Origin of the sequence: Kineosporia sp. NBRC 101677, assembly GCF_030269265.1 — a bacterium.
GTDB classification, from domain to species: Bacteria; Actinomycetota; Actinomycetes; order Actinomycetales; family Kineosporiaceae; genus Kineosporia; species Kineosporia rhizophila.
Map to the genome: position 1 here is coordinate 172,048 of NZ_BSTA01000008.1, position 230,686 is coordinate 402,733.

The window sequence follows — 230,686 nt, forward strand, 5'->3', positions numbered from 1 at the left end:
GGTCGCATGGCTGGCACGGCTCGGGGCCAACTGAGGGGACGGAATTCAGCGGTACGCAGTGGCATGTAAGGGCATGTCGCGGCGAGGCCGGGCGTCAGGCAAGGCGTCAGGCAAGGCGTCAGGCGGTGGGGCATCGAGCAGGGCGTCTTCGCCGCGGTGCGGATGCTCAGCAACGGCAGGCGGCGCATCCCACCCCTGTGGCTGCTGGTTACCGGTCCAGGCAGGGCGTCAGGCGGAGCATCGGGCAGGGCGCCTTCGCCGCGGTGCGGATGCTCAGCAACGGCGGGCGGCGCACCCCCACCCTGTGGCTGCTGGTCATCGGTCCAGGCAGGGCGTCAGGCAGGCCATCAAGCGGCGGGGCATCAGACGGCGGGGCATCAGGCAAGGCGCCTTCGCCGCGGCGCGGATACTCATCGTCGGCGAGCGGCGCACCCTCACCCCGTGGCTGCTGGTCACCGATCCAGGCAGGGCCTCAGACAGGACGTCACGCGGCTGGGCATCAGACGGCCGGGCATCAGGCAAGGCGCCTTCGCCGCGGCACGGATGCTCAGCAACGGCGAGCGGCGCACCCCCACCCCGTGGCTGCTGGTCACCGGTCCAGGCAGGGCACCAGGCAGGGCGTCACTCGGCGGGGCATTAGGCAGGACGTCTTCGCCGCGGTGCGGATGCTCATCGACGGTGGGCGGCGCCCACCACCCTGTGGCTGTTCGTCACTGGTCCAGGCAAGGCGTTAGAAGGTCGGCTCCCCGTATTCGGGGTACACACCGGTGGACTCACCCCAGGGAGCGTGCTTGGGCCGGGCCAGAGGCGGGCGGAGTGCGGCTGCAGCCTTCGCTGCTTGCTTGGCTGCTTGCTTGAGCGCGGCTCGGCGTTGGCGGTCTTGCTGGTCGGCCTGCCATTGCAGGGCTCGGGCCCAGCGGTTGGTACGGCGGGTGGTGCGTTCGGCGGAGGGCATGAGGTCGATGCGGGTCAGGCTCTCGGGTTGTGCGGGGTAGTCCGGGGTGCGGGTGGGCAGGGTCCAGCCCGGCATGCCTGGCAGGAGGGGTGGCGGGCTGGGGTGATCGGTGCCGTCGGGCGTGGTCCAGATGATGGTGCCGGGCGGGTAGGGCTCGTCGGGGCGGGCTGGCCGGGCGTGCCAGTGGGCGAAGGTCTTGAGGCGATGGTGGCCCCGGCACGCTGGGTGCATGTTGCAGGCGCAGGAGAGCCCACCCTGCCGAAAAGGCCTGAGATGGTCCAGATCACAGCGGCTGGCGGGCGTGGTGCAGCCGGGGAAGGTGCAGGTCGGGTAGCGGGCGGTGACCTGGTTGGTGAGTGTGCGGCCAGGCCGGTAACGGCTGGTCCGGGGTTGGTCGTGATCCAGGCCGACTGGGCATGGTGGTGCGGCCGTTGGATCATCCGGTCTGCCCGGTCTCTGGCTGTTTCCCGGATGCTCCTGCCCCCCGAAGTCGTGTGAGTCGGCGCTGTGATCGGCGGTCGGTGGGGGCATTCCGTCCGCTTCAGCGTGGGCAGGTGCGTCAGCGCGGGCGTCAGTGTGCATGTGGGAGTGCGAGTTGGGTTGGGCGCAGGCTCCGGGTAGGACCAGGAGGGTGACCTGACTCGGAGCGACGGCCAGTCGGCGGGCTTGCTCGGCGCTGATCACACCGTGACCCTGCAGCAATCCGGGGATCTGATCCAGGCCCAGGAGTGTGGTGTCGGTGATGGTGACCACGAGGTGTGGGCCGCGGCCTTTGACCCGGGGCAGGTCGGGGATACGCCACCAGGCCGGCATCAAGCCCTCTGGCACCGGCGCGAATCCCAAGGTCGTCATGTCGTGGTGGAGGTTGGCGGCAGGGGTCTGCTGGTCTTCCTGCGGACGGCGCCGGAAGGAGTCCGGGACGGACTGGCCTGAAAGGCTTTCCGGCTGGTCTTGTGAGGATCCGCCTTGCCCTCCGGCCTGGCCGCCTTCTCCGATCGGCCCTGGAGCATGCGCCCCGGCATGCCCCCGGACATCCACCCGGTTGCCGCCTCTGCTTCCATCCTGGCCGGGCTCCCGACCAGGCTCTTCTGTGGGCTTTTCGGCCGAGCAGCCAGCACGCGCGTCACCCGGCGTACGACCCGGCACGTCACCCGGCACGTGATCCGGTTCGTCACCGGGCTGCCCAGCACGCTGACCAGCGGAGCAAACAACGGGCTCACCGACGGGCTGAGCGGCGGACTTACCCGTGGGCTGGGCGGCGGACTTGCTCGCGGGCTCACCCGCGGGCTGAGCGGCGGACTCACCGGCAGTCTCACCCGCGGGCTGGGCGGTGGGCTGGGTGGCTGGCTGAGCGGCGGGCGGAGCGTGGAACTCCTCGTCGTTCTCATGCCGAGGGTCCGGAACCAACGGAATGTGCAGCCCTTCCGACAACGCCTGCACCAGCATCGCCAGTACATCCGCCCGCCGCTGATCATGCGTGCGCTCATCCGGAAGACCTTCGGCCTCAGCCCGATCCCGCGCCGCATCGGCTGCTGCATCCAGGAAACCGTCGAGCAGTTGACCGGCCTCCGCGGAGATGAGGGCTGTCACCAGAGCCATTCCGTCGGGCTGGGGCTGCACCTGCACGTTCCGGCCCCGCAAGGCCTGCGCATGGCGGGCCGCGCCACCGTCCGGATCAAGCTGCTGCAGCAGAAGCTTGATCAGCCGGTCCAGTTGCCCGTACGTCAGATCGGGCGCCTGCGCGGCGACCATGGCCTCCAGCAGCAGCCACTGCTCATTGGCCGGCCGCAACTGCGGGTAGCGCTCACAGGCACCGTGCAACCGGCGCGTGACCAGGCGGGCCCGATCACCATCGAGACGCCCCTGTTCCAGCAGGGCGAAGACTCGCGGCAGATCACGTACCAGGCCGATCGCCTCCTGCACATCGCCTGCGGCCGAGAGCGGATGACGGTTCAACTCCGGCGCCAGACGCGAGGACACCAACTTGCGGGACGAGATCAGCTGCGCGGAATCCTCCAGTTCGCCGCCGTTCTGGTTCTGCCCACCATCCGGGTCTTCTTCGTGCTCCCGGCTGCCCAGAGCGCCGTTGGACTCCGGCTGGTTCTGGCCCACGGGCTGCCGCCCCGCCCGCGAACCCCGGCGCCGGGCCACCGGCATCGCCTCGACCGCCGCTACCAGCGAACGCATCTGCGCCGCCTGCAGCCGCCGCATCACCAGCTCTCTTGCCAGCAGGCCAGTGACCCAGGCATCAGGTGCAGAGCCGGACCGGGCAGAAGAGCCGGGCCGGGCAGAACGGCCAGGCTGGCGAGAGGAGCCGACCTGGGCAGAACGGCCAGGCTGAACAGAAGGGCTGGGCTGAGCAGGACGGGCAGGACGGGCAGGCCGGGCAGGAGGGCTGGGCTGGGTAGAAGAGGTGGGCCGACCCGAAGGAGTGGGCTGACCAGGACGGGCAGGCTGGGCAGAAGGACCGGGCTGGACAGAAGAGCCGACCTGGGTAGAACGGCCCGGCTGAACAGAAGGGCTGGGCTGAGCAGGACAGGCAGGCTGGGCAGGAGGGCTGGGCTGGGTAGAAGGGGTGGGCTGACTAGAAGGAGTGGGCTGAGGAGAGTGGCCGTAGTCAGAGGGGCTGCTGGACGGAGACGACTCGCTCGATCCGCCCGCCGCATCCAGATTCCCTGGCTCAGGCGGACTCTGCGGCATGGCGAGGGCTTCCAGTTCCTCCAGCAGCCATTCGCTTACCCCCAGCGCCAGGCCGGGGACACGTTGCTCGAACTTTCCGTCAGCAAGTGCGCTCACCTCAACACCCCCTTGTAGCAAGCACTTCCGCGCGGCCCCCACCGCGACATGAACAGACTAGACGCGACCACCGACAGAATGCGGAACTGCAGGTGGAGGGCCCTTTTCCGGGATGGGAGGGCAGATCAACGAGGGTGGCCACGCCGCTCACCGGCTCCGTCCAAGGTGAGGCTCGGCGCGACGCACATCGAAACAAGACGGACCGTCGACGCAGAACAGAGTCCTGGCCACTCAAGATCAACGCGCAGGCAAACGGGCACAAACGGCGCCCGAACGGAGCATGAAGACAGCGGGGCCGCCGATACCTCAGCGTCCGACGCCACGGTCAAGCCCTTAGGTTCCAAAACCTGTCGATAGTGGCCGAAAACTGTTCAGTAAGAATACCTTTGAGACAGCGATAGCCGCGCCGGACAGCGGTCGTCATCGCCGGCGTCCCAAATCATTACAACTAAGTAACGTCATGGGAGCGTTCCCATAGACCCCTTGACGCCACCCAGACCGAGGGCGCACCTTTGGGAGCGCTCCCATAGACGTTCCTCGGGTCGAAGAGGCCCCGAAAGGAGAAAGCCATGAGCCCCTCCATGTCCCGGGCGCCACGGGCGCCCCGCACCGGCCGGCGGATGCTGGCAGTGGTCGCGGTCGCGGGTATCGCTCTGACCATGGCCGCGTGCGGCAGTGACGACGAGGGCGGCGACGCCGGCTCGGACGGCCAGGTCACGCTGAAGGTCTCGACCTTCGGCCGGTTCGGCTACGAAGAGCTCTTCAAGAAGTACCAGGCCGACAACCCGAACATCAAGATCGTCGAGTCCAACGAGGGTGACCTGGGCAAGTACACCAACGCCCTGACCCAGCGGATCGCGGCCGGCAGCGGTGCCGGCGACGTGGTCGCCATCGAGGAGGGCGCGATCGTCCAGTTCCTCCAGGCCCCGGACAAGTTCGTGAACTTCCAGGAGCACGGCTCCGAGGAGATCAAGAGCAACTGGCTGGACTGGAAGTACGCCCAGGGCACCACCGCCGACGGCAAGCAGACCATCGGTCTGGGCACCGACGTGGGCGGTCTGGCCATGTGCTACCGCACCGACCTGTTCAAGGAGGCCGGTCTGCCGACCGACCGCGAAGAGGTCTCCGCGCTCTGGCCCACCTGGGAGGACTACATCGAGGTCGGTAAGGACTTCGAGGCCGGCAAGAAGGGCGCCGCCAAGGACGCCAAGTTCGTCGACTCGGCCACGAACACCTACAACTCGATCCTGATGCAGACCGCGGGCGCCAACCCCGGCTACACGTACTTCGACCGCGAGAACAACTTCGCGATGGAGAGCAACCCGTCCATCAAGGCCGCCTGGGACACCACGAACAAGCTGCTGGACGCGGGCCTCTCGGCCAACCTGAAGTCGTTCACCGGTGAGTGGGACGCGGGCTTCAAGAACAGCGGCTTCGCCACCATCGCCTGCCCGTCCTGGATGACCGGCTACATCTCCGGCCAGGCCGGCGACGCCGGTGAGGGCAAGTGGGACATCGCCTCGGTGCCCGGTGGCAGCGGCAGCTGGGGCGGCTCGTTCCTGGCCGTTCCCACGCAGAGCAAGCACCAGGAGGAGGCCGTCGCCCTGGCCAAGTTCCTGACCACCGCGGACAGCCAGATCGAGGCGTTCAAGGCCGAGGGTGTCCTGCCGTCCTCGCCCGAGGCGCACAAGGACCCGGCGCTGGCCGCGTTCAAGAACGAGTACTTCAGCGACGCCCCGGTCGGGGAGATCTTCGTCAAGGGTGCGGCCAGCCTCAAGCCGGTCTACCTGGGCGCCAAGAACCAGGCCGTGCGTGACGTGATCGAGAACGACCTGCGGGCCATCGAGCAGGGTCAGCAGAGCGCTGCCGAAGGCTGGACCGCTGCCATCGAGCACGCCAAGGCCGCGGCGGGTGTCTAACACGCTCACCCCGGTTCCGCCGGCTCCCGCGAAGGTCCGCCCCACCTGGCGGATGCGCGTGAGCCGGTGGGACCACAAGGGGTCCCCCTACGCCTTCGTCTCGCCGTTCTTCATCCTCTTCGCGATCTTCGGGGCCTTCCCTCTGCTCTACACCTTCTGGGTGTCGCTGCACGCCTGGCCCCTGCTCGGAGAGCACAGCTTCACCGGTCTCGACAACTACGAGAAGCTGCTGACCGACAAGCAGTTCTGGAACGCCGCGAAGAACACGCTCGGCATCTTCGTGGTCTCCACCGTCCCGCAGTACGTGCTAGGCCTCTGGCTCGCGGTCACGCTGAACCGGAAGATCCGCGCCCGCACCCTGTTCCGGGTCGGCGTGATCATCCCCAACGTCACCTCGGTGGCCGCGGTCACGCTGATCTTCACGATGATCTTCGCCAAGGGTTTCGGCCTCGCCAACTGGATGCTCAGCTGGTTCGGTGTGAACGCGGTCGACTGGACCGCCCACACCTGGTCGTCCTGGCTGGCCATCTCGGTGATGGTCGACTGGCGCTGGACCGGTTACAACGCGCTGATCTTCCTGGCCGCGATGCAGGCGATCCCCAACGACCTGTACGAGGCCGCGGCGATCGACGGCGCCAGCCGCACCCGGCAGTTCTGGTCGGTCACGCTGCCGCTGCTGCGCCCGACGATCCTGTTCACCACGATCATCTCGATCATCGGTGGTGTGCAGCTGTTCGCCGAGCCGCTGCTGTTCGCACCGGGGGCCGGCGCCATCCAGGGTGGTTCGCTGCGGCAGTTCCAGACGCTGACCATGTACCTGATCGAGAACGGCTTCACCCGCTTCGAGTTCGGTTACGCGGGGGCCGTCGCCTGGATGATCTTCCTTCTGGTGCTGATCATCTCGCTCATCAACATCTGGCTGGTCCGCCGGATCGGCGGGTCGGACTGAGATGCTGAACCAGGTTAGGAGGCGGTCGCGATGACCGCGGTGACACCCCCGATCCACGCCGAGCCCCAGGGCACCGGCACCACCCCGCCCCCGGCCGGCCGCAAGCGGCTGAGCCGCCGGGTGGCCGAGAGCAACAACCAGCTGTTCAACGCCAGCCCGCTGAACTACATCGTGCTCGTGATCACCTTCATCCTGTCGGTGTTCCCGCTGTACTGGATGCTGGTCATGGCCTCCCGGCGCAACGACGAGATCGTCCAGGTCCCGCCGGTGCTCACCCCGGGAGACCGCCTCGGCGCCAACTTCACGGCACTGTTCGACAACGCCGACGTGATGTTCGCCAAGGCCCTGATGAACTCGTTCATCGTGGCCGGCACGATCACCGTCGTGGTGGTGATCCTCTCGGCGCTGGCCGGGTTCGCCTTCGCCAAGCTGCGCTTCCGCGGCAACGGGGTGCTGCTGGCCCTGGTGGTGCTCACCATGATGGTGCCGATCCAGCTCGGCACCGTGCCGCTGTACATGATGATGGACTGGCTCGGCATCCAGGGCACCCTGGCCACGGTCATCCTGCCCTACCTGGCCAGCGGTTTCGGCGTCTTCATGATGCGCCAGTACGCCAGCCAGTCGGTGCCGGACGAGCTGATCGAGGCGGCCCGGGTGGACGGCGCCTCGACCCTGCGGATCTTCTGGTCGGTGGTGCTTCCCGCACTGCGCCCGGCCGCCGCGATCCTGGGTCTGTTCACATTCATGACTTACTGGAACGATTTCCTCTGGCCATACGTGGCGCTCAGCCCGGAGAATCCGACCGTACAGGTCGCACTCTCCAGGTTGTCCACCGGCTACTACACCGACCAGTCCCTGGTCATGGCGGGCACCCTGATGGCCACGCTCCCGCTGCTCGCCGTTGTCATCCTCTTCGGACGGCAGCTGATCAGCGGAATCATGGATGGAGCAGTGAAAGCATGAGTTTCTCGGACGATTTCGTCTTCGGCGGGGCCACGGCCGCGTACCAGATCGAGGGGGCCGCCGACGAGGACGGGCGCGGCAAGTCGATCTGGGACGTCTTCTCGCACACCCCGGGGAGAGTGGTCAACGGCGACACCGGCGACGTCGCGATCGACCATTACCACCGGTACAAGGACGACGTGGCGATCATGTCGGACCTGGGCCTGCAGGCCTACCGCTACTCGGTGTCGTGGCCGCGGATCCAGCCGGACGGGCGGGGCCCGGCCCTGGAGGCCGGCCTGGACTTCTACTCCCGGCTGACCGACGAGCTGCTGAACGCCGGCATCGACCCGTGGATCACGCTGTACCACTGGGACCTGCCGCAGGCGCTGCAGGACGCGGGCGGCTGGCCGAACCGCGACACCGCGTACCGGTTCGCCGAGTTCTCCGCGATCGTCCACGAGCACCTGGGTGACCGGGTGAAGCACTGGATCACCCTGAACGAGCCGTTCGTGTCGGCCTTCGTCGGCTACGCCGCGGGCCGGCACGCCCCCGGCATCCGCGACCCGCGGGCCGCCCTGAGCTCGGTGCACCACCTGCTGCTGGGCCACGGCCTGGCGCTGCAGGCGCTGCGGGACCAGAACGTGGAGCAGGCCGGGATCACGCTCAACCTGTACTCGGTCGAGGCCGCCTCGGACTCGGCCCTGGACACCGACGCCGCCCGCCGGGTGGACGGCTTCCAGAACCGGCTGTTCCTCGACCCGGTGCTGAAGGGCCGCTACCCGCAGGACATGCTGCACGACCTGGCCGAGTTCGGCGGGATGGGCGAGGTCCGCGACGGCGACCTGGAACTGATCAGCGCGCCGATCGACCTGCTCGGGGTGAACTACTACACCAAGTACCTGATCACCGGTGACCCGGAGCACCCCGACCTGGTCGGCGAGCGCACCGGTCAGCTCGACTCGCCCTACCCGGGCGCGGCGCACTGCCGCGAGGTCCGGCACGGCAAGCCGCTGACCGACATCGGCTGGGAGATCGACCCGGACGGTCTGCACGACGTGCTCACCCGGCTGAAGCGGGAGTACCCCGCGGTGCCGCTGGTGATCACCGAGAACGGTGCGGCGTTCGACGACGAGGTCGCCGAGGACGGCGGGGTGCACGACGAGCGGCGGATCGCCTACGTGCGTGACCACCTGGCCGCCTGCGAGCGGGCGATCGACGACGGGGTGCCGCTGCAGGGCTACTTCCTCTGGTCGGTCTTCGACAACTACGAGTGGGCCGAGGGCTACGCCAAGCGGTTCGGCGCGGTGCACGTGAACTACGGGACCCAGGTGCGCACACCGAAGGACTCGGCGCTCTGGTACTCGAAAGTCATAGCCACCCGCTCGCTCGACGAGCAGTCATAATCGGCTGAATGAACAGGCGCAACCGGCCCCCGACGCTGGAAGAAGTGGCGGAGCGGGCCGGGGTCGGGCGGGGCACGGCGTCCCGGGTGATCAACGGCTCGCTGCAGGTCAGCGAGACGGCCCGGAACGCCGTGCTGCGCGCGGTCGACGATCTGGGCTACGTGCCCAACCGGGCCGCCCGGTCACTGGTCACCCAGCTCACCGACGTGGTGGCCCTGGTGGTCTCGGAGTCGGAGGACCGGCTGTTCGGGGAGCCGTTCTTCGCCCAGGTGGTGCGGGGGGTGAGCAATGCGCTGGCCGGTACGTCACGGCAGCTGCTGCTGGCCATCGCCCACGAGTCCGACCGGGGCCGGCTGAACGACTACCTGAGCCGGCAGCACGTCGACGGCGTGCTGCTGCTCTCGATCCACGGCGACGACCCGCTGCCCGACCAGCTCGCCGCCCGCGGGGTGCCCGCGGTGCTCGGCGGCCGGCCGAACCGGAACGTCACGCTGCCCTTCGTGGACATGGACAACGCAGGTGGTGCGGCGGCCGCGGTGGAGCACCTGATCGCCGGAGGCCGTCGGTGCGTCGCCACGATCACCGGTCCCCTGGACATGACCGCCGGGCAGTTGCGGCTCGAGGGGTACACCTCGGCGCTGGCCCGGCACGGCCTTCCCGAGCTCATCGAGCACGGCGACTTCAGTGAGGACAGTGGACGAGTGGGGGCACGCAGGCTTCTCGAGCGGGCTCCCGGTCTGGATGCCATCTTCTGCGCCTCCGACCAGATGGCGATCGGGGCCCTGGCCGAACTCGCGGCGGCCGGGCGGAGGGTGCCCGAGGACGTGGCCGTGGTCGGCTTCGACGACTCCCCCACCAGCCTCTACACCAGTCCGAGCCTGACCACCGTGCACCAGCCGGTGGAGGACATGGGGGCCCGGATGGTGCAGACGCTGTCCCGGATGATCGAGAACCCGGGCGAGCCGGTGTCCGACGTGGTGCTGCCGACGCATCTGGTGGTCCGGCACTCCGGCTAGTACCGAAACTGGTTCGGCCGAAGTTATTGCAAAGCATGTGCAACTGAGCCAATCTGTGCTGGCCAGACACCATCCGTCCCTGAAGGGTCAGGATCACCGCCATGCATGCACCGGACGGATTCATCGACGTCCCCGTCTCGATCGCGGCCGGGGTGGTCGCGGTCGGCGGGGTCGCGCTCTGCCTGCGGGGCGCCCGCCGTGAGCTCGACGACCGCACGGCGCCGCTGGCCGGCCTGGTCGCGGTCTACGTGTTCGCCGTGCAGATGCTGAACTTCCCGGTGGCCGGCGGAACCAGCGGTCACCTGCTCGGCGGCACCCTGGCCGCGGTGCTCGTCGGGCCCTTCACCGGAGCCTTATGTGTCTCCGTGGTCCTGCTGGTCCAGGCGGTGCTTTTCGCCGACGGAGGCCTGACCGCGCTCGGGGTCAACATCTCCACCATGGCGCTGGCCACCGTGCTGATCGGCTACCCGCTGGCCCGGCTGCTGCTCAAGGCCCGGCTGGGCACGGCCCTCGCGGCCGGTCTGGCCGCCGGGGTCTCGGTGGTGGGGGCGAGCCTGGTCTTCGTCCTGTTCTACGCCCTGGGCGGCACCACCGACGTCGACCTCGCCCGGGTCACCGGGGCGATGGTCGGTGTGCACGCCCTGATCGGGATCGGTGAGGGCCTGATCACCGCGCTGACGGTGGGGGCGATCGCCAGTACCCGACCCGATCTGGTCCATCTCGGCAGGCCCGCCGCCTGGGGCCCGGTCTCCGCCAGCTGGAAGGCCTGATCTGATGCGTACCCGAAACCTGCTGGTCGGTCTGCTCCTGGTCAGCTTGCTCTTCGCCGGCGTGGTCAGTTACTACGCCAGCAGCTCACCCGACGGCCTGGAGAAAGTCAGCGAGGACAACGGCATCTCGGCCCAGGCCAAGGAGCACGACCTGAGCGGTTCACCCCTGGCCGACTACGGGGTGAGCGGTGTGGACGATGCCCGGCTCTCCGGCGGGCTGGCCGGGGTGATCGGCGTCGGGGTGACGTTCCTGGCTGCCTCCGCCCTGGTCTTCGTGGTGCGCCGGAGCAAGAGCTCCGGCGAATGAGTGGCGGTCACGCACACCAGGGCCTGCTGGTTCCGGGCACCTCGGTGCTGCATCGCCTGCCGGCCCACGTGAAGCTCGTCGCCGCCCTGTTCTCGGTGCTGGCGATCGTTGCCGCGCCCGGGTCGCAGTTCTGGGCCTTCGGCGTCTTCGCCGGGGTGATCGCACTGCTGGCGGCCGTCGCCCGGATCCCACCCGGCCTGATCGCCCGGCGCCTGCTGATCGAACTCCCGTTCGTGGTCTTCGCCCTGCTCCTGCCCTTCGTCGCTGCGGGCGAACGTACTGAGGTGCTCGGAGTACCGATGAGCATCGAAGGTCTCTGGAGCGCCTGGGAACTCGTGGCCACGGCCACGCTGGGCCTGGCCGTCTCGGTCCTGCTGGCCGCCACCACCGGTCTGCGGGAGATCCTGACCGGTCTGGAACGTCTGCGCATGCCCACGCTGATCGTGCAGATCATGAGCTTCATGATCCGCTACGCCGATGTGGTGGCGGACGAGCTGCGGCGGATGCGGATCGCCCGGGAGTCAAGAGGTTTCGTGGCCCGGGACATCCGCCAGTGGCCGGTTCTGGGACGTAGTGCGGGGGCGTTGTTCGTGCGGTGCTTCGAACGGGGCGAGCGGGTGCACCTGGCCATGCTCTCGCGTGGGTACGACGGAGGGATGCCGGGAACGGACGGCCCGGGCGCATCTTCCGTGGTCTGGGCAACCGGTCTGAGCCTGCCGTTGCTCTTCACCGTGGTCACCGCCGTCGCGGTGCTGACAGGAGGAGCGCGATGAACCCGGCAGTGGCGGTCGAAGGGCTGCGGTTCAGCTATCCGGACGGTCACGCCGCCCTGGACGGGGTGGATCTGACCGTTCAGCGCGGCGAGCGACTGGCCGTGCTCGGCCCCAACGGCGCCGGCAAGACCACCCTGGCTCTGCACCTGAACGGCATCCTCCGGCCCACCGACGGCTCGGTGCGGATCGACGGGGTGCCGGTGGTCAAGGAGAACCTGCAGCAGATCCGGCGGCGGGTGGGTCTGGTCTTCCAGGACCCGGACGACCAGCTGTTCATGCCCACGGTGCGCGAGGACATCGCTTTCGGGCCACGCAATCTCGGCCTGAGTGCGGCGGAGACGGCCGCCCGGGTGGAGTCGGCGCTGGAGAAGGTGGGCCTGACCGATCTGGCCGACCGGCCGCCGCACCACCTCTCGTTCGGGCAGCGCCGCCGGGCCGCCGTGGCCACCGTGCTGGCCATGGACGCCGACGTGCTGGTGCTGGACGAGCCCTCGAGCAACCTCGACCCGGCCGCCCGCCGGGAACTGGCCGAGATCCTGCTCGGGCTCGACGTCACGGTGCTGATGATCACCCACGACCTGCCGTACGCCCTGCAGCTGTGCCCGCGGTCGGTGATCCTGGCCGACCGGCGGATCCAGGCCGACGCCCCGACCGCCGAACTGCTGAGCGACCCGGAACTGCTGGCCCGCTACCGACTGGAACTGCCCTACGGTTTCGCCGTACCGGCTACTGCGTAGCCTTGAGCATCAGGTCCCGCAGGAGACCCATCCCGGTCAGATCGCCGGTGTAGCTGAGCTTCTCACCGGCGATCCGGTTGTACAGCCACAGTTCCAGGTCCGAGGCCCCGCCGCGGATCGTGGTGCCCGCCCGTCCGTCGGCCGAGACCTCGAGCCCGCCCGGCTCGAAGTGCACGAACCACGAACGGGACGGGGTGCGCACCTCGAGGTCCGGCCGTCCGGCCGGGTAGTCGCCCGGTTCGATGTCGCTGACCAGCATGGCCACCAGCACCTCGTCGATGCCGTCCTCGGCCAGGCCGGCCTCGATCTCGGTGGGGGTGCCCACGGCCAGTTCGGCGTCGAACCGGTGCACCGCCGTCTCGTGGGCCATCCGCCGGATCCAGAAGGCCACGCTCTGGTCCGGCTCGAACCAGGTCCAGGCCGGGGCGTCGGGCGGGTACTCGTCGAAGGTCTCGTTCAGCCGGGCCCAGCCCTGCTCCAGCACCTGCAGGCTGCTCAGCCCGGTCAGGTCCGGCTCCTCGGTGGGCCGGGCGTTGAGCCGGATGCAGTCCACCTTGTGCCAGTAGACCTCGCCGACGTGCTGCACCAGGTCGTCCAGCGACCAGTCCGGGCACGACGGCACCCGGATCCCGGTCAGCGACGAGTCGGCCGGCAGCACCGACCGAAGACGCGAGTACTCGATCCCGAGGTGACGCCTGAGTTCTGAAGTCTCCATGAGATCGATGGTTCCCCAGGGGTCAAGCCGTTTTCACCTACCCAGGCCGACCAGACCGTCTTCGATCCGGATGTTGTCCAGGTTGTCGGTGAACCAGCGGTAGGTGCTCTCCACCCCTTCGCGCAGCGACACCGTGGGGGCCCAGCCGAGCCCTCGCAGGCGGGACACGTCCAGCAGCTTGCGCGGTGTGCCGTCCGGCTTGGAGGTGTCGAAGGACAACCGCCCCTCCCAGCCGACGACGTCCGCAATCGTCTCGGCGAGTTCCCGGATGGTGACGTCCACGCCGGTGCCGACGTTGATCGTCTCCGGCGAGTCGTAGTGCTCCAGAAGGAAGACCAGCGCCGAGGCCAGGTCGTCGACGTGCAGGAACTCGCGCCGCGGAGTGCCCGAGCCCCAGATCCTGACCTCCTCGGCCCCGGTCTGCTTCGCCTCGTGGAAACGGCGGATCAGGGCCGGCAGGACGTGCGAGTTGGTGGCGTCGAAGTTGTCGCCGGGCCCGTACAGGTTGGTCGGCATGGCGCTGACGTAGGGCAGGCCGTACTGCTTGCGGATCGCCTGGACCTGCATGATCCCGGCGATCTTGGCGATCGCGTAGGCGTCGTTGGTGGGCTCCAGCGCGCCGGTGAGCAGCGCGGACTCCTTGATCGGCTGCTCGGCGAACTTCGGGTAGATGCAGGAGGAGCCGAGGAAGAGCAGGCGCTGCACCCCGGCCTGCTGGGCGGCGTCCATCAGATTGACCTGGATCCGCAGGTTGTCGGACAGGAACTCGGCCGGGTAGGTGTCGTTGGCCAGGATCCCGCCCACCCGGGCGGCGGCCACCACCATCACGTCGGGCCGGTTGTCCAGGACGAACTCCGTCGTCGCGGCCCGGTCGCGCAGGTCCACCTCGGCCGAGGTGGCCCCGAGGAGGTCGCCGAACCCGCGGGCGGCCAGCGCGCGCCAGACGGCCGACCCGGCCAGGCCCCGGTGACCGGCCACGTAGACCTTCATGTCCGGAGTCAGCAGGGGCCCGCTCGACGTAGGGGTGCGCTCGACCGAGAGGTCCGCCGAGGAGAGGGAGGACGGAAGGGTGGTCATGACCCCGAACGGTACCCGAGCAAGGGAACTATGAGTGCTCATTCGGTGACCATCAGTTCTGACGACCAGCACACGGCGCATCGGGCAAACGCCGGAGGTTGGCCAAACCCTGCAGTAACCGCTCTCCGTGATCGTCCCATCACGCTACGGTACGGACAGAATCGGCTACCCAACGGAATCAGCTCATCGCCATCAGTGACGCGGGCGGTGGGCACCCCCGTCCATCCTGGCGAGGAGCGGCATTTTGCAGACTTCGAAGAAGGCCCTGATCACCGGGATCACCGGTCAGGACGGTTCGTACCTGGCCGAACTGCTGCTGGAGAAGGGCTACGAGGTGCACGGCATCGTGCGCCGCTCCTCGCAGTTCAACACCTCGCGGATCGACCACCTCTACGTCGACCCGCACGACCCGCGGGCCCGGCTGTTCCTGCACTACGGCGACCTGACCGACGGCTCGCGGCTGGTCACGCTGCTGGAGAAGGTGCAGCCCAACGAGGTCTACAACCTGGCCGCGCAGTCGCACGTGCGGGTCTCGTTCGACGAGCCGGAGTTCACCGGGCTGAGCACCGGGGTGGGCTCCACCCGGCTGCTCGAGGCGATCCGGATGATCGGCCTGGAGTGCCGCTACTACCAGGCCAGCAGTTCGGAGATGTTCGGGGCGACCCCGCCGCCGCAGAACGAGAACACCCCGTTCTGGCCGCGCAGCCCCTACGGCGCGGCCAAGGTGTACGCGTACTGGATGACCCGCAACTACCGCGAGGCCTACGGGATGTTCGCCACCAACGGCATCCTGTTCAACCACGAGAGCCCGCGCCGGGGCGAGACGTTCGTGACCCGCAAGATCTCGATGGCGGTCTCCAACATCGTCGCCGGCAAGCAGGACTACCTGTACATGGGCAACCTGGACGCGGTGCGCGACTGGGGCTACGCCAAGGACTACGTCGAGGCGATGTGGCTGATGCTGCAGGCCGAGGAGCCCAGCGACTACGTGGTGGCCACCGGAACCGCCTACACCGTGCGGGACTTCCTGCAGTTCTCGTTCGAGCACGTCGGCCTGGACTGGGAGAAGTACGTCCGGTTCGACGAGCGCTACCTGCGCCCGACCGAGGTGGACTCGCTGATCGGCGACGCCTCGAAGGCCCGGGACATCCTGGGCTGGACGCCGAAGGTGCTCACCCCGGAGCTGGCCCGGCTAATGGTGGACGCCGACCGCGCGACCATCGACCTACGGACCGAACTGCCCGCCCAGCTGTGATCAAGGCGGCGGCCCCGGCCGCCGAGGAGTCGACCGTGGAGACTGTCCAGACCAAGGTTCGGCGGCCTCGGTGCCGGGTGTCGCCGGGGAACTTCCGCCGGCTGATCAAGCGCTTCTCACCGGTGGTCGAGACCGGTGCGGTCGAGGCGTCGCCCCGGTCGGTGCTGGTGATCCGGACCGACGAGGTCGGCGACCTGGCCATGACCCTGCCGCTCCTGACCTCTCTGCGCTCGGCCTGGCCCCTGGCCCGGATCACGTTGCTGACCGGGGGCTCCCGCGGTGAGATGATGCGCGGCGGTGCCCTCGTCGACGAGGTGGTCGCCTGGCCCGACCTGGAAAGCACCTGGTCCGGATCGCTTTCCGGCCAAGTGCGGTGCTGGCGCCTGGGCCGCCGCCTACTGCACCACAGCCGTCCGTTGCACGGGCGCTTCGATCTGGCGATCCTCCCCCAGCCCGACGCCGAGCCGTTCGGCACCCGATATGTGGCCTGCACCGCCGCACTTCGCGTGGTCGGTTTCGATCCCGCCGACTATTTTTCCGGGGACGAGCGGGGCCTGCTCACCGATCCGGTCAGCCCGGGCGACCCGCAGACCCATGCGCTGCGGCACAGTGAGCGGCTGGCCTCGGCGCTGGGGATCACCATCACCCCCGACACCTACGACGCTCCTGGTCTGGCCCTGATCGGTCCGGCCGACCGGGCCGCGGCGCGCAGCCTGCTCTCCCCCCTGGCCCCGTCGCCGGGCCCACTGATCGCCGTGAATCTGACCGCGCGCGACTGGCCCCCGCAGTCCTGCGCGGCCGTCGTCAACGCGGTTCACGCCCGGGTTCCGGTGCGGTTGGCACTGATCGGCGAAACCAGTTCGCCCGAGGATTTTTTGAGGACGCTCGACCCCTCGATTCCGTTGGTGAGCGCGATCGGCCGGGCTCACCCTCGCACCCTCCTGGCGCTTCTGGCCGACAGTGACCTGTTCCTCGGCGGAGCCGGTGACGAGATGCACCTGGCCTCGTCGGTGGCCACGGCCTGCGTGGTGGTGGGCGATCCGCCCGCCGCTTCGGCCGGCCCCTGGTCAGCCGGTTCGCAGGTGGTGCCGGGCAGCGGGGTGAGCCAGGCCGTACTCGAGGTACTGACCGGGCTGTCCTGGCCGGCGGTCGGTGGTCAGACCTCAACCCCGGCCGATCGGCGGGTCCGCCTGCCGGCTTGAGCGATCTGACCGCTCTTCACCCGATCGGCGGTCGCCCACCCGCCTCCCCTCGGCGAGTCTTGCCCCCTTGGTTCGCTACGGCGGGAGGGGTGGCAGCAGATGGGGGCACGACGATGCGTCGTCATCCCGGTGATCGAGCGGGCCAACGGCATCATCATGACGCCGTCGGCGACCGAGGGCGGGTTCTTCCCCCGGGTGATCGTCGAAGGGCAGATCCGGTACTCGAGGCTGACCCGGGACGGGGTGGACGAGGTCTGGGGGCCGACACTGGCCGACGCCCAGGAGCGGGTCGCCGAGAAGAACGCCGCCTGGGGCCTGACCGGCGAGGACGTGCTGCAGATCCTGATCGGCTGGCAGCTCGCGCGGGACGAGGAGGACGCCCGGGTGTTCTGCCCGGTCTGCCGTCGGCAGTACGACTGGGGCGCCGGTGACCGGTGTGCCTCGTGCGCCTGAGCTCAGGCAGGTCCGGTTCCCCGGTACCACCCAATTTTCCTGAGGTTTTCCTACGGTAACCAAAGACATGCGTAGGGTATGGGGCTTACGCGAGTTGGAGGGACTTGTCGTGGGTGCTGTTGGTGGTCTGATCGTGTCCGAACGCCGCTGGGTGAAGATCGCGCTGATCTCGGCGCTCGCCATCGCCGTCGGGTCGATGATGTTGGTGACGTCGCACCGGGCGCGCACCGGCGCGGCCGATCTGGAGCAACCCGGTGAGCACTGCACCACGATCACCACGCAGTGCTGAGGACCGTCGGTCCGGAGCAGGCTGAACTCGTCGCTTCCTGGGCCACCTCGGAGCAGGAGGCGAGGTGGTGGGCGGGCGCCCCGTACCCGGTCCCGCCGTCGCTGGTCTCGTCCTGGGCGGACGACCCGGACGCTCACGGTTTCGTGCTGTACCACGGCACGGAACCTATTGCCTACGGGGAGATCTGGGACGACGCCGACGAGGGCGAGTCCGAGCTGGCCCACCTGATCGTCGCGCCCGATTGCCGAGGTCAGGGTTTCGGTCGGCGGCTGGTGCGCTCCCTCGTGCCCCGGGCCGGGTTCGGGGCTCTGGTGATGCGCGTGCACCCGGACAACTCGGCGGCCCAGGCCTGTTACCTCGGCGCCGGTTTCGGCCGGGTGGACGAGGCCCGCGAAGCGGAGTGGAACGCGCCTCAGCCGGTGCGCTACGTCTGGCTGGAGTACACCGCCTTCTGAGTGGTGTGGTCTGAGGCACCGCGGCGTCGGGGACACGGGAGACCGCTCGTTCGTTCTTTCCGGTGGCAGCCGGTAGGTGTGAGCGAGTGGGAGGCCTGGTCTTGAGCGAGGGTCTGCGGGAGCGGCGACGGGCCGCCTCGAGGGCGATCACCGTCGAGGTGGCGCTGCGGTTGTTCAGCGAGCGCGGCTTCGAGAACGTGACGGTGGCCGACATCTGCTCGGCCGCCGAGATCGCCCCGCGCACGTTCTTCCGCTACTTCGCCACCAAGGAGGAGGTGCTGGCCGAGCCCTCCCGCGAGATGGCGGTCCGGATCCGGGAGTTCTTCGCCACCGCCCCGCTCGAGCTCGACGACATCGCGGTGCTCACCCTGGCCCTGCACGACCTGGCCGAGCACGTGATCGAGCACAGCGACCAGCTCCGGGGGTTCCACCGGGCGTCGGCGGTCCGGGTCAGTCCCTACGTGAGGCTGTCCGACCGGGAGCGCCAGCTGGCCGTCGACCTGGTCAACCGGGCGGTGCCGGAAGGTCCCGAGGGCCCGGTACTGATCCCCGACTGGCGTACCCGGCTGATGGTCGCGCAGGGGGTGGCGGCGTTCCGGGTGTGGATGGAAGATGCGCTGGGCCCCGACGCCCCGGCCGACCCGCAGGCCCACCTGAGTCAGATCCTGGATCTGGGCGCCCCGGCCGGCGCCCTCGGCTGATCCACACTCAAGGTTCCCTGCATCCCCGCCGATATCGAGGACGGATCATCCCGTCCGCGGAATTGGGGGCGACGTAAGTGTCCAGTGTTCTGGTCGTCGAGGACGACAGCGACATCCGCAGGTTGCTCGAGATCCGGCTGGCCCGGATGGGCCACTCGGTGATCAGTGTGGGATCGGCGGCGGCCGCGCTGGCCGCGATCGATCGCTACGGCGTACCGGACGCGGTGGTGCTGGACATCGTCATGCACGGCGCCTCGGGCATCGACCTGCTGCGGCAGTTGCGCGACCAGCCCGGGTCCCGTGACCTGCCGGTCATCCTGCTCACCGCGCGTGACCTGCAGGAAGACCGGAAGGCGGCGCAGGAGCTGCACGCCCACCTGATGCAGAAGCCGATCGAGGTGGCCAGCCTGACCCGGATACTGGACCGGGCTCTGACCAGCTAGAGGCCGGCCAGCTAGAGGATCGCGCCCACGGCCGTCTTCAGGTCGTCGGTAAGGGCCTGCGAGCCGATCCGGTTCAGGTGGTTGAAGTCCCAGTAGGCCAGCTCGCCGTCGACCAGGGGGCTGCAGACGTCGCCGTTGCAGAACCGGTCCCACGGGTCGTAGACGCTCACCCCGGGAACGCTGGTGACGACGTCCCACTCGGCCTGGCGGGAGGTGCCCTGGTACTCCAGCACGTCTTCCTGGCTCTTGTCGCAGACGAAGTTCAGGAAGCCGCCGCTGCACGCGGTCTGCCGGTTCATCGCCTGGGTGGCGTAGTTCGGCACGTCCATCACGTAGAGCACCGGGATGCCTGCCTCGGTCAGCTCCTGCAGCGCCGGCTTGAGCTGCTGCGGCCACTTCCCGTCGACGTCGTGCCGGGCCAGGGCCCACTGCCCGACGACCACCAGGGACGGCGGGTCGTCGCTCTTGGTGGCCCGGTCGAGCAGCGCCGAGGCCAGTTCACCGCAGTTGGCGACCTCACGGCTGGGCTGGGCGTCGCGCATCAGCGGGCAGCTGGCCCCGGTGAGGGCCAGGGTGCTGTAGCCGAGCCGGCGGTCGGCCTCGATCAGGCCGGTGGAGTAGGCCTCGGCGTGCGAGTCGCCGGCCAGCATCACCCAGCCCTTGGCGTTGGGCACGGTGTCCATGCAGCGGTCGAAGTCGGCGGCCTCGAACGACCGGTTGCGCACCAGACAGCCGTTCTCCCGGCCGAAGGTGAGCTCACCGCGCTGCCCCGCGTAGGCAGCCGCGTTGGGCACCGCCCACGGCCCGGCCACCTGCAGCGTGACCGCCGCAACAACCACCGTGCCGGCCGCAACCGCACCGCCCAGGTAGACCCGGGGCAGGCGCACCCCACCGTGACGCAGCGGCTGCTCCACGAAGCGGTAGCTCAGGTAGGCGGGCAGCAGCGAGAACAGGGCGGCCAGCACCGGGGTGTAGGGCCGGGGCCAGATCAGGGTGGCGATCACGATCGCCGGCCAGTGCCAGAGGTAGATGCTGTACGACAGGTCACCGGTGACCACGAACGGCCGCGACGAGAGCACCCGCTTGATCGGCCCCTCGCCCACCGTCCCGGCCAGGATCAGCAGGGCGGTCGCCACCACCGGGACGATCGCGGCGACGCCGGGCCAGACCGTCTGGTCGTTCACCCTGAGGTTCAGGTACACCAGCAGCGCCAGCCCGGCCGCGCCCAGGGCCACCGGCAGCACCGTGCGCTCCGCCGTGTAGTGGCGGGCGGCCCGCTTCGAGGCCCACACCGCGAGCAGGGCGCCGACGCCGAATTCCCAGGCCCGGGTGGGTGAGGAGTAGAAGGCCACGTCGGAGGCCGGGTAGCTGTGCACCCGGAAGTCGCCGTACGACAACCACATCGACAGGGCGAAGCTCGCTGCGGTGAGCAGGCCCAGACCGATCGCCTGGCTGCGCGCCCCACCTCGGCCGAACTTCCAGGTCAGCGCCAGCAGCAGCGGAAACACCAGGTAGAACTGCTCTTCCACGCTGAGCGACCAGACGTGGGTGAGCGGGTTCATCACCGCCCCGGCGGCGAAGTAGTCGCCCGAGGTGCTCAGCAGGTCGAAGTTCCCGGCCAGCAGAACTGCGGCCAGGGCCGTGCCGGCCGTGGTCGACTGCGCCCCGATCGGCGACTGGAACAGGAACGAGAGCAGCAGAACGGCCAGCAGCATGACGACCATGGCGGGCAGCAACCGGCGGATGCGGCGGGCGTAGAACGAGCCGAACCCGAACCGCCCCGAGGAGCGCAGGCGCTCGATCTGCCCGGTGATCACGAAACCGGAGATCACGAAGAACACGTCCACCCCGGCGAAACCCGCGGGCAGGGGAAGCTTTGCGTGATAGATGACGACGAGGACGACCGCGATCGCCCGCAGCCCTTGGATGTCGGCGCGCTTACTCTCCCGCTGCCTCTCCTGCTGAACAGGCGCAGTGGCTACGGCAGGGCGAACGCCAGGATCGGTGTCCGTGGACCAGCCAGCAGTACTCGTCATGATGCCCCATCGTGCCCAAGGACCCTATGCATCGCCTCCCGAAACGCACATCACAGGGTGTTCACAGGACAACTCGCCGTCAGAAGAACGAGCTCAGACCCGGTCCGACCAGACCTCAGGGCTACCCCGTTCCTCCTCCCGATCCTGCCCTTTCGAGCCCGGCCAGGACGAAGGGCGGGATCCGCGGATCCCGCCCTTCACCTGCGCTGTGAACTAGAGCACATTCACCGGTCGAGCTCGTGCCAGGCCGGCGCGCCACCCTCCACGTGAGCCACGTTGACGAAGCCCCGGCCGATCAGGTTCTGCGCCACCGGGCCCGAGCCGTTCACCGATCCGCAGATCACCACGATCGGGGTCTGCAGCGACGCGACCTCGGCGTGCCGCTCCGCGGAACCGAAATCGAACTCGGCGTCAAGGTTGTCACGGTCGACGATGATCGCGCCCTCGATCGGGCCGGTCTTCTCCCGGCCCCCCGGGCTGCGGGTGTCCAGCAGCACCGCTCCCTCGGCCACCCTTCGGCGTGCCTCGGCGGCGTCGATGAGCGGCGGCTCGGTCGGGCCGGTGGCCACGGGAGTGTCGGGCCGACTTGCCCACTGCGAGTAGGAACCCGGGTACAGCGGCACCCGGTCGGCATCGAAACCGGCCACGGCCAGGGCGAGCAGGTCGTGCGCGGCGGTGACTCCGGAACCGCAGTAGACCCCGACCGCCCGGTCGTCGCTCACCCCGAGATCCCCGAACTTCCGCCTGAGGACGTCGGGGGCGGCGAATCGTCCATTGTCACCGAGGTTTCCGGTCGCCGGAGCGCTGACCGCGCCCGGAATGTGGCCGGGCCGAGGATCGATCGAGGCGACCTCGCCGGAGAACCGGCCGGCCGGGCGGGCGTCGAGCAGCAGCCCGCCGTTCTCGACGAACTCGGGCACCTCGTCCACCTCGACGGTGGGGAGCTTGCCCTCGCCCAACGTGACGTCCCCTTCGGCCGGGGCGGGCTCGTCGCCCGTGGCCAGCGGCTGGCCGGCCTCCTTCCAGGCCTGCAGACCGCCGTCCAGCAGGCGGACCTCGCCGTCGAACCCGGCCCAGCGCAGGAGCCACCAGAGCCGGGCGGCCGCCAGCAGGCCGTTGTCGTCGTAGACGACAACGGTGTCGGAGCTGTTCAGGCCCCACGACCGGGCCGACTGCTGGAAGGCCGCGGCCGTGGGGAGCGGGTGACGACCGGCCTCGGAGCTGCCGGGCGAGGCCAGCTGCGCGTCGAGGTCGACGTAGACGGCGCCGGGGATGTGCCCGGCCCGGAACTCGTCCGGCCCGGGCGGGCCACCGAGCTTCCAGCGCACGTCGAGCAGTCGCGGCGAACCGCTGCTGCGCAGGGCCAGGAGTTCCTCAACGGTCAGGAGCGGGCTCATGCTTCTTCCTTCGTGTCAGCCGATGCCGGCAGACCTAGTGTCTCGTCTGGTTCGCGCGTGGTCAGGGAACGGGGATCAAGTCGGAGAGCAGGTCGGACAGACGGTTCGTGTCCGGGGGCAGTCCGGCGGCGGCCTGGGCCCCCAGCAGGCGTTGCAACCGTTCGTTGGCCGGTGTCGGTACCCCGTGCAACCGGCCGAGCCGGACGATCTCTCCGTTGAGGTGGTCGACCTCGCTGGAGCTGCCCCGGGCGAAGCTCTGCCAGGTGGAGAGGTTCCCGCCGACGTGCCCGGGCACCTCCTCGACCACCAGGTGGGCCGTCGCCGCGGGGGCGACCTCGATGCCCGCCGCCGCGAACACCGCGCGGGCCTCGGGCACCAGCAGCGCCCGGGCCTGCTCCCGCTCGGTGTCGCTGCCCTGCAGCACGCCCAGGCCGTTGGCCAGGTTGAGCAGGAGCTTGCGGGCCTTGTAGGCGCGGATGTCCTCGACCAGGCTCACGTCGTAGCCGGCCTCGCGCAGGTCGCGGGCGAACTGCGCACCCTCGTCGCCCGGATCCGCCGCCCGGTAGCGGCCCAGCCAGGCCACCCCGACGATCGGGTACGAGGGAGAGACCACCTCACCGGGGGTCAGATGGCTGGCGGCCACGCCGATCGAGACCCCGTAGACCCGCCCGAACCGGCGCACCGCCAGGTCCTCGGTGGCCAGGCCGTTCTGGAAGGTGAGCAGGGGCAGGTCGGCGGCCAGCAGGGTGGGCCGGCCGTGCTCGTCGGAGACCGGCAGCCAGGCCCACCCGGCCAGCACCGGCTCCGCGTCCTGGGTCTTGGTCGCCAGCACCAGCACGTCCTGGTGGGTCAGGTGCAGTTCCTGAGGCCCGCCGACCACCGGCACCCGGACCTGCTCGGTGCTGCGCGGCCGGCGCACCCGCACGCCGCCGGCCCGGATCGCCTCCAGGTTGGCGCCCCGGGCCACCAGGACCACCGACTTGCCGGCCAGTTCCAGCTGGGCGGCCAGCAGGGCACCGATCGCACCGGCCCCGATCACGACATAGCGAGTACTCATACCGGGTTCGCTCCGATCGGCCGGCCGGGGATGGAGTCGAGCAGTTCCCGGGTGTAGGGCGACTGCGGGGCATCGAACACCCGCGCGGCCGGGCCCTCCTCGACGAGCTGACCACGGCGCAGCACCGCCACCCGGTGCGACAGGCCGGCGACCACCGCCAGGTCGTGCGAGACGAACAGGTAGCTCAGGCCCAGGTCGTCCTGCAGCGAGGTGAGCAGGCTCAGGATCTGCGCCTGAACCCGCACGTCCAGGGCCGAGACCGGCTCGTCGAGGAGCAGCAGCTCCGGCTTCAGCGACAGCGCCCGGGCGATGGCCACCCGCTGACGCTGCCCGCCGGACAGCTCCGACGGCAGCTGGCCGGCGAAGCTCTGAGGCAGGTGCACCGCGTCGAGTAGTTCCCGCACCCGCTCCCGGCGGGAGGCCCGGTCGCCGATGCGGAACGACACCAGCGGCTCGGCGATCGTCTGCCCGACGGTGAACCGGGGGTCCAGGGCGGAGAACGGGTTCTGGTGCACGAGCTGGAACCGCCGGCGCAGCGGGCGTAGCTGTCGCCAGCCCAGACCGGTGATGTCCTGGCCACCGAACCAGACCTGCCCGGCGGTCGGCGCGACCAGGCCCAGCGCCACCCGCAGGGCGGTGGTCTTGCCCGATCCGGACTCCCCCACCAGGCCCAGGGTCTGGCCCTTCGGCACTTCGAGCGTCACCCCGTCGAGAGCGCGGAAGCTGCCGCCCCCGGGCAGGGTGTAGTCCTTGGACAGATTCTCCAGGCGCAAGACAGGTTCAGCGGTTTCGGCTGGGGCCCGGCGCTCGGTGAGTGAGAGCCCCGGAGCCGAGCGCAGCAGGTCTTTCGTGTACTCCTGCTCGGGCGCCCGCAGAACCGTTGCGGCCGGGCCGCTCTCGACCACTGCACCCGACCGCATCACCACCACCCGGTCGGCCCGGTCGGCGGCCACCCCCAGGTCGTGGGTGATCAGCAACAGCGCGATCCCGCGCTCGGCGACCAGGCGCTGCAGATGGTCCAGGATCCGCTTCTGCACCGTCACGTCGAGGGCGCTGGTCGGTTCGTCGGCGATCAGCAGGTCGGGCTCCCCGGCCAGGCCGGCCGCGATCAGCACGCGCTGACGCAGGCCACCGGAGAGCTCGTGCGGGTACTGCCGGGCCCGCAGCACCGGATCGTCCAGCCCGGCCGCGGTCAGAGCGGCCAGAACCTCGGCGTCCACACTGCGTTTCGGTACGTCGGGCCGTCGGCGCACGGCCTCGGCCACCTGCGGGCCGATCCGCCGGGTGGGGTTCAGGGTGACGGTCGGATCCTGCGGCACCAGGGCCACCACCCGCCCCCGCAGGTCTCTCAGGGCTCGTTCGCCGGCGCCGGTGACCGGTTTCCCGGCCACGGTGATCGAACCGCCGCTCACCCGGCCGGTTCCGGGCAGCAGGCCGAGCACGGCCGAGGCCAGGGTGCTCTTGCCCGAGCCCGACTCCCCCACCACCGCGACCGTCTCACCCGGGGCGATGCTCAGCGAGACGCCCCGCAGCGCGGGCACCGGAGGCCGGCGCCGGTGCGGGTGGTAGTCGACCGAGAGGTTCTCGATCTCGAGAACGTTGCTCATCGCTGGAGCTCCTCGAGGCTGCGGGAGATGTGGTTCAGGCTGAACACCATCAGCCCGACGAAGGCCCCGGGCAGCAGGGTCAGCCACGGTGAGGTGATCAGGTAGCTGCGGCCCTGCGAGATCAGCGTGCCCCACTCGGCCGACGGCGGGGCCGCCCCGAAGCCGAGGAAGCTGAGCGCCGAGATGGCCAGGATCGCCACCCCGAAGTCCAGCACCGCCAGCACCAGCACCGGTCCCCAGCTGTTGGGCAGGATGTGCCGCACCAGCACCCGGGTCCAGGACGCCCCGCCGGTGCGGGCCGCCTCGATGTAGGGCAGGGCCTTGATGCTCAGCACCCGGGCCCGGGTGATCCGGGCGAAGCCGGGAACGATGCCCACCCCGACCGCCACCGCGATCGGCAGGGTGCCGAAACCCAGTGCGGTGACGATGGTCAGGGCCAGCAGCAGACGCGGGATCGCCAGCAGCACGTCGATCACCCGCATCAGCACCGAGTCGGCCCAGCCGCCGAAGAAGCCGGAGACCACGCCGATCGCCAGCCCGGCCACCACGGCGATGCCGATCGCCCCGAGGGTGGCCTGGATGGTCAGCGTGGAACCGTGCAGCACCCGGCTGAACAGGTCGCGGCCGAGCTCGTCGGTGCCGAACCAGTGCGCGGCCGAGGGGGCCAGCAGCTTGTCCGCGCCGGCCGTGGCGTTCGGGTCGTGACCGGTGAACCAGCCCGGCGCCACGGCCGAGACCAGGACGAAACCCACGTAGACGAGGGCGAGCACGAGCCCGGGGCGGGCCGTGAGGGTTCTCCAGCGAGCCGGCGCCGCCGGTTCCCCGAGCGCGTCGCCGGCCACCGGCGTCGTCAGTTCTGGTGCGAGATCGACCGACATTCCCTGTCCTCCTAGGAGATCCGCGGTGTGTGCGTGATCCGCGGATCGAACAGCGGGTACACCAGATCGATGAGCAGATTGATCACGACGAACACCGCCGCGGCCAGCACCACGATCGCCTGCACCAGCGGTACGTCCTGAGCCAGGACGGCCTGCTGGGCCATCTGCCCGACGCCCTGCCGGGAGAACACGGTCTCGGCGACCACGGCCTCGGTGACGGTGGCGCCCAGCAGCAACCCGAGCAGGGTCAGCGTGGGCAGCAGGGCGTTGCGCAGAGCGTGCCGGGCCTGCACGTACTGCCGGCTCAGCCCCCTGGCGGCGGCGGTGGTCACATAGGGTTCGGCCAGCTGGTCGTCGAGACTGCGGGTGAGCACCTGGGCCAGCAGCGCCGCGGTGGGCAGGGCCATCGTGACCGCGGGCAGCACCAGGCTGCCGGCCCCGGTGGTACCGGTGGCCGGGAACCAGCCCAGCTCGAACGCGAACACCTGGATCAGCAGCAGGCCGACGAAGAACGGCGGGAGCGAGACCCCCACCGCCGGAAGCCGGTTCAGCAGCGTCTTCAGCCAGGACACCCGGACGAAGGCGGCCAGGTAGGCCAGACCCCCGCCGAGCACCAGGGCCAGGGTGATCGCAGCGGCGCCCAGGGCCAGGGTGGAGGGCAGCCGCTCGGCCAGCAGCTCGCCGACCGGGCGGTGCAGTGAGATGGACCGGCCGAAGTCACCCCGCAGCAGCCCGCCCAGGTGGTCCAGGTACTGGTGGCCCAGCGGCTGGTCCAGACCGTACTGCTGCTTGGCGGCGGCCAGCTCGGCCGGGGTCAGCTCGTTCACCTGGACGTTGGCCGCCGCCAGCTGCAGCTCGACCGGGTCGCTGGGCAGCAGGTAGAGGATGCCGAAGGTGAGCGTGTAGACCGCCCAGAGCACCACCACCGCCTGGAGCACCCGGCCGGCGACGTACCTCGTCACTGACTGATCCAGATGTCGTTGGCCCGTAGGAAGGCCTCACTGGTCCAGGCGAAACCGTGCACCTTGGCGGCCACCCCGGCCGTCTGCACCCGCTCGTACAGCGGGAACATCACGCCCTGCTCGACGATCAGCTTCTGCAGGTCGGCGTAGGTGCTTGCCCGCTTGTCCTCGTCCACGTCCTGCAGGCCCTCGGCGAACAGGCCGCTGATCTGCGGGGCCACGTCGGCGGTCTGGGAGAGCTGGGCCGTACCGGCCTGGCTGACCTCGGAGTCCAGCACCGAGCCGAGCACGCTCGGGTCGGCCCGGGTGTAGTAGGTGGCCAGCAGGTCGTAGCCACCGTCGGCGGCGGCCGCCTGGTACTGGGCCAGGGTCAGCACCTTCAGGTCCACCTTGATCCCGACCTGCTTGAGCTGGTCCTGCACCAGCTGGTCGCCCGGGGTGGTGGTCTGCACCGGGATGGTCAGGGTCAGCGGCTTGCCGTCCTTGGCCCGGTAGCCGTCGGCCCCCGCGGTCCAGCCGGCCTCGTCCAGCAGGGCCTTGGCCCCCTCCGGGTCGTAGGCCAGGGCGCTGGAGGAGTCGGTGGCGTAAGGCGTGGTCTCGTCGAACGGACCGCTCACCACCGGGTAGCCGTCCCAGAAGACGGTGCTGGCGTAGCTCTTGCGGTCGATCGACTTCTGCAGGGCCTGCCGCACCTTCTCGTCGGCCAGCGGCTTGCCCGCGCTGACGTTCGGGATCAGGCTGCTGCTGATGCCGGGCAGGGAGCGCGACTCGATGCCGGCACCGGTGGCCTCGATCACCTTCTGGTCGGCCTCCGAGATCGGCAGGCGCGGCCACGCGATGTCGATCGAGCCACTGGTCAGGCTGCCGACCCGGACCCCGTCCTCCTTGATGTAGCTGACCTCGATCGCGTCCAGGTAGGCGTCACCCTGGTTCTCGATCAGCTCGGAGGGCCAGGCGTAGCCGTCGCGGCGGCTCAGTTTGGCCTCGGTGGCGGCGGTGTAACTGTCCAGGGTGAAGGCGCCGCTGCCGACGAGATTCTTGCCGGTGCAGCGTTCCTCGGGGGTCTGCTCGTACGTCTTCGGGCTCAGGATCGCCATCGTGGTGGTCGAACTGGCCTGCAGGAAAGCGCTGTTCGGCTTCTCGAAGTCGACCTTGACGGTGTAGTCGTCGACCACCTCGGTGGACTTGTACCCGGCCGTGTAGGTCAGGCCGAGCAGCGACTTGGCGCCCAGGGCGTGGGTGGCGTCGTAGGCGGTCTTGACCGCGGTGGCGTCGAACTTCGTGCCGTCGGAGAAGGTCACGTCGTTGCGCAGCTTGAAGGTGTAGCTGGTGGCGTCGTCGTTGACCTCCCAGCTGGTGGCCAGCCAGGGCACGATCTTGCCGGTCTCCGGGTCCTGGTCGGTCAGCGAGTCGGCGAACTGCCGGTTCAGCGAACGACTCTCGATCCAGTACACCTGGTTCGGGTCGATGCAGCCCTGGGCGTCGTCCCAGAAGGCGATGCGCAGCGTGCCGCCCTTGACCGGGGTGCCACCGGCGCTGTCGTTCGCCGCGTCTGCTCCCCCGCCGCAGGCGGTCAGCAGGGCGAGAGAGGTCAGGGCCAACAGTGGACGTTTGTAGCGCATCTTCGTTTCTCCTACGGCGTCTTGAGAGAAGCTCGGCCAGCGATCAGCAGGGCCGCGTCGTCCTGGGGCGGGTGCACCCTCGAACAGAGCACGTCCCGCAGGTGTCGCTGCAGCGGGTTGTGCCGGGTCAGCGCCGGGTTGCCGAGGGCGGCGACCGCGGTCTGCACAGCGGTGACGGCACTGCGGGTGGCGATCAGCTTGGCGCTGAGCAGACGCTGGGTGGCGACCGGATCGTGCGCGTCCACCCGGGCGGCCAGACCGAACAGCACCTCCTCGGCCTGGATCAACTGCACCTCGATCTCCCCCGCCACGGACTGGATCCGCTCGGTGGTGGCGATCGGCCGGCCCAGCGAGGTGGGCACCCGCTCGTTGGCGAACTTCACGAACCAGGCCTGGGCAGCTCTGGCCACGCCCACGTAGAGCGCCGCCAGGCCCAGCACCGCCGACCCGGACACGTCGCGCCCCTGCTGGGACAGCGGCACTCCGCGGAAGTTCTCCTCCGGCACGAACACGTCGGTGTAGACCACGTCGTGGGTGCTGGTGGCTCGCAGCCCGAGGTGGTCCCAGGTGCGGATCACCTCGATGCCCGGGGTGTCGCCGGGCACCACGGCGTGGGCCAGCAACGGGTCGTCGTCCGGATCGGTGGAGGTGGTGGCCCACACCAGGTGGTAGGCCAGCCCTTCCGAGCCGGTGGCGAAACCCTTGCGTCCGTTGAGGATCCAGCCGCCCTCGACCTTGCTCACTGTGGTGGCCGGCAGGCCGCCGCGGGCCGGTGCGCCCCACATCGGTTCGGCCCGGACCGCGTTCAGCAGCACCGGCCGACCCCACGAGTCGGCGACCACCTTGCGGTAGGTCTCTTCCGGCCACCACGGGGCCGTCGCCTGCAGTTGGTGCTGGAACACTGTCATCGCGGTCAGCAGCGCCACCGAAGGATCACCGGCCCCCAGGGCCAGGAACAGCCGGACCGCTTCGGCAGAGCTGAGGCCCGGCCCGCCGTAGGCACTTCCGATCCCGGCCCGGAGCAGGCCGGCCTCGTGCACCACCTGGATGCTTTCCCAGGGGAAGGCTCCGGTGCGGTCGTTCTCCTCGGCTCGCTTCGCCAGCTGATCCCTGACTTCGTCCAGATCCCATACAGTTTCGGGCTGAGCGGTCACGAGTTCACCAGGCCGCTGTTCTCCAACGGGTCCTGCTGCACCACGGCGCCGCGCTCACCGGTCGCCTCGCGGTGGGCGAGTTCCTGCCGCACCAGAGGGATCAGGTAGCGGCCGTAGTCGACGGCGTCGTTCAGGTTGTCGTAACCCCGAATCGAGATCAGGTCGGCACCGAGGTCGATGTAGTCGAGGATGGCCGCGGCGACCGTCTCGTAACTGCCGACCAGTGCGGTGGAGGCCCCCGCGGCGCCGGTCGCGGTCGCGGTCGGCGTCCACAGCGCCCGGTCGTGCAGATCCTTGCGAGAGGCGATCTCCAGCAGCCGCTGCGAACCGACGTTGGCCGGACCCTCCGGGCCGTTCCAGTTCTTCACCTGGGACCACAGCGACTTACCGCCGCCAGTATTACCTTTCAGGACGTCGAGCGTGCGGTGCGCCTTCTCCCAGGCCAGTTCCTCGGTCGGGGCGATGATCGGCCGGAAGGTGACCCAGGTGCGGGGCACGTCGGTGCGGCCGGCCAGTCGCGCATGCTCGCTGAATCGGGCTATCTGCTGCGCAGTCTCGGCCAGCGGCTCGCCCCAGAGGCCGAAGATGTCGCCGAGCGCGCCACCCACGCGGTAGGCCTCGTCCGACGAACCACCCACGCTGACCGGGATCGTGCCGTTCACCGGCCGGACCCGCGAGACGAAATCCTTGAACTGGTAGTACTTCCCGTCGTGGTCGAAGGGCTCGGTCTCGGACCAGACCCGGCGCAGGATGCGGATGTACTCCTCCTGCCGTTCGTACCGGCCCACCTTGTCCAGCGTGTCCCCCTCGCGCAACTGCTCCCGGTCGCTGCCGCCGGCGATGAAGTGCACAACCGCCCGCCCCTCGGAGAGCTGGTCGAGCGTGGCCAGGGCCTTCGCCGCAACGGTGGGGTAGAGCGTGTTCGGGCGCAGCGCCACGATCGGCTTGATCCGCTCGGTGTACTGGGTGACCGCGGTGGCGATGCTGAACGGGTCGTGCCCGGGGGAACCGTAGGGCACGAGCGTGTAGTCGAACCCGCCGTCCTCCAGGATCCGCGAGTAGCGCTTCAGGTAGGGCACGTCGATGTCGAACCGCCCGAGGCGGTTGATCTCGTTGGCCGGGTTGACGTTGATGGCACTGATGAACTCGACAGACACGAAGCACCGTCCCGAGAGCTGGATTTGGCCGTGCAGCAGCGCACCGTCGACCGTGGCGGCACGACGGCAGAGGTGTTTCAGAAGAAGCGGAAATGGCCTCGGACTTGTCGGCGCACAACCAGTTTCAGACGGCTGGGCCGGCCGCTCCCGATGTGCTCCACCGTTCCACGTGAATTACTCTACCTAGAGGGTAGAGATTGTCCAGACCCCGAATCATCACGGGCCCGACTGGAATCCATCACGCCTGGTGATGGGTCGGCGGCCGGTTCACGCCGGTTCGGGCAGGACCTCGCCGTCCTTGCGCATCTCGTCGGCCAGCGGGCCGGGCAGGCTCAGGTGATATCCCTGACCGTACTCCACCTTCAGGCCGCGCAGGCAGTTCAGCTCGGCCGCGGTCTCGATCCCCTCGGCGATCACGCTGCTGCCGATCTTCTGGGCGAACGCCGCGAGCGCACCGGCCAGGGCGCGCTTGGCCGGGTCGTCGTCGATGTTCCGGACCAGGGAGATGTCGAGCTTGATGAAGTCGGGCACCAGGGTCAGCACGTGCCGCATGCTCGCGAAGCCGGCCCCGGCGTCGTCCACCGCGATCCGCATCCCGTGCTCGCGCCAGGGCCGCAGCACCTCGTTCAGCGCGTCGTAGTCGTCGACCGCCTCGTGCTCGGTCACCTCGACGACGATGCTGCGCAGCGGCAGCGAGGTGACCAGCCGGCCGAAGGCGGGCGAGACCAGGGTGCGGGGCGAGACGTTGATGGCCAGGAAGCCGCGCAGGGCGGGCAGGATGGTCAGGGCGTTGCGCACGGCGGCCAGTTCCAGCTCCAGGCCCACGCCGGCCCGGGTGGCCGAGGTGAACCACTCGTCCGGGCGGCCGCTGCCGGCCGGGAACCGGCTCAGCGCCTCGACCCCCACGGTGCTCAGGCCGTCCAGGGCGTGCACCGCCTGGAACACCACCCCGGGCCCGCCGTTGGCCATCAGCCGGTCCATCCGGTCCAGCATCCGGTGCCGGTCCCGCTCGGTCCGGTCCTCGATGTCGACCAGGTCCATCACCACGGCGCCGATCGCCCGCAGCACCTCGGCGTCCCGCTCGCGCAGCGCCTCGTCCGGGGCGGCGGACCAGGTGCACAAGGTGCCGTAGAGCCGGCCGTCGCGGCGGTACAACGGCACCCCGACGTGCGATCCGATCCCGAGCCGACGGGTCATCGGCAGCGCCCGGGCCACCGGGTCGCGCGAGGTGTCGGCGATCACCGGGGCGAGCCGCTTCTCGGTCAGGGCCCGGCAGTACGTCTCGTCGGCCGCCTGCAGCTGGCCCACGGTCAGGGCCACCTCGATGGTGCTGACCAGGTTGCGCACCCGCTGCTGGCCGGGTGATCCGTTCTCGGGTTCGCTCTCGAAGGTGGCCAGGTAGGCCACGTCCATGCCGAGCTGGTCCTTGGCCAGCTGGAGCAGGGCGTCCACGCTGGTCAGCCGGCGCCCTACAGCCTCCACCGCGAGCGTCTGCACCGTTCCGGCCGCGAGGCGGGCCTCGGCGTCGGCGGTGGCAGGGGTCGTGGTGGAACCTTCGTCGTTCTCTCGCCGGCCTGGGCTCCGGCGCCGTTCGAGACCGGTGTAGGGCTCGCGGTCGCCCGGCCCGGACGGCCCGGCTTCGACGGTGACCGAGGTCTGACGCGGGATGCGCCGACTCGCGACCTGCAGCTTGTCCGCGTACATCTCCACGTCGGCGGCCCGCCAGGCGGCCTGCAGACCGGTGTTGGTGCGTCGCTGGCCGACTCCGAAGGAGGCCGTGATGCCTGCTGCGGACAACGCCTTCCGCAGGTCGCCGAGCACGGTGTGGGCCTGGTCGGCGGTGGTCTCGGGCATCAGGACGCCGAACTCGTCGCCGCCGATCCGGGCCACGAAGTCGACCGAGCGCATCCGCCCGGACAGCACCGCCGCGGTGGTGATCAGGACGTCGTCCCCGCTGGTGTGCCCGGTCCCGGCGTTGACCCGGCGCAGGCCGTCGATGTCCAGCACAAGCACGGCCGCCGACCCGGCGTAGCGCGAGGCCCGGGCGTCCTCCGCGCGCAGGGCGTCGTCCCAGGCCCGGCGGTTGGCCAGGCCGGTCAGCGGGTCGGTGAAGTCGGCGTCGGGGGTCTGCTCGCGGCGGTCCTCCTGCTGCGCGGACAGTTCGTGGGCCAGCAGCGCCCCGAGCAGGGTGGCCTGCCGGCGCACGGCGGGCAGGTGCTGTTCCAGGTCGGGAGCCGTTCGCGCGCTGATCCCGGTGAGCGCGCCCAGGACCTTGCCCTCGGGCGAGCGCAGCGCCAGCATCAGCGTGGACGCCACCGGCACCAGTGTGTCCTTCGCCGAGTTCATCAGCAGGTAGTTCTCGCTCGCATCGGGCACCGCCTCGGGGCGGCCCCAGTCGACGACCTGGCTGCAGTACGACTCGGCCCACGGCAGGGTCAGGCCGTCGTACATGCCGAAGATCTCGTCGTTGGTCAGCATGACCACGAGCTCGTCGTCGTCGCGACGCAGGATCGCCCAGGCCTCCAGGCCGATCCAGGTGCGCAGGTCGGCCAGCACGCCCAGGGCGACGGTGACGAAGTCCGACCCGGCCTCGCGCCCCGAATCCACCACCTGCGCTGCCCTTCGCTCTACGGCCTGCCTGCTCCGCGCCACCAGGAAGTCCCATCGGCCGGTAGGGGCCCGATCATGAGGACTTGGTGGTGGTGGTGACCACGTTCGCGGCGATCACCATGAACACGCCGAGCCACTCCCGGGCCTCGAGCAGTTCGCCCAGCACGACGATGCCCACGAGCGAGGCCAGCACCGGGTTGATGCTCATGAACACCCCGAAGAACCGGGCCGGCACGCGCCGCAGCATGATCAGGTCGAAGGCATAGGGCACGGCCGAGGAGGCGATCCCGGCCACGCCCGCGGCCAGCAGGGCCGTGGTGGTGAACCGGTCCTGGACGGCCAGGACGACCAGCACGGGCAGGTAGAGGACCACCGCGACGGTGGAGGCCGCGGCGGGCGCCTGCAGTCCCGGCAGGCGTGCCCCGACCTCGGCGTTGAGCAGGATGTAGGCGGCCCAGCAGACCGCCCCGAGAAGGCCCATCGCAATGCCGAACCAGTCGCTGCTCGGGCCGGGGGCGACCAGCACCACCACGCCCGCTCCGGCCAGCACGGCACACGCGGCGTCCCGCCGGGTACGCGAGCGGGCCAGCGCCACCCCGAGCGGGCCGAGGAACTCCAGGGTGACCGCCAGACCCAGACCGATCCGGTCGATCGCGGTGTAGAGGCCCAGGTTCATCGCCGCGAACACCACGCCGAGGGCGAGCGTGGGCCACCACTGCCGCCAGGTGAAGCGGTGCATCGGCGGCCGGGCGATCGGCAACAGCACACAGGCCGCCACGAGCTGGCGGACCGCGACCACCCCGGCCGGGCCGATCGCCCCGAAGGCCTGCGCCCCGGCTGCGGCCCCCACCTGGCTGCTGGTGCCGCTGAAGAGCATGGCGGCGATGGACAGCGGGAGACCGCCGCGGCCCCGGAAACCCTCGGCGGGCCGGGGCTGGGGCCCGGGCTGGACGGTGGACGGACTGGGCACGGCAGTGGTCATGACCAGAACTCTGCGATCCGGATGACCGGTTCCGGAAATGCAGATGGACTCGGATTCATACGATGTAGTCATGAATGGCCACTCCGGCATCGAGCTCCGGCAGTTGCGCTGTCTGGTGGCGGTGGCCGACAACGGCACCTTCACCGACGCCGCGATCGAGCTGGGCATCTCCCAGGCCGCGGTCTCCCGGTCGGTCGCCGCGCTGGAGGCCGCGCTCGGGGTGACCTTGCTGCACCGCACCACCCGCAGTGTCGAGGTCTCCCCGGTCGGCGCCGGAGTGATCGTCCGGGCCCGGCGGATCCTGGCCGACGTGGCCCAGCTGCAGCAGGTGGTGGATCCGCACCTGCGCCTGGGCTACGCCTGGTCGGCGCTCGGCCGGCACACCGTGGAGCTGCAGCGCACCTGGGCGCAGCGGTATCCGGGCACCCGGCTGACGCTGATCCAGTCGAACACGCCCACCGCCGGGCTGGACGAGGGCACGGCCGACGTGGCGGTGATCCGCCGCCCCCTGGCCGGCGCCCGCTTCGCCCACCTCGCCACCGAACTGGTCGCCACCGAGGCCCGTTTCGCGGCCGTGGCCACCGACGACCCGTGGGCCCGGCGCCGCTTCGTCCGGCTGCGCGACTTCGCCGGGCGCACGCTCGCGGTGGACCACCGCACCGGGACCACCACACCGGACCTGTGGCCGGCCGGCGAGGGCCCGGCCCGGGTGGTCGACTCCCACTCGGTGGACGAGTGGCTCACCATGATCGCGGCCGGGCATGCGGTCGGGATGACGGCGGAGGCGACGGTGGCCCAGTACCCCCGGCCCGGCATCGTCTACCGTCCGGTGCGCGACGCCGAACGCACCCCGGTCCGCCTGGCCTGGCGCCGGGACGCCCCTGCGCCTCTGGCCGGTGAGCTCCTCGCCCTGGCCCGCGAGCTCTACGACCGCTGAGCCCGCCCGCTGAACCCGTGTGCTGAACCCGTGTGCTGAACCCGTGTGCTGAACCCGTGTGCTGAACCCGTGTGCTGAAGGGGGCACCTGAACAGGTCGATGAGCGTTCCAGCTCTGGTGGGGTGCAGGATGCTTGCATCCTGCCCGGATGCCTGTTGCCGCGCACCGTTCGACCGGAGGGGTCGATGAACCTCGAGAAAGTGATCTTCGGCTTCTTCGTGCTGCTCGCAGCCACCCTGAACTTCGGGTTCTTCATCGGTGACATCTCCAACGCGAAGCTGCACAGCGAGTACGAGCTCTACGCGGCCGTGGTGGTCAGCCTGATCGTGACCGTGCTGAAGTTCGGCGACCGCACCCAGATCGGGGCCGTGCACCTGGCCACCAGCCTGGTCGCCGACCTGCAGTTGATCGCGGCGACGCTGGTCTGGGTCTACGCCGACCACGTCTCGTCCTCCGGTCTGGACGAGCACGCGATGGCCAGCATCGTCTCGCTCTCCGGCGGGGCGCTCCTGGCCAACCTCGTCTCGGTGGTGCTCCTGGTGATCGAGACCGTGTCGTTCCACCGTCGCTGATGCCCAACGCCGACCGCCCCCGCTCGGAGCAGGAGAAATGGCACGAGCGGCACCCGGGCCACCGGCCGGGTGCGCGGCGCCCGGGGGCCCGGGTGCGCAAGCCGGGCGAACCGCTGCTGCCCCCGCCGACCAACCACGACCCGGCCGCGACCAATGCGCTGATCACCGGGGCCGGCCGGTGGGCCGCCATCTCCCGCTTCCGGCACGCCGGTGACCTGCCCGGCCCGGCCGGCGGCCCGCTCAGCTCCCGCGGGGTCGAGGCGGTCTCGGCACCGATCTTCTTGATCATGCGACGGATGCGCACGCCGCTGATCGTCCTGATCATCATCTTCGCGATCACCACGTTCGGCCTGGCGGTGGCCCCGGGCGAGACGTCCGAGGGCGAGCCGCACCGGATGGGCATGTTCAACGCGTTCTACGTGATGAGCTACACCGCCAGCACGATCGGCTTCGGCGAGATCCCCTACCCGTTCACCGCCGAGCAGCGGCTGTGGATGACGCTGAGCATCTACCTCACCGTGGTCGGCTGGGCGTACACCATCGGTACCCTGCTCTCCCTGTTGCAGGACCGGGCCTTCCGCACCGCCCTGGACATGCGCCGCTTCACCAGCCGGGTGGAGCGGATGCGCGAGCCGTTCCTGCTGATCGCCGGTTACGGGCACACCGGGCAGCGGCTCGGCCAGGCCTGGGACCACCTGGGCCGCAACTTCGTGGCGATCGACGTGGAGGCCACCAAGATCGAGTCGCTCGACGTGGACCAGTACTTCGCCGACCCGCCCGGGCTGACCGCCGACGCCTCGAACCCGTTCAACCTCAAGCTCGCCGGGCTGAAGAACCCGCACTGCGAGGCGGTGCTGGCCCTGACCGACGACGACGAGGTGAACCTGGCGATCACCATGACCGCCGCGCTGCTGCGCCCGGACCTGCCGGTGATCGCCCGGACCATCTCGGCCCCGGTGGAGGACCGGATGCGGGCCTGGGGCGCGCCGACCGTGATCAACCCGTTCGACCGGTTCGGCGACCACCTGCGGATGGCCCTGCGCGCACCCATCTCGTTCCGGCTCTACTCCTGGCTGGAGGCGGGCCCCGGCTCGGAGCAGCCCCCGCCCGGGTCTCCCCCGGCCAAGGGCCTGTGGGTGGTCTGCGGCTACGGCCGGTTCGGTCAGGAGGTGGTGGGCGACCTGCTCGCCGAGGGGCTGGACGTGGTGGTGGTCGACCCGGACCCGCCGACCGACGAGTTCCTGGCCGCCGAGCTGGACATCCCGGTGGAACGGCTGCCGCGGGTGATCCACGGCGACGGGTCGGAGCCGGAGGTGATGGACGAGTGCCACATCGAGACGGCCGTGGGCTTCGTGGCGGGCACCGACGACGACACCACCAACCTCTCGCTGATCGCCGCCGCCCGAAGGCGCAACCCGGACCTGTACGTGGCCGGGCGGCAGAACCTGCCCACCAACCAGTCGCTGTTCACCGCCATGCACCTGGACATGCTGCTGGTACCGGCCGACCTGGTGGCCCGGGAGGCCTACGCCCGCCTGTCCACCCCGCTGCTGTGGCGTTTCCTGGAGGAGATGCCGCACCGCGGTGAGGACGAGGCGATCGAGCTGATCCAGCGCATCAAGAACCGGTGCGGGCAGTTCATGAAGGACGTGTGGAACGTCGAGTTGACTGCGTGGGAGGCGCCGGCCCTGGCCGGGTACCTCGATCCGGAGGCAGTGCCGGCCCGGGTGCGTCAGCGCCGCCACGCCGCCCAGGAGGGCCGGCGGGTGCCGCTGACCATCGGTGACCTGCTGCGCGACCCGGACGACAGGGAAGACCGGCTGGCGGTCGTGCCGCTGATGTTGCTGCGTGATGGGAAGGCGACGATCGGCCCGCCGGACGACACGGAACTGCGCCTGGACGACGAGTTGCTGGTGGCGGGCACCCGGATGGCCCGGCGTGAGCTGCAGACCACGTTGCTCAGTGAGAGCACAGCGCAGTACGTGGTGACCGGGACGCGGATGCCGGAGAGCTGGGTCTGGCGGCAGTTGGCCGGGCGGCGGTTGCCGCGGGCTGGCGTGGACGGCCCTGCAGCTGACGGCTCTGAGGGTGGTGGCTCTGAGGGTGATGGCTCTGAGGATGATGGCCCCGAAACTGATGGCTCCGATGGTGAGAGTCTTGCCGGTGAGAACCCTGGTCGTGGGAAGCCTGGGAAGTGAAGCCAGAAGGACGCCGAAGCCTGAGGACGACTGGGCGGCCAAGGTGCCGGGCCTGACCAAAGGCGGGCGTGGGTAGGAACCACTAGACGCTGGACACGACCGGAACCGGTCTAGGCGAGCCGGGCGTGACGCCGGCAGCTCAGACCAGCAGCTCAGACCAGCAGCTCGGGCGGGCAGCTCGGGCGGGCAGCTCAGACCGGCAGCTCAGACCGGCAGCTGACCACCTCAGCACAACCTGGGCCGGGGCCGGGCGGAAGCCGCTCCAGCCAGACTCGGGCAGTGCTCCGGGAGGGGTCGGAGCACCGCCCGAGGGCCTGTGCCGTGAGAACCGGGCCGCCACTGGTCAGCAACTCGGCCGACAGACTCGGCCAGCGGACTCGTCGGCCGGCAAACTCGGCCACCAACCGGGCCAGCCTCGAGCCAACAACGAGCCGCAACGAGCCCGCGTGAGCCGGCACCGAGCCGCGACCGCGGCGCAGGACCGGTTCAAGCCCGGGTGGCCCCGTTCTCACTCGCGGAAAGTTTCAGCATGAAATATTGCGCGGGACAAATAGCGGCAAGAATTCAGCCGCCGACGCCACAGGTAAATCAATCCGCACTGAAGTCAAATACCGACAGTGAAGCCGGATCAGCCCTACCTGAAACGCATTTGCCCATCATCCGAGCTCCGACTTCAGACACCCCCCGGATCTGATTTCTACTATCTGTGAAATCTACGCGCCGCAATGATCGCCGTCCACCACTGCGGCCATAAATCAATCATAAATAGCGATACCGGACATCGTTGCCGGATCCGGGGGGCCTGGACCGGGCTCAGGCGGAGGGCAGTTTGGCGATCTTCTCGATCACCGCGGTGGTCGAGATCGAGGGCGTGCGCGGCAGGTAGACCACCTCGCAGTAGTCCTTGATCCAGTCGAAGCGCCCGGCCCAGTCGTCGCCCATCACCAGCAGGTCGGCGCCGTACTTCTGGACGTACTCGGCCTTGAGTTCCAGCGACTCCTCGACGAACACCTCGTCGACCACCTTGAGCGACTCGATCAGTTCCTTGCGCTCCTGCTCGCTGAAGATCGGGTTACGGCCCTTCTTGCTCATGTTCAGGGCGTCCGACGAGACGCCCACGACCAGGCGGTCACCGTGCGCCTTGGCCCGCTCGAGGATGCGCAGGTGGCCGATGTGCAGGACATCGAAGGTGCCGAAGGTGATCACAGTCGTCATTGAACGAGCTCCGTCTAGGACCGGGGGGACGCAGGCCTGCCGGACCCACCTCGGCCGGCGATGGCTTCCTGCCGTCGCACTGGTGAACGAAGTATGTCCGGTGAGCGAACTATTCTGCCTCACCTGGCGCGCCTTCCTCACCACTGCCGGCGCAATCGGGCGCAACCACCCGTCCGCCGCTGCGGGTGCCGAAGCGGGCAAGCACCCCGAGACTGGGGCCATGGCAAGAACAGTCCTGGTCACAGGCGCTTCCGGATTCATCGGCTCGCACCTCGCCGAGCACCTGGAACGCCGGGGCCACAGCGTGCGGGCGATGACCAGGAAGCCGGACAGTTACACCGGAGCGGGCGAACCGGTCTTCGGCGACGTCGACGACCCGCAGAGCCTGGCCACCGCGATGGCCGGCTGCGACGCGGCCTACTACCTGGTGCACTCGCTGGAGTCGGACGACTTCGAGCAGAAGGACGCCGAGGCGGCCCTGAACTTCGGCGAGGCGGCCCAGCAGGCCGGGCTGGAGCGGATCATCTACCTCGGCGGGCTCGGCGAGGACGACGGTGAGCTCTCCCCCCACCTGCGCTCGCGGCGGCAGGTCGAGCAGCTGCTGCCGCTGGCCGGGGTGCCGGTGACGGTGCTGCGGGCGGCCGTGGTGGTCGGGCACGGCGGGATCAGCTGGGAGATCACCCGGCAGCTGGTCGACCACCTGCCGGCGATGGTGACGCCGCACTGGGTGAACACCCGGACACAGCCGATCGCCCTGCCCGACGTGATCCGATACCTGGCCGGGGTGCTGGAGCCGGAAGAGGCCCGCGGGCGGGTGTTCGAGATCGGCGGGCCGGAGGTGCTGCGCTACAAGGACATGCTGGCCCGGGCCGCCCGGATCATGGGCAAGCGGCTGCCCAGCCTGACCGTGCCGCTACTCACCCCCGGCCTCTCGTCACGCTGGCTGGCCCTGGTCACCGACGTGGACACCGCCACCGGCCGGAACCTGGTCGACTCGATGATCAACGAGGTGGTGGTGCACGACCACTCGATCGAGCAGATCGTGCCCGGTCCGTCGATCGGCTACGACGAGGCCGTGCGGCTCGCCCTGGCCGACCGGGAGCGGGCCCTGGGTGAGCAACCCCCGCAGCAGACCAGCCAGACCAGCAAGACGCAGACAGGGCAGACAGTTCGTCCGGACGGCCAGGAACCCGGCCGGCTGTGAGCGATCAGCCCACGTCCGGCGAACCCTCCAGTGAGTCGTCCGGGGCACAGCCCACCGAATCCCAGACCCGGTCCGGCCTGGAGGCATGGGCCAGCCGCCGGCTGGAAGGCTCGGCCGCGAACCTTCGCCGCACCGCAACCGGAAGAACCGTCGAGAACCTGCTCCGGTCGTCCCTGATCGAAAGAGTGCCGCGGGACCACCGGGAACCCGATGCGCACTTCCGCCGACGCCGGATCGTCACCGCCCTCACGCTCGTCCTCGGGGCCGCTCTGCTGGGCATCTCGCTCGCGGTCGAGCCGGGTGACCCGGTCTTCTACCCCCTCACTCTCTCGGTGGCCCTGGTCTGGACCGTCGGTGGCCTGGCGTCGGGCCCCCTGCACCTGGGCTGGATTCCCCACAGAGGTGCTCTCCGACGTCCATTGATCAACGGAATCGTGCTGGGACTGGTGGCGGGCGCGATCTTCGTGGCGGGTGCGCTGGTCGTGCGGGAGATCCCGCCCCTGCGGGACTTCGTGGCCCATGTGCTGGCCCATGAACGGGAGGGGGCGTTGCTGCTGATCGTGGCGGTGGCCCTGCTGAACGGCCTGGCCGAGGAGGTGTTCTTCCGCGGGGCGCTGTTCGCCGCGATCGGGCGGCAGCACCCGGTACTGATCTCGACCGTGATCTACGCCCTGGCCACCATCGCCACCCGCAATCCCATGCTGGTGTTCGCCGCCTTCCTGCTCGGGGCCGTGCTCGGGCTGGAGCGCCGGGCCAGCGGCGGGATCCTGGCCCCGATGGCCACCCACGCGACCTGGTCGCTGATCATGCTGGTGACGCTGCCACCCCTGTTCGCGGCCTAGCCGTAGGGGAAATCCCCCTAAAAGCCGCTCCAACCGTCACATCGCTCGTCATACTGACGCGTACGGATTGCATGGCGTAATGACAGTGGATCACGCCGTTGCGGTCGACGAAATGCGTGCGGCGAAACGGGAGTGATGCAGCGGTGGAGCAGATCGTGTCCGGCAGGCTCGAGGACGCCGACGGCAGCTACTGGAAGCTCTACGAGAACGCCTTCGACGACCTACGTAGTCTGGCGGTGCAGCGCCACCTGATGCTCCGCCCGGAGTTCGAGGAGCTGATGCAGGACAAGCGGGTCACCAAGTACGCGATCCGCGACGAGGAGCGGGGACGGGTGGCCGCGCTGGCGACGGCGACGAACGAGCTCGACGCGGTGCACCTGATCTCCCCCGAGTACTTCGAGCGGCGCTGGCCGGAACTGTATGCGCAGAAACGCATCTGGTACGTCAGCTTCGTGGCGGTGGAGCCGGACTACCAGGGCACCGGGGCGATGACCCAGCTGATCGAGATGGTCTGCCGGGACGCCGGGGCCTCCAGCGGGCTGATCTGCCTGGACATCTGCGAGCACGAGACGCGTGAGCGGCTGGCCACCGCGATCGAGCAACTGGCCCGGACCTACCTGCCCGGAGTGCGCCGCGAGCGCCTGGACGCGCAGGTGTACTGGGCCTACACGTTCCCCGAGCCGGGTGGAGCTCAGCTGTTGCCCACGCCGGCCTGAGGCAACCCCTTGGCCTGCTGCTGCACCGGGGGCGTCCACAACGCGTCCTCGGCCTGCTCCTCACGCAGCAGCGGGCGCAGGTGCTTCTCGGCGAACTCGGCGTGCCCGGCCGCCTTTCCCCACAGCCAGCCCTGCCCCCGGGTCACGTCCAGGCTGATCAGCGCGTCGCGCTGGGCCGGGGTCTCCACCCCCTCGGCGATCACGCCGAGGTGCAGTGCGGTGGACATGGCGACGATCGCCCGGACGATGGCCTCGTCGCCCGGGTCCACCCCCAGGCCGGTGACGAAGGCGCGGTCCACCTTGACCGTGGTGACCGGGAAGCGGCTGAGGTAGCTCAGTGAGGAGTAGCCGGTGCCGAAGTCGTCCACCGACAGCCCGATGCCGAGGTCGCGCAGGCTGCCCAGCACCTCCAGGACCTGGCTGCTGTCACCGATCAGGATCGACTCGGTGATCTCCAGGCTGAGCCGTTCCGGACCGAGCCGGTAGACCCGCAGGCCGTCGGCGATCTTGCGGCGGAGGTTGTGGTCGCGCAACTGGCGGGCGGAGGCGTTGACCGACATCCAGAAGCGCTCGGGCAGCAGGTTCTCGTCCCGCCAGAGCGCCATCTGGCGCAGCGACTCCTCCAGGACGAACGTGCCGATCTGGTCGATCAGGCCGGTCTCCTCGGCCACCGGGATGAACTCGGCCGGCGAGATCGGCCCCCGCACCGGGTGGGTCCAGCGCACCAGGGCCTCGGCCCCGACCGCCCGGCCGGTGCGGGTGTCGACGATCGGCTGGTACGACAGCCAGAGCTGGTTGCGCTGCACGGCCTGGCGCAGGGCGAGCTCGATCTCCACCCGCTCGCGCACGGTCTGGCGCATCCCGGCGTCGAACACCTTGACCCGGCCCCGGCCCTCCGCCTTGGCCCGGTACATGGCCAGGTCGGCGTCGCGCAGCAGCGACTCGGCGTTGCGCTGGTCGCTCTGCTGGGCGATGCCGATCGAGGCGACCGCCACCAGTTCGATGCCGGGCAGCTCGACCGGCCTGGTCAGCTCGGCCTGGATCCGCTCGGCCATCGCGGCGGCGTGCACGGTCTGGCCGTGGTCGGCGACCACGAACTCGTCACCGGAGATCCGGGCGAGCATCGCGCAGTCGCGGGTCAGCTCGCTCAGGCGCCGGGAGACCTCGACCAGCAGCAGGTCCCCGACCTCGTGCCCCCAGTGGTCGTTGACCAGCTTGAAGCCGTCCAGGTCGAGGTAGAGCAGCCAGATCCCCTCGGGCCGGCGTGCGGCCAGCATCTCGTCGACGTTCCGGGTGAGCAGGTCGCGGTTGGGCAGGCTGGTGAGCGGGTCGTGGGTGGCCCGGAAGACCAGGCCGCGCTGGATCTCGGCGTTGCTGCGCACGGCCGAGACCGCGCGGAAGACCAGCGCGCCGATCAGCCCACCGGTGGCCAGGGCCTGGACCAGGCGGTCGTAGCCGTTGCTCTCGACCAGCAGGATGACCACCAGCGGGGTGGCCAGGGCGGGCAGGATCAGCGCTAGTCGCGGCGCCGACCAGGCCTGCACCGGACGGGCCCGGATCGAGCTCATCTCGGCCATGGACGGGTGCAGGGCGGCCGCCGCGAGCATGACGAAACCGAGCAGGAGCGGCAGGTCCAGCAGGGCCGAGCCGGTGAGCTCGCCGCGGGCTCCGATGATCGCGTAGCCGGTGTCGCCGATGAAGAGGCCGACCACCGACAGCGCCATGAAGCGGAAGCTGGCCAGCCGGGAGGCGGTGGAGAAGCCGAGGTTCAGCACCAGCAGCAGGATCAGGATGTCCCACAGCGGGTACAGGCCGGCCAGCAGCGAGACCAGGTCAGGCCGGTCGCCGACCCGGGCCGCGGGCAGGGCGAGGAACTCGGTGGCCAGCAGCCCCGCCCCCAGGGCGACGATGAAGCCGTCGACCACCGCGTGCCGTTGCACCCCGACGTGGCGCAGGAACACGAGCATGGCCAGGCCGACCAGGACGTAGCCGGAGACGGCGAACGCGTCGGCGGTGAACTGGGTCAGACCGGACCGCCCGACGGCCCACGGGCGCGAGGCGACGGCACCGCCGAAACAGATGCTGGCCAGGACCAGCAGCACCCAGGGCAGCGGATCGGCCGGACGGTTACGGCGCAGCCCGACGAGCTGCAGCACGATCGTGCCGATGCCGATGACTGCGGCCACCACGGTCTCGACGGCGGCGCTCAGCTGCAGCGCGTAGACGCCACACAGCACCACACCGACGACCACGGCCAGCACGGAGGCACGACGGCCGACCAGCACCGATGTCCTCCCGGAAGCGGTCAGATACTTACCTGGCTCTTCGACGCACTCCCCCGCAACCTGAAGCTGAAGCAGCCGCTGGCAGATGTCAGAATAAGACCCAACGGGTGTTTCCGGCGGGTTTTCCCGGATCAGAATTGCGATCTGCACCCTCATCGCCCGGCATGGACAACCCCGGCCCGATGTGCATGGCTATGGGGATTACCAAGATTTGCCCACCTTGCATTTGCCCGGCTTACCCGTTAACGCCCGGCGGTAGTCAACTTCTGACGCAGTGTCGTGAACACGTAGCGCCACAAGGGAAATACGCAGGGCTATAGTCGCGGCGTGTCGGACTACTACCTGCCTGCTGACGGCCCAGGAGCGGGCAACTCGGGAACGCCCTACCCCCGTCGCCGGGATCGTCGGCAGGCTCAGCAATACAGTCCGCAGCCGGCGGAGGACACCTACGAAGCCGCTCCCGAAGAATCGTTTCGCAATCAAACATTCTCCGCCGACTTCCACGAGAGCGGCGTTGATCTTGATGAGTTCTCGGGGCCGGAACAACCCGGCTACGACTACGACGAGTCCGAGCAGTACGACGACTACCAGGGGTACGGCGGTTACGACCAGTACGGGGAGTACGCAGGCCCGTATGAGCGTTCAGCTTCCAACCCGCAGTTCGAGCAGGTGTACCACCAGCCCTACAACCAGCCGCACGAGCCACCCGGGCGCGACACCCTGGAGCTGGACGATGCCGAGCCGGGGTACGCAGGGCCCGAGCAGGAGTACGACGAAGGCGACGACTACGAGGACGACGCGCCCTACGAGGCCCCGCACCTCCAGGACGAGGAACGCGCCGCCTACCAGGCCGATTTCCAAAGGACGCTGGCTCGCACCCGGTACGAGGACGAAGAGGCCCCCGCTGCTCCCCCGGTCGAGGAACCACGAACCCCGGTGACCAAGACCGGGATGTCGGCGGCCCCGGCGTCTTTTCCCTTACCCATCATCGCTCGAGGTGGGGTCCCCTCCCAACGCTCGCCAGCGTCGTCCATTGGTAGCTCTGGCCCACAAGCTCACTCAACCGGCGCTCCCCGACTGGCCGCCCCGAACCGACCGCCGGTCGAGAAGCTGCCGCCGAGACGCCAGCCGCAACGCCGCCCTTCTCCAGCCGCGCGAGGGTTCGTGCCCAGCCAGGACCGCATCGGAACGGCCCGTGAGGTGATGAGTTACCTCGCCCGTCGGCCGTGGCTGCAGCTCGACGTCGTCGACATCATCCTGGGCACCCAGTTCGACCGGGACGACGTGGCGCACGCCCTGATCGTGCTGCAGCAGACCGGGCGGATCCGGAGCCACCTGCGTGGCGACCGGGTCTGCTACTCCTACGCCACAGCCGAGAGCTTGACCTGATGGGCGGCACCGGCGGCGAGACCGTCTGGCTGGGCGTCGTGCTCGGCGGGGCTGTGGTGGCGTTCGCGCTCTGCCTGAGCGGGATCCGGCGACTGCGCCGGGCGCTGGCCCAGGACGCGATCAACGCCCTACTCCGCCCGTACCGGCTGGAAGACCTCGACCAGACCGCCGGGCTGGCGGCGGGGCAGATCACGATGCGGCACGTGCGGCGCGGCACGTGGGGCTTCGCGGTCACGGTGCTCGACCTGCTGGCCTGGATCGCCGCTGTGACCGCGCTGATCAGCGGGGTCCGGTGGCTCCAGGACCAGTCCTCCGACAGCTACGCGTTCTCGGCCCTGGGCTGGCTCCCGTACGCCCCCGCGGCGGCCGTGCTCACCGCGTTCGCCCTGCTGCTGTACCTACTGGCCCACGAGCCCGAGCGCCGCACCCGACTGCGGTCGGTGCGCTGGCTGCGCCGGCTCCTGCCGCTGTCGGCGACCGGCTACCTCGACCCGGACTGCTCGGCCGAGTTCGGCATCCTCGCGCAGGCCCTGCTCACCCGTTCCCGCGCCACCCAGCAGGCCGCCCGGGACCAGGTCGCGGAACTGGCCCACGCCCTGCTGCCCCAGGCCCGGCAGATGGCCGACGACGATCTGCGGCGCACGGTCGAGAGCGCGGTCGCGTTCGTGCCCCGGCAGAACGGGCCGGGCCTGGACACCGACCGGTTCGCCGAACTGCTCACGCTTTTCGACGCACTGTTCGGCCGGCTCCGGGACGACACCGGGCACCAGGACGTCTGGCGGATCGCGATCCTGCGTCAGCTGATCCGCTACACCGGACCGAACGTGCTTCCGGAGATCTTCGGTCAGCTCCAGACCCGGCCGGACGCCGTCGGGATCGACGGGCTCAGCGTGACCCGTACCTCCGAGCCCTCGCTGCTGCACACGGCGTTCGGGCGGGAGGCCGGGGCCGACGACGGTCTGGACCTGCTGGTCGACCTCACCCGGCAGATGCGCCAGAACGCCGGCGACCGGGACGACGACCCGCGCTGACGGCGTGACCGATTGCGCGACGGTCAGGGTCGTCGCGAAGCGGTCACGCCGCCACCTGCGAGCTCCGGGCGAAACCGGCCGGAGGCAGCGGGATTCCGAGGCTGCGGAGTCCCGCCGCCAGATTCGTACCGGGCTCGCCGCCCATGTAATACCGCCGCCTCCGCAGCGTCAATTCATGTGGAGACTTTATATATGCAGCCTGATCAGGTCTTAACGTTCAGACCCGAACGACCTTCCGTTCCTTCATCGCGGTGAGGGCGACGAGCCGGATCTCCATCAGCTGCGCCACCGTGGCGGCGAGGTCGACCAGCAGGCTGATCTGGTTCGGGTCGAGCTGCGGGCGGCTGGTCTGGTCGATCACGTTGACCGTGCCCAGGGCGTGCCCCTCCACCTCGATCGGGGCCGCGGCGTAGAAGCGCAGCGCCAGATCCCCGGTCACCAGCGGGTGTTCCGCCGTGCGGGGGTCGGTCGCGGCGTCGTTGACGATGTAGGGGCCCTCGTGGTGGACCACCGAGGCGCACAGGCCGGGCTCGGTGCCCACCTGCCGGACCCCGTCCAGCCCCTGGGTGGCGGCGAACCAGACCCGGTCGTCGTCGACGATGCTCACCGTGGCGATCGGGGTGTTGAAGATCTTGGCGGCCATCTGGGCGATCCGGTCGAAGGCGCCGTCCTCCGGCGCCCCCAGTTCGTCGGTGTACTTGTGCACCGCGGCCAGACGGGCGTTGCCCTGGACGCTCAGCTGCGCTTCTTCGGTCTGCGGGACATCCGTGCTCATCTTCGTCTCCCCGGGCCAGGCGGTGGCGATGCCGCATTTGACGCGTTACGCGGCGATCCTAGACCACGGCTCGTGAGCAGTGACATGCATACAGTCATGAAATCAGTTCTCTTCCGGGTCCGGGCCGCGCACCGCGCGGCCGCCGTCCACCGGCAGGACCACCCCGGTCACGAACGAGGCCGAGTCCGAGAGCAGGTAGGCCACCGCGTCGGCCACCTCGGCCGCCCGGGCGATCCGGCCGAGCGGGTGCAACTCGGCCATCTGGGCGTTCACCGCCGCCACCGCCGCGGCGTCCCGGCCGGCCAGGAACTGGTGGTAGCGCTCGGTCTGGACGGAGCCCAGGGCCACCGCGTTGACCCGGATCCCGGCCGGGCCGTGGTCGACCGCCGCGGCCCGGGTGAGCCCCTCGATCGCGGCCTTGGCGGTGGCGTAGGGCAGGGCCCCGCGAACCGGCCGCTGCGCCTGATGACTGGACACGTTGACGATGGCCCCGGCCCGGCCCGCGGCCAGGTAGTGCTTCACCGCCACGGCACAGCCGGTCACCGCGGCCGCCACGTTGCTGGTGATCAGGTCGAGAACGGTTGCCGCGTCGTCGGTGTCGAGGGAGGCGTCGCGGAACATCGCTGCGTTGTTCACCCAGCCGGCCAGGGGCGCGGCCTCGGCGGCGAGCACGGCCGCGTGCTCGGCCACCTCCTCCAGACAGGCGTCGCCGCGCACGGCGATCACGCGTTCACCGGCCGGATGATCACCGATCCAGGCCAGGGCCCGGGCGTCCAGCTCGACCGCGACCACCACGTCGCCGTCGGCCAGCAAGCGCTCCACGACCGCCCGTCCGACCCCTCGTCCACCGCCGGTGACAACGAAGCTCCGCATGGCCTCAGTCTTGTCCCGGTGCCGGATCGGGCGAAAGGGGCTTTCAGATCGCCTTACCCGGGTTGAAGAGGTTCAGCGGGTCGAGCGTCTGCTTCAGCGCCACCTGCAGAGCCTGCACCGGCGCAGGCAGCTCCCGGCGCAGCCCCTCACGTTTCAGCAGGCCGATGCCGTGCTCCCCGCTGACCGTGCCGCCCACCGCCAGGGCCGAGGTCAGGATCTCCTCGAAGGCCGCCTGGGCCGCGGCCCGGGACGCCTCGTCGTCGGCCGAGGTGCGGATCAGCGGATGCAGGTTGCCGTCGCCGGCGTGGGCGATGGTCGCGATGGAAACCTGGTGCCGCTCGCCGATCTCGACGATCGAGGCCAGCATGGCCGGGACCGCGGAGCGGGGCACGCAGACGTCCTCGGTGAGCACCGGGCCGAGCCGTTCCAGGGCCGGGTACGCCAGCCGCCGGGCCGCGAACAGCGCTTCGGCCTCCTGCTCGTCGGTGGAGACCGCCGCCCACAGCGCCCCGGCCCGGTCGAACACCTCGGCCATGGCCGCGGCCTCCAGCTGGCCGGACTCGCCCGGCGTGTCCACCTGCGCGAGCAGCAACGCCTCGGCGTCGGCCTCCAGCCCCAGGTGCTTCCAGTCCTCCACGGCCTGCAGGCAGGCCCGGTCGAGCAGCTCGAGCGCGGTCGGCAGCAGACCGGCCGCGGTGACGGCGGCGACCGCGGCACCGGCCGCGACCAGACTGGGGAAGGCACCCACGACGGTGCGCGGGGCCTCGCGGCGGGCCGGCCGCAGCCGCAGGGTGATCTCGGTGATCACGCCGAACGTGCCCTCCGAGCCGACGAAGAGGCCGGTCAGGTCGTATCCGGCCACCCCCTTGGTGGTGCGGCGGCCGAGCCGGGTGACGGTGCCGTAGGCCCCCGCCGGACCGCCCACCACGACCTCCAGGCCCAGCACGTAGTCCCTGGTCACGCCGTATTTGAGGCAGCACAGGCCACCGGCGTTGGTGCTGACGTTGCCACCGAGGGTCGACCACGGGGCGCTGGCCGGGTCGGGCGGGTACCAGAGCCCGTGGGCGGCCACCGCGGCCTTCAGGTCGTCGTTGACCACGCCGGGCTGGACCACGCAGATCATGTTCTCCACGTCGATCTCGAGGACCTGGTTCATCCGCGACAGGTCGATCACCAGGCAGCCGTCCACCGCGTTGGCGCCGCCCGAGAGCCCGGTGCCGGCCCCTCGGCTGACCACCGGGATGCCGAGGTCGGCGCAGGCCGTCACGGCCCGGCTCACCTCTTCGGTACTGGTCACCCGCACCGCCGCCAGCGCCTGACCGACCGGGGCCCACTCCGCGTCGTCGGCGCTGAGGCTGCGCACCACGTCGGCGTCCACGATGAGGTTCATCCCGGGCAGGGCCCGCTCCAGCGCCTCGAGCCTGGTCGTACTGATGGCATGCCTCCTGGTGACGCTTGTTGACTTCGTCTGTCGACATTGTGGGTCAGAAGCTGGTGAGACGGCAGTGCCCGCAGTCACCCACCGGGAATATCGGGGCGTGACTTTCCCGAGTCGAACGGCGCGAAGCGATCTCCGCTGACCTAGAGTGGTCATCATGGTGGGGCATTCAGAACGATTCGGCCCGGGCGTGCCCAAGGAGCTCGACCGCTACCTCATCCCCAGCGAGCAGATCATCTTCATGCTGCGCAGGCACTGGGTGGTGCTCGCCGAGCCGGTCGCCACGGCCGTCTTCGGCCTGATCATCCTGGCCTGGGTCAGCGGGCAGAACGACGTCCCCGGTCTGCTCACCCAGATCCTCACGGTGGGCTGGCTGCTGCTGCTGTCCCGGCTGATCCTCCGGGCCTGGGAGTGGTACGACGAGCTGTTCCTGGCCACCGACCGGCGGCTCATGCTGGTCCACGGCATCATCACCCGCCAGGTCGACATCATGCCGATGTCGAAGGTCACCGACATGCGCTACGACCGCACGGTGACCGGGCAGATCCTCGGCTACGGGAAGTTCGTGATGGAGTCGGCCGGTCAGGACCAGGCCCTCAGCACGATCAACTACATCCCCGACTCGGACCTGCACTACCAGCAGATCTCACAGATCATCTTCGCGCCGTCCGACCGCAAGGTGACCCAGAAGGCGGCCGCGCCCGGGTCGCGGGTGCCGATCAGTGAGCCCGAGCAGGCCTGGTGGCGGCGCAAGAACTAGAACTGAGGACGGGTGGCGCGGCCCGGGCGGGCCGGTCACCTCTGTTCTTCCGAGGACTTGTAGCCCCCGGGAAGCTTCTTGCGCATGTTCCCGCGGAACTCGTCGAGGAACAGTTCCCGGATCGCATCGCTGTCCAGGGCCCCGGACACGCTGGTCAGCTTGCCCTGGGCCAGGCGCGAGCAGACGGTGGTCCAGGCCTGGCCCACGGCCCAGGTGACGCTGGTGGCCACCGCTGCCGCGATGCCTCCGCCGACCAGTGAACCGGCCCCCGGAACCGTCTTGATCAGGCTGGTGACCAGGGAACGCCCACCGGCGGTGGCCGCTGCGGTGGCGGCCAGGGCGGCGGCGGTGGCCCGGTCCACGCCGACCCCGTAGATGTGCGAGATCGTGGCCATCATCGTGAGCTGGATCGGCACGAGCACCGCGGCGTCGGAGAACGGGATCGGGGTAGCCCCGGCCGCCGCGGCGGCTCCGACGGCGGTGCGGATCGCCTTGTTCGCCGAGTCGCGCTTGCGCTTCAGGTCGATCTTCTGAGCAGCCGTGAGCGCCTCTTCCACACCGGCCGGGGCAACGCGAAAGGTGGCATCGAGCAGTTCCTGCAGCCCGTGCGCCTCCAGGCCGGCGAAGTCGTCGGCCTTGGCGTTGGTCAGGAAGATCTCTTCCTTGGCGAGCGGGAGGTCGCGCCCGGCGATGTCGTCGCGCAGAGCCTCGGCGTCGGGGTGACAGCGGCCGTCCCGCCGGGGTACCTGGGTGAGGACGAGGAGCACCGGGAGCCCGAGCCGGTCGAGCTCGCGGATGAAGTGCTCCTCGGTCTCCTCGAAGCGCCGGTCGAGCGAGCGCACGCAGTACCAGGCAACATGGAGCTGCTCGGCCTGCGGCTGCCGGCGCATCTGGCGCACGTAGGCCTTGAGCTCGGACAGGATCGTCTCGTCGTCGGTACCGATCTCCAGCCCGCGGGTGTCCAGCACGCCGAAGTGACCGTCTGCGTGCATGTAGAGATGACTGTCCATGGTGACCGGCTGCCCGATGCCGGTCTCGGCCACGTCTTCCCCGAAGATCGCGTTGACCAGCGTGCTCTTGCCCACGCCGGTCTTGCCGAAGATGGCCAGGTTGAACCGGCCGATCTCGCGCGCCTTCTCGTCGAACGTGTCGCCGAACTGCTTGCTGAACCAGTCCCGGGGAGCGGGTGCCATGCGGGTAATCCTCGCATCTCTGCGCCGGCCCGCAGGTTCGGCCCGCTCGCCCACCTGGTGCGAGGACCAGGCGGGCGAGCAGTCTGTGCCCCGGCGACTCAGTGCATGACCACCGGCTCGGCCGGGTCGGCTGCGCTGTCGGCCGTGGTAGCGGTGACCTGCACGGTGGTGGCCCGCGAGCGGTACATCAGGGCCGCGAGCAGGGCACCGGCCAGGAAGAACCCGCCCACCCAGGCGTAGGCCGTGCTGTAGCTGCGCACCGCCGCCTCGGCGAGGACCTGGGCCGTGGCGGGCTGGTGCCCGGCCAGGTACGAGGTGGCCGCGGAGGCGGCGAGGGTGTTGATCAGCGCCGTGCCGAGCGAACCACCCACCTGCTGGCCGGTGTTGACCAGGGCCGAGGCCACGCCGGCGAAGCGCGGGTCGACGTTGAGGGTGGCCGTCTGGATCGCCGCGGGCATCATCTGGCCGAAGCCCATGCCCATCAGGATCAGCGGGAACAGGATGCCCGGGGCGTAGGCGCTGTCCAGGTCGAGCCCGGTGAGCCAGAAGGCGCCGACTGCGGCGAAGAGCATGCCCGAGGGCACCATCACGCGGGGGCCGAAGCGCGGCAGCAGGAAGTTGCTGGAGATCTGCGCGGTGAAGACCAGGGCCACGATCATCGGCAGGAACGACAGGCCCGTCTTGACCGGCGAGTACCCGAGGGTGAGCTGCAGGTAGTAGGTCAGGAACAGGAAGATGCCGAACATCCCGATGCCGGCCAGCAGCACCGACAGGTAGGAGGCGGAGCGGTTGCGGTCGAGCACGATCGCCAGGGGCATCAGCGGGTGCGCGGCCCGGGTCTGCCACCAGACGAAGCCCACGCCCAGCACCAGCGAGGCCACCAGCAGGCCGATGGTCAGAGTGTCGGACCAGCCGTCGGTCTCGGCGTGGGAGAAGCCGTAGACCAGCGAGAACAGAGCCGCCGAGACCAGCAGGGTGCCCGGCACGTCGAGCCGCGGACGGGGACCGGTGCGCGGCACCTCGGGCAGGAAGAGCAGGGCGCCGATCACCGCGACGACCGCGATCACGCAGTTGACGTAGAGGGTCCAGCTCCAGTCGAAGTGCTCGGTGAGGAAGCCGCCGAGCAGCAGGCCGATGGCGCCGCCCATCCCGGCGATGGCACCGAAGATGCCGAAGGCGCGGCGGCGCTCGACCGGGTCGGTGAAGGTGGTGGCGAGCACGGCCAGCGCGGTCGGGGCGAGCAGGGCGCCGAACACCCCCTGCAGGGCCCGGGCCGCCACCAGCCAGCCGAACGTCGTGGCGGCGCCGCCGAGCGCGGAGGCCGCGGCGAAACCGATCAGCGCGATGATGAAGGCCCGACGCCGGCCCATCAGGTCGGAGAGCCGGCCACCGAGCAGCAGCAGGCTGCCGAAGGTGAGCGCGTAGGCGGTGACGACCCACTGCCGGTCGCCGTCGGAGAACCCGAGGTCGGCCTGGGCCGACGGCAGGGCGATGTTCACGATGGACGAGTCCAGCACGACCATGAGCTGGGCGAACGCGACCGTGGCGAGAGTCAGCCAGCGCCCCTGGGGCGCGGCGGGCGCCGGCGGCGCAGATGTGGTCTGGGACATGGGCGCAACCATATACGAGACTCGCCAGTTCCGGAACAATGAAGTTTCGGGACTGCGCCGTTCCGGTACCCCCACGTTCCGTAACCCGGCCGTTCCGGAACGGCCGGGTACTATTTGCCACGGGGCGTCGTTGTCCTTCACAGGGCCGAACGCCACTCCACAACGATGAACCGAGGTGCCACCGCGATGACCACGCCGACGGCGAAGCCGGCCGAGCCGACCAGGGTGGGCCGTAAACGCGACCACTCGCGCGACCCGGAGATCCTCGAGGCCGCCCTCGACGTGCTGGCCGAGATCGGCTACGAGCGCATGACGGTCGACATGGTCGCCACCCGGGCCAAGGCCGGCAAGGCCACGCTCTACCGGCGCTGGCCGTCCAAGGCCGAGCTGGTGGTCGACGCGATCGCCTGCATGAAGCAACACCCGGGCCCCGGCCAGGCCACCGTCTTCGTGGCGCCGGACACCGGCTCGCTGCGCGGCGACCTGCGGGCGATGGTGAAGCCGAAGGCGATCAGCGACGGCAGCCGCCACCTCAAGATCATGCTCGGCGTGGCCTCGATGCTCTCGCAGCACCCGGAGCTGCTCGAGGCGATCAACGACATCATGATCCGCCCCCGGCAGAACATCTTCCGGCAGATCTTCCAGCAGGCGATCGAGCGCGGCGAGATCGAGGCCGGGGTGGACGTCGAGCTGATGTCGTCGCTCGGGCCCGCGATGGGCATGTTCCGGGCGCTCTACCAGCAGCAGGCCCCGTCCCGCGAGGCCATGCTGCACCTGATCGACACGGTGATCCTGCCCGCGGTCGGGCTGTCAGCGCCGCTGGAGGGTACGCACGATTGAGCCGTCGATCTCCTCGGTGATCGCCTGGGCCTGGGCCCGGCCCTCGGCATCGTCCTCGAACGGGCCCACGTAGACGACGAACCAGCCGGCGTTCATCGGTGCGTACCGGTCCGACTTGAGCACTCCGGCGTCCAGTCCGGTCTGCCGCAGCTCCCGTGCCTCACCGTGCGCCTCGTCGCGGGTGGGGAAGCTCGCCACCTGCACCACCACGAACGGTTCGTCGGTGGCCGCAGCGGGCAGGGGTGCCCAGTCGGTACGTGGGGTGCCGACCCCGACGGCGGTCATGGACGAGTGGGCGATGGCCGCCACGATGATCACGATCGCGGTGAGCACCGCCGCCAGAATCGGCCAGAACACGTCGATCCCGGGCGCCTGCACCGACCATCGGGAGACACCGGTGGCCGGCGTCTGGGTCTGCTCCGCCTCCTGCCGGGAGGCGCTGCTCACGTCGGTCACGATGCCGGGAGTCTAGGCGTACCGGCTGCTTGCCTTCTGGCGATCCGGCTGGTCATCCCTCGGATCGACGCCCATCCAGGTCCATGGGTCACCCCTGTCACAGCCGTCACTGCGGTGCCTCGAGGAGCGCCCGCTGATAGGTACCGGCGGCCAGCCAGGCCCGGGCAAGTTCATCGTCGGCGCCTCCCGCGAGCCGTCCGAACACGTCCCGTCCGGCGGGCTGGGCGGCCGCCAGCAGACCCTCGAGCAGGGTGGCCGCCGTAGCGAGTTGCTCGCGGCGCAGTAACGCGGCCTCCTTGCGGACATCCTGAGGGACGCCGGGCACGGACAGCGTTCTACGGCCGCCCGAGACCACCCTCTGAAGACGACGCCGGTAGGCCAGAAGTGGATCCGTGACCTCGCCGGCCTGGGGATACGGCGGTGGCGGGCCGGAGGGCCGTAAGTATCGGGGGCTCAGCCGGTCGAACCCCAGATCGGCGTGCCCGTTGAGTGCGGCCGGCAGCCGCAGGTCACCACCCCCGATGGCGATCAGCTCGAGCGTGGCGGGCAGTCCGAGGAATCGGGCCGGGGCAGCCGAGCCGTTCACGTCGTCAGGCCGGGGACGCGCGACCGCCAGCATCCGCAGCCCTGGTTTGTCGGCCAGCAGCCGCAGGTTTTCGCGGTGGACCTGACGATGGTCTCCACCGGGGACGACGAGCCGAACCCCCTCCCCCGCGTCGTCGACCGCGAGAATGGCATCTCGTTCGCTGCCACAGACCGTCAGCGAGAGCAGGCGAGGCACCCGCGCGGAGGCCGACCGAGCACTGTTCGCCTCGGCGGCCTGACCGTTCAGTAAACCGAACCGCACCGCCAGCTGAGGTTCGGTCCAGGCCACGCCCGCAGCGCGAACCGCCCGGACCGCGTTGCCCGACCCCAGTCGTCCGTCCGGATTGGCGGTGGCCGAGGCCATGATCATGCCGGCGCGGGTCAGTTCCCGGTGCGAAAGCCCGGTCTCGCCGACTGCGACCGGCCCCGAGGCTGATGCCGGGATGCGTTCCGCATCACCGGGTTTGACGTCGGAGACCGACCACAGACGTCCATCGGCATCCGTGAGCCACACCACCACACCCGCGTAGCCGGCCGCGCTCGTCACCGGCTCCATGCACAGACCGGCCAGCCTCAGCCCGCCGACTCCCTGATAGACCGTGCGCGCCGTTCCGCGCCACTGGTCCGGTCCACCTCGGCCGCTGATCACCACGTGCGCGACCGCCAGCACCTCGAGCAGGTCGGCGGTGAGCGAGGGCAACGAGAACGAGGCGTCGTCGGACCGGGCCGCCCGAATCCCGCTCACCACCCGGGTGGTGGCCGAGGCCAGGCGGTGCAGCGCCCGTAACCGCGCCTGATGAACCCCCGCCAGCAACTGTCCCTGCAAAGCCGCCCCCGCACCGACCGTCCCGGACTCGAGCAACTGGGCCGCCCCGTCCCAAATCATTTGTGCAACGGCTTGTTCCGTGGGTTTCCACAGGTTCGCGGGGTGGTCCGGTTGCTCGATTGAAGACGTCGGTGGGCCTGTCCGGTCCTCCTCGGCACCAACCAGCGGGGGAACCTCGGGATCGCTGGGCCGGTCGCCCACCTGGTGACCTTCCGGGCTACCGGCGGACTCGACCGGCTCAGGAGCCGGAGTCTCGGCCTCCAGCACCGGTGCCACGCTCAGCACCGCGGCCCGGTGCAGACAGCCCGGCGCCAGAAGGCAGTCACAGAGCACATTCTCAGGACGGCGCAGGGCACCCTGCTCGGGCCGCAGGGTGACCTTGGCCGATCCCAGGTCGACGACCTCGTCGGCGTACTGCCACCCGGAGGCGCCGGAAACCGCTGCGTCCAGGCGCTTCTGCAGCCGTGCCGGCAGCCCGGCGATCGTCTCGGCCACGAGCAGCGGATCGGCCGGAGGCAGCTTCATCTGACCTGCTCCCCCACCCAGCGAGCGAGCTCGAGAGGACTCAGGGCGGCGACCGGCATGCCTGCCCCCACGAGCTGACCGGCCACCGAGACGCTGTATCTCGCCGCCCCGGTCTCGTCCAGCCCGGCGCAGCCCAGCACGTGCACCCCCGCGTCGACCAGCAGCCTCACCTGCGCCAGCAGCGGGCCGACGGCCCCGCCCTCCTCGAAGTCGCTCACCACCACGACCATGGTGCGGCTGGGCACGGTGACCAGCTGGCGGGCGGCCGCCAGCCCGGTGGCTATCGAGGTGCCACCGCCCACACTGACTTCCAGCAACAACGAGAGCGGATCGCTGACCATGCCGGTGAAGTCGATGACCTCGGTGGAGAAGGCCAGCAGGTGGGTGGTCAGAGCGGGCACACCGGAGAGCACCGCGGCGGTGATGGCCGACCAGACCGTCGAGGCCTCCATCGAGCCGGAGACGTCGACCAGCAGAATGATCCGCCAGTCGGTGGTGCGCTTGCTGCGGGTCTTGAACACCGGGTGCTCAGGAATGACGACCGGGGTTCCGTCGGGCCGGTAACGCGCCGTACGCAGATTGGCCCGGATGGTGCGGTGCAGGTCGATCGGCCCACCCGGACGACGGGTGGGCCGGGGCGAGGTCAGTCCGGTGAGAGCCGGGGTGAGCGTGCGGGACAGTTCCTGGGTGAGGTCGGCGACCACCTTGGCCACCAGCGGGCGCAGCCGGGCCACGGTTCGCTCGGGCAGGGCCCCGGCCAACGAGAGCACGCTGGTCAGCAGTTCCACGGAGGGCCGGGCCGAGGCCGGGTCGATCGCCAGCGCCGCATCCACCCGCCCACCGGCGGCGGCCGCGGCCAGAACCTCTTCCCGCACGCCGGCCCCGAACAGCTGTGTGAGTTCCTCGGACCATTCACGTACCCCCGGATAGGCCGGGCCGTCGCCCGCGCCGCCTCCGCCGAGGTCGCCCCCGGCCCCTTCACCCCGCCCCTGACCGTAGAGCTCGTCCAACGCCACGCCGTAGCGCTTGGCCTGCCCCTGCAGCTGCCCCTGCTTCTGGCCCAGCACCAGCCGCCACCGGTCGGCCGGGGCAAGGCTGACGGTGCCGGCCAGGCCACGCTCACGCAGGACCTCGAGAGCATGGGCGTCGGCCTGGGCCCAGCGTCCGAGCAGCACCGGATCGGTGGTCATCACCAGGTCGAGCCGGTCTTCCAGGCGGGCCTCGACCGCTGCCAGCAGACGACTGCGGGCGGCCGGGGTGAGGACGTCGAAGCCGCCGCGCACCGCCGGAAGCCTGCGCAGGAAAAGGGCGTCCGGCATCTGCTCGAGCCGGGCCAGCAACGGGTCGAGCACGTCCCCGCCGGCCTCCAGCAACGGGCCGGCCACGATGAGCAGGCCGGACAAGCGGGCGGTGAGCTCGACCGGAGTATCCAGGTCGAGCCAGCCCGCGGCCCGGTGACCGAGTTCGGCCGCGTCGTCCAGCCCGAGCAGCACCTGCACCGCCGCCCCGGCGCCCCGCATCAGCGGGCTGCCTTCGGTGGTCAGGCGTTTGAGCGCAGCCTCCAGGCGCAGCCCGGTCCCGAGCTGGTCGTGCCGCACGACCAGGGCCAGCAGGGCCCGGGCGTCGGCCGGATCGGTGGACCCGGCCAGGCCGTCCACCTGGCGGATCGCCGCCGAGTGCACCTCGTCGACGACCACGCCGAGCTGGATCTGGGGGTGGCCGGTCCAGGCCGCCGGGTCACCCAGGCCGGCCAGCCCCGGGATGGTCTGCTGCTCCAGCCGGCTGAGCAGGTCCAGGCCGGTCAGCAGCTCGGGCAGGGTGGCGGAGGCGGGCAGGACCCGGGCCACGTCGTCCAGCCGGTCGGCGGCCAGCCCGGGCAGCCCGCACTCGGCCGCCGCCAGCAGACCGTCGAGCACCTGCGAGGCCGTGCTGCCGCCCTCGGCCCGCTCCCGCTCGCGCTGCCTGCGCAAGGTGCCCTCGGCCGCCTGTTCCAGGGTCACGCCCAGGAGCCCGGCCATCTCGGTGAGGGCCGCGGACGACGGCGTCCACTCGGCCAGCCAGTGAGTGGTCAGAGCGGCGGCTGCCCCGACCCCCTGGACCTCGGCGGCCAAGGCGTAGTGAATGCCGCAGGCCTGGGTGCGCTGCAGGGTGATCTCGCGCCGCCGGTCGAGCGGACTACGCAGCGGATCGAGCCGGAGTTCCTTGCGCCCCGGAGCCTCTGGGTTCGGCAGCTTCAGCTCTCTGAGCAGGGCCTCGAGCGAGGGACCGAGCCCGGACCGGGGAGTGCCGGGGGCCAGCCGACCGCGACGCTCGCCGATCAGCACGCGCTCCATCGCCTGCGCCACCACCCGTCCGCGCCCCAGCGCCTCGCCCTGCGCCAGGACGGTGGTCAGCGCTTCGACGATCTCGCTGCGGCCGGGTGCGGGCAGACCACGCAGCCGGGCCAGGTCCTCGGTCAACCGCACCACCTCGCGAGCCTCACCCGGACCCGCCGGATGCCCGCCCGCCCGGATCTGCGCGCAGACCTCGACAGCCACCCTCGCAGCGGCGGTGGCGACCCGAGCGGGATCACCGCCGGCCCTGACCGTCTCGGCCTGCCAGCGCGGGTCGCGGATGCCGGCCGGATACCCAGAGCGGCTGTCCAGCAACGGATCGGCGTAAGGAACCAGGCTGGTGGTCACATCCCGGACCGGCCGGGGCTCGGTGAGCGCCTCGACCTTCGACTGCTCGGCCGGATCGGTGATGGCCGAGCCGACCAGTGCGGGCGCATGAAAGGCGCCGACCAGAACGGCAGTGCGGGCCTGCGGGTGCTGCTGCTGGTACTCGCGGATGACGGCCCGCATCTGCGCCTCGCGGCGGAGGTCGACCCCCGACACCCCGCCGTCGGCGGCCTCGTCGGCGCGTATCGCCCAGCCCACCGCCAGAGCAGCCCGCCGGACCTGTTCGGGGGTGGATCCAGGTGCGGGCGCCTCGACCACGCGGTCCCACAAGTCGTCGCCGTCGCGGCCGGTCTGGGCGTGACGTAGTGCGCGGGAGAAAGGTTGATGTGAAATAGTTTTCGGGCTCAGGTCGTCGCCGTGATCCGAACTGCTCCTCGCGTCGGCCGCGACCATGTTCTTCTTCTGGGCCTTCTTCGCCGTGCCCTCTCCCCAGCCCGCATCACCCAGCGGAAGGTCGCACGCAACGACCTTCACCCCGTGCGCGACCGCCCACCGGATCGCCACCAGTTCTGGGGAGAAGTCGGCGAACGGATAGAACGGCAGCGGCTCGCCCGAGCCCGCGAGCGCGACCGGGGCGACCGTGTCCGGATGCCCCAGCCAGGGCATCCACCGCTCGAACTGGCCAGGCATCTCGATCAGCAGGGCATCGGGCCGCAGCTCCTCGAGCAGGGTTGGGATCACCGCCGAAAGGGAGGGCGAATGATGGCGAACACCGATGAGATACGGGTGAGCGGCGACCATCTCGGCGACGGCCGCCCGGGGATCAAGCAACGCACTGCGCCGCTCGGTCGCGCGACCATCACGCTTGCCGGCTCCGCGCGCTCGGGGACGGGCGTCGCGGGCGACTGCGTCGCGGGCCGCTGCGTCCGACACGGCCAACGATCGTACGGCGGCGTCCTGCCCGGCCACGTTCTGCCCCGCGCTGTCCCGCCCAGCGCCGCCCTGCCCGGCGTTACCCCGCCCGGCACTGCCCCGCCCGGCACTGTCCCAACCGGCGCCGCCCTGCCCCGCGCCGTCCCGCCCGGCACTGTCCCGCCCGGCGCCGCCCTGCCCCGCACCGTCCCGCCCAGCACCGCCCTGCCCGATGCTTTCCTGAATCACCGCACCCCAAGAGGTATCTCGTGCAGCGTTGCCTCCCGACCGTCGACGCCCAGCACCGAAATCAGACCCGGTACCGGCGAGCCCTTCTGCAGACAGCACGGTTCCGACCTGCGGCGTCGCGTCGCCGCGGGCCAGATCGGCCGGCTCGGTCAGATTGGCCGGATTGGCCGGCGGGGGTGAACTTCCCATGGTTGTTCTCAGACCTCCAGCCTTCCGCGCAGCTCCCAGACCTGTCGCCAGAGCCGTCCACCGCGCTCGGCCCTACGCCGCACCGCTCCGTCCCAGTAGCCCAGAAGCCTTGCCGCGTCGGCCGGGTCGTCTTTACGGACCACCCCCAGCAGGTGCCCGGGCAGCAGCGAGAGCACGTCGCGGCCGGTCGGGAAGTAGGCCGAGGCGAGGCCCAGGGCAGCGGCCACGGACACCGCCTCGGCGGTGCTCATCACGGTGGACGGGCGTTCCACCTCCCAGCCCTCGACCGTGCTGCCGGTGCGCAGGTCGCGGAAGGCGGTGACCAGGACCTCCAGCACCGCGTCGTCCACGGTGAAAGGAGCCTGCACCCGCTCCAGCACCGCCGCGGCCTGACGCCGGACCAGCGCCGTCTCCAGTTCGATGTCGGCGATCGGCTGCACCTGCTCGAAGTTGAACCGCCGCTTGAGCGCGGCCGACATCTCCGAGACCCCGCGGTCACGCAGGTTGGCCGTGGCGATCAGGCAGAAGCCGGGGGCGGCGTGCACGGCCGAGTCCTCCCCGGTCAGTTCCGGCACCGCGATCCGGCGGTCGGACAGGATGCTGACCAGCGAGTCCTGCACCTCGGGAAGGCAGCGGGTGACTTCTTCGACGCGGGCGACGGCTCCGGACGACATCGCGCTCATCACCGGGGAGGGCACCAGGGCGGCGCGGCTCGGCCCCTGAGCCAGCAGGGCGGCGTAGTTCCAGCCGTAGCGCAACTGGTCTTCGGTGGTTCCGGCGGTGCCCTGGACCACCAGGCCACTGGTTCCGCAGACAGCCGCCGAGAGCAGTTCGGAGAGCATGGACTTGGCCGTGCCGGGCTCGCCGACGAGCAGCAGGCCGCGCTCGCCGGCCAGGGTGACCACGCAGCGCTCGACCAGGGCCCGCTCGCCGACGAACTTCTCCGAGATCGTCATCCGCTGAGGAATGCCCTCGCGCTGAACGCCTTGCGGCAAGGACAGTGGGCGCTCGCTACCGACGACGAAGGTGACGACGGCGCGGGGAGTGAGCCGCCAGCCGGGAGGACGGGCTCCGTCGTCATAAGCGGCCAGGAACTCCAACTCGGCGGCGAACTTGTGCTCCGGCGGATCAACCTGCCGCGGGCCGCCAGCCCCAGCCCCACCGGCCCCAGCCCCACTGGCTCCGACCACACCAGTCCCGGCCACACCAGTCCCGGCCACACCAGTCCCGGCCACACCAGTCCCGGCCACACCAGTCCCGGCCACACCAGTCCCGGCCGCACCAGTCCCGGCACCATCGGCCCCGGCACCATCGGCTCCAGCACCCGGCCCAACCACACCGACCCCGGCCACAGTCGTCCCGGGCACCCCCGTCCCGGCGCCACCAGTCCCGGCTGACGCTGTTTCCGTGCCGTCCGCCGGAGACTTGCCGGTCCGGCTAGCTGCTGCCTCGCTCATCGCCGTGCCCCTACCGTCATCGTCATTTCTGCACCGTCGTCTTCCGGCCCCAGCCGCCATCCTGGCTCAGCCCGCGCCCCTGACCATGGAGCACGCTCCTCAACCGGGCTCACGCCCCGGCCCCGGTCCTCCCCACCCCCGGGCTCACCCCGACCGAACTCGCGGCCCAGTTCATGGCCCAGTTCACGACCGAACCCGCCGCCGAACTCACGGCCGAGTTCACGACCGAACCCACCGCCGAGCCCGCCGCCGAACTCACGACCGAACTCACGGCCGGACTCACGGCCGAACCTGCTGCTGACTCCCGAACCTTCACCGCCTCACCCCCGGACGTCCGGTCTCGAGGGCCGCCATCCGGGGCTCGTCACCGGCCAGCACCCGTTCCCAGGCGCGGCGGTACAGCTCTCGCACCGACGTGACCGGCACCGCCAGGTGCAGCGGGGACGAGCCGTCTGGCTGTAGCCCGAGCAATGGCACCTTCCAGGCCTCCAGCGGCAGGCCTGGGGCCTTCACCGTGAGCCAGGCCGTGGGCAGGAACACGCTGCGCCCGGCCCGGGCCCGCTTGCCCTCGACCACCAGCCCGGCCTCGAGCAAGGCAGCCGTGGCCGTCTTCAGCACCTTCGGCGCCCACCCGTTCCACGTGCGGACGTTCTTGTCTGTCGGATCGGGCAAGGCCAAGAGCTGCAGGTACAGACGCGCGGCCTCGGTGCCGAGGTTGTGGCGCTGCGAGACCTCGGCCACCAGTTCGGGCACGCTGACCAGTGGGTCCTGCAGCCAGGCCAGCTCGGTTCCCGCGGTCGGCTCGGCCCGCACCTCGTCGATCAGCCGGGCCAGTTCACCGCTGCGGGCGATCAGCAGCGGCGCCGACTGGTAGCTGGGCAGGGCCCGGGCCAGCTCGAGCAGCGGCTCACCGCCCGCGTCGAGCTTGGCCGGGCAGACGAACACGGCCGAGTTCCAGCCCCGGCTGAGCAGATGCCCCACCTCTCCCAGCGGCACCACCTCGACCGGCTGGTTCGGGCCATCGGAAACAGGTGGCAGACCGTAGACCTGACGCAGGCCCTCGATCCGGCTGCCGTCGCCCTCGAGGAAGGTCAGCAGCAGGTCCGGATTGGCCAGCCGCTGCTGCAGCAGGTCGTACACCCGGGGCAGGACCGCCCGGACCGAGTCGCCCAGGGGCAGCCGGTAGGCCAGCCAGAGCAGGGCGATCACCGTGTCGGCCAGATGCTTGGCCCGGAACCCGGCGTCGGTGTCGCTCTCTTCCGGCTCCTGCACCAGCTGGTTGTCCCGGACGGTGAACCGCAGGTCGGTGGTGAGCCAGGGCGTGGATTCCGGGCCGACCATGCCCTGCAGGACCGCCGCCGGATCCTTGGCTCCCGTCCACGCGCTCTTACGGGCCGCGGAGAAGTCGGCCACCAGCGCGTCGGGTACCGGCACCCGGCGCCCGAACAACTCGTTCCAGCCCTCGGCCAGCCGGGCCACGTCGGGCCCCTTCTGCCACAGGTCGGCCGGGCTGTCCGGCATCGCCAGCGACAGCAGGTGCAGTCGCGCGTCGGTGGACAGCAGGCGGCTCAGACTGTCGCGGGCCGTCTTGGCCTCGGCCACCTTCAGGCCGAGCAGCTCACGCAGCGGCTTGGGCAGGAAGTTGTTCTCGTAGACGTCGATCCGGACCAGACCGGCCAGCAGCAGGGCGGCCTCGGCGCGGGTGACCCCGGTGGCCTGCGCCAGCTCTTCCACCGCCTCGGGACGCCACGGGGCCGGCCCGCGTTCGGCCAGCAACGCCAGCAGTTCGTTCAGCCGGCCCGCCCCGCCCCAGCCCCGGCCCTCGCGTGAGGCCGAGATGCCGTACCCCTTGACCGGGCCGAAATCGCCGGGCTCGGAGACATGTTCCACGGCATGGGTCACCCCTCGATAGCCACCGGCGAACCACTCGCTGTCCGAGCTGATCACGAAGGCCTGACCGCCCTTGGTGGGCAGCAGGGTGCCGAACGGCGCCAGCCCTTCCCGGGCCCCCTGCGGGGTGGTCGTCTTCTCGACCGTCAGCGTGAGCCGGCGCCAGCGCCCGTCCGCCTCGGCCAGCGGTGTCTCGGCAATGGCCGCGAGCAGCGCCGCAAGTGCGGGGCGGTCTTCGGCGGCGGTGGTGACCAGCGCGGCCCGCAGGGCCAGCGCCCCGAGCCCACCGACGGCCAGCGTCCAGTCGACCGAGGTCTGGGCCACCCCGGACTCCAGCCCGGCCAGCTTCTTCGCCCCGACACCGAGCTTGGCCAGAAGGCCCTTCCGGGGCTGCCCGGCAAGGGTTTCCACCACGCCGCGGAGGCTGGCGATCGCCGACTCACCAGAGTTGTGGTGGCTGCCCCAGTAGTAGCTGCGGTGAGTCGTCAGCCCGCCGAGAGCCCGGCGCAGATCGGTGTCGGGCACCGAGGAGGGCACCTGGACCCCCACCAGGGCCGGTGCCGCAGGCAGCTCCCCCTTCTCGCCGATCTCGGTGGCCGCCGGAGGGAGCGACGCCGTCTCGACCACCGCCGTGTTCACCGGCCGGGGCAGCGCCTCAAGCCTCTCCACCTGCGCGAGGGCGAGCTCGACCACCCCGGCGACCCCGAGAGCCAGCCTTTCACCGGTGATTTGGGGCAGGACCTTACGCACCGCCTTCTCGGCCTTGCCTCTACGGGCGGCGTCGAGCAGGGCCCGGGCCTGCTCGACGGTGATCGATCGCAGGGCTGCAGAGCCCTTCTCGTCCCGGGGGCGCAGCGCGTGCCAGAAGGCCAGCGGCGGCACGTACGCGGTGCCCTTGGCGTACTCGGAGCCCGCCGACGTGAAGTTCGCCGTGAACACCCGGCTGCCCCGGACCGAGCCGTCGGTGAAGGCCAGGCCGTGCCCGTGCCCGTCGGGCATCAGGGCGGCGGGCTCGCCACCACCCGGCATGCGGATCGGCCCGACCGCCGCGGGCCCTGGCCGGCCCCGGGCGGCACCGATCAGCGCGGGGCTGAGCCGGGCCGAGTCTCCACCGGCCGAGACCGCCTCGCAGGAGCCGTCGGCCAGCCGCACCGAACGCCAGCCCAGCAGGCCGTCGGACGTGCCGAAAGGCGTTGCCTCCAGACCGGGCTGGAGCGGGGCCAGGACACACCAGCCCTCGACCAGCTCGGCCCCCTCGCCCTGCAGACCGGCCTCGAAGAAGGCCGGCCGGGAGCGACGGCCGCCGTCGCCGGTGGCCGGGTCGAACTCGCGCCAGGACCGCCCCTGGGCCCCCTCCTCCAGCCGCCACCAGCCCGAGCCGTCGGTGGCCACCTCGCGGGACTTGGCCAGCGCCCGGTCTCCGCCCACCAGCGGGCGGCCTCCGGCCGTGCGCCCGCCCTCGGGCAACGGCAGGCTCGTACCGAAACGGCCGATTTGCTCGTAGTACAGGGACCCCGGGACGGTGAACACCTCACCCGGCCGGTTGCTCCAGTAGCCCGCCGTACCGTCGGGCCCCTCCCAGAGCACCCGCAGCTGACCATCCGTGTAGGCGACCTGCCACCGCCACGGGGTCGAGGTGCCGGGAGGCAGCCGGAAGGTGTGCCGCAGCAGCACTTCCGAAGGACCGACCACCACGGCCATCACCTTGTTGTGCAGGATGAGCGCGGGCCAGGCCTCGGTGACCGAGAACGCCGGCTCCGTCCAGCCGTTGGGATGCGGCTTCGGCACCGGGAACTCGGCCACCGCCTCTTCCAGGGCCGGCCAGCCCAGCTCGTCGACCAGGCCGATGCGCAGGGTGCCGGCCAGTGCGGCGGCGACGTCGGCCCCGGCGACCTCGTCCCGGGCCTGCGGGCGCACCCCGAAGACCTCGCCGTGCCAGACCGGCCGCATCCGGTCGAGTGCGTCGATCAGCGCGGGCAGACCACCCTCGGCCGTCTCCTGCGCGGCCTCGTCCAGCCAGCTCTCGAGCAGCGGCCGGGTGCCCCTGGTCTCGTAGAACACCCGCAGGTCGGCCAGCGGAATGCGGGTGTCCTCGGTCTGCTGGTAGCCACGCCGCCCGGCCAGGGCGTCGCGCAGCCCGAGCCGCAGCGGCTCCTGCGCCCAGCCGGCCTCGGCCAGGCAGGCCAGGTCTCGCCGGCCCGGTGACGTGTCGCTCTGCCAGCGGCCGAGCGCGAAGTGCGGCACCGGCCGCCCCTCGGGCAGCTCGACCCGCAGCCCGAGCGAGAGCACCAGGTCGAGCAGATCGAGGTCGGCGCCGTGCCCGAGCAGGGCCAGCGGCCGGTTCTCCGCCTGCAACTGCGGGGCCATCCGGCGCACCAGCTCGAGCACCTGCGCCGAGCGCCGGTGACCACGCCAGCCCTGGGAGCGCCAGGCCACCACGCGACTCAGCCAGCCGGACGAACCGTCGTGCGGCCGGGCGGCCTCGGGCTGCCCCTCGACCTCGGTCAGGCCGGCCAGCGCGCCGCAGTCGTGCAGCAGGCCGAACCAGAACTCCTCGGTCTCGCCCTGGTTGTTGCGCGGCAGCAGCCCGAGCAGGCGCCCGCGGATCGCCGGGTCCTTCTTCGAGAGCCGCTTCAGCGCCGGGGCGTACGACTTCCAGAACGGCAACGGGGCGTGTGGCAGGGCGGGCGAGTCGAGCAGCTGGGCGATCGCCTGCTCCTCCTCGGCCGCCTGGTTCAGCTTGGCGGCCCGGACCAGCCGGCGCAGATCGTCGGCCATGCCGGTGTAGGGCGGCAGTCCGCCGGCCACCCGCTCGGCACAGACCTGACGGAACAGCTCGTAGGCAGCCACCGGATCGGTGCGCTGGGCCAGGTCTTTCGCGTACTGGGTGAGCGACTTGGCGTTGAGGGCACCGCTGAAGGCGAACTCCAGGAACACGTCGCGCTGGCGGGTCTCGTCGATCGGCAGGGCGTGCATGCGCTCGGCCTCGCGGGCCTTGCCGAACATGATGGCCGCGCTCTGCTTGTTCTCGGCCGCCACGAAGGCCCGGCCGGCCTGCTCGTAGAACGTGGGCAGGAAGTGCGGCACCGAGGCCCCGAGCCGCCGGGCCAGCTCGTCGAACCCGTCGCGGGCGGCCCCCGGCCGGCTCTTGGCCTGCCGGGCCAGCCGCTCCATGTCCTTGACCAGGGCGAGCGCGTGGTGCCCGTTCTCCGGGTCGTTGATCAGGGCCCAGGCCGGGAACCCGAGCGCCTGGCGCCGGCCGGTACCGACCGGGACCGCCGGCTGCGACAGCTCGAACCCGAGGAACTCGAGCGCGAGATCCTCGGCCGGACCGAGGGTCTCGGGCACCAGCTGGACCACCGGGCGCTCGCCCAGGGCCGGGTGCCGGTAGACCCGGGCGGTGACCACGTCGGTCGCCTCGGGCTCGACGGCACCGGGAGCGGCCGGGACGATCGCCCCGGCCTCGATCAGCTTCTCGCGCGTCTGCCTGCTCATGCCGACTCTTCCTCCGTCTTGCGGCCGGCGTAGATGCGCGCGGCCATCCGCGCCCCCTCGGACCAGGCCACCGGGCCCACCTCGGTCAGCGGCACCGGCCGGGCCTGCTCGTCGACCCAGCCGAGTTCGCCCGTCCAGGTCTGGTACTCGGGTGCGTCGGAGCCGATCCAGTAGCGCGCGTCCAGCGCCCGGCCGCCCTCCCACACCCGCACCGTGGCGTAGCCGCCGCGCACCGCGTACCCCTGGGCCGCGGCCCGCCCGGTGGCGTGCCGCAGCTCGGCGAACTCGCCGTTGGCCCAGTCGTTCACCGACGTGTCCCGCGCGCGCAGCCCCGGGGGCCGGGTGGCGATCTCGCGGAACAGTTGCGCGACAACCTGTTCGACCTGCAGGTCGGCGACGAACTCGCGCAGCTCTTCCAGGTCGTCCAGGAGCACCGGGTGCGGCACGGTGACGGCTACGGAGGGCACGAACACCGTGTCACCGTCGAGGGTGACCAGCCCGACGCCCCGATCGGCATCGACGGCGCGCAGCAGGCCGACCTCACCGACCGGGGCACCGGCCTGGTCGAGCGGGCGGACCACCAGGTCACGCAGCACGCGCTGCCAGGCCGGATCGGGCCAGAGGGCCGCCAGTGCGTGCAGCGGCACCGGCAGCGAGCGGACCATCCAGGTCTCGACCTGGGCCAGGCACCGCGCCTCGTGCCGGGCCAGCCACTCGGCCACCTGGCGCAACTGCACCACGACCGGGTCTTCCTTCAACGCGGCCGGGACGCTCTTCAGCATCCGGCCGGCACCGTTACGGCACCGGACCCGCCCTTCGAGAAGAGCGACTTCGTGCCCACTCGCGGTCTTCGTCCAAGTCACGTCGCGGACGCTACCAACGCCCTCCGACAGTTTCGGCGGCCAGGCAGGTGAACGGTGGGCAGCGAATCAGACGGCGACCTGACCGTAGGTGCTCCAGCGGGCCTCGGCATCGCCCCGGCGCAGGCTGTCCACCCGGAACCGCCACTGCGGCTGCAGTCCGGGGTTGGCCGCCAGCACCGGCAGCACACTGGTGACCAACTGCAGTTCCCGCAGCCGCCGCAGGGCCGGGAACCCGGGCCAGGCCAGCACGTCCTTGCCGTAGCCGGCCGCGAACCGGGCGGCCAGGTCACCGCCGTAGTCGAAGCGCAGGGCCCCGACCGCGATCGGGGTCAGGTCCCACTCCCGCGGCCCCCAGCAGGTGGAGTCGAAATCGCAGAGCACCGGCCCGTTCTCGCCCACGATGACGTTGCCGAGGAACGAGTCGCCGTGGATCAGGCCGGCCGGCAGCAGCGGCTCCAGCCCGCTCAGCGCGGCCAGTTCCTCGGCCACCGCATCGGTCTCGGCCTGGAGGAAGGCCAGGTCTTCTCGCGGCAGCGGCCCGGCCGAGGCGATCCGCCGGCGGATCCCGGCCACCGGCCCCCAGCGCACCAGCGGCGACCGGGAAGAGGACTGCACCGGCAGGGGGCCGGTGTTCTGCCCGGGTACCGAGGGCTGCCGACGGCTCCGGCCCCGGCGGGCCGGGACGACCGGTGCGGCCGGAGCCTCGATCGGCACCGCGTGCACCGCCTTCAGCAGACCGGCCAGGTCTTCCGGGGTCGGGTCGCGCACCGGCCGCACGTCGTGCCAGACCGTGACCTCGTGGCCGTGCACGATCATCGGCTGGTCGGCCGCCTGGGCCAGCCGCACGGCCGGCACCCCGTGCCGTTCCAGCAGACGGGCCACGTGCACCACCCGCTGGGCCCGGTCGCCCACGGCGGCCGACCCGGCGATCCGGACCACCACCCCGGCGTGAGGCAGCCGCAGCACCGCGTTGTTGGTGAACTTCAGGACCGTGTGACCCCGGGGATCGAGGCCGAGGATCCGGCAGGCAGCCGTCACCGTTGCGGTGATCTCGGCCGGATCCAGTGCCGGACGGCTCAGCCCCGGACTGGTTTCGGCGTGGGTCACGAGACGAGGACCTGCTCTATCCGCCGCCCCAGGTCACGGATACCGTCGCCGCCCGGGCCCCGGTCGGGGCAGCTCAGGGCCAGCTCGCCCAGCGGGGCGAGACGGTCGGTGACCCGGCGCGAGCGCAACCGGTGGGCGTGCTCCAGGGCCAGCTCGCCGTACTCCAGCGCGGCCTGGCTGTCCTTGGTGAGCAGGCAGGCCGTGGCCAGCGCCCCCTGCTCGAACGCCAGGCTGCGGGCCATGCCCTGGTTGCGGCGGGCGACACTCGCCTCGAGCGCGCGCCGGGCCGGGTCGGCGTAGACCTGGTTGGTGCGGGCGATCGCCAGCTGCGTCATCCCCTCCAGCGCCATCACGTCCAGCTCGTGGAAGAACTGCACCCACGGCTCGGCGTCGGTGTCCTCGGCCCGGGAGAACTCGTCCGCGGCCCGGTTGAGGTGGGTGATCGCCTGGGCCTCGTCGCCCATCTCGGCATACGTCCAGGCGATGTTGGCGCACAGCATGGCCACCGTGCGGCGGGACCCGGAGTCCTGCGCGGCGAGCTGGCCGAGCTGGAAGAACCGCAGCGCCTCGCTGACCCGCTTGCGGTGCAGGTAGACCCGGCCGGCCCGGTAGAGCACGTTCGCGGTCAGCGAGGGCACCTTGGCCTGACGGGCGAAGTCGAGCGCGAGCGCGAGGTGGCGCCCGGCGACGTTGTAGAGGCCCACGTCGAACGCGGTCCAGCCGGCCAGATTGTGGACGTCCGCGGCCGCCACCCGCAGTCGGGTGCCGGTGGCGGGGCGGCTGGGGAGTTCACAGAGCTTGTCCACCCAGCGGGCGTGCGCCGACACCGCGTCGCGGCAGGCCCCGCCGCCGAAGCGGTAGTCGAGGTGGCGCAGCTGGGCGGTGACCGCCTCGGCCTGCTCCACGTCCTCCGGGCCGACCTGCCCGGGCAGAGGGGTGGCGGCGGCCGGGACGGAGGCCCACTCCGACGACAGCTCGCCGGCCGTGCCCACCGTCACCTCGGCCGCGTAGGCCAGCAGCGCGTGCCCCCGGGAGTCGTCCTCGTGGTCGCTGCGGGTCTGGGCCGGCACCAGGTTCTGGTCCAGCCAGGTGGCCGTGTCGTTGTCGTAGGCCAGGCCGAGGTAGCCGCGGGGCACGCCGAAGCCGTCGGCGACCCGGCAGAGCACCTCGTAGGCCATCACCCGGCGGCCCCGCAGGACCTCGTAGACCTCGGAGGACGACATCCCGGTGAGGGCCGCGATGGTCCGCTGCGAGGTGCCGTGCTTCTGCAGCAGCCGGAAGACCGTGCCCAGGTCGCGGGCGGCGAGCGCCCGGCGCATGTCGAGGCGCTCCCAGACCTCGTCGGCGGGCAGTGGACTTCTTGGTTCCACGTTCATCGCTCGACTCCTGTTTCCCCGTTTTCCCCGTCTTGACCGACGGTAGGGGATCCGTCACGGATTGGCTAACGACTCGAAAAGAATGTAGCCAAGCCGACTAGCCCGGCTAGGCAGTCGATGAATACATCCGCTTTGTCCTCTATAAAACGAGTCGTCCCGTGCCTGGCCGGACCGCCTCACCCGGCCGCCTAGCCGGGCAAGTCGTCTCCGGTAGGCAGAACGAGGAGCCGAGCCGTTCCACACGGCGGCTGTACGCCGCCGCCTGCCGGGAGCAATGCTTCTCAAACAGCGCCGGGACGGGTGACAGTCACCCGCCGACACCCTCCACCCGTCCCGGCGCCGGTACAGAAGTCCACACAGGTGAGTCGGTAAGACAGCGGCGAGCCCACGGGGGGCTCGCCGCGCCGGCACCAGCCGGCCGACCGCGACTGCGGTCAGCACCTTGCCACTGGGGCATGCAATATCAGGGACACCAGGCCACGCCCGGTGCACCCCCGGAGCAGCTTCCGTACGGCGACCGGACGATGCCATCCAGCCGTCGGTGACGGTGCAGGTTCGGGGGAAATCACCGGCAACTCCCGGCCTGCACCCAGTGACCCTGGGTCGAATGCTGACACCGCCGGGGCCGTCGGAGGACCGCCCGTCCGGAGCAGTTGCCGACCGGCCGTAACGGGAGACGGCCTTTCTCCGATAGCGCCCCCAGTGACTCTTTGCCATTCGAGATGGCACCGATTGATGGCAGGAGTGACACCAGCAGTGAGCAGCACCGATCAGCAGGTCACGGAGGTCCGGTCATGAGCCAGGTGAGCAGCAGTACAGGCACCGTCGGGGGTGTCTCGACGGGCTACGGCCCGTTCCGCGAGAGCGCGGTGACGATCAACCTCGAGGCCTGGACGGGACGCCTCACCTTCGACGCGAAGAACGGGCGCGGCTGGCGCGTCGGCACCGTGGTGGTCGACGTCGACCTGGCCGACCTGACGATCACCTACGGCACCCGCAAGCGGGCCGTCATCGACCGCGGCGACTTCCGCGACTGGCTGCTGCGGCCGGGCAGCCCGCTGCCGGTGGACGACGTGCTGTGGAAGAGCGAGGCCGACGGCATCTACATCGTGATCGGCGGGCTCACCTACGCGGTGCCGGACTTCGTGGTCCAGCGCCTCGACAACGTGATCTGAGACGGGCGTCGTCCCGGGCCGCCCGGCCCGGGCGCCCGGGGACATCTGAACGGGCCGGTTCCCCCGGTGCGCGTCAGGATTCAGTGCGTGGGAGCGCTGAACGGTTCGATCCTGACAACACCTCAGGAACAGGTCGGGGCCGCTACGGAAAGCGTGCTCTCCGTAGCGGATCGGCCACGCACGGGGAACATCGACCGTTCCGCCGCGGACTCCGCCGAGCGGGTGGCCGAAGCCGTGCGCGATCTGGCCGGCCGGCTCGATCCGGCCGGGCTGACCGGCCCGCTGCTGCCTCTGTGGCAGACGCTGGCCGCTCTGGGGCACTCCGACCTCTGCGTGGCCCGGCTGGCCGAGGGGCACATCGACGCGCTGCGCATCCTGGCCGAGGCAGGCCGGGAACCGGCCCCCGGCGCGGTCTACGGCGTCTGGGCGTCGGCCTCCGGCGGTACCGGCCTGAAGGCCAGGTCCACCCCGGAGGGCTGGAACGTCGAGGGAACCATGCGGTTCTGCTCCGGCGCCTGGTTCCTCGACCGGGCCCTCACCGTGATCTCCACCGACGCCGGTCCGGTCCTGGTCGACGTCGACGTGCGCCAGTCCGCCCTGACCCGGCGCGAGGACACCTGGCCGGCCGTGGGTATGGATGCCACCCGCAGCGTCGACGTGGAGGTTCACGACCTGGCCGTGCCGGCCGGCGCCGCCGTCGGCGGGCCGGGCTTCTACCTCGAACGGCCCGGTTTCACCCTGGGCGGCGCCGGAGTGGCGGCCGTCTGGCTGGGAGGCGCCCACGGCGTCCTCAATTCGATCCTGACCACCGCCGACCCCGACCGGGCCAGCCCCCACCACCGGGCTCATCTGGGGGCCATGGCGGTGGCCATCGCCTCGGCCGACGCGCTGCTCAGCAGTCTTGCGGGGCGCGGGGAACCGCTCGACCTGCCCGACATGACCGCCGCCCGCTCGGCGGTCGAGGCGGCCGTGACCGAGGTGCTCACCCGGGCCCCCCGGGTGACCGGCCCGAACGGCCTGTGCCGCAACGCCCGGATCGCGCACCAGCTGGCCGATCTGGAGATCTACGTGCGACAGCACCACGCCGAGGCCGACCACGAGCTGGCCGGGACGCACCTGCTCCGGACCGGCACCCTGCTCGGCCGGGCCTTCCGATGACCGATCAGCTTCCGGCCGCCACCGAGGTCACCGCACCGGGCCTGCCGCCCAGCCGGTGGCGTCCCCGGCTGGAGGCCGCTCCCAGCCCTCGCCTGCTGCCGGTCACGGCCGGCGATCCGGTCACGGTCATCGCCCCGCACCCCGACGACGAGTCGCTCGGCGCCGGCGGTCTGCTGCACCGTCTCTCCACCGCGGGCTGCACCCCCACCGTCGTCATCGTGACCGACGGCGCGGCGGGCTATCCGGGGGCCACCCCCACGCAGCGGCGTGAGCTCGCCCGCAGCCGCCGCCGGGAGACGTGGGACGCGATCCGCCAGCTCTGCCGCAAAGGCGCCCAGCCGGTGTTCTTCGACATCCCCGACGGGGAGGCGAGCGCACACGAGGCGGAGGTGACCGAGCGCATCGCCGCCGTCCTGCCCGGCAACGGCCTGGTGCTGGCCCCTTGGCCGGAAGATCCGCACCCGGACCACCAGGCGGTGGGCCGGGCCGCCCGGCTGGCCGCCGCCCGGACCGGGGTCGAGCTGTGGCAGTACCCGATCTGGATGCGGCACTCGATCCAGCCCGACGACCCGCGCGTCCCGCTGGCCGACCTGACCGTGGTCTGTCTCTCCACGGCCGAACGGCAGGCCAAGCGCCGGGCCATCGAGGCCCACGCGAGCCAGTTGCGCTCCCCCTTCCCAGATTTCGGTCCAGTGCTGCCTGAGCACGTCCTGGAACTGTTCGCCGACGGCCTGGAGCCGTTCTTCGTCCCGAGAAACTCCTAGATCCGTGCAACCGACCGATTTCGAGAAGCGTTACCAGGAGAACAGTGACCCCTGGGACTACCGCGGATCCTGGTACGAGCGGCGTAAGTACGCCCTGACCGTGGCCTCGCTCCCCCGGGAGAGGTACCGCCTGGTGTGGGAACCGGCCTGTTCCATCGGTGTTCTCACCCGCCTCCTGGCCGAGCGGGCCGATCGCGTGATCGCGTCGGACATCAGTTCCACCGCGGTCGCGCACGCCCGTTCGGGCGAGGTCCCGCCGAACGTGGAGTGGGACGTGGTCCGTCTGCCCTCGGTCTCCGGGATCACGGACGCCGACCTCGTCGTACTCTCCGAGATCCTCTACTACCTGGACCCTTCCGATCGCGAACGGGTACTGGCCCAGGCCTGGGACACCCTTGCCCCGGGAGGTGACCTGATCGTCGTCCACTGGCGGTCGTCCTCCGAGGACACCTACCTCTCCGGCGACGAGACCCACACCTGGCTGCGGGCCCGGCCCGGCTGGCGGCACCTGGTCACGCACGTGGACGAGGAGTTCGTGCTCGACGTCCTCAGGAAGCCGTGAGACCGGGCGGTCTCGTGGTGGTCGTGCCGGCCAAGGACGAGGAGGACCTGGTCCCGGCCTGCCTGGAGGCGGTGATCACCGCGGTCACCGGTATCCGCATCCCCACCGCAATCGTCCTGGTCGCCCATCGCTGCCAGGACGCCACCGAAGCGGTTGCCCGCCGGGCCTTCTCGAACCTGCCCCGGCTGGTCGAGGGCCTGGTGGTCCCCGTCGCGACCGGCACGGTCGCCACCGCCCGGGCGACCGGGACCATGGCCGGGCTCGGCGAACTGGCCGCCTACGGCATCCCTTTCGAGCAGACCTGGCTGCTGTCCACCGACGCCGACAGCGTCGTCCCGGCCGACTGGGTGCGGCGCTACCTGCCCTACCTGGGTTCCGGGGCGGCCGGGGTCACCGGGATGGTGCGGGTGAACGGCTGGGAAGCCGGTCCTCCTCTGGTCAGTTCCCGCACCAGCGAGGCCTACCGCCGGATCGTCACGGCCGGGCTGCACGTCAACGGTCACGACCACGTCTACGGGGCCAACCTGGCCGTGCGGGCCGACGCCTACCTGGAGGTCGGCGGCTGGCCGGAACAGGTGCCGGGCGAGGACGCGGCGCTGATCGCGGCCGTGCGCCGACGCGGGTTCCGGGTGGTGAGCGCGCCGGAGGTGGTGGTCACCACCAGCGGCCGGACCCAGGCCCGGGCCCCCGGCGGGCTGGGCGCCCTGCTCGGCCGCATCGTCGCCGACCACTCCTCCACCCCGCACCCGGCGGGTGGCCGGAATGCACGAATCATCCCCAGACAGGCACTACGCTCCCGCTCATGAAGTCCCCCGGGATCCTGATCGGCAGCTGGTTCGTGGCCGGCGCCGCCCTGACGCTGGCCGGCTGCAGCGACTCGTCCTCGGAGACCAAGCCCGACGAGGCGGCTCCCAGCCCCGCCGTCACCCAGGGGCCCGCCGACTGCGCCACCGGCGCCGACCTGGCCGGCCGGCTCAGCGATCCGCGGATCACCCAGGTCCAGATCGTGGGCGACTGTCACAGCGTCGCGATCAGCACCGGCCTGGCCGACGACGAGGCCGACCTGGCCCTTCTGGTCTGCGACTCGGCCGCCGAGCTGGCCTACGCCGATGCAGCGATCACCGGCGTCCAGGTCACCGGCGAGGCCGGCACCGAACTGGCCACCGGCGCCCGCGACAAGCCCTGCGCCGCAGCCTGACCGGCCTCAGAACGCCGGCCGCGCCACCAGCCGCAGGTCCGGCCCGGACCGGGCGATGTCGAGCAGCTCCAGCCGCAGGATGTCGGCCATCGTGCCGATCCCGGCGTCGAGCAGGCCGCTCTTGCCCGACCCGAGCAGGGCCGGGGCCACGTAGTTGATCACCCGGTCGACCAGGCGGGCGGCGATGAACGAACCGGCCAGGGTGGGGCCGCCTTCCAGGAACACGGCCCGAACTCCCCGTTGGTACAGCGCCTCCAGCAGCGCCGGAACCGAAAGCCCCTGTTCGGCCCGAGGTATCCGGATCACCTCGGCGCCTTGCAGATGACCGGCAGCGGCGTCCGGGGCCACCGCGATGATGGTCGGTGCGGAAGCGTCCAGAACCTTCGCGGACGCGGAGGTGCGGGCATTGGTGTCGACCACCACCCGGTAGGGCTGCCCCTCGGTCCGGACCGCCGACAGGTCCAGCCGCGGGTCGTCGTTCCCCCGCACCGCGAGGTTCGGGTCGTCCGCCTGCTGGGTGCCCGACCCCACCACGGTGGCGTCGCAACCGGCCCGCAGCAGGTGCACCTCGGCCCGGCTGGCCGCACTGGTGATCCACTGACTGGTGCCGTCCGCCGCGGCGATCCGGCCGTCCAGGGTGGCCGCGAACTTGTACACCACGAAGGGCCGCCCGAGCGCGTTCACCGCCGCCCACTCGTCCCGGCCGACCAGATCCGCCACCGAGCCGCCGAGAGTCAGCGTCACTGCGATCCCGCCTGCACGGCCCCGACCAGCGACTCGCCGAACTCGATCACCCGCCGGTCGGCGATGTCCTGGTCGGCCGCCACGTCGGTCATCGCCTGCAGTTCGTCCAGGGTGCGCCGCGACCCGGTGTCGACCGCGATCTCCAGCGCCTGGCTGCCCACGTCCACCGCCTCGTCGATCCGCCGCAGCATGGCCAGCGCCTTGGACTTGCGGGCCATGTGCAGCCCGCGCTCGCGCCGGTACTCCTGCGGCCACTCGGTCAGCGCCCGGTCGTAGGAGTCCACCGCGTCCTGCGCCCGGCCCAGGGTGATCAGCACGTTCGCCCGCTGCGCGGCCACGTACCCCTCGGTGCACCACTCGGCCAGCGACCACTGGTCGGCCACGGCCGGCCCGGGATCCTCCTGCACCAGGTCCAGCGCGTCGTCCATGGCCTGCAGGGCCCCGGTCTCGTCGCCCTCGATGGCCAGCCCGGCGGCCCGCTGCTGGGCGGCGGCCGCCCGGATCCGCGGCGCCGAGCCGGCCCGGCGCTCGGCCGCCTCGCCCAGGCCGATCGCCAGCGAGGACTCCTGCCCCGCGGCGGCCTGCTGGGCCCGGCGCATCAGCGTGTACGCGGCCAGGTCGCTGTTCTCGCTGGCCTGGGCCCACTCCACGGAGCGCCCCGTCCAGGCCCCGCTGCGCACCGACTGACCGGCGTCCTCGAACAGCCACCCCTGGAACTCCGCGTAGAGGGTGGCCAGGTCGAACACCCGACGCCTGAGGTCCCCCCGAGCGGACCCCAGCATGTCCTGGACGTTCGACACCTGCTCCCCCACCGTCGCGATCAGGCGCCCCGGGCCGAGCATCGAGTCGGAGCGGACCAGCGAGGCCCGCAGGGTGGTCAGCTCGTCGATCACCTGCGCGCTGACCGGCAGCGAGGGCCGGACCGCGCCGCGCCGCCCCTCCGGCAGCGGGGCCGGGTTGAACTCGGTCTGCTCACCGGTGCCGAGGAAGGCCTGGAAGCGGTGCACCGACTCACGGCTGGCCCGGCTCAGCGCGGTGTCCAGCGCAGCCTGCATCTCCGGCAGCGGCTCGATGTCGGCGCCGCGCGCCTCCCAGTTGCTCACCGTGCGGACCGCCACCCCCAGGTGGTCGGCGAACCCGATGACCGTCATCCGCAGCGCCCGGCGCAGCGCCCGGGTTTCCCGCCCTGTCCAGCGTTCGACCGCAATCACACGCCGCTCCATCTCCTCGGACCTCCCGGCCTTGTGGGCCGAGCCGGTTCCCGAAATCCCGAATCAGGTTAAGTCGGGTTTGACGGATTCCCCAGAGCCATTGCATTGCCGTTGCCATATCCGTCACCGCGCGTAACTGACGGTTACCGAGGCGCACGTTTGAAGCGCTCGACCACTCCCTGTCAGCACGCCCTTGTGGCGTGCATCACGCCAGGTCAGGACCCGGATGCGAGGGCTCTGGGCCGAGGCGTCAAGAAGCTGTCGGGATCTTTGCAAAACCAGTCAAGAGACTGTCAACGCATCTGCCCTTCCCGAACGCGCAGAGGTGTGCTGGTGGAGCCCGGCAGGAAGCCGGGCGACCCGCAATCCGAGTGAGGGATCAGCAGTGCTTGACCTGGTGTACCTGGTGGTGACCGGAGCGCTCTTCGGCGCCCTGGCCCTGATCGTCCGAGGGGTGGAGCGACTGTGACCCTCGTGAACCTGGCCGGCCTGGTGATCGCCGCCGGCCTGACCGTCTTCCTCCTGGCCGCCCTGCTCTTCCCGGAGAAGTTCTGATGAGCTCAACCACCGCGGGCGTCATCTTCGTGGTGTCGCTCGTCGTCGTGCTGGCGGCCGTGAACCGGCCGGCCGGCGACTACCTCTACCGCGTCTTCACCTCCACCCGGCACTCCCGGCTCGAGCGCGGCCTGTACAAGGTGATCGGGGTCGACCCGGAGGCCGAGCAGCCGTGGGGCGTCTACGCCCGCAGCGTGCTCGCCTTCTCCCTGGTCTCCCTGCTCTTCCTCTACCTGCTGATGCGCCTGCAGGGCCGGCTGCTGCTCTCCCTCGGGTTCGACGGGGTGGCCCCCGACCTGTCCTGGAACACCGCGGTCAGCTTCGTGGCCAACACCAACTGGCAGGCGTACTCGGGTGAGTCGACCATGGGCCACCTGGTGCAGATGACCGGTCTGGCGGTGCAGAACTTCACCTCCGCCGCCGTCGGCATCGCCGTGGCCGTCGCCCTGACCCGGGGCTTCGCCCGGAGCCGGACCGAGCACCTGGGCAACTTCTGGGTCGACCTGGTCCGGATCTGCCTGCGCGTCCTGCTGCCCGTCGCGGCGGCCGCGGCGATCGTCTTCATCGCCGGCGGTGCGGTGCAGAGCCTCTCGGCCGGCACCGAACTGCAGACCCTGGCCGGCGGCGCCCAGACCGTTCCGGGTGGCCCGGCGGCCAGCCAGGAAGCGATCAAGCTGCTCGGCACCAACGGCGGCGGTTTCTGGAACGTGAACAGCGCCCACCCGCTGTCCAACCCCACCACCTGGACCAACTGGCTGCAGATCTTCCTGATCCTGCTGATCCCGGTGAGCCTGCCGCGGGCCTTCGGCCGGATGGTCGGCAGCACCCGGCAGGGCTACGCGATCCTCGCCGCGATGAGCATCATCGCGCTGGCCAGCATCGTCCTGCTGAACCTGAGCAACGGCCTGGGCGGCGGCAACACCGTCCCGGCGGCGGCGGGCGCGGCCACCGAGGGCACCGACACCCGCTTCGGCGTGCTGAACTCGGCCACCTTCGGCGCGGCCACCACGCTGACCTCGACCGGTGCGGTGAACTCGTTCCACTCCTCGTACACCTCGTTCGGCGGCGGCCTGACCATGCTGAACATGATGCTCGGCGAGATCGCGCCCGGAGGCACCGGTTCCGGCCTCTACGGGATGCTGGTGATCGCCGTGATCACGGTGTTCGTGGCCGGCCTGATGGTCGGGCGCACCCCGGAGTACCTGGGCAAGAAGATCGGCTCCCGCGAGATCAAGTTCGCCTCGCTGTACCTGCTCACCACCCCCGCGCTGGTGCTGGTCGGCACCGCGGTGGCGATGGCCGACAGCACGGCCCGCGAGTCGATGCTCAGCGCCGGGTCGCACGGTTTCTCCGAGGTGCTCTACGCCTTCACCTCGGCCAGCAACAACAACGGCTCGGCGTTCGCCGGGCTGAGCGCCAACACCGGCTTCTACAACACCGCCCTGGGCATCTGCATGCTGCTCGGCCGCCTGCTGCCGATCATCTTCGTGCTCGCCCTGGCCGGTTCGCTGGCCCAGCAGAGGCCCACCCCGGAATCGGCCGGGACGCTGAAGACCTACCAGCCGCTGTTCGTCGGGATGCTCGTCGGCGTGGTCCTCGTCGTCGTCGCCCTGACCTTCCTGCCGGCGCTTGCTCTCGGCCCGATCGCCGAGGGACTGAGCTGAGAACCCCTGAGGGACTGAAGAGATGACTGCCACCACCACCGAACGCCCGCCGGCGCAACCGGCCCGCTCACGGACGTCCAAAAACCTTCTCGACCCGGCCCAGCTGGCGGCCTCGGTGCCGGACGCGCTGCGCAAGCTCGACCCGCGCACCCTGTGGCGCAACCCGGTCATGCTGATCGTCGAGATCGGCTCGGCCTTCACCACCGTCCTGGCCGTCGCCGACCCGTCGGTCTTCGCCTGGGTGATCACCGGCTGGCTCTGGCTCACCGTGATCTTCGCCAACCTGGCCGAGGCGGTGGCCGAGGGCCGCGGCAAGGCCCAGGCCGACACCCTGCGCCGGGCCAAGCAGGACACCACCGCCCGGCGCCTCACCGGTGACACCGAGACCGTCGTCGCAGCGACCGAACTCAGGCTGGGCGACGTCGTCGTGGTCGACGCCGGCGAGGTGATCCCCGGTGACGGCGAGGTGGTCGAGGGCATCGCCAGCGTGGACGAGTCGGCCATCACCGGTGAGTCGGCGCCGGTGATCCGCGAGTCCGGCGGCGACCGCTCGGCGGTCACCGGTGGCACCCGGGTGCTTTCGGACCGGATCGTCGTGCGGATCACCCAGCGGCCCGGCGAGAGCTTCGTCGACCGGATGATCAGCCTGGTCGAGGGCGCGAACCGGCAGAAGACGCCGAACGAGATCGCGCTCAACATCCTGCTCGCCTCGCTCACCGTGATCTTCCTGATGGCGGTGGCCACGCTCCAGCCGATGGCCGTCTTCGCCGTCGGGGAGCAGGGTTTCGGCATCGACGGGGTGGTGATCGACTCCGGCGGGGTGACCGGCATCGTGCTGGTGAGCCTGCTGGTCTGCCTGATCCCGACCACGATCGGCGCCCTGCTCTCGGCGATCGGCATCGCCGGGATGGACCGCCTGGTGCAGCGCAACGTGCTGGCCATGTCCGGCCGCGCGGTGGAGGCCGCGGGGGACGTGAACACCCTGCTGCTGGACAAGACCGGCACGATCACCCTGGGAAACCGCCAGGCGAGCGAGTTCGTACCGGTGCACGGCGTGGGTGTGGCCGAACTGGCGGATGCCGCCCAGCTCTCCAGCCTGGCCGACGAGACCCCCGAGGGCCGCTCGATCGTGGTGCACGCCAAGCAGGCCCACGGGCTGCGGGAGCGGGACGTGCACGACGCCACCTGGATCGAGTTCACCGCCCAGACCCGGATGTCCGGTGTGGACATCGGTGAGCGGCAGTTACGCAAGGGGGCGACCGCCCAGGTCACCGAGTGGGTCCGGACCAATGGTGGACGGGTGCCGGCCGACCTCGCGGGGATCGTCGAGGAGGTCTCCACCTCCGGGGGAACGCCGCTCGTGGTCGCCGAAAGCACCCGGATCCTCGGGGTGATCCACCTCAAGGACGTGGTGAAGCCGGGCATGCGCGAGCGTTTCGACGAGATGCGCCGGATGGGGATCCGCACGGTGATGATCACCGGCGACAACCCGCGCACCGCCGAGGCGATCGCGAAGGAGGCCGGGGTCGACGACTTCCTGGCCGAGGCCACCCCGGAGGACAAGCTCGCCCTGATCCGTAAGGAGCAGGAGGGCGGCAAGCTGGTCGCGATGACCGGAGACGGCACCAACGACGCGCCGGCCCTGGCCCAGGCCGACGTCGGCGTGGCGATGAACACCGGCACCTCGGCCGCGAAAGAGGCCGGGAACATGGTCGACCTGGACTCCGACCCGACGAAACTCATCGAGATCGTCGAGATCGGCAAGCAGTTGCTGATCACCCGGGGCGCCCTGACCACGTTCTCGATCGCCAACGACATCGCCAAGTACTTCGCGATCATCCCGGCCATCTTCGCCGCGGTGTACCCCGGCCTGGACACCCTGAACATCATGCGGCTGGACAGCCCCACCTCGGCGATCCTGTCCGCGGTGATCTTCAACGCGGTGGTCATCGTCGGGCTGATCCCGCTGGCCCTGCGCGGGGTCCGGTACCGGCCCTCCGACGCCGCCGGCCTGCTGCGCCGCAACCTGCTGGTGTACGGCCTCGGCGGCATCGTCACCCCCTTCGTCGGGATCAAGATCATCGATCTGCTGATCTCGGCGATCCCCGGAATCTCCTGAGGAAACGGAAATGCGACTTCCATCGTGGATCGGCCAGCACCTGGCCGCGGTACGCGTCCTGCTGGTCCTGACCGTGCTGCTCGGCCTGGCCTACCCGCTGCTGATCACCGCCGTGGCCCAGGTGCCCGGCCTGAAGGGCAAGGCGAACGGCTCACTGCTTGAGGACGAGGGTGGGCCTGTTGGTTCCGCCCTCGTGGGTCAGGCTTTCGTGGACTCCGAGGGGTCGGCCCTGCCGCAGTACTTCCAGTCCCGGCCGTCGGCGGCCGGGGACGGCTACGACCCCCTGTCCACCAGCGCCTCCAACCTCGGGCCGGAGGACGTCGTCGACACCCTGAGTGCCGACGAGGAGAACGCCTCGCAGAGCCTGCTCACCCAGATCTGCTCGCGCAGCCTGGCGGTCGGCGAACTGGAGGGCGTGGACGGTTCCCGCCCCTACTGCACCCCTTCCGGGGTGGGCGCCGTGCTGGGGGTGTGGCACGCCGACGGGGCGACCGGCCCGGTCACCCGCGTGGTGAGCCTGAACGAGGCCTGCACCACCCCGTTCCTGGCCCGGTACCAGGGCGTCGAGGTGGAGTGCGCGAAGCCGGACACCGAGTACACCGGCTACGTGACCACCCCGGTGCGCGGCGACGCGCCCGACACCCCGGCCGTGCCGGCCGACGCGGTCACCGCCAGCGCCAGCGGCCTGGACCCGCAGATCAGCGTGGACTACGCCGGCCTGCAGGTCGCGCGCGTGGCGCGGGAGCGCGGCGTGGACACTGGCGAGGTGCAGAAACTGGTGAAGGAGTACACCGCGGGCCGGGGGCTGGGGTTCATGGGTGAGCCGGGCGTGAACGTGCTGGAGCTCAACCTGGCCCTCGACGCTCTCGACAGCAAGGCGTAGGCGTAGGCATGGCGGGGCAGCTGCGGGTGCACCTGGGGGCCGCCCCCGGGGTGGGCAAGACCTACAAGATGCTCGAGGAGGGACATCGGCGCCGCGAGCGCGGCACCGATGTCGTGGTCGGCTACGTCGAGACCCACGGGCGGGCGCAGACCGAGGCGATGATCGCCGACCTCGAGGTGCTCCCGCGGCGCACCGTCAGCTACCGCGACACCACGTTCACCGAGATGGACGTGGACGCGGTGATCGCCCGGGGCGCGGAGGTGGTGCTGGTCGACGAACTGGCCCACACCAACGTGCCGGGTTCGCGCAACGCCAAGCGCTGGCAGGACATCGAGGAACTGCTGGACGCCGGGATGACGGTGCTGACCACGGTGAACGTGCAGCACCTGGAGTCGGTCAACGACGTGGTCCGGCAGATCACCGGGGTGCCGCAACGGGAGACGGTGCCGGACGAGGTGGTCCGCCGGGCCGACGCGATCGAACTGGTCGACATGGCGCCGGAGGCGATCCGGCGGCGGATGGCGCACGGCAACATCTACCGGCCGGAGAAGATCGACGCCGCCCTGGGCAACTACTTCCGGGTCGGCAACCTGACCGCGCTGCGTGAGCTGGCCCTGCTCTGGCTGGCCGACAAGGTCGACACCGAACTGGTCCACTACCGCGAGACCCACGACATCGGTGACACCTGGGACGCCCGGGCCCGGGTGGTGGTGGCGCTGACCGGCGGGCCGGAGGGCGACACGCTGATCCGCCGGGCGGCCCGTCTGGCCAGCCGGTCCCGGGGGGCCGACCTGCTGGCCGTGCACGTGGCCCGCAACGACGGGCTGAGCGGCGGCAGCCATGCCCATCTGGTGGCCCAGCGCACCTTGGTGGAGGACCTCGGCGGCACCTACCACCAGGTGGTGGGCAACGACATCCCCCGGGCCCTGCTCGACTTCGCCCGCGGGGTGAACGCCACCGAACTCGTGCTGGGCGTGTCCCGGCGTGGCTGGCTGCAGTCGCTCTTCTCCACCGGCGTCGGGGTGACCACCGCCAACGGCGCCGGGGCGATCGACGTGCACCTGGTCACCCACGCCGAGGTGCACCGGGGGCGGCAGGCGCCGCGGCCCGAGAGCGCGCTCAGCCGCGGTCGCCGACAGGCCGGGCTGTTCCTGGCCACCGTCGGTATCGCCGGGCTGACCTGGGTGCTGACCCAGCTGCGGGACCAGGTCTCGCTGGACAGCGACGTGCTGCTCTATCTGGCCGCGGTGGTCGTGGTGGCCCTGGTCGGCGGGCTCTGGCCGGCCCTGGTCGCGGTCCTCCTGGGCACCTTCCTGCTCAACTTCTTCTTCGCTGCGCCGCTGTACCGGGTCACCATCGCCTCCGGCGAGAACGTGCTCGCCCTGGCCGTCTTCCTGGTGGTGGCGATCGCGGTGAGCGCCACCGTCGACCGGGCGGCCCGGCGCACCCGGGAGGCGGCCAGCGCCCGGGCCGAGGCCGAGACGCTGTCCACCCTGGCCGGTAACGTGTTGCGGGGAGCGGAACCGCTGCCCGCCCTGCTCGGCCAGCTGCGCGAGACCTTCCAGTTCTCCGGGGCGACGCTGCTGCGCCGCCGGCCCGACTCGGCCCCCAGCCCTGACCTGCAGCACGACCCGGGTGCGTGGCAGGTGGTGGCCTCGGTCGGACGGCCGCTGGCGGCGCCCGGCGAGGGCGACGCCGAGGTACTCATCGACGAGGAGATCTCCCTGGTGCTGTGCGGGCACCCGCTGGCCGCCGCCGACCGCCGGGTGGTGCAGGCCTTCGCGGCCCAGGCCGTGGTGGCGCTGCGCCACCAGGAACTGCGCGAGCAGGCCGCCGCCGCAGGCCCGCTGGCCGAGGTGGACCGGATGCGCACGGCTCTGCTGTCCGCGGTCAGCCACGACCTGCGCACCCCACTGGCCGCGGCGAAGGCGGCGGTCGGCAGCCTGCGCGCCCCGGGCGTGGAGTTCAGCCCGGACGACCGCCAGGAACTGCTGGCCAGTGTCGAGGAGTCGCTGGACCGGCTGACCCGGCTGGTGGACAACCTGCTGGACATGAGCCGGCTGCAGGCCGGGGCGCTGGCGATGACCCCGCAGCCGACCAGCATCGCCGAGACCGTGGCGATGGCGCTGGACGACCTCGGTCCGGAGGGCCGGGCGGTGCAGGTGCACCTGCCGGAGGAGTTCCTGGAGGTGGACGGCGACCCCGTGCTGATCGAGCGGGTGCTGGTCAACCTGCTGCGCAACGCCCTGCGGTACAGCCCGGCCGACCACCCCCCGATGATCGTGGTCAGTGCCCACGCCGGAGCGGTGGAGACCCGGGTGATCGACCGCGGCCCGGGTATCCCGGCCGAGCTGTGGGACGACGTGTTCCTGCCCTTCCAGCGGCTCGGCGACCGGGACAACGGCACCGGGGTCGGGCTCGGCCTGGCCCTGTCCCGCGGGCTGACCGAGGCGATGGGCGGCAGCCTGACCCCGGACACCACCCCCGGGGGCGGACTGACGATGATCATGAGTCTGGTCCAGTCCGAGCAGTCGTCCCAGGAGGTTGAGCCCGCGTGACCCGGATCCTGGTGGTGGACGACGAGCCGCAGATGATCCGGGTCTTGAGGATCAACCTGCTGGCCCGTCAGTACGAGGTGGTGACGGCCGGCACCGGGCAGGCCGCCCTGGACGCCGCCCGGCAGGACCACCCCGACATCGTGGTGCTCGACCTGGGCCTGCCCGACCTGGACGGCGTGGAGGTGATCCGGCGGCTGCGCGGCTGGACCCAGGTGCCGGTGATCGTGCTGTCCGGCCGGGCCGACAGCCACGACAAGGTCGACGCCCTGGACGCCGGGGCGGACGACTACGTGACCAAGCCGTTCAGCGTGGACGAGCTGCTGGCCCGGATCCGGGTGGTGGCCCGCCGGCAGGGTGCGGGCGAGGCCCCGGCGCCCGACGTGCGGATCGGCCGGTTCCGGATCGACCTGGTGAACCACCGGATCGAGCCGGACGAGGTGCACCTGACCCGGACCGAGTGGCAGCTGCTGGCCGCGGTGGTGGCCGAGCCCGGCAAGCTGCTCAGCCAGCGCTACCTGCTGGAGAAGGTCTGGGGCCCGACCTACCGGGCCGAGACCCAGAACGTGCGCCAGTACATGGCCCAGCTGCGCCGCAAGCTGGAGACCGACCCGACCCGGCCCGCGCACCTGCTCACCGAGCCCGGCATGGGCTACCGCTTCCAGCCCTGAACTGCGACTTAGGTCTTCCTGACCATCGGGCGTTCAGCCGACCTGGTTAGCATGCGCCAATGCACGCCAGCGGGATCGAGCAGGACGGCCGGAACGGGTACGACGTAGTGGTGGTGGGCGCGGGCCCGGCCGGCAGCAGCGCGGCCGCGGCGGCCGCCCGGCTGGGGGCGCGCACGCTGATCGTCGACCGCGCCCGCTTCCCCCGCTACAAGACCTGCGGCGGCGGGCTGATCGGGGTCAGCCTGGCCCAGCTCGCCGAGGTGGACGTACCGGTGCGGCAGGAGATCGTGCACGCCTCCTTCACCCACCGCGGTCAGCAGCCGGCCCGGCGCTCGGCCCGGCGGCGGGTGCTCAGCCTGGTCGACCGCAGCGAGTTCGACGCCGCCCTGCTGGAGCACGCAGTCTCGTTGGGCGTTCAGGTGCGTTCCGGGGTCACCGTCACGGCCGTAACCGAGGACGCGTACGGCGCGCTGCTGTCCAGCTCGGACGGCCCGATCCGGGCGCGCTACGTGGTCGGCGCCGACGGCAGTGCCAGCCGCATCGCCCGACACGTCGGCGTGTCGCTGGGGCAGGTCGACCTCGGGCTGGAGTACGAGCTGAAGGCGGCCGAGCACCACCGGCAGGCCTGGGCCGGGCGGGTGCACATGGACTGGGGCCCGATCCCCGGTTCCTACGGCTGGGTGTTCCCCAAGGGCGACACGATCACCGTCGGGGTCATCGCCCGGCGCGGCACGGCCGACGAAGCACGTTCCTATCTGAAGACTTTCGTGGAGCAGCAGGGCCTGGCCGACGCCGAGGTGGTGCACGACTCCGGCCACCTGACCCGCTGCCGCACCACCGACTCCCCGCTCGGCCAGGGCCGGGTGCTGGTCGCCGGCGACGCCGCCGGCCTGCTGGAACCGTGGACCCGGGAGGGCATCTCCTACGCCCTGCGCTCGGGCCGGATCGCCGGGGAGTGCGCGGCCAAGGCCGCCGGACCCAACGGAATGCCGCCCAGCATGGGCGATCTCAGCCGGGTGGTGCGCGACTACACGATGCGCATCACCCAGGAGCTGGGGCCCGAGATGGCTGCGGGACGGGCGTTTCTGCAGGCTTTCGAGCGTCATCCCGCGGCCATGCACGCCCTGCTCACCCGCACCCCGCTGGGCTGGCGCGAGTTCCAGCGCCTGGGCCGCGGGCAGACCGACGTGGCGCGGGTGCTGCGTTTCGCCCCGGCCCGCTGGCTGCTGCGCGGCCTGAGCGGCCAGCCGGTGGCGAACCCGGCCTCGAACCCCGCCTGAAGCCGATTCGAGGCAGCTGACCGGCTTGAATCATGCTGAAACGCACCTGAAACCGTTCTGAACGCCGCTGAACCGCTCTGGCCGGGCCTGAAACAGGCCAGTTCTCGTCAGTGCGCTCAAGAGGACACTACTGCTGTCCCCTTGTGCGGCCTGCCAACGATGTCGCGTAACCCACTGCCGCTGGCAGCATCTCCGACCGGCAGCCCATCCGCCGGGCGCCCACGAGCCGGCGGGACCGCGGTGACGGACAGCCGCCAAGAGCCCCACCGCGGCCCCGCCCACCAACCGGCGGCACTCGTCATAGGCACGACACGCCTGCTCATCAAGGCTTTGCCGGACTACTCACCAGGAACCCGGTAGGAATTCCCTGGACAGGTGGTCAGACGGAGCGCGCCTCGGCGGCGCCACCTCGAGCAAAAGGGCCGAATTCGGGCTTACCCTTTTGTACAGGGTTGCATATTGTGATGACAGCAGCGTGCGCACGCCGCTCGGGCGGGCACGGTGCGACTGGACCTTTGATGGGAGGCCAGCCATGCCACAGCCGTTGCGCGACCTCGACCCCGACGCCTCCCGGCTCGCCCGGTTCGGTGCCTGCTTGCGCACCTACCGCACCCAGGCGGGCCTGGCCCAGTCCCAGCTCGGCCGGCTGGTGCACGTCAGCGGCACACTGATCGCCAAGATGGAGCGGGCCGAGCGCCGCCCGCAGCCCGACGTCGCCCGCCGTCTCGACGAGGTGCTCGGCGCCGAGGGCGAACTCGTCCGGCTGGCCTCCGCCGCCCTGGAGTTCGACCTGGCCGAACGCCGCATCGAAACCCGGCCGCGCAGGCTGGATTACGGGCTGGGCCTGGTCACCGCCGACGGCCCGGGGATCAGCGCACTGCACCGGCTGGCCGATCTGTACGACCTGCCCGACGACGGCCCGGTGCGCAGCATCGACGAACTGCGCCGGGCCACCGACGAACTCGTCGGCGAGCGGCTGAATTCTCAGTACCGGCAACTGCTGTCGACTCTGCCCGGCCTGATCCCGGAGCTCACCCGGGCCCTGATGGCCCAGCACACCGAGGCGAACCGGCAGGAACTGGCCCAGATGCTGGTGCAGGCCTGGCGGGCCGCCGACGCGGTGGCCGCCAAGCTCGGCCTGCACGACCTGTCCGGCCGGCTCATCCACATCATGGGCTGGGCCGCCGCGCAGACCGGCGAGCCGTTCAGCGTGGCCGCCACCTCCTACGTGCGGGCCGAGTCGTTCTTCCTGGGCCGCGAGCCGCGGGCCGGGCGGGTGATGCTGGAGCGGGCGGCCGACGCGGTGAAGGACCGGCCGCACGGGCGCCCGGCCGAGATGCTGGCGCAGTACGGCGCGCTGCACATGCGGGCCGCCATCGCCGCCGCCCGGGCCGGGCTCACCCAGCAGGCCTGGGACCACCTGGACGAGGCGAAGACCACGGCGGCCCAGGTGCACGAGGGCATCTGGGCCGGTACCGCGTTCGGCCCCGAGTCGGTGCGGATCCACGAGGTCTCCACCGCGGTGGAGCTCGACGCCCCGCAGATCGCCCTGGCCACCGCCCACAACTGGGCTCCCCCGGCCACCCTGCCGGCCGAGCGCCGGTCGCACTTCTACGTCGACCTGGCCCGGGCCCAGTTCGCGATCGGCCACCACGACGACGTGCTGGAGACGCTCCGCTCGGCCCAGCGGATCGCCCCGCAGAACGTCCGCGTCGACCCGGACGTGCACAGCACCCTCACCGCCCTGGCCGGGACCAGTTCGGTGAGGGCGGCGGCGGTGGAGGGCTTCACACGTGAGGTGCTCGCTCCGGCGGGGATGCGAGCCCCGGCTGCCGGGGTCCCAGCAGGGCCGGCAGCTCCCGTAGCGAGCCGACCACCCAGTCGGCCGTCCGCCTGACCTCGGCGTCGTCGGCCCACAGGTGGCCCCAGGGGCCGCGCCGCACCAGGGCGGCGTGGAAGCCCTGGGCCCGGGCCGGGATGACGTCGAAGTCCCGGTGGTCGCCCACGTAGAGGATCTCGTCGCGCTCACCGGGCGCCCACCCGGCCATCCAGTCGAAGTAGGCCGGGGAGGGCTTGATCAGGCCGAGGTCGCCGGAGACCATCACCCCGTCCGCCGGCAGGTCGAGCTCGCGCAGCAGGTCACCGCACCGGGCCGACTGGTTGCCCGAGACCCCGACCCAGTAGCCGGCTGCCCGCAGGGCCGCCAGGGCCGGGCGCACGTCCGGGTAGAGGTCGCTCTCGCTGATCTGCTCGCCGCACCCGGCGTCCTCCCGGCGCTGCCGTTCCGCCGGGATGTCGAAGCCCGGGCGGAAGTACTGGAAGGTCTCGCCGTTGTCGCGCCCGCCCACCACCACGGCGCCCATCACGGCGGAGAAGGTGTGCCGGGGCACCCCGATCCAGTCCGCCCACCGGCCCCACTCCGACGTGTCGTCCAGAAGCGTCTCGCCAACGTCGAACACGACCGAACGGATCATGTTTCTCGCGCCTCCCTGCGGCTTCACCCTCGTAGCACCATCTGGTGCTGATTCTCCGATCAGGTGAGACAGCATCGCCCGTCGACAAAGGTGCAATGAGGACATTCGTCCTGTCCTCATCGAACGGATGACTCCCGTCCTCATCCGTATGACCCTGGTGGTGTGGCCAAGCAAACGGGGGTTGGCCACCCTAGATCGGCGAGGCCAGCGGTTGGGGACCATCACCCACCGTTGGTCTCGCCCTCCCAGGCGTTTGGGGAGCCGGGCTCCCCATGAGGGGATGAGTGCGGCCATGGGTGCCGAGATGGAGATGCGGGCCGATCTGCTGAACCGGGAGTTGCGCGAACGGGGGCTCGTGCTGCTCGATGTCAGCGAGGACATGATCGAGCCGGACGTCCTGGTGGTCTACCTGCACTCGCAGGCCGGCCAGTGGCAGGACGGTACGGCCAGCCGGATGATCCGGGCCCTGCCCGACATCGTCTCGGTCACGCCCAGCGAGCAGTCGCCGGCCATCCTGCGGGTCAGGATCTCTCCGCGGCGCCGGTCGCGGGGTGGGCTGCACCGCTCCGACCGCTGGGTCGACTGGGTCGAGCACTCGACCCCGCGCCGGGGTCCGCGCCGCCACTGACACCGGCCCGGCCGACCAGCAGCAGCATCAGCACCGAGGCCACGAAGAAGCCGCTCATCAGCGCGGCCATCGGCAGCAGGGTGCTGTAGCCGAGCAGCCCGGTCAGCGGGGTCACCGCGGCCCCGCACAGGAAGGCCAGCCCACCGGCCAGGGCGGCCGCTGTGCCCCGCGAGCGCCGTCCCGCCTCCTGCGCCAGCGCGGTGGCCGAGGGGATGGTCAGCCCCATGCCACCGACCAGCACGGTCAGCAGCACCCAGGTCATCGCGAGCGGCGGCGGCTCCCCGTTCACCCGCTCGAACAGGGCCCCGCCGAGCACGCCCACCGCGACCACCGTGGACACGCCCATCCCGGCCGCCCGCAGCCGCTCCGGGCCGACCCGGCCGACCAACTGGCGGAATCCGATCGTGGCCGCGGCCATCGCCCCGGCGTTGACCGCGAAAATCGTGGCGTAGGTGCTCTCGGAGATGCCGTAGACCTCCTGCAGCACGAACGACGAGCCACCGATGTAGGTGAAGAACCCGCAGACCACCACGCTCTGCAGGGCCACGTGCCGCATGAACGACCAGTCGCTGCCGAGGTCGGCCATCCGGTGCAGGGTCGCACCGAGACCGCCACCGTGTCGCTCCGTCTCGGGCAGGGTCTCCGGAATGCCGAACAGCACGGCCAGCACCATCAGCCCGCCGAAGCCGGTGAGCACGAAGAAGATGGTGCGCCAGTCCCCCACGGCCAGCACGGCGCCCCCGGCCGCCGGAGCGATCACCGGGCCGAGGAAGACGATGGCGGCCAGGGTGCCGTAGCGGCGGGCTGCCTCGGCCGGTGGATAGGCGTCGCCGACCACAGCCCGGCCGATCGCGATGCCCGCCCCCGCCGCCAGCCCCTGAACCAGCCGCACGGCCACCAGGACCGGCCCGGAGGGCGCGAGGGCGCACAGCAGCGAGGTGAGCGTGAAGACGACTGCGCCACCCAGCAGCAGGCCGCGTCGGCCCCGCCCGTCGCTCACCGGGCCGAGCAGGATCTGACCGGCGGCCATGCCCACGATGAACGCCGTCAGGGTGAGCTGGGCGACCGCCGCCGAGGTGCCCAGCGAGACCTGCACGGCGGGCAGGGCCGCGACGTAGGAGTCGGTCGCGATCGGGCCGACCCCGGTGACCACCACCAGGGCCGCAGTGACGGGCGCGGCGGCGGTACGCAAAGACGGCACCGTCCCGAAGCTACCTCACGGTCAGGCACACCCCACGATGTGCGAGGGACGCCCGGCCAGGATGCATCAGGGGTTCACCGGTGGAACATCGCTGCCGCCGATGTCCACCCCGGATTCTTGACCCATGCCGCATCCCCCCGCCGTCGGGCTGTTCCGGGTTCCGCCGGGATCCCCTGACCCACGACGGCGCCGGGCCCGGATCGAGATCGCCCTGTGCGCCGGCGCCGAGGGGTACGCACTGCTGGACACCTTCGACCTGGACGACAGTCTGCGCGGCGAGGAGGAGACCCTCGAGACCGTGCGCTCGCTGGGCCGGCGGCACGGTCTGCACGCGCTGATCGTGGCCGGGCCGGTGTCCCGGGAGCGGATCGACGAGCTGGCCGACGAGATGCAGGTGATCACGGTACGGGTGCCCAGCACCCGCCTGTGAGGAATACAGCGGTTGAATCAACCGCATCAGCGGAGCTACAGCCCTGATCAATCCGCGTCTGCGGCTATGCTTGCCTCGTGCCCCTCTTCCGGATCCGCCAGGCCGCCGAGCTGCTCGGCGTCAGCGACGACACCATCCGTCGCTGGGCCGACTCCGGCCGCCTGCCCACCACGGTGGACGAGTCCGGCCGGCGGGCGGTCGAGGGCGCCGAGCTGGCCCGTTTCGCCGAGCAGCTGGCCCACGAGGCCCCCACTGCCGACCCGGAGGAGCGCAGCCGGTCCTCGGCCCGCAATCGCTTCGGCGGGCTGGTCACCCGGGTGGTCCGCGACACGGTGATGGCCCAGGTCGAGATCCAGGCCGGCCCCTACCGGGTGGTCTCACTGATGAGCCGCGAGGCCGCCGACGAACTCGGCCTCGAACCGGGGGTACTGGCGGTGGCCTCGATCAAGTCCACGAACGTGGTGGTCGAGGTGCCGGACGCGCAGTGACCGCGCGCCCGTTCAGAGCATTCACGGAAGAAGACCATGCGCAGATTCCCCTCGCTCGCCGTCGCTGCCGCTGCCCTGCTGGCCCTGGCCGCCTGCGGAAGCACGGACGATTCACCCGGCAGTGCGAACAGCTCCGATTCCGGCCCCTCGGGTGAGATCACGGTGTTCGCGGCCGCGTCGCTGACCGAGTCGTTCACGAGTCTGGGCAAGGCGTTCGAGGCCGAGAACCCCGGCAGCAAGGTCACGTTCAGCTTCGGCCCCAGCTCGGGGCTGGCCGAGCAGATCACCGCCGGCGCGCCCGCCGACGTGTTCGCCTCGGCCTCGGTCAAGAACATGGACCAGGTGGTGGCCGGAGGCGGCGCCACCGACCCGGTCACCTTTGCCGGCAACACCATGCAGATCGCCGTCCCGGCCGACAACCCGGCCGGGATCGACGCGCTCGACGACCTGGCCGGCAAGGGCGTGAAGGTGGTGCTGTGCGCCGAGGAGGTGCCCTGCGGGGTGGCCGCCCGTGAGGTGTTCAGCAACGCCGGACTCACCGTCACCCCGGTCAGCAACGAGGTCGACGTGAAGTCCACCCTGTCCAAGGTCACCCTGGGCGAGGCCGACGCCGGCCTGGTCTACGTCACCGACGTGCGGGCCGCGGGCGCGAAGGTGCAGGGCATCGAGATCCCGGCCGACGTCAACGCCACCACCGACTACCCGATCGCACCGCTGACCGACAGCAAGAACGCCGATCTGGCCGATGCTTTCGTCGACTTCGTGCGGTCCGACGCCGGGGTGGCCGAGCTCGAGGCCGCCGGCTTCACCAGGCCCTGACCTTGACCGTCACCTCGCGGGTCCGGGAGAGCGGGCGCTCCCCGGACACCCGCACCCCGTGGCCGATCGCACTGCCGGCGGCGGTCGCGGTGTTGTTCCTGCTGCTTCCCCTGCTCGGACTGCTGCTGCGAACCCCCTGGGCAGATCTGCCGCACCTGCTGTCCAGGCCGGAAACCCTTCAGGCGCTGCGTCTCTCCCTGACCACCGCCACCGCCGCGACCGGGCTCTCCCTGTTCTTCGGGGTGCCGCTGGCCTGGGTGCTGGCCCGCAGCCCGCGCCGGGGCATCAACGCGTTGCGGGCGATCGTGACGCTGCCGCTGGTCCTGCCTCCGGTGGTGGGCGGGGTCGCCCTGCTGGTCGCCTTCGGCCGCCGCGGCTTCTTCGGCCAGTACCTCTACGACTGGACCGGTTTCTCCCTGCCCTTCACCGTCTGGGCCGTGATCATTGCCGAGACCTTCGTGGCCATGCCGTTTCTCGTGGTCACGGTGGAGGGTGCGCTGCGCGGCGCCGACCGTGGGCTGGAGGAGGCCGCCGCCACCCTCGGCTCCCGGCCCTTCGCCACCTTCCGCCGGGTCACCCTGCCGCTGATCTGGCCCAGCCTGGTCGCCGGGAGCGTGCTGACCTGGGCCCGGGCGCTGGGCGAGTTCGGCGCCACGATCACCTTCGCGGGCAACTTCCCCGGCCTGACCCAGACCATGCCGGTCCACGTCTACGAGACCATGCAGAGCGAACCGGACGCCGCGGTCGCCCTGAGCCTGATCCTGCTGGGGGTCTCGGTCGCGGTGCTGGCCCTGCTCAGAGACCGCTGGATCGGCAGCGGGAGCCGACTGTGACCGACCAAGGCCCACAAACGTCCGTTGTCGGACTCGACGCCGACGTGACCGTACGCCGCGGCACCCTCGACCTGCACGCGCAGTTCCGCGTCGCCCCCGGCGAGGTACTCGCCGTACTCGGCCCCAACGGCGCGGGAAAGACCACTCTCCTGCGCACTCTGGCCGGGCTGCTCGCTCTGCGCGAGGGCAGGGTCAGCGTGGCCGGAACTACCTGGGACGAGCCGTCCTCCGGTGTCTTCGTGCCCGCCACCGATCGGCGAGTGGGGTTGGTGTTCCAGGACTACCGGCTCTTTCCGCATCTCAGCGTTCTCGACAACGTGGCATTCGCCGAGCGCGCGCGGGGAGTCCGCCGAGGTGCAGCCCGCGCTGCTGCCCGGGAAGTGCTGCGCCAGATCGACCTTGAGGCCCTGGCGGACCGCCGGCCGGGGCAGCTCTCCGGCGGTCAGGCCCAGCGGGTGGCGCTGGCCCGGGCCCTGGCCTCCGGACCGGCGATGATGCTGCTGGACGAGCCGCTGGCGGCCCTGGACGCCCGCACCCGGCTGGAGATCCGTGCCGAGCTGCGCCGACGGCTCAGCGCGTTCGCCGGCCCGAGCATCGTCGTCACCCACGACCCGCTCGAGGCACTGGTCCTCGCCGATCGCATCCTGGTTCTCGAGGAGGGCCGGATTGTGCAGACCGGGACGCCCTCGGAGGTCGCCCGCCGGCCGGTCACCGAGTACGTGGCCCGGCTGATGGGGCTGAATCTCTACTCCGGCCGGCTGGCCGATCCCGAGCTGGGGCGTATCGATCTGGAGGGCGGAGGGGAACTGGTGGCGGCCGCTGTGCCGGCGGGACTGCAGAAGGGCGACCGGTTGCTGGCGGCCCTGGCCCCCACTGCGATCTCCCTGCATCTGGGCGAACTTCCGGAAGGCTCACCGCGCAATGTCTGGGAGGGCACCGTCAGCGGCGTCGAACTGCTCACCGACCGGGTGCGCGTGGCGGTCGAGGGATCACCGGCCGCCCTGGTCGACGTCACCGCCGCTGCGGTCGCCGATCTGCGGCTGGCCCCCGGTCTGCGGGTGCGACTGTCGGCCAAGGCCGGTGAGGTCACCGCCTATCCGGCCCCCTGAGCCCCCACCTGCGGACATGACCGGGTGCAATCGGGCGGGTACGGATCCCTTCAGTCACGTAAGCGGGCTCGGTTAACAGTCCTGAGCAACCCCTCAGTAGAGTCCGACCCCCCGCCGACCTGCGGATTGGGCGGATCGGGCGGTCAGCGTCGAACATGGAGGACGCCGGTCGGTACTTGAAGATCGTACGGACCAGACCGGACGACGAGAGCCTGACGGGCGGGATGAGGGGCGGGATGCAGGAGGGACCGGGCCACGACCATCCGCCGGGCGAGAACCCGGACGATCGTCCGCTGCCTCCTGGCCAGTCCGGCCGCACCGACCGGCCGGTGCGCCACTACGGGCCGGTGCCCCGGGTGCGCGACCGCGACACCTGGCAGATGAGCTTTGGCGGGGCCACCAAGAGCGACGAGTCGTTCGTGGTCAGCCTGGCCGAGCTGGAGAAGCTGCCGCGGGCCGAACTCACCGCGGACATGCACTGCGCGGGCAAGTTCACCACGCTCGACAACGTGTGGGAGGGCGTCTACGCCCGCGACGTGGTCGAGGCCTATCCCCCGCTGCCGGGCATCACCAACGTGATCGTCTACGGCCAGTACGGCTACAGCGCGAACGTACGGCTGGACGATCTGCTGGCCGACAACGCCCTGCTGGCCACCCATCAGGACGGCGCGCCGCTGTCCCCCGAGCACGGATTCCCGGTCCGGCTGGTGATCCCGCACCTGTACTCGTGGAAGGGCCCCAAGTGGTTCCGCGGCTGGGAGTACCTGCTGCAGCCGCGCCGCGGGTTCTGGGAGGAGCGGGGCTACCACCTGCGCGGCCAGGTGTGGGCCGAGGAGCGCTGGTCGTACCAGGAGACCCATCCCAACCGTCTGCCGTCCCAGGCGCCGCCTCCGGGCCGCCGGGGCGGCCCGGACGACCGGCCGTCAGGGCAGGAATACGCGGGCTGAGCCGGCTCCGGGCGTGTACCGGCGTACGGCCCGCACCGCTAGGGCCAGGCCGATCACCAGGGGTACGAGCAGATCGGCCTCGGTGATGCCGCGGGTGGGGGCCAGCAGCACCAGGACCGTGCCTTCGCGGGGTTGGCTGACCCTCAGCCAGATCACGCTGCTGAGGACCAGCCCGAGCCCGGCCGACACCGAGGGGGCGCGGCTGCGGGTGAAGGCCACGGCCAGACCGGCCAGGATCAGGAGCACGCAGGCGAGAAGCATCCGGGGCTCCTGGCCCAGCACCTCCACGGCGTGCCGGAGCTTGGCCCAGGCCTGGCCCGGGCTACGGGGCAGGGCCTCGAGGATGCGGCCGGCGAAGACGTCCACAGGCACCGTCCCCCTCTCCCGTGCCCCGGGCAGTGTTCATCGACCAGGGAACCAGGGAACTGGACCATGGGCAGCCGGACCCGGGATCGGCTGACGCCCCGGTCGGCGCGGGACCGGGGCATCAGCCGACATCTGGGGTAGGTCGTCCGGTGGTGGCCCGCGCGGTGTCGGCATGCGGACGCGGGCCACTCCGGTCGGGTCAGCCGGCCAGGTAGTGCTCCACCCGGGCGGCCAGTTCCTCGGAACCGGCGACCCGGACCGGCTTGCTGGCCGTCATCACCCGGATGCGCCGGGCGATGGCCCGGGTGCGGGCCGAGCGCACGCCCGACATCGCATCCAGGGCCTGTGACCAGGTGGCCACCGCGTCGTCGTGACGGCCCAGCCGGGCCTGCACGTCGCCGAGGTCGCCGAGGGTGATCGCGTGCGCCCGGGGGAACCGGGATCTCTGCCGGCTCTGCACCGACCGTTCGAAGGCATCCTGGGCACCCCTCAGGTCTCCGAGGTCGCGCAGCACGCACCCGGACTGATGGGCCAGCGAGGCCTGACTGACGAAGAACACCCGGTCCGGCTCGACGTCCGAGGCCGAGGCCGAGGCCAGTTCCGCCTCGGCCTGCCGGAGCGCCACCATGGCGGCCGGCCGGTCTCCGGCCACCGCCAGGGCCCGGGCCTGCCCCATCGACAGCAGCGCCCGCTCGCGCGGGACGGCCCGCTGGTAGCGGGCACCGCTGACCGCGGCTGCGGCCAGGTCGAGGGAACGGTCGGGCTGCCCCAGGTCGAGCACCTGCCGGGACATCGCCCGCAGGGCGAATCCGGTCAGCGGGGCGTCGCCGGCCTCCGCTGCCAGTTTCACCGCGATCGATCCGGCCCACTGCGCGGTGGCGTGCTCGGCGTCGTCGTACGACATCCACCCGGCCAGGCAGGCCAGTTCCGCGGCCGCGGCGAACATCTGACGCCGCACCTCGTCGTCGGCGAACCGCCCGTGCAGGAAGGCGGACACGTCGGAGGTGAGGTACTGCAGCACGGCGGTGCGGGCGTGCCCACCACCGCGGCGGTGGTCGACCCGGCTGAAGAACGAGACCGTCTCCTGCACCGCCTCGACATCGCTGCGGCCCACCGTGACGTGACCGACCTGGGGTTCGGGAGCGTGCGCCCGGGCCGTGACCCAGGTGCTCTCCAGCCCCTCAGGAGGAGCGCAGGCCAGCGACGGGGAGACCGTGGGGGCCCCGCCCTCGGGCACCTCCGGCACCCGCAGCTGGACCAGCGGATCGGTGCTCCAGTCGGGCGCCCCGTTCGCCTGTGGGCCCGAGGGCCCACCGGGACTGCTCACCGGCTGCAGCTCCGGACCGGACGGCCCGGACACCCCCAGCTGGTCCGGCCGACGCCGGGGACGCAGCCGACCGGGGGCAAGAGTGCGGTCACGCACCGAGGTGCGTGGCCCGCGGCCTGCGGGCTCGGCCGAGACCGCGGCCGCCCGGGTGGCCCGGACCGAACGTCCGGCCCCGGCCGCCGGCCTGACCACCGGGGAGATTCCCGGTGCCGAGGCCGCCGCTGCCGCCGAGGACGAGGAGGGTGACTTCTCTGCCGAACCACGCCGCCGCCCGGCCGCCGCCCGGGCCGCCGTACCGGCCTGGATCAGCAGCCGGAATCGCTCGGCACTGGCCCGGTCGGCCCGGGCCAGGGCGGTGTCGAGCACCGCCTGCAGCTCGGGCATCGGCTCGATGTCGGCCCCTCGGGCCTCCCACTTGCTCACTGTGCGGGTGCCGACACCTAGGTATTCGGCAAATCCCACCACTGTCATTCTCAGGGCCCGGCGCAAAGCCCACGCCTCGTGCCCTGTCCAGCGTTCCACCGTCATCACGATGACCCCCGTCAATCGCGCAAATATGGTCCGCCGACACCTACTGCGCGTGCAGTAATTGTCAGCATAGGCACGAATTAGCCGCTTTCTCCAGCCGCTGGGAGAATTGGTTTGCAGGTGCACCGTGGGTGCAGTGCCACTGCGCACCTCCACCCACACCCGACGCACACCGACACTGCACCGTGCAATAACTCGGTCCCGGCCCACCATTCACGACGTAAATGCGCAAGCCGTCCCGGTCGATCGACCAGCATTCCATACGGGCGGTATTCGACTGCCCGAAATACCGATCCGGGGCTGGCCCGAACGGATTGCCGCAACGCACGTGAAGGGCCTTTCGCCGCGGATAGCATGAAGCCGCCGTTCAGCGCTGAACAGATGTCCGGACATTGCCCTGGGGGAACGCGCGTGACCATCGTTCAGTACCTGCACGTCCTGCGCCGGCAGTGGCTGGTCGTGCTGCTGCTCACGGCTCTCGGCGTGGGGGCGGCCTACCTCTACACCGACCGGCAGGTGCCCACCTACTCGGCCACCGCCGAACTGTTCGTCGGCAACGGCAGCGAGTCCCGCACCGGCGACGTCACCCGGATGAGCCAGGGCAGCTCGTTCATCCAGCAGCGGATCAAGTCGTACGCCGACGTGGTCACCAGCCCGGCCGTGCTCACCAAGGTCTCCCAGGGCTACGGCGTACCGGTCAGCGCGGGCCAGATCAGCGTGACCGCCCCGGCCGACACGGTGCTGCTCGACATCACCGTCACCGACACCGACCCGGCCCGGGCGGCGGTCATCGCCAACGGCATCGCCGAGCAGTTCCCCGGCTACGTGGCCCAGCTGGAAAGGCTTCCGCAGCAGGCGGCTTCACCGGTCCGGCTGTCGGTGATCGAGCGGGCCACCGAGCCCTCCGCCCCGGTCTCGCCGCGGGTCCCGCTGAACCTGGCACTCGGCCTGCTGGTCGGCCTCGGCCTGGGCATCGGGGCCGCCGTGCTGCGTGATGCGATGAACACCTCGGTGACCGCCGTCTCGGACATCGAGAAGCTCACCGGGGCAGTGCCTCTGGGCGTGGTGCCGTTCGACCCGGAGACCAGCCGGCAGCCCCTGGTCGACGGGGACGAGCACGGCGCCCGGGCCGAGGCCTTCCGCACCCTGCGCACCAACCTGCAGTTCGCCGACGTCGACTCCCCGCCCCGGGTCATCGTGATCACGTCTCCGCTGCCGGACGAGGGAAAGAGCACCTCCGCCTGCAATCTCGCGCTCACCCTGGCGCTCGGCGGAGCCCGTGTGGTGCTGGTCGACGGCGACCTGCGCAAGCCCAGCGTGGGCCGCTACCTGGGGGTGAGCAGCGGCGCGGGCCTGACCACGGTGCTCGCCGGCCGGCACGAACTGCGCGAGGTGGTCACCGTCTACGGCCGCGACATGCTGGCCGTGCTGCCCTCCGGCCCCACCCCACCGAATCCCTCCGAGCTGCTCGGATCCCAGCAGATGGCCGACCTTCTGGCCACCCTGGCCGAGCACTACGACGTGGTCGTCGTCGACGCTCCCCCGCTGCTGCCGGTCACCGACGCCGCCGTACTCTCCGCCGCCGCCGACGGCGCGGTGCTGGTCATCCGGCACGGTCGCACCCGCAAGGAAGACACCACGCGCGCCCTGCAGGCCCTGGACGCGGTGAACGCGAAGCTGCTGGGCTCGGTGCTGAACTTCGCCCCGAAGCGCAAGCGCGGCAATGGGTACGACGGATACGGCTATGGCTACGGGTACGGCGAGGCCCCCAAGTCGACCGCCGGCACGCCGGGCGCGCCTCAGGTGAGGCCGGCCAGCGTGACCCTGCCGGAGAACAGCCCGGCGCCGACCGCCTGAGCCAGACCCGAGCCCTACTTCAGCCGCCGCTCAGCCGCCCCAGTCCCCAGCCCGGTCCGGTCACGGTTCCGTCCCCCATGATCCGAGGGGGGCCGCGCCCGGTCCGGCGGGATCGCGGACCTGAGCGGCCTGCCTGATTTGCCGTCGAGGTTCAGGCCGAAGACCGCACTTGCCCTCGCGGAGGGTCAGGAGTGGTGCACGGACCGTGCCATCCGCCGACATCGTGGGGCGTCAGCTACTCCCGCACCCTGAAGACATGGCGGGCGTGACTCTTGATCTGCGCGATGCCGGGGGTGCCCCGGTGACGCTGGAGCTGCGCATCTACCGCGCCTATGTGGAGTGCTGGATGGGCGGGGAGTGCCATGCCGTGTTCGACCGCGACGCCCTGCGCCGCTGGCTCGCCCGCCCTAGTGCGGCCCTGAGTTATGACGGGGTGAGCTGGGTGCGCACCTACCGGGGGTCGGTGGCCGTGGTGGTGGACGGGGTGGTGCCGCGCTGGCCTCTGGCCGATCACGTGCTGGACGGTCTGCGCTCGCGGATCTGAGGGGCAAAAGGTGAAGGGCGCGAGCCTCCGGTGGGGAGGTCCGCGCCCTTCGGCAAGCTGTGGTCAGCCCTTGGGGCCGGTGACCTTGAGGTCGGTCAGCGTCACGCCGTAACGGCCGTCGCTTCGCAGTGCCGGACCAGTGACCCAGATCAACCAGTACTGGTGGGCCCCCTCCGACGAGGCGTCGAACGTGACCTTGCCGGTCTTCTCTCCCTGGGGAACAACCTTCTTCGAGAAGGCGCCGAGGTCGCTGGAGGTGTACTCGTCACCGGCCCGCAGCCCCACCGTCACCGGCGCACCGCCGACGTCGAAGCTCACCGAGGAGACCTTCTTGGCACTGCCCAGGTCGAGCATCAGTCCCACGCCGTCTTTCAGACCGGCGAAGTCCTGGGCGTTGTAACCCTCGGACTTGAAGACACCGCCGCCCTTGACCTCGATGCCGCTGTCCCTCTCGGCGAAGGACGAGGCCTCGAAGTTGAGCGCCACCGTCGGCGCAGCCTGCGTAGCGCTCGCCGAGGGCGTGGGCGCCACAGACGCGCCGGCGTTCTTGGCAGCATCGTCCGGCCCGCGGTTGCTGTACAGCACCCCGCCCACCAGACCCCCGATGACCAGCACAACCGCAGCCAGCAGAGCCCACCGGGTGGACTTGGACGGGCCGGGGTTGGTCGGCGGAGCCTGGTGCTGGGGCGGCGCGGTGGGCATGCCGACCGAGCCCATGGCGCTGACCGGCATCGCACCGGTGGGCACGTTGGGCTGGTAGGCGTAGCCCGGCTGCGGCACGTACCCCTGCGGCGCATAGCCCTGAGGCACGTACCCCTGGGGCGCGTAACCCGGCTGCGGCACATACCCCTGCGGCGCATAGCCCTGGGGGTAGCCCTGGGCCGGGTAACCCATCGGCACACCCGCAGTGCCGGGCGCGGGCATCGACATCGGACCGGTGGGCGGCTGCTGCGGGGTGGGCGCGGTCTGGGGCGTGCTGGCCGGGTCGGCCAGCGGGATGCCGGCCGTGTGTGCCCCGTGCTTGCGCCCCTTGCGCTTGCGGCTCTTGGCCGCCGGACGAGCGGGCGGCGGCGGAGCGGCGTGGTCGACCTGGGTCTGCGAGGTGCCCGGGGCACCCGGCTGGGTGATCGCACCGCTGGTGGGCTGGGCCAGACCGGGGGCCTGCATCGCCCCCGTCATCATCGAGGGCGGCAGGGGCGGGGCCATCACGATGGCGCGCGTCATCGCCTCGGCGGCGCGCCGCCGGGCCAGCACCTCACGCGGCACGAAGGCACCCGTGTCGGGGGTGCGGGCCGAGCGCGGGCCGCCCTGCGGTGACGGCGTGCCGAAGGCCGGCGGACCGCCCAGCGGATTACCGGTGGGCGGCGACACCGGCGAACTGGCCGGGTCGGGCACGTAGGCGTGCGGCTCGGTGGAGTCGGCGCCCGGGGTGGGCAGCGATCCGGAGGCCGGGCCCTGCGCGGGCTCGCCGGAGGACGACGATGAGACGGATGCCATATTCAGCGGAGCTCCCGTGGCCGCGAGCGCGGCGCCGACCGAGGCGGCGCTGAGCTGGAGGCCGGTGTCGGTGAGGTCTCCCGTCACATCCGGCAGGCCTGCGGTGGACAGCAGTTCGGCGGCGCCGGGCTGGGCCGCCCGCACCGTCGCGTCGGGGTCGGGGCTGAGCGAACCCGCCGCTGCTCCCGCCGCCTGCATCGCCTTCGAGGTCTCGTCCTCGCCGATCAGTCGCACTGGTCCCGAACCATCCGATGAGCTGGAAAACGACGCGTCAGTAGAGGTGGAGCCGATCAGATCGGTGCCCGCGGAGGTTCCGAGCAGCCCGGGATCGTGAGCCGTCCCGGCCATCGTCGAGGCGTACTCCAGTGTCCCGGTGTGTGACTCAGCCGCGTTCACTCCCTCGATGAGCGGGTTGCCCGATTCCTGCGACCTGCGCGCCGGCTCCGACAAGGCAACGCTCCTTCCCTCTACCGGGTACTACGGTACGCGACAGCAGCGATCCACCCGAACCGGATCGCCCCGGCCGCGTGGCTTTTGTCCGATCAATTCCCTGCGGAACGCGCTGCGTCCCACCTGAGCCTTCGGCTCTGACGCAGGAGACCCCTGGGTCGGTTGCGTCGGGAGGGACATCTTCGGGGATCAGTCTTCCAGTCCCCCGCCCCGGGGACGACCAGGCTATGCCCGTCATACCAACGGGTGGCAACCGGCAGCAGAAAAGTGAGGACGCCGGTGGTCAGGGTTCACCGGCGTCCTCACGTAGAGGCCCCCTAGATCGGATCGGTCAGGACGACGTCACCGACGTCAGTAGATGCTCACCCCGTAGGCGCTCAGCGCCTCCGGCACCGGCTGGAAGTAGGTGACCCCGCCGGAGGAGCAGTTGCCGCTGCCGCCGGAGGTCAGCCCGTAGGCCACGGTGCCGGCGTACAGCGAGCCGCCGCTGTCGCCGGGCTCGGCGCACACCGTGGTGCGGATCGTGCCGGTGACACTCCCCTCGGCGTAGTTGACCGTCGCGTTGAGCTGGGTCACCCGGCCGCTGCGCAGACCGGTGGTGCTGCCGCTGCGGTAGACGGTCTGCCCGACGGTCGGCGTCCCGGCGCTGGCGATGTCCTGCGAGGAACCGTTGTAGAGGTTGACCGTGCCCTCGCGGGTGATCGTGCCGGTGTACTGGACCAGGCCGTAGTCGTTCCCCGGGAACGAGGAGCCGGCGTTGCGCCCGATCAGCGTCCGGCCGTTGCCCCCGGCGTACCAGGTGCTGATCGACCTGGTGCAGTGCCCGGCGGTGAGGAAGTAGTCCGTCGTGCCGCGGCGCACGTTGAACCCGAGCGAGCACCGGCCGCTGGTGGGGCCGTAGATGGCGGTGCCGCCGTTGATCCGGGTGCTGAACTCGCCCGGCACCCGCTCCAGGGTGGCCTTCGCCCCGAGCTTCGCCACCGCGGCCTCGACCTTGGCCAGCCGGGCGCCCTTGACCGTGCTGTCCGCGCTGACCAGGACCCGGTTGGACGCCGGGTCGACGGCCCAGGAGGTGCCCGGGACCTTGGCCGTGCGGTTGAGCTGCTTCATCGCCGCGGACAGCTCGGCGGTGCTGTTGCCGACCAGGCGGGCCGTGGCGCCCTCGGCCCGGGCGGTCGCCAGGGCGGCCTCGGTGGTGACCGCGGCCTTCAGCTTCCCGCCCTCGTAGTAGACGCCGGCGCTCGCCTTCCCGAGCTTGGCCAGCAGGGCGTCGGCGGCCTTGTCCTGGGAGACGGAGGCCTGCTGGGCCACACTGACCGGGGCGAGACGGCTGGTGCCGCTCGTCTCTTTCTGGGTGGCCGAACTCGCCGGAGCGGCCAGCGACACCACGACCATGGCGGAAGTGGCGAGCGCGACAGACGTGCCGGCGAGCAGACGACTGGGTTTCACGGTGGATCCTCTCGGCAGACGCGATGGCAGAGCCATGTCAGGGAACACGTCCGGTATGACCCGGAAGATGCCCTATGTTCCGATTTGCCGAACGAAGATCACAAGGGTTCAACGCCAGAAAGTAACTCACCGGTCACAAAGCGCACGAAGAGCGGCCCACCCAGCGCCGGACGGACGCCGTACGCCACACCGGGACCTGCGCGGCGCCCGCTGCCGGAGGTCACTAACGTGTATGGACATGCCTGGTCATTACGACGTCATCGTTCTGGGAGCCGGCCCCGGCGGCTATGTCGCTGCCATCCGTGCGGCACAACTCGGCAAGCGAGTGGCCATCGTCGAGAGCAAGTACTGGGGCGGTGTGTGCCTGAACGTCGGGTGCATCCCCTCGAAGGCGCTACTGCGCAACGCCGACCTGGCGCACACGATCTCCTCCGAGGCCAAGACCTTCGGGATCCAGATCGAGGGCCAGGTGACCTTCGACTACAAGGCCGCCTTCCAGCGCAGCCGGTCGGTGGCGGACGGCCGGGTCAAGGGCGTCCACTTCCTGATGAAGAAGAACGGCATCGACGAGCTGAACGGCTGGGGCACGTTCAGCGATGCCCACACCATGCAGCTGAAGCTGAACGACGGCAGCACCGACAGCGTCACCTTCGACAACTGCATCATCGCGGCCGGCGCCACCACCCGGCTGCTGCCCGGCACGTCCCTGTCCGAGCGGGTCGTGACCTACGAAGAGCAGATCATGACCTCCGAGCTGCCCAAGAGCATCATCATCGCGGGCGCCGGCGCGATCGGCATCGAGTTCGCCTACGTCATGCGCAACTACGGCGTGGACGTGACGATCGTCGAGTTCCTCGACCGGATCCTGCCCCTGGAGGACCCGGACGTCTCGGCCGAGCTGGCCAAGCGCTACAAGAAGGCCGGGATCAAGCTCCTCACCGGCACCCGCGTGGACTCGATCGAGGACGGCTCCGGCCCGGTCAGGGTCACCGTCACCAAGGACGGCAAGCAGCAGGTCCTGGAGACCGACAAGGTCATGCAGGCCATCGGTTTCGTCCCCCGGACGAAGGGCTACGGCCTGGAGAACACCGGCGTCAAGCTCACCGAGCGCGGCGCCATCGAGGTCGACGACCACCTGCGCACCAACGTGCCCGGCATCTACGCCATCGGTGACGTGACCGCCAAGCTGATGCTGGCCCACGTGGCCGAGTCGCAGGGCATCATCGCGGCCGAGACGATCGCCGGGGCCGAGACCATGACGCTCGACTACGCGATGATCCCGCGCGCCACGTTCTGCAGCCCGCAGGTCGCCAGCTTCGGTTACACCGAGGCCCAGGCCCGCGAAAAGGGTTACGACGTCAAGGTGTCCAAGTTCCCCTTCACCGCCAACGGCAAGGCGCACGGCCTGGCCGAGCCGGTCGGCTTCGTGAAGCTGATCGCCGACGCGAAGTACGGCGAGCTGATCGGTGGCCACCTGATCGGGCCCGAGGTCACCGAACTGCTGCCGGAGCTGACGCTGGCCCAGCAGTGGGACCTCACGGTGCACGAGATCGCCCGCAACGTGCACGCTCACCCGACGCTGAGCGAGGCGGTCAAGGAAGCGGTGCACGGCCTGGCCGGGCACATGATCAACTTCTGATCCGGCTCTCGAGCGGCCGTGACCCGGAAGGGTTGCGGCCGTTCGGCTTTTCCGGCCGGGACACGGGGACAAAACAACAACGGCGACACGTCTTCGTGTCGCCGCATCATCATGGGCGCTGCGTCACTGGCGCGCCTCGAGGGTTGTCGTGCTGGGAACTACCGGTACCGGTCAGTGGCTGACGGCCTGGTTGTTGAGCAGGCTCTCCAGCTCGGCGATCTCGTCCTCGGTGTGCCGGCTGAGGATCGCGTCGAGTTCCTGACGCTCGGCCGGGGTGCTGTAGCTGGCCAGTTCCTCGGCCAGGCGGCGGGAACGCTGCCGGACCATCCGTCGCTCGGCGAGCTGGGTGCGCAGGTTGTTGATCATTGGTGCCCTTCGGTGGGTTTCCTCCGCGACTTCCGCGGGGCGGCGGTTGCGCCGCCACTTCAGTGAACGGCACTCCCCGCCCCGGTATTACCGGTTCGGGATGTGACGTCGCCCTCACACTGAGTTGTCCAGACAACTGGACAGGTGAAACCCACCAACGAAAAAGCGGTTTCGGTTTTTGCTCGAAACCAGATCAAAACAAAGGACGCGGGTGGGCGCCTGAGGCCCACCCGCGTCCTCAATCACGCACTTACCCGGACACCGAGTCCCGCCAGGACTGCACGTGCCCGCGCAACCAGTGCGCGCTGTCCTTCAGGGTGCGCTCCTGGGTCTGGTAGTCGACCCGGATGATGCCGAACCGCTTGTCGTACCCGTAGGACCACTCGAAGTTGTCCAGCAGCGACCAGACGAAGTAACCCCGGACGTCGGCCCCCTGGGCCACCGCCTCGGCCACTGCTTCGATGTGCGACTTGATGTACGCCGTGCGCTCCGGGTCGGGCACCGAACCGTCCGCCGCCACCTCGTCCGGGAACGCGGCACCGTTCTCGGTGATCACGATCGGGGTGCCGGGGTAGTCCCGGGACAGCCGCACCAGCAGCTCGGTGAAGCACTCGGGAACGATCTCCCAGCCCATCGCCGTCACCGGACGCCCCCGGCCGATGTCCCGGGCGACGAGGGCGCCGTCCGAGTCCACCGGGGAGCCGTTCTCGTCCAGGTGAGAGATCAGCCAACCGGTGTAGTAGTTGACCCCCAGCACGTCGATCGGCGTGCTGATCGCCTCGAGGTCCCCATCCTCGATGGGCAGCACGGCGTTGCGGCGGGCCAGGTCCTCGACGACGTCGGCCGGGTAGCTGCCCCGGAAGAGCGGGTCGAGGTACAGGCGGGAGTTCAGGCCGTCGGCGCGGCGAGCCGCGTCCACGTCCTCCGCACTGTCGGTGGCCGGGTGAGCCGTACCCAGGTTCAGCGTGATCCCCAGCTTGATCTCCCGGTCGCCCGCCGCCTCACGCAGGCGCTGGGTGGCCAGACCATGGCCGAGCAGGAGGTGGTGCACCGCACGAATGCCGGACGGGAAGTCCTTGTGGCCGGGCGCCTGCGCGGCGTACGCGTACCCCAGCATGGCCGAGCACCAGGGCTCGTTCAGCGTGGTCCAGTTGCTCACCCGGTCGCTCAGCTGCTCGAACATCAGCGCCGCGTAGTCGGCGAACCGGTAGGCCGTGTCCCGGTGCGGCCAGCCGCCCGCGTCCTCCAGCTCCTGCGGCAGGTCCCAGTGGTACAGCGTGACCCAGGGGTCGATGTCACTGGCCAGGAGCTCGTCCACCAGACGCTGGTAGAAGTCCACCCCCTTGGGGTTCAGCGGCCCGCTGCCGCCCGGCTGCACCCGCGGCCAGGAGATCGAGAAGCGGTAGGTGTCCAGCCCCAGGCTCTTGATCAGGGCCACGTCCTGCGGCATCCGGTGGTAGTGGTCGCAGGCCACGTCACCGTTGTCGTCGCCGACCACCTGGCCCGGGGTGTGCGAGTAGGTGTCCCAGATCGACGGTGTGCGGCCGTCCTCGGCCGCCGCCCCCTCGATCTGGTAGGCAGCGGTGGCGACACCCCAGCGGAATCCGGCGGGCAGCGTGAGTGACGTGCCGTCGGCGGGCTGGGCGAGCGTGGTGTCCATGTCTCTCCATCGGGGTAGGACGACGCGTAGGGGCGATCGGCGGCACAGCCACCGAAGCGCCCCAAACATGCGTTCTACATCCCCGCCCGGGGGCCAGACCAGACCTGCGGGCCCGCAGATTCACCACGACCCGGGCCATTGCGCATCAGCGGCCGGGACGGAACTATTGGTGAACCCGTGTCGCACGCGCCCGGGAAATTACCCCGGGTGAGTGACCGGCCCCGTACATTGCGCATCGCCGAATGCCCGGCCCGCATCTTTCCGTCACCCACCGTGAATAACCGAACAGCAATCTGCAGCCACAGGATCATCCCGGTGAAATCGACAGGAATACCGGCAACATCGGCGAGAACAGAAAAGCTGTCCGGACAATTGTGTGTCCGGACAGCTTTTCGAAATACTTGCGGGCCCTAGAGCTGACCGGGCGCCGGAACCTGTGGGGCACGGACCGGCGGGGCCGCCGCCGAGGTGGCACAGACCTCGGCCAGCGTGCGCATGAACTGCGGGTGCAGGCGCGCGGCCTGGTCCATGCTCAGCTTGAGATCGGCTGCCGCCCGGGCGTTCTCAGGGTCTGCGACCAGACGGTCGATGGCGATCTTCGCCCACCCGTCAAGCTTGGCGAGGTGCTGGAACACGGCTACCAGCGCGGGCGTGGCCGGCTCCTCGAGGGCGGTGGCGGGTGCGGAGTTCGCCGCCGCCTGCATGACGGTGAAACGGCGTAGTGCCTCGTCGACCAGCTGTGTCGGGTCCATCGCGGGTTGACCCCCATCTCCTTCTCTGTCGTCACGGCCTGCCGGGAGCCGGACGAAGGCCTTTCTCAACCCTCGCGCATCTCCAATGACCGCATCACAACAGTACGCCTGGCGAATCAAGTTCGTGCCCGTCATGGATGTGAAAACGCGGAAGTTGCCCGGAAGTGATAGATCCGCATTCATGCGGATCACGGACACGGCGGACCTTTGGTGGAAAACAGCGGTGGTCTATTGTCTCGATGTCGAGACATTTCTGGACTGGAACGACGACGGCACCGGCGACCTGGCCGGGCTCGCCCAGCGCATCGACTACCTGGCCGACCTCGGGGTCACCTGCCTGTGGCTGATGCCCTTCTACCCCACGCCCGAGCGGGACGACGGCTACGACATCACCGACTTCTACGGGGTCGATCCCCGCCTGGGCACCCACGGCGACCTGGTCGAGGCGATCCGGACCGCACACGACCGGGGCCTGCGGGTGATCGTCGACCTGGTCGTCAACCACACCTCCGACCAGCACCCCTGGTTCGTCGAGGCGCGCAGCTCGAAGGAGAGCAGGTACCGGGACTGGTACGTGTGGGTCGACGAGCCGCCGGCCGGGAAGCAGCCCGAGCCGGTGTTCCCCGACCAGGAAAACAGCGTCTGGACCCTGGACGAGCAGACCGGGCAGTACTACCTGCACCACTTCTACCGGCACCAGCCCGACCTGAACGTGACCAACCCCGAGGTGCGCGACGAGATCGCCCGGATCGTCGGGTTCTGGCTGGCGCTGGGGGTCTCCGGGTTCCGGGTGGACGCCGTCCCGTTCTTCATCGACCCGCTCGGCGAGCCGTCCGGGGCACTGCCCGATCCGCACGAGGTGGTCCGGCACCTTCGGGCATTCCTCAACCGGCGCACCGGCGACGCGATCCTGCTCGGCGAGGTGAACGTGCCCTACGAGCAGCAGCTGGAGTTCTTCGGCGGATCGGAGGGCGGCGAGCTCACCCTGCAGTTCGACTTCATCACGATGCAGAACATGTACCTGGCCCTGGCCCGTCAGGACGCCGCCCCGCTGGCCAAGGCGCTGCAGGAGCGGCCGGCGATCCCGCCGGAGTGCCAGTGGGGCACGTTCGTGCGCAACCACGACGAGCTGACCCTGGACAAGCTCAGCGAGTCCGAGCGGCAGGAGGTGTTCGACGCCTTCGGGCCCGAGAAGCGGATGCAGGTCTTCGGCCGGGGGCTGATCCGCCGGCTGCCCCCGATGCTCGACGGCGATCCCGACCGGATCCGGATGGTCTACAGCCTGCTCTTCACGCTGCCGGGCACGCCGGTGCTGTTCTACGGCGAGGAGATCGGGATGGGTGAGAACCTCGACATCGGCGACCGGAACTCGGTGCGCACGCCGATGCAGTGGACCAGCGGGCCGGGCGCCGGCTTCTCGATCGCCGAGGACCTGACGGCGCCGGTGGTGACCGGCCGCTTCGGCCCGGAGCAGGTCAACGTGCAGGCGCAGCGGGCGGATCCGGACAGCCTGCTAACCTTTGTGAAGCTGCTGATCTCGCGCTACCGCAACAGCCCGGAACTGGGCTGGGGCGAGTTCGCGGTGCTGGACCAGCCGCACCCCGCGGTGTTCGCCCACCGGGTGACCTGGGAGGACGAGACGCTGGTGGCACTGCACAACTTCGCCGCCGAGAAGGTGAGCGTCCCGCTCGACCTGGGCGATTCCGTCCGCAACTGCGACCTGATCGATCTGCTCGGTGACCAGAACACAACAGTGGACGATCGGGGTCGCCTCGAGGTGGAACTCGGGCGTTACGGCTACCGCTGGCTCCGGGTCGCCCGGCCCGGTTCCCGCCGGCTGCTCTGAAACGGGAGCGGGCGCGACCACCCGTGGTGGTCGCGCCCGCTCCGGCCGGAGGTCTCAGCCCTCGGACTGCTCGATCTTCTGGTTCCAGTCGCCCTTCACCGCGCGCCACTCCTCGTCGTTGGCGCCGATCCGCCAGTAGCCGGAGATCGACAGACGCGCCTGCTTCACGCCGCGCTCGCGCTTGAGGAACCGGCGCAGGTCACGCACCCCGGCGGCCTCGCCGTGCACGAACGCGTGCACGTCGCCCTCCGGGAACGGCAGCCGGGTGACCGCCTCGACCAGGGCGACGCCGGGAGCCCGCTCGGTCTCCAGCACCCAGGTGACCTGGACGCCGGCCGGGGCGGTGAGCTTGAGCTCGGAGGCCGGGTCGTGGATCTCGATCAGGGCGTGCCCGACCGCGTTCTCCGGCAGCACCTCGAGCGAGGCGGCGATGGCGGGCAGGGCGCTCTCGTCACCGGCCAGCAGGTGCCAGTCGGCCTCGAGGTCCGGCGTGTAGCCGCCACCCGGGCCGGCCAGCCAGATCTGGTCGCCCGGCTTCGCGTCCCGGGCCCACGGACCGGCCAGACCCTCGTCCCCGTGCACCACGAAGTCGATGGTCAGCTCGCGAGCGGCCGCGTCCCAGCGGCGAACCGTGTAGGTACGGTTCTGCGGCCACTGTTCCTGGGGCAGCGCGCCCCGGATCGTCTTCATGTCGAACGGCTCGGGGTACTCCACCCCGGCCCGCGGGTAGATCAGCTTCACGTAGGCGTCGCTGAACTCGTTCATCTCGAACTGGGCCAGGTCGTCACCGGTGAAGACGACGCGAACCATGGTGGGGCTGAGCTGCTCGGTGCGGGCCACGGTGATCGCCAGCGTCGAGCCGCCCCGGCCCTCGCCGCGACCGCCGACCCGGTTACGAACCCCTTCGGCCATGCGCGAGACCATGGACATGCGGGTACCACCTTCCAAAGTGAGGTATGCCTAACCTAACAGCGGAATCTGTGGACCACCGTCTCAGTTCGAGACGGTCAGGCGGCCGAGCGCCACCGGGCCCGGTCGTCGCCGTCCTTCACACTGCAGGTCAGCTTGTCGCCGTCGGAGTCCTCGGCCTTCGCCCCCTCGGGGGAGCAGAACGCGCCCGGGGTCTCCGCCTCACCATTGTTGCCCTTCGGAGCCGGCTTCTTGTCGTCGGCCCCCTTCTCCCCCTTCTCCGGGGCGGCCACCGCGCCGGAGGTGGGCACCCGCTGCTCGGGGCAGCTCTTCAGGACGCCGCTGATCGCCGCCTTCTCGGCCTTGGTGACCCAGTTGCCGTACTTGGACTTCACCGCGACCTGCCGGGCCACGTAGTCGCAGCGGAACGCCTTGCTCGGCGGCAGCCAGGTGGCCGCGTCGCCGGCCCCCTTGGCCGAGTTGGTCGGCCCGTCGGCGGCCAGCAGGTTCAGCGGGTCGTTGGCGAACTCGGTGCGCTTGGCCTCGCTCCAGGCGAAGGCGCCGGTGACCCAGGAGTTCTGCAGCGCGACCACGTGGTCGATCTGGATCTCGGAGGCCTCCGCCTTGCGGAACTCGATGCTCTTGCCGGTGTACCGGTCCTGCAGGGTGCCGCTGACCACCACGCACTTCTTGGTGCCGTCGCGGAACTTCTCCCCGGTGAGGTCCCGCTTCAGCACGTCGTTGCGCTGGTCGCAGCCGTTGCGGTCGACGTCCTTCCAGGCACTGCCGAACTCGTCGCGGTCGTACCCGGTCTCCGCCGCCCGGCCCTTCACCGACAGGGTGCCCAGCACCTTCGTGGCCAGCGGGCCGTCGTTCTGGTCCTTGACCGACGCGCCGGAACCGGCGTCGGTCGCCTCGGCACTGCCCAGGTCGACGTTGCAGGCGCTCAGGCCGAGAGACAGGACGAGGGCCGACAGGGCCGCGACACCGGACCGAACAAGATTCACATCCGGCACGGTATCGCCGTCCCGGACGCCCCGCTCGTCACGACCTGTCGCGTCTGTGACGGGATCACCGGATTGGTGGTTCACCCGATCTGGCGAACAATGGGAGCCACCGAGGGAAGGACTGGGGATGGGTGACAACACCACACTGATGGTCGTGGTCGGGTTCGTCGCGGTCCTGCTGCTGGTCGCGGTGACGCTGCTGGCCGTCGGGCTCTTCGTGATCTACCGCTACCGGGTGCCGCTGCGTGGCATCGCCACCATGGCGGCCTCGTTCGCCTACCTGATCAGCCCGGTCGACGCGGTGCCGGAGGCCGTGGTCGGGCCGTTCGGCATCCTCGACGACGCCGGGGTGGTCACGCTCGCCGCCTGGTACGTCTACCACCTGATCCGGGCCCGCCGCACGAACATGCCGATCCGCAAGGCGGCCGGCATCGCCCTGCGCGACACCGCCCAGCAGGAGTTCCGCCGCAAGAACGAGCTGCGCCGCCCGGATCGCGATCTCAAGGGCTGAAACCGCCCGGCGCAGAACGCTCCTGACCGACCAGAACGGCCCTCAGGCGGGCATTAGGCCAACCACCGGACATGTTGTGACCAACCGAGTACGCTCTGTGGTCATGGAGGAGCTGATCCTGTCCGGGTTCGTCGCCGTGCTCGCCGGCGGCTACATCGCCACCGGCCGGCTGAGCCGGGCCGCCCGTCGCCGGCGCGAGGCCAGGGCGCTGCGCAGCCATGTCCTGGCCGAGGTCGAGGCCGGGCGCCGCCGGCTCGACGAGGAGGTCGTGGCCGACGTGCTCAGCTGGTGCGACGAAGTGGCCCAGACCGGCCGCGACGTTCCCCTGACTGTTCGGTAGCCGTCCGGCCGACTGGGCGGATCCAGCGGGACCTGCTTGACTGCACCCGAATCACGTGACCCAGAGCAATCGTTCAACACCACTCTGTAGCCAAATATGGGTACGGTAGGGCGCTCAGGCCGGTGAAGGAGTGCAATGACAAGGCGGCGCATTCGGTGACCCAGACATGACCCTGACCCAGTACCTGAAAGTCCTGCGACAGCACTGGCTGATCGTCCTGGCCCTGGCGGTCCTCGGCGTGGCCGCCGCCACGGCCTACACCAGCCGGCAGACGCCGATGTACCAGGCCCAGACCCAGGTCTTCGTCTCGGTGCAGGGCCCGGGCGGCGGCGACACGCTCAACGAGCTGTCCGAGAGCAGCACGTTCAGCCAGCAGCGGGTCAAGTCCTACGCCAGCATGGCGACCAGCAGCGCGGTCACCGAGCCGGTGGTGCGGGACCTGCGGCTGCCGTACACGGCGGCCGTGCTGGCCGGTCAGATCGAGGCCAGCCCGCAGCTGGACACCGTGCTGATCGACCTCACGGTCACCGACGCGGACCCGGCCCGGGCCGCGGCGATCGCCGGCTCGGCCACCCAGCACCTGCAGAAGGTGGTCGGCGACCTGGAGTCCAACGGCGGGAGCAGACCGTCCTCGGTCAAGCTCACCGTGACCCGGCCGCCGGTCGAGCCGCATACCCCGGTCTCCCCCCGGGTCCCCCTGAACATCGCGCTCGGGCTGCTGCTCGGTCTCGGTCTCGGCGTCGGCGCGGCGGTGCTGCGCGACCAGCTCAACACCACCCTGCGCGGCAGTTCCGACGTGGAGCAGCTGACCGGTTCGGTGCCGCTGGGCGTGGTGCCGTTCGACGCCTCGGCGCCCAAGCAGCCCCTGGTCACCGCCGACGCGTTCGGCGGCCGGGCCGAGGCGTTCCGCACCCTGCGCACCAACCTGCAGTTCGCCGACGTGGACCGGCCGCCGCGGGTGATCGCGGTGACCTCCGCCCTGCCCGACGAGGGCAAGACCACCACGGCCTGCAACATCGCCCTGACCCTGGCCCAGAGCGGCGCCCGCGTGATCCTGATCGAGGGTGACCTGCGCAAGCCCGCCGTGGGCAAGTACCTGGGCATCAGCAACGCGGCCGGGCTGACCAACGTGCTCGCCGGTCAGCACGACCTGCGCGAGGTGGTGGTCGGCTACGAGCGCGACCTGCTGGCCGTCCTGCCCTCCGGGCCGACCCCGCCCAACCCCTCGGAACTACTGGGCTCGCAACAGATGCGGCACCTGCTGGACACGCTGGCCCAGCACTACGACGTGGTGGTCATCGACGCCCCGCCGCTGCTGCCGGTCACCGATGCGGCACTGATCGCCACCGCCGCCGACGGGGCGATCCTGGTGATCCGGCACGGTCGCAGCCGGCGCGAGGAGGCCGAGCGGGCGCTCAAGGCGCTCGAGGCGGTGAGCGCCCGGATGCTCGGTACCGTGCTGAACTTCGCCCCGCGCAAGAAGGGCCGCAACGGTTACCAGGGCTACGGTTACGGGTCGGCGCCCGCGGCTTCGGCTCCGGGTCAGCAGCCCGAGACCACCTCCCGGCGGGCCCGGCGTGGCGGCAAGGACGAGGTGGCCGCGGCTCCGGAGCGGATCGTCCTGCCCGATGCCGGCGCAACCTCCCTGCCGCTCGAGCCGGTTTCGCCCGAAAGTCCCGACGAGCCGGGTGGTTCGGGGTCGGGTCCCGAGAACCAGAGGACGCCCGGGGGCACCGGGGTGCCGGCCGGTCGCCCCGGTAGGCCCAACGGTTTCGTGAACACCTCGGAGCAGTGGGCGCCGGACATGGGCTGGGCCCCCAGCCCTTCTGACGGCTGGGCTCCGATCGCCGACTCCCCCAGCGCCGGAAGCCGCGCTCCGCAAGCCTCTTCGACCGGGGGCATCTCGGTCTTCGGCGGCCTGTCCTCCACCGGCCCACTGCCGGTGGTGACCACTCCGGGCACCGACGGGCTGGCGGTCGTCTCCCGGGCCGAGGGTCTGGAGGTGCTGCGCACGGCCGAGCCGGAAGGTCCGGCGCCGCAGGTGATCCCCCAGCGCAAGCCGGACCGCCTGGAGGTGCACCACGACACCGCAGTCAGATCGGCCCGCGAGGTTCCGGAAGAGCTTCGCCTGCAACCACTTCCGCCCGAGACCGGCTACCGGGCGCCGGACACCGCCCCCAAGGGCATCCCGCTGCCCGTCGAGAACCCGGCCGCCTGGAGTCAGACCTCCTGGTTCGCACCCGAACCAGCACCCGAGCCGACTCTCGAGCCGGCACCCGAACCCGCACCGGCGGCCCAGGACGACAGCCGGGAGGGGTTCGAGGAGATCCCCCCGCTGCTGGTCGACCTGCACACACCGCCGGAGCTGGACCTGCTGGAGGACGAGCGTGAACTGCTCATCCCGCCCCAGTCGGTGATGCCCCACGTGCCCACCGGCGTGCCCCGTCACCACCGGTCCAAGCGCTCTATCTGAACTGTTCGACAGAACGCGGTGTGGCACTCAGTGCCGCACCGCGTTCTCGCGTCCATGGGCCGAACGCTCGCGAGATCCGCTGAGCCCGGCCTGAGAAGCGTTGCGTGACAAACCGGATTCACCCTTCCCCGCACCCTTTGCCGCCCCTAGGATGAACGGAAGATGTCGACGCGGACACTCCCGGAAGGAGCGACATGAACGCCGTATTCGGGGCCCTTCTGGCGCTCGTCGCCTCCGTCCTGTACGTGACCAACCTGCTGCTGGGCGACTACGCCCTGCTCTGGTTGCCGTCCCTGCTGCTGGTCGCCGGCCTGGCCCTGCTGCTGCGCAACCGCCGGGACGACGAGTCCGACCAGAGCGGGCCGGAGTTCTGCGCCACCTGCCACGACTCGGGCACGGTCTACACCGCGGAGTGGAACGACTGGCGCCGTTCCGGCCCGATCCGCAGCATCCGTGAGCTGTGCCCCGCCTGCGAGGGCGTACTGCCTCAGCGCCAGGCGTGAGAAGGCTTCTGCCGCAGCCGGGCCCGGTCCCGGCGCAGGGCCGGGCCCCGGAACAGCAGGGGTGCGCAGAAGTCCTCCACCGCCGCCTGTAGCCGGCCGAAGACCTGCGGGTGCCGGCCGCCCCGGTGCGGATCGGGCAGCTCGTCGTCGTCCTCTTCGTCCCGCGGCGCCGACCCCCGGTTGGCGTCCAGTTCCTCCACCAGCCACAGCAGCCGGTCAGCCAGATCGGCACTACGAGGCGGGGTGCGCCCGGCCGCCGCCAGCCACTGCGCGGTGCGGGCGGCGTGCAACAGCGTGAACGTGCGCACCTGGGCCGACGGGCGCATCTCGATCACCCGGCCGCGCTGGGTCTGCGAGGCGGTCAGGATCACCGTCGAGGCGCGGATGTCCTCGACCTCCAGCGGTCGCGACCCGTGCGCACCCCCGGCCCCGCCGTGACTCTCGACCCAGGAGGCCGAGAAGTCGCAGATCCCCGCTCCGGGGACCGCCCGCGTCCCTCGGCTGAAGAACTCGACCCCCTCGCCGAGGCGACCGGCGAGCAGCCGTTCGGCTCCGGGAGAGCGGCAGATGTTGGCGGTGCAGACCAGCAGCACCCGGGGACCCATGCGTCGACCCTTCGTCGGAGGTGAACCGGCCGCGGCCCGCCGCACCGAATCGTTACCTTGATCAACTCGAGCCGCTCGGCGCCGGCGGCAAGGCCCTGACCACGGCAGTGAGGCGCAGGGTGAGCACGAGATTACTCCAAGTAGGGGATCTGCGCGCCGGGATCGACCTCACCCGGCGGGCCCGTGGGCAAGGCGCCATGCCCCCTCGCCCGATGCGTGCCAGACTTCCCGACATGGCACAGTCTCCGACTTCGCAGACCCCCGTCGAAGCGAGTACCGAAGCGCTGGCCGGCGCCGAAATCGTCGTGACGTCCACGGTCAAACCGGTGGATTCCGACGTTCTGGCCAAGGTTGCGGGCGGCGCCTACTACAACCCGCACTCGGTGCTGGGCGCGCACCCGTACGGCGGGCGGGTCACCGTCCGCACGCTGCGCCCGCTCGCCACCGAGGTCGCGGTCCTCACCGAAGACGGTGAACGGCACCCGCTCTCGCACGAGCAGGACGGCATCTGGGTGGGCGTGCTCGAGCGCGCGACGGTGGGCGACTACCGCCTCGTGGTGCGCTACGACGACGAGGAACAGACCCTCGACGACCCGTACCGTTTCCTGCCCAGCCTGGGCGAGATCGACCTGCACCTGATCGCCGAGGGCCGGCACGAGGAACTCTGGCGCGCCCTGGGCGCCCACCCCCGCCGCTTCCCCGGCCTGATCGGCGACGTGGAGGGCACCTCCTTCGCGGTCTGGGCGCCGAACGCCCAGGCGGTGCGCCTGGTTTCGGACGTCAACAACTGGGACGGCCGCGGTCACTCGATGCGCAGCCTGGGCGGCTCGGGCATCTGGGAACTGTTCGTCCCCGGCCTGGGCACCGGCACCCGCTACAAGTTCGAGATCCTCGGCCAGGACGGCCACTGGCGGCAGAAGGCCGACCCGATGGCCTTCGCCACCGAGATCCCGCCGCTGACCGCCTCGATCGTCACCGAGTCGGGCTACGAGTGGAACGACTCCGCGTGGATGGCCGAGCGCGCGCAGCACGAGGCGCTCAGCCGCCCGCAGAGCACCTACGAGGTGCACCTGGGTTCCTGGCGGCAGGGCCTCTCGTACCTCGAACTGGCCGACCAGCTCGTCGGTTACGTGCAGGACCTGGGCTTCACCCACGTCGAGTTCCTGCCGGTGGCCGAGCACCCGTTCGGTGGTTCCTGGGGCTACCAGGTCACCGGCTACTACGCGCCGACCTCGCGGTTCGGCAGCCCGGACGAGTTCCGTCACCTGGTCGACCGGCTGCACCAGGCCGGGATCGGCGTGATCATGGACTGGGTGCCCGCGCACTTCCCGAAGGACGAGTTCGCCCTGGCCCGGTTCGACGGCCAGCCGCTGTACGAGCACGCCGACCCGCACCGCGGCGAGCACCCCGAGTGGGGCACGCTGATCTTCGACTTCGGCCGCACCGAGGTGCGCAACTTCCTGGTCGCCAACGCCCTGTACTGGCTCGAGGAGTTCCACGTCGACGGCCTGCGGGTCGACGCGGTGGCCTCGATGCTCTACCTCGACTACTCCCGCAACGCCGGTGAGTGGACGCCGAACAAGTACGGCGGCCGGGAGAACCTGGAGGCCGTGGCCTTCCTGCAGGAGGTCAACGCCACCGCCTACAAGCACCACCCGGGCGTGATGATGATCGCCGAGGAGTCCACCGCCTGGCCCGGCGTCACCCGGCCCACCCACCTGGGCGGCCTGGGCTTCGGCCACAAGTGGAACATGGGGTGGATGCACGACTCCCTGGGCTACGTGTCCAAGGACCCGGTCCACCGCCAGTACCACCACCACCAGATGACGTTCTCGCTGATGTACGCGTACAGCGAGCACTTCGTGCTGCCGATCAGCCACGACGAGGTCGTGCACGGCAAGGGCTCGCTGCTGGGCAAGATGCCCGGCGACCGCTGGCAGCAGCTGGCCAACGTGCGCGCCTACCTCGCCTTCATGTGGTCGCACCCGGGCAAGCAGCTGCTGTTCATGGGCCAGGAACTGGGCATGGAGCGGGAGTGGTCCGAGGAGCGCAGCCTGGACTGGTGGCTGGAGGACGCCCCCTGGCACGCCGGCCTGCAGCAGATGGTGCGTGACCTGAACCGGATCTACCGGGACCGGCCCGAGCTGTGGGAGGCCGACAGCGACCCGTCCGGCTTCCAGTGGATCGACGCGAACGACAACCAGCACAACACGTTCTCGTTCATCCGCCGCGACGCAGCCGGCAACCCGCTGGTGGCGGTGGTCAACTTCTCCGCCCAGCCGCAGGAGGGCTACCACCTCGGGGTGCCCTCGGGCGGGCGCTGGCTGGAGATCCTGAACACCGACTCGGAGAACTACGGCGGTTCCGGCGTGGGCAACCTGGGTGCGGTCGACGCCGTGCCGGTGCCCTGGCACGGTCAGCCGTCGTCGATCACGCTGCGGGTGCCCCCGCTGGGCGCGGTCTGGCTGGTGCCGGAGTCCACCCCCGAGGGTGGCTGGCCCAGCGGCAGCGCGCCCGAGGTGCACCACGAGTCCGGTCCGGGCTTCACCCCGCCCGCGATCACGTCCGAGGCCGCGGCGGAAGACGAATCAGCGCAGGGCTGAACCCGGGTCCTGTCCGGATCGGGGGGTTGGTCGATACGCTCGGGCGATGACGTCCGGTATCGAAACCGAGCAGCTCAACCCCTCGATCAGGCCTCAGGACGACCTGTTCCGGCACGTGAACGGGAAGTGGCTGGACACAGCCGAGATCCCCCCGGACAAGTCGGTCTACGGCACCTTCCACCGGCTGCGCGACGAGGCCGAGGCCCAGTTGCGGGTGATCGTGGAAGACGCAGCGAGCGCCTCCGGTTCCGCCGCGCCCGGCAGTGAGGCGCAGAAGGTCGGCGACCTGTACGCCAGCTTCATGGACGAGGCCGCGATCGAGCGCCTGGGCACCGCCCCCATCGCCACCGACCTGGCCCTGGTCGAGGAGATCACCGACCTGGCCGGCCTGGTCCGGGCGTTCGGGGTGCTGGAGCGCTCCGGCAGCGGCGCCCCCTTCGGCTACTTCGTCAACAACGACGCGATGGCCTCCGACCGCTACGTCATGTACCTCACCCAGGGCGGGCTCAGCCTGCCCGACGAGTCCTACTACCGCGAGGACACGTTCGCCGAGATCCGCACCGCGTTCCTCGGCCACGTCACCCGCATGCTGGTGAAGGCCGGGATCACCGACGAGGCCGGGGCGGCCGGCGCGGCCGAGCGGATCATGGCGCTGGAGACCCGGCTGTCCCGCTCGCACTGGGACCGGGTGACCAACCGCGACGCCACCAAGACGTACAACAAGGTCGACCGCAAGGGCCTGGAAGAGCTCATCCCCGAGTTCGACTGGACCAGCTGGATCGACGCGCTGAACGTGCCGCAGAGCGCCTTCTCCGAGGTCGTCGTGCGCCAGCCCAGCTTCTTCACCGCGCTCGGCAAGGCCCTCACCGAGGTCCCGCTGGCCGACTGGAAGACCTGGCTCACCTGGCGCACCGTGCACGGTTCGGCCACCCTGCTGAACGCCGAGCTGGTGCAGGAGAACTTCGACTTCTACGGCAGGACCCTCACCGGGGCCACCCAGCTGCGCGAGCGCTGGAAGCGCGGCGTCGGGCTGGTCGAGGGCTCGCTCGGCGAGGCGGTGGGCAAGCTCTACGTGGAGGCGCACTTCTCCCCCACGGCCAAGGCCCGGATGGTCGAGCTGGTGGCCAACCTGGTCGAGGCGTATCGGCAGAGCATCACCAAGCTCGACTGGATGAGCGCCGAGACGCAGGAGCGCGCCCTGCAGAAGCTGGACAGCTTCACCCCCAAGATCGGCTACCCGGACAAGTGGCGCGACTACTCCAGCCTCGAGATCCGGCCCGGCGACCTGGTCGGCAACGTGCGCCGCGCCGGCGACTACGAGATCGCCCGGGAGATCGAGAAACTCGGCAAGCCGGTCGACCGCGACGAGTGGTTCATGACCCCGCAGACGGTCAACGCCTACTACAACCCGCTGATGAACGAGATCGTCTTCCCGGCCGCGATCCTGCAGCCGCCGTTCTTCGACGCCGAGGCCGACGACGCCGCCAACTACGGTGCGATCGGCGCGGTGATCGGGCACGAGATCGGCCACGGGTTCGACGACCAGGGCTCCAAGTACGACGGCTCGGGCAATCTGAACGACTGGTGGACCGACACCGACCGCACCGAGTTCGAGAAGCGCACCAAGGCGCTGATCGAGCAGTACGACGTGCTCGAGCCCCGGCAGACGCCGGGTCACCACGTCAACGGCGCGCTCACCGTCGGCGAGAACATCGGTGACCTGGGCGGACTCTCGATCGCGCACACCGCCTACCGGATCGCTCTCGACGGGGCCGAGCCCCCGGTGCTCGACGGCCTGACCGGCTGGCAGCGGTTCTTCGTCGCCTGGGCCCAGGGCTGGCGCAGCAAGGGCCGCGACGCCGAGGTGATCCGCCGGCTCACGCTCGACCCGCACTCGCCCGAAGAGTTCCGCTGCAACGCCGTCGTGCGCAACATCGACGAGTTCCACGAGGCGTTCGGGGTGCGCGAGGGTGACGAGCTCTGGCTCGAACCCACCGCCCGCGTGCACATCTGGTAGCTCGCTCCCGAAAAGGGCCGATCACCTCTGGTGGTCGGCCCTTTTCGGGTGTCACCGGCCGAGCTGGCGCGGGATCCAGGGCCGGCGCCCGCCGCGCCGGCGCGAGGGGTGGTTGGCGCCCGGGTCGGTGCGCACGTCGCGCACCTCTCCCCCGACCAGCCCGCTGCGCCCCGAACCGTCGGTCTCGACCACCGGCTGCGGGGTTTCGTCAATCATGGACGTCTCCGGGCCCGGAACGTCGTCGGCCTCCGGGATCGCCGGCCGCGGGTTCTCCGGGGCGGGCTGCGGCCGGGTGCGGTACTCGCTCTGGCAGCCCGCCTCGTCCTCGCCGAAATCCGTTGCGTAGTAGTGCGGCCCGCTGGCCAGCATGCTCAGTGCCTCCATCTCGGCGTCCAGACGCTGCTCGAAGCCCGAGTTCACGCCGACCACCGCACTGAGCAACGGCATCGGCAGGCCGAGTTCCTCGGCGAAGCCCAGGAAACCGCGGGTGTCGCTGGGCAGCTGGTGACCGCTGTAGGGGGCTCCGCCCCAGATCCCGTACTCCGGGTTGAGCGATCCCTCGGCCGAGGTCGCCACCATGCTCGCCACCTCGTCCGGGTCCAGGCCGAGCCGGTCGCAGACCCGCCAGATCTCGTTCCAGAAACTGATCTTCGTGGCGTTGAACAGACTGTGCGCGCACTTCACCATCTCGGCCTCGGCCGGGTCCTCGAGCAGGCGCATCTGCCCGCCCGGCGGGACGATCGGGTTCAGCACGTCCCGCACGGCGTTGACCACCCGCTCGCTGTCGGCGCCGATCACGGTCAGGGGCGGGCGCACCGTCTCCAGCGCGTGCCGCCCGGTGCGGCCGTTCCCGGCCCGGGAGTCGAAGTGCGGGCTGGCGGCGATGCTGAACCCGGTGCCCTCGCGGCGGCCGGAGTGCAGCTCGACCAGCGGGCGCACCAGGTCGCGGGTGGTGCCCGGAGGAACCGTGGAGCGCACCACCACGGTGTGCGGAGTGTCGGCCCGGGCCATCGCCCGGCCGATCAGCTCCGCCCCGGAGGCCACGTCGGCCAGGTGGTGCCGGCCGGCCTCCACCCGGGTGGGTGTGCAGAGGAAGATGAACGACTCCGGCTCCCCGGCCAGGTCCAGGTCGCGCCGGGCGTCGAGGCCCTCGTTCACCAGGACGGCCACCCGGCGCGGGTCGATGTCGACGAACGTGACCCGGTGGCCGGCGTGCCCCAGGGCCCGGCCGGTCGCGGCGCCCACCGTGCCGGACCCCACGATGAAGATGCGCGACATACGACCCCTCCAGGCCCGGGCCGAACCCGGTGAGCATGACAACGATAACGACTTACTGTTATCGCCCGATGACATGGAGTCACGGGATGTCGTCATCTAACCTCGGCGCAGGCGTGATGGCCCGGTGCGCAGGCCCGACATCGGCCAGAATCCGGCGAACGGAGGGTCGCTCGGTCGCCCGCTCGCCAGACATTCCGCAGGATGGGCGGACATCGGTGACCGACCGGTGACCAACCAGAGACGGTGCCGGTCCCCGCGAAGGGGCCCGACACCGTCCACTGTTGGAGAAAAGCCGATCAGAACAGCGCGTTCGCCAGCGCGATGCGGGCCTTGCCGACCCGCGGGTCGTCCTTGCCCACCACCTCGAACAGCTCGACCAGGTGCACGCGCACCGCGTCCCGGTCGTCTCCCGAGGTGACCCGGACGGTGTCGATCAGCCGGGCGAAGGCGTCCTCGATGTGCCCGCCGAGCACGTCCAGGTCGGCCACCACGATCTGGGCCTGCGGATCGGCCGGGTTCTCGGCGGCGGTCGCCCGCGCCTGGTTCAGGTCCACCCCGCTGGTGCGCTGCATCAGCTGCACCTGGGCCAGGCCGAGCTTGGCCTCGTCGTCGGCCGGGTTCTCCTTCAGGGCCTGCTGGTAGGCCGCGATCGCGGCGTCCAGGTCGTCCCGCTCGATCGCGTCGTAGGCGGCCTGGTGCAGCGGCGGCAGCGCCTCCTCCTCCGGCTCCTCGTCGCCCTCGCCGGCCGGCTCGGCGGCCAGCCGCCCGGTGACCCCGTTCGCCTCGGCCACCCGCATCAGCTCGTCGAGCACCGCGCGTACCTGCGGCTCCGGCTGCGCCCCCTGGAACAGCGGGATCGGCTGGCCCTTGAGCACCGCGAACACGCTCGGGATGGACTGCACCTGGAAGGCCTGCGCGATCTGCGGGTTGGCGTCCACGTCGATCTTCGCCAGCAGGATCCGGCCGCCGTACTCCGCGGCCAGCGACTCCAGCACCGGCGAGAGCTGCTTGCACGGACCGCACCAGGTCGCCCAGAAGTCCAGGACGACCGGGACGGTCTGCGACTGCTGGATGACGTCGGTCGCGAAACTCGCGTCCGTCGTGTCGATGACGAAGGAGCCCGGCGTCGCCGCCGGGCCGTTCGAGGCGCCGCCACCGGCGCCCGAGGGCGCGGGCCGGGCGGCCAGCGCCCCGAGATCCACTGCACCGCGCAGGTTGAGCGAAGGCCTGCCCGCGCCCGCGCGCATCCCCGGCTGGTTCGTCATCGAGGGTTCCTTTCTCCTTGCCCCGACATATGAGTCACTACTTCACCACGGCCTTGACGTCGCCCTTCTCCGCGGCGACGACCCGGATCCGTTCCTTCGAATCCTTGGCCGGTACGTGCAGCACCACAACCTCCACCGCAGAACGGGTGAAGGACTCGGCGAACTGCAGTTCGTCCTTCTCCCCGGCGAGCGCGGCCAGGTCGGCGTCCTTGACCTTGACCTTGCCCGAGTCCGGCTTGACCTTGACCGTGTAGGTCTGGCGCAGCTGCCCCACGACCAGCGCACCACCGTCGTCGGTGCGCATCGCCATCGGGGCCTCGTCGGCGGCGGTGTGCCTGCTGCTCACCGTCGCCACCTGCTCCAGGCCCTCCTCGTCGGCGGCCAGCTGCTGCAGCAACTGGTCGCTGTACTCGCTGCGGCGGAAGTTCTCGGCGCCCTTCCCCTTGCCCTTGCCGTTGAGGTAACCGGCGAAGCCGTCGATCGCTTCCTCGGGCGAGAGCAACAGGTCGTCCGTGTCGGCGGCGAGCACCGAGCCGTCCTGCGCCGTCTCGGGCAGGCTGGCCCCCGGCAGCATCATCGTCTCGGCCCACAGGCCGTACGGGTCGCGGGCCGAGTCCGAACGCAGCACGCGTACAAGGTATGTGGAAGCCTGCTCGCTGCGCCCGACGGCCAGGAAGAACCGCGGCCAGGCGGCGCTGCGCGGCACGATCAGCGCCTCGCGGGTCACCTCGGCCGCGGCGCCGAGCTTCTTGCCGAGCTCGTCGGCGACCCGGGCCTGGGCCAGCCGGATCTGCAGGTAGGGGCCGGTCAGCCGGGCATCGGCGGTCTCTTCGGTGTCCTTGGCGCTCACCCCGGCCGCAACCGCGGAGTCCACCGCGTCGAGGATCGCCTTCGCCTGCCCGGCCTCGACCACCGGATACACCTGGGTGTCAGCCGCCGGCGCGCTCACCACCAGCGGCTCCTGCCCGCAACCGGCCACCACGAGCGGGGTGAGCAGAAGACCGAGGGCGGTCCGGCGCCGGATCACGACGCCCTCCTTCCCCGCGCCCGCGACCAGAGCACGGCCGAGCCGACCAGCCCGGCGACCAGAAGCACGACCCCCACCGCGATCCAGGCCGGGGCGGAGTTCTCGGGTTCCTGGCCCGACCAGGTCAGGGTGACGTTCTCGGGGGCGGGCCGGGAGCCGTCGGTGGCGATCACCAGTCGCCACTGCCCGGAGCTGGTGTCGGGCCAGCTCAGCTTCGCCGACCCCGGACCGAGCGCACTCACCGCCCAGACGTCCGCGCTGGCCGGGTCGAGCACCTCGGCCTGGTCGCGGCCGGAGGTGGTGGTGATCAGCGTGCCGGTCTCCCGGTCGAGCCCGGTGATCCGGTCGGTCGCGCTCTCGCCCAGGTAGGCGTCCACGTCCGAAGCGCGCCCGATCCCGACGAACACCGGATCCCCGGCGGCCCCCGACACCTGCACCTGCAGCCGCGGCCCGGCCAGGGCCAGCGCGCCGACCTCGGTGGTGACGAACTTCTGGCCATGCGTGCCGAGCGTGCCCACGACCACATCGCTCGGGGCCCAGACCGTGGCCTTGAGCCCGCCGACGGCGAGAACGACACCACCCGCCACAACGATCAGGGCGGCAAGAATGCGCGCCACCAGTCCGAGTTTTTGCTTTTGGACGTTTGTGCTGGCCAACGCTGTCGACGCGGCCGAGTCGGTGGCGGGGTTCGCGGAGGTCGTCCGACTGCCCGGCCTGTCCTCCCCGGCCACCGGCAGACCGCCCGGGGCCGTCGCCGTAGAGGTTTTCGGTGTGGCTGCGGGCCGGGGAAGACTGATCTGCCCGGTCTCGTAAAGCTTGCGCTCGCGACGGGACGCGAACACCGGCTGCGCCGGGACCGGCGCCTTCCCACCAGCGCTCGCCCCTGCAGCAGGCTCCGCCGGCTTCGGCAGAGCCTCCGGACCAGCCGAGCTCGCGAGCGAACCGCCCACAGCCTGCCCCAGCCCGGCCTCCTCCCCACCCTGTGCGCCGACCTTCGGCAAACCCCGAGGCGCCGTGTCCGGAGCAGAGCCGGTTCCGCTGACCGCCACCACCGACGCTGAGTCGGGGGCCGGTGTGCGGCCCAGGGCCAGACCGTCTGGTGCAGTCGCTCGCTCTGCTCGCTCTGGGACCGAGGGTGCCTCGACCGAGCTAGCACTCGGACCGGCGGCGGATTTCGCAGTCGAGGTCGGCCCGGTTTCTGGAGCAGACGCCACCTCGGCGCTCGAAGCCAAGCCAGCGCGCTGACTCGGGGCCGAGCCTGTGTTCCCGCCGAGGGAGGAGCCAGCATGCGCACCAGAGGCCGAACCAGCGCTCTCACCGGCGGCCGGGCCCACAGTCGAAGTCGGCCCAGTCGCTGGCGAGGAATCCACCTCAGCGCCGGGAGCCGAACCAGCACGCTTACCCGGCGTCGAACCAGCACTCGGACCGGCGACCGAGCCCGCGGTCGAGGTCGGCCCAGTTGCCGGCCCGGACGCCTCATCCGCGCTGGCAGCCGCGTCGGCACTCCCGCCAGAGGACTGGCCGGCGCTTCGGCTTGGTGCCGAGGCACCCGCCGACGAGGTCACGTCCCTCTCCGAAGCCGAGGCCAAGCCCTCAGCCGAGGACGAGGCCGCATTTCTCCCCAGAGCCGAGACGGGACTCGATGCGAAAGAAGGTGGGGTGGAAGCGGGCCGACCCGCATTCAGAGCCGGGTCAGCACTCTCACTCGGGGCCGGAGCAGGGGGCGCGCCAGGGACCCTGTCCCCAACCGGAGCGACGCTCTCACCTGAGCCCGAGGCACCATCCCTGCCCGAGAACGAGGCCGCGCCCTCACCCGAGGACGAGAACGGGGCCGCGCCGGGGGCTGCACTCCCACTCGAAGCCGGAGTAACACCTCCACCCCAAGCCGGGGAAACATCCCCCGCCGGAGCCGAGGAAGTCTCCCCGTCCAGGGACGAGGTGGCACGTCGACCCGGAGCCGAGGTGACACTCGGCCCCGCTGAAGGTGGTGTGGATGGGGGCCGGTTTTCGCCCGGTGCCGAGGTGGAAGGCTCACCCGGAGTCGGTGCGGTCCTTCCACCAATAACTGGGGCAGTAGTCCCGCCCGGGCCTGAGGTGGGTGTCGCCGCTGCGGTAGGTGACGTGGTCGGGCTAGCACTCCCGCCCGGGACCGAGGTGGCACTCTGCTCCCCGGTGGAGGTGGACGCCGAGGTGGGTGCCGGAGCCACAACAGGTCCCGACGCAACGGCAGGTGATGTGACCGGGCTAGCACTCCCGCCCCTGCCCGAGGTGACACTCGGCTCCCCGGCGGGAGTCGACGGCGAGGTGGGTGCCGAAGCCACGACAGGACGTGTGCCCGGGGTGGCACTCCCACCCGGACCCGAGGTGACACTCGGCTCAGCGGCGGGTGCCGGAGCCGAGGCAGGTCCTGACGCCATGGGAGGGGCCGACGCCACGGCAGGTGGCGTGGCCGGGGTGGCACTCCCACCCGGGCCCGAGATGAGGCTCGGCTCTACGGCCGGTGTCGGAGCCGAGGCAGGTCCTGGCGTTGCGGCGGGTGATGCGGCGGTGGGCTGGAGGCCGGTCAGGGCCGAGGTTGGGGGCGGGGTTGGGCGCTGGGGCAGGTCGGTTACGGGACCGGACGCTGGCGCAACCTGGGGCGGGCGGGGTCCGGGTTCTTCCGGCTTGCGGTTGGTCTCGGGTGCTGCCGCGGCCTGGTCGCTGCCGGTGGTCGAAGTGGGCCCGCCGTCGGCTTCCTTGGCCTGCTCAGCCTTGCCTCCCCGGCCCAGGCGGCCGAGGAGGCCGGGCAGGTGGGAGACAACGGGGAGGTGGGGGAGGTTCGGCAGGCTGGGGACGCCGGGGATGAGGTGGCGGCGCTTGGGTTCCGCGTCACCTGTGGCCGGCTGCGGAGCATCGGCGGTGGGACTGTTTTCGGCCGGAACGGCTGCGGCCTGGTGGCCAACTGCGGAGCTGTCACCGGTCTGGGTAACTGCTGCGGGGCTGTCGGCTGCGCTGCGACCCGCTGCTTGAGCGGGGAGCTCGGGGGAAGGCGTCTCCTGCGCCGCGCGGCGGGCGGCCTCGGTGTCGGGGAGGGCGATCTCGCGGGCCTGGCGCTGTTCCAGCGACATCCGCCAGACGGCCCCGGTGGTGGGACCCAGATCGCTCGGAGTGGCGGGGCGGCGGAAGGCGCCGCTGCGTTCGGGGCTCGCCTCCCCCGAGGCGGGGGCGCTGGGCTGTGTGTCCGGCTCGCCCGGGCTGTGGTGCACCGAGAGTTCTTCGGTGCCCTCGGGCGCGGTTCCGGGGCCGCCCGGGCGGGCGGATCGGGGCAGGCCGGAAGGATTGGTGTGGCTGTCTGACATGGGCGCTCCGGATCAGTCGGTGGCCACCGGCGCCTCGCCGGTGACCGGGCCGTCCTGGCCTTGGGAGTCTGCGCGCTCGCCGAGGGCGGCCTCGAGCCGGTCGATCTTGGCGCTCATCTCACCCGTGTAGCCCGGGCGGATGTCGGCCTTGAGCACCAGGGAGACCCGGTTGCCGTGCTTGCCCACGGCTTCGCAGGCGCGTTTGATCACGTCCATGCACTCGTCCCACTCACCCTCGATCGTGGTGAACATGGAGTCGGTGCGGTTGGGCAGACCGGAGGCGCGCACGACGGCAACTGCGTCGGCCACCGCCGCGGACACTGATTCGCCGGCCCCATTGGGCGCGACCGAGAACGCGAACAACACGCCCTCCACCCTAGCCGCAGTTGCCGGGCAAATATTTCGCGTCCATAACAACCACGGCCTGAGCTGCGGCGTTGTGACGCCCGCCGCACCTGGTGCGCAGTCGTCAAGCCGGCCCCGCGGGCGGCGTGGCTAGGCTTTGGGCAACGGCTGGTCGACGGCCGATCGATGACCGCGCAATGGCCGAGCAATAGCCACTGAGGGGCAGAGGCTTCGGATGGCACTTCGATTCAATCCCGCGCCGGGCTGGCCGCCGCCGCCCGAGGGCTGGGAGCCACCGGAAGACTGGCAGCCCGATCCGCAGTGGCCGGCGGCTCCCGAGGGCTGGACCTTCTGGGTGCCCGAAGAGACACCGGCCAACCCCCCGGAGAAGCCGGCGGAGTCCGGGACGCCGGCCATCTACTGGTCCACCCCGGAGCCGCCGCACACCTGGACACCGGTCCCGGGGCACACCGCAGAACCCCAAGAAGCACACCACCAGCCACCGCCCGGCCCGCAGGTCCCGTCCACGCAGGCCGGCCAGCCCTTCTTCCCGAGCCTGACCGGTGACCCGAGTATCTGGCCGAACCGGTCGCCGGTCCGGGGATTCCAGCGCAGCCAGGTGGTTGCGCTGGTGGCCACGCTGGCCGTGGCGCTGGGCTCGGTCATCCCGTTCGTCAGCTACGAAGAGCCCTCGTTCCTGCGCACCTGGCAGATCCCTACGGGCGCGCTGGCGTTGTCCTTCCTCTTCGGTGCGGCGCTCACCGCCCTGGTCGTGCTCACCCGCCGGGCCGGGCTGCGCACCGCGGCCTGCCTGAGCCTGCTGGTTCTGGCCCTGCTCGGGTTCTGCGCCTACCTGATCTTCACCGTGCTGGGGCTCACCAGCGGCATCGAGACGACGGCCACGTTCCACGGCGGCGTCTTCCCGGGTACGCAGACGGTGCACTGGTCACCCGGGATCGGCATCGTGCTGTGCATCGTGGGCACCGCGGTCACCGCCGTGCAGTCGGTCCTGATCCTCCGCGACCCGAGCTGACCCGAGCCGACCCGGACCAGCCCTCCCAGCAGGCCCACAGACGTCCTCAAACCAAACTGCGCAACCCCCGCCCGCGAGCGCTACGGAGCCACCCGCAGAATCAGCGCGTCACCCTGGCCGCCCCCGCCGCAAAGGGCCGCCGCCCCGATTCCTCCACCTCGGCGCTTCAGCTCCAGAGCGAGGTGAAGCACCACCCGCGCCCCTGACATCCCGATCGGATGCCCCGTGGCGATCGCTCCCCCGTTCACGTTCACCTTCTCGGGGGCGATTCCCAGCTCCTTGGTGGAGGCCAGGCCGACCGCCGCAAAGGCCTCGTTGATCTCCACCAGATCCAGGTCGGACACCTCGAGCCCCTCCCGGGCCAGCGCCTTACGGATGGCGTTGGCCGGCTGCGACTGCAGCGAGGAGTCGGGCCCGGCGACCTGGCCGTGCGCCCCGATCTCGGCGATCCAGGTCAGGCCCAGTTCCTCGGCCTTGGCCCGGGACATCACCACCACCGCGGCCGCCCCGTCGGAGATCGGCGAGGCCGAGCCCGCGGTGATCGTGCCGTCTTTGCGGAACGCCGGGCGCAGGCGCGCGAGCTGCTCCAGCGACGTGTCCGGGCGCACCCCCTCGTCGGTGGCGAAGACCAGCGGGTCACCCTTGCGCTGCGGGATCGACACCGGAACGATCTCGTCGTCGAACACGCCGTTCTTGGCCGCCAGCGCCGCCTTCTGGTGCGAGGCCACCGCGAACGCGTCCATCTCGGCGCGGCTGAACGCCCGGTCGTCGACGTTGGCCGCCTCGGTCAGGGCCCCCATCGCCTGATCCGTCCAGGCGTCGTACAGACCGTCCAGGTCCATGTGGTCCTTCATCAGCACGTCGCCGTACTTGAAGCCCTCGCGGCTGCCGACCAGCAGGTGCGGGGCCCGCGTCATCGACTCCATCCCGCCGGCCACCACGATCTCGACCTCGCCGGCGCGGATCAGTGCGTCGGCGGTGGCGATTGCGTTCAGCCCGGAAAGGCACAGCTTGTTGATCGTGATCGCCGGCACCGTCATCGGGATGCCGGCCTTGGCCGCGGCGATCCGGGCGGGGCCCTGGCCGACCCCGGCCTGCAGCACCTGCCCCATGATCACGTAGTCGACCGCGGCCGGGTCGACGTGGGCCTTCTCCAGCGCACCACGGATCGCCACGGCCCCGAGCTCCGGCGCCGCGAAGTCGCGCAGCGACCCCAGCAACCGGCCCATGGGGGTACGGGCCCCCGCAACAATGACGGACGTCGGGCGTACGTTCTGGTCGGTCACGGCATCCTCGCTCGACTCGACTCCCACAAACCGGGGCTGCGTCCCCAACTTAACAACCGCGGGCCGGAAGGGAATCCACCGCTGTCGCCGACCGGTTGAAAGACCTGCAAGCGCTTCCACGAATGCACCGGCACTGCACTCAGCAGCCGGCTTCACCCACCGGAGAACACCCTGCCCGAAGGTCACACCATCCACCGGCTCGCCCGTGATCTGGACGAGCTCTTCACCGGCTCCGTCGTGCGCGCCAGCGCTCTGCAGGACAAGTTCGCGGTCGGGGTCGCGATGCTCGACGGCAGCACGGTTACCAGCACCGACGCCTGGGGTAAGCACCTTTTCGCGCAGGTGGCCCCGGCCGGCGAACGGCCGAAGGTCTGGCTGCACGTCCATCTCGGCCTCTACGGCAAGTTCCCACACGGCAGGGGGCCGGCGCCGGCCCCCTGGGGCCAACTGCGGTTACGGCTGGAGAGCGAGCAGGGGTGGACCGACCTGCGTGGGGCTACCGCCTGCGAGCTTTTGGACGAGGTGGCGCGGCAGCAGGTCATCGGCCGCCTGGGTGCCGATCCGCTTCGGCGACGAGTCGATCCGGACCAGCCGCTGGCCCGGATCGCCAGGTCGCGCACGCCGATCGGCGCGCTGCTGATGGACCAGGCGGTGGTGGCCGGGATCGGCAACGTCTACCGGGCCGAGATCCTGTTCCGGCACGGCATCGATCCGCACCGCCCGGGTCACGACGTCACCCCCGAGCAGTGGCGGGAACTGTGGGCCGACCTGCAGGTGCTCATGCGCGCCGGGGTACGCAGCGGCAAGATCGTGACCACCCGGCCGGAAGACCGCCCCCGCGGTCGGCGCACCGCCTCGACCGTCCGGCGCGAAGACTCGCACTACGTCTACCGGCGGGCCGGCGAACCCTGCCGCACCTGCGGCACCCCGGTGGCCACGGAGGCGATGGTGGCGCGCAATCTGTTCTGGTGCCCGAAGTGCCAGCCGGAGTGAACGGCAGGCCCGGTGGCACAGCTCACCGCACTCCCCCTCCGGATCCGGAACAGCACGCCTACGCTGGCCGTATGACCGAGGTGACCACCCCCATCGCCGGGCAGCTCTTCACCACCATCGACCACGTCGGGGTCGCGGTGCCGGACCTCGACGCCGCCGTCGCCTACTACCGCGACGTGCTCGGGATGCGCGAGACGCACCGCGAGGTCAACGAGGAGCAGGGGGTGGCCGAGGCGATGATGGCCGTCGGCGATTCCGGCGTCTGCGTGCAGCTTCTCGCCCCGTTGGACGAGACTTCGACGATCGCGAAGTTCATCGGGCGTTCCGGCCCGGGCCTGCAGCAGATCGCCTACCGGGTGCAGGATCTCGACGAGGTCTGCGCGACGCTGCGCCGCCGCGGTGCCCGCCTGCTGTACGACGAGCCGAAGCGGGGCACGGCGAACAGCCGGGTCAACTTCATCCATCCGAAGAGTGCCGGCGGCGTGCTGGTCGAGCTGGTCGAGCCCGCTGCTGGTCACTGAGCAGTAGGCCTGCGGTGGGCCGCGGTCACGGCCGCGGTTACGGCCGCGTCAAGATCCGGTCACGGCGATCGCTTTCCGTGGATGACCTTGAAACACACCGTAGGATCACTCTTCGCGGACCACGCCCTCGACTCCATCGACCAAGGCGGCGACGACGCTTGCGGCCATCTTCGGCAAAGGCACGGTCGGAGTACCCTGCCTGACACCGGGTGATGACTCGGCGTTCGCGGTGCGGCGAAGCGCGGGCGGGCACACCAGCAAACTCGAGGTTCAGGAACGTCTAGGCCCGGGCGGCGGGCCGTCAGGGAGGACTGAGTAGTGGCCGGCGAACAGAGCCCCCATGGATTCCAGATCGTCATGCGTGGTTTCGACCGCGCGCAGGTGGAGGAACGCATTGCCTCCCTGGAGTCCTCCCTGCGTGATGCCAGAGCCCGCGTCGAGGAGCTCGACACCCGGGCGCTGAAACTCTCCGGCGAGGTGGCCGAGGCCCACCGTCAGCTGCGGGAGGTGGAGCGGCCCTCGTACAGCGGTCTGGGCTCGCGCATCGAGCAGCTGCTGCGGCTGGCCGAGGAGCAGGCCAGCGACGTGATCGCGGCGGCCACCAAGGAGGCCGAGGAGACCGTGGCCCAGGCCCGGGTGGAGGCCGCCCAGCACCGCACGGCCGCCCAGAACGAGGCCGCCGAGACCACCGCCACCGCCCAGCGGGAGACCGCCGAGCTGCGCCGCACGGCCGGCAGCGAGGCCGAGGACATCGTCGCCACGGCGACCCGCAAGTCCGACGAGATGCTGGCCGTCGCCGAGCGCGAGGCGTCGAAGCTGAAGTCGGTCACCGAGCACGAGACCTCGGAGAAGCGCACCACGGTCGACCGTGAGCTGGCCCGGCTGCGGGCCACCGCCGAGCGGGAGGTCACCGAACTGCGGGCGGCCACCAAGCGGGAGACCGACGAGGCCCGCGGGCACGCCAAGCGCGACGCCGAGGAGCTGCGCTCCACCGCCAAGCGCGAGTCCGAGGAGATGCGCGCGGCCGCCACGGCGACCCTGGAGCAGGCCCGCGACCGGGCCGAGCAGATGAGCACCGACCTGGAGGTCAAGCTGGCCGCCCGCCGCGAGGAGGCGGAGCGGCTCGACGCCGAGCGGCACGAGCAGGCCGTGGCCCAGGCCACCCAGCTGGTGGCCGAGGCCGAGCAGCGGGCGGCGGCCGCCGAGACCCGGGCCGGGAAGGCCGTGGCCCAGGCCGAGGCGGTCCGGCGCGACGCCGACGAGCACGCCAAGACGCTGGTCGGCAACGCCCGGCGCAACGCCGACCAGGTGATGGCCGAGGCCCGGGCGCACGCCGACAAGGTGCTGTCCGAGGCCAAGGGCGAGGCCGACCGCAACCGCCGGGCCGCGCAGCGTCAGGTCGACGAGCTGATCCGTCAGCGCGACAGCATCACCGGTCACCTCGACCAGCTGCGGGCGCTGCTGGGCAACACCATGCCGATGAACGCCGGCGCGCTGGACAAGGTGGCCCAGGCCGCCTCGCACAACCCGCAGGACGAGCCGGCCGGTGAGCAGGGCCAGGACGGCGAGCAGCGCACGATCGTGCTGCCGGACGCGGCTCCGGCGGGCTCCAAGCGGTAGAAGATCACTCACCGAAACGCCGCCCGGTCCAGTACCGGGCGGCGTTTCCGCGTTTGGGTGAGAATGCTCGGGCCCATCAAGATCACGCCCGCAGTCCACGGAACGGAGACCTCGCGGTGCCAGAGCAGCCGGAGCCCGAAGAGAAGTCCACCCTCGGGGCCGAGCCCCCGGCTTCGGAGCCCGCACCGGTGGCCGGTCCCACCCCGCAGCACCCGGCCGGCGAGCCGGTCGACACCGAACCGGCCAACACCGCGCCGGACAACGCCGAGCTGGCCAACGCTGAACCGGTCAAGGTCGAGCCGGTCAAGCGTTCGGGGGTGAACGCACCGCAGACCCGCCCGGCCGGGGGACGGCCGTCCCGGGGAGAGAGCAAGGCCGAGTACCGCCGGCGCACCCAGGGCAACCCGCGCTACGGCCGCCCCGGACCGCCGATCAACCGGAACGGGCCGTTCTACTTCGGTTTCGTGGCCACCATCGGCGGTCTGCTGGCCTGGCAGCTGATGAAGATCGTCACCGACCTGTCGCAGACCATCACCCTGGTGGTGATCGCCGTGTTCCTGGCCGTCGGCCTGGACCCGCTGGTGCGCTTCCTGCAGCGGCGCGGGCTGAGCCGGAACTCGTCGGTGGGCATCGTCTGCATCGCCGTGCTGAGCCTGTTCGGCGGCTTCGCCGCGATCGTCATCCCGGACATGGTCGACCAGGCCACCGAGCTGATCGACTCGGCGCCGGACCAGATCGACAACCTGACCAAGACCCCCTGGATCAACGAGCTGAACGCCGAGTACGGCGTGATCGACAACCTGAGCCAGCAGATCCGCGACCGGGCCAGCAGCGGCGACACCGTGATGCAGGTGTTCGGCGGGGTGCTCGGCGCCGGCCGGGCCGTGCTGTCCGGTCTGGCCAGCACCTTCACCGTGCTGATCCTGACGCTGTACTTCCTGGCCTCGCTGAACTCGATCGCCGAGGCCGGCTACCGGCTGGTGCCGCGCTCGCGCCGCGACCGGGTGCGCCGGCTGGGTGACGAGATCCTGCGGCGGATCGGCGGTTACGTGGCCGGGCAGGTGGCGGTGGCCACGATCAACGCGGTCGCCAGCTTCGTGATGATGACCGTGCTGGGCATCCCCTACGCCGCGGTGCTGGCCTTCGTGGTCGGCCTCCTCGGCCTGATCCCCCTGGTCGGCGCCACGATCGGGGCGGTCATCGTGATCATCGTCGGGCTGTTCCAGTCGCTGCAGGTGGCGATCGTCGTCGGCGTCTACTACCTGATCTACCAGCAGGTGGAGAACTATCTGATCGCCCCGCGGATCATGTCCCGCACGGTGGCCGTACCCGGGGCCGTGGCGCTGATCGCGGCGTTCGGCGGCGGGGCGCTGCTGGGGGTCCTCGGGGCCCTGATCGCCATCCCGATCGCCGCTGCGATCCTGCTGATCATCCAGGAAGTCGTCATCCCGCGTCAGGAGAGAGCATGACCCGCGTACTGCACATCGCCCTGGCCGAGGACTGGGCCCAGGCCCGGACCGCAGGCCGCTACGAGATCTCCACCCGGGGCGTCACGCTGGCGCAGGAGGGGTTCATCCACTGCTCCACCCCGGCCCAGGCCGAGGGGGTGCTGAAGACCTTCTACGGCGACCTGCCCACCGAGCAGCTGCGCCTGCTGGTGGTCGACCAGGAACTGTGCGCCCAGCAGGGCACGCCGATGCAGTGGGACGAGGTGCCCGGCGCCGAACGGCCCTTCCCGCACTTCTACGGCCCGATCCCGGTCTCTGCGGTGGTGGCCGTGCTGGAGTTCACCGGGCCGGAACTGCCCGACGTGAGCGGCTTCCTAGACTGAGGGCACCTCGGACAGCATGTCCCGCAGCTTCGCCAGGCCGCGGTGCGCGTTGCTGCGCACCGTGACCTCGGAACACTTCAGCAGCACGGCGATCTCGCTGTCGGGCAGCCCCTCGTAGTGCCGCAGCACCAGCACCGCCCGCTGCTTGGCCGGGAGCCGGCGGAGCAGGGCGATCAGCTGGTCGCGCTCGGCCCGGTTCTGGGCGCCGTCGGCCGAGGGGGTGTCCAGCACCAGCACCGAGTCGGTGGCCCGCTCGCGCCGGGCGGCCCGCCGGAACCACGAGGTGCAGGCGTTGACCACCATGCGGCGCACGTAGGCGTCCACGTCGTGCGCGGCGCTCACCCGGGACCACTGCAGCAGGGCCCGGCCCAGCACGTCCTGCACCACGTCCTCGGCCAGGTAGGGGTCGCGCAGCAGACCGCGGGCCAGGCGCACCAGGGCGGGCCCGCGGGTGGCCACGAACTCCTCGAAGACCAGCGGCGCGGGCATCGCGTGCTCGACCACCGGGCCGGCGGCAGGGCCGAGGCCGGCATCGTCTGCCGAAGCGTCGACAGGCTGCTGCACGACCACATTCCCCTCGCAGATCTCACCGATGACCGGCCCGACGCCGGCGCCCCCCAGGGACCGGCTCCCACACGCCGCGTCCCGCACAATCGGGCGCCAGCCTAACCGGATCGGACGACAGTCTGTGTACAGAGCTGGTCTCGAACAGGGATTCGTTCGGCACTTATCGGGCACGAATAACAGTGAGTGACCAGTTGTCGGTGAAGCCGTCACACCCCGGAGCCGGGCTCGTCCGGCTCACCTCTACAGAGTCCGGGGACCCGGAGCTGATACATCCCGGACATCTTCGGCGCCCGATCGGTCCCTACCGTGATCACCCCACCACGTCCGGTCAGAACCCTCCTCACCGACCGTCCACCGACGGTTACCCACGTCAGAACACGTCTCTCGTCACAAAATTGTTCGCCATTGTTCAGTCCGCGCGAAAGAACCTGTATAAAACATGCCGGTATGTGAACTGCTTTGCCGCTTTTGATCCATTCCGATGGATCTTCCTCAGCAGCCACGTCCGAGGCACCGCCGGTACTTCAGCAGCATCCAGCTCGTCCGTTCCACCCCGCGCACTCCCCCGCGACGAAGGGACCGAATCGATGCGACAACTGGGCGTCTATCTGGTGACGGCGATCACTGCCGTCGCCGGAACCGCACTGGTGGCCTCCACCCCGGCCGCGGCCGCTCCGGCGCCCGTGGCCCAGAAGGCCGCGGCGACCGACTACATCGTTCTGCAGGAGGCCGGCGGCACCCTGGCCGCCAAGGCCGCGGTCGAGAAGGCCGGCGGCACGGTGGTCTCCGAGAACGCCGCGCTCGGCTACGTGGTCGCGCGCAGCGACAAGGCCGGTTTCCAGAGTGCGGTGAACGCCGACGCCTCGGTGCTGGGGGCCGCCCCCGACGAGGTGATCGGCCGGGCGCCCAAGGCGAAGAAGGCCGACGCCGCGAAGATCGAGCTGCTGCGGGCCCAGTCCGGCGCGCAGGGGGGCACCGCCAAGGGCGGCGGCAAGACCTCCAGCAGCGAGCCGCTGGCCGACCTGCAGTGGGACATGAAGCAGATCGACGCCACCCCCAAGGGGTCCTACGGCAAGCAGCCCGGCAGCAAGAAGGTCCTGGTCGGGATCATCGACACCGGCGTCGACGGCAGCCACCCGGACATCGCGCCGAACTTCGACAAGAAGCGCTCGCGCAACTTCGTCACCGACATCCCCGAGATCGACGGGGCGTGCGAGGTGGCCGACTGCAAGGACCCGGCCGACGTCGACGACGACGGCCACGGCACCCACGTCGCCAGCACGATCGGCTCCCCGGTCAACGGCCTCGGCATCGCCGGTGTCGCCCCGGAGGTCACCCTGGTGAACATCCGGGCCGGTCAGGACTCGGGCTACTTCTTCCTGCAGGCCACGCTCGACGCGCTCACCTACGCCGGCGACATCGGCGTGGACGTGGTCAACATGAGCTACTACGTCGACCCGTGGCTCTACAACTGCACGAACAACCCGGCCGACACGCCGGAGCAGCAGAAGCAGCAGCAGGTCGCCCGCACCGCGGTGCAGCGGGCCGTCGACTACGCCCGCCACAAGGGCGTGCTGCCGGTCGCGGCCGAGGGCAACGAGAACCACGACCTGACCAAGTCCCGCACCGACGCCACCTCGCCGAACTACCCCGAGGGCCAGGCCCACACCCGCACCGTCGACGCCTCGTGCCTGAACGTCCCGGCGCAGAGCAAGGGCGTGGTCACGGTCAGCTCCACCGGCCCGAGCAAGCGCAAGGCCTACTACTCCAGCTACGGGGTGACCGACGTGGCCGCCCCCGGTGGTGACGTGTACGACACCCCCGACCAGAAGCGGAACTTCGGCGCCGGCATCCTCGCCGCCTACCCGAAGCACCTGGCCGTGCTGAACGGTGACATCGACGCGAACGGCGAACCGACCAACGCCGCCGTGGTGAAGTCCTGCAAGGGCAAGGTCTGCGGGTACTACCAGTACCTGCAGGGCACCTCGATGGCCTCGCCGCACGCCGCGGGCGTGGCCGCCCTGATCGTCAGCGAGTACGGCAAGAAGGACCGCAGCGGTCTGGGCCTGAGCCCGGCCAAGACCGAGGCCAAGCTGCTGAAGTCGGCGGTCGAGACGCCGTGCCCGACCCCGGCCACCGTGCAGTACACCCGGATCCTCCCGGACGGCACGGTCGCGCAGAGCACCTCCACCTGTGAGGGCCCGAAGCACGACAACGGCTTCTACGGTCACGGCATCGTCAATGCCAAGGCCGCGGTGACCGGAAGGCTCTAACTGCAAGGGCACCACGAACTGAGGACGTCGGTGGGCACCCATGGTGCCCACCGGCGTCCTCAGTTGTTGATCGGGTTTACCAGGCCCAGTACACGCTGACCGGGAGAACCAACAGCACTACCGCGACCAGCCAGACGTTGAACACGACCAGTGCGGCCCCGGCCAGCGCTGGCAGCCGACGGCGGCCGAGCTCGACGCTCAGCACCAGCAGACCGAGCATGGCCAGCCAGGTGAGTGGGCTGTGCGGCAGCCCCAGGTCCTTGCCCAGCGGCTCGTGAATGCTCTGGGCGCCGAGCTGGGAGATGTACCAGTAGGCCAGGAAAGCGCGAAAAGCCCACCAGGACGGGCGGACCGCGCGCAGGAAGTCCCGCAGCCCGGGCCACCAGCGGCGGTCGGCCAGGGCCGCACCGAACTGGTACCGGACGTCTTCCCGGATCACGTCGAAGGCCCGCGACAGACCACGCGCGAACGTCCAGGAACGACCGCGGGGCAGGCGGATGCGCGGACGGCGGCCCAGCCCGGCGGCGCTGCGCAACTCGGCGGCATACGTCGCCGGCAGGCCGAACATGTCCACCGCGGTGGTCGGCTGGTCCTGCTGCACGGCCATCGTCTCGGTCAGGTCGGCGGCCAGGCCCTCGGTGAGCTCGGCCACCGCGTCGGCCGGCAGGTCGGCCAGTTCGGCCCGCACGGCGTCGACGTAATCTCCTACGGCGTCGGTCTTCTGCGCGATGGTGCTCATGGCGCCTCATCCCCCGGGATCGGCTCGGTGTCGGGCAGTGTGTTGGGCACGGTCGGCGGCGTGACCGGGTACTGCATGCGGCTGGGAGCGGTGGCGTCGCGCAGGTTGCGCAGTACCGGATTGCCGAAGCCGTCGTCCTCGGCGTTCAGAGTCTCCTTGAGCGGGTAGACGTTGTAGCGCAACTGCTCGTCGGCGGTCTGGGCCGGAGCCACCTGGATCTGGTTGTTGAACTCCCCCTCGTACCAGAGCTTCTCCGAAGGAACGAGCGGCCGCCCCTGGTCGTCGAACAACTGCACGTCTTTCAGCAGATTGCCCTCGGCGTCGTAGGGGAAGATGTTGCGCACCAGCTCGCCGTTGTTGAGAACGCCCTCGTTGGAGGACACTTCGACGTAGCCCGCCATAGTCTCGCTCTCGCTGTCAACGGGCTGAGCCCAGGACAGCAGTGAGGCGACCCCGAGGAACAGGGCGATCCCGGTGGCCAGATTGGCTGCCCGGGTCAGACGGATGCTGATCCGGTTGCGCAGGGCCAGGTTCCGGCGGCCGACCTCAATGCTGGCGATCATCAGCACCAGGCACAGCAGCCAGCCCGCGATCCCTTCCGGCGCCCAGCTCTCCACCCCGCTGACCACCTGGATCAGCTGATACACCACGTATCCGCGTAGAGCCCACCACAACGGCAGGCAGGTGACGCCGAACGCCCGCACGTCCGGACCGATCGGCTGGGCATCGAGCCAGGTGACGAAAGCCTGCTTGCGGCGGTCGATCTCAGCCAGCAAGCTGAACCGGCGCGGCGACGGCTTGGGCTCGTCGACCCGGGCCGGCAGCCCGGCCGCCGCTCGCAGCTCCGCCGCATAGACCTCGGGCCGGCCGAACAGTTCGTCGGGCAGGGCCGTGCTCTCGGCCAGTGCGTCGGCCAGGTCGGCCTCCAGCCCGCCGGTCAGCTCCTCGATCTCCTCCGGCTCCAGATCACTCAGAGCCTCGCGCACCGCGGCCACGTACTGCACCGGGCCGGGCGCCTCGACCACCGCGCTCATCAGTTCCCCTCCGAAGCGTTCGCCCACCGGCGGCCGGCCAGGGGCACCGTCTTGCCCGACGAACTGCCCGGCTCGGCCAGGAGCGCGGTCATCGTGTCGGCGAATCCGGCCCAGGTCTGCCGCTGGGCGCCGAGTTCCTCACGCCCGCGCGGCGTGATGCCGTAGTACTTGCGGTGCGGGCCCTCGTCCGAGGGCACCACGTACGAGGTCAGCGAGCCCCCGGCGTAGAGCCGGCGCAGCGTGCCGTAGACCGAGGCGTCGCCCACGCCCTCCAGCCCGGCCGTGCGCAACCGGCGGACCACGTCGTAGCCGTACCCGTCCTCCTGCGCGACCACGGCGAGCACGGCCACGTCGAGCACCCCCTTGAGCAACTGCGTCGTGTCCATCCCTCTCCTCAGCCCGTGATCCGCGAACCGGCCCCTGCCCACTGCCGCGGCACAGAAGGTACCGCGCATTGCGCAGTAGTGTCCACGATGCAGGAGCGGATGTCGGCCGGCCCAGCTGAGCCGGCCGGTCCGGCCCGCGCGGGATGCCCGGTTGCCGACGTCCGGTCCGGGTTCCAGCTACGCTCGTCCACCGTGCGTCTGGTTATCGCTCGTTGTTCCGTTGACTATGCCGGGCGGCTGACCGCCCACCTTCCGCTCGCCACCCGTCTGCTGATGGTGAAGGCCGACGGCAGTGTGCTGGTGCATTCCGACGGCGGCTCGTACAAGCCGCTGAACTGGATGAGCCCGCCCGCCAAGCTCTCGGTCGCCACCCCCGACGAGACGGCCGCCGAGGCCGGGGTGGTCGAGGTCTGGACGGTGCAGAGCGCGAAGACCGACGACCGGCTGATCGTGAACCTGCACGAGGTGCTGCACGACAGCACGCACGAGCTGGGCGTCGACCCGGGCCTGGTCAAGGACGGGGTCGAGGCGCACCTGCAGAAGCTGCTGGCCGAGCAGGTGGAGCGCTTGGGCGAGGGCTGGTCGCTGGTCCGGCGCGAGTACATGACCGCGATCGGCCCGGTCGACCTGCTGGTGCGGGACTCCGGCGGGGCCTCGGTGGCGGTCGAGATCAAGCGGCGCGGCGAGATCGACGGGGTCGAGCAGCTCACCCGCTACCTCGAGCTGATGAACCGCGACCCGCTGCTCTCCCCGGTCAGCGGCGTCTACGCCGCCCAGGAGATCAAGCCCCAGGCCCGGGTCCTCGCCGAGGACCGCGGGATCCGCTGCGTGATCCTCGACTACGACGAGATGCGCGGCCTGGACGATGTGGAGACCCGGCTTTTCTGATGCTGTACCGACTTGTCTTCAAGCACCTGCTGGTCCGGGTCCCGGCCGAGACCGCGCACCACGGCGCCTTCGCCCTGATCCGCCTGCTCGAGCGCGTCCCGGCGCTGCGCACCCAGTTCGAGAAGCTGCTCGCCCCGGGCGACGAGGTGCTGCGCACCCGGGCCCTCGGCCTGGACTTCCCCGGCCCGCTCGGCCTGGCCGCCGGCTTCGACAAGGACGCGCTGGCCCCCGACGCGCTGGCCGCGATGGGCTTCGGCTTCGTCGAGATCGGCACGCTCACCGGCCGTCCCCAGCCCGGCAACCCCAAGCCCCGGCTGTTCCGGCTGCCCGCCGACCGGGCCCTGGTCAACCGGATGGGCTTCAACAACCACGGTTCCACCGCAGCCGCGGTCCGGCTGAAGAGCCGTCAGGGGCACGCCCTGGTCGGCGCCAACATCGGCAAGTCCAAGGTGGTCGGCCCGGCCGACGCGATCGAGGACTACGTGGCCAGCGCCGCCCGGCTCGGCCCGGTGGCCGACTACCTGGTGGTCAACGTCAGTTCGCCGAACACCCCCGGGCTGCGCGACCTGCAGGCGGTGGCCTCGCTGGGCCCGCTGCTGAGCGCGGTTCGGCGCACTCTCGATGCATCCGCCCCGGCCGGGCGGGGAACCGGTACCCGGCGGGTGCCGCTGCTGGTGAAGATCGCCCCCGACCTTTCCGACGAGGACGTGGACGCGGTCGCCGACCTGGCCCTGGAACTCGGCCTGGACGGCATCATCGCGACCAACACGACCATCTCCCGGGCCGGCCTGAACACCCCAGCCGACCAGGTGGAGGCGCTCGGTGCGGGCGGCCTGTCCGGTCCGCCAGTGGCCGAGCGCGCGCTGGAGGTGCTGCGCCGGCTGCGCGCCCGGGTCGGCGACGACATGGTCCTGATCGCGGCCGGCGGCATCATGACCGGCGACGAGGCCTACGAGCGCATCCGGGCCGGGGCCACGCTGGTGCAGGCGTACACCGGATTCATCTACGGCGGGCTGCTCTGGCCCCGTCAGGTGCAGCGGCGGATCGCGGAAAGGCTTCGCGCCGACGGGTTCTCGTCGGTGAACGAGGCCGTGGGAGCCGACACAAAGGCGGGCTGACCGACGTCCTCGATCTGTGGACGTAAGCCAGCTCGCCGACCGACGAAGGCGGCTCAGAGGCTCATAGCGATCCTCAGGCCGTCTTCCACATCTCGCATCGTCGGTGCCGTCAGCACACCCATGTGCCGCTTCAGCTCGTCGTGGAACAGTTGGACCAGGTCGTCGCACAACGCCCAGCCGACCAGAGGATCGTGAGCAGACAGTGGCACGACCGTAGGCGCCGCCGCTTGTTTGTCGGTGGTCGTGATGCGCACCGCCAGAACCGTGTCCAGGTTCCCGTTGCGGTGGTTGTTCGACACGACCAACCACGGCTTGTCGCCGTGCCCCACATCAGCCATGTAGACGTGGTTGCGGATGGGCTTGAGCAAAGTTCCCCCGAAAGTGACGGATCAGTCGTCGGTGCTGGAGCGCCGCCGGCGCGCACGCAGAGCCTGCTGGTAGCTGATGGTGTCGGCGTCCTCCTGACGCTGGGCGGCCATGTCGACGTACGCCTGCTCGAGCACGGCCTCGTCGAGAGCCTTCACCCCGAGCTGCACGAGCGCGGTGAGGGTGGTGGCTTCCGACTTCGCGGCCGAATGACCGGCCAGATGGGTGAGGGCGTAGTTGTAGGTGGAGCCCGGGGTACGGGCGGCCTCGACAGCGTGGATCAGGTTCTCGTCGAGGGGCACGTTCTTGCGGATAGGTGCGGTCGGGCTCATGAGTCAGATAGTGACCCAGAATGTGAGTCACTTCAACCTGAGTAGGCCGGACGGTGAGGACCCCAGCCGTCCCGGCGCAACGGAGGGCACCCTGGCCTCCCCAGACGTTTTCTGCCTAGACCCGAATGGTGGACGTCAGGTAGCACGCTGACACCCGGTCACGGCACCATCCCTCTTATGGCTGCACGGATCACCGTCATCGGCGCGGGTGTCATCGGCTTGTCCTGCGCGGTCCGGCTGGCCGAGGCGGGTCACGCGGTCGACGTGATGGCCCGGGAGATGCCGCTGGAGACCACCTCGGCCGTGGCCGGGGGACTGTGGCAGCCGTTCCTGGCCGAGCCCGCCGACCTGGTGGCCGGCTGGGCGCAGGCCACCTATCACGCACTGTCCCGGCTGGCCCAGGAAGACGAGACGGGCGTGGTGCTGCGGCCGGGGTACATCGTCGGGCTTTCCGAGCGGCCGACCTGGGCCGACGGGCTGCCTGTCGACCTGACCTACGTGAATCATCCGCACCCCCGACACCGCGGCGGTTGGCACCTCACCGTGCCGATGGTCGACATGACCGTCTACCTGCCGTATCTCGTCGCCCGCCTGCAGGCCGCGGGCGGCACGCTGACCCGGATGCCCCTGAGCGCCCTGCCGGCCCGGGGCCTGGTGGTCAACTGCACGGGGCTGGCCAGCCGGGCTCTGGCGGCCGACCCGAGCGTCTACCCGGTGCGCGGTCAGGTGCTGCGGATGTCCAACCCGGGCATCACCGAATGGTGGGCCGACGACACCGACCCAGACGTGCTCACCTACGTCCTGCCCCACGCCCGGCACGTGGTCGTCGGGGGTACGGCCCAGGTGAACGACTTCGAGACCACCCCCGACCAGGCGCTGGCCGCGCAGATCCTCGAGCGGGCGAAGGAACTGGTGCCGGCGCTCGAGCGGGCCACCGTGCTCGCCCACCGGGTCGGTCTGCGGCCGGCCCGGCCCGCGGTCCGGCTGGAGACGGTACGAGGCGCCGAGGGCACCACGATTCACTGTTACGGCCACGGCGGCAGCGGGGTCACGCTTTCCTGGGGTTGTGCCGACGATGTGCTGGCCCAGGTCTCCGCACTGACGTAGAAAACTTCCCGAGGGCTGTCGATCGGCCCGGTCCTGGCTCGTCATCACTGCGAACCAGACCTGCCCGTGCGACGACGAAGGGAAAGAACGTCATGCGCTACACGCTTCTCATGCACGTCTCCGAAGAGGCCGCCCAGGTGCTCCCGCCCGAGGTGATGGAAGCGGGCCGGCAGGCGATGCGCAGCTACGCCGCCACCCTCCAGGCCGCCGGGGTACTGATCGCCGCCGAAGTGCTCCAGCCCTCGTCCGCCACCACCACGATCCGGGTGGTGGACGGGTCGCTGCAGGTGCAGGACGGCCCGTTCGCCGACACCAAGGATCAGCTGGCCGGAACCATCGTGATCGATGTGGCCGACCTGGATGCGGCGATCGCCTGGGCCCGGGAAGCGCCGCAGGCGCAGTGGGGGTCGGTGGAGATCCGGCCGGGAGCCGTGCACACGGTGGCCGGAGTCTGGACGCCCAACACGTGAGCGAGGAGGCGCGGGCGGCGGCCGAGCATGCCGCCCGCTCCTCCTACGGCCGGTTGGTAGCGCTTCTGGCCGCCCCCACCGGGGATCTCGCGCTGGCCGAGGATGCCTTGGCCGGGGCCTTCGAGGCGGCGCTGCGCCACTGGCCCGCTCAGGGAGTGCCGGACAACCCGGAGGGCTGGCTCCTGACCGTGGCCCGCAACCGGCAGCGCGATGTCTGGAAGTCGGCCGCAGCCCGTACCTCGGCGCCGATCGACGAGGGGGACGCCGCGTACGACCCCTTGGCTGACCACGACCCCCTGGCCATCGGCGAGCGCCGCCTCGAACTGCTCTTCGTCTGCGCCCACCCGGCCATCGACCCGGCCGCCCGTACCCCGCTGATGCTGCAGGTGGTAATGGGTTTCGAGGCGGCCGAGATCGCCCGGGCGTTCGCTGTGCCGTCGTCCACCATGGCCCAGCGGCTGGTACGGGCCAAGCGCCGGATCAAGAACACCCGCATCCCGTTCTCCGTGCCGGACCGCCGGGTGCTGCCGGAACGCCTGACCGCCGTGCTGGAAGCGGTCTACGGATGCGCCGCGATCAGCACCAGCGCCGGCGAGGCGCGGTACTTGGCCGTGACGCTGGCGGCGCTGCTCGAAGACGAGGCCGAAGCTTGGGCGCTGGCCGCGCTCACCACCCTTACCCTGGCCCGTTCTCGTTCCCGCACCGGCACTTTCGTGCCCCTGGAACAGCAGAACCCGGCCGAGTGGGACTCGCAACTACTTGATGAAGGGGAAGCGCTACTGCGCAGGGCACGGCCGTCCGGCCCGCCGGGACGCTTTCAGTTGGAGGCCGCCATCCAGGCGGTGCATGTCGACCGCCGGCGCACCGGAAGCACCGACTGGGCCGCGCTGAACATTCTGTACACGGCACTTCTGGCGGTGGCCCCCGGGCTCGGCGCCAAGGTTGCGGCGGCGGTAGTCACAGGACGGCTGCACGGCCCCGAGGCGGGCCTGGCTCAGCTGCCCGCGTCGGGAGTAGAGACTTTTCAGCCCTACTGGGCGGCCCGGGCGGATCTGCTCGCGCGGGCCGGGCGGGAGGCCACCGAGGCGTACCGCCGAGCGGCCGATCTGGCCGAACTGGCCGGCGACGAGAACGGGGCGCAGTTCCTGCGTTCCCGGCCGACGCCGGGTTCCGGATCGTAGCCTCACCGCAAGGCCGCCGAACACAGCGTCACCCAGCCACAGCAGGGCGCAAGATTCGTGCGGTCGCCGCTCACCCTCGTCATTAATTTTTCCGGCTCCTGCGGCCCTCCAGCACCAAGAAAATACGCACTTTCATTAACTCGGCTTAAGGTTTTCACAGGGTTGCCGAGGGCTTCGCATTCTGCGTTGAGTGCTTCTTGACGCTGGTTTGACTTAACCCGTAACCGCGCGCTCACCAGCACATTTCCGCGGCTCAACCCCCTTAGTCGGATGCCGCTGGTCAATGGTTGCCCCACTTGGCGAAAAACTTGTAAGTTTCCTGCGACTTCACACGATGCCCCGTCCCCCGGGCGCGGTTGCAGGAGGAATACACGGATGACAGAGGGCTTTCCGCCGGCTGGTGAGAACACCGGTGACCAGGCGGGCCAAAAGGTCTCCGCGGAGAATTCGTCCGCACCCCTCACCCGCCCCCGGCGCACGAGTGCACCGGCGCGTCCACTGGTCGCGGCCGGCGTCTCGCGGCGCAGCATGCTGGTCAGCGGGGCCACCGCCGTGGCGGCGGCGGGCGGCACCGGCTACCTGCTGATGCGGGGCGGGGGCAGCGGCAGCGCCACGGCCGCCGCCACCCTGACCACCGAGCAGGCCGTCGCCGGCAGCGCGAGCACCGGCGCGGGCCTGACCACGAGTGCGGGCACCGGCGCCGCGGTCTCCTCGTCCGGCGCCTCGGCGACCGTGCTGCACGGTTCGTCCAAGGCCGCCACGCTCACCGGTACCACCGGTGCGGCCGCCGCCGCCAAGAAGAAGATCAAGGTCGACGCCGACCTGCTGATCGGCCGGGCCACCTACGGGCGCACCGTGGCCAGCGACCGCTCGATCGAGCGCCTCGGCGCCTCGGCCTGGCTGGAGCGCCAGCTGCGGCCGGCCAAGATCAAGGACCCGAAGGGCCAGGCCGTCGACGCCCAGTTCCCGGACCTGCGCTGGAGCATCGCGCAGACCCGCAGCGGCCTGAAGGTCGGCGCCTGGGACGTGATGATGGACGTCTGCGCCAATCACCTGGGCCGGGCGCTGTTCTCCAGCCGCGAGCTGTACGAGGTGATGGTCGACTTCTGGTCCAACCACCTGAACATCGCCTGCCCGAGCAGCGACGTCTGGGACACCCGGCACCGCTACCAGATCGACGTGGTCCGCAAGCACGCCCTCGGCTCGTTCGAGGACCTGTTGCTGGCCAGCGCCTTTCACCCGGCGATGCTGACCTTCCTCGACGCGGCCAACTCGACCAAGGACGCGCCGAACGAGAACTACGCCCGTGAGCTGCTCGAGCTGCACACGGTCGGGGTGAACGGCGGCTACACCGAGAAGGACATCCAGCGCTCGGCCCTGCTGCTGACCGGCTGGACGTTCTGGGACGGCAAGCGCAAGTACGAGCCGCAGCGCCACTACACCGGCCGGATCAAGGCCTACGGTTTCAGCATCGCCAACGCCGACGCAGCGAAAGGTCAGGTGGCGCAGCGCAAGTACCTGCGTTATCTGGCCCGGCACCCGAAGACGGCCCGCAACATCGCCACCAAGCTGGCCACCCACTTCGTCTCCGACAGCCCGCCCAAGTCGCTGGTGACCAGCCTGGCCAAGGTGTACACGAAGAACGACACGGCGATCGTTCCGGTGCTGCGCGCGCTGTTCAGCTCGCCGGAGTTCGCCGCCTCCAGCGGTGAGAAGATCCGCCGGCCGATGGAGCAGGTGGTGGCCAGCGCCCGGGCGATCGGGGTGAAGAACGGCTCGAACGGCAAGGCCCTGCTGGACCTGTACTACGTGGTCAAGGACGCCGGGCACGGTCCGCTGGGCTGGTCGATGCCGAACGGCTACGCCGACCGGGCGGCCTCCTGGCAGTCGCCGGCCGGGGCGCTGCAGGTGTTCAACTCCACCACCGCCATGGTGCACGGCTGGTGGCCGAGCAAGATGTCGCTGCCCGGGCCGGAGAAGCTGCTGGGCAAGAAGCCGACCACGCGCGCCGGGGTGATCACCGCGGTGGGCAAGAAGATCTTCGGCCGCAACCCGACCAAGCGCGAGCGCTCGGCCGCGGTCACCCTGCTGAACGGCACCAAGCTGCCCAAGACGTTCAACGCCAACTCCTGGGAGCAGCACGAGACGATCGCGCTGACCGCGACGCTCTTCCTGTCCGCCCCGGCCCACCTCTCGGTCTGATCGCCGGTCCGTCTGAACAGAACGGTTGCAGAACTGATGACGACGATGATCCCGCAGACGCCGGAGCAGATGCTCGACTGCGGTTGCCCGGAGAACCGGGGCGTCTCCCGGCGCACCCTGTTCCGGATGGCCGCAGTGGGCGGACTGGCCACTGCCACCACGGTTTCCGGGGCCACCCTGGCCTTCGGCGCCCCGGCCGGCACCGGCACTCTGGTGGTGCTCTCGCTGCGCGGCGGCTTCGACGGCCTGTCCGCCGTGGTGCCGCTGGGCGACCCGGCCTACGCCAAGGCCCGCCCGGGCATCAAGGTGGCCGCCGGGCAGTCGAAGAAGCTCGACTCGATGTTCGGCCTGCACCCGGCCATGGAGCCGGTGTTCAAGCTGTTCGACAACGGCACGATGGCCGCGGTGCACGCCGTGGGCCAGGCCGACCCGACCCGCTCGCACTTCGAGGCGATGGCCGAGATGGAGCGCGCCGCACCGTCGTCCAGCCTGCGCACCGGCTGGATCGACCGCACCCTGGGCAGTCTGGGCGACCTCGGTGGTTTCGCCGGCACCCAGGTCGGTTCCGGCTCGCTGCCGGACTCGATGATCGGGCCGAACATGAAGTTCGCGATGAACTCGATCGCCGGGGTGAAGCTCTCGGTGGCCGAGGACCTGGTGCCGCTGTCGCGCTGGCGCTCGGCGATGAAGACCCTGCACACCGGGGCCGCGCCGGAGCTGAAGGCGCCGATGACCAACGCCCTGGGCGCGGTCGGCCGGATGGGCAAGCTGCAGAAGAACGCCGGTAAGTCGGCCAAGGACCTGGGTTATCCGGAGAGCGGGCTGGGGAACGCCCTGCACGACGTGGCCCGGCTGATCAAGGCCGACATGGGGCTGCGGGTGGCCACGGTCGACTACGGCAACTGGGACATGCACGTGAACCTCGGCAAGTCCGACGGCGGCTGGATGTTCAACCAGCTGCAGGAGATGAGCAAGGCCCTGGCCGCGTTCGCGGCCGAGCTGGGCACCGACGGCCTGAAGCGCACCACGCTGATCACCCTCAGCGAGTTCGGCCGCCGGCTCGAGGAGAACGGTTCCGGCGGGCTCGACCACGGCCACGGCAACGTGGTGCTGGCCCTGGGCGGCGGCCTGAACAAGGGCGTGCACGGCCGCTGGCCCGGTCTGGGCGCGGCCAAGCTGGTCGACGGAGACCTGGCCGGGACCACCGACTACCGCTCGATCGTCTCCGAGGTGCTGAAGAAGCGGGTCGGCGTGGACTCCACGACCGACATCTTCCCCGGTTACAAGCCCAAGACGGTTGGCTTGGTCAAGTAGCCGAGGGTCGCTGGAGGGACGGAGCCGGACTGTGAGGGGTCCGGTTCCGTCCCTCTGTCATGAGGGTTCAGCCCAGTTCGGAGTCCACGTAGCACCAGCGCCACCACTCGCCCAGCTCGATGCTGCGCATCACCGGGTGCCCGCTGCTCTCGTGGTGCGCCTGGGCGTGCCGCCGGGGTGAGGAGTCGCAGCAGCCGACGTGCCCGCAGTCCAGGCACATCCGCAGGTGCACCCAGTGGCGCTCGCCCAGCTCCAGGCAGTCCGGGCAGGCGTCCGGCCGGGAGGCCGGGGCGACGGTGAGCGGGCGGTCCTGAAGGTGCGAGCAGGCCCCGGGTTTCGGCGCGGTGAGCATCGAGGACTGTTCCGCCGCGGACGGTCCGGTGCCGGTGGAGAAGCCGTCGAGCATGGCCTCCTCCTGGTCGATCCGTTCCAGCACCCGCTCGACCAGGTCGTGCGGCACCGAGCCGTCACGGCGCACCCGGGCGGTGACCTGCCGCTCCGCCTCGAGCATCTCGACCCGCAGCCGGTGGAAGGTGGCGGCCGGGGTCTCCTGCGCGTTCTCGTTCGAGCCCAGGCGTTCCCAGGCCGCGTTGGCCACCCGCTCGCCCCACGACTCCAGCGTCTGCACCACGTCCGGCGCGTCCTCCGGCCGACGGGTCGCGGCCAGCCGGTCCAACCCCGCCTCGGCCGCCTGCTGCTGGAGCAGGGCCTCCTGCAACGCGTCCTGGGCCGGATCCGGGCCGGCCACCTTCAGCCGGCGCACCAGCCAGGGCAGGGTGGTGCCCTGCACCAGCAGCGATCCGGCGACCACGGTGAAGGCCGCGACCACCAGGGCGGGCCGGCCCGGTACGTCTTCCGGGATGGTCAGGGCGGCGGCCAGGGTGACCACCCCGCGCATCCCGGCCCAGCCGACCAGGGCGACCTCCGGGACGGTCGGGCCCGGCTGTCGCCGGTTCAGGCGGCCCAGCAGGTAGACCGCGGGGAACACCCACAGGCCGCGCACCACCACCACGGCCAGCAGCACGGCCAGGCTGAGCACCAGCACATCGGTGTTCGGCGTCGACTCGTCCTCGATGGCCGCCGTGACCAGGTCCTTCAGCTGCAGCCCGATCAGCAGGAAGATCGCGCTCTCGAGCAGGAACTGCACGGTCCGCCAGATCACCCGCTCGGTGACCCGGGACATCGCCGACTGGATCTCGGTGGCCCGCTGCCCGAGCATCAGCCCGGCCACCACCACCGCGATCACCCCGGAGCCGTGCAGCTGCTCGGCCCCCAGGTAGGCGGCGAAGGGCACCAGCAGCGAGACGCTGGTGTCCAGCACCGGGTCCTCGACCTTGCGGCGCATCAGCGAGACCAGCTGGGCCAGGACCCAGCCGACCAGGACGCCGCCCAGCACCGCCCAGAGGAAGTCCAGCCCGATCGAGAGCACCCCGACCGAACCGGAGACCGCCGCGATCGCGCTGCGCAGGGTGACCAGCGCGGTGGCGTCGTTCAGCAGGCTCTCGCCCTCCAGCAGCGACACCACTGAGCGGGGCATCCGGACCCGGCGGGCCACCGCGCTGGCGGCCACCGCGTCCGGCGGGGCCACCACCGCACCCAGGGCCAGCGCGATCGCGAACGGCACGTCGGGCAGGACCAGCTTCACCACCAGCGCCACCACCAGGGCGGTGACAACCACCAGCACCACTGAGAGCAGCCCGATCTCGTTGCGCTGACGGCGCAGGTCGATCAGCGGGGTACGCACGGCCGTGGCGTACAGCAGCGGCGGGAGCAGCCCCTCCAGCACGATGTGCGGTTCCAGCGGGAGCACCGGCATACCGGGCACGAACGACAGGATCAGACCGGCGAAGGTCAGGAACAGCGGCGCTGAGAGGGCCAGCCGGCCGGCCAGGGCCGCCGTTCCGGCAGCGATCGCAAGGAGAATGACAAGTTCGACCGCCAGAGACACCGCGGGATCATCTCACGGTGTCGTCCGGGGCCTGAGAGAGAATTGAGGACGCCGGTGAGGGCCGGTTCGGTCAGCCCACCAGGGCGGCCGGCCGGATCGAGGAACTCCAGGTCACCCGGGCCACCCTGAGCAGCCGGAGCTCACGGGGACGGACCCCGGTGAGGACCAGTTGGCGGCCGGCCTGACGGGCCCGCCGTGCGGTGCCGACCAGGACGCCCAGCCCGGCCCCGTCCCAGATCTCCAGCTGGTTCATCTCGACCACCAGCTCGTCGCCGCCCTGGCCGCCGTCGACCGCCTCGTGCAGCGCCGACCGGGCGGCCGGGGCCGAACGCGCGTCGAGGCGGCCCTTCAACCGGACCAGGGTGCCGGGACCGGGTACCTCGATGCTCAGCCGAGGGCCCGGGGCCGGATCCATCGGTGCGCGCGGTTCCGGTGGCCGCGGTGGTCCGGTCATCATTCCCATCTCGTGCTCCCCCCAAGTCGCCCCGCCCGGTGCCGCCGGTTTGCGCGTGGTCCCACTCCCAGGGAGGCCGGACGTCACAGAGCGTCGGGCTACTGTGACACGGAAAGCCCGCTGAGCACAGCACCGACCCGCCTGACTCAGGCCCGGAGGTCCTCGGCGACGGCCGGTGGCGCCGGATCCGGCCGGACGAGGACACTGGTGCCATGTTGTACGGCGACGGCACCTCCTACCTGTTGTCGATCCTCGTGGTGCTGGCCGGTTTCGGCGTGATGATGCTGTTCCTGCGCTGGACCTTCAGCTCCGGCAAGTCGCTGGTGGAACGGCGGCCCCGGCAGGGCGGCGAGAACGAGTACGGGTTGTTCGTACCGGTCGCCGCCCCGGCCACGATGATCGAGGGCGAACAACTGCGGCTCCGGCTCGAGGCCGGCCAGATCCGCGCCAAGCTGGTGCAGACCAAGGACGGCCCGCGCCTGATGGTGTTCGAGCAGGACGAGAAGATCGCCCGGGCCGTGCTCGCCGCGCCCCCGCCGCCGCCCTCGACCGGCTTCTAGGTCAGGAGGCCGCCGGGGCCTCGTTCACCTCGAACCGGCGCACGTCGGCGCCGAGGGTGCGCAGGGCGTGGTCGAACCGGTCGTACCCCCGGTCGACGTGCCCGGCCTCGTAGACGATGGTCTCGCCCTCGGCCACCAGCCCGGCCAGGACCAGCGCGGCCCCGGCCCGGATGTCGCTGGCCTCGACCGGCGCACCGGAGAGCTTGGGCACGCCCCGCACGAACGCGTGGTGCCCGTCCATCCGCACGTGCGCGCCCAGCCGGGCGATCTCCTGGACGAACCGGAAGCGGGCCTCGAACAGGTTCTCGGTGATCATCGCGGCACCGCCGGACACCGCGCACAGGGTGACCATGAACGGCTGCAGGTCAGTCGGGAAGCCGGGGTAGGGCAGGGTGGCCACGTCCACCGCCTTCGGCCGCTCGGCGCCCTTCACCCGGAAGCCGTCGGCCAGGGTGATCACCTCGCTGCCGGCGTCGACCAGCTTGTCGATCACCAGCTCCAGGTGCCCGGGCTCGCCGTTGTGCACGATCACGTCGCCGCCGGTGATGGCGGCCGCGAACGCCCAGGTGCCGGCCACGATCCGGTCTGGCACCACACGGTGCTCGACCGGCGAGAGGCTGTCGGTGCCGATGATCTCCAGGGTGGAGCCGGCCACCCCGTCGATCTTGGCGCCCATCCGGCGCAGCATCCGGCACAGGTCGACGACCTCGGGCTCGCGCGCCACGTTGTCCAGCACCGTGCGCCCGTTCGCCAGGACGGCCGCCATCAGCAGGTTCTCGGTGGCCCCGACGCTGGGGAAGTCCAGCCGGATCTCCGCCCCGCGCAGGCCGCCGGGGGCCTCGGCGACCAGGAAACCGTGCTCCACCGCGATCTTCGCACCGAGCGCCTCCAGGCCGGAGACGTGCATGTCCAGGCCTCGTGAGCCGATCGCGTCACCGCCGGGCAGGGCCACCTGGGCGGCGCCGCAGCGGGCCAGCAGCGGGCCGAGCACGCTGATCGAGGCGCGCATCGCCCGCACCAGGTCGTAGTCGGCCTTGTGCCCGGGCACCGCCGGGGTGGTGATCGAGAGCATGCCGCTGCCGTCGACGTAGTCCACCCCGCAGCCGAGCCGGGTCAGGAGTTTCACCATGATCCGGACGTCGAGGATGTCGGGGACGTCGACCAGCGTCGTCGTCCCCTCGGTCAGCAAGGCGGCGGACATCAGCTTGAGCACGCTGTTCTTCGCGCCGGCCACTCTGACGCCGCCCTGCAGCGGCGCTCCACCCACGATCCGGAAGGCTTCCACGACACGGCATCGTATTGCCGATCCGGCCGGTGTGGCCCACATCCGGGCAGGGGTTACCGCCCGTGCGTCCCGCAGCATTCTGCGTACTCACAGGTGAAGCCCATATCGCTGGGCCCGGCCCGGGCGTTACGGGTTCTCGTAGGCTGACCGGATGGTGAACCTGACCCGGATCTACACCCGGACCGGCGACGACGGCACGACCGCGCTGGGCGACTTCAGCCGGACCTCCAAGAACGACCCGCGGCTGATCGCCTACGCCGACTGCGACGAGGCCAACAGCGCGATCGGGGTGGTCCTGGCGGCCGGTGGCGAACTGGACCCGCAGATCGCCCGGCTGCTGCGCCGGGTCCAGAACGACCTCTTCGACGTGGGCTCGGACCTGTGCGTGCCGCTCACCAGCACCCCGCCCAAGCACGAGCCGCTGCGGATCACCGCCGACTACGTGGAGCGGCTGGAGGCGGCCTGCGACGAGTTCAACGCCGCGCTGCCCGCCCTGCGCTCGTTCATCCTGCCCGGCGGCTCGGTCGCCTCGGCCTACCTGCACGTGGCGCGCACGGTGACCCGGCGGGCCGAGCGCTCGGTGTGGGCCGCCCTGGAGGCGCACGGCACGGCGGCCGACGGCGGCGTCAACCCGCTCACCGCCAAGTACCTGAACCGGCTCAGCGACCTGCTCTTCATCCTCTGCCGGGTGGCCAACCGGGAGTCCGGCGACGTGCTCTGGGTGCCCGGCGGCGAGCGGGACTGAACAACAGCAACGGCTCTTCCCACATCGGGAAGAGCCGTTGCCGGGGTCGGTCAGTCGTGCAGGGCAGGCACCCAGCGCGGCTTGCGGTGGGCCCGCTCCCCCAGCACCGCCAGCACGGCCGGCAGCAGGATCCCCCGCACCACGGTGGCGTCGATGAACACGGCGGTGGCCAGGCCCACGCCGAGCTGCTTCATCTCCAGCACCGACATGGTCGCGAAGATCGCGAACACCGCCACCATCACCGCCGCGGCACTGGTCACCGTGCCGGCGCTGCGGGCCACCCCGAGCCGGACCGCGTCCTTCGGGCTGTTCCCGGCCCGCCAGGCCTCCCGCACCCGGGAGACCACGAACACGTGGTAGTCCATCGACAGGCCGAACAGGATCACGAACATCAGCAGCGGCAGCCAGGCCGCGATCGTGCCGATCGAGGTGAAGTCCAGCAGGTCCTCGGCCCAGGTGTTCTGGAACACCATGGTCATCACGCCGTAGCCGGCCCCGACCGAGAGCAGGTTCAGCACCACGGTGGCCAGCGCCAGCGACGGCGAGCCGAACGAGAGCACCATCACCACGAAGGTCAGCACCAGCACGAACCCGACCACCGGCAGCAGCCGGCTGTCCATCCACTCGCTCAGCTCGGTGCCCTCGGCCACCCCACCCAGGTGCACCTCGGCGCCGGGCACGCCGGCTAGGGCCTTCTCGACCACCGGGACCACCTGCTCGCGCACGGTCTCCACGGCCTGGCCGGCCCGCTCGTCCGAGACGTCGAACGGGATCGGCAGGTGCATCACCGAGACCGTGCCCTCCGCCGAGGTCTGGATCTCCGGTGACTCCCCCGCGACCTGACCGGTCCCCTGGGCGGCGGGCCAGGCGTCCTCAAGCGCCGAACGCACCTGCGCCGCGCTGTCGGCCGGCGCGCCCACCACCATCGCGATCGTGGATCCCTCCTGCGGGAACGCGTGGGTCATGGTCATCGTGGCCCGCACCTGGGGCACGTCCTGCGGCAGCGACTCGACGCCGGCCAGCGAGGTGCGCATCGAGGCGGCCGGGACCGCCAGGGCCACCAGCAGACCGGTGGCGGCCAGCGTCCAGATCAGCGGGCGCCGGGTGACCGCACCGGCCAGCCGGCCCCAGGGCCCGTCGATGCTCGCCTCGCGGCCCACCCGGCGGCCGATGAAGGGCAGGCGCAGCCGGTCCACCTTGTCGCCGAGCAGCGACAGGATCGCCGGGAGCACGGTGGCCGAGGCGATCACCGCGATCCCGACCACGATCATCGCGCCGATCGCCAGCGACGTGTACAGCCCGCCGGCCACGAGCATCCCGGCCATCGAGACCACCACGGTCACCCCCGAGATGATCACCGCCCGGCCCGCCGTGCGCCCCGCCACCTGGATCGTCTCGCGCACCTCGAGGCCGTGCGCCCGCTCCTGCCGGGCCCGCCGGATCACGAACAGCGCATAGTCCACCCCGACCGCCAGCCCGATCAGCAGCACCATGCTCTGGGTGTTCTGGTCGACCTTGTAGGTCTGCGAGATCAGTGCCGTCAGCCCGAGTGCGGTCCCCACCGCCGCGACCCCCAGCAGCACCGGCACGAAGGCCGCCACCACCGAGCCGAAGGCCAGCAGCAGGATGGCCAGAGTGACCGGCAGAGAGAAGATCTCGGCCTTCTTCAGGTCGTCCTCGATCTGCTCGCCGACCCCCACGTTCAGCGAGCCCTCACCGGTCTGCCCCACCTCCAGGTCCGGGTGGGTGGCGGCCAGCCGGTCGGTGATCGGCAGCATCGCCTCGGCGGTGCCGTCGATCCGGTCGGAGTCGTCCACCTCCGCATCGAGCTCGACCGTGGCCAGCATGGTCCGGCCGTCGGCGGAGACCACCGGCTCGCCGATCGAGGCGACCCCCGCCACCCCGGAGAACGCCTGGCTGATCTGCTCCCCCAGGTCACCCACCTGCTCGTCGCTCAGCGTTCCCCTCCGCGCGCTGATCACGACGTGCTCGGTCGGACGGTCCCCGAAGTCGGCTCCCTCCAGCAGTTCTGAGGCCTTGCGCGAGTCCCCGACCAGCTGCTCGGCCCCCGTCGACGTCTTCAGCCCGCCCCCGAGCATCACGACGCCGGCCGCCACCACCAGGAGCGCGGCAAGAAGAGTGACCCACCGATGGCGGGCGCACCAGGAGGCGACGGACCGGCCTCCTCGTCCCACCGGCTTCTGCGGTGGGGGAACGAGACGTGAACGTTCCGAGTTCGTCGTTGTCGTCATGGTGATCAGCCTCGGGCCGGCGCGCTCCAAGATCACTGGTGCGTCCCCCTCGATCGGGGGTGGGGTTATCCCCACCCCCTCGGGGGTGGCTCCGGTATCCCCACAGCGTGCTCGGCGGCCTACCTTGATGGGGTGATCAAGCCAACCGACAAGGCGCTCGTCGCCCCCGGGTTCGATCTGTTCGACCCGGGCGAGAAGTGGTGGCTGTGGGGCCTGCCCACCGCCTCCGGGGCCCGCCAGGCCGTGGGCTGGTGGCTGCGCGGGTGGCCCGCGGTCTGCCACCTGACGCTCGACATCCTGGTCGCCGTCCCGTATCTGGCCCTGACCGTGCTGATGCTGGTGTCGGTCGTGCTGGTGCCGGTCTTCGGGATCGGCCTGCCGATGCTGCTCGCCGTCCTGGCCTGTGCCCTGGTGGCCGCCCGGCTGGACCTGTTCCGGCTGCAGGCGCTGGCCTACACCCGGCTGGAGTGGATGGGCCCGTCCCCGGCGGCCCCGAAGCGTTCGTTCTGGCGGCGCGGGCTGCTGGGCGGGCCGCAGTGGCGCTCGATGGCCTGGGTCTCCATCCAGGCCTGCTGGGGCCTGGTCACCGGCACCCTGGTGGTCTGCTTCGCCTCGGTCACCCTGGCCCTGGTGCTGGCCCCGGTCTACGTCTGGTTCCTGCCCGGCGCCGAGATGTACTGGCCCTGGGGCGGAACCACGTCCGGGCCGTGGTGGCTGCTGCTGGTGTTCTTCCTCGGGCTGGTCGGCCTGGTCGTCACCCCGCTGACCGCCACCGGCCTGATGGCGCTGAACGTGCTGATGGCCCGTCTGCTGCTGACCCGCCAGCCGCGCTCGGAGGAGGTGCGCCGGCTCAACCAGCGGGTGCAGACCCTGACCCGCACCCGGGCCGCGGCGGTGGACTCGGTGGAGGCCGAGCGCCAGCGGATCGAGCGCGACCTGCACGACGGCCCCCAGCAGCGACTGGTCGCCATCGCGATGGACCTGGGCCTGGCCAAGGACCGGCTGAACCGCGACCCGCAGGGCGCCCGCGACCTGATGGACAAGGCGCACAGCGCGGCGAAGGAGGCCGTGGTGGAGATGCGCCAGGTCGCCCGGGGCATCCACCCGCCGATCCTGACCGACCGCGGCCTGGACGCGGCCCTGTCCGCCCTCGCGGCCAGCGCCCCGGTCCCGGTCAGCGTGCAGACCGTGCTGCCCACCCGGCCCGACCCCACGGTCGAGGCGATCGCCTACTTCTGTGTCAGCGAGGGCCTGACCAACGTGGCCAAGCACGCCCGCGCCCGGCAGGCCCGGGTGCTGGTCAGCGCGGTCGGCGAGTGGCTGCGGATCGAGGTCGAGGACGACGGGGTGGGCGGCGCCCAGCCCGGCAGCGGCGAGGGTGGGGGCACCGGTCTGCGAGGGTTGGCCGACCGCGTGGCCGCGATCGACGGCGCTGTGCACCTCTCCTCACCGGCCGGCGGCCCCACCGTGCTGACCATTCATCTGCCCCTCACCCCCGGGAGTCCGTCGTGAGCATTCGAGTCGTGCTGGCCGAGGACTCGGTCCTGCTGCGGGAGGGCCTGCTGCGCCTGCTGGCCGAGACCGGCTTCGAGGTGGCCGAGGCCTGCCCGGACGGCGACTCCTTCCTGAAGGCGGTCGAGGCGCACCGGCCCGACCTGGTGATCGTCGACGTGCGGATGCCGCCCACGTTCACCGACGAGGGGGTGCGGGCCGCCCTGGTGGTGCGCCACCAGTACCCGAAGATCGCCGTGGTGGTGCTCAGCCAGTACGTCGAGGAGAACTACGCCACCGAGCTGTTCGCGGCCCGTTCCCGGGGCATCGGCTACCTGCTGAAGGACCGGGTGGCCGACGTCAGCGAGTTCGCCGAGACCCTGCGCCGGGTCACCGACGGCGGCACCGCCCTCGACCCGGAGGTGGTGGCCCAGCTGTTCTCCCGGGCCACCCGCAAGGATCCGCTCGGCCGGCTCACCCCGCGTGAGCGTGAGGTGCTCGGCCTGATGGCCGAGGGCCGCTCCAACACCGCCATCGCCGCCGCCCTGGTGATCGGCGAGGGCGCGGTGGAGAAACACGTCTCGAGCATCTTCGGCAAGCTCGACCTCCCCCCGGCCGCCCAGGACCACCGCCGCGTCCTGGCCGTCCTCCGCTGGCTCGGTTCCCAGGCACAGGAGTCCTGAAGACATGCCCACGACGACTTTCGAACCCGGCTCCCCCGAGGCGAAGGCCGAGCAGGAGCGACTGGCGGCCGCGGCGCGCCGGCGCAGCCCGTGGACCGGCCCGGTCCGGATCGCCACGGTGGTGCTCGGGGCCGGGGTGATCGGGATGGGCACGATCAGCGTGGTGACGCTGTTCGCCACCCGGGTCAGCACCGAGTCCCTCACCGTGACCGACCGGATCACCGCGATGCGGGTGGACGTGGAGTCCGGCGACGTGGTGATCCGAGACGGGGCGCCGGGTGATCCGGTCACCCTCGAGGTGCGGACCACCTCGTCGCTGACCGACGCCCGGTGGACGCACTCGGTCCAGCAGGGTGTCCTCGCCCTGGAAGGCGGCTGCAGCGGTGGCTGGCCGATCGACAACTGCTCGGTCGACTACCAGGTCGTCGTGCCCCCCGACGTGAAGGTGGACGTGACCACGGGCGCCGGCGACGCCACGGTCACCGGCCTGACCGGGGCCACGAAGGTGCGCACCGGCTCCGGCGACATCCGGCTGGGCACCATCGGCGGCGACATCGAGGCCCGTACCGGCAGCGGCGACCTGCGCGCCACCCAGCTCGACTCGGCCCGGGCCGAGCTCCGCACCGGCTCCGGCGACCTGTCCGCCGACTTCACCGCGCAGACCACCCAGGTGCGCGCCCGCACCGGCTCCGGCGACATCCGGACCTCGTTCAGCGTGGCGCCCCCCACCGTCGAGCTGCGCACCGGCTCCGGCGACGTCGGGGTCAGCCTGCCCCAGGACGGCACGTCGTACGACGTCACCGGGCACACCGGCAGCGGCGACCGGAAGATCGACGTCCCGACCGGCAGCGCGAAGAACCGGATCTCGGCCACCACCGGCTCCGGCGACGTGCACATCGGGTTCGACTGGAAGGTCTCGTCCCGGCCCTCGAACGGCTGATTTCACGCCGGACCAGCAGGCCTGCGGATAGTTGACGGCTTGACCGCAATTCCGGCGGAAGAAATGGGACGGAACGTGTTTCAAGACCCGCGCACGGGGTATCACTAAGGGCGAGGAGTGGCGAAACCGCGAGATCCGAGGAGGCGGAGCCTACAACTCAGCCGCAAGGCGCCGAGGTCCTGCCGCCGAGAGGGACACCCGTTCGCGGGTGAGGCGGGAGGGCGCAGCAGATGGCGGGCCAGGTCGTCCACGCCGATCAGGTGGGTCAAGCGTGTGGGCGGCCCGGCCAGGCTGATGGTCGAGGTCGAAGCACGAACAGCCGGTGTGAACTCACGCGCTGAACGGTTGCATGCCGGGCGGTGCGGATTCCAGCCAAGTGGCGAATCCGGTGTAGTCCGACCGCGTCATGGCCAGCTCGACGATCTCCGGATCGTCCAGACCGTAGGTACATCGAACGATCACTGCCCCCGGCAGGATCGAGTGCACGTCCTGCTCACCGGGCTGCTTCCACTCCAGCAGATCGAGCTGCGAGCGGATCAGCACCCGAGTCGGTCGTGGGCTGACCGTGAAGATCCGGAACCACTCGAGGCGGTCCTCCCCGTACCGCGCGACGCCCAGGATCCAGGCGCTCGCGCGGCGGGGGTGCTCGCGTCTCAGCGAGCAGTCGAACGTGGCGCCGTTACGGGCCAGCAGGTAACGGCGCAGGATGAACAGAGCAAGGACCAAGCCGAACAGGACGAGGAGGGCACCCAGAATCTCGAGCGGGGCTACCAACTGTCCCAACTACGGCCGGGCCCGGACTCAGCGGGCCGAGTCGGGGACGAGGCTCGCGGTGTCGGCGACCACCGTCACCCGGTCGTGGTCGATGGAGAGGAACCCACCGTCCTCGACCTGGGCGATCACGGTCTCGCCGGCCTCACCGCGGATCGTGACCCGACCGGGGGCGAGCAGCGCCAGCGTGGGCTCGTGACCGGTGAGCACACCGATCTCGCCCTCGCTGGTCCGGGCGATCACCATCCGGGCCGCGCCCGTCCAGACCTTCGCCTCGGCACTCACCAGTTCTACCTGGAGCGGCACGACGGTTCCTCCGTGTTCCTCAACCCGTCACCCGCTCCGAAACGTGGGTGCGAGCGCTGTCGACACAATATCGGCTCTGTCGAGCCGGATGCGGGGGTCGGCCCGACCGGGCCGGCCCCCACACTCGATGACCGGATCAGGCGCCGGTCTTCTTCTGGATCTCGGCCCACTTGCGCTCGACGTCGTCCAGGCCACCGCACATGAAGAAGGCCTGCTCGGCGACGTGGTCGAACTCGCCGTCGCAGATCCGCGTAAAGGCGTCCACGGTCTCGTCGACCGGGACGGTCGAACCCTCGATACCGGTGAACTGCTTGGCCACGTAGGTGTTCTGCGACAGGAACCGCTGGATCCGGCGGGCCCGGTTGACGACGATCTTGTCCTCCTCGGACAGTTCGTCGACACCCAGGATCGCGATGATGTCCTGCAGTTCCTTGTTGCGCTGCAGGATCTGCTTGACCCGCACCGCGGTGTTGTAGTGGTCGGCCCCGATGTACCGCGGGTCCAGGATGCGCGACGTCGAGGTCAGCGGGTCCACGGCGGGGTAGATACCCATCGACGCGATCTCGCGGGAGAGCTCGGTGGTCGCGTCCAGGTGCGCGAACGTGGTGGCCGGGGCCGGGTCGGTGTAGTCGTCGGCCGGCACGTAGATCGCCTGCATCGAGGTGATCGAGTGACCCCGGGTCGAGGTGATGCGCTCCTGCAGGAGGCCCATCTCGTCGGCCAGGTTCGGCTGGTAACCCACGGCCGACGGCATACGGCCGAGCAGCGTGGAGACCTCGGAACCGGCCTGCGTGAACCGGAAGATGTTGTCGATGAAGAGCAGCACGTCCTGGCTCTGCACGTCGCGGAAGTACTCCGCCATCGTCAGGGCCGAGAGGGCCACGCGCAGACGCGTGCCCGGCGGCTCGTCCATCTGACCGAAGACCAGCGCGGTGTTCGGGAGAACGCCGGCCTCTTCCATCTCGACGATCAGGTCGTTGCCCTCACGGGTGCGCTCGCCGACCCCGGCGAACACCGAGACACCGCCGTGGTCGCGGGCGACCCGGGCGATCATCTCCTGGATCAGCACGGTCTTGCCGACGCCGGCGCCACCGAACAGGCCGATCTTCCCACCCTGCACGTACGGGGTGAGCAGGTCGATGACCTTGATGCCGGTCTGGAACATCTCGGTCTTGGACTCGAGCTGGTCGAAGGCCGGGGCCTTGCGGTGGATCGGCCAGCGCTCGGTCACCTCGAAGGTGTCGTCACCCTCGAGGTTCAGCACCTCGCCGATCGCGTTGAAGACGCGGCCCTTGGTGACGTCACCGACCGGGACGCTGATCGGCGACCCGCTGTCGGCGACGGACATGCCACGGACCAGGCCGTCGGTCGGCTTCAGGGCGATCGCGCGGACCAGGTTGTCCCCGATGAACTGGGCGACCTCCAGCCACAGCCGGATGTCACCACCGTTCAGCGTGTAGTCGATGTACAGGGCGTTGTACATCGAGGGCAGCTGGCCCTGGGGGAACTCGATGTCGACGACGGGGCCGATGACCCGGGCCACCCGGCCGACGCCGGCCTGGCCGCTGGTCGCACCCGTTTCGGTGACGGTGGCGGTCATTTGACTCTTCTCTCTGTCATGGCTTCAGGTGACTCGGACACGGCGGGCATCAGCTGGCCAGCGCGTCGGCGCCGCCGACGATCTCGCTGATCTCCTGGGTGATCTCCGCCTGGCGGGCCTGGTTGGCCAGCCGGGTGTACATACGGATCAGTTCCTTGGCGTTGTCCGAGGCGGACTTCATCGCGCGCTGGCGGGAGGCCAGCTCGCTGGCCGAGGCCTGCAGCAGCGCGTTGAAGATCCGGCTGTTCACGTACTTCGGCAGCAGCGCGTCGAGCACGTCCGCCGAGTTGGGCTCGAAGGCGTACAGCGGCAGCTTCTCGTCCGGGGCCGGCGGCTCGATCGAGTCGACGACCTCCAGCGGCAGCAGCCGGATGATCTCCGGCTGCTGGCTCACCATGCTGACGAACCGCGTGTAGACGACGTGGATCTCGTCGACGCCGCCGTCCTCGTAGTCCTTGACGAACGCCTCGACCAGGGTGTTGCCGATGGTGTCGGCAGCTTCGTAGGTCGGGGCGTCGGAGAAGCCCGTCCACTCCCCCGCGATGTCACGCTTACGGAAGCGCAGGAAGGCGACACCCTTGCGTCCGGTCACGTAGGTGACCACCTGCTTGCCCTCGGCCGTGAGGCGCTCGCGCAACTGCTCGCTCGCCTTCAGGGCGTTCGAGGAGTAGGCGCCCGCCATACCGCGGTCGGCCGTGACCACCAGGATCGCGGCGCGGCGGACGTTCTCCTTCTCCGTGGTAAGGATGTGGTCCACGTCGGAGTAGGTCGCGACCGCCGACACCGCACGGGTGATCGCCTGTGCGTACGGGGTGGAGGAGGCCACGGCCGCCCGCGCCTTGGAGATACGCGACGAAGCGATCAGCTCCATCGCGCGGAAGATCTTCTCCAGCGACGCGGTCGACCGGATCCGGGCCCGGTAGACCCTCTGCTGCCCTGCCATCTGGCTCTAGCTCCTTATGCCGGTGGCGTCGTCAGTGGCTCTGCCGGACGATCTTCTCCTGGGAGATCTCGCCGTCCGCGGTCGCTTCGTACTCCTCGTCGACGGTGCCCACGATGCCTTCGTCGGAACCGGCCTGGAAGGTCTGCGCGAACGCCTCGACCTCCTTCTCCAGGCTGGCCGCGGTGTCGTCGCTGAACTGCAGCGTCTCGCCGATCGTGCTGAGCACGTCGGTGTTGCGGCGCAGGTGGTCGAGGAACTCCTGCTCGAACCGGCGCACGTCACCGACCTCGACGTCGTCGAGGTAGCCGTTGACGCCGAGCCAGATCGAGACGACCTGCTCCTCGGTCGCGTAGGGCGAGTACTGCGGCTGCTTGAACAGCTCCATCAGCCGCTGACCACGGGCCAGCTGCTGCTTGGAGGCGGCGTCCAGGTCGGAGGCGAACAGGGCGAACGCCTCGAGCGCGCGGTACTGCGCCAGCTCGATCTTGAGCGAGCCGGTGACCTTCTTCATCGCCTTGGTCATGGCCGAGCCACCGACCCGGGAGACCGAGATACCGACGTCGACCGCCGGGCGCTGGTTGGCGTTGAACAGGTCCGACTGCAGGAACAGCTGGCCGTCGGTGATCGAGATGACGTTGGTCGGGATGTAGGCCGACACGTCGTTGGCCTTGGTCTCGACGATCGGCAGACCGGTCATCGAGCCGTGGCCCAGCTCGTCGGACAGCTTCGCGCAACGCTCCAGCAGACGGGAGTGCAGGTAGAAGACGTCACCCGGGTAGGCCTCACGGCCCGGCGGACGGCGCAGCAGCAGCGACACGGCGCGGTAGGCCTCGGCCTGCTTGCTCAGGTCGTCGAAGACGATCAGGACGTGCTTGCCGGCGTACATCCAGTGCTGGCCGATGGCCGAGCCGGTGTACGGGGCGAGGTACTTGAAGCCGGCCGGGTCGGACGCCGGGGCGGCGACGATGGTGGTGTACTCCAGCGCGCCGGCCGCCTCGAGCGAGCCCCGGATCGACGCGATGGTCGAGCCCTTCTGGCCGATCGCGACGTAGATGCAGCGGACCTGCTTGTCCGGGTCGCCGCTCTCCCAGTTGCGCTTCTGGTTGATGATCGTGTCGATCGCGATCGCGGTCTTGCCGGTCTGGCGGTCGCCGATGATCAGCTGGCGCTGGCCGCGGCCGATCGGGGTCAGCGAGTCGATCGCCTTGATCCCGGTCTGCATCGGCTCGTGCACCGACTTACGCTGCATGACGCCCGGCGCCTGCAGCTCCAGGGCCCGGCGGCCCTCGGAGGCGATCTCGCCCAGGCCGTCGATCGGCGCACCCAGCGGGTCCACCACGCGGCCGAGGAAGGCGTCGCCGACCGGGACGGAGAGAACCTCTCCGGTCCGCTTGACCTCCTGGCCCTCCTCCAGGCCGCTGAACTCACCGAGAACGACGACGCCGATCTCGTTGACGTCCAGGTTCTGCGCCAGGCCGAGCGTGCCGTCCTCGAACAGCAGCAGCTCGTTGGCCATCACGCTGGGCAGGCCCTCGACCCGGGCGATGCCGTCGGCCGCCTCGGAGATGATGCCGACCTCTTCGCGGCTGGCCGTGTCCGGGTCGTAGGACTGTACGAAGGCGTCCAGCGCGTCCCGGATCTCGTCCGGACGGATCGTCAGCTCCGCCATCTGGATCCCCTGCTCTCTCGTCGTTGTCCGGCGTGAGCCGGGCCGTGGGTCTTCTTCTTTTTCTTGCTACTTACCTATGCCTGTGTGCGTACATCATCGCGCGCCGCGGCGCACAGCTGTGACCAGGTGGTCAGCAGCTGTGCGACGGGTCAGCCTGCGATGGTCCGCCGGGCCGTGTTCAGCCTGCTCAGCACCGTGCTGTCGATCAGCTCACCGGCCACCATGATCCGCAGCCCACCCATGACCTCGGGGTCGAGGTCGAGGTTGATGCGGATGTCACGGCCGTAGAGCCGGCGCAGCGCCGTGCTCAGCCGGGCCCGCTGGCCCTCGGTGAGCGGCGTGGCCGCGACCACGTCCGCCACCAGCTGCCGCCGACGGGCGGCGGCAGCCTCCAGGAACTTCTCCAGCACCTGCTCCACCCGGCGACCTCGCGGGGAGGTCACCGCCTGGGCCGCCAGGCGCAGGGTCTCCGGAGCCACCTTGCCGACCAGCAGCTGGTGCACCAGCTGGCGCTTGCGGTCGGAGCCCGGCGTCCGGATCGCGAACGCGTCCCGCAGCGAGACGTCACCCGCGATCGTGCGACCGAAGCGGAACAGCTCGTCCTCGACCCGGTCCAGACGCTCGGCCCGCTCGGCACCGAAGAGCGCGGCGGTGACCGCCAGGCCCTCGAGCGCCTCGGTCAGGTCCGAGGAGTCCGACCACTGGGAGCGGACCAGTCCGGAGACCAGGTCCAGGGCCGGCCCGGAGACCTTGCCCTCCAGCAGCCGGGCCGCCAGGGCGGCCCGGGTCTCGGCCGGCCGCGACGACTCGGTCAGGGCCCGGCGCAGGGCGGCGTTGGAGACCACCAGGTCGGTGACCGCGAACAGGTCGTCCGCGAGCCGGGCCGCGTCGGTACCGACGGAGTTGAGCAGCATCTCCAGCCGGTCCTGCCCGGCGGCGAGCGCCACCCGGCTCGGGCCCTGCATCCGCACCTGCGCCGCCATCAGGAGACCCGGCCCGAGGTGGGGGCCGTCTCGGCCTGCTCGAGCTCGTCCAGGAAGCGGTCGATCACCCGCGACTGCCGGGCCGAGTCCTGGAGGGACTCACCGACGATGCGCGAGGCCAGGTCCGTGGCCAGGGCACCGACGTCGGACCGCAGCTGCACGACCGCCTGCTGCCGCTCGGCAGCGACCTGCTGCTGGGCGGAGGCAACGATCCGGGCCGCCTCGGCCTGGGCCTGCTCCCGCATCTCCGCGACGATCTGCGCACCCTGGGTGCGCGCCTCCTCGCGGATCCGGCCGGCCTCGGCGCGAGCCTCGGCCAGCTGGCTCTGGTACTCGTCCAGAGCGGCGGCAGCCTCGGCCTGGGCCTGGGCCGCCTTCTCGATGCCACCCTCGATCTCGGCCGTACGCTCGGCGTAGACCGCCTCGAGGCGAGGCACCACGTACTTCTTCATCACGTAGTAGACGATCGCGAAGAAGACGAGGCTGAGGATCAGTTCCGACGGGTGCGGAACGATCGGCAGCTCCGAGCCCCAGCCAGTTGCGTGGCCAACCTCTTCGGCGTCACCTGCTGCAATGAGCGGTTGTGCAATCACAGTGTCACCCTCCTTCCCGTCGGGTCAGCGGAAAAAAGGATGGTCACTCGCGGAAGAGGAAGGCGAAGACCAGACCCAGCAGGGCCAGCGCCTCGGTCAGGGCGAAGCCGGTGAACGCGATGGTCTGCAGCACGCTGCGGGACTCGGGCTGACGGGCCACACCCTGGATGTAGGCGGCGAAGATCAGACCCACGCCGATGCCGGGGCCGATCGCGGCGATACCGTAGCCAAGGAATGCGATGTTGCCGGTCATTGCAGTTTCCTGCCTTTCGGGTTGTTGCCTGAGGGGCTCAGGCAGTTGTCAGTGCGCGTCCGACGACGGGCACCGGCGGAAGATCAGTGCTCGTCGGCGACGGCACCGGCGATGTAAACGCAGGCCAGGAGCACGAAGACGTACGCCTGGAGGCACTGGACGATGACCTCGAAGCCGAACATGACCAGCGAGAACGCGTAGGCGAAGACGCCGGTCGCGTTGAGGAAGAGGCCATCCGCCTGGAAGAGCAGGTATTCGCCACCGAGGGCGAAGACCATGAGCATGAGGTGCCCGGCGAACATGTTGCCGAACAGTCGCAGCGCCATGGTGAGCGGCCGGTTGACCACGTACGTGAGGAACTCGATGAACCACACCAGCGGGACGACCCAGGCCGGCAGGCCCGAAGGCACGAAGCTCTTCAGCCAGCCGATCGGGCCGTGCTTACGGATACCGACCGCGTGGTAGGTGATGTAGACGATCGCGGTGAGCACGATCGCGTAGCCGATCCGGCTGAAGGTCGGGAAGTTGATGAACGGGACGATCCCGGCCAGGTTGTTGATCAGCACGACCGTGAAGAGCGCGAACATCAGCGGCAGGAACGGCTTGAAGTGGTCCGCGCCGATGATGTCGCGGGCCAGGCCGTTACGGACGAAGCTGTAGGCGCTCTCGACGTAGAACTGGCCCTTGCCGGGCACCAGCTTCATGTTCCGGGTCAGCACCAGCAGCACCACGGACAGGACGACCGCGATTGCCGCGAAGACGACCATCGACCGGGTCAGAGCGAAGGCGCCGTCCCCGATCAGGGGCTGCCAGAACTCCACCTCACTGGGCGCGTGGAAGCCTCCTTCGCCTCCACCACCGGCGGCCACGTAAGTCACGGTCGCTCCTCCAAGCTCAATGCTTCGTTGCGGATTCAGCCATTCAGCCCGAGAGGCCTGGCGGCAGATCGTGCGGTACCGGCCAGGGCCGATGGGCGGCCCTGGGGTGTTACAAGCTCTGTGGTTTGTTACTCGTTCAGCTGCGTTACGGGTTCGGGGGAAGACGGGCTCGGGCGTTGCAGCTCGTAGCCGGCGGAGACCTTCAGCGGGCACTCCGCAGTCATGGCGGGTGCCCTCAGCAGGGTCTACTCGTCATCCATCTGGCTTGACACTATCAGTCATGTAGGGCGGTTCTGCCGCCACCCCCCAGCAAGGGCTCAAGAACCCCTGCTACGGGTGCAACGGGCAGCACCCGAACGGGTTAGTCGCGTGCATCCCTGTCGTCGTACAGCGGCTGACGAAGCTTGAGCGCTCCGCGCATGTGACCTCCGATCCAGCCCACCAGACCGGCCCCGAGACCGGCCGCGGCGGCCGGGCCGACCAGCCAGGCGGTCTCGTCGAGCAGCAGGAAGGCGGCCCACATCAGGCCGATGACCAGCGAATACGTCATGAAGGCGAGGCCCATGCCGAGCCACGGCTCGGTCATCCGGAGCTGGGAGTGCAGCATCGTGGTGAAGGTCAGGGCAACCAGCGCGAGCCCGGCCCCGAACAGGGCGGAGACGCCCTCGTCACGGCCCACGACGAAGGCCCCGGCACCGGTCAGACCGCCCAGCACAAGAGCCGGGACGAGTGCTGCAAGCCACAGCGCGGTCACCGGCTCGGCGGCCCGGGAGACCTTCCGGCCGGACTTCACGTCGGACATATTCATGATCCGTTCATTCCTGAGTTCACGCCGGCACCGCTACGGTGCGTGTCCGGTCGGTCATCGCGGTCTTCTGCGGACCCACCGGGCCCCTCAGCCGAACGAACCTGACGGGCAGCCGGTTTCGTGACTCCGGTCGCTCCCGGGGAGTCCGGGTCGGCCGGGGGCCGCGGCAGGGCCGGGTCGGCCGGTATGACGACAGTTGCGGAGCGTTGCCCGGCGCCGGGTACGGCGGTGGCCGCCATCTGCCGCCAGCGCCGCGGCCCGATGGTCAGGACCAGCGCGCAGATCACCGCGGCCCCTCCGACCAGTAGGGCCGTGGCCGGGGGCACCAGGGCGAACAGGGCCACCCCGAAGCCGACCGTGGCCGTCCAGAAGTAGAGGATCAGCACCGCGCCGGCATGGCTGTGACCGAGGCTGAGCATCCGGTGGTGCAGGTGCAATTTGTCCGGCTGCCAGGGCATCTTGCCCGCCCGGGTGCGCCGCAGGATGGCCAGCAGCAGATCGATGAGCGGTAGCGCCAGCACGGCGAGCGGCAGCACCAGCGGCATGAAGGCCGGGACGATCCGGATGTCCTCCAGCTGCGAGGGCTCGACCGTGCCGGTGATCGCCACCGTGGAGGTGGCCATCAGCAGGCCCAGCAGCATCGAGCCGCTGTCGCCCATGAAGATCCGCGCCGGGTTGAAGTTGTGCGGCAGGAAGCCCAGGCAGGAACCCACCAGGGCGGCGGTGATCACCGAGGCCAGCGAGGCGTAGTCGCCCGGCGACGAGTTCACCGCCAGCGCGTAGGAGTAGATGAAGAACGCCGTGCCGGCGATCGCCACCATCCCCGCGGCCAGGCCGTCGAGGCCGTCGACGAAGTTCACCGCGTTGATCGTCACCATGATCGCCACCACGGTGACCACGATCAGCAGCATCCGCGACGGGATGAAGGTGCCGAAGATCGGCAGCGAGATCAGCTGGATGCCCTGCCAGGCCATGATCCCGGCGGCCAGCATCTGCCCGGCCGCCTTGGTGACCGCGTCGAGCTCCCAGAGGTCGTCGAAGACCCCGAGCAGGCAGACCGCGCCGGCCGAGAGGAGCACCACGTAGGCCGTGCGGCCGGCGAAGACCGCCTCGAAGAAGGGCACCTGGGACGCGGTGAGCATGGCCACCGCGATGCCGAAGTAGATCGCCGCGCCGCCCAGGCGCGGGATCGGCACGGTGTGCACGTCCCGCTCACGCAGGGCGGTCACCGCTCCCACCCGCCGGGCGATGCGCCGCACCGCCGGGGTGGTCAGGTAGGTGACCGTGGCCGCGATCAGCAGGACGAAAAGGTAACCCCTCACTGCGCCGCCTCACCCAGACCCAGGGTCGCCGGGACCACCGAGCGCAGGTCTTCCAGAGTGACCGCCCCCTGGCGCACCACCCGGGGCACCGGCGCCGTGCAGTCGACGATGGTCGAGGCCACGCCGAGCTCGGCCGGGCCGCCGTCGAGGTAGACCGCCACCGAGTCGCCCAGCATGTCCTGCGCCTGCTGACAGGTCAGGGCCGCGTCGTGACCGGTGAGATTGGCACTGGAGACCGCCATCGGCCCGGTGCGCTCCAGCAGCTCCAGGGCCACCGGGTGCAGCGGCATCCGCAGCGCCACCGTGCCGTTGGTCTCGCCCAGGTCCCACCGCAGGGTGGGCATCGAGCGGGTGATGATGGTCAGCGCGCCGGGCCAGAACGCCTCGGCCAGCGCGCGGATGTCGGCGGTGATGCCGGCCGCGATGCCGTCCAGGGTGCGCACGTGCGGCACCAGCACCGGCGGCGGCATGGCCCGGCCGCGGCCCTTCGCGGCCAGCAGGGCGGACACCGCCTCGGCGTCGAAGGCGTCGCAGCCGATGCCGTACACGGTGTCGGTCGGCAGAACGACGAGATCACCTTCCGCGACGACGTCGGCAGCTTTGGCGATCCCGCGCGAACGCTGGACCTCCAGGGCGCAGTCGAAACGCACACTCACCCCCCGAGTGTGGCACTACCTGGGCCCGGAACGCTCATTCCCGCCCGCTCAGCCCGCCCTACGGGCAACCAGAGCACGGTCACGGCCGGTCAGGTCACGCTGCGTGTTCACGTCGATCCACTCCGGTGTGGCGGTGAGCGCGCGGCCCCCGGCGCCCTGGACGTCGGCATGCTCCATCACCAACAGCCCGCCCGGACGCAGCAGCCCGGCGGCGGCCGCGACCACCCCGCGCGGGATGGCCAGACCGTCGTCCCCTCCCCCGTACAGCGCCAGTACCGGGTCGTGGTCGCGCACCTCCGGCTCGGTCGGCTCGGCGTCCGGCGGGATGTACGGCGGGTTGGCCACCACGATGTCCACTGCGCCGGCCAGATCGGCCAGCAGGTGCTCGTGGGCGCGCACCGCGTCTCCGGCGCGCAGCTCGACCCGCGACCCCAGGGCCTCGATGTTGCGCCGCGCCCACTCCACCGCGGGCGGATCCAGCTCCACCGCCACCACCCGCGCGTCGGGCACCTCGTCGGCCACCGCCAGCGCGATCGCCCCGGAGCCGGTGCACAGGTCCACGATCAGCGGGTGCTCGAGCGCCACCCCGGCCTCGATCGCCAGCCCGGCCACCCACTCGGTCTCCACCCGGGGCACGAAGACCCCCGGCCCGACCAGGAGTTCGAGCCGGCGGAAGCCCGCCGAACCGGTCAGGTGCTGCAGCGGAACGCGTTTCGCCCGCTGCTCGAGAAGCCCGGCCACCCGGGCGTTCTCGTCGCTGCTCAGCTGGTAGCCGAGGATCACCCGGCGGGCCAGGTCGCGGCGTTCCACCCCGAGCCCGTGGGCCACCAGGATGTTCGCGTCGGCCGACGGCGAGGGCACGCCGGCCTCGGCCAGAGCGGTCACCGCGGCGGCGAGAACGTGCTTCAGCTCGGGCATCTCAGTTCGCGGCCTGCAGCGCGGCCAGCTGGGCGCTCTCGTCGGCGTCCAGGCAGGACTGGATCACCGGGCCGAGCTCGCCGTCCAGGACCTGGTCGAGGTTGTAGGCCTTGAAACCGGTGCGGTGGTCGGCGATCCGGTTCTCCGGGAAGTTGTAGGTGCGGATCCGCTCGGACCGGTCGACCGTGCGCACCTGCGAGCGCCGGGCCTGCGAGGCCTCCGCCGCCGCGGCCTCGACCTGGATGGCGTGCAGCCGGGCGCGCAGGATCCGCATGGCCTGCTCCTTGTTCTGCAGCTGCGACTTCTCGTTCTGGCAGGAGGCCACCACCCCGGTGGGCAGGTGGGTGATCCGCACCGCCGAGTCGGTGGTGTTGACGCTCTGGCCGCCCGGTCCGGAGGAGCGGTACACGTCGATCCGCAGGTCGTTGGCGTCGATCTCGACCTCGACGGCCTCGTCCGGCTCGGGCAGCACCAGCACGCCGGCGGCCGAGGTGTGGATGCGCCCCTGGGACTCGGTGACCGGGACCCGCTGCACCCGGTGCACGCCGCCCTCGTACTTCAGCTTCGCGAAGATGCCCTCGCCCGGTCCGGGGGTGCCCTTGTACTTCACCGCGACCGAGATGTCCTTGTACCCGCCCAGGTCGCTCTCGGTGGAGTCGAGGACCTCGGTACGCCAGCCGTTGCGCTCGGCGTAGCGCAGGTACATCCGCAGCAGGTCGCCGGCGAACAGGGCCGACTCCTCGCCGCCCTCGCCCGCCTTGATCTCCAGGATCACGTCGCGGGAGTCGTCCGGGTCGCGCGGGATCAGCAGCCGGTGCAGCCGCTCGCGGGCGTGCTCCAGCGCCGACTCCAGCGCCGGGATCTCCTCGGCGAACGCACTGTCCTCGGCGGCCAGTTCGCGGGCGGCCTGCAGGTCGTCCAGGGCGCTGCGCCACTCCTCGTGGCCCGCGTGCACGGCCCCCAGCTCGGCGTACCGGCGCCCGAGCTTGCGGGCCCGGCCGGCGTCGGCGTGGATGGCCGGGTCGGCGAGCTGGCGCTCCAGCTCCTCGTACTCGTACAGCAGCGGCTCGACGGCCGCCTGCGCGGACTCGTCCGGGGTGAGCTGGGCCATGTTCGCCTTCTTCTGAGGTGCAACCGAAAAAGCAACCACCAACGGACGTCGGACGCCCCTACGGAGGCGGGTCACCCGTCCATTGTTGGAAAGTACCTACGGACAAACGACGACGCCGGTCGCCGCCCCCGCGAGAGGGGCCACGACCGGCGTCTGCTCGGCTACTTGCCGGAGTCCTTCTTGCCGTACCGCTGCTGGAAGCGGGCGACCCGGCCACCGGTGTCCAGGATGCGCTGCTTGCCCGTGTAGAACGGGTGGCAGGCGCTGCAGGTCTCGGTGGAGATCTGACCGCTGGTGGCGGTGCTGCGGGTCTCGAAGGTCGAACCGCAGGCGCACTTGACCGTGGTGGCCACGTACTGCGGGTGGATGTCGTTCTTCAACTGTCTCTCCTCAGTCTTGCCGCCGGGTCGTGCGGCACGGGGCGCGCCGCTCGTGAACCGGAGCCTTGAGTAAGTCTGCCAGAACAGCAGACGGGAGCCATAACCGCGGATCCCCCGGGAGCATTCCCGCCGGGAGATCCGCGGTCGGGGCTATTCGCCGCTGGGCGAGGTCTTCTGCACCTGCATCAGGAACTCGGCGTTGCTCGAGCTCTTCTTGGTGCGGTCGAGCAGCAGCTCGATGGCCTGCTGGGGCTCGAGGGCGCCCATCACCCGGCGCAGGCGGTAGATCACGCCGAGCTCCTCCTTGCCCATCAGGATCTCTTCCCGGCGGGTGCTGGAGGCGTTCACGTCCACGGCGGGGAAGATCCGCTTGTCGGCCAGCTGGCGCGACAGCTTCACCTCCATGTTGCCGGTGCCCTTGAACTCCTCGAAGATCACCTCGTCCATCTTCGAGCCGGTCTCGACCAGCGCGGTGGCCAGGATGGTCAGCGACCCGCCGTGCTCGATGTTCCGGGCGGCGCCGAAGAACCGCTTCGGCGGGTACAGCGCGCTGGAGTCGACACCACCGGACAGGATCCGGCCCGAGGCGGGGGCGGCCAGGTTGTAGGCGCGGCCCAGCCGGGTGATCGAGTCGAGCAGGACGACCACGTCGTGGCCGAGCTCGACCAGGCGCTTGGCCCGCTCGATCGACAGCTCGGCGACGGCCGTGTGGTCGTCGGCCGGCCGGTCGAAGGTGGAGGCGATGACCTCACCCTTGACCGTGCGCTGCATGTCGGTGACCTCTTCGGGCCGCTCGTCGATCAGCACGACCATGAGGTGGCACTCGGGGTTGTTGCGGGTGATCGCGTTGGCGATCGCCTGCAGGATCAGCGTCTTGCCGGCCTTCGGCGGCGAGACGATGAGACCGCGCTGGCCCTTGCCGATCGGCGCCACCAGGTCGATGATCCGGGTGGAGATGATGTTCGGCTCGGTCTCCAGCCGCAGGCGCTCCTGCGGGTAGAGCGGGGTGAGCTTGTTGAACTCCGGCCGGGCGCGCGCCTCTTCGGGGGCGCTGCCGTTGACCGTGTCGAGCCGGACCAGGGCGTTGAACTTCTGCCGCTGGTTGGCCTGCTCGCCCTCGCGGGGCTGGCGGACCGCCCCGGTGACCGCGTCACCCTTGCGCAGACCGTACTTCTTGACCTGGCCGAGCGAGACGTAGACGTCGTTCGGGCCGGGCAGGTAGCCGGAAGTACGCAGGAAGGCGTACGAGTCGAGCACGTCGAGGATGCCGGCCACCGGGACGACCACGTCGTCCTCGCTGACCTCCGGCTCGTCGACCCCACCGGGCTCGCCGTCACGACCCCGGCCGCGCTTGCGGTCCCGGAAGCGACGGCCCCGGCGACGGCCCCGGCCGTCCTCGTCGTCGTCCTCGTCGTTGCTGCTGCGACGCGGCTGGGAGTTGTTGCGGCCCTGGCTGTCCCGGCTGCCCTCGCGGTCGGCGTCCTTGGCGGCGCCGTCGCGGTCGGCGGGCCGGTTGCCCGAACGGCCTTCGGAACGCTCGGCCCGCTCGGCCCGGTCCGGACGCTCGGCCCGCTCCGTGCGCTCGGCCCGCTCGGTGCGGTCGGCCCGCTCCGTGCGCTCGGCGCGGTCGGTGCGCTCAGTACGGTCGGCCCGCTCGGTGCGACCCCGGCCGCGACCCCGGGTGGGGCGCTCGGCGGGAGCCTCGGCGGCCTCGACGGGCTCGGCGACCGGCTCGGCCACCTTCGCCGCGACCTCGGGCTCGGCGGCGGCCGCAGCCGCGGCGGCGGCCCGGCTGCGACGGCCGGAGGTGCCGGTGGCCGGGGCGGCGGGGGCCTCGATCAGGGCCTCCTGCGCAGGCTGCTCGGCCGGCGCCTCGGCGGCGGCCGCAGCGGCCGCGGCGGCGGAGGTACGGCGGGTGCGGGTCGGCGCACCGGCCGGGGACGACGCCGAGCGGCGGGAGGTACGGGTGGCCGGGGCGGGGGCGACCGCGCCTGCGCCCTGGTGGCTGCGGATCGCCTCGAGCAGCTCGGCCTTACGCATCCGGGCCGTGCCGTTGATCCCCAGCTGCGAGGCGACGGCCTGGAGCTGCGGCAGGCGGAGCGTGGAGAGATCGACAGCGGACGTCGACATCTCGGTGGTATCTGTCACGAAAGGTCTTCCCCCTCCTCGGCCGCGATACAGTCACGACCAGCGGGTTTGCACCCGGAGAATCCGGATGGTTGTACGCCGCGCTCCGTGCACGCAGGCACGAAGACTGAAATGAGCGGCGGAGTACAGCGCGTGTGCCTGAACGAACCGGCATCTCAGCGACTGCACACGTACTGTAACACCGGCGGGGCCCAGAACGAAGAACCGGAATCAGCCCAAGCTGCCGATCCCGTCCGAAAACCGTGTTTGCCCGGTCCCGGCGGAGACGGCGGGCCCCCGACCCGGCCGCACCGCAGCTTACTCGGCCGGACTATTCGCCTTCTGTAGCCAGCAGCGAACCCACCGTGTCGATTCCCGGCTGCAGCACCTTCCAGCGGTGCGCGGCCGGACCGGTCAGCGCGGAGTTCACCGCGTTCAGCGCCTCGCCCCGGCGGCCGAGCACCAGGACCGTCGGGCCCGCGCCGGAAACCACCGCCGCCGCCCCGAGTTCCCGCACCCGGTGCACCAGATCGGCGGTCTCCGGCATGGCCGGCGCGCGCTGGGCCTGGTGCAGCCGGTCTTCGGTGGCCTCGAGCAACAGGTCCGGCCGGCGGGTCAGGGCGTGCACCAGCAGCGCGGCCCGGCCGGCGTTGAACGAGGCGTCCGGGTGGGCGACCAGCGCCGGCAGCATGGCGCGGGCGGTGGTGGTGGACAGCTCGCCCGAGGGCACGCAGACCACCGGGTCGAGATCGGTGCGCACGTCGAGCCGCTCGGCCCGCGGCACCCCGCTGTGCGAGTGCCAGGAGATCGTGCAGCCGCCCAGCAGGGCCGCGGCGGCGTTGTCCGGGTGCCCCTCGAACGAGGTGGCCAGGGCCAGGACCGTGGCGTCGTCGAGCGCCTCCGGCTCGGCCAGGCAGCCGCGGGCCGCGACCAGCCCGGCCACCACCGCGGCGGCCGAGGACCCCAGGCCCCGGCCGTGCGGGATGCGGTTGGCGCAGTGCAGCCGGATCCCCGGCTGCGGCACCCCGACGTGGTCGAAAGCGGCCCGCACGGCGCGCACCACCAGGTGCTCCTCGGTCAGCGGGACCCCGGCCTCGCCCTCCCCCTCGACGCTCACCTCGAGCCCGGCCGGAGCCAGGCTCAGGGTGACCACGTCGTGCACGGTCAGCGCCAGGCCCAGGCTGTCGAACCCGGGGCCCAGGTTGGCGCTGGTGGCCGGGACCCGCACGGTGGCGCGGCGGTTCATCAGCAGTTCACCGGATGTTGCGGAGGCCGACCCGACCGTCATCAGGCCAGCCCGAGGGCCGAGGCGATGCTGACCACGTCGACCTGGGTCCGGGTCGGCTGCACCGGCTCGCCGTTCGCGTCCTTCAGGGCCCACTGCGGGTCCTTCAGGCCGTGCCCGGTCACCGTGCACACCACGGTCTGGCCGGGGGCCAGCTCACCGGCGGCGTGGGTCTGCAGCAGGCCCGCCACCGAGGCGGCGGAACCCGGCTCGACGAACACCCCTTCGCGGGCCGAGAGCCAGCGGTGCGCGGCCAGGATGGCCGGGTCGTCGACCGCGTCGATCCGGCCGCCGGAGGCGTCGCGCGCCTCGACCGCCTGCGACCAGGAGGCCGGGTTGCCGATCCGGATGGCGGTGGCCACCGTCTCGGGCTGGTCGACCGGGTGCCCGAGCACGATCGGGGCGGCGCCGGCGGCCTGGAAGCCCCACATCTTCGGGGTCTTGGAGGCCGGGGAACCCTCGGCCGCGTACTCCAGGTACCCGCGCCAGTAGGCGGTGATGTTGCCGGCGTTGCCGACCGGCAGGCAGTGGATGTCCGGCGCGTCGCCGAGCACGTCGACGACCTCGAACGCGGCCGTCTTCTGGCCCTCGATCCGGGCCGGGTTGACCGAGTTCACCAGCTCGACCGGGTAGGCCTCGGCGAGCTTACGGGCCACCGTCAGGCAGTCGTCGAAGTTGCCGTCGACCTGCAGCAGCTGGGCGCCGTGGGCGATCGCCTGGGCCAGCTTGCCCATCGCGATCTTGCCGTCCGGCACCAGCACCGCGCAGGTCATCCCGGCGGCGGTGGCGTACGCGGCCGCACTCGCCGAGGTGTTGCCGGTGGAGGCGCAGATCACCACCTTGGCGCCGGCCGCGGCCGCGGCGGTCATCGCCGCCGTCATCCCGCGGTCCTTGAACGAGCCGGTCGGGTTGACCCCCTCACACTTCAGCCAGACCTCGCAGCCGGTGTGCTCCGACAGGGCCCGGGCCCGCACCAGCGGCGTGCCCCCCTCGCCGAGCGTCACCGCCGGGGCGTCGCCCAGGATCGGCAGCCGGTCCCGGTACTCCTCGACGACGCCGCGCCACAGATGTGCCATCAGTCCTCACCCTCGACCCGCATGACGCCGACCACGGCGGTCACGATGTCCAGCCCGGCCAGCGCCGAGACGGTTGCTTCCAGTGCCGCCTCGGTGGCCGAGTGGGTGACCACCACGAGCGAGGCACTGTTGTGCGCACCGGCCTGCGAACGGTCGGCCGGGATCTGCTGCTGCCGCACGGTCTCGATCGAGACCCCGTGCTCGGCAATGACTTTGGCGACCGTGGCGAGCACGCCGGGACGGTCGGCGACGGCCAGGCTGATGTGGTAGCGGGTGACCACCTCGCCCATCGGCCGCAACGGCAGCTGCGCGTAGTACGACTCCCCCGGGCCGCGGCTGCCGGCCACCCGGTTGCGCGCGGCCGAGACCAGGTCGCCCAGAACCGCACTGGCGGTGGGCAGACCGCCCGCGCCGCGGCCGTAGAACATCAGCTCACCGGCGGCCTCGGCCTCGACGAACACGGCGTTGAACGCCTCCCGCACACTGGCCAGCGGGTGCGAGGCCGGGATCATCGCGGGGTGCACGCGGACCGAGACCCCCTCGGAACCGTCGGCCGCGACCGTGCGCTCGCAGATCGCCAGGAGCTTGACCACCGCGCCGATCTGCTTGGCCGAGGCCACGTCGCCCGCGGTGACCTCGGTGATGCCCTCGCGGTGCACGTCGTCGGCGTGCACCCGGGTGTGGAACGCCAGCGAGGCCAGGATCGCGGCCTTGGCCGCCGCGTCGTAACCCTCCACGTCGGCGGTCGGGTCGGCCTCGGCGTACCCCAGGTCCTGCGCCTGGGCGACCGCGGCGGCGAAGTCGAGACCCGCCGTGTCCATCTTGTCGAGCACGTAGTTGGTGGTGCCGTTGACGATGCCGAGCACCCGCCGCACCCGGTCACCGGCCAGCGACTCGCGGATCGGGCGCAGCAGCGGGATCGCCCCGGCCACGGCGGCCTCGTAGTAGAGCTCGACGCCACCGCGGTCGGCCGCCTCGTAGAGCTCGGGACCGTGCTCGGCCAGCAGCGCCTTGTTGCCGGTGACCACCGAGGCCCCGGACGACAGCGCCTGCAGGATCAGCGTGCGGGCCGGCTCGATCCCGCCGATCAGCTCGATCACCAGGTCGGCGCGCTTGATCAGTTCGGGGGCGTCGGTGGTGAGCAGCGCCGGGTCGATGCCGGGGCCGCGGTCGGCCTCCAGCGTGCGCACCGCGATCCCGGTCAGCTGCAGCGGTGCACCGGCCCGCTGGGCCAGTTCTTCCGCGTGCGTGCCGAGGAGCCGGGCGACCTGCGTCCCGACCGACCCGCACCCCAGCAGCGCGACCTTGAGCGGCTCCACCCTGACTCCCCTGACTAGTGTGTATTGTCTCGACATGTGAGAATGACGGCCCGTCCTGCGGCCTGAGACCGTGCTGAGTCCACCCGACCGGACCCGGTCCCGGCAAGTATCTTTGCAGGTCTGACCGAGGAGGACCGTGCGGGTACTGATCGTCGACGACGAACGTCCACTGGCTGAGACGATCCGGCGCGGCCTGACCGACGAGGGATTCGTCGTCGAGGTCGCCCACAACGGCCAGGACGCGCTCTGGGCGGCCACCGAGAAGCGTTTCGACGCAGTCGTTCTGGACATCATGCTGCCGCGCGGCAATGGCTACCAGGTGCTGGCCGAGCTGCGCCGGCGCGAGATCTGGACCCCGGTGCTGATGCTCACCGCGAAAGACGGTGACTACGACCAGACCGACGCGTTCGACCTGGGCGCCGACGACTACCTCACCAAGCCCTTCAGTTTCATCGTGCTGGTGGCCCGGCTGCGGGCGCTGATCCGGCGCGGCGCGCCGGAGCGCCCGGTCGTGCTGGCCTGTGGCGACCTCACCCTCGACCCGGTGCGCCGGCGGGTGGAGCGGGCCGGGAACGAGATCTCGCTCACGCCGCGCGAGTACGGCCTGCTGGAGTTCCTGATGCGGCACAAGGGCGACGTCGTCACCAAGAGCGAGATCCTGGAGGGGGTCTGGGACCCGGCGTTCGACGGCGACCCGAACGTGGTCGAGGTCTACATCCGCTACCTGCGCCGCAAGATCGACGCCCCGTTCGAGCGCCGGGCGATCGAGACGGTGCGCGGGATGGGCTACCGACTCTCCACCACCGGAGGCTGACGCGCGAACAACCCGACCGAGGACGTCCTTAGGTCCTGTCTTGCGGGTTTGTTCGCGATCAGAACCACCCGTTCGGGTGACCTCTCAGTCGCGCTGCTCCCCCGGCCCGGTGGTGAGTTCGGCCAGGGGGATCTCACCGGTCTCGCCCGGCAGCGGCTCCATCTCGTCGGCCGGGATGGTGATCGGCAACTGCACCTGGAACCGCGCCCCGCCGTACGGCGACACCCCCAGGGCGACCTCACCGTCGTGCCCGCGCACCACCTCACGCACGATCGGCAGCCCCAGCCCGGCCCCCCCGCTGGCCCGGTCGCGGCTCTCGTCCAGCCGGACGAAACGCTCGAACACCCGGTCCCGGTCGGCCGCCGCGATCCCCGGCCCGTCGTCGTCCACCATGATCAGCGCGGTCGAGCCGGAGACGGCCAGGCCCAGGGCTACGGTGGTCTCGGCGTAGCGGGCCGCATTGTCCACCAGGTTGCGCAGCACCTGGCCGAGCTTGTGCGGGTCGCCCATGATGCGTACCGGGGTGATCGAGACCGGCACCTCCAGCCCGGACGAGCTGCGCAGCCGGCGGGCCTCCTCGAGCACCAGGTCGTCCAGGTCCACCTCGACCGAGACCAGCTTCAGCCCCTGGTCGTCGGCCCGGGCCAGCAGCAGCAGGTTCTGCACCAGCACGCCCATCCGCTCGGTCTCGTTCTGCAGCACCGGGCGCAGCTCGGCCCAGGCCCGGCCGGTGACGTCGGCATCGGCCACCTCGAGGGTCGCCGACAGCGTGGCCAGCGGGCTGCGCAGCTCGTGACTGGCGTCGGCGACGAACTGGCGCTGCGCGGTCTGGGCGGCCTGCAGCCGGTCGAGCATCTCGTTCATGGTGATCGCCAGCCGGGCGATCTCGTCGCGGGTCGGCGGGATCGGCACCCGGTCCTCCAGGTCGCGTTCGTCGATCCGGGCCACCTGCGAGCGGATCTCCTCGACCGGGCGCAGGGCCCGCCCGAGCAGCACCCAGACCACCGCCCCGACCGCGGCGAGCAGCAACGGGAAGGCGACGGCCATCAGGCCCATCACGATCACCACGGTGCGCCGCTGCCAGTCCAGGAAGGTGGCGACCATGATCGTGTCCTTCTGGCCGCTGTACTCCACCCCCCGGGCGACCACCAGGAACGGCCGGTCGGTGTCGAAGATCTTGAACACCCCGGCCTCCTCCCGCACGGTCTCGCCGATCGCCGGGCGCAGGCCGGTGATCGGGTGCTGGACCGCGTCGTAGCTGGAGCTGGAGACGATGTCCTCGCCCTTGAGCACCTGCACCCACTGCCCGGTGCGCTGGTTCTGGGCCTTCTTCAGCTCCTCGTCCAGCGTTCCCTCACCGACCAGGTCCAGCCGGCCCTCGACCTCGGTCAGCCGCGCGTCGGCGGCCTGGTTCAGCCCGCTGATCAGGCTGCGCTGCAGCACGTAGAAGATCAGCCCGCCGGCCAGGCCGAGCGCCATGCCGACCACCAGGACCGCGGACACGGTGGAGCGCGCCCGCACCGAGGGCAGCAGCCGTCGGGGGGCCGAGGCGGCGGCGAACCGCCAGCCGTGCTCGGAACTCATCCCGGCATTCTCACAGGTACCCGCTGTGACCAGCTTGAGAGCGGTCTGAGTTCACCGTAATAAGGCCATCCCCAGCCCCCACCCACCCGGGAAGACGATCCCCAAGACCCCAAACGTGAGGTCGAGGGCTAAGCCGGTTCAGTGCCCCGCAGCGCGGCCAGAATCTGCTCGGCCGCAGCCGTAGGCGCCAACGACCCGGCCAGCACCTGCGCCTCGACCTGCGGTGTCAGCTCCCGCACCGGCCCGGACTCACGCAGCTCGGTCAGCAGCGAATCGCGCACCATCGCCCACGTCCACCCGATCAGCTGCTGCCGGCGCTTGTGCGCCAGCCCTTCGCCGAGCGCCGAACGATGCGCGAGCACCTGGGCCCAGACCTCGTCGAGCCCGCTGCCCTCCTGCGCCGAGCAGGTCAGCACCGGCGGCTGCCAGGCCTCGTCGGCCGTGCCGATGAGGTGCAGCGCGCCGCTGAGCTCGCGGGCCGCCTTCCAGGCCTCGCTCTCGTGCCTGCCGTCGGCCTTGTTCACCGCGATCACGTCGGCCAGCTCGAGCACGCCCTTCTTGATCCCCTGCAGCTGGTCGCCCGAGCGGGCCAGGGTGAGCAGGAGGAACGTGTCGACCATCTCGGCCACCGTGGTCTCGGACTGCCCCACCCCGACCGTCTCGACGATCACCACGTCGTAGCCGGCCGCCTCCAGCACCACCATCGCCTCGCGGGTCGCCCGGGCCACCCCGCCCAGCGTGCCGGCGCTCGGCGAGGGCCGCACGAACGCCTTCGGATCGCTGGCCAGCCTGGTCATCCGGGTCTTGTCCCCCAGGATGCTGCCGCCGGTGCGGGTGGAGGAGGGGTCGACCGCGAGCACCGCCACCGCGTGCCCGGCGTCGATCAGCCGGCCGCCGAGCGCGTTGATGAACGTGGACTTGCCCGCCCCCGGCACCCCGGTGACCCCGACCCGGATGGTCGGCGGGGTGTCCTGGGCCAGGTTCGTCAGCAGCTCCTGGGCCAGGCGCCGGTGGTCGGGCCGGGTCGACTCGACCAGGGTGATCGCCCGGGCGATCCAGGCCCGGGAACCGGCCCGGATCTGCCCGGCCGCCTCCTGCAGGTCGAACGGCGGCCGGGTGGCCCGGGTGCTCATGCCTGGTTCATCGCAGTTCGAAGGCCACTTCGTCGGAGTAGCACCACAGCCAGCTCTCCCCCGGCTCGGCCGACTGCACAACCGGGTGCTCCTGGGCGTGGAAGTGCGCGGTGGCGTGCTTGGCCGGCGAGGAGTCGCAGCAGCCCATGTGCCCGCAGGTGCGGCACAGCCGCAGGTGCACCCAGGTACCGCCGCTCCTCAGGCAGTCCTCGCAGCCGGCCGCGCTGGGCGTGACCTCGTGAATCTGGTCCAGGTGTGTACATGCCTCAGCCATGGTCGTCAGCCTATGCTCCGGCGGTGTGGCCCAGGCGGTCGGCCAGGGTGCCCAGCAGGTCGAGGGCGGCGTCGGCGATCACCGTGCCCGGGCCGAAGATGGCGCTGGCCCCGTCACGCCGGAGCTGCTCGTAGTCGCCCGGCGGGATCACCCCGCCGCAGACGATCAGGATGTCGGGCCGGCCCAGCGCCTCGAGCTGCTCCCGCAGCGCCGGCACTAGGGTGAGGTGCCCGGCCGCCAGCGAGGAGACGCCGACCACGTGCACGTCGGCCTCGACCGCCTGCAGGGCGACCTCTTCCGGGGTCTGGAACAGCGGGCCCACATCCACGTCGAAGCCGAGGTCGGCGAACGCCGAGGCGATCACCTTCTGCCCCCGGTCGTGGCCGTCCTGGCCCATCTTGGCCACCAGGATGCGGGGCCGGCGGCCCTCCGCGTTCTCGAACTCGGCGGTGGCGGTGCGCACCGCCTCCACGTTGCCTGCCCCCGCCGCCTCGTCCCGGTACACACCGGAAATGGTACGGATCTGGCCGGTGTGCCGGCCGTAGACCTTCTCCAGGGCGTCGGAGATCTCACCGACGGTGGCGTGCGCCCGGGCCGCCCGGACGGCCAGGTCGAGCAGGTTGCCGTCGTTGCGTTCGGCAGCGTTGGTGAGGTGCTGCAACGCCGCGTCGGCGGCTTCGGGGTCGCGCTCCTCGCGCAGCCGGCGCAGCTTCTCGATCTGCTCGGCCCGCACCTGGGCGTTGTCGACCTTGAGCACGTCGACCGGGTCCTCGACGGTGGGGCGGAAGGTGTTCACCCCGATCACCGGCTGACGGCCGGAGTCGATCCGGGCCTGGGTGCGGGCCGCCGCCTCCTCGATCCGCAGCTTGGGCAGGCCCTCGTCGATGGCCTTGGCCATGCCGCCGGCCTTCTCCACCTCTTCGATGTGCTGCCAGGCCTTACGGGCCAGGTCGTAGGTGAGGCGCTCGACGTAGGCGCTGCCGCCCCACGGGTCGGCCACCCGGGTGGTGCCGGACTCCTGCTGGAGCAGCAGCTGGGTGTTGCGGGCGATCCGGGCGGAGAAGTCGGTGGGCAGGGCCAGCGCCTCGTCGAGGGCGTTGGTGTGCAGCGACTGGGTGTGGCCCTGGGTGGCGGCCATCGCCTCTACGCAGGTGCGGATCACGTTGTTGTACACGTCCTGCGCGGTCAGCGACCAGCCACTTGTCTGCGAATGGGTGCGCAGGCTCAGCGATTTGGCATTCTTGGGCTCGAACTCGCGCACCAGCCGGGCCCAGAGCAGGCGGGCGGCACGGAGTTTCGCCACCTCCATGAAGAAGTTCATGCCGATCGCCCAGAAGAACGACAGTCTGGGCGCGAACACGTCGACCCCGAGCCCTGCCCCGACCCCCGCGCGCAGGTACTCGACCCCGTCGGCCAGCGTGTACGCCAGCTCCAGGTCGGCGGTCGCCCCGGCTTCCTGAATGTGGTAGCCGGAGATCGAGATCGAGTTGAACTTGGGCATGTTCGCCGAGGTGAAGGCGAAGATGTCGCTGATGATCCGCATCGACGGGGCGGGCGGGTAGATGTAGGTGTTGCGCACCATGAACTCTTTGAGAATGTCGTTCTGGATGGTGCCGGCCAGCTGCTCCGGCCTCACCCCCTGCTCCTCGGCCGCCACCACGTAGAGCGCGAGCACCGGCAGCACGGCGCCGTTCATGGTCATCGAGACCGACATCCGGTCCAGCGGGATGCCGTCGAAGAGCTGGCGCATGTCCAGGATCGAGTCGATCGCCACCCCGGCCATGCCGACATCGCCCGTCACCCGCGGGTTGTCGGAGTCGTAGCCGCGGTGCGTGGCCAGGTCGAAGGCCACGCTGAGGCCCTTCTGCCCGGCCGCCAGGTTGCGCCGGTAGAAGGCGTTGGAGGCGGCCGCGGTGGAGAAACCGGCGTACTGGCGGATCGTCCACGGCTGCGTCACGTACATCGCCGGGTAGGGCCCCCGCAGGTAGGGCGCGATCCCCGGGTAGGTGTCCAGGAAGTCGAGACCCTGCAGGTCAGCCCCGGTGTAGAGGGGCTTGACGTCAATCCCCTCGGGCGTGCGCCAGAGCAGTTCGGCGGCGTCCTGCTGCCCCTGCGCCTTCAGCGCCGCGGCCCAGTCGCCGGATGCGTGCGGTTGCCCGAGCGGCACGTCCGCGAAGTTGGGAATGGCCATTCTCGTCAGCTCCCGATGCCGATCCGCCGGTGGAGATCCCGCAGCACCGCCAGGGCATCCACCCCCATGAACACGTAGTCGTCGACCGCCGGGTACTCGCCCGGCTTCCCGGCGAGCAGGACATGCTGTGCGCCCGCCTCTTTCAGGGCCTCGGCCACGGCCTGCGCCTGCTCGGCGTAGACCTTGTCGCTGGAGGCCAGGCAGGCGATCGTGGCCCCGCTGGCCCGGAACGCCTCCACGTCGCCGCTCGGAGTCTGCAACCCACCGGCCTGAAAGAGGTTGGCGGCGAAGGTGGCCCGGGCGGTGTGCACGGCGACCGGGCCGATGGTGACCAGGAAGACCTCGGGCGCCCCGGTCTGCGCTTCGGCACTGTCCCGCAGGGCCTCGTACTCCTCGGCGTAGCGGTGCACCGGCAGCCCCCCGTGGGGCTTCTCGGGCAGAGGCTTACGGACGAGTGTGGGCTCGGAAAGGTTCGGGAACTCACTTACGCCGGTGAGTGGGTCTTTGCGGTGGGCCAGTCGCTTGGCCCGCCTCTGCCAGACCTGGTCGATCTCGGCGGCGAGGCGGCCGGTCCCGAGCGCAGCCGCCATCCCACCCTCGGCCTCGATGGAGGTGAACTGCTCCCACGCGGCGCGGGCGAGCTCCTCGGTGATCTGCTCCACGTACCAGGAGCCCCCGGCCGGGTCGATCACCCGGGCCAGGTGCGACTCCATCACCAGCAGCGACGACGTGTTGCGGGCGATCCGGCGGGAGAACGCGTCGGGCAGGCCGATCGCCGCGTCGAACGGCTGCACCGTGACCGAGTCGGCCCCGCCCACACCGGCCCCGAAAGCGGCGAGCGTGGTGCGCAGCAGGTTCACCCAGGGGTCGCGGCGGCTCATCATCGCCGACGACGTGACCACGTGCTGCCGCTGCCCCAGCCGGTTCGCCGAGGCCGGGTCGCCCAGCTGCTCCTCCAACCCGCAGACCTCGGCCACCCGGGCCCAGAGACGGCGGGCAGCACGGAGTTTGGCGATGGTCAGGAACTGGTCGGCATTCGCGGCGTAGCGGAACTCGAGCTGGGCGAAGGCGTCGGCGGTGCCGATCCCGGCCTCGGTCAGGGCCCGCAGGTAAGCCACGCCGGTGGCCAGCGAGGCGCCCAGTTCCTGCGCGTCCGAGGCTCCGGCGTCGTGATACACGGTGGCGTCGACCGTGGCCACCCGCAGGGCAGTGCCGGTGGCGCGCTCGGCCAGCCTGGGCAGCAGCGCCAGGTCGGGAGTGTGGCCGGCGCCGAGCCGGGCGCGCAGGCCGATCGGGTCGGCGCCGAGGTTGCCACCGGCGCCGGCGATACCGTCGAGCAAGGTCAGGAACTCTTCGGCCGCAGCCTCGGTGTCGGCGCCGGCGTCCAGCACCACCGGGGCCAGGTCGAGCAGCACCCCGTTCAGCACCTGCGACAGACTGCCCAGCGGCAGCCCGCCCTGGCCCAGGGTGAGCCAGAGCGAGGTGACGCCGTTCTCCAGATCGGCCATCACCGCCTCGTGGGTGACCTCTGGGTCGGGGTCGAGATGACGCTGGCGGATGTCCCAGCCGTAGGGCACGGTTCCGGCCGCCCGCGACCCACGCACGAACGGGGCCAGCCCGGGAACGCCGATCGCGTCCTCGGCCACCGCGTCGTCCCGGGTGTACAGCGGGCGGATCCCGATGCCGTCGTAAGTGGTGCTGGTCAGCCGGCTCACGGCCTGCGCCGGATCGTCGTCCGGAGTCATCCGGCCGGCCTTCACCAGGGCAGATGCGACCAGGCGGTGCCATTGGGCCGGCTCGGCCGGGTCGAACAGCCCGGCCAGGGGCAGATCCGGCGGCGGTTGCAGCGGCGCGGCGCTCATACCCCCAGCTTAGGAACGCCGGCTTGAGCCGGACAGTGGGCGCAGTTGAACTACGCCACACCGCTCAGGCTTGTGGGGGTGTTCCGGGAGGTGCCGGTGGCGTGGCCCGGGCCAGGACGTTGCGGGGGGTGAGGGCGGTGGCCAGCACCTCGGCCACGCCGAGCACCGAGGCGACCCGGAACACGTGCTCCAGCGGTGCCCCCTGCCCGGCCTCCAGCCTGGTGATGGTGGCGATACCGACGCCCGAGCGCTGGGAGAGTTCCTCGACGGTCAGCTTGCGGATACGCCGCCAGGTGGCCAGATCGGTGCCCAGCCGGCGCAGGGCCCGCGGCACTCCGGCAGACGGTCGGGTCACCTTCGTCATTATCCAGACTTACTCGACCACAAACAATGGACGCCCGTGGGCACCAAGGCGCTCACGGACGTCCATAGTCGGTGGTCTGGTTCTTCTAGACCACGTCGAGGGCGAGGATGTCCTCTTCGGTCTCGCGGCGCACGATCACCCGGGCCCTACCGTCGCGCACCGCCACCACCGGCGGGCGGGGAACGTGGTTGTACTGGCTGGCCATGCTGCGGCAGTAGGCCCCGGTACCGGGCACCGCGAGCAGGTCGCCCGGGGTCAGGTCGCCCGGCAGGAACTCGTCGCGCACCACGATGTCACCGCTCTCGCAGTGCTTGCCCACCACCCGGCAGAGCGCGGCGGGGGCGTCGGACGAGCGCGAGGCGAGCGTGCAGGAGTAGTCGGCGTCGTACAGCGCGGTGCGAATGTTGTCGCTCATCCCGCCGTCGACCGACACGTAGCGGCGTACGCCGCCGCCGTCCATGGTGACGTCTTTCAGGGTGCCGATCTGGTACAGCGTGAACGTGCTCGGGCCGGCGATCGCCCGGCCCGGCTCGACCGAGACCCGGGGCACCGCGATCTGCAGCGCCCGGCACTCCCGCAGCACGATGTCGGCCAGCTGGTCGGCCAGCAGCTTGGCCTCCAGCGGGTCGTGCTGGCTGGTGTAGGCGATGCCGTAGCCACCGCCGAGGTCGATCTCCGGCAGCGCCACGCCGTGGTCGCGCTCGACCGAGGCGTGCAGCCCGAGCAGGCGCCGGGCCGAGACCTCGAAACCCTGGGTGTCGAAGATCTGCGAGCCGATGTGACTGTGCAGGCCCAGCAGCTTCAGCGAGGGCGAGGCGAGCACCTTGGCGATCGCCTGGGCGGCGACTCCCCCGGCCAGCGAGAGACCGAACTTCTGGTCCTCGTGGGCGGTGGAGACGTATTCGTGGGTGTGCGCCTCGACGCCCACGGTGACCCGGATGAAGACCGGCTGGACCACGCCGTGCCGGGCGGCCGCCTCGGCCACCCGGTCGATCTCGGTCATCGAGTCGATCACGATCCGGCCGATCCCGGCCGCGACCGCCCGGTCGATCTCGCTCGGCAGCTTGTTGTTGCCGTGCAGGGCGATCCGCTCCGGCGGCACCCCGCCGCGCAGGGCGACGGCCAGCTCACCGCCGGAGCAGGTGTCGAGGAACAACCCGTCCTCGGCGATCCAGCGGGCGACCTCGGTGCACAGGAACGCCTTTCCGGCGTAGTACACGTCGGCGCCCCCGACCCCGGCGAAGGCCGAGGCGAACGCGTCGCGGAAAGCCGTTGCCCGGGCCCGGAAGTCGGCCTCGTCGAGGACGAAGGCGGGGGTGCCGAACTCGGCCGCCAGGTCGGTCACCGAGACCCCGCCGATCTGAAGCACCCCGTCGTCGGAGCGGTGCACGCTCTGTGCCCACAGCCCGGGCAGCAGGTCGTTGACGTCGCCCGGGGGCCGCAGCCAGCCCGGAACCGTCGCTACCCCGCCGTGCCCCGGGCTGTGCAGCTCGCCGGCCTCGTGCGTACCCATGCTCAGTTCCTCACATTCGCTCGGGCGCGCTCACGCCGAGCAGATCGAGACCGTTGGCCAGCACCAGCCGGGTGGCCTCGGCCAGCCAGAGCCGGGTGCGGTGCAGGTCCTCCACCGGGTCCTCGCCGCGCGGGGTGACCCGGCAGTTGTCGTACCACTTGTGGAAGGCCCCGGCGACGACCTCCAGATGCCGCGCCACCCGGTGCGGTTCCCGCAGCTCGGCGGCCTGCGCCACCACCGCCGGGAACTGCGCCAGCACGGCGATCAGCTCGTTCTCGGTGGGGTGGTCGAGCAGGGCCGGCTCGAAGACCGTGCGCTCCACGCCGTGCTCGCGGGCCTGGTTGGCCAGCGACGACAGCCGGGCGTGGGCGTACTGCACGTAGAAGACCGGGTTGTCGTTGGTCTTCTTCTGCAGCACCTCACCGTCCAGCGCGAGCGGCGAGTCGGCCGGGTACCGGGCCAGCGAGTAGCGCACCGCGTCGCGGCCCAGCCAGTCGACCAGGTCCTTCAGCTCGATGATGTTGCCGGCCCGCTTGCTCAGCCGGGCCCCACCCACGCTGACCAGCTGGCCGATCAGCACCTCGACCGACTCCGCCGGGTCGTCGCCGGCGCAGGCCACGATCGCCTTCAGCCGGTTCACGTAGCCGTGGTGGTCGGCGCCGAGCATGTAGATCTTCTTGGGGAAGCCGCGGTCGCGCACCGAGAGCCAGTAGGCCGCGTCGGCGGCGAAGTACGTCTTCTCGCCGTCGGCCTTGACCAGCACCCGGTCCTTGTCGTCGCCGAAGTCGGTGGTGCGCAGCCAGACCGCGCCGTCCCGGTCCTCCACGTGGCCCTGCTCGCGCAGCCGTTCCACGGCGGCGTCGACCGCGCCGGAGGAGTGCAGCGTGCGCTCGGAGAACCAGACGTCGAACTGGACCCCGAAACCGTCGAGCGTCTCGCGGTTCTCGGCGAGCTGGATGGCGTACCCGAGCTCCCGGGCCACGTTCTGGGCCTCGGCGAGCGGGAGGTCGTCGATGTCGGGGCGCTGTTCGCGCACCTTGGCCGCCAGCTCGGCCACGTACTCGCCGTGATAACCGCCCTCGGGGATCTCGGTGCCCTTGATCCGGGCCAGGATCGAGCCGCCGAACCGGTCCATCTGGGCACCCGCGTCGTTCACGTAGAACTCGCGGGTGACCTGGGCGCCGCTGGCGGTCAGGACCCGGGCCAGCGCGTCGCCGAGCGCGGCCCACCGGGTGTGCCCGATGTGCAGCGGACCGGTCGGGTTGGCCGAGACGAACTCCAGGTTCAGGACGGTGCCGGCGAGCTGCTGGTTCTGCCCGAAGGCAGGACCGGCCTCGACGATGGTGCGCACCAGCTCGGCGGCCGAGGCCGCGTCCAGCACGATGTTCAGGAAGCCCGGCCCGGCGATGTCGACGCTCTTGATCCCCGGCAGTTCGCCCAGGCGCGCCGCGAGCAGCTCGGCGACTGCGCGCGGCGGCTTGCCGGCCGGCTTGGCCAGCTGCAGGGCGATGTTGGTGGACCAGTCGCCGTGCTCGCGCTGCTTCGGTCGCTCGACCCGGATCTCGGCGGGGACGCTGACGGTGAGATCACCGGCAGCGACGGCGGCCTCCAGGCACGCCCGGATCGCGGCGGAAAGTTCGTCGGGAGTCACACCGGCAAGGGTATCCGCTGGTGGCGGTGCTGGTCGCAGGCATTACCGGCGGCCCGGCGGGGGCGCTCGCGACCGGGGCGAGTCGTTGCCGCACAGCCGGTTCGGCCCGGCGCGCCGGTTGGTCCCTTCGGCTGGAGCCCGGCCGAAGCTCGGCGGGTGGGCCCCGGACGTGGCACTCTGACCCGCAGACCGGCCGGTTCTGCGTAACCCGCACCAAGAGCAGCGCAAGCATCACAGTAGATACTTCCGTTTTATCGGCGATTGGTAGGATGACTCGATGTCAGCCCCGGTGAGTGAGGCACCCGGCCCGTTGCGTTCGACGCGCAGGGCAGGCCTGATCGACCAGGTCATCGACCAGCTCCGCACCCAGATCACCGCCGGCGCGTGGGCGGTCGGCGAGCGCATCCCCACCGAGACCGAGCTCTCGCAGCTGACCAACACCAGCCGCAACACCGTGCGCGAGGCGGTCCAGTCCCTGGTCCACGCCGGCCTGCTGGAGCGACGGCAGGGCTCGGGCACCTACGTGCTGGCGGCCAGCGAGCTGGCCGGGGCGGTCAGCCGCCGGGTGGCCAAGGCCCGCCGCCTCGACGTCCTCGAGGTCCGCCGCACCCTCGAGGTCGGTGCCGCCCGGCTGGCCGCCCGCCGCCGCACCGAGGCCGACATCGCCCACCTGCGCGAACTGCACGACGGCCGCCAGGCCGCCCGCCTGCTGGACGACGTGGACGAACTGGTGGCCCGGGACGTACGTCTGCACCGCGCGATCGTCCAGGCATCGCACAACCCCGTGCTCACCGACCTCTACGAAGACCTGGTGGTGGCCCTGCAGGAGAACGTGCGCCTGAACGTGGCCGCCGTCGCCCCCGCCGACGACGACCACTCCGCCCTGGTGGAGGCGGTCATCGCGGGCGACGCCGAGACGGCCGCGGCCGAGGCCGCCGCCTTCCTCGACGCGCTGATCGCCGGCAGCGACAAGGAGGACGTGGCCGACCTCGAGGTGCGGGTGCAGCCGGAGAACTGAGGGCGCCCGGCATTGCATTGGTCATCCGGACGGCGCGGCTGCTAGTGTTCAGAACACCCGAGCCCCCGTAGCTCAGGGGATAGAGCGTCGCCCTCCGGAGGCGAAAGCGCAGGTTCGAATCCTGCCGGGGGCACTTCTTTTCGAAGTGCACAGATGGCCCGCTGAACAGGCAAGACCTGGACTGCGGGCCATTGTTGTGCGTCCGGCCATAGGCGGCCGTTTACTACTGTCCACGGCCAGTACGCGGCCAAGCTCTCGCCCTGCATAGCCCGCCCCGACCGTGGCCAAACGCCAACTGACCGATCAGCGAGCTACGCCCGGCGGCGGCATGTCGAGGGATCGTCGACTTTGGTACGAGATCGCCGTGAGCAGCGCATGCGACATGAAGAAACAGGGTGATCGCGTCACCGATCAAGGTGCAAGCAAGCATCCGCACCTGCCAGGAGATGATTGCGGAACGAGCCCGGGCAGCCACTCCGGGCGCACGTGACTCCCGCTTCCTCCACCTGCTCTTCGAACAGCCTACTGCCGCATCAGCACCGTGGCCGAACGATGCGAGGTCTCACGCCAGACCGCATCATCCTGGCTACATTCTCTGGTGCAGGCTGGCCTCCTCGATGACGCGGAGCAAAGATCAGATCCTCGTGCCCCTACTGGTCCCCGGTTCCGCCCCGCGCCGGGACAGTGCTGTCCTGGGCAGGGACGAAGCCCGCCGAGGGCTGGCTGGTGGTCGCCTGGCTGAGACTCTCGAGCGCTGCCCGGACGGTGTTTTCCGGCGTGATGCCGAACTCTTGGTAGAGGCGCTGCTGGTCTGCGGAGGCGCCGAAGTGCTCGAGCGAGACGATGCGGCCGGCGTCGCCGACCACGTCCCGCCAGCCTTGGGCGATGCCCGCCTCGATGCTGACGCGAGCCCGCATCGTGGGGGGAAGGACCTGGTCGCGGTAGGCCTGGGGCTGTAGGTCGAACCATTCCCGGCACGGCATCGACACCACCCGGGCGGCGACGCCCTCGGTGTGCAGGAGGTCCCGGGCGGCCAGGGCGATCTGCAGTTCGGACCCGGTGGCGATGAGGATGACCGTGGCGGCTGCCTCCGGATCGCCGTCGACCAGGACGTAACCGCCCCGGGCGACTCCCTCGGCCGAGGCGAAGCCGGGTCGGGAACGGTCCAGCACCGGTAGGTTCTGCCGGGAAAGGATGAGTCCGGCCGGGCGGTCGGTGTGCTCGAGGATGGTGCGCCAGGCCCACGCTGTTTCGTTGGCGTCGCCGGGGCGCACGACGTCCAGGCCGGGAATTGCCCGTAGTGCGGCGAGGTGCTCGACCGGCTGGTGCGTGGGGCCGTCCTCACCCAGACCGATCGAGTCGTGCGTCCATACGTAGGTCACTGGGATCTTCATCAATGCGGCCAGCCGCACGGCCGGGCGCATGTAGTCGCTGAAGGTGAGGAAGGTTCCGCCGTAGGGGCGGGTCAGGCTCTGCAGCGCAATGCCGTTCATGACCGCGCCCATGGCGTGCTCACGCACCCCGAAGTGAAGGGTCCGCCCGTACGGATTCCCCGGCCAGAGCCGGGTCTGGCGGCCGGTCGGCAGGAATGACGGCTCGCCGGCCATCGTGGTGTTGTTCGACTCGGCCAGGTCGGCCGAGCCGCCCCACAGTTCGGGCAGCACCGGAGCCAGCGCGGACAGGACGCTTCCGGACGCCTTGCGGGTGGACAGGCCCTTGGGATCGGGGGCGAAGACCGGCAGCGCGTCGACCCATCCGGACGGCAGCCGGGGCGCTGTCAGACGGTCGAGCAGCTCGGCCCGTCCGGGGTTGTCCGCCTGCCAGGCCTGGAAGTCGATGTCCCAGTCCTGACGCGACTGCTTGGCCGAAACGGCGACGGAACGCGTCCGGTCCAGGACGGTGTCCTCGACCACGAAAGTCTTTTCCGGATCGAATCCGAGCAGTTCCTTGGTGGCCCGGACCTCTTCGGGCCCCAGCGCCGCCCCGTGCGCCTTGAACGTGTTCTGCGAGGTGGGGGCGGGCCAGCCCAGGACAGTGCGAAGGGCGATGAAGGACGGGCGGCGCGTCTCGCTCTTGGCGGCCTCGACGGCGGCCAAGAGGGCGTCGACGTCCTCCACGTACTCACCCGTGTGAGTCCAGTCCACGGTCTGCACGTGCCAGCCGTAGGTTTCGTAACGCCCGGCGACGTCCTCGGTGAACGAGACGCCGGTGTCGTCCTCGATGGAGATGTGGTTCTGGTCGTAGATCACCACGAGATTGCTCAGCTCCTGGTGCCCGGCCAGCGAACTCGCCTCGGCGGCAACGCCTTCCATCATGTCACCGTCCGAGACCAGCACGTAGACGTGATGGTCGAACGGGCTGCGGCCGGGTTCGGTGTCCGGGTCCAGCAGGCCGCGTTCGCGGCGCGCCGCCATCGCCATGCCCACTGCACTTCCCAGGCCCTGCCCCAGCGGGCCGGTGGTGATCTCCACCCCACGGGTGTGGCGGTATTCCGGATGGCCAGGAGTGGCCGATCCCCAGGTGCGATAGGCCTGTAGGTCGGGCAGTTCCAGCCCGTACCCCGACAGGTACAGCTGGGCGTACAGGGTCAGGCTGGTGTGCCCGCAGGACAGAACGAACCGGTCCCGGCCCAGCCACTGGTCGTCGGCCGGATCGTGGCGCATCACGTTGTGGAACAGCAGATAGGCCACCGGGGCGAGGCTCATGGCCGTGCCTGGATGGCCGTTGCCGACCTGTTGCACGGCGTCGGCGGCCAGCATGCGGGCGGTGTCGACCGCTCTCAGATCCACCTCGTCCCAGCCGGCGCGGCTCGCCACCGGTGCGGGCAACTGCGTCGACCTCGTCCATGAAGTGCGCTGACTCACGACCAACTCCTGATCATCGGGTTGCCCCCGACCACTGTCTCGTCCGAGGCGGGCTGTCGGGACGTGCGGCGGGACGCAGCTGGGTCACCCCAGCTGCGTCCCGCTCTTCGCCCGGCAACGACCCGGACGAGACATTCGCAGAGCGAGCCGGATCAGCGGCGCTGCTCGGCCTTCTTCCGCCGGCCGTCGAGAATCTCGCCCGGGCGCTGCTGCTCACCCTGCTGAGCGCCCATGACGACGATGACGGCGGTCAGGACGGGGATGGCCCACTGCAGGGCGCGCAGACGGCTCTGGGCCGAAGCCAGCTCGTCCGGCGTGTCCGCGGCCGGCTCCGTGGCCCCCTCGGCGTGCGTGCCCCCGGAGGCCGCGAGCTTGGCACCCAGGAAACCGCTGTAGGCGGTGGTGGCGGCGGCCGCCACGGTGACCAGCGACTTGATGACGGTGTTGGAGGTCACGCCGCTCTGGTTCATCACCCGGTCACGGTTGGCCAGAATCAGGCCGGCACCGCCGATCAGGTGCGCGCCGATGGCGGCGGCACTGACCGGGCTCCAGCGGGCCCAGCCGTCGGCGGCGATCCGGACACGCTCGTCGGGGTTCTCCACGTCCGAGGCCGCACCGTTCAGGGCCACCGCCCCCATCAGTGAGCCGCCCAGCCAGGCGGCCGCCCCGAGGTCGTGCATGGACCGGATCAGCGTGTTGCGCGAACTCATCTTGGTGCTCCTTCGGTTGCCGAGCGATGCCGAAAGTCTCTGACTCCAGACAGAACTCGAGTTACTGAGTCCGGTCGCCGACCGCCGTGCGTTCCTCTGCAGGGGCGTGGGACGATCCGGGACGGAACCGGGCCGGACGAGGGAACTGGTGGCGCCCGGCGACCGCGAGCCTGCGGACGGGCCGGTGTCGGTCCTTGCCGATCAGCAGTGTCCGGAAACCAGCCAGGTTCTCAGTGCTTCGGCTCGGGCCGGGCAGGACATCTGCGGGGAAGTGCCACCGGGGCCGGGGCAGCACTGGATATGACCGTGACGTTACCCCTTTCAGGTCAGATCGCCTGCGGAGGTGGCCCCACCGGATCGGAGTTATCGTGAACTGCTGCCCCGGACCCGGCGGTACCGTCCGCCGAACCCGCGAAAGCTGCAGCACATGCCCGATCCGCACGATGGCCGCGAATCCGGATCAGTCCGGGTACGCCAGGTCTCCGCCTACGCCGAACTGTCCCGCGAGATCCGGGATGCTGGCCTTCTGCGTCGTCGCCACGGTTACTACTGGTCCTGGATCATTGGCCTGACCTTGGCGTTCTTCGCCTGCTGGACCGCGGTGCCGATCCTGGGGAACTCCTGGTGGCAACTGGCGGTGGCCGCGGTGACGGGGGTGGTCGTGACCCAGTTCGGCTTTCTGGGCCACGATGCGGCGCACCGGCAGATCTTCGCTTCCTCGGCGTGGAACGAGTGGACGGCACGGGTGCTGTCCGGCGCGTTCGCGGGCCTGAGCTACGGGTGGTGGTCGCACAAGCACAACCGCCACCACAGCGGACCGAACCAGGTGAACCGTGATCCCGACATCGCCCCCGGGCCGGTGGCCATGACCCCGGCCGTGGCCCTGAGCCGCACCGGTGCGGCCGCCTGGGTCACCCGGCGCCAGGGATACCTGTTCTTCCCCCTGCTCCTGCTGGAGGGCGCCAATCTGCATGTCAGTGGGATCCGGACGCTGCTCGCCGACCGCACGCTCCCGCATCGCCGACTGGAGCTCTCGATCATCCTCACCCGGTTCGCTCTCTACCTGGGTGTGCTCCTGGCGGTGCTGCCGATCGGAAAAGCTGCTGCCTTCGCCGCCGTTCAGCTCGGCGTCTTCGGACTGCTGCTGGGCGCCTCGTTCGCACCGAACCACAAGGGCATGCCGATCGTCCCTGCGGACACCCGGATCGACTTCCTCCAGCGGCAGGTCCTGATGTCTCGCAACGTGCACGGCGGTCCGGTCACGGACGTGGCCATGGGCGGGCTGAACTACCAGATCGAGCACCACCTGTTCCCGAACATGCCCCGGCCCAATCTGCGCCGGGCCCAGCCGCTGGTGCGCGAGTTCTGCCACCGCAAGCAGGTGACCTACACCGAGACCAGCCTGATCAGCTCGTACGGCATCGTCATCCGGTACCTGAACAGCGTCGGCCGGCCTGACCGGGATCCGTTCTCCTGTCCGATGGTGCGCCAGTACCGATGAGGTTCTCAGCTGGTGGTCGCGACTTCTCGGATAGGCTGGCGGCACAGCGAACAGGCGTGCACTTCGCTCCGGTTCCCCGACCACGACCAGAAGCGGTGCCGCCATGCCTGACCTGAACAGGTCAGAGGTTCGCCCGCCGCCATCGGCCCGGGCATGACCTCGTTCGGCGACGACGCCGCCCGGGTCCATGACCTGATCGTGCGTGAGGCCTGTGATCCAGGGGTGATGAGTGGGTCCATCGCCTGGCTGCAGTGCCTGTGCCGAGCCGCCACCCGGGCCCTGCCGGTGACCGGGGCCGCGATCAGCGTGATGGCCGCCGGCAGTTCGCAGGGCCTGGCCGCCGCCTCGGACACCCGCAGCAAGATGGTCGAGGAACTGCAGTTCACCCTCGGCGAAGGGCCGTGTCTGGAGGCCTACGCCAAGGGCCGGCCGGTGCTGGCCCCCGATCTGGCCGGGGAGTCCGGCGCGCGCTGGCCGGCCTATTCCTCGGCCGCCGTACAGCACGGTGTGGAAGCGGTTTTCGCCTTTCCGCTGCGGATCGGGGTGGCCCAGCTGGGCGTCCTGGACATGTACCGGGCCCGTCCCGGAGAGCTTTCCTACGACGCGCTCGAACTGGCCCAGGCGTTCGCCCGGGTGGCCCTGACCGGCCTCCTCGACGTGCACGACTCGATCGGCTCGGAACAACTGGCGCAGGAGCTCACGCAGGCCTCGCACTACCGGGTCGAGGTGTACCAGGCGGCCGGCATGCTGCAGGTCCAGCTCGGGGTCGACTCCGAGGCAGCGCTCGTCCGGCTCCGGGCCGAGGCCTTCCTGCAGGGCCGAAGGGTCGGTGAGGTCGCTCGCGACATCATCGACCGTAAAATAACTCTGGAACGGGATCAGGGATGACCGGACCAGCCGACGCGCTCACCGATCCGGTGAACGAGGGAATGAGCAGTCGATGAGTGCAATTGCCTCGGAGCGCCTGTCCGAAGTGTTTGTCGAGTTGGCCGACACTCTGGTGGACGACTTCGATCTGGTGGAGTTCCTGCAGATGCTCACCTCGCGGGTCTCCGAGCTGACCGGGGCGCGGGCCGCCGGGCTGATGCTGGCCGATGCCGAGGACCGGCTGCACTTCATGGCCGCCTCGGACGAGCGGGTCCACCTCCTGGACCTGTTCCAGATCCAGACCGACGAGGGTCCGTGCCGCGACTGCTTCCGGCAGGGTGCGGCGGTGAGCGCCGCGGATCTGCGGCGGGCCGAGACCCGTTGGCCGCGGTTCGCTCCGGCCGCCCTGCAGGCGGGATTCGCCTCGGTGCAAGCATTCCCGTTACGGCTGCGTCAGCAGGTGATCGGCAGCGTCGGGCTTTTCGGGGCTTCAGCGGTGGCGATGGCCCCGGCCGACGTCCGGGTCGTGCAGGCCCTGGTCGACGTGGCCACGATCGGGATCCTGCAGGAACGCCAGGTGCGCCGCGGACAGGTCCTGACCGAGCAACTCCAGGGCGCACTGAACAGCCGCATCGTCATCGAGCAGGCCAAAGGCGTCATTGCCCAGGCCCGCGCGGTCACCATCGACGAGGCGTTCACCATGTTGCGAACCTACTGCCGGACCCACCATCTGCGCCTGAGCGAGACGGCCCGGCTCATCGTCAGTGATCCTGCTCAGATGCCGAACTTCGAGACGGACTGAGGGCTCCCCGGTTCGAAAGTGCTTCCCGCACCTGCCCGATCTCGTCCCGCGGTGTCTCCACCTCGGCCTGCTCGAGGCGGAGGCCCTGCGAGCCGGGGGCTTCCTGGCCGGGGCGCTGCCCGGAACCGGACACAGTCATCGGGTGCGCGGGCCCCTCGAGGATCTGCGCCAGATGCGGCTCGGCCTTGAGGAAACGGTCTGCCACAGCGGAGATCTCGCCCAGCCGCAGCACAGCTCCTCGCAGCACCTGAAGGCGGCGGGCCTCGATCAGAGGCTCGATGCCGTCCCGGTCGAGCCAGGTCACCCCGGAAAGATCGACCACGATCTCCCCCGGCCCGTCCTCGCAGGCCAGGCTGAGTAGGTGCAGCCGCATCACGGGGACACCGGAGGCTCTCAGATCACCGGAAAAACTCACGGTGACAGATTGGTCCTGCACGACCAGCGGCCGGGGCGGTCGGTCCACCGCGAACAATTTGGGCTGACTGGATTTGAGCATGACCCGGACTCCACAGGTGCGCGCAGGAGGAGGAGCCGCCGGGACCGGGGCAGCGAGTTGCACGATCAGCGTACTCGGCCGGGCCGATAACTGTACAGAAGCTCGGCCGCGCCACTGCAGTGATCAGAACCGGCTCAGAATGTGTACTTATTTCAGAAAGCACTGCACCGCAAGTCTTTACGCGAAGATCGAGGCAAAATGATCAGCTCCGGAAAAGCCGTCTCACCCGATTTCTTTCGTCCCGGATGATCACCGGCGAAAATCCGGGACCGGTCCGGAACATCTCAGAAGGCGCCGATGCCCATTTCGACGTAGTGTTCCCAACAGTGAGGAAAAGCCGTTCAAGGCTTTTTCACCGGCCAGCCGGCGGCCTGTCTGCCGAGCAAATACCAAGGAGTACCTGTGACTGAATATTCTGCTGCGTCCGCCCCCTCGACCGTCGACGACTACCGGGCACCCCGGCGGCTGAGCACCGAGACGAAGGCCTCGACCAAGACCACCGAGCTCATCGTCTTCGTCGTCGCCATCCTTGCCGTGGCCATCACGGCGCTGGTCGTCGGAAGCAGCGACACGGCCAATGGCGGCCAGACCCCCGACCCGTTCAGCGCCAACGACGCGCTGCGCTACATCACCTACCTGACCATCGGCTACATGGTGGCGCGAGGCCTGGCCAAGTCCGGCAGCCGGGACAACTACGACGCCTGACTCCCACTTCCCGCCGTTGCGGCGGGTGAGTGACCAGAACCTGGTGTGAATCCCTGGAGACCGCCCTCTCCGGGGATTCTTGCTGTCCCGGCGGGGAACACCGGGCCGCCACCATGCCCGCGGGAATTGCGGCCACAGCGGCAACCGAGACCGGATTGCGACCCCCTCGAGGGAACTTTCGGACGTCTTCCATTTTCTTCTCGAACCGATGCAATCGCCCCAAGATCTCCAATTGCGGACCCTTCGGACTGCCCCTAGCTTTCACAGCACTGCAGCTGATCCACGCGGTGCAACACAAGACCCGATCTCAGGAGCGGTTCGTGAACAAGGTCAAGCGTTTTGCGGTTCTTGGCGGCAGCCTGGCGATGGCCGGCGGTCTGGCCCTCTCCGTGGCCGGCCCGGCGCAGGCGGCCACCCCCAGGTGTGACGGCAAGCGGGCCACGATCGTCGGTACCGCCGGCGCCGACAAGATCGCCGGCACCCGGGGTGCCGACGTGATCGTCGCGCTCGGCGGCAACGACGTGGTCGACGGCGCCGGCGGCAACGACACCATCTGCGGTGGGGCCGGGAAGGACCAGATCAGCGGTGGGGCCGGCAACGACACCGTCCGCGGCAACGGCGGCAACGACCTCCTTGTCGGTGCCCGGGGCAACGACAAGCTGTACGGCGACGCCGGGAGCGACGTCATCGGGGGCAACGGCGGCAACGACTGGATCAGCGGCGGCAAGGGTGACGACGGTCTGCTCGGCGGGGCGGGCAAGGACTCCATCTACGGCAACCAGGGCGACGACGTGATCGCCGGCGAGAGCGGCAAGGACAAGCTGGTCGGCGGGGCGGGCAAGGACCAGGTCTTCCAGGGTAAGCTGCCCGAGAAGGCCTGACGCACAACCTTTCACCGGCGCCCGGTCGCGATCTCGCGGCCGGGCGCCGAGCATTGCGGGGTGTACGTGGACGGGCAGGAAGAGCAGGTGCGGCTCAGCGACGGCGCGATGCTGTGGACCACGTCACGGTGGCGGCCGGCAGCACCCCCGATGGTGCTGCTGCACGGCGGGCCGGGCCTGTGGGACTACCTGGGGCCGGTGGCCGATCTGCTGGAGGAGTTCAGCACACATCGCTACGACCAGCGCGGCTGTGGACGCTCCGGCCCCGTCACCGAGTACCGCCTGGACCAGTACCTCAGCGATTTGGAAGAGCTCCGGCGCCATCACGGCCACGAGCGCTGGACCGTGTTCGGGCACTCGTTCGGGGCGAGCCTGGCCCTGACGTACGCCTCTCGCTACCCGGATCGGGTAGAGGCGGTGATCTACTGCGACGGCGTCGGCCTCGACTGGCCGAGCCATCGCGCGACCTACCACGCCAACGCCAAGGCCCGGCTGACTGCCCAGCAGCAGGCCCGCCTGAGCGAACTGGAGTCCACCGTGCGCACCTGGCCTCAGGAGGTGCAGTGGCGCGCTCTGCGTTGGCTGCCCGACTTCGCTCCCGGCGACTCGGCCGAGCCACTGGCCTACGCGGCCGCAGGCATTGACCTGACGGTGAATTCGGCCTGCAACCAGGCACTCTGGCCGCAGGTTTCCGAGCGGGGCCTGCCTGCGGAACTGGCGGAGTGCGCGGCGGTCGAAACACCCGTGCTGGTGATCCACGGTGCGGCCGACCCTCGTCCTCTGGCCCCGGTCGCCGCACTCGCCGAGGCACTGCCGCAGGGACGGCTGGCCGTGCTGGAGGGTGGCGGGCACCAGCCGTGGCTGGAGCAACCGGCGGCTTTCGCATCAGCGATCCGGCACTGGAGCGTTTCCAGGATGCGCGGGACGCCCGGACCGGAGAAAAGGCCCAACGAGGGGCCGGCAGGTTACGAAAGACCCGTTTGCGGTCCGCCCCAGGTTAGGGAGGATCGAGGCACGCCCCCGGCCCGGCAGGGCCGGGAGACGCCTTCAGATCGAGAGGAGCGGTCCGGCAATGACCGACGCCATGACCGACGAGACGGTGACCAGAGACCCGCTGGCCGGCCAGGAGCCCCTGAGTGAACAGGAACTGGCCGGCATCGACGCCTACTGGCGCGCGGCGAACTACCTGTCCGTGGGCCAGATCTACCTGCTCGACAACCCCCTGCTGAACGAGACACTGGCGCCGGAGCACATCAAGCCCCGCCTGCTCGGCCACTGGGGCACCACCCCGGGCCTGAACCTGATCTACGCGCACATGAACCGCCTGATCAAGCAGCGCGACCTGGACGCCATCTACATCACCGGCCCCGGCCACGGCGGTCCCGGACTGGTGGCGAACGCCTACCTCGAGGGCACCTACAGCGAGGTCTACTCCAGCATCACCCAGGACGATACCGGCCTGCGAAAGCTGTTCCGGCAGTTCTCCTTCCCCGGCGGTATCCCCAGCCACGTGGCCCCGGAGACGCCGGGCTCGATCCACGAGGGCGGCGAGCTGGGCTACGCCCTGGTGCACGGCTACGGCGCGATCTTCGACAACCCCGACCTGATCGCCCTCACGGTGGTCGGCGACGGCGAGGCCGAGACCGGCCCGCTGGCGGCCAGCTGGCACTCGAACAAGTTCGTCGACCCGCGGCGCGACGGTGCGGTGCTGCCGGTGCTGCACCTGAACGGGTACAAGATCGCCAACCCCACGCTGCTCGCCCGGATCCCCGAGAAGCAGCTGGTCTCGCTGATGGAGGGCTACGGCCACAAGCCCTACATCGTGGCCGGTGACGACCCGGCCCAGGTGCACCAGGCCTTCGCCGCCGCGCTGGAGGCCGCGCTCGACGACATCAAGGCGATCCAGACCGCTGCCCGCACCGGTACGGCCGGGGACGAGCCGCCCGCTTGGCCGATGATCGTGCTGCGCACGCCGAAGGGCTGGACCGGGCCCAAGAGTGTGGACGGCCAGAAGGTCGAGGGCACCTGGCGCTCGCACCAGGTGCCGCTGTCGGGCACCCGCACCGACGACGAGCACCGCGCCGAGCTGGAGAAGTGGCTGCGCAGCTACAAACCCGAAGAACTGTTCGGGCCGGACGGCTCGTTGCTGCCGGAGATCGCCGCGCTGGCCCCAGAGGGCGACCGGCGGATGAGCGCCAACCCGCACGCCAACGGCGGTCTGCTCACCCGTGACCTGCGCCTGCCCGACTTCCGCGACTACGCGGTGGACGTGGAGAAGCCGGCCGACGCCACCGGTGAGGCCACCCGTCAGCTGGGCATCTGGCTGCGCGACGTGATGAAGGCCAACCCGGACAACTTCCGGCTGATGGGCCCGGACGAGGTCGCCTCCAACCGGCTCTCGCCGGTGTTCGAGGTCAGCGACCGGGCCTGGAACGCCTCCCGGGTCGAGGGCGACGACCACCTCGACCCGAGCGGCCAGGTGATGGAGGTGCTGTCCGAGCACCTGTGCCAGGGCTGGCTCGAGGGCTACAACCTGACCGGCCGGCACGGCCTGTTCACCTGCTACGAAGCCTTCATCCACATCATCGACGCGATGTTCAACCAGCACGCCAAGTGGCTCAAGACCACCCAGGAGATCCCCTGGCGGCGGCCCATCCCCTCGCTGAACTACCTGCTGACCAGTCACGTCTGGCGTCAGGACCACAACGGCTTCTCGCACCAGGACCCGGGCTTCATCGACCACGTGGTCAACAAGAAGGCCGAGGTCGTGCGGGTGTACCTGCCGCCGGACACGAACACCCTGCTGTCGGTGATGGACCACTGCCTGCGCAGCCGCAACTACGTGAACGTGGTGGTGGCGGGCAAGCAGCCGGCCCTCAACTACCTGACGATGGACGAGGCGATCGCGCACTGCACCCGTGGTCTGGGCATCTGGCCCTGGGCCTCGAACTGCGACGGCGACCCGGACGTGGTGCTGGCCTGCGCCGGCGACATCCCGACCCTGGAGACCCTGGCCGCCGTCGACCTGCTGCGCCAGCACCTGCCCGAGCTCAAGGTCCGGGTGGTCAACGTGGTCGACCTGATGCGCCTGCAGTCGGAGTCCGAGCACCCGCACGGCCTGTCCGACAACGAGTTCGACGCACTGTTCACCCCGGACAAGCCCGTCGTCTTCGCCTACCACGGCTACCCGACGCTGATCCACCGGCTCACCTACCGGCGGCGCAACCACGACAACATCCACGTGCGCGGCTACAAGGAGGAGGGCACCACCACCACGCCGTTCGACATGGTGATGCTCAACGACCTGGACCGGTTCCGGCTGGCGATGGACGTGATCGACCGGGTGCCCTCGCTCGGCAGCAGCCGCGCCCAGCTCCGCCAGCACCTGGACGACCTGCGCATCCAGGCCCGCTCGTACACCCGGGAACACGGTGAGGACGTCCCCGGGATCGCCGACTGGTCGTGGCCCTACAGTGAGGCCGGCAACGCCGGCAGTGCGGCCGACGACACGAGCAGCGGTCCGGACAGCAGGGAGCAGGAGTAACACGATGCGCGTTCTGGTGGTCAACGCCGGCTCGTCGAGCCTGAAGGTACGTCTTCTGGGTGAGGACGACGAGGCGGTCGGGACCGTCGACCTTCCGGCCGACAGCTCCGGCTTCGACACGGCCGAGCTCTCGGCGGCCCTGAAGGAATGGCCGGCGCCCGAGGCGGTGGGCCACCGGATCGTGCACGGCGGCACCCGGTTCAGCGGTCCGGTGCGGATCGACGGTGAGGTCATGGAGCAGCTGCGTGGCCTCACCGCCCTGGCCCCGCTGCACCAGCCCAAGGCGATCGCCGGGCTGGAGGCGGTGGCCGAGATCCTGCCGGACGTACCGGCGGTGGGCTGTTTCGACACTGCCTTCCACACCACGCTCTCGGCCGGGGCCAGTACCTACCCCATCCCGCTGGAGTGGCGGGAGACCCACGACATCCGTCGCTACGGATTCCACGGTCTCTCCCACGCCTACGCCTCGGCCCGCGCGGCCGAACTGGCCGGGCGGCCGCTGTCCGAACTGCGCATCGTGATCTGCCATCTCGGCGCCGGAGCCTCGCTCAGTGCGGTGGCCGGGGGCGTCAGCGTGGACACGACGATGGGCTTCACCCCGCTCGAGGGTCTGGTCATGGCCACCCGGTCGGGCACGGTCGACCCGGGCCTGGTGCTGTGGCTGCAGGAGCAGGCCGGGATGTCGGCGAAGGACGTCCAGCACGGGCTCGAGCGGGTCGGTGGCCTCACGGCCCTGGCCGGCACGGCGGACATGCGTGAGGTGGAGGCCGGGGTCAGGGCCGGTGACGAACGGGCCGGGCTGGCGCTCGACGTGTACATCCACCGGCTGCGGGCCTCGATCGGCTCGATGATGGCTTCGGCCGGCGGGCTCGACCTGCTGGTGTTCACCGGTGGGGTGGGCGAGAACAGCGCGCTGGTGCGGCGCCGGATCACCGAGGACCTGGGCTGGGCCGGGGTCGCGGTGGACCAGGACGTGAACGCCCGCACGCGGGGTGAGGACCAGGAGATCAGCGGTCCGGACGCCAAGGTGAGGACGTTTGTGGTCACCGCCCGCGAGGATCTCCAGATCGCCGGTGAGGTCCGGAAACTGCTTGGTCAGTAACCCGGTTCGACCAGCTGCCGCGGGGCGGAGTGCGCGATCGGCGCGTTCCGCCCCGCGGCACTTTTGTCCCAGCCGAACAGCCGAATCTCCCCAGTCCCAGGCGTCCAGGGCGTGTCGATGCCGCAGACATCACTGTGCGTCGAGAAAATGACACATCTTGAAGCAGGGTGTAGTCACAACGCCTGAGGGGGCCTTCGCGTGATCGACGTGGACGTGCTGTCGACCGCCGCCGGCCTGCAGGAGTTCGACGCTGCGACGCTGGCCGAGTACTGCCACACCGACGAAGAGCGGGTGATGCTGGTGCTCGACGAGCATCCCGACCTCTTCGCCAAGCGGATCGCCCGCCATCAGGCGCAGCCCACCTCACCGCGCTACCGGGTGCTGCATCCGGACGCGCTGGCCCGGCGGATCTCCTCGTTCGCCAAGACCCCGGACTTCGCGCCTTCACCACTGTTCGAGCAGGCCCAGCCGACGCCGGCCCCGCGCCCGCCCGTCGCCCGCAAGGCCGAACCCGTTCCCGCTGCCCCGGTTCCGGCCGTGCTCGAGGCCCCTCCGGAACCGCCGCAGCCCCGCCGCACCCGCCCTCGGGGAACGCGTTCGGCGCCGCGCCCGCGTCGGCCCGAGCGTGGGGACCAGGTCGCACCCCGCTTCACGCAGGGCGGTTTCACCAGCGGTGGCTACACGAGCGGCGGTTACTCGTCAGCCGGAAGGTCAGCACCACGCACGGCTGTGAGCGCAGCCCCCACCGAAGCAGCACCTCCCCCGCGCCCGAAGGCGAGCCCAAGGACGTCTTCAAACAAGACTCAGCCGCGCAATCCCGCCCCCTGGAACCGGCCCCCTGCGCAAGCCGCGCGGCCCCCGCGCCGACAGCCAACCCCGGGCCAACCGCAGCTACCCCAGCTCGGCGCGCCAAACGTCCGTAATCCCACCGGCCCCCAACAGACGGTCTCCCCCGCCCGCGCTCATGAGCTTGCCGAGGCCGACGACGCCCCGCGCGAGCACGCCGAGCTCGACCGGCTGGAAGTCATCCACGGCCGGGACCCCGAGCCCGACCCCCGCATCACGCACGCCGAGAACACGCTGCTGGCCTGTGCCCGGGAATCGGACCCCCAGGCGCGGCACGCGCTGGCGTCCGCGGCGATGAGTGCTCTGAGCGAGTGCGTGCCGAACTTACGCAAGGGCGGAGAACTGCACACCGCCGCTCTTCCGCCGCGCCTGCGCTTCGCTTTGACGCTGGCCACGCTCACGCTGATCGAGAGCACCGGGCAGCCGATCGCCCGGAAACTCCTGATCTCCGCCTACGACGACGCGACTGCTGCGGCACAGGCGTTTCTCCCGCCCCACCAGGCTGATCTGATCTCACGATTCCGGGCTCTTGCCTCAGGCCGTTCGGGGGATTTCCCACCCGCCTGAACATCATCCGCAAGATCGTTGACATCGTTATACCCACCGATACTCGCGGGTCATTTCCGGCTCTTCCCGGCGCGTTCTCGCAACCCTCCTGACCTGGCATTCTGTTATCTGGAAGAGTGTCTCAGGAGCGATTTCGCGAGCCGTGGATCCGCTATTATCGACCACCTCGCGTTCGGCGATGACGAGAAGGATGCGACTGCTGTGGCGACAGGAAAGATACTGCGGTTCGACGAAATTCGTGGATACGGCTTCATTGCTCCGGACTCCGGGGGTGAAGACGTCTTTCTGCATGCCAACGCGCTGCTCGCAGAAAAACACCAGTACCACCCCGGAGTTCCCGTCGAGTTCGACGTGATCGAGGGCGAGCGCGGGCTCAAGGCCACCGGTGTGCGCGTGATCAAGGGCCGGGCGGGCTCACCCACCCCGGCCAACGGCGTCACGAAACCTCAGGCACCCCAGGCGGCACAGACGTCCTCTGTCACCCCCGCCGCCGTGCCCACGCCCCCCACCGGCCCCTCCCCGGCAACCATGCCGGGCAGCCCCGTCAAACCGCTGCCCTCACCCGCGGTCCAGGCCGCGGCCACCCACGGGCCCGCCATACAGCCCCAGCAGGCGATTGCCGCGCACTCCTCCGCGGCGCAACCGCACGCGAGCAACGGGGCCTCTCCGTCCTCGTCGGTGGCCACTGTCGCCCCGCCCGTGCCTACCCCGGCCACCGTGGCGGCTGCCGCCACCCACGGCGCCCCCGCCATCGCACCGCAGCGCTCGGCCAACGGGTCCGAACGCGCTGCGCGCGAGACGGTGTCGGCCGACGCTCTGGGCAGCGAACTGGTGGAGCTGTGCCTGGAGTCGGTGCCGAGCATGACCGGCGCGCAGATCACCCAGCTGCGTAGTGCGGTGGTGACGATGGCGCGGCGGCACGGCTGGGTGAACGAGTGATCACTTCAGCTTGATCCGCTCGGCCAGGATCGGCGCCAGCGTCTTGGTGTAGGCCGTGGTCACGTGGCTGTCGTCGAGGTAGACGAGGGTGTTGCCGACCACCACGGGGCAGCCCTTGGGGGCGCAGAACCACGGCATCGGGTCGACCGCGGTGCCCCCGATGTCCTCGATCATGTCCTTGATCATCTGCCTGCGGTCGGGCGCGGTGGTGGCCTGGCGCTCCGTGGCCGCGCACTCGGAGATCTCGGTGGGCTTGGTGGACAGGCACTCCGGCACGTTCACCGCGGGCCAGGCACTGTCGTCCAGGTAGACCACCTTGGCGCCGGAGCGCTGGACCGCCTCGGCGTTACGGCGCCAGCCGTCCACCCAGCGCTCGTCCTGCGAGCCCTTGCCGTTCAGCGCCTCGCCGCCGTCCGCGTTGGCCGACATCACCACCAGCTCGGGCTTCATCTCCTGGATCCGGGCGATCATGTTCTTGCGCCACTCGATGCACTCGTTGTAGTTCCGCTTCACCAGTTCCAGGTAGATCGTCACGTCGGCGGCGGTGCAGGCGCTCTTGGTGAAACTGGCGAAGCGCCAGTGCCGTTCCTTGGCGATCTTGTCCAGGGCCGGCCACCACTGCGCGGCGTGCGAGTCGCCGAGCAGGACCACCTGCTTCTTGCCCTTGGGGTCGCCGAAGCTCTCGCAGGAGCGCGGGGCGGTGACGCCTTCGAGCTCGCGGTGGCACCCGTTGTGGTAGACGGGCGGGAGGTCGCGCGCGGCGTTCTTGAGCGTCGGGGTGAGGTTCTTGGGCAGCTCGTCGTTCTCCATCGCCGCGTTCAGCTTCTTCTCCAGCTGCTTCTCCCGCGCGGTGGCACTGCCGGTGAGTTCCAGCTTGCCCGCATTGACGGTGCCGGTGGGGGTGCGGTCGGGGAACACCGGCAGCAGAAGGGAGAACACCGCGGCCACGGCCATCAGGCCCACGCCGGTGATCGCGTTGCGGCCCCAGCCCTCGCGCTCGCGGCCCAGCTCGTGCAGGGGGCGCTCGATCATCGCGAAGCTGAGCACGGCCAGCAGGTAGGCGAACCCGGCCGCGGCCAGCTTCCCGGGTACCTCCAGCTCCTCGTCCAGCACGAACGGGGCGATCAGCAGCACCGGCCAGTGCCAGAGGTACCAGGAGTAGGAGCGGGCGCCGATCGCCTTCAGCACACCGTGGCTGAGCAGCCGGCCACTGGCCGCCCGGCCCGCGGCGATCACCACGAAGGCGCCGAGCACCGGCAGTGCGGCGTGATGGCCGGGGAAGGGGGTGCGGTCGTCGAACATCATCGCCGCGGCCACGATCGCCACCAGACCGCCCAGGCGAAGCAGCGTGGCCAGGGCGTCGGGCAGGCGGGGCGTGTGCGGCAGGCCCAGCGCGAGCAGCGCACCCACGCCCAGCTCCCAGGCCCGGGTAGGCGCACCGAAGTAGGCCCAGACCCCGTTGCTGCCGGTGGAGGCCACCGACCAGGCGAACGAGGCCGCAGTGATCACCGCGACCAGGGCCACGAAGGCCGACTTGCGCCGCAGCAGCACCGCGGTCGCCATCAGCAGCAGCGGGATGACCAGGTAGAACTGCTCCTCCACGGCGAGCGACCAGAAGTGCTGCAGCGGAGAGGGCATCTCGCCCTCACCGCTGTACTCGGTGCCGGTCGCGGCCAGCCGGTAGTTCAGCACGTAGCCGGTGGCGGCCAGACCGTCGGTGGCGATGTCCTTCAGCCGCACCGAGGGCAGCCACCACCAGGCCGCCAGCAGCGTGGCAACGATGGTCAGGGTGGCCGCGGGCAACAGGCGCATCGCGCGACGGGCGTAGAACCGGCCGATGTGCAGCCGGCCGGTGGTCTCCACCTCACGCGCCAGGTGACCGGTGATCAGGAAGCCGGAGATGACGAAGAAGACGTCGACCCCGACGTAGCCACCGCTGACCGCGTTGATCCCGCAGTGGTAGAGCACCACCAGGATGATCGCCACCGCGCGCAGACCCTCGATGTCCGGGCGGAACTCGGGGCGGGCCGTCCGGGGCTGGGGGTCGATCTTCTCGGGTGCGAGTGTCGTCCCGAGGACCGTCGATGCGAGAGGCACCCAGTGGGTATCGACACCGTGGGCCGTGGCCTGAGCATCAACGGAGGGCTGTTCTCTGGGCCTTCCGGGTGATGCTCCTGCTTAAGGGTTCAAGTTCGGGCGGCACCGGACGGGTGAGTCAGGGCGCCAGCGCCAAAGTGCGCTTCTGCACCTCGATGTGGGCACCCTGGGAGGTCAGCGAGCGTGCTCCCTCGGCCTGGTTCACGCCCACCTCGTCGGCGAATCCGGCGTTGTGCGCAACCACCTCACCAGCGAAGGTCACCTCGTCACCGCGCTCCACGTGGTAGGTCGACTCCGGCGGCCGCCCGGTCAGCTGCACCCAGATCCGGTCGTTCGCCCTACCCACCCAGAACCCCTCGTCGGCGACCACCGACTGCACCGGGATCCCCCGGGCGGTCGCCCGCTGCCCGACGTAGGCCGCCAGGTCACTGCTGTCACCCGAGAGCGGCAAGATCTGGTCGCCGGCCGCGTAGACCGTGTTCGCCGGCTGGCCGGTGACCCGGGTGGGAGCGGGCGCCGGCTCGTCCTCTTCCTCGTCGTCCTCGTCGGTCTCGTCCGCCGGGGCCTCGTCGTCGTAGGGCACTTCGGCAGCGCCGGCGTAGGGCAGCGCGGGGTTGGTGGTGCCGGTCGGGCCGACGTCGACCGAGCCCTCGATGTCCCCCTGGCCGCCGTATCCGCGCGCGAGCAGCACCACGATGGCGACCAGCGCGAAGAGCACGATGAACAGCCAGCCCCGACTGATGGAGTTCACTTCGGCATCGAACCATGTCGGAGGACCGGACGCATACGTAACGGGCGCTGCGGACTGCGCGCATACCGGTCCGGCAATGCCCCGGAAATTTGTCGGCGTCCGAGCAATCCGGCCGCCCGTCCGCACCGAACCTGCGCGGGAGGTGCGTATGAATGTCTTTGAGCGGAGTTGTGGGCCCTGTCAACAGGCGGGACCACGGTGTGCGAGCAACCCTGAACGGGTTGCTCACGGAACTCCGGATGATCAACGGACGTTTGGCTGCACTCCGCGTCACGGTTCCCCATCAGCGCCGCAGGAGGCTCCGGTATGAGCATTGAGGCAGCAGCATCCGTTCCCCCCGCCCTCAATCGCACCCGTGCTCTGGTGGAACCCGCGATGCGGGAGGCGGTGGCGCGGCTGGACCCGGCGAACCGGTCCATCACCGAGTACCACCTGGGCTGGACCGAGGCCGATGGAACGCCCCGCGAGGGTACGGCGGGCAAGGCGGTGCGGCCCACCGTGGTGATGCTGGCGGCCCAGGCCTGTTCGGCGGGGGCCGAGGCTGCGTTGCCCGGAGCTGTCTCGGTGGAGCTGGTGCACAACTTCTCCCTGATCCACGACGACGTGATGGACGGCGACACCGAGCGTCGGCACCGGCCCACGGTCTGGGCGCTGTGGGGTGTGCCGGCGGCCATCCTGACCGGCGATGCGCTGTTGAATCTGGCTCAGGAGGTGCTGCTGCCCAGCGACTCCCGGGCCTCCGCGGCGCTCGGCCGGGCGGTGCGTGAGCTGATCCGGGGGCAGACCGAAGACCTGGCCTTCGAGCGGCGCAGCTGGATCGAGCTGGACGAGTGCCGGGCCATGGCGGCGGGCAAGACGGGCGCGCTGTTGTCGGCCAGTGCGCGGATCGGCGGCCTGTTGGGTGGGGGCGACGAGAAAATGGTGGACGCTCTGGGCGCCTATGGCGCGCACGTCGGGATGGCCTTCCAACTGGTGGACGACGTGCTGGGCATCTGGGGCGACGCAGCGGTGACCGGCAAGCCCGTGCTGTCGGACCTGCGTACCCGGAAGAAGTCGCTGCCGGTCACCTACGTGCTGAGCGCCGGTGGGGCGCCGGCCCGGGCGGTGGTGGACTGGCTGGGTTCGAGCGAACCGGAAGGCGGGCCGGCCGAGGCCGAACTCGAGCGGGTGGCCGGTGTGCTGGCCGATGCCGGTGGGCGGGACTGGGCGCTCTCCGAGGCCGAGCGCGAGGTGGAGAAGGCGAACCAGGCCCTGGAGTCGGTGCCGATGGAGCAGTCGGTCCGCGACGAGCTGATGGACCTGACCCGTTTCCTGACCGCGCGGCAGGTCTGACGGGTTTCCCCGCCGTCCGCCACGGGCAGCGTCAGCTGGAACCCGCTCCGGCTGATGCTGCCCGGCCTCGTCCAGAGCTGATTGCAGCCCTGCATCCGCGTCTCCGGAAAAGTTTGCCCGCCGACCTCACATCCGCGGTGCTGCCCGCGTTTACCTAGTGTGAAGCGAGAACCCTTCGAGAGCGTGGTCGAACGCCATGGCCCCACGGTCCTGCGGGTCTGCCGCGCCGTCGTGGGGCCCGTCGCCGCCGACGATGCCTGGTCAGAAACCTTCCTGGCCGCGCTGCAGGCCTATCCCGGCCTCCAGCCCGACAGCAATGTCGAGGCCTGGCTGGTCACCATCGCGCACCGCAAGGCCGTCGACCAGTTGCGCCACCTCTCCCGGGGGCCGGTGCCGGTGGCCCAGGCGCACGCGGGCAACGATCCGCCCGAGCACCCCGAACCGGTAGACGAGGTCGCTCTCGGGCAGGCCCTCGCACAAGGGCTGGACGGAGCCCTGGCGTCCCTCCCGCACCAGGCCGATGCCCTCGATCCCTGGCCGGCCGTGCTCGCCCTGCCCCTGCGGCAACGCCAGGCCGTGGCGTACCACCACGTGGCCGGGCTGCCCTATGCCGATGTGGCGGCCCTGCTCAACTGCTCGGTCGTGGCCGCCCGTCGCGCCGCCTCCGACGGCATCGCCGCACTGCGCAGCATCCTTCAGCCCCAGGAGACGTCATGACCAAGACCGCGAAGCTCTGGCCGCCCTTCTTCCCCGGGCTGGCCGAGCGCCTCGAACAGGAGAAGGTGGCAGCCACCATGCCCGACAGTTCTACGCCTGAGCAGGCGGCCGAGATCAGCGTGCTCGAGCAGGCCCTGACCGACTTCCTCGATCGCGGCCTGGCCGAGGGCGGCGAGGGGGTCGCCGACCACCAGAGCCGGCTGCGCGCTCGTCTGGCCCACGCCGCCGGTGAGCGGGGCCTGCTCGACGTGGTCTACCGCACCATCGACACCGAGCTCGGCCCGCTGCTGCTGGCCGCCACACCGGTGGGCCTGGTGCGGGTGGCCTACGCCGTCGAGGGGCACGACCAGGTGCTGGCCGACCTGGCCGAGCGCATCGGCCCGCGGCTCCTGCACGCCCCCGAGCGCCTCGACCAGGCCGCCCAGCAGATCGGTGAATACCTGCGCGGCGACCGGCACAGTTTCGACCTCCCACTCGATCTGAGCCTGGCCAGCGGCTTCCGGCACACGGTGCTGGCCCATCTGCAGGCCATCGCCTACGGCAGCACCGCCAGCTACGCCACGGTGGCCGCCGCCGCGGGCAGCCCGCGGGCCGTCCGCGCCGTCGGCACGGCCTGCGCCCGTAACCCGCTGCCGGTGGTGGTGCCCTGCCACCGGGTCGTCCGCAGCGACGGCAGCATGGGGCAGTACGTCGGGGGCGTTACTGCCAAGCAGGCCCTGTTGCGGCTGGAAGCATCGCAGGCGGCGTAGAACCGATAAGCCGCATAGGGTCGTCCCATGATCACCGATGCTGCTTTCGCCCAGCGCCGGCGCGCCAGAATCATCGTCGTCGGAGCGGGCTTCGCCGGTTTCGAGGCCGCCCGCGGGCTGAGTCGGCTCGCGGGCGAGTCGGCCGAGATCGTGCTGATCAACCCGACGAACTACTTCCTCTACCTTCCGCTGCTGCCCGAGGTCGCGGCCGGCACCCTCGACCCCCGACGTATCGCGGTGTCCCTCTCCCGGGCCCTGCCCAAGGTGCGGCTGGTGCTGGGGTCGATCGAGAGCGTCGATCTGCAGGCCCGCACCCTGACCTACGTCGATGCCGAGAAGCGTTCCGGCACCCTCGGTTACGACCGGCTGGTCATGGCCGCCGGCAGCGTCAACAAGCTGCTGCCGGTGCCGGGCATCAGCGAGTACGCGCACGGCTTCCGGGGCATTCCCGAGGCCGTCTACCTCCGCGACCACATCACCCGCCAGATCGCGCTCGCCGACACCACGGAAGACCGGGCCGAGCGCGACCAGCGCAGCACGTTCGTGGTGGTCGGGGCCGGTTACACCGGCACCGAGGTGGCCGCCCAGGGCCCGCTCATCACCGACGTCCTGCTCGGCGACCGGCCGCGCCTGGCCGGGCAGAAGGCCCGCTGGCTGCTGCTCGACACCGCCGAGCGGGTTCTGCCCACCCTCGACCGGCGCCTCTCCGAGGCCTCCGACAAGGTGCTACGGCAGCGCGGGGTCGAGGTGCTGATGGGCATCTCGGTGAAAGAGGCTACAGCAGAAGGCGTTCACCTCACCAACGGCGACTTCGTCCCCACCCGCACCCTGATCTGGTGCGTCGGCGTGCGCCCCGACCCGGTCGTCAGCGGCCTCGACCTCCCCCTCGAGAAGGGCCGCCTGGTGGTCGACGAATACCTCAACGTGCCAGGGCATCCCGAGCTCTTCGCCGCCGGGGACATCGCGGCCGTGCCCGACCTCACCCGGCCCGGCGAGGTCACCGCCATGACCGCGCAGCACGCCACCCGACAGGGCAAACTCGCCGCCCATAACGTCGCCGCCTCGTTCGGGCAGGGCGAGCGCCGCCCCTACAAGCACCACGACCTCGGCTTCGTGGTCGACCTCGGCGGCACCCAGGCCGCGGCCAACCCCCTGCAGATCCCCCTGGCCGGCCTCCCCGCCAAGGCCGTCACCCGCGGCTACCACCTGCTCTCAATGCCAGGCAACCGCGTCCACACCGCCAGCGAGTGGGCCCTCAACACCCTGCTGACCCGAGAATCGGCCGAACTGGGCCTGGTCCGCGGCAACGCCGTCCCCCTCGACTCCGACTCCCCCGAGATCCCGCGCTACTGAACCAACTCCCCCCCGGACACCAGCTTCGACCCCACCCCGGGCACCAGCTTCGATACCCATCCAGGACCAGGACCCGGACCTGCCGACCCAGGCCGACATTGAGGCCCTACCCGGCAGCGCGGCGGCAGGTCGGCGTTCAGGCGGGCCCGGGCCCGGGTGGCGCGGGTTTCGTTCCAGGGATGCAGGAAGGGGCTCTTGGCCCGGCCCGCGGGCCAAGAGCCCATCACACGCGAACCTTCACACGCGGATCTCGATGCCCGAAATACCTGACCTGCTCTCGGCCCGATCTGACCGATCCGCAGTGACTGGTCCGGAATACCTGCGTCCCTTGCAGCAGGCCATGGGCAGGGCACAGGACCGAGCGGGCGCCGCCCGCGGCCGGCCAGCGCGCCGCCCCTCAGCCGCGGCCGGCCCGTCTCCCGGCCCCGTCTCCGAACTCACCTTCCCGGCCCGCAGTGGAGCCGGGGTGTGTCGCAGCCGGAAAGCCCCACCCACAGCGCCTCCCGACTGATGGCGAGGGAGGCCCCACGCACGTAAAGGGCCTCGGACCGGTCCAGGCCCGAGGAGGAAAGTGCGCGGACCCTCGAGCCCGGGACCAGTCGGGGGCCAGGAGACAAGGTGCGCGCGGATCCTCGTGCAACATGTACCGCTTGCGCTCCTCGTCGGAGGCCAGTCGCTGCCTCGCACACACCGCAAAGTGGCCGACCGCCGCCGCGACCACGTCGACCCCGTCGGCCCCATCTCCCGGTCCCTCGCCCCCACCCCTGGTCTCTGGCCTCTCGCCCCGCTGTCCTCACCCTCGCTCTCCCGCCCACGGGCCCCTAACCCGGTCCCGCGCCCACGGGTTCTTCAACCCCGTTCTCCCGCCCACAGGTCCCTCACCCCGCCCCGCTCTTCCGCCTCCGGCCCCTCGCCACTGGTCTCCCGACATGCTCCCGCCCCACGGGTCCCTCGCCCACGGGTCCCGCGCCCACGGGTCCCGCGCCCACGGGTTTCTCGCCCACGGGTTCCTCACCCCCGGTTCTTCGCCCCGGTCCCTTACCCACGGCTCCCGGTCAGGCCGGTATGCAGCCCGCGGTCGCCACAGGACGACGTGTACATCGTGTACACCTGGTACCAGGTGAACCAGATGCACACTTTGGCGTCCAGCCCGCACCCCTGGCCTGGCTGCTGTGGGCTGGCCCGGTCCAGGGATCAGCGTCGCAGCGAGAAGGTTGCGTAGTGGTGGCTTGTACGGTCGGCGGCCGCTGGATCGGCGACTGTCATCCGCTTCCAGGTGCGAGTCGCCGGACCAAGGAGCCGCTGAGGCACGGTTCCTTTCCCCATCCATGCCAACCTGGGCCGACCGTTCACCCCTGGCCCTGGCCTGCCCGCCAAGTAACGTCCTGGCCGTGGATACCGTGATCAGCCCGGTCGACGGCACGCGCATTGCGTACCGCACCTTCCCCCGCGACCTCAGTCCGCAGGGTGGCGCCCAGCCGGCCAGCTCCGTCTCCAGTTCGTCCGGCTCCCCCAGTGGCTCCCCCTCCCCCGCTGCCCCCACCGTCCTGATGTCTCACGGCACTGCCCTCTCCCAAGCCATCTGGCGGGGCTTCGGGTATGTCCGCGAGCTCACCAAGACGCACAACGTGATCACCGTGGATCTTCGGGGGCACGGGCGTAGCGAGGGGCCGCACCATGAAAGCGCCTATGGCATGGAGGCCTTTGTCGCCGATCTGGTCGCTGTGCTGGACCGGACCGAAACGAGCGTGACCGATTACGTCGGCTACTCGCTCGGCGGGCGGGTCGGATTCTCGCTCGCTGCCGCGCATCCTTCGCGCCTGAATCGATTCGTCAGCATCGCCGGAGCGCCGAGCACGGCCGAGGGCGCCTTCGACCGGGTCTTCTTCCCCGGCTGCATCGCGTCACTGCAGGAAGGCGGCATGACCGGGTTCCTCGAGGGCTGGCAGGCCTGGACCGGGCAGCCCCTGGACAAGGCCACCGTGCACGCCTTCAAGGCCAACGACGCCAAGGCCCTGGCCGCGTACATGGCCGGTTCGGAAAACGATCCAGGGGTGGACGACGAAACGCTTCAGGGTCTGACGCTGCCCACTCTGATGATCGTGGGCTCGCTGGACGAGGAGCGGCTGCGCTCGGCCGAACACGTCCGAAAAGTACTGCCGGACGCCGAGCTTCTGGTGGTGGAGGGGGCCGGCCACGGGAGCATCCTGCGTGAGCCCAGCACGCTGAGCCGTCTGGCCGGCTTCCTGCGCTGACGCGATGCAGCCGTCGGAACGCTGAAGCGATTCGCCCATCCGGGACGAATCGCTTCAGCGGCAGATCACGAAAGGGCAGCGGAACCGTTTCAGACAGTCGACACGCCGGTGAATCGCTTCGCTCCGAAGGTGTTCGTGCACCACTCCCGACAAACCGTTGCACCGCTTCGGCAGGCGTGAACAACCTGGTTCAGCGCGTGAAGCAAGTGGTTCACGGGGCCGCCCACGGATCCGCGAGACCAGCGTTTCCGCAGGTCAGAGCCCATCTCCGAGGAGGCGGCCCGGTACTTGAACAACCCGCTACCGGGCCGTCGCAGACGAACCGCTTCAGGACGGGTCCGGCCACCTTGAAGTACTCGTGAACAAGTTTCGGAGCGAAGGGCTTGAACAATGGCTGACTCGGTTAGTAAGGTTCAAGCACCCGATCGGCCGAGGGGCCGATCACCGCAGCACCCGGAGGATCTGATGGCCGAGCTCTCCCGTCTCCCCGTTCCCGTCGCCGACGTCTGGGAGTGGCAGTACCAGGGTGCGTGCCGCGAGGCCGACCCCCAGCTCTTCTTCCACCCCGAGGGTGAGCGTGGCCCGGCCCGTCACAAGCGTGATGCTGCTGCGGTCGCCGTCTGCGCCGGCTGCCCGGTGATTCAGCAGTGCCGCGAGCACGGCCTGTCGGTCCGTGAGCCGTACGGCGTGTGGGGCGGCCTGACCGAGGAAGACCGTGAGGCCATCTACCTGGCCGAGCGCAAGGAGCGTCGCGAAGCCCGCAAGACCGCTCAGCTGCGCGAAGCCAGCTGAAGCACAAGGCAACTGAACAACCAGCAGATCCTCCGCGAACTGCACCAGCACCACCAGCTCAACCAGTTCCTCCGAAACACCAGCACCACCGGCGCTTTCGAGACAGCCGAGTCGAGCCCTCACCGCAGGGCCGCACCAGGGTCACGAAAACCGTTCAGCATCAACGGATCCACAACTGAACACTTGAACGTCTACGGAGGTCGGCGTCATGAAGTCGGCGCAGACCAGCTTTTCCTCCGGGACCGTGCGATGAGGGCCCAGCCCGAATCGGCAGATCCCACCCCTGACGGAGCCGAGCACGGGAGTCCGTGCGATGCACGGGAGTCGTGCGGCGCCGACCACAACTGAAAACCAGAATTACGGGACGAGCCCCCGCGGCCGACGATGTCAGATCGGCTTGCGCCGGAGCCACCAAGGGTGAACGTCCTCCAGGCCGGACGGCCCGCCCCTGAAGCGGGCCGCGCCAGAGCAACCGTCAGACAGCTGGCGGATCACCCACATACACAGCACCACCCCACATACACGCGACACCTCACGACCGCACCACCCCAGAAGTCCGCACCACCCCAGAAGCACGCACCTCAGAAACACGGCACCACCCAGAAACAGAGCACACGCCACAAACACAGCGCCCCCTCAGACGCAGCGGTTACGGCGCATCCACAAATGCACAGTGCCACCCGCGGCCAGTGATTCAGCCGCGCCGGGAACGGTCATCCGCAGCGTTCGGCAGCCCGCCCGTGGTCTCACTCTCCACCACGGAACCGGGAGGAGAACTGCCGTTGCGCGCGTAGCCCCCACCGTTGACGGATCAGCCGATCCACTGGTCGCGGGTTCATCCTTCGCAGGCAGCTCTCTCGCTCCGCAGCAGGCAGGCAGACCAAACCTGACCTGAACAAGTAAGCGGACAGCGAGCACGCCGGCCGACGAGAAGACAGGCAGACGACCGGCAGGTCCGGTCAGAGCCAGGTCAGGGCAGTCGAGTCAGGTCAGTCCGGCAAAAGCCGAGAGCCGACCCATGAACAGAGTCGGCTCTCGGCGGATGAAGCTGATCGAAACAGAGCTCACTGCCCTGCGGCGTACTCCCAGTGCCAGGGCTCGTACGGGCCACCGCCACCTGACTTGGCCCAGTCCGGGTTCTCCCAGCCGTACGAGGACGCGTTGTCGGCCAGCCACTGGAAGCGCGCACCCGTGCCGGTGTTGACGCCGTCGCACAGGTCGACCGCCAGGCCCCAGCCGTGCTCGCTGGTGCCGGGCACCGCCGAGAGCGTGGGCTTGCTCGCCCGCACCGCGTACTGCTCGCTCAGGGTGCGGTAGGAGTCGGTCAGGCAGATGTCGTTACCGAACTCCTGCTTGTACGCGATGTTGAGCTTGGCCAGCGACACGGCCGCGTCGGCCCGCAGCCGGTGGTCCGAGTCCCACAGCGTGCAGAGCGAGCTCTCGGGCAGCTGGCCGTTGCTGGCGCCCGTGGTGGTCGGGATGCCGGAGCAGCCGGGCAGCACCGAACGCTCGCCGGCCCGGGAGGCCCGGCTGACGATGATCGTCTTCGGGGCAGCCAGAAGGTTGGGCGTGGCGGCCTGGACCGTGCCCTCGGCGGGCACCACGGCCAGGTTCTCGACCCCGATGCCGGCCGCGGTGGCCGCGTTGGGGAAGGACACCGCCGAGACCACGGAGACGGTGCTGGCGATCTGGTTGACCTGAGCCTTGGGCATCGGGTCGGCCATGGCACCGCTGATCGGTGCGGCGATGGTCGCGATACCCAGGGCACCGGCGATGCCGACCTGCGGAGCACTGAGCGAGCCGCCGGGCTTGCGGAGCGGGCGGCGTGGTGCATTCGGGCGTTGAACACCCGTGGCTGAGCGACGCTGCGATCCTGAAGACCGCGTGCCCCGGTTGTTCCGCGGACGTAACGCGGGGGCAGCTGTGTCGGCGCGATGCGACGGCACCGTTGATCCTCCTGGAGGGCTGAAGGGAGGTGGAGGGGGTTCCTACCAACCGCACTCTGGGTGATGAGTCACGGAACTATAAAGGCCACCGGGGTGGGTAAATCAAGTTGGGACGCGCTGTTGGACTTAAGCCGTTCATACGACGTCCAATATCCCGCACTTGGGGTACGCTTACCTCAACTGAGTGTTATCAATTCTGTGAGCATGCGCACGCAGGCAACACGGCTCATGACTTTGAGTGACGCGCTTGATGTGACGCAAGACTCAGCGACATCAAGTCGTGGCACTGACCGCCAGGGACCTCGCCGAAGCGTCTGAAACCTGGATGCCGAGCGAGAAAGCCCACGCCGACATCGCTCAGTGCAACCAATCGGTCACACCTCATCCGGTCGGGGTCAGGCGCGGGTGGCCGTCCGGCCCGGATCCCGCCGGGTCGCGTCCCGGACCTCACCGACCAACTCCTCGATGACGTCCTCAAGAAACAGGACCCCCAGCGTGCGACCCTCGTGGTCGACCACCCGGGCCAGGTGGCTGCCCGCGCGCTGCATCGTCGCCAGGGCCTCCTCCACCTCGTCCTCGGCCCCGACCGCGACCAGCGAACGCACCCGCTTCTCCGGGATCGGCAGCCCGTGCCGCTCGTCGTCGGCGTACAGCAGGTCCTTCAGGTGCAGGTAGCCCAGCACCGCAGGCGCCGCCTCGGAATCGTCCGGCTCGGGCCGGACCACCGGGAAGCGGCTGAACCCGGTGCGGGTGACCAGCCGCTCGACCTCGGCCGGGGTACTGCCCACCGGGACGGTGACCAGGCGGCCGATCGGGATCATCAGGTCGCCGGCCGAGAGCTCGCTGAACTCCAGGGCCCCGGTGAGCAGCCCGTGATGGTCCAGCAGGCCCTCCCGGGTGGACTCGGTGACGATCGAGGCCACCTCGTCGGCGGTGAAGGCGGCAGCGACCTCGTCCTTGGGCTCCACCCGCAGCAGCCGCACCGCGTGGTTGGCCACCCAGTTCAGGGCGCGGATCACCGGGGAGACCGCCCGGGCCACCGCCAGCAGCGGCGGCGCGAGCACCAGGACCGCCCGGTCCGGCCCGGCCAGGGCCAGGTTCTTCGGCACCATCTCGCCCAGCACCACGTGCAGGTAGCTGACGATGGCCAGGGCGACGGCGAAGGCCAGCGGATGGATCAGGCCCTCGGGCAGGTGCGCCGCCTCGGCCGGGACCTCGATCAGGTGGGCGATCGCGGGCTCGGCGACCAGGCCCAGCCCCAGCGAGGCGATGGTGATCCCGAGCTGGCAGCAGGCCAGCATCAGCGAGACCTGTTCCATCGCCCGCATCGCGGTCTTGGCGGCCCGGCTGCCGGCGTCGGCCAGCGGCTCGATCTGGCTGCGCCGAGCCGAGATGACGGCGAACTCGGCCCCGACGAAGAAGGCGTTGAGGGCCAGCAGGAGGGCGGCGACGAGGAGGCTGGTCACGACTGCTGCCTTCCGGGCGAGCCCGCGTCGACCGTCGGCCGTTGGGCCGGACGGGTGTTCATAGTCACCTTCGCGGGGTCGGCCGAGGCACCCCGGTCGGGCGTGGCGCTGTCGGGCAGGATCAGCCTCACCCGGTCGACCCGACGCCCGTCCATCCGCTCCACCCGGACCCGAGCGCCCTCGACGGGCACCTCGTCGCCCACGGCGGGGATGCGGCCGAGCCCGGCCATCACGAAACCGCCGAGCGTCTCGTAGGCGTTGCCGTCGGGCACCCCGACCCCGGTGCGCTCGCGCACCTCGTCGGGCCGCATCAGGCCCGGCACCAGCCAGGCGCCGTCCCGCCGGCGCACGATGCCCGGACGACTGCGGTCGTGCTCGTCGGAGACGTCCCCGACCAGCTCCTCGACCAGGTCCTCGAGGGTGACCACGCCGGCCGTGCCGCCGTACTCGTCCACCACCACGGCCAGCTGCAGGCCCAGGGCCCGCAGCTCGACCAGCAGCGGGTCCAGCCGCATCGTCTCCGGCACCCGCAGCGCCTCGGACATGAACGCGGCCACCGGGACCTCGTCGCGCCGCTCCATCGGCACCGCGACCGCGCTCTTCAGGTGCACCACGCCGACCACGTCGTCGAGGTCGCCGTCGACGACCGGGAACCGGGAGTGCCCGGTGCGCCGGGCCAGCGTGATCGCCGCGGCCGCGGGCTCGTCCTTCTGCAGGACCAGCATGCGCACCCGCGGGGTCATCACGTCGGCCGCCGAGCGGCTGGAGAAGCCCAGCGAACGGGTGAGCAGCGTGGCGGTCTGCTGGTCGAGCGTGCCGACCTCGGCCGAGTGCCGCACCAGAGCGGCCAGCTCGTCGGCCGAACGGCCGGCCGAGAGTTCTTCCTGCGGCTCCACCCCGACCAGCCGCAGCAGCCGGTTGGCCGAGCCGTTGAGCACGGTGATCAGCGGCCGGGTGACCGTGGTGAAGGCCCGCTGCGGGCCGGCCACCACCCGGGCGGTGGGCAGCGGCACCGAGATCGCCAGGTTCTTCGGGATCAGCTCGCCCACGACCATGGAGAACGCGGTGGCCGCGATCAGGGCCAGGGCCACGGTGACCGAGTCGACCGCCGCCCCCTCCAGGCCGACCGCCTCGGCCGGGGCCTGGAGCAGGGTGGCCAGGGAGGGCCGGACCAGGTAGCCGACCAGCAGCGTGGTGATCGTGATGCCGACCTGGGCACCGGACAGCTGGGTGGAGAGGCTGCGGATGGCCGCGAGCACCGAGGGGGCGCGCTTGTCACCGGACTCGACCGCCCGCTCGACGGTGGAACGGTCGAGCGCGACCAGGGAGAACTCGGCCGCGACGAAGATCGCCGTCCCCAGCGTGAGCAGCACGCCGAGGCCGAGGAGGATCCATTCGGTCATAGGACTGCGACGCCACCCGGCTCGGAGCCGCACCAGGACCGGTACGGGAGCGACGGCGAACGACGGGGCTGGGGTGTGCCGGCCAGAGGCCGGCACCTTCGTGAAGGCATGGTGGGGACATCCTAAGGCAGGTCAGGGCCGGGCCGTGGTGCAGACCACCCCGCGGCGGCGCCGAGTGGAACTGCTAATACCTCGCGTCCCCACTCGATCGGGTTAGGGTTGACACACCCTTCAGCCCCGCACTGAAAGAAGGCGATTCTCGCCGTGTCCTCCGAGCCTGTGGTGACCGAGTTCGGACCGAACGAGTGGCTGGTCGACGAGCTGTACCAGCAGTATCTGTCGGACAAGTCCTCCGTCGACCCCGCCTGGTGGGAGTTCTTCGCGGACTATCAGCCGGCCGAGACCCCGCACCTGCGGACCAGCTCGCGCCCGTCCGACGACTCGAACTCCGATCCCTCGGACACCATTCCCGCGACGGGTACGAACGGAGCGGCCTCGAGCCGTCCGGTCGCCACCGCCGCGCTGCAGCCACCGAAGCCTGCGCCCCAGCCCGACTCCGCCCAGCCGGCCGCGGCGGCCACCCCGCCCAGCCCGGCCCCGGCGAGCGGGACGGGAACGGAGGCGGCCGGGAAGCAGCCGTCCCCCACCCCCAAGCCCGCCCAGCAGGCCTCCCGGCAGGCTGCCAAGCAGGCTCCGGCCACGCCGCCGGCCGCCCGCACGCCTCGTGAGCCGGCCAGCAGCGCCCCGGCCAAGGCGAGCTCGGACGGCCCGCAGATCGCCCGTCTGAAGGGCCCGGCCGCCCGGGTCGTCACGAACATGGAAGCCAGCCTGGAGGTGCCCACCGCGACCAGCGTGCGGGCGGTCCCGGCCAAGCTCCTGATCGACAACCGGATCGTGATCAACAACCACCTGGTCCGCTCCCGCGGCGGGAAGGTGTCGTTCACCCACCTGATCGGGTTCGCCCTGGTCGAGGCGCTCGAGCTGATGCCCTCGATGAACGCCTCGTACGCCGAGGACGAGGGCAAGCCCGCGCTGGTCCAGCCGGCCCACATCAACCTGGGCATCGCCATCGACATGCCCAAGCCGGACGGCACCCGCCAGCTGCTGGTGCCCAACGTGCGGCACTGCGACGGCATGGACTTCGCCGAGTTCTGGTCGGCCTACGAGGACGTGGTGCGCCGCGCCCGCAACAACAAGCTGGGCGCCGACGACTTCGCCGGCACCACGATCAGCCTGACCAACCCCGGCACCATCGGCACCGTGCACTCCGTGCCGCGGCTGATGAAGGGCCAGGGCGCCATCATCGGCGTCGGGGCGATGGACTACCCGGCCGAGTACCAGGGCGCCTCGGAAGAGACCATCGCCCGGCTGGCGGTCAGCAAGATGATGACGCTGACCTCCACCTACGACCACCGGATCATCCAGGGCGCCGGCTCCGGCGAGTTCCTGCGGATCGTGCACAGCAAGCTGCTCGGCGAGGACGGCTTCTACGACCGCGTCTTCCGCTCGCTGCGCCTGCCCTACGAGCCGGTCCGCTGGGTCCGTGACATCTCGGTCTCGCACGACGACCAGATCAACAAGACCGCGCGGGTGCAGGAGCTGATCCACTCCTACCGGGTCCGGGGCCACCTGATGGCCGACACCGACCCGCTGGAGTACAAGCAGCGCCGGCACCCCGACCTGGACATCACCACCCACGGCCTGACCCTGTGGGACCTCGAGCGCGAGGTGCCCACCGGTGGTTTCGGCGGCAAGCCGGTGGCCAAGCTCCGGCACATCCTCGGCGTGCTGCGCGACACCTACTGCCGCACCGTGGGTATCGAGTACATGCACATCCAGGACCCGGAGCAGCGGCGCTGGCTGCAGGCCCGGCTGGAGCGGCCGTACGCCAAGCCCAGCCGCGAGGAGCAGCTGCGCATCCTCGGCCGGCTGAACGCGGCCGAGGCGTTCGAGACCTTCCTGCAGACCAAGTTCGTCGGCCAGAAGCGGTTCAGCCTCGAGGGCGGCGAGTCGGTCATCGCCCTGCTCGACGAGGTGCTCAGCAACGCCGCCCGGGCCGAGCTCGACGAGGTCTGCATCGGCATGCCGCACCGCGGCCGGCTGAACGTGCTGGCCAACATCGCGGGCAAGAGCTACGGCCAGATCTTCCGCGAGTTCGAGGGCCAGCAGGACCCGCGCAGCGTGCAGGGTTCCGGCGACGTGAAGTACCACCTCGGCACCGAGGGGCACTACACCACCGAGACCGGTGAGAAGACCAAGGTCTACCTGGCCGCCAACCCCTCCCACCTGGAGGCGGTCAACCCGGTGCTGGAGGGCGTGGCCCGGGCCAAGCAGGACCGGCTGGACCGGCAGGGCGAGATCTTCTCGGTGCTGCCGGTGCTGCTGCACGGCGACGCCGCCTTCGCCGGCCAGGGGGTGGTCACCGAGACGCTGAACCTGTCGCAGCTGCGCGGGTACCGCACCGGCGGCACGGTGCACGTGGTGATCAACAACCAGGTCGGGTTCACCACCGCGCCGAGTTCCTCGCGCTCGTCGGTGTACTGCACCGACGCCGCCCGGATGATCCAGGCGCCGATCTTCCACGTGAACGGCGACGACCCGGAGGCCTGCGTCCGGGTGGCCAAGCTGGCCTTCGAGTTCCGGATGGCGTTCGACAAGGACGTCGTCATCGACATGGTCTGCTACCGCCGGCGCGGTCACAACGAGGGCGACGACCCCTCGATGACCCAGCCGCTGATGTACAACCTGATCGAGGCCAAGCGCAGTGTCCGCAAGCTCTACACCGAGGGCCTGATCGGCCGTGGCGACATCACCGTGGAGGAGGCGGAGCAGGCCCTGCGCGACTACCAGCAGCAGCTGGAGCGCGTGTTCGCCGAGACCCGCGACACCGTGAACCACCCGCCCACGGTCAACCGGGACGTCACCGCCGGCCTGGACCTGCCCAAGGCCCAGCAGCAGGACGACGCGGCCGGCAACGGCCACACCAGCGCCGTTTCGGCCGAGGTGCTGAAGCGGATCGGCGACGCGTACGTCTCGCCGCCGTCCGGCTTCTCGGTGCACCCCAAGCTGCAGACGCTGCTGGAGCGCCGGGCCGCGATGGCCTCCGAGGGCGGGGTCGACTGGGCGTTCGGCGAGATGCTGGCGCTCGGCTCGATCCTGATGGACGGCACCAACGTGCGCTTCACCGGGCAGGACACCCGGCGCGGCACGTTCACCCAGCGGCACGCCGTGCTGACCGACAAGGTCACCGCCGAGGAGTGGACGCCGCTGCTCAACCTCAGCGACGACCAGGGCAAGTTCTGGATCTACGACTCGCTGCTGTCGGAGTTCGCGGCGATGGGCTTCGAGTACGGCTACTCGGTGGAGCGGCCGGACGCCCTGGTGCTGTGGGAGGCGCAGTTCGGTGACTTCGCCAACGGCGCCCAGACCATCGTGGACGAGTTCATCTCCTCGTCCGAGCAGAAGTGGGGTCAGCGCTCGTCGGTGACGCTGCTGCTGCCGCACGGCTACGAGGGTCAGGGACCGGACCACTCCAGCGCCCGGATCGAGCGCTACCTGCAGCTGTGCGCCGAGAACAACATGTTCGTGGCGCAGCCGTCGACCCCGGCGAGCTACTTCCACCTGCTGCGCCGCCAGGCCTACGCCAAGCCGCGCAAGCCACTGGTGGTGTTCACGCCGAAGTCGATGCTCCGGCTGAAGGCCGCGGTGTCGCCGATCGAGGAGTTCACCACCGGTGAGTTCCGCCCGGTGATCAGCGACAGCACCCAGCTCGGGTCGGTCGACCGGGTGCTGCTGTGCAGCGGGAAGATCTACCACGACCTGGCCGCCGAGCGGGCCAAGCGCAACGACACCAGCACCGCCATCGTGCGGCTGGAGCAGCTGTACCCGCTCGACGTCGAGGGTGTGCTGGCGGCCATCGACCCGTACCGGGACGCGCAGCTGGTCTGGGTGCAGGACGAGCCGGCCAACCAGGGTCCGTGGCCGTCGATCGCCCTGAGCCTGCCTCAGGACCTGGGTGGGCGGCCGCTGCTGCGGATCTCCCGCCCGGCGGCGGCCTCCCCGGCCACCGGGTCGGCCAAGAAGCACCAGGCGGAGCAGGCGGCCCTGATCGCCCAGGCGTTCAACCGCTGATCCGCACCAGAATGGCCCCGTACCCCTGGCGGGTACGGGGCCATTCCGCGTCAATTCGGGTGTTGGACGAGAACCTGCGCCATCCGGCGGGTGAAGTCGGACAGAATACGGACCATGTACTTCACCGACCGAGGGATCGAGGAGCTCGAGCAACGCCGCGGGGACGAAGAGGTGACCTTCGCCTGGCTGGCCGAGCAACTGCGCCACTTCGTCGACCTGAACCCGGATTTCGAGACGCCGGTCGAGCGGCTGGCCACCTGGCTGGCCCGGCTCGACGACGATGACGACGAGGACCAGTGAGCCGTTCGCGCTCGGCCGGTCCCGGTCCGGGTGAGAAGCAGGTCCGGATCTGCGTGGTGGGCGACGCCCTGGTCTCCGGGGTGGGCGACCCCAAGGCGCTCGGCTGGGTCGGCCGGGTCGCCGCCCGCACCCCGCAGGACGAGATCGCGCTGTCTGTCTACACTCTCGGCGTTCCCGGGGAGAACACCGCCGACCTGGGCGCACGCTGGTGGGAAGAGGCCAGCCGGCGTTACGGCGAGGACCCGGGTGAGAAGCGGGTGGTGATCGGGCTGGGCCGCTCCGACATCGAGGCCGGGCTGTCGATCCCGCGCTCGCGGCTGAACCTGGCCAACATGCTCGACGACGCGCACGCCCGCCGGCTGCCCGCCTTCGTGGTCGGCCCGCCGCCTGCCTCCGACAACGCACTGAACCACCGGATCGAAGAGCTGTCGGCCACTTTCGGCGACGTCTGCCGGCGTCGGGGGGTGCCGTTCGTGGACTGCTTCGACCCGCTCTACGCGCACGAGGACTGGCTGACCGACCTGGCCGCGGGCGACGGGGAACACCCGCGCCAGGCCGGTTACGGCCTGATCGCCTGGCTGGTGCTGCACAACGGCTGGTACGAGTGGCTCGGGGTACCGCGTCCCTGAAAACCCTGATTGAAGACGTTCGTGGGCCTGTTTCGCACAGCCGCCCACCGACGAACGGGTCACCGACCACCCGGCCGGCCACCCCCGTCCTTCAGTTTCCGGGGGTGAACACGACCTTGCCGACCAGCTCGCCGTTCGCCATCCGGGCGAAGCCCTCCCGGGCCCGCTCCAGCGGCAGCACCGAGTCGATCTGCGGGCGCACCCCGCTGGTCTGCAGAAAGCCCAGCAGGCGGCCGAGTTCGTCGCGGGTGCCCATGGTCGAGCCCAGCACCCGCAACTGGAGGAAGAAGATCCGGTTCAGCTCGGCGTTCTCGGGTGCCGGGCCGCTGGTGGCGCCGCAGATCACGATCGCCCCGCCCGGCTTCAGCGCCTTGACCGAATGGCTCCAGGTGGCCGCGCCGACGGTCTCCATCACCGCGTCCACCCGCTCGGGCAACCGGGCCCCGCTCTCGAAGACCTGCTCCGCCCCCAGCCCGAGGGCCCGCGCACGCTTGTCCTCGTGCCGGCTGGTGGCCCAGACCCGCACTCCGGCGGCCTTTCCCAGCGCGATCAGGGCGGTGGCCACTCCCCCGCCGGCGCCCTGCACCAGAATTGTCTGGCCCGGGCTGACCTGGGCCTGGGTGAAGAGCATGCGGTAGGCCGTGAGCCAGGCGGTGGGCAGGCTCGCGGCCTCTTCCCAGGACAGCTGCGCGGGTTTGGGCACCAGGTTGCGCCGGGGCACCACCACCTCGCCGGCCAGCGTGCCCTGGTGGCGCTCGGACAGCAGGCTGCGGCGCGGGTCGAGGGTCTCGTCGCCCTTCCAGGCCGGGTCGCTGATCACCGCGTGCACCACGACCTCGTTGCCCTCGTCGTCGAGGCCGGCCGCGTCGCAGCCCAGGATCATCGGCAGCCGTTCGTCCGGCAGACCCACCCCGCGCAGGCTCCACAGGTCGTGGTGGTTCAGCCCGGCGGCCTGTACCCGCACCCGGGCCCAGCCCTCGGGCACCTCGGGTACCGGCCGCTCCCCCACTTCGAGGGCGGACAGCGGGTCTTCGGCGTTGGTCCGGGTGGTGAACGCAGCCAGCATGGGACCGACGTTAACGAGTTGTACCGTTGGGCGCCTGGGCAGATCCGTGAGCGGCACCACTGACCACCCGGACCCCGGGCCGGTGACCGTCGCGCAGGTCGATCTCCACGTTCGGCTGCACCACCGGCATCTGGCCGGTGTTCAGCGGGTCGCGCGGGTCGATGTGCAGGTCGTCGTCGAGCGCGCTGTGCGAGGTGCGGCCCTCGAGCGGGCCGTACCCCACGTGGTCACGCACCTCGATCACCTCGTGCACGTCGTGCGGCAGGGCCTCGTCGTAGATCTCGCCCTCGACTGCCTCGCCCCCCGCCGGGTTCTCGCCGCGGTTGTTCATCGCCGCCTCGACCGCCGCGGTGAGCGAGCCGGCCGCCGCGTCGGCACTGAGCAGCTGGCCCAGCACGTCGCGGATCTGGGCGAGCCGGGACAGTGCCTCGGAGTGGGTGGAGGTGAGCGCGTCCAGGCGCTGGGCGGCCAGGCCGTTGACCGCCCCGGAGCGACGCTGGGCGTCTTCGATCAGGTGCTCGGCGTGCCGGACCGAGTCCAGCCGCAGCTGGTCGGCCTCGGTGCGGGCCGAGGTGAGGGTGATCTCGGACTCGGCCCGGGCCCGGCTGAGCTCGGCCTCGGCGGTCTGCCGGGCCTCGGCCAGTTCACGGGCGGCGGTGTCGCGGGCGGCGCCCAGCTCGGCCCGGGCCGAGGCGCGGGCCTGGTCCAGCTCCAGCTCGGCGTCGGCGCGGGCCTGGGTGGCCAGCCGCTCGCACTCGGCCTTGGTCTCGCGCTGCACCCGGGCGATGTCCTCGCGGGCCCGGTCGCGCTCCTGCTCGGCCTCCTCGCTGGCCAGCCGCAGGATCTGCGCCATCCGGTCGCTGACCTCGGTGTGCACCGGCACCGGCTTGGGCGCCGCGCGCAGCTCCTCGATCTCCTTGCGCAGCCGCTCGGCCTCGCCCACGGCCGCGTCGGCTCCGGCCCGTGCGCGCTGCGCCTCGGCCCGGGCCACGGCCAGCTGCCGCTCGAGCGTGGTGAGCAGCTCGTGCGTACGGGTCATGTACTCCATGACCTGCTGGCGGTTGAAGCCACGCACCGCCGTGTCGAAGGAGTCTTCGCGCGGTGCACCGGGAGCGACCGGTCGATTCTCGTCCATGAGCCTTCACAGGGGGTGAGCCGACGTGTGGTGCTGACTCTTGCGCGCCCGGACGCTCCGGCGCAACCGCCCGCCCGCTAAAGGGCCGTCAAGCTGATCTTCAGCCGCTCCCAGCACCACCTTCAGGCCCGTGCCACTCCTTCGTCCCGAGCGGCCTGGGCCACCGCGGCCGCGACCGCCGGCGCGACTCGGGTGTCGAACACGTCGGGAACCACCTCCCCGGCGGTGGGGTGCTCGACGCAGGCGGCGATCGCTGCGGCGGCCGCCAGTTTCATCCCCTCGGTGATCGCGGTGGCGCGCACGTCGAGCGCGCCCCGGAAGATCCCGGGGAAGGCCAGCACGTTGTTGATCTGGTTGGGGTAGTCACTGCGACCGGTACCAACAACGGACGCGTGCCTCGCCGCCAGTTCCGGGTGCACCTCCGGTGTGGGGTTGGCGAGGGCGAAGACGAAGGCGCCCGGCGCCATCGAGGCCACCGTCGCCTCGGGCACCTGACCGCCGCTCACCCCGATGTACACGTCGGCCCCGGCCATTGCCTCAGCCAGACCACCACTCAGTCCCCGGGGATTCGTGACCTCGGCCAGCGCGGCCTTAGGCCCGTTCAGACCCGGCCGCCCGGAGGACAGGATGCCGCGGCTGTCGCACACCACGATGTCGCC

The 230,686-nt window shown here is 70.7% G+C and carries 195 protein-coding genes, 1 tRNA gene and 1 pseudogene (2 of these 197 running past the window's edge); 99 read left to right on the forward strand and 98 right to left on the reverse strand.

The window, feature by feature from the left end; all coding sequences use genetic code 11:
* A protein-coding gene (locus QSK18_RS23375; protein WP_232809923.1) for a cobalt-precorrin-6A reductase crosses the window boundary here: on the forward strand, positions 1–34 show its 3' end. It extends 710 nt beyond the left edge of the window; only the last 34 of its 744 coding nucleotides appear in the window; the start codon falls outside the window, past its left edge; the stop codon is at positions 32–34.
* A gap of 696 nt (positions 35–730) precedes the next feature.
* Here QSK18_RS23375 and QSK18_RS23380 read toward each other — a convergent pair.
* Entirely contained in the window at positions 731–3,166 is a 2,436-nt protein-coding gene (locus QSK18_RS23380) for an HNH endonuclease signature motif containing protein (protein WP_285623343.1), read from the reverse strand.
* A gap of 1,154 nt (positions 3,167–4,320) precedes the next feature.
* Here QSK18_RS23380 and QSK18_RS23385 point away from each other — a divergent pair.
* The 8 genes and pseudogenes from QSK18_RS23385 (at position 4,321) to QSK18_RS23425 (ending at position 12,570) form a co-directional block, all read left to right on the forward strand.
* Entirely contained in the window at positions 4,321–5,670 is a 1,350-nt protein-coding gene (locus QSK18_RS23385; RefSeq protein ID WP_232809921.1) for an ABC transporter substrate-binding protein, read from the forward strand.
* A complete protein-coding gene (locus tag QSK18_RS23390; RefSeq protein WP_232809920.1) occupies positions 5,663–6,619 on the forward strand; it encodes a carbohydrate ABC transporter permease in 957 nt (318 codons plus the stop codon). Before QSK18_RS23385 ends, QSK18_RS23390 begins: the two co-directional genes overlap by 8 nt.
* A gap of 30 nt (positions 6,620–6,649) precedes the next feature.
* On the forward strand, positions 6,650–7,582 hold the full coding sequence (locus tag QSK18_RS23395; protein WP_232809919.1) for a carbohydrate ABC transporter permease: 933 nt from the start codon (positions 6,650–6,652) through the stop codon (positions 7,580–7,582).
* Positions 7,579–8,967, forward strand: coding sequence for a GH1 family beta-glucosidase (locus QSK18_RS23400; protein ID WP_232809918.1), 1,389 nt, complete (start codon positions 7,579–7,581; stop codon positions 8,965–8,967). The genes QSK18_RS23395 and QSK18_RS23400 overlap by 4 nt, the downstream gene beginning before the upstream one ends.
* Before the next feature lie 8 nt (positions 8,968–8,975).
* On the forward strand, positions 8,976–9,983 hold the full coding sequence (locus QSK18_RS23405; RefSeq protein WP_285623350.1) for a LacI family DNA-binding transcriptional regulator: 1,008 nt from the start codon (positions 8,976–8,978) through the stop codon (positions 9,981–9,983).
* A gap of 101 nt (positions 9,984–10,084) precedes the next feature.
* Positions 10,085–11,060, forward strand: a pseudogene (locus QSK18_RS23410) (energy-coupling factor ABC transporter permease).
* Entirely contained in the window at positions 11,057–11,833 is a 777-nt protein-coding gene (gene cbiQ / locus QSK18_RS23420) for a cobalt ECF transporter T component CbiQ (RefSeq protein ID WP_285623356.1), read from the forward strand. Before QSK18_RS23410 ends, cbiQ begins: the two are co-directional and overlap by 4 nt.
* Positions 11,830–12,570 carry an energy-coupling factor ABC transporter ATP-binding protein gene (locus QSK18_RS23425; protein ID WP_285623359.1) on the forward strand — a complete coding sequence of 247 codons (741 nt, stop codon included), beginning with the start codon at positions 11,830–11,832 and terminating at the stop codon, positions 12,568–12,570. The genes cbiQ and QSK18_RS23425 overlap by 4 nt, the downstream gene beginning before the upstream one ends.
* Here QSK18_RS23425 and QSK18_RS23430 read toward each other — a convergent pair.
* Both QSK18_RS23430 and QSK18_RS23435 read right to left on the reverse strand, forming a co-directional pair.
* On the reverse strand, positions 12,560–13,285 hold the full coding sequence (locus QSK18_RS23430; RefSeq protein WP_232809912.1) for a maleylpyruvate isomerase family mycothiol-dependent enzyme: 726 nt from the start codon (positions 13,283–13,285) through the stop codon (positions 12,560–12,562). The genes QSK18_RS23425 and QSK18_RS23430 overlap by 11 nt on opposite strands.
* 33 nt (positions 13,286–13,318) lie before the next feature.
* Positions 13,319–14,362 carry a GDP-L-fucose synthase family protein gene (locus QSK18_RS23435; RefSeq protein ID WP_285623361.1) on the reverse strand — a complete coding sequence of 348 codons (1,044 nt, stop codon included), beginning with the start codon at positions 14,360–14,362 and terminating at the stop codon, positions 13,319–13,321.
* A 244-nt stretch (positions 14,363–14,606) separates the two neighbouring features.
* Here QSK18_RS23435 and gmd point away from each other — a divergent pair, with 244 nt between their 5' ends.
* The 7 genes from gmd (at position 14,607) to QSK18_RS23470 (ending at position 19,160) form a co-directional block, all read left to right on the forward strand.
* Entirely contained in the window at positions 14,607–15,617 is a 1,011-nt protein-coding gene (gene gmd, locus QSK18_RS23440; RefSeq protein ID WP_232809911.1) for a GDP-mannose 4,6-dehydratase, read from the forward strand.
* 35 nt (positions 15,618–15,652) lie between these two features.
* Positions 15,653–16,819 (forward strand): glycosyltransferase family 9 protein, encoded by a 1,167-nt coding sequence (locus QSK18_RS23445; RefSeq protein ID WP_285623372.1) that lies wholly within the window; start codon positions 15,653–15,655, stop codon positions 16,817–16,819.
* A 99-nt stretch (positions 16,820–16,918) separates the two neighbouring features.
* Positions 16,919–17,272 (forward strand): hypothetical protein, encoded by a 354-nt coding sequence (locus tag QSK18_RS23450; RefSeq protein WP_232809909.1) that lies wholly within the window; start codon positions 16,919–16,921, stop codon positions 17,270–17,272.
* Between the two features lie 109 nt (positions 17,273–17,381).
* Positions 17,382–17,561 carry a hypothetical protein gene (locus QSK18_RS23455; protein ID WP_232809908.1) on the forward strand — a complete coding sequence of 60 codons (180 nt, stop codon included), beginning with the start codon at positions 17,382–17,384 and terminating at the stop codon, positions 17,559–17,561.
* Positions 17,555–18,016, forward strand: a complete 462-nt coding sequence (locus QSK18_RS23460) for a GNAT family N-acetyltransferase (RefSeq protein WP_232809907.1) — start codon at positions 17,555–17,557, stop codon at positions 18,014–18,016. Before QSK18_RS23455 ends, QSK18_RS23460 begins: the two co-directional genes overlap by 7 nt.
* Before the next feature lie 101 nt (positions 18,017–18,117).
* Positions 18,118–18,717, forward strand: coding sequence for a TetR family transcriptional regulator (locus QSK18_RS23465; protein WP_232809906.1), 600 nt, complete (start codon positions 18,118–18,120; stop codon positions 18,715–18,717).
* A 77-nt stretch (positions 18,718–18,794) separates the two neighbouring features.
* Positions 18,795–19,160, forward strand: coding sequence for a response regulator (locus tag QSK18_RS23470; RefSeq protein ID WP_285623378.1), 366 nt, complete (start codon positions 18,795–18,797; stop codon positions 19,158–19,160).
* 11 nt (positions 19,161–19,171) lie between these two features.
* Here QSK18_RS23470 and QSK18_RS23475 read toward each other — a convergent pair whose 3' ends face one another.
* The 11 genes from QSK18_RS23475 to QSK18_RS23525 all read right to left on the reverse strand — a co-directional run bounded on the left by QSK18_RS23475 (position 19,172) and on the right by QSK18_RS23525 (position 34,622).
* Positions 19,172–21,196: an acyltransferase family protein gene (locus QSK18_RS23475; protein WP_285623381.1), complete on the reverse strand. Its 2,025-nt coding sequence runs from the start codon at positions 21,194–21,196 to the stop codon at positions 19,172–19,174.
* A gap of 224 nt (positions 21,197–21,420) precedes the next feature.
* Positions 21,421–22,593, reverse strand: a complete 1,173-nt coding sequence (locus QSK18_RS23480; protein WP_285623384.1) for a rhodanese-like domain-containing protein — start codon at positions 22,591–22,593, stop codon at positions 21,421–21,423.
* Between the two features lie 61 nt (positions 22,594–22,654).
* Entirely contained in the window at positions 22,655–23,650 is a 996-nt protein-coding gene (locus QSK18_RS23485) for a ketopantoate reductase family protein (protein WP_285623390.1), read from the reverse strand.
* Entirely contained in the window at positions 23,647–25,257 is a 1,611-nt protein-coding gene (locus QSK18_RS23490) for a dipeptide ABC transporter ATP-binding protein (RefSeq protein ID WP_285623394.1), read from the reverse strand. The genes QSK18_RS23485 and QSK18_RS23490 overlap by 4 nt, the downstream gene beginning before the upstream one ends.
* A complete protein-coding gene (locus QSK18_RS23495) occupies positions 25,254–26,135 on the reverse strand; it encodes an ABC transporter permease (protein ID WP_285623397.1) in 882 nt (293 codons plus the stop codon). Before QSK18_RS23495 ends, QSK18_RS23490 begins: the two co-directional genes overlap by 4 nt.
* A gap of 11 nt (positions 26,136–26,146) precedes the next feature.
* A complete protein-coding gene (locus QSK18_RS23500; protein ID WP_232809899.1) occupies positions 26,147–27,097 on the reverse strand; it encodes an ABC transporter permease in 951 nt (316 codons plus the stop codon).
* Complete coding sequence (locus QSK18_RS23505) at positions 27,094–28,719, reverse strand: ABC transporter substrate-binding protein (protein WP_285623401.1); 1,626 nt, start codon at positions 28,717–28,719, stop codon at positions 27,094–27,096. The genes QSK18_RS23500 and QSK18_RS23505 overlap by 4 nt, the downstream gene beginning before the upstream one ends.
* A gap of 11 nt (positions 28,720–28,730) precedes the next feature.
* Positions 28,731–29,873: an acyl-CoA dehydrogenase family protein gene (locus QSK18_RS23510; RefSeq protein ID WP_285623404.1), complete on the reverse strand. Its 1,143-nt coding sequence runs from the start codon at positions 29,871–29,873 to the stop codon at positions 28,731–28,733.
* On the reverse strand, positions 29,870–31,030 hold the full coding sequence (locus QSK18_RS23515; RefSeq protein ID WP_285623407.1) for an LLM class flavin-dependent oxidoreductase: 1,161 nt from the start codon (positions 31,028–31,030) through the stop codon (positions 29,870–29,872). The genes QSK18_RS23510 and QSK18_RS23515 overlap by 4 nt, the downstream gene beginning before the upstream one ends.
* Positions 31,031–31,297: 267 nt before the next feature.
* The gene (locus tag QSK18_RS23520; protein WP_232809895.1) at positions 31,298–33,640 is read right to left on the reverse strand and encodes an EAL domain-containing protein; all 2,343 of its coding nucleotides are present in this window, start codon (positions 33,638–33,640) and stop codon (positions 31,298–31,300) included.
* A gap of 73 nt (positions 33,641–33,713) precedes the next feature.
* Positions 33,714–34,622, reverse strand: coding sequence for an EamA family transporter (locus tag QSK18_RS23525; RefSeq protein WP_232809894.1), 909 nt, complete (start codon positions 34,620–34,622; stop codon positions 33,714–33,716).
* Positions 34,623–34,692: 70 nt separating this feature from the next.
* On the opposite strand from QSK18_RS23525, the gene QSK18_RS23530 reads away from it, so the two are divergent.
* The 3 genes from QSK18_RS23530 (at position 34,693) to QSK18_RS23540 (ending at position 38,329) form a co-directional block, all read left to right on the forward strand.
* Positions 34,693–35,559 carry a LysR family transcriptional regulator gene (locus QSK18_RS23530; protein WP_232809893.1) on the forward strand — a complete coding sequence of 289 codons (867 nt, stop codon included), beginning with the start codon at positions 34,693–34,695 and terminating at the stop codon, positions 35,557–35,559.
* 185 nt (positions 35,560–35,744) lie between these two features.
* A complete protein-coding gene (locus QSK18_RS23535; RefSeq protein ID WP_232809892.1) occupies positions 35,745–36,131 on the forward strand; it encodes a DUF6394 family protein in 387 nt (128 codons plus the stop codon).
* Positions 36,131–38,329, forward strand: a complete 2,199-nt coding sequence (locus QSK18_RS23540) for a potassium channel family protein (protein WP_285623414.1) — start codon at positions 36,131–36,133, stop codon at positions 38,327–38,329. The genes QSK18_RS23535 and QSK18_RS23540 overlap by 1 nt, the downstream gene beginning before the upstream one ends.
* An 813-nt stretch (positions 38,330–39,142) precedes the next feature.
* Here QSK18_RS23540 and QSK18_RS23545 read toward each other — a convergent pair.
* Entirely contained in the window at positions 39,143–39,544 is a 402-nt protein-coding gene (locus QSK18_RS23545) for an FAD synthase family protein (protein ID WP_232809890.1), read from the reverse strand.
* A gap of 220 nt (positions 39,545–39,764) precedes the next feature.
* Between QSK18_RS23545 and QSK18_RS23550 the strand changes: the two genes are divergently transcribed.
* The 3 genes from QSK18_RS23550 to QSK18_RS23560 all read left to right on the forward strand — a co-directional run bounded on the left by QSK18_RS23550 (position 39,765) and on the right by QSK18_RS23560 (position 42,306).
* Positions 39,765–40,748, forward strand: a complete 984-nt coding sequence (locus QSK18_RS23550) for an NAD(P)H-binding protein (RefSeq protein ID WP_232809889.1) — start codon at positions 39,765–39,767, stop codon at positions 40,746–40,748.
* Positions 40,749–40,906: 158 nt separating this feature from the next.
* Entirely contained in the window at positions 40,907–41,590 is a 684-nt protein-coding gene (locus tag QSK18_RS23555; RefSeq protein WP_502894257.1) for a CPBP family intramembrane glutamic endopeptidase, read from the forward strand.
* A gap of 143 nt (positions 41,591–41,733) precedes the next feature.
* A complete protein-coding gene (locus QSK18_RS23560) occupies positions 41,734–42,306 on the forward strand; it encodes a GNAT family N-acetyltransferase (RefSeq protein WP_232809887.1) in 573 nt (190 codons plus the stop codon).
* Here QSK18_RS23560 and QSK18_RS23565 read toward each other — a convergent pair.
* Positions 42,282–44,591 (reverse strand): putative bifunctional diguanylate cyclase/phosphodiesterase, encoded by a 2,310-nt coding sequence (locus tag QSK18_RS23565; RefSeq protein ID WP_232809886.1) that lies wholly within the window; start codon positions 44,589–44,591, stop codon positions 42,282–42,284. The two genes, QSK18_RS23560 and QSK18_RS23565, sit on opposite strands and share 25 nt — an antisense overlap.
* Positions 44,592–44,918: 327 nt before the next feature.
* On the opposite strand from QSK18_RS23565, the gene QSK18_RS23570 reads away from it, so the two are divergent.
* Both QSK18_RS23570 and QSK18_RS23575 read left to right on the forward strand, forming a co-directional pair.
* On the forward strand, positions 44,919–45,980 hold the full coding sequence (locus QSK18_RS23570; protein ID WP_285623422.1) for a hypothetical protein: 1,062 nt from the start codon (positions 44,919–44,921) through the stop codon (positions 45,978–45,980).
* Entirely contained in the window at positions 45,980–47,011 is a 1,032-nt protein-coding gene (locus tag QSK18_RS23575) for a hypothetical protein (protein WP_232809884.1), read from the forward strand. The genes QSK18_RS23570 and QSK18_RS23575 overlap by 1 nt, the downstream gene beginning before the upstream one ends.
* 217 nt (positions 47,012–47,228) lie before the next feature.
* Here QSK18_RS23575 and QSK18_RS23580 read toward each other — a convergent pair whose 3' ends face one another.
* From QSK18_RS23580 to QSK18_RS23590, 3 genes are all read right to left on the reverse strand, one after another.
* Positions 47,229–47,786, reverse strand: a complete 558-nt coding sequence (locus tag QSK18_RS23580) for a GAF domain-containing protein (RefSeq protein ID WP_232809883.1) — start codon at positions 47,784–47,786, stop codon at positions 47,229–47,231.
* A gap of 102 nt (positions 47,787–47,888) precedes the next feature.
* Positions 47,889–48,659 carry an SDR family NAD(P)-dependent oxidoreductase gene (locus QSK18_RS23585; RefSeq protein WP_285623426.1) on the reverse strand — a complete coding sequence of 257 codons (771 nt, stop codon included), beginning with the start codon at positions 48,657–48,659 and terminating at the stop codon, positions 47,889–47,891.
* A gap of 43 nt (positions 48,660–48,702) precedes the next feature.
* The gene (locus QSK18_RS23590; RefSeq protein ID WP_285623429.1) at positions 48,703–50,049 is read right to left on the reverse strand and encodes an FAD-binding oxidoreductase; all 1,347 of its coding nucleotides are present in this window, start codon (positions 50,047–50,049) and stop codon (positions 48,703–48,705) included.
* 205 nt (positions 50,050–50,254) lie between these two features.
* Between QSK18_RS23590 and QSK18_RS23595 the strand changes: the two genes are divergently transcribed.
* A complete protein-coding gene (locus QSK18_RS23595) occupies positions 50,255–50,857 on the forward strand; it encodes a PH domain-containing protein (RefSeq protein WP_232809880.1) in 603 nt (200 codons plus the stop codon).
* 35 nt (positions 50,858–50,892) lie between these two features.
* Here QSK18_RS23595 and QSK18_RS23600 read toward each other — a convergent pair whose 3' ends face one another.
* Together QSK18_RS23600 and QSK18_RS23605 are read right to left on the reverse strand one after the other, a co-directional pair.
* Positions 50,893–52,050 carry a GTPase family protein gene (locus QSK18_RS23600; RefSeq protein WP_232809879.1) on the reverse strand — a complete coding sequence of 386 codons (1,158 nt, stop codon included), beginning with the start codon at positions 52,048–52,050 and terminating at the stop codon, positions 50,893–50,895.
* 98 nt (positions 52,051–52,148) lie between these two features.
* Positions 52,149–53,660: an MFS transporter gene (locus tag QSK18_RS23605; RefSeq protein ID WP_232809878.1), complete on the reverse strand. Its 1,512-nt coding sequence runs from the start codon at positions 53,658–53,660 to the stop codon at positions 52,149–52,151.
* 186 nt (positions 53,661–53,846) lie between these two features.
* Between QSK18_RS23605 and QSK18_RS23610 the strand changes: the two genes are divergently transcribed.
* Positions 53,847–54,500: a TetR/AcrR family transcriptional regulator gene (locus tag QSK18_RS23610; RefSeq protein WP_232809877.1), complete on the forward strand. Its 654-nt coding sequence runs from the start codon at positions 53,847–53,849 to the stop codon at positions 54,498–54,500.
* On the opposite strand, the gene QSK18_RS23615 is transcribed toward QSK18_RS23610, so the two are convergent.
* From QSK18_RS23615 to QSK18_RS23655, 9 genes are all read right to left on the reverse strand, one after another.
* Positions 54,471–54,956, reverse strand: coding sequence for an SPOR domain-containing protein (locus QSK18_RS23615; RefSeq protein ID WP_232809876.1), 486 nt, complete (start codon positions 54,954–54,956; stop codon positions 54,471–54,473). The two genes, QSK18_RS23610 and QSK18_RS23615, sit on opposite strands and share 30 nt — an antisense overlap.
* Before the next feature lie 106 nt (positions 54,957–55,062).
* Positions 55,063–56,892, reverse strand: coding sequence for a hypothetical protein (locus QSK18_RS23620; protein WP_285623436.1), 1,830 nt, complete (start codon positions 56,890–56,892; stop codon positions 55,063–55,065).
* On the reverse strand, positions 56,889–60,353 hold the full coding sequence (locus tag QSK18_RS23625; RefSeq protein ID WP_502894258.1) for a DUF5682 family protein: 3,465 nt from the start codon (positions 60,351–60,353) through the stop codon (positions 56,889–56,891). Before QSK18_RS23625 ends, QSK18_RS23620 begins: the two co-directional genes overlap by 4 nt.
* A gap of 557 nt (positions 60,354–60,910) precedes the next feature.
* Positions 60,911–62,092 carry an ATP-binding protein gene (locus QSK18_RS23630; RefSeq protein WP_352396629.1) on the reverse strand — a complete coding sequence of 394 codons (1,182 nt, stop codon included), beginning with the start codon at positions 62,090–62,092 and terminating at the stop codon, positions 60,911–60,913.
* Positions 62,093–62,468: 376 nt separating this feature from the next.
* Positions 62,469–62,642, reverse strand: a complete 174-nt coding sequence (locus QSK18_RS23635; protein ID WP_285623444.1) for a hypothetical protein — start codon at positions 62,640–62,642, stop codon at positions 62,469–62,471.
* A 29-nt stretch (positions 62,643–62,671) separates the two neighbouring features.
* On the reverse strand, positions 62,672–67,744 hold the full coding sequence (locus tag QSK18_RS23640) for a hypothetical protein (protein WP_285623447.1): 5,073 nt from the start codon (positions 67,742–67,744) through the stop codon (positions 62,672–62,674).
* The gene (locus tag QSK18_RS23645; RefSeq protein ID WP_232813697.1) at positions 67,741–68,607 is read right to left on the reverse strand and encodes a DUF4132 domain-containing protein; all 867 of its coding nucleotides are present in this window, start codon (positions 68,605–68,607) and stop codon (positions 67,741–67,743) included. The genes QSK18_RS23640 and QSK18_RS23645 overlap by 4 nt, the downstream gene beginning before the upstream one ends.
* A 66-nt stretch (positions 68,608–68,673) precedes the next feature.
* Positions 68,674–69,714, reverse strand: a complete 1,041-nt coding sequence (locus QSK18_RS23650) for an aminoglycoside phosphotransferase family protein (protein ID WP_232813696.1) — start codon at positions 69,712–69,714, stop codon at positions 68,674–68,676.
* On the reverse strand, positions 69,711–71,090 hold the full coding sequence (locus QSK18_RS23655; RefSeq protein ID WP_232813695.1) for a helix-turn-helix transcriptional regulator: 1,380 nt from the start codon (positions 71,088–71,090) through the stop codon (positions 69,711–69,713). Before QSK18_RS23655 ends, QSK18_RS23650 begins: the two co-directional genes overlap by 4 nt.
* A 794-nt stretch (positions 71,091–71,884) precedes the next feature.
* On the opposite strand from QSK18_RS23655, the gene QSK18_RS23660 reads away from it, so the two are divergent.
* From QSK18_RS23660 to QSK18_RS23685, 6 genes are all read left to right on the forward strand, one after another.
* Positions 71,885–72,265, forward strand: coding sequence for a hypothetical protein (locus QSK18_RS23660; RefSeq protein ID WP_232813694.1), 381 nt, complete (start codon positions 71,885–71,887; stop codon positions 72,263–72,265).
* 87 nt (positions 72,266–72,352) lie between these two features.
* Positions 72,353–73,423, forward strand: coding sequence for an acyl-CoA dehydrogenase family protein (locus QSK18_RS23665; protein ID WP_232813693.1), 1,071 nt, complete (start codon positions 72,353–72,355; stop codon positions 73,421–73,423).
* Positions 73,420–74,187: a PIG-L deacetylase family protein gene (locus QSK18_RS23670; RefSeq protein ID WP_232813692.1), complete on the forward strand. Its 768-nt coding sequence runs from the start codon at positions 73,420–73,422 to the stop codon at positions 74,185–74,187. Before QSK18_RS23665 ends, QSK18_RS23670 begins: the two co-directional genes overlap by 4 nt.
* Positions 74,188–74,191: 4 nt before the next feature.
* On the forward strand, positions 74,192–74,749 hold the full coding sequence (locus QSK18_RS23675; protein WP_232813691.1) for a class I SAM-dependent DNA methyltransferase: 558 nt from the start codon (positions 74,192–74,194) through the stop codon (positions 74,747–74,749).
* Positions 74,746–75,555 (forward strand): glycosyltransferase family 2 protein, encoded by an 810-nt coding sequence (locus QSK18_RS23680; RefSeq protein ID WP_232813690.1) that lies wholly within the window; start codon positions 74,746–74,748, stop codon positions 75,553–75,555. Before QSK18_RS23675 ends, QSK18_RS23680 begins: the two co-directional genes overlap by 4 nt.
* Complete coding sequence (locus tag QSK18_RS23685; RefSeq protein WP_232813689.1) at positions 75,552–75,947, forward strand: hypothetical protein; 396 nt, start codon at positions 75,552–75,554, stop codon at positions 75,945–75,947. Before QSK18_RS23680 ends, QSK18_RS23685 begins: the two co-directional genes overlap by 4 nt.
* A 6-nt stretch (positions 75,948–75,953) precedes the next feature.
* Here QSK18_RS23685 and QSK18_RS23690 read toward each other — a convergent pair whose 3' ends face one another.
* Positions 75,954–76,691, reverse strand: coding sequence for a RibD family protein (locus QSK18_RS23690; RefSeq protein WP_232813688.1), 738 nt, complete (start codon positions 76,689–76,691; stop codon positions 75,954–75,956).
* Positions 76,688–77,914 carry an NsdA family TPR-like regulatory protein gene (locus tag QSK18_RS23695; RefSeq protein WP_285623473.1) on the reverse strand — a complete coding sequence of 409 codons (1,227 nt, stop codon included), beginning with the start codon at positions 77,912–77,914 and terminating at the stop codon, positions 76,688–76,690. Before QSK18_RS23695 ends, QSK18_RS23690 begins: the two co-directional genes overlap by 4 nt.
* Positions 77,915–78,367: 453 nt before the next feature.
* Here QSK18_RS23695 and kdpF point away from each other — a divergent pair, with 453 nt between their 5' ends.
* From kdpF to QSK18_RS23735, 8 genes are all read left to right on the forward strand, one after another.
* A complete protein-coding gene (gene kdpF / locus QSK18_RS23700) occupies positions 78,368–78,457 on the forward strand; it encodes a K(+)-transporting ATPase subunit F (RefSeq protein ID WP_232813686.1) in 90 nt (29 codons plus the stop codon).
* On the forward strand, positions 78,457–80,121 hold the full coding sequence (kdpA, locus tag QSK18_RS23705; protein ID WP_285623479.1) for a potassium-transporting ATPase subunit KdpA: 1,665 nt from the start codon (positions 78,457–78,459) through the stop codon (positions 80,119–80,121). The genes kdpF and kdpA overlap by 1 nt, the downstream gene beginning before the upstream one ends.
* 22 nt (positions 80,122–80,143) lie before the next feature.
* A complete protein-coding gene (gene kdpB / locus QSK18_RS23710; RefSeq protein ID WP_232813684.1) occupies positions 80,144–82,240 on the forward strand; it encodes a potassium-transporting ATPase subunit KdpB in 2,097 nt (698 codons plus the stop codon).
* Positions 82,241–82,250: 10 nt separating this feature from the next.
* Positions 82,251–83,123: a potassium-transporting ATPase subunit C gene (locus QSK18_RS23715; protein WP_232813683.1), complete on the forward strand. Its 873-nt coding sequence runs from the start codon at positions 82,251–82,253 to the stop codon at positions 83,121–83,123.
* Between the two features lie 8 nt (positions 83,124–83,131).
* On the forward strand, positions 83,132–85,681 hold the full coding sequence (locus tag QSK18_RS23720; protein WP_285623483.1) for a sensor histidine kinase: 2,550 nt from the start codon (positions 83,132–83,134) through the stop codon (positions 85,679–85,681).
* Positions 85,678–86,349, forward strand: coding sequence for a response regulator (locus QSK18_RS23725; protein WP_232813681.1), 672 nt, complete (start codon positions 85,678–85,680; stop codon positions 86,347–86,349). The genes QSK18_RS23720 and QSK18_RS23725 overlap by 4 nt, the downstream gene beginning before the upstream one ends.
* Before the next feature lie 59 nt (positions 86,350–86,408).
* A complete protein-coding gene (locus QSK18_RS23730) occupies positions 86,409–87,629 on the forward strand; it encodes a geranylgeranyl reductase family protein (RefSeq protein WP_232813680.1) in 1,221 nt (406 codons plus the stop codon).
* A 532-nt stretch (positions 87,630–88,161) separates the two neighbouring features.
* Entirely contained in the window at positions 88,162–89,526 is a 1,365-nt protein-coding gene (locus QSK18_RS23735; protein WP_232813679.1) for a helix-turn-helix domain-containing protein, read from the forward strand.
* Here QSK18_RS23735 and QSK18_RS23740 read toward each other — a convergent pair.
* A complete protein-coding gene (locus QSK18_RS23740; RefSeq protein ID WP_232813678.1) occupies positions 89,417–90,103 on the reverse strand; it encodes an HAD family hydrolase in 687 nt (228 codons plus the stop codon). The two genes, QSK18_RS23735 and QSK18_RS23740, sit on opposite strands and share 110 nt — an antisense overlap.
* A 292-nt stretch (positions 90,104–90,395) precedes the next feature.
* Here QSK18_RS23740 and QSK18_RS23745 point away from each other — a divergent pair, with 292 nt between their 5' ends.
* Entirely contained in the window at positions 90,396–90,731 is a 336-nt protein-coding gene (locus tag QSK18_RS23745; protein ID WP_285623486.1) for a hypothetical protein, read from the forward strand.
* On the opposite strand, the gene QSK18_RS23750 is transcribed toward QSK18_RS23745, so the two are convergent.
* On the reverse strand, positions 90,625–91,932 hold the full coding sequence (locus tag QSK18_RS23750) for a Bcr/CflA family efflux MFS transporter (protein ID WP_285623489.1): 1,308 nt from the start codon (positions 91,930–91,932) through the stop codon (positions 90,625–90,627). The genes QSK18_RS23745 and QSK18_RS23750 overlap by 107 nt on opposite strands.
* Positions 91,933–92,056: 124 nt before the next feature.
* Between QSK18_RS23750 and QSK18_RS23755 the strand changes: the two genes are divergently transcribed.
* The 6 genes from QSK18_RS23755 (at position 92,057) to QSK18_RS23780 (ending at position 96,558) form a co-directional block, all read left to right on the forward strand.
* Positions 92,057–92,362: a hypothetical protein gene (locus QSK18_RS23755; RefSeq protein ID WP_232813675.1), complete on the forward strand. Its 306-nt coding sequence runs from the start codon at positions 92,057–92,059 to the stop codon at positions 92,360–92,362.
* A 77-nt stretch (positions 92,363–92,439) separates the two neighbouring features.
* On the forward strand, positions 92,440–92,850 hold the full coding sequence (locus tag QSK18_RS23760; RefSeq protein ID WP_232813674.1) for a TOBE domain-containing protein: 411 nt from the start codon (positions 92,440–92,442) through the stop codon (positions 92,848–92,850).
* A gap of 36 nt (positions 92,851–92,886) precedes the next feature.
* The gene (gene modA, locus QSK18_RS23765) at positions 92,887–93,669 is read left to right on the forward strand and encodes a molybdate ABC transporter substrate-binding protein (RefSeq protein ID WP_285623494.1); all 783 of its coding nucleotides are present in this window, start codon (positions 92,887–92,889) and stop codon (positions 93,667–93,669) included.
* Between the two features lie 2 nt (positions 93,670–93,671).
* Positions 93,672–94,502, forward strand: a complete 831-nt coding sequence (locus QSK18_RS23770; RefSeq protein WP_232813672.1) for an ABC transporter permease — start codon at positions 93,672–93,674, stop codon at positions 94,500–94,502.
* Positions 94,499–95,611: an ABC transporter ATP-binding protein gene (locus QSK18_RS23775; protein WP_285623507.1), complete on the forward strand. Its 1,113-nt coding sequence runs from the start codon at positions 94,499–94,501 to the stop codon at positions 95,609–95,611. Before QSK18_RS23770 ends, QSK18_RS23775 begins: the two co-directional genes overlap by 4 nt.
* Positions 95,612–95,847: 236 nt before the next feature.
* Complete coding sequence (locus tag QSK18_RS23780) at positions 95,848–96,558, forward strand: molybdopterin-dependent oxidoreductase (protein ID WP_232813670.1); 711 nt, start codon at positions 95,848–95,850, stop codon at positions 96,556–96,558.
* Here the strand turns inward: QSK18_RS23780 and QSK18_RS23785 are convergent.
* Both QSK18_RS23785 and QSK18_RS23790 read right to left on the reverse strand, forming a co-directional pair.
* The gene (locus tag QSK18_RS23785) at positions 96,535–96,930 is read right to left on the reverse strand and encodes a hypothetical protein (protein WP_285623512.1); all 396 of its coding nucleotides are present in this window, start codon (positions 96,928–96,930) and stop codon (positions 96,535–96,537) included. The two genes, QSK18_RS23780 and QSK18_RS23785, sit on opposite strands and share 24 nt — an antisense overlap.
* A 193-nt stretch (positions 96,931–97,123) precedes the next feature.
* Positions 97,124–98,713, reverse strand: a complete 1,590-nt coding sequence (locus QSK18_RS23790) for a tetratricopeptide repeat protein (RefSeq protein WP_285623515.1) — start codon at positions 98,711–98,713, stop codon at positions 97,124–97,126.
* A gap of 477 nt (positions 98,714–99,190) precedes the next feature.
* Between QSK18_RS23790 and QSK18_RS23795 the strand changes: the two genes are divergently transcribed.
* Together QSK18_RS23795 and QSK18_RS23800 are read left to right on the forward strand one after the other, a co-directional pair.
* The gene (locus QSK18_RS23795) at positions 99,191–100,636 is read left to right on the forward strand and encodes a tyrosine-protein kinase domain-containing protein (RefSeq protein WP_232813667.1); all 1,446 of its coding nucleotides are present in this window, start codon (positions 99,191–99,193) and stop codon (positions 100,634–100,636) included.
* Positions 100,637–100,892: 256 nt separating this feature from the next.
* On the forward strand, positions 100,893–101,180 hold the full coding sequence (locus tag QSK18_RS23800) for a hypothetical protein (RefSeq protein ID WP_232813666.1): 288 nt from the start codon (positions 100,893–100,895) through the stop codon (positions 101,178–101,180).
* A gap of 63 nt (positions 101,181–101,243) precedes the next feature.
* On the opposite strand, the gene QSK18_RS23805 is transcribed toward QSK18_RS23800, so the two are convergent.
* Both QSK18_RS23805 and QSK18_RS23810 read right to left on the reverse strand, forming a co-directional pair.
* The gene (locus tag QSK18_RS23805; protein ID WP_285623519.1) at positions 101,244–102,911 is read right to left on the reverse strand and encodes a hypothetical protein; all 1,668 of its coding nucleotides are present in this window, start codon (positions 102,909–102,911) and stop codon (positions 101,244–101,246) included.
* A 567-nt stretch (positions 102,912–103,478) separates the two neighbouring features.
* Positions 103,479–104,576, reverse strand: a complete 1,098-nt coding sequence (locus QSK18_RS23810; RefSeq protein WP_232813664.1) for a S1 family peptidase — start codon at positions 104,574–104,576, stop codon at positions 103,479–103,481.
* 238 nt (positions 104,577–104,814) lie between these two features.
* Here QSK18_RS23810 and lpdA point away from each other — a divergent pair, with 238 nt between their 5' ends.
* Positions 104,815–106,215 (forward strand): dihydrolipoyl dehydrogenase, encoded by a 1,401-nt coding sequence (gene lpdA / locus QSK18_RS23815; protein ID WP_232813663.1) that lies wholly within the window; start codon positions 104,815–104,817, stop codon positions 106,213–106,215.
* Positions 106,216–106,386: 171 nt separating this feature from the next.
* Here lpdA and QSK18_RS23820 read toward each other — a convergent pair whose 3' ends face one another.
* From QSK18_RS23820 to QSK18_RS23830, 3 genes are all read right to left on the reverse strand, one after another.
* Positions 106,387–106,581, reverse strand: a complete 195-nt coding sequence (locus QSK18_RS23820; protein WP_232813662.1) for a hypothetical protein — start codon at positions 106,579–106,581, stop codon at positions 106,387–106,389.
* 250 nt (positions 106,582–106,831) lie between these two features.
* A complete protein-coding gene (locus tag QSK18_RS23825; RefSeq protein WP_232813661.1) occupies positions 106,832–108,241 on the reverse strand; it encodes a GH1 family beta-glucosidase in 1,410 nt (469 codons plus the stop codon).
* Positions 108,242–108,651: 410 nt separating this feature from the next.
* Positions 108,652–108,993 (reverse strand): hypothetical protein, encoded by a 342-nt coding sequence (locus tag QSK18_RS23830; protein ID WP_232813660.1) that lies wholly within the window; start codon positions 108,991–108,993, stop codon positions 108,652–108,654.
* A 181-nt stretch (positions 108,994–109,174) separates the two neighbouring features.
* Here QSK18_RS23830 and QSK18_RS23835 point away from each other — a divergent pair, with 181 nt between their 5' ends.
* A complete protein-coding gene (locus tag QSK18_RS23835; RefSeq protein ID WP_232813659.1) occupies positions 109,175–110,839 on the forward strand; it encodes an alpha-amylase family protein in 1,665 nt (554 codons plus the stop codon).
* Between the two features lie 54 nt (positions 110,840–110,893).
* Here QSK18_RS23835 and QSK18_RS23840 read toward each other — a convergent pair whose 3' ends face one another.
* Both QSK18_RS23840 and QSK18_RS23845 read right to left on the reverse strand, forming a co-directional pair.
* On the reverse strand, positions 110,894–111,763 hold the full coding sequence (locus QSK18_RS23840; RefSeq protein WP_352396630.1) for a siderophore-interacting protein: 870 nt from the start codon (positions 111,761–111,763) through the stop codon (positions 110,894–110,896).
* Between the two features lie 83 nt (positions 111,764–111,846).
* Positions 111,847–112,755 carry an HNH endonuclease family protein gene (locus tag QSK18_RS23845; RefSeq protein WP_232813658.1) on the reverse strand — a complete coding sequence of 303 codons (909 nt, stop codon included), beginning with the start codon at positions 112,753–112,755 and terminating at the stop codon, positions 111,847–111,849.
* Positions 112,756–112,882: 127 nt separating this feature from the next.
* Between QSK18_RS23845 and QSK18_RS23850 the strand changes: the two genes are divergently transcribed.
* The 4 genes from QSK18_RS23850 (at position 112,883) to QSK18_RS23865 (ending at position 116,582) form a co-directional block, all read left to right on the forward strand.
* Complete coding sequence (locus QSK18_RS23850; RefSeq protein WP_285623525.1) at positions 112,883–113,266, forward strand: YkvA family protein; 384 nt, start codon at positions 112,883–112,885, stop codon at positions 113,264–113,266.
* 103 nt (positions 113,267–113,369) lie between these two features.
* Positions 113,370–113,606, forward strand: coding sequence for a hypothetical protein (locus tag QSK18_RS23855; RefSeq protein ID WP_285623529.1), 237 nt, complete (start codon positions 113,370–113,372; stop codon positions 113,604–113,606).
* 166 nt (positions 113,607–113,772) lie between these two features.
* Complete coding sequence (locus QSK18_RS23860) at positions 113,773–116,079, forward strand: polysaccharide biosynthesis tyrosine autokinase (RefSeq protein WP_285623532.1); 2,307 nt, start codon at positions 113,773–113,775, stop codon at positions 116,077–116,079.
* A 194-nt stretch (positions 116,080–116,273) separates the two neighbouring features.
* The gene (locus tag QSK18_RS23865) at positions 116,274–116,582 is read left to right on the forward strand and encodes a hypothetical protein (protein ID WP_232813654.1); all 309 of its coding nucleotides are present in this window, start codon (positions 116,274–116,276) and stop codon (positions 116,580–116,582) included.
* Here QSK18_RS23865 and QSK18_RS23870 read toward each other — a convergent pair.
* Positions 116,567–117,187 carry an arsenate reductase/protein-tyrosine-phosphatase family protein gene (locus tag QSK18_RS23870; RefSeq protein WP_232813653.1) on the reverse strand — a complete coding sequence of 207 codons (621 nt, stop codon included), beginning with the start codon at positions 117,185–117,187 and terminating at the stop codon, positions 116,567–116,569. The two genes, QSK18_RS23865 and QSK18_RS23870, sit on opposite strands and share 16 nt — an antisense overlap.
* Before the next feature lie 233 nt (positions 117,188–117,420).
* Here QSK18_RS23870 and glgB point away from each other — a divergent pair, with 233 nt between their 5' ends.
* Positions 117,421–119,790, forward strand: coding sequence for a 1,4-alpha-glucan branching protein GlgB (gene glgB / locus QSK18_RS23875; RefSeq protein ID WP_285623537.1), 2,370 nt, complete (start codon positions 117,421–117,423; stop codon positions 119,788–119,790).
* A 46-nt stretch (positions 119,791–119,836) separates the two neighbouring features.
* On the forward strand, positions 119,837–121,807 hold the full coding sequence (locus QSK18_RS23880; RefSeq protein ID WP_232813651.1) for a M13 family metallopeptidase: 1,971 nt from the start codon (positions 119,837–119,839) through the stop codon (positions 121,805–121,807).
* A gap of 51 nt (positions 121,808–121,858) precedes the next feature.
* Here the strand turns inward: QSK18_RS23880 and QSK18_RS23885 are convergent, their stop codons facing one another.
* The 5 genes from QSK18_RS23885 to QSK18_RS23905 form a co-directional block, all read right to left on the reverse strand.
* On the reverse strand, positions 121,859–123,085 hold the full coding sequence (locus QSK18_RS23885) for a 2-dehydropantoate 2-reductase N-terminal domain-containing protein (RefSeq protein ID WP_232813650.1): 1,227 nt from the start codon (positions 123,083–123,085) through the stop codon (positions 121,859–121,861).
* 296 nt (positions 123,086–123,381) lie between these two features.
* On the reverse strand, positions 123,382–124,350 hold the full coding sequence (locus QSK18_RS23890; protein ID WP_285623542.1) for a tetratricopeptide repeat protein: 969 nt from the start codon (positions 124,348–124,350) through the stop codon (positions 123,382–123,384).
* A gap of 37 nt (positions 124,351–124,387) precedes the next feature.
* Entirely contained in the window at positions 124,388–125,377 is a 990-nt protein-coding gene (locus QSK18_RS23895) for a DUF8094 domain-containing protein (RefSeq protein ID WP_285623545.1), read from the reverse strand.
* Entirely contained in the window at positions 125,374–125,994 is a 621-nt protein-coding gene (locus QSK18_RS23900) for a hypothetical protein (RefSeq protein WP_285623548.1), read from the reverse strand. Before QSK18_RS23900 ends, QSK18_RS23895 begins: the two co-directional genes overlap by 4 nt.
* A gap of 2,733 nt (positions 125,995–128,727) precedes the next feature.
* The gene (locus tag QSK18_RS23905) at positions 128,728–129,081 is read right to left on the reverse strand and encodes a thiamine-binding protein (RefSeq protein ID WP_232813646.1); all 354 of its coding nucleotides are present in this window, start codon (positions 129,079–129,081) and stop codon (positions 128,728–128,730) included.
* 214 nt (positions 129,082–129,295) lie between these two features.
* On the opposite strand from QSK18_RS23905, the gene QSK18_RS23910 reads away from it, so the two are divergent.
* The gene (locus QSK18_RS23910; protein WP_232813645.1) at positions 129,296–130,093 is read left to right on the forward strand and encodes a hypothetical protein; all 798 of its coding nucleotides are present in this window, start codon (positions 129,296–129,298) and stop codon (positions 130,091–130,093) included.
* An 80-nt stretch (positions 130,094–130,173) separates the two neighbouring features.
* Here QSK18_RS23910 and QSK18_RS23915 read toward each other — a convergent pair whose 3' ends face one another.
* Complete coding sequence (locus QSK18_RS23915; RefSeq protein WP_352396632.1) at positions 130,174–131,322, reverse strand: acetyl-CoA C-acetyltransferase; 1,149 nt, start codon at positions 131,320–131,322, stop codon at positions 130,174–130,176.
* Between the two features lie 228 nt (positions 131,323–131,550).
* On the opposite strand from QSK18_RS23915, the gene QSK18_RS23920 reads away from it, so the two are divergent.
* The 5 genes from QSK18_RS23920 (at position 131,551) to QSK18_RS23940 (ending at position 136,344) form a co-directional block, all read left to right on the forward strand.
* The gene (locus tag QSK18_RS23920) at positions 131,551–132,372 is read left to right on the forward strand and encodes an Fpg/Nei family DNA glycosylase (RefSeq protein WP_352396633.1); all 822 of its coding nucleotides are present in this window, start codon (positions 131,551–131,553) and stop codon (positions 132,370–132,372) included.
* 71 nt (positions 132,373–132,443) lie between these two features.
* Entirely contained in the window at positions 132,444–132,893 is a 450-nt protein-coding gene (mce, locus tag QSK18_RS23925) for a methylmalonyl-CoA epimerase (protein WP_232813642.1), read from the forward strand.
* A gap of 357 nt (positions 132,894–133,250) precedes the next feature.
* Positions 133,251–134,513, forward strand: coding sequence for a coiled-coil domain-containing protein (locus QSK18_RS23930; RefSeq protein ID WP_232813641.1), 1,263 nt, complete (start codon positions 133,251–133,253; stop codon positions 134,511–134,513).
* A gap of 116 nt (positions 134,514–134,629) precedes the next feature.
* Entirely contained in the window at positions 134,630–135,982 is a 1,353-nt protein-coding gene (locus tag QSK18_RS23935; RefSeq protein ID WP_232813640.1) for an AI-2E family transporter, read from the forward strand.
* Positions 135,979–136,344 (forward strand): DUF952 domain-containing protein, encoded by a 366-nt coding sequence (locus tag QSK18_RS23940; RefSeq protein ID WP_232813639.1) that lies wholly within the window; start codon positions 135,979–135,981, stop codon positions 136,342–136,344. The genes QSK18_RS23935 and QSK18_RS23940 overlap by 4 nt, the downstream gene beginning before the upstream one ends.
* Here QSK18_RS23940 and QSK18_RS23945 read toward each other — a convergent pair.
* Positions 136,336–136,908 carry a SigE family RNA polymerase sigma factor gene (locus tag QSK18_RS23945; RefSeq protein ID WP_232813638.1) on the reverse strand — a complete coding sequence of 191 codons (573 nt, stop codon included), beginning with the start codon at positions 136,906–136,908 and terminating at the stop codon, positions 136,336–136,338. The two genes, QSK18_RS23940 and QSK18_RS23945, sit on opposite strands and share 9 nt — an antisense overlap.
* A gap of 590 nt (positions 136,909–137,498) precedes the next feature.
* Between QSK18_RS23945 and QSK18_RS23950 the strand changes: the two genes are divergently transcribed.
* Positions 137,499–139,184 carry a S8 family peptidase gene (locus QSK18_RS23950; protein ID WP_232813637.1) on the forward strand — a complete coding sequence of 562 codons (1,686 nt, stop codon included), beginning with the start codon at positions 137,499–137,501 and terminating at the stop codon, positions 139,182–139,184.
* 76 nt (positions 139,185–139,260) lie between these two features.
* On the opposite strand, the gene QSK18_RS23955 is transcribed toward QSK18_RS23950, so the two are convergent.
* The 3 genes from QSK18_RS23955 to QSK18_RS23965 are packed head-to-tail and all read right to left on the reverse strand — an operon-like array spanning position 139,261 to position 141,343.
* On the reverse strand, positions 139,261–139,923 hold the full coding sequence (locus tag QSK18_RS23955) for a hypothetical protein (protein WP_285623565.1): 663 nt from the start codon (positions 139,921–139,923) through the stop codon (positions 139,261–139,263).
* Positions 139,920–140,957 (reverse strand): hypothetical protein, encoded by a 1,038-nt coding sequence (locus QSK18_RS23960; protein ID WP_285623567.1) that lies wholly within the window; start codon positions 140,955–140,957, stop codon positions 139,920–139,922. The genes QSK18_RS23955 and QSK18_RS23960 overlap by 4 nt, the downstream gene beginning before the upstream one ends.
* A complete protein-coding gene (locus tag QSK18_RS23965; RefSeq protein ID WP_232813634.1) occupies positions 140,957–141,343 on the reverse strand; it encodes a PadR family transcriptional regulator in 387 nt (128 codons plus the stop codon). The genes QSK18_RS23960 and QSK18_RS23965 overlap by 1 nt, the downstream gene beginning before the upstream one ends.
* Positions 141,344–141,535: 192 nt before the next feature.
* Here QSK18_RS23965 and nucS point away from each other — a divergent pair, with 192 nt between their 5' ends.
* Both nucS and QSK18_RS23975 read left to right on the forward strand, forming a co-directional pair.
* Positions 141,536–142,231: an endonuclease NucS gene (gene nucS, locus QSK18_RS23970; protein WP_232813633.1), complete on the forward strand. Its 696-nt coding sequence runs from the start codon at positions 141,536–141,538 to the stop codon at positions 142,229–142,231.
* 2 nt (positions 142,232–142,233) lie between these two features.
* Positions 142,234–143,349, forward strand: a complete 1,116-nt coding sequence (locus QSK18_RS23975) for a quinone-dependent dihydroorotate dehydrogenase (protein WP_352396634.1) — start codon at positions 142,234–142,236, stop codon at positions 143,347–143,349.
* Between the two features lie 53 nt (positions 143,350–143,402).
* Here QSK18_RS23975 and QSK18_RS23980 read toward each other — a convergent pair whose 3' ends face one another.
* Both QSK18_RS23980 and QSK18_RS23985 read right to left on the reverse strand, forming a co-directional pair.
* Positions 143,403–143,717: a type II toxin-antitoxin system PemK/MazF family toxin gene (locus tag QSK18_RS23980; RefSeq protein ID WP_232813631.1), complete on the reverse strand. Its 315-nt coding sequence runs from the start codon at positions 143,715–143,717 to the stop codon at positions 143,403–143,405.
* Positions 143,718–143,738: 21 nt separating this feature from the next.
* A complete protein-coding gene (locus QSK18_RS23985; protein ID WP_285623572.1) occupies positions 143,739–144,047 on the reverse strand; it encodes a hypothetical protein in 309 nt (102 codons plus the stop codon).
* Positions 144,048–144,224: 177 nt separating this feature from the next.
* Between QSK18_RS23985 and QSK18_RS23990 the strand changes: the two genes are divergently transcribed.
* The 5 genes from QSK18_RS23990 to QSK18_RS24010 all read left to right on the forward strand — a co-directional run bounded on the left by QSK18_RS23990 (position 144,225) and on the right by QSK18_RS24010 (position 150,321).
* On the forward strand, positions 144,225–145,154 hold the full coding sequence (locus QSK18_RS23990) for an FAD-dependent oxidoreductase (RefSeq protein ID WP_285623575.1): 930 nt from the start codon (positions 144,225–144,227) through the stop codon (positions 145,152–145,154).
* 92 nt (positions 145,155–145,246) lie between these two features.
* Positions 145,247–145,624 carry a YciI family protein gene (locus QSK18_RS23995; RefSeq protein ID WP_232813628.1) on the forward strand — a complete coding sequence of 126 codons (378 nt, stop codon included), beginning with the start codon at positions 145,247–145,249 and terminating at the stop codon, positions 145,622–145,624.
* A complete protein-coding gene (locus QSK18_RS24000) occupies positions 145,621–146,805 on the forward strand; it encodes an RNA polymerase sigma factor (RefSeq protein WP_285623580.1) in 1,185 nt (394 codons plus the stop codon). The genes QSK18_RS23995 and QSK18_RS24000 overlap by 4 nt, the downstream gene beginning before the upstream one ends.
* A gap of 375 nt (positions 146,806–147,180) precedes the next feature.
* Complete coding sequence (locus QSK18_RS24005) at positions 147,181–149,007, forward strand: DUF1800 domain-containing protein (protein ID WP_232813626.1); 1,827 nt, start codon at positions 147,181–147,183, stop codon at positions 149,005–149,007.
* Positions 149,008–149,043: 36 nt separating this feature from the next.
* Entirely contained in the window at positions 149,044–150,321 is a 1,278-nt protein-coding gene (locus tag QSK18_RS24010) for a DUF1501 domain-containing protein (protein ID WP_232813625.1), read from the forward strand.
* A 67-nt stretch (positions 150,322–150,388) separates the two neighbouring features.
* Here the strand turns inward: QSK18_RS24010 and QSK18_RS24015 are convergent, their stop codons facing one another.
* Complete coding sequence (locus QSK18_RS24015) at positions 150,389–152,269, reverse strand: Na+/H+ antiporter (RefSeq protein WP_285623585.1); 1,881 nt, start codon at positions 152,267–152,269, stop codon at positions 150,389–150,391.
* A gap of 70 nt (positions 152,270–152,339) precedes the next feature.
* Positions 152,340–152,723 carry an STAS domain-containing protein gene (locus tag QSK18_RS24020; protein WP_232813623.1) on the reverse strand — a complete coding sequence of 128 codons (384 nt, stop codon included), beginning with the start codon at positions 152,721–152,723 and terminating at the stop codon, positions 152,340–152,342.
* A gap of 212 nt (positions 152,724–152,935) precedes the next feature.
* Between QSK18_RS24020 and QSK18_RS24025 the strand changes: the two genes are divergently transcribed.
* Positions 152,936–153,283, forward strand: a complete 348-nt coding sequence (locus QSK18_RS24025; protein ID WP_232813622.1) for a hypothetical protein — start codon at positions 152,936–152,938, stop codon at positions 153,281–153,283.
* Position 153,284: 1 nt separating this feature from the next.
* Here QSK18_RS24025 and murA read toward each other — a convergent pair whose 3' ends face one another.
* The gene (murA, locus tag QSK18_RS24030) at positions 153,285–154,568 is read right to left on the reverse strand and encodes a UDP-N-acetylglucosamine 1-carboxyvinyltransferase (RefSeq protein ID WP_232813621.1); all 1,284 of its coding nucleotides are present in this window, start codon (positions 154,566–154,568) and stop codon (positions 153,285–153,287) included.
* Between the two features lie 151 nt (positions 154,569–154,719).
* Between murA and QSK18_RS24035 the strand changes: the two genes are divergently transcribed.
* Positions 154,720–155,313: a cob(I)yrinic acid a,c-diamide adenosyltransferase gene (locus QSK18_RS24035; RefSeq protein WP_232813620.1), complete on the forward strand. Its 594-nt coding sequence runs from the start codon at positions 154,720–154,722 to the stop codon at positions 155,311–155,313.
* Positions 155,314–155,363: 50 nt separating this feature from the next.
* Here QSK18_RS24035 and QSK18_RS24040 read toward each other — a convergent pair whose 3' ends face one another.
* A complete protein-coding gene (locus tag QSK18_RS24040) occupies positions 155,364–157,565 on the reverse strand; it encodes an MMPL family transporter (RefSeq protein WP_232813619.1) in 2,202 nt (733 codons plus the stop codon).
* Positions 157,566–157,697: 132 nt separating this feature from the next.
* Here QSK18_RS24040 and QSK18_RS24045 point away from each other — a divergent pair, with 132 nt between their 5' ends.
* Genes QSK18_RS24045 through QSK18_RS24055 form a run of 3 tightly spaced genes read left to right on the forward strand, consistent with a single transcriptional unit; the run spans position 157,698 to position 160,679 of the window.
* Complete coding sequence (locus QSK18_RS24045; protein WP_232813618.1) at positions 157,698–159,077, forward strand: sensor histidine kinase; 1,380 nt, start codon at positions 157,698–157,700, stop codon at positions 159,075–159,077.
* A gap of 2 nt (positions 159,078–159,079) precedes the next feature.
* Positions 159,080–159,739: a response regulator gene (locus QSK18_RS24050; RefSeq protein ID WP_332879932.1), complete on the forward strand. Its 660-nt coding sequence runs from the start codon at positions 159,080–159,082 to the stop codon at positions 159,737–159,739.
* A 4-nt stretch (positions 159,740–159,743) separates the two neighbouring features.
* Complete coding sequence (locus QSK18_RS24055) at positions 159,744–160,679, forward strand: DUF4097 family beta strand repeat-containing protein (protein ID WP_232813616.1); 936 nt, start codon at positions 159,744–159,746, stop codon at positions 160,677–160,679.
* A gap of 330 nt (positions 160,680–161,009) precedes the next feature.
* Here QSK18_RS24055 and QSK18_RS24060 read toward each other — a convergent pair whose 3' ends face one another.
* The 19 genes from QSK18_RS24060 to QSK18_RS24150 form a co-directional block, all read right to left on the reverse strand.
* Complete coding sequence (locus QSK18_RS24060) at positions 161,010–161,462, reverse strand: DUF2550 domain-containing protein (RefSeq protein ID WP_352396620.1); 453 nt, start codon at positions 161,460–161,462, stop codon at positions 161,010–161,012.
* Positions 161,463–161,480: 18 nt separating this feature from the next.
* Positions 161,481–161,696, reverse strand: coding sequence for a F0F1 ATP synthase subunit epsilon (locus QSK18_RS24065; protein WP_408624071.1), 216 nt, complete (start codon positions 161,694–161,696; stop codon positions 161,481–161,483).
* Positions 161,697–161,892: 196 nt separating this feature from the next.
* Positions 161,893–163,356, reverse strand: a complete 1,464-nt coding sequence (atpD, locus tag QSK18_RS24070; protein WP_285623596.1) for a F0F1 ATP synthase subunit beta — start codon at positions 163,354–163,356, stop codon at positions 161,893–161,895.
* Positions 163,357–163,405: 49 nt separating this feature from the next.
* Positions 163,406–164,299, reverse strand: a complete 894-nt coding sequence (locus tag QSK18_RS24075) for a F0F1 ATP synthase subunit gamma (protein ID WP_285623598.1) — start codon at positions 164,297–164,299, stop codon at positions 163,406–163,408.
* A gap of 31 nt (positions 164,300–164,330) precedes the next feature.
* The gene (gene atpA, locus QSK18_RS24080) at positions 164,331–165,968 is read right to left on the reverse strand and encodes a F0F1 ATP synthase subunit alpha (RefSeq protein ID WP_232813611.1); all 1,638 of its coding nucleotides are present in this window, start codon (positions 165,966–165,968) and stop codon (positions 164,331–164,333) included.
* Between the two features lie 149 nt (positions 165,969–166,117).
* Positions 166,118–166,951: a F0F1 ATP synthase subunit delta gene (locus QSK18_RS24085; protein WP_232813610.1), complete on the reverse strand. Its 834-nt coding sequence runs from the start codon at positions 166,949–166,951 to the stop codon at positions 166,118–166,120.
* Positions 166,951–167,544, reverse strand: coding sequence for a F0F1 ATP synthase subunit B (locus QSK18_RS24090; RefSeq protein ID WP_285623603.1), 594 nt, complete (start codon positions 167,542–167,544; stop codon positions 166,951–166,953). The genes QSK18_RS24085 and QSK18_RS24090 overlap by 1 nt, the downstream gene beginning before the upstream one ends.
* 43 nt (positions 167,545–167,587) lie before the next feature.
* Entirely contained in the window at positions 167,588–167,797 is a 210-nt protein-coding gene (gene atpE, locus QSK18_RS24095) for an ATP synthase F0 subunit C (protein WP_232813608.1), read from the reverse strand.
* 83 nt (positions 167,798–167,880) lie between these two features.
* Entirely contained in the window at positions 167,881–168,675 is a 795-nt protein-coding gene (atpB, locus tag QSK18_RS24100; protein ID WP_232813607.1) for a F0F1 ATP synthase subunit A, read from the reverse strand.
* A 361-nt stretch (positions 168,676–169,036) separates the two neighbouring features.
* Entirely contained in the window at positions 169,037–169,477 is a 441-nt protein-coding gene (locus QSK18_RS24105) for a hypothetical protein (protein ID WP_285623608.1), read from the reverse strand.
* 2 nt (positions 169,478–169,479) lie between these two features.
* Positions 169,480–170,805 carry a glycosyltransferase family 4 protein gene (locus QSK18_RS24110; protein WP_232813605.1) on the reverse strand — a complete coding sequence of 442 codons (1,326 nt, stop codon included), beginning with the start codon at positions 170,803–170,805 and terminating at the stop codon, positions 169,480–169,482.
* Positions 170,802–171,461 carry an L-threonylcarbamoyladenylate synthase gene (locus QSK18_RS24115; protein ID WP_232813604.1) on the reverse strand — a complete coding sequence of 220 codons (660 nt, stop codon included), beginning with the start codon at positions 171,459–171,461 and terminating at the stop codon, positions 170,802–170,804. Before QSK18_RS24115 ends, QSK18_RS24110 begins: the two co-directional genes overlap by 4 nt.
* A 48-nt stretch (positions 171,462–171,509) precedes the next feature.
* Positions 171,510–172,379 carry a peptide chain release factor N(5)-glutamine methyltransferase gene (prmC, locus tag QSK18_RS24120; protein WP_232813603.1) on the reverse strand — a complete coding sequence of 290 codons (870 nt, stop codon included), beginning with the start codon at positions 172,377–172,379 and terminating at the stop codon, positions 171,510–171,512.
* Between the two features lies 1 nt (position 172,380).
* On the reverse strand, positions 172,381–173,490 hold the full coding sequence (prfA, locus tag QSK18_RS24125; protein WP_232813602.1) for a peptide chain release factor 1: 1,110 nt from the start codon (positions 173,488–173,490) through the stop codon (positions 172,381–172,383).
* Positions 173,491–173,651: 161 nt separating this feature from the next.
* Complete coding sequence (gene rpmE, locus QSK18_RS24130) at positions 173,652–173,870, reverse strand: 50S ribosomal protein L31 (protein WP_232813601.1); 219 nt, start codon at positions 173,868–173,870, stop codon at positions 173,652–173,654.
* A gap of 150 nt (positions 173,871–174,020) precedes the next feature.
* The gene (gene rho / locus QSK18_RS24135) at positions 174,021–176,018 is read right to left on the reverse strand and encodes a transcription termination factor Rho (protein WP_285623615.1); all 1,998 of its coding nucleotides are present in this window, start codon (positions 176,016–176,018) and stop codon (positions 174,021–174,023) included.
* 310 nt (positions 176,019–176,328) lie between these two features.
* On the reverse strand, positions 176,329–177,285 hold the full coding sequence (thrB, locus tag QSK18_RS24140; protein WP_232814272.1) for a homoserine kinase: 957 nt from the start codon (positions 177,283–177,285) through the stop codon (positions 176,329–176,331).
* The gene (gene thrC, locus QSK18_RS24145; RefSeq protein WP_285623619.1) at positions 177,285–178,358 is read right to left on the reverse strand and encodes a threonine synthase; all 1,074 of its coding nucleotides are present in this window, start codon (positions 178,356–178,358) and stop codon (positions 177,285–177,287) included. The genes thrB and thrC overlap by 1 nt, the downstream gene beginning before the upstream one ends.
* Entirely contained in the window at positions 178,358–179,713 is a 1,356-nt protein-coding gene (locus tag QSK18_RS24150; protein WP_269811045.1) for a homoserine dehydrogenase, read from the reverse strand. The genes thrC and QSK18_RS24150 overlap by 1 nt, the downstream gene beginning before the upstream one ends.
* Positions 179,714–179,813: 100 nt before the next feature.
* Between QSK18_RS24150 and QSK18_RS24155 the strand changes: the two genes are divergently transcribed.
* Complete coding sequence (locus QSK18_RS24155) at positions 179,814–180,491, forward strand: response regulator transcription factor (protein WP_285623622.1); 678 nt, start codon at positions 179,814–179,816, stop codon at positions 180,489–180,491.
* A gap of 84 nt (positions 180,492–180,575) precedes the next feature.
* Here the strand turns inward: QSK18_RS24155 and QSK18_RS24160 are convergent, their stop codons facing one another.
* The 8 genes from QSK18_RS24160 to argS form a co-directional block, all read right to left on the reverse strand.
* On the reverse strand, positions 180,576–182,075 hold the full coding sequence (locus QSK18_RS24160; RefSeq protein ID WP_232814268.1) for a sensor histidine kinase: 1,500 nt from the start codon (positions 182,073–182,075) through the stop codon (positions 180,576–180,578).
* Between the two features lie 128 nt (positions 182,076–182,203).
* Positions 182,204–183,208: a methylmalonyl Co-A mutase-associated GTPase MeaB gene (meaB, locus tag QSK18_RS24165; protein WP_285623634.1), complete on the reverse strand. Its 1,005-nt coding sequence runs from the start codon at positions 183,206–183,208 to the stop codon at positions 182,204–182,206.
* 7 nt (positions 183,209–183,215) lie between these two features.
* Positions 183,216–183,482, reverse strand: a complete 267-nt coding sequence (locus QSK18_RS24170) for a UBP-type zinc finger domain-containing protein (protein WP_232814266.1) — start codon at positions 183,480–183,482, stop codon at positions 183,216–183,218.
* A 10-nt stretch (positions 183,483–183,492) separates the two neighbouring features.
* Positions 183,493–185,673, reverse strand: coding sequence for a methylmalonyl-CoA mutase (scpA, locus tag QSK18_RS24175; RefSeq protein ID WP_285623638.1), 2,181 nt, complete (start codon positions 185,671–185,673; stop codon positions 183,493–183,495).
* Between the two features lie 5 nt (positions 185,674–185,678).
* A complete protein-coding gene (locus QSK18_RS24180; protein ID WP_232814264.1) occupies positions 185,679–187,535 on the reverse strand; it encodes a methylmalonyl-CoA mutase subunit beta in 1,857 nt (618 codons plus the stop codon).
* A 64-nt stretch (positions 187,536–187,599) separates the two neighbouring features.
* Positions 187,600–187,890, reverse strand: coding sequence for a helix-turn-helix domain-containing protein (locus QSK18_RS24185; RefSeq protein ID WP_232814263.1), 291 nt, complete (start codon positions 187,888–187,890; stop codon positions 187,600–187,602).
* 94 nt (positions 187,891–187,984) lie between these two features.
* Positions 187,985–189,412 carry a diaminopimelate decarboxylase gene (lysA, locus tag QSK18_RS24190; protein ID WP_232814262.1) on the reverse strand — a complete coding sequence of 476 codons (1,428 nt, stop codon included), beginning with the start codon at positions 189,410–189,412 and terminating at the stop codon, positions 187,985–187,987.
* A gap of 10 nt (positions 189,413–189,422) precedes the next feature.
* Positions 189,423–191,063 carry an arginine--tRNA ligase gene (argS, locus tag QSK18_RS24195; protein WP_285623645.1) on the reverse strand — a complete coding sequence of 547 codons (1,641 nt, stop codon included), beginning with the start codon at positions 191,061–191,063 and terminating at the stop codon, positions 189,423–189,425.
* 277 nt (positions 191,064–191,340) lie between these two features.
* On the opposite strand from argS, the gene QSK18_RS24200 reads away from it, so the two are divergent.
* The 3 genes from QSK18_RS24200 to QSK18_RS36015 all read left to right on the forward strand — a co-directional run bounded on the left by QSK18_RS24200 (position 191,341) and on the right by QSK18_RS36015 (position 192,823).
* Entirely contained in the window at positions 191,341–192,081 is a 741-nt protein-coding gene (locus tag QSK18_RS24200) for a FadR/GntR family transcriptional regulator (protein ID WP_232814260.1), read from the forward strand.
* Between the two features lie 61 nt (positions 192,082–192,142).
* Positions 192,143–192,214, forward strand: a tRNA-Arg gene (locus tag QSK18_RS24205).
* A gap of 408 nt (positions 192,215–192,622) precedes the next feature.
* A complete protein-coding gene (locus tag QSK18_RS36015) occupies positions 192,623–192,823 on the forward strand; it encodes a hypothetical protein (protein ID WP_352396621.1) in 201 nt (66 codons plus the stop codon).
* Here the strand turns inward: QSK18_RS36015 and tkt are convergent.
* On the reverse strand, positions 192,732–194,945 hold the full coding sequence (gene tkt, locus QSK18_RS24210) for a transketolase (protein WP_285623648.1): 2,214 nt from the start codon (positions 194,943–194,945) through the stop codon (positions 192,732–192,734). The genes QSK18_RS36015 and tkt overlap by 92 nt on opposite strands.
* A gap of 152 nt (positions 194,946–195,097) precedes the next feature.
* Positions 195,098–195,655: a hypothetical protein gene (locus QSK18_RS24215; RefSeq protein WP_232814258.1), complete on the reverse strand. Its 558-nt coding sequence runs from the start codon at positions 195,653–195,655 to the stop codon at positions 195,098–195,100.
* Between the two features lie 427 nt (positions 195,656–196,082).
* Between QSK18_RS24215 and QSK18_RS24220 the strand changes: the two genes are divergently transcribed.
* The 3 genes from QSK18_RS24220 to QSK18_RS24230 all read left to right on the forward strand — a co-directional run bounded on the left by QSK18_RS24220 (position 196,083) and on the right by QSK18_RS24230 (position 198,825).
* Positions 196,083–197,156, forward strand: coding sequence for a fatty acid desaturase family protein (locus QSK18_RS24220; RefSeq protein ID WP_232814257.1), 1,074 nt, complete (start codon positions 196,083–196,085; stop codon positions 197,154–197,156).
* Positions 197,157–197,309: 153 nt separating this feature from the next.
* Positions 197,310–198,044, forward strand: a complete 735-nt coding sequence (locus tag QSK18_RS24225; RefSeq protein WP_232814256.1) for a GAF and ANTAR domain-containing protein — start codon at positions 197,310–197,312, stop codon at positions 198,042–198,044.
* A gap of 52 nt (positions 198,045–198,096) precedes the next feature.
* Positions 198,097–198,825, forward strand: coding sequence for a GAF and ANTAR domain-containing protein (locus QSK18_RS24230; protein WP_232814255.1), 729 nt, complete (start codon positions 198,097–198,099; stop codon positions 198,823–198,825).
* Here QSK18_RS24230 and QSK18_RS24235 read toward each other — a convergent pair.
* Positions 198,785–199,240, reverse strand: coding sequence for an STAS domain-containing protein (locus tag QSK18_RS24235; RefSeq protein WP_232814254.1), 456 nt, complete (start codon positions 199,238–199,240; stop codon positions 198,785–198,787). The two genes, QSK18_RS24230 and QSK18_RS24235, sit on opposite strands and share 41 nt — an antisense overlap.
* Positions 199,241–199,723: 483 nt before the next feature.
* On the opposite strand from QSK18_RS24235, the gene QSK18_RS24240 reads away from it, so the two are divergent.
* The 7 genes from QSK18_RS24240 to QSK18_RS24270 all read left to right on the forward strand — a co-directional run bounded on the left by QSK18_RS24240 (position 199,724) and on the right by QSK18_RS24270 (position 207,905).
* Entirely contained in the window at positions 199,724–200,026 is a 303-nt protein-coding gene (locus QSK18_RS24240) for a hypothetical protein (RefSeq protein WP_285623657.1), read from the forward strand.
* A gap of 320 nt (positions 200,027–200,346) precedes the next feature.
* Positions 200,347–200,907, forward strand: a complete 561-nt coding sequence (locus tag QSK18_RS24245) for a calcium-binding protein (protein WP_232814252.1) — start codon at positions 200,347–200,349, stop codon at positions 200,905–200,907.
* A 60-nt stretch (positions 200,908–200,967) separates the two neighbouring features.
* Entirely contained in the window at positions 200,968–202,047 is a 1,080-nt protein-coding gene (locus QSK18_RS24250; RefSeq protein WP_232814251.1) for an alpha/beta fold hydrolase, read from the forward strand.
* Positions 201,980–204,451, forward strand: coding sequence for a phosphoketolase family protein (locus tag QSK18_RS24255; protein WP_232814250.1), 2,472 nt, complete (start codon positions 201,980–201,982; stop codon positions 204,449–204,451). The genes QSK18_RS24250 and QSK18_RS24255 overlap by 68 nt, the downstream gene beginning before the upstream one ends.
* Positions 204,452–204,455: 4 nt before the next feature.
* Entirely contained in the window at positions 204,456–205,553 is a 1,098-nt protein-coding gene (locus QSK18_RS24260; protein ID WP_232814249.1) for an acetate/propionate family kinase, read from the forward strand.
* A gap of 198 nt (positions 205,554–205,751) precedes the next feature.
* On the forward strand, positions 205,752–206,966 hold the full coding sequence (locus QSK18_RS24265; protein ID WP_232814248.1) for a hypothetical protein: 1,215 nt from the start codon (positions 205,752–205,754) through the stop codon (positions 206,964–206,966).
* Positions 206,967–207,167: 201 nt separating this feature from the next.
* Positions 207,168–207,905, forward strand: a complete 738-nt coding sequence (locus QSK18_RS24270) for a cold shock domain-containing protein (RefSeq protein WP_232814247.1) — start codon at positions 207,168–207,170, stop codon at positions 207,903–207,905.
* Here the strand turns inward: QSK18_RS24270 and QSK18_RS24275 are convergent, their stop codons facing one another.
* Positions 207,906–210,002, reverse strand: coding sequence for an acyltransferase family protein (locus tag QSK18_RS24275; protein ID WP_285623666.1), 2,097 nt, complete (start codon positions 210,000–210,002; stop codon positions 207,906–207,908).
* Between the two features lie 118 nt (positions 210,003–210,120).
* Positions 210,121–210,753 (reverse strand): hypothetical protein, encoded by a 633-nt coding sequence (locus QSK18_RS24280; protein ID WP_232814245.1) that lies wholly within the window; start codon positions 210,751–210,753, stop codon positions 210,121–210,123.
* Between the two features lie 306 nt (positions 210,754–211,059).
* On the opposite strand from QSK18_RS24280, the gene QSK18_RS24285 reads away from it, so the two are divergent.
* From QSK18_RS24285 to QSK18_RS24310, 6 genes are all read left to right on the forward strand, one after another.
* A complete protein-coding gene (locus tag QSK18_RS24285) occupies positions 211,060–212,085 on the forward strand; it encodes a polyprenyl synthetase family protein (protein WP_232814244.1) in 1,026 nt (341 codons plus the stop codon).
* Between the two features lie 159 nt (positions 212,086–212,244).
* Complete coding sequence (locus QSK18_RS24290) at positions 212,245–212,802, forward strand: RNA polymerase sigma factor (RefSeq protein ID WP_352396622.1); 558 nt, start codon at positions 212,245–212,247, stop codon at positions 212,800–212,802.
* Positions 212,803–212,936: 134 nt separating this feature from the next.
* Positions 212,937–213,551, forward strand: coding sequence for a methylated-DNA--[protein]-cysteine S-methyltransferase (locus QSK18_RS24295; protein ID WP_408624279.1), 615 nt, complete (start codon positions 212,937–212,939; stop codon positions 213,549–213,551).
* Positions 213,552–213,578: 27 nt separating this feature from the next.
* The gene (locus tag QSK18_RS24300; RefSeq protein ID WP_285623675.1) at positions 213,579–214,904 is read left to right on the forward strand and encodes an NAD(P)/FAD-dependent oxidoreductase; all 1,326 of its coding nucleotides are present in this window, start codon (positions 213,579–213,581) and stop codon (positions 214,902–214,904) included.
* A 1,391-nt stretch (positions 214,905–216,295) separates the two neighbouring features.
* The gene (locus QSK18_RS24305) at positions 216,296–217,159 is read left to right on the forward strand and encodes an alpha/beta fold hydrolase (protein WP_285623678.1); all 864 of its coding nucleotides are present in this window, start codon (positions 216,296–216,298) and stop codon (positions 217,157–217,159) included.
* Between the two features lie 465 nt (positions 217,160–217,624).
* Entirely contained in the window at positions 217,625–217,951 is a 327-nt protein-coding gene (locus tag QSK18_RS24310) for a WhiB family transcriptional regulator (RefSeq protein WP_232814240.1), read from the forward strand.
* A 1,064-nt stretch (positions 217,952–219,015) separates the two neighbouring features.
* Here QSK18_RS24310 and QSK18_RS24315 read toward each other — a convergent pair.
* From QSK18_RS24315 to QSK18_RS24325, 3 genes are all read right to left on the reverse strand, one after another.
* Positions 219,016–219,675, reverse strand: a complete 660-nt coding sequence (locus tag QSK18_RS24315) for a M15 family metallopeptidase (protein WP_285623683.1) — start codon at positions 219,673–219,675, stop codon at positions 219,016–219,018.
* 617 nt (positions 219,676–220,292) lie between these two features.
* Positions 220,293–221,363, reverse strand: a complete 1,071-nt coding sequence (locus QSK18_RS24320) for a hemolysin family protein (protein WP_232814238.1) — start codon at positions 221,361–221,363, stop codon at positions 220,293–220,295.
* Positions 221,360–222,766 carry a hemolysin family protein gene (locus tag QSK18_RS24325; protein WP_232814237.1) on the reverse strand — a complete coding sequence of 469 codons (1,407 nt, stop codon included), beginning with the start codon at positions 222,764–222,766 and terminating at the stop codon, positions 221,360–221,362. Before QSK18_RS24325 ends, QSK18_RS24320 begins: the two co-directional genes overlap by 4 nt.
* A gap of 264 nt (positions 222,767–223,030) precedes the next feature.
* Between QSK18_RS24325 and QSK18_RS24330 the strand changes: the two genes are divergently transcribed.
* The 3 genes from QSK18_RS24330 (at position 223,031) to QSK18_RS24340 (ending at position 227,826) form a co-directional block, all read left to right on the forward strand.
* Positions 223,031–226,897 (forward strand): multifunctional oxoglutarate decarboxylase/oxoglutarate dehydrogenase thiamine pyrophosphate-binding subunit/dihydrolipoyllysine-residue succinyltransferase subunit, encoded by a 3,867-nt coding sequence (locus tag QSK18_RS24330; RefSeq protein ID WP_285623686.1) that lies wholly within the window; start codon positions 223,031–223,033, stop codon positions 226,895–226,897.
* A 114-nt stretch (positions 226,898–227,011) separates the two neighbouring features.
* Positions 227,012–227,197 carry a DUF6104 family protein gene (locus QSK18_RS24335; RefSeq protein WP_232814235.1) on the forward strand — a complete coding sequence of 62 codons (186 nt, stop codon included), beginning with the start codon at positions 227,012–227,014 and terminating at the stop codon, positions 227,195–227,197.
* A complete protein-coding gene (locus tag QSK18_RS24340; RefSeq protein WP_232814234.1) occupies positions 227,194–227,826 on the forward strand; it encodes a GDSL-type esterase/lipase family protein in 633 nt (210 codons plus the stop codon). Before QSK18_RS24335 ends, QSK18_RS24340 begins: the two co-directional genes overlap by 4 nt.
* A 91-nt stretch (positions 227,827–227,917) precedes the next feature.
* On the opposite strand, the gene QSK18_RS24345 is transcribed toward QSK18_RS24340, so the two are convergent.
* The 3 genes from QSK18_RS24345 to QSK18_RS24355 all read right to left on the reverse strand — a co-directional run.
* A complete protein-coding gene (locus QSK18_RS24345; protein ID WP_285623698.1) occupies positions 227,918–228,892 on the reverse strand; it encodes a zinc-binding dehydrogenase in 975 nt (324 codons plus the stop codon).
* Positions 228,893–228,902: 10 nt separating this feature from the next.
* Entirely contained in the window at positions 228,903–230,027 is a 1,125-nt protein-coding gene (locus QSK18_RS24350; RefSeq protein WP_285623701.1) for a hypothetical protein, read from the reverse strand.
* Positions 230,028–230,149: 122 nt separating this feature from the next.
* Positions 230,150–230,686: the 3' portion of an NAD(P)-dependent malic enzyme gene (locus QSK18_RS24355; protein ID WP_285623704.1), read on the reverse strand. Its footprint extends 663 nt past the window's final position; 537 of the gene's 1,200 nt are visible here — the last part of the coding sequence; its start codon lies off the right edge, out of view; its stop codon occupies positions 230,150–230,152.

Bases quoted from the DNA above. Each gene is read 5' to 3' on its own strand.
- atpA (WP_232813611.1), bottom strand. From the start codon at position 165,968: ATGGCGGAGCTGACGATCCGTCCGGACGAGATCCGGGACGCGCTGGAC.
- QSK18_RS23435 (WP_285623361.1), bottom strand. From the start codon at position 14,362: ATGACCACCCTTCCGTCCTCCCTCTCCTCGGCGGACCTCTCGGTCGAG.
- QSK18_RS24005 (WP_232813626.1), top strand. From the start codon at position 147,181: ATGACAGAGGGCTTTCCGCCGGCTGGTGAGAACACCGGTGACCAGGCG.
- QSK18_RS23580 (WP_232809883.1), bottom strand. From the start codon at position 47,786: ATGAGCACGGATGTCCCGCAGACCGAAGAAGCGCAGCTGAGCGTCCAG.
- QSK18_RS24230 (WP_232814255.1), top strand. From the start codon at position 198,097: ATGAGTGCAATTGCCTCGGAGCGCCTGTCCGAAGTGTTTGTCGAGTTG.
- QSK18_RS24075 (WP_285623598.1), bottom strand. From the start codon at position 164,299: ATGGCAGGGCAGCAGAGGGTCTACCGGGCCCGGATCCGGTCGACCGCG.
- QSK18_RS23720 (WP_285623483.1), top strand. From the start codon at position 83,132: ATGGCGGGGCAGCTGCGGGTGCACCTGGGGGCCGCCCCCGGGGTGGGC.
- QSK18_RS24105 (WP_285623608.1), bottom strand. From the start codon at position 169,477: ATGTCCGACGTGAAGTCCGGCCGGAAGGTCTCCCGGGCCGCCGAGCCG.
- scpA (WP_285623638.1), bottom strand. From the start codon at position 185,673: ATGGCCATTCCCAACTTCGCGGACGTGCCGCTCGGGCAACCGCACGCA.
- QSK18_RS23490 (WP_285623394.1), bottom strand. From the start codon at position 25,257: ATGAGCAACGTTCTCGAGATCGAGAACCTCTCGGTCGACTACCACCCG.
- QSK18_RS24350 (WP_285623701.1), bottom strand. From the start codon at position 230,027: ATGGACGAGAATCGACCGGTCGCTCCCGGTGCACCGCGCGAAGACTCC.
- QSK18_RS23800 (WP_232813666.1), top strand. From the start codon at position 100,893: ATGGCGGGCGTGACTCTTGATCTGCGCGATGCCGGGGGTGCCCCGGTG.
- QSK18_RS23600 (WP_232809879.1), bottom strand. From the start codon at position 52,050: ATGGCACCCGCTCCCCGGGACTGGTTCAGCAAGCAGTTCGGCGACACG.
- QSK18_RS23865 (WP_232813654.1), top strand. From the start codon at position 116,274: ATGAACGCCGTATTCGGGGCCCTTCTGGCGCTCGTCGCCTCCGTCCTG.
- QSK18_RS24215 (WP_232814258.1), bottom strand. From the start codon at position 195,655: ATGAGTTCGCGCAACACGCTGATCCGGTCCATGCACGACCTCGGGGCG.
- lysA (WP_232814262.1), bottom strand. From the start codon at position 189,412: ATGGGTACGCACGAGGCCGGCGAGCTGCACAGCCCGGGGCACGGCGGG.
- QSK18_RS23755 (WP_232813675.1), top strand. From the start codon at position 92,057: ATGCCGCATCCCCCCGCCGTCGGGCTGTTCCGGGTTCCGCCGGGATCC.
- QSK18_RS23540 (WP_285623414.1), top strand. From the start codon at position 36,131: ATGCCCAACGCCGACCGCCCCCGCTCGGAGCAGGAGAAATGGCACGAG.
- QSK18_RS23530 (WP_232809893.1), top strand. From the start codon at position 34,693: ATGAATGGCCACTCCGGCATCGAGCTCCGGCAGTTGCGCTGTCTGGTG.
- QSK18_RS24335 (WP_232814235.1), top strand. From the start codon at position 227,012: ATGTACTTCACCGACCGAGGGATCGAGGAGCTCGAGCAACGCCGCGGG.
- prmC (WP_232813603.1), bottom strand. From the start codon at position 172,379: ATGCCCGAGCTGAAGCACGTTCTCGCCGCCGCGGTGACCGCTCTGGCC.
- QSK18_RS23885 (WP_232813650.1), bottom strand. From the start codon at position 123,085: ATGTCGCGCATCTTCATCGTGGGGTCCGGCACGGTGGGCGCCGCGACC.
- QSK18_RS23950 (WP_232813637.1), top strand. From the start codon at position 137,499: ATGCGACAACTGGGCGTCTATCTGGTGACGGCGATCACTGCCGTCGCC.
- QSK18_RS23890 (WP_285623542.1), bottom strand. From the start codon at position 124,350: ATGACGAACCAGCCGGGGATGCGCGCGGGCGCGGGCAGGCCTTCGCTC.
- QSK18_RS24300 (WP_285623675.1), top strand. From the start codon at position 213,579: ATGATCACCGATGCTGCTTTCGCCCAGCGCCGGCGCGCCAGAATCATC.
- QSK18_RS24150 (WP_269811045.1), bottom strand. From the start codon at position 179,713: ATGTCGAGACAATACACACTAGTCAGGGGAGTCAGGGTGGAGCCGCTC.
- QSK18_RS23585 (WP_285623426.1), bottom strand. From the start codon at position 48,659: ATGCGGAGCTTCGTTGTCACCGGCGGTGGACGAGGGGTCGGACGGGCG.
- thrC (WP_285623619.1), bottom strand. From the start codon at position 178,358: ATGGCACATCTGTGGCGCGGCGTCGTCGAGGAGTACCGGGACCGGCTG.
- QSK18_RS23830 (WP_232813660.1), bottom strand. From the start codon at position 108,993: ATGGACCCGACACAGCTGGTCGACGAGGCACTACGCCGTTTCACCGTC.
- QSK18_RS23595 (WP_232809880.1), top strand. From the start codon at position 50,255: ATGGTGGGGCATTCAGAACGATTCGGCCCGGGCGTGCCCAAGGAGCTC.
- atpE (WP_232813608.1), bottom strand. From the start codon at position 167,797: ATGACCGGCAACATCGCATTCCTTGGCTACGGTATCGCCGCGATCGGC.
- QSK18_RS23475 (WP_285623381.1), bottom strand. From the start codon at position 21,196: ATGACGAGTACTGCTGGCTGGTCCACGGACACCGATCCTGGCGTTCGC.
- QSK18_RS23915 (WP_352396632.1), bottom strand. From the start codon at position 131,322: ATGGGCCGGTTGCTGGGGTCGCTGCGCGACTTCGCGGCGCCGGAGCTC.
- QSK18_RS23590 (WP_285623429.1), bottom strand. From the start codon at position 50,049: ATGAACCTCATCGTGGACGCCGACGTGGTGCGCAGCCTCAGCGCCGAC.
- QSK18_RS23930 (WP_232813641.1), top strand. From the start codon at position 133,251: ATGCGTGGTTTCGACCGCGCGCAGGTGGAGGAACGCATTGCCTCCCTG.
- QSK18_RS23715 (WP_232813683.1), top strand. From the start codon at position 82,251: ATGCGACTTCCATCGTGGATCGGCCAGCACCTGGCCGCGGTACGCGTC.
- QSK18_RS24180 (WP_232814264.1), bottom strand. From the start codon at position 187,535: ATGAGCGCCGCGCCGCTGCAACCGCCGCCGGATCTGCCCCTGGCCGGG.
- QSK18_RS23685 (WP_232813689.1), top strand. From the start codon at position 75,552: ATGAAGTCCCCCGGGATCCTGATCGGCAGCTGGTTCGTGGCCGGCGCC.
- QSK18_RS23825 (WP_232813661.1), bottom strand. From the start codon at position 108,241: ATGGACACCACGCTCGCCCAGCCCGCCGACGGCACGTCACTCACGCTG.
- QSK18_RS24220 (WP_232814257.1), top strand. From the start codon at position 196,083: ATGCCCGATCCGCACGATGGCCGCGAATCCGGATCAGTCCGGGTACGC.
- QSK18_RS23745 (WP_285623486.1), top strand. From the start codon at position 90,396: ATGGGTGCCGAGATGGAGATGCGGGCCGATCTGCTGAACCGGGAGTTG.
- QSK18_RS23860 (WP_285623532.1), top strand. From the start codon at position 113,773: ATGACCCTGACCCAGTACCTGAAAGTCCTGCGACAGCACTGGCTGATC.
- QSK18_RS23780 (WP_232813670.1), top strand. From the start codon at position 95,848: ATGCAGGAGGGACCGGGCCACGACCATCCGCCGGGCGAGAACCCGGAC.
- QSK18_RS23405 (WP_285623350.1), top strand. From the start codon at position 8,976: ATGAACAGGCGCAACCGGCCCCCGACGCTGGAAGAAGTGGCGGAGCGG.
- QSK18_RS24260 (WP_232814249.1), top strand. From the start codon at position 204,456: ATGCGCGTTCTGGTGGTCAACGCCGGCTCGTCGAGCCTGAAGGTACGT.
- QSK18_RS24065 (WP_408624071.1), bottom strand. From the start codon at position 161,696: ATGGTGATCGCCCGGACCAGCGAGGGCGAGATCGGTGTGCTCACCGGT.
- kdpA (WP_285623479.1), top strand. From the start codon at position 78,457: ATGAGCTCAACCACCGCGGGCGTCATCTTCGTGGTGTCGCTCGTCGTC.
- QSK18_RS24055 (WP_232813616.1), top strand. From the start codon at position 159,744: ATGCCCACGACGACTTTCGAACCCGGCTCCCCCGAGGCGAAGGCCGAG.
- QSK18_RS24160 (WP_232814268.1), bottom strand. From the start codon at position 182,075: ATGAGTTCCGAGCACGGCTGGCGGTTCGCCGCCGCCTCGGCCCCCCGA.
- QSK18_RS23620 (WP_285623436.1), bottom strand. From the start codon at position 56,892: ATGAAGCTGCCTCCGGCCGATCCGCTGCTCGTGGCCGAGACGATCGCC.
- QSK18_RS23380 (WP_285623343.1), bottom strand. From the start codon at position 3,166: ATGCGGCGGCTGCAGGCGGCGCAGATGCGTTCGCTGGTAGCGGCGGTC.
- QSK18_RS23880 (WP_232813651.1), top strand. From the start codon at position 119,837: ATGACGTCCGGTATCGAAACCGAGCAGCTCAACCCCTCGATCAGGCCT.
- QSK18_RS24085 (WP_232813610.1), bottom strand. From the start codon at position 166,951: ATGGCGGCGCAGGTGCGGATGCAGGGCCCGAGCCGGGTGGCGCTCGCC.
- kdpB (WP_232813684.1), top strand. From the start codon at position 80,144: ATGACTGCCACCACCACCGAACGCCCGCCGGCGCAACCGGCCCGCTCA.
- QSK18_RS23995 (WP_232813628.1), top strand. From the start codon at position 145,247: ATGCGCTACACGCTTCTCATGCACGTCTCCGAAGAGGCCGCCCAGGTG.
- QSK18_RS24010 (WP_232813625.1), top strand. From the start codon at position 149,044: ATGACGACGATGATCCCGCAGACGCCGGAGCAGATGCTCGACTGCGGT.
- QSK18_RS23955 (WP_285623565.1), bottom strand. From the start codon at position 139,923: ATGAGCACCATCGCGCAGAAGACCGACGCCGTAGGAGATTACGTCGAC.
- QSK18_RS23550 (WP_232809889.1), top strand. From the start codon at position 39,765: ATGGCAAGAACAGTCCTGGTCACAGGCGCTTCCGGATTCATCGGCTCG.
- QSK18_RS23425 (WP_285623359.1), top strand. From the start codon at position 11,830: ATGAACCCGGCAGTGGCGGTCGAAGGGCTGCGGTTCAGCTATCCGGAC.
- QSK18_RS24315 (WP_285623683.1), bottom strand. From the start codon at position 219,675: ATGGCCGACCCGATGCCCAAGGCTCAGGTCAACCAGATCGCCAGCACC.
- QSK18_RS23940 (WP_232813639.1), top strand. From the start codon at position 135,979: ATGACCCGCGTACTGCACATCGCCCTGGCCGAGGACTGGGCCCAGGCC.
- QSK18_RS23990 (WP_285623575.1), top strand. From the start codon at position 144,225: ATGGCTGCACGGATCACCGTCATCGGCGCGGGTGTCATCGGCTTGTCC.
- QSK18_RS23655 (WP_232813695.1), bottom strand. From the start codon at position 71,090: ATGAACGTGGAACCAAGAAGTCCACTGCCCGCCGACGAGGTCTGGGAG.
- QSK18_RS23840 (WP_352396630.1), bottom strand. From the start codon at position 111,763: ATGGTCTCGCGCATGGCCGAAGGGGTTCGTAACCGGGTCGGCGGTCGC.
- QSK18_RS24020 (WP_232813623.1), bottom strand. From the start codon at position 152,723: ATGACCGGACCACCGCGGCCACCGGAACCGCGCGCACCGATGGATCCG.
- QSK18_RS23730 (WP_232813680.1), top strand. From the start codon at position 86,409: ATGCACGCCAGCGGGATCGAGCAGGACGGCCGGAACGGGTACGACGTA.
- QSK18_RS23960 (WP_285623567.1), bottom strand. From the start codon at position 140,957: ATGAGCGCGGTGGTCGAGGCGCCCGGCCCGGTGCAGTACGTGGCCGCG.
- atpD (WP_285623596.1), bottom strand. From the start codon at position 163,356: ATGACCGCCACCGTCACCGAAACGGGTGCGACCAGCGGCCAGGCCGGC.
- QSK18_RS23660 (WP_232813694.1), top strand. From the start codon at position 71,885: ATGAGCCAGGTGAGCAGCAGTACAGGCACCGTCGGGGGTGTCTCGACG.
- QSK18_RS23385 (WP_232809921.1), top strand. From the start codon at position 4,321: ATGAGCCCCTCCATGTCCCGGGCGCCACGGGCGCCCCGCACCGGCCGG.
- QSK18_RS23535 (WP_232809892.1), top strand. From the start codon at position 35,745: ATGAACCTCGAGAAAGTGATCTTCGGCTTCTTCGTGCTGCTCGCAGCC.
- lpdA (WP_232813663.1), top strand. From the start codon at position 104,815: ATGCCTGGTCATTACGACGTCATCGTTCTGGGAGCCGGCCCCGGCGGC.
- QSK18_RS24025 (WP_232813622.1), top strand. From the start codon at position 152,936: ATGTTGTACGGCGACGGCACCTCCTACCTGTTGTCGATCCTCGTGGTG.
- QSK18_RS23480 (WP_285623384.1), bottom strand. From the start codon at position 22,593: ATGAGCCCGCTCCTGACCGTTGAGGAACTCCTGGCCCTGCGCAGCAGC.
- QSK18_RS23605 (WP_232809878.1), bottom strand. From the start codon at position 53,660: ATGTCCCAGACCACATCTGCGCCGCCGGCGCCCGCCGCGCCCCAGGGG.
- QSK18_RS23910 (WP_232813645.1), top strand. From the start codon at position 129,296: ATGGCACTTCGATTCAATCCCGCGCCGGGCTGGCCGCCGCCGCCCGAG.
- QSK18_RS23985 (WP_285623572.1), bottom strand. From the start codon at position 144,047: ATGAGCCCGACCGCACCTATCCGCAAGAACGTGCCCCTCGACGAGAAC.
- prfA (WP_232813602.1), bottom strand. From the start codon at position 173,490: ATGGCCCAGCTCACCCCGGACGAGTCCGCGCAGGCGGCCGTCGAGCCG.
- QSK18_RS24040 (WP_232813619.1), bottom strand. From the start codon at position 157,565: ATGACGACAACGACGAACTCGGAACGTTCACGTCTCGTTCCCCCACCG.
- glgB (WP_285623537.1), top strand. From the start codon at position 117,421: ATGGCACAGTCTCCGACTTCGCAGACCCCCGTCGAAGCGAGTACCGAA.
- QSK18_RS23395 (WP_232809919.1), top strand. From the start codon at position 6,650: ATGACCGCGGTGACACCCCCGATCCACGCCGAGCCCCAGGGCACCGGC.
- QSK18_RS24325 (WP_232814237.1), bottom strand. From the start codon at position 222,766: ATGACCGAATGGATCCTCCTCGGCCTCGGCGTGCTGCTCACGCTGGGG.
- QSK18_RS24255 (WP_232814250.1), top strand. From the start codon at position 201,980: ATGACCGACGCCATGACCGACGAGACGGTGACCAGAGACCCGCTGGCC.
- QSK18_RS23740 (WP_232813678.1), bottom strand. From the start codon at position 90,103: ATGATCCGTTCGGTCGTGTTCGACGTTGGCGAGACGCTTCTGGACGAC.
- cbiQ (WP_285623356.1), top strand. From the start codon at position 11,057: ATGAGTGGCGGTCACGCACACCAGGGCCTGCTGGTTCCGGGCACCTCG.
- QSK18_RS24310 (WP_232814240.1), top strand. From the start codon at position 217,625: ATGGCCGAGCTCTCCCGTCTCCCCGTTCCCGTCGCCGACGTCTGGGAG.
- QSK18_RS23400 (WP_232809918.1), top strand. From the start codon at position 7,579: ATGAGTTTCTCGGACGATTTCGTCTTCGGCGGGGCCACGGCCGCGTAC.
- QSK18_RS23545 (WP_232809890.1), bottom strand. From the start codon at position 39,544: ATGACGACTGTGATCACCTTCGGCACCTTCGATGTCCTGCACATCGGC.
- QSK18_RS23450 (WP_232809909.1), top strand. From the start codon at position 16,919: ATGGGGGCACGACGATGCGTCGTCATCCCGGTGATCGAGCGGGCCAAC.
- meaB (WP_285623634.1), bottom strand. From the start codon at position 183,208: ATGAGCACCCGGGCCACCCGGCCGCCGTTCGACCTGCAGGAGGCGGCC.
- QSK18_RS24345 (WP_285623698.1), bottom strand. From the start codon at position 228,892: ATGCTGGCTGCGTTCACCACCCGGACCAACGCCGAAGACCCGCTGTCC.
- QSK18_RS23430 (WP_232809912.1), bottom strand. From the start codon at position 13,285: ATGGAGACTTCAGAACTCAGGCGTCACCTCGGGATCGAGTACTCGCGT.
- QSK18_RS23640 (WP_285623447.1), bottom strand. From the start codon at position 67,744: ATGAGCAGGCAGACGCGCGAGAAGCTGATCGAGGCCGGGGCGATCGTC.
- QSK18_RS23670 (WP_232813692.1), top strand. From the start codon at position 73,420: ATGACCGATCAGCTTCCGGCCGCCACCGAGGTCACCGCACCGGGCCTG.
- QSK18_RS23850 (WP_285623525.1), top strand. From the start codon at position 112,883: ATGGGTGACAACACCACACTGATGGTCGTGGTCGGGTTCGTCGCGGTC.
- QSK18_RS23695 (WP_285623473.1), bottom strand. From the start codon at position 77,914: ATGGAGCGGCGTGTGATTGCGGTCGAACGCTGGACAGGGCGGGAAACC.
- QSK18_RS23835 (WP_232813659.1), top strand. From the start codon at position 109,175: ATGCGGATCACGGACACGGCGGACCTTTGGTGGAAAACAGCGGTGGTC.
- QSK18_RS24170 (WP_232814266.1), bottom strand. From the start codon at position 183,482: ATGGCTGAGGCATGTACACACCTGGACCAGATTCACGAGGTCACGCCC.
- QSK18_RS23575 (WP_232809884.1), top strand. From the start codon at position 45,980: ATGGGCGGCACCGGCGGCGAGACCGTCTGGCTGGGCGTCGTGCTCGGC.
- QSK18_RS23485 (WP_285623390.1), bottom strand. From the start codon at position 23,650: ATGAGTACTCGCTATGTCGTGATCGGGGCCGGTGCGATCGGTGCCCTG.
- QSK18_RS23625 (WP_502894258.1), bottom strand. From the start codon at position 60,353: ATGGTCGCCGCTCACCCGTATCTCATCGGTGTTCGCCATCATTCGCCC.
- QSK18_RS23870 (WP_232813653.1), bottom strand. From the start codon at position 117,187: ATGGGTCCCCGGGTGCTGCTGGTCTGCACCGCCAACATCTGCCGCTCT.
- QSK18_RS24285 (WP_232814244.1), top strand. From the start codon at position 211,060: ATGAGCATTGAGGCAGCAGCATCCGTTCCCCCCGCCCTCAATCGCACC.
- thrB (WP_232814272.1), bottom strand. From the start codon at position 177,285: ATGACGGTCGGGTCGGCCTCCGCAACATCCGGTGAACTGCTGATGAAC.
- modA (WP_285623494.1), top strand. From the start codon at position 92,887: ATGCGCAGATTCCCCTCGCTCGCCGTCGCTGCCGCTGCCCTGCTGGCC.
- QSK18_RS24200 (WP_232814260.1), top strand. From the start codon at position 191,341: ATGTCAGCCCCGGTGAGTGAGGCACCCGGCCCGTTGCGTTCGACGCGC.
- QSK18_RS23965 (WP_232813634.1), bottom strand. From the start codon at position 141,343: ATGGACACGACGCAGTTGCTCAAGGGGGTGCTCGACGTGGCCGTGCTC.
- QSK18_RS23525 (WP_232809894.1), bottom strand. From the start codon at position 34,622: ATGACCACTGCCGTGCCCAGTCCGTCCACCGTCCAGCCCGGGCCCCAG.
- QSK18_RS24035 (WP_232813620.1), top strand. From the start codon at position 154,720: ATGGTGAACCTGACCCGGATCTACACCCGGACCGGCGACGACGGCACG.
- mce (WP_232813642.1), top strand. From the start codon at position 132,444: ATGACCGAGGTGACCACCCCCATCGCCGGGCAGCTCTTCACCACCATC.
- QSK18_RS23610 (WP_232809877.1), top strand. From the start codon at position 53,847: ATGACCACGCCGACGGCGAAGCCGGCCGAGCCGACCAGGGTGGGCCGT.
- QSK18_RS23735 (WP_232813679.1), top strand. From the start codon at position 88,162: ATGCCACAGCCGTTGCGCGACCTCGACCCCGACGCCTCCCGGCTCGCC.
- QSK18_RS24225 (WP_232814256.1), top strand. From the start codon at position 197,310: ATGACCTCGTTCGGCGACGACGCCGCCCGGGTCCATGACCTGATCGTG.
- QSK18_RS23495 (WP_285623397.1), bottom strand. From the start codon at position 26,135: ATGTCGGTCGATCTCGCACCAGAACTGACGACGCCGGTGGCCGGCGAC.
- QSK18_RS23820 (WP_232813662.1), bottom strand. From the start codon at position 106,581: ATGATCAACAACCTGCGCACCCAGCTCGCCGAGCGACGGATGGTCCGG.
- QSK18_RS23855 (WP_285623529.1), top strand. From the start codon at position 113,370: ATGGAGGAGCTGATCCTGTCCGGGTTCGTCGCCGTGCTCGCCGGCGGC.
- QSK18_RS23505 (WP_285623401.1), bottom strand. From the start codon at position 28,719: ATGCGCTACAAACGTCCACTGTTGGCCCTGACCTCTCTCGCCCTGCTG.